This is a genomic window from Trinickia symbiotica, from assembly GCF_003028655.1.
GTDB classification, from domain to species: domain Bacteria; phylum Pseudomonadota; class Gammaproteobacteria; order Burkholderiales; family Burkholderiaceae; genus Trinickia; species Trinickia symbiotica_A.
Genome location: NZ_PYUC01000016.1, coordinates 1 through 163,380, shown reverse-complemented (window position 1 = coordinate 163,380; position 163,380 = coordinate 1). Strand labels below are relative to the sequence as shown.

General features: G+C 63.4%; 140 protein-coding genes, 1 tRNA gene and 5 pseudogenes. 57 read left to right on the top strand and 89 right to left on the bottom strand.

Annotated elements, in window-relative coordinates; genetic code table 11:
• The coding region (locus C9I57_RS26790) for a DUF1275 family protein (RefSeq protein WP_146166273.1) at positions 1 to 450 on the top strand (450 nt) is incomplete at its 5' end.
• Positions 451 to 685: 235 nt separating this feature from the next.
• Here C9I57_RS26790 and C9I57_RS33405 read toward each other — a convergent pair.
• The 10 genes from C9I57_RS33405 to bcsB all read right to left on the bottom strand — a co-directional run bounded on the left by C9I57_RS33405 (position 686) and on the right by bcsB (position 15,666).
• Positions 686 to 871, bottom strand: a complete 186-nt coding sequence (locus C9I57_RS33405) for an NUDIX domain-containing protein (RefSeq protein ID WP_258187832.1) — start codon at positions 869 to 871, stop codon at positions 686 to 688.
• A 41-nt stretch (positions 872 to 912) separates the two neighbouring features.
• The gene (locus tag C9I57_RS26780; protein ID WP_107153599.1) at positions 913 to 1,143 is read right to left on the bottom strand and encodes a hypothetical protein; all 231 of its coding nucleotides are present in this window, start codon (positions 1,141 to 1,143) and stop codon (positions 913 to 915) included.
• Positions 1,140 to 2,693: a cellulose biosynthesis protein BcsG gene (gene bcsG / locus C9I57_RS26775; RefSeq protein WP_107153598.1), complete on the bottom strand. Its 1,554-nt coding sequence runs from the start codon at positions 2,691 to 2,693 to the stop codon at positions 1,140 to 1,142. The genes C9I57_RS26780 and bcsG overlap by 4 nt, the downstream gene beginning before the upstream one ends.
• 83 nt (positions 2,694 to 2,776) lie before the next feature.
• A complete protein-coding gene (gene bcsA / locus C9I57_RS26770) occupies positions 2,777 to 5,320 on the bottom strand; it encodes a UDP-forming cellulose synthase catalytic subunit (protein ID WP_107153597.1) in 2,544 nt (847 codons plus the stop codon).
• The gene (gene bcsQ / locus C9I57_RS26765; RefSeq protein WP_107153596.1) at positions 5,317 to 6,096 is read right to left on the bottom strand and encodes a cellulose biosynthesis protein BcsQ; all 780 of its coding nucleotides are present in this window, start codon (positions 6,094 to 6,096) and stop codon (positions 5,317 to 5,319) included. The genes bcsA and bcsQ overlap by 4 nt, the downstream gene beginning before the upstream one ends.
• Positions 6,093 to 6,326, bottom strand: a complete 234-nt coding sequence (locus tag C9I57_RS26760; RefSeq protein WP_107153595.1) for a hypothetical protein — start codon at positions 6,324 to 6,326, stop codon at positions 6,093 to 6,095. The genes bcsQ and C9I57_RS26760 overlap by 4 nt, the downstream gene beginning before the upstream one ends.
• Complete coding sequence (gene bcsE / locus C9I57_RS26755; protein WP_107153594.1) at positions 6,323 to 8,332, bottom strand: cellulose biosynthesis protein BcsE; 2,010 nt, start codon at positions 8,330 to 8,332, stop codon at positions 6,323 to 6,325. The genes C9I57_RS26760 and bcsE overlap by 4 nt, the downstream gene beginning before the upstream one ends.
• 3 nt (positions 8,333 to 8,335) lie before the next feature.
• Positions 8,336 to 12,220, bottom strand: coding sequence for a cellulose synthase subunit BcsC-related outer membrane protein (locus C9I57_RS26750; protein WP_107153593.1), 3,885 nt, complete (start codon positions 12,218 to 12,220; stop codon positions 8,336 to 8,338).
• Entirely contained in the window at positions 12,199 to 13,407 is a 1,209-nt protein-coding gene (bcsZ, locus tag C9I57_RS26745; RefSeq protein WP_107153592.1) for a cellulose synthase complex periplasmic endoglucanase BcsZ, read from the bottom strand. Before bcsZ ends, C9I57_RS26750 begins: the two co-directional genes overlap by 22 nt.
• Before the next feature lie 3 nt (positions 13,408 to 13,410).
• Positions 13,411 to 15,666 carry a cellulose biosynthesis cyclic di-GMP-binding regulatory protein BcsB gene (gene bcsB, locus C9I57_RS26740; RefSeq protein WP_107153591.1) on the bottom strand — a complete coding sequence of 752 codons (2,256 nt, stop codon included), beginning with the start codon at positions 15,664 to 15,666 and terminating at the stop codon, positions 13,411 to 13,413.
• Between the two features lie 451 nt (positions 15,667 to 16,117).
• Between bcsB and C9I57_RS26735 the strand changes: the two genes are divergently transcribed.
• Entirely contained in the window at positions 16,118 to 16,483 is a 366-nt protein-coding gene (locus C9I57_RS26735; RefSeq protein ID WP_440130250.1) for a diacylglycerol kinase, read from the top strand.
• A gap of 159 nt (positions 16,484 to 16,642) precedes the next feature.
• On the opposite strand, the pseudogene C9I57_RS33400 reads toward C9I57_RS26735, so the two are convergent.
• Together C9I57_RS33400 and C9I57_RS33395 are read right to left on the bottom strand one after the other, a co-directional pair.
• Positions 16,643 to 16,870: pseudogene (locus C9I57_RS33400) on the bottom strand (IS256 family transposase); the annotation flags it as partial.
• 4 nt (positions 16,871 to 16,874) lie between these two features.
• Positions 16,875 to 17,276 (bottom strand): annotated as a pseudogene (locus tag C9I57_RS33395) (glycosyltransferase); the annotation flags it as partial.
• A gap of 959 nt (positions 17,277 to 18,235) precedes the next feature.
• Here C9I57_RS33395 and C9I57_RS26720 point away from each other — a divergent pair.
• From C9I57_RS26720 to C9I57_RS26710, 3 genes are all read left to right on the top strand, one after another.
• Positions 18,236 to 19,738 (top strand): sensor domain-containing diguanylate cyclase, encoded by a 1,503-nt coding sequence (locus C9I57_RS26720; protein WP_107153589.1) that lies wholly within the window; start codon positions 18,236 to 18,238, stop codon positions 19,736 to 19,738.
• Between the two features lie 594 nt (positions 19,739 to 20,332).
• Positions 20,333 to 20,788: a TadE/TadG family type IV pilus assembly protein gene (locus tag C9I57_RS26715; protein ID WP_107153588.1), complete on the top strand. Its 456-nt coding sequence runs from the start codon at positions 20,333 to 20,335 to the stop codon at positions 20,786 to 20,788.
• A gap of 107 nt (positions 20,789 to 20,895) precedes the next feature.
• Positions 20,896 to 22,008: a TadG family pilus assembly protein gene (locus C9I57_RS26710; protein WP_181321960.1), complete on the top strand. Its 1,113-nt coding sequence runs from the start codon at positions 20,896 to 20,898 to the stop codon at positions 22,006 to 22,008.
• A 1,877-nt stretch (positions 22,009 to 23,885) separates the two neighbouring features.
• Here C9I57_RS26710 and C9I57_RS26700 read toward each other — a convergent pair.
• Both C9I57_RS26700 and C9I57_RS32865 read right to left on the bottom strand, forming a co-directional pair.
• Positions 23,886 to 24,635, bottom strand: coding sequence for a response regulator (locus tag C9I57_RS26700; RefSeq protein WP_107153585.1), 750 nt, complete (start codon positions 24,633 to 24,635; stop codon positions 23,886 to 23,888).
• 541 nt (positions 24,636 to 25,176) lie between these two features.
• A complete protein-coding gene (locus C9I57_RS32865; RefSeq protein ID WP_181321959.1) occupies positions 25,177 to 25,329 on the bottom strand; it encodes a hypothetical protein in 153 nt (50 codons plus the stop codon).
• Between the two features lie 315 nt (positions 25,330 to 25,644).
• Here C9I57_RS32865 and C9I57_RS26695 point away from each other — a divergent pair.
• Positions 25,645 to 26,248: pseudogene (locus tag C9I57_RS26695) on the top strand (integrase core domain-containing protein); the annotation flags it as partial.
• A gap of 549 nt (positions 26,249 to 26,797) precedes the next feature.
• Here the strand turns inward: C9I57_RS26695 and C9I57_RS32540 are convergent.
• Complete coding sequence (locus C9I57_RS32540; protein ID WP_146166272.1) at positions 26,798 to 27,409, bottom strand: hypothetical protein; 612 nt, start codon at positions 27,407 to 27,409, stop codon at positions 26,798 to 26,800.
• Positions 27,410 to 27,495: 86 nt separating this feature from the next.
• Positions 27,496 to 28,089: a hypothetical protein gene (locus C9I57_RS26685; RefSeq protein ID WP_107153583.1), complete on the bottom strand. Its 594-nt coding sequence runs from the start codon at positions 28,087 to 28,089 to the stop codon at positions 27,496 to 27,498.
• A gap of 608 nt (positions 28,090 to 28,697) precedes the next feature.
• On the opposite strand from C9I57_RS26685, the gene C9I57_RS26675 reads away from it, so the two are divergent.
• Positions 28,698 to 29,834 (top strand): sensor histidine kinase, encoded by a 1,137-nt coding sequence (locus C9I57_RS26675; RefSeq protein ID WP_107153581.1) that lies wholly within the window; start codon positions 28,698 to 28,700, stop codon positions 29,832 to 29,834.
• Positions 29,835 to 30,768: 934 nt separating this feature from the next.
• Here C9I57_RS26675 and C9I57_RS33390 read toward each other — a convergent pair.
• Positions 30,769 to 31,164 (bottom strand): annotated as a pseudogene (locus C9I57_RS33390) (transposase); the annotation flags it as partial.
• A 70-nt stretch (positions 31,165 to 31,234) separates the two neighbouring features.
• Here C9I57_RS33390 and C9I57_RS26660 point away from each other — a divergent pair.
• Positions 31,235 to 31,909 carry a diguanylate cyclase gene (locus C9I57_RS26660; RefSeq protein ID WP_440130249.1) on the top strand — a complete coding sequence of 225 codons (675 nt, stop codon included), beginning with the start codon at positions 31,235 to 31,237 and terminating at the stop codon, positions 31,907 to 31,909.
• Positions 31,910 to 32,096: 187 nt separating this feature from the next.
• On the opposite strand, the gene C9I57_RS26655 is transcribed toward C9I57_RS26660, so the two are convergent.
• From C9I57_RS26655 to C9I57_RS26645, 3 genes are read right to left on the bottom strand one after another with little or no spacing between them, the layout of a single operon-like run.
• Positions 32,097 to 32,516, bottom strand: coding sequence for a hypothetical protein (locus C9I57_RS26655; RefSeq protein ID WP_107153578.1), 420 nt, complete (start codon positions 32,514 to 32,516; stop codon positions 32,097 to 32,099).
• Positions 32,513 to 32,725 carry an ATP-binding protein gene (locus tag C9I57_RS33700; RefSeq protein ID WP_369008110.1) on the bottom strand — a complete coding sequence of 71 codons (213 nt, stop codon included), beginning with the start codon at positions 32,723 to 32,725 and terminating at the stop codon, positions 32,513 to 32,515. The genes C9I57_RS26655 and C9I57_RS33700 overlap by 4 nt, the downstream gene beginning before the upstream one ends.
• On the bottom strand, positions 32,725 to 33,096 hold the full coding sequence (locus C9I57_RS26645; protein ID WP_146166271.1) for a hypothetical protein: 372 nt from the start codon (positions 33,094 to 33,096) through the stop codon (positions 32,725 to 32,727). The genes C9I57_RS33700 and C9I57_RS26645 overlap by 1 nt, the downstream gene beginning before the upstream one ends.
• A gap of 689 nt (positions 33,097 to 33,785) precedes the next feature.
• On the opposite strand from C9I57_RS26645, the gene C9I57_RS33385 reads away from it, so the two are divergent.
• Positions 33,786 to 34,466 (top strand): hypothetical protein, encoded by a 681-nt coding sequence (locus tag C9I57_RS33385; RefSeq protein WP_258187830.1) that lies wholly within the window; start codon positions 33,786 to 33,788, stop codon positions 34,464 to 34,466.
• Positions 34,467 to 35,042: 576 nt separating this feature from the next.
• Positions 35,043 to 35,435, top strand: coding sequence for a hypothetical protein (locus tag C9I57_RS26635; protein WP_146166270.1), 393 nt, complete (start codon positions 35,043 to 35,045; stop codon positions 35,433 to 35,435).
• 227 nt (positions 35,436 to 35,662) lie between these two features.
• On the opposite strand, the gene C9I57_RS26630 is transcribed toward C9I57_RS26635, so the two are convergent.
• Genes C9I57_RS26630 through mobH form a run of 3 tightly spaced genes read right to left on the bottom strand, consistent with a single transcriptional unit; the run spans position 35,663 to position 40,788 of the window.
• Entirely contained in the window at positions 35,663 to 36,361 is a 699-nt protein-coding gene (locus C9I57_RS26630; protein ID WP_107153574.1) for a DUF4400 domain-containing protein, read from the bottom strand.
• Between the two features lie 27 nt (positions 36,362 to 36,388).
• On the bottom strand, positions 36,389 to 38,569 hold the full coding sequence (gene traD, locus C9I57_RS26625) for a type IV conjugative transfer system coupling protein TraD (RefSeq protein WP_107153573.1): 2,181 nt from the start codon (positions 38,567 to 38,569) through the stop codon (positions 36,389 to 36,391).
• Positions 38,569 to 40,788, bottom strand: a complete 2,220-nt coding sequence (gene mobH / locus C9I57_RS26620) for a MobH family relaxase (protein ID WP_107153572.1) — start codon at positions 40,786 to 40,788, stop codon at positions 38,569 to 38,571. The genes traD and mobH overlap by 1 nt, the downstream gene beginning before the upstream one ends.
• On the opposite strand from mobH, the gene C9I57_RS26615 reads away from it, so the two are divergent.
• The 10 genes from C9I57_RS26615 to C9I57_RS26570 all read left to right on the top strand — a co-directional run bounded on the left by C9I57_RS26615 (position 40,787) and on the right by C9I57_RS26570 (position 48,922).
• Positions 40,787 to 41,296, top strand: a complete 510-nt coding sequence (locus C9I57_RS26615) for a hypothetical protein (RefSeq protein WP_107153571.1) — start codon at positions 40,787 to 40,789, stop codon at positions 41,294 to 41,296. The genes mobH and C9I57_RS26615 overlap by 2 nt on opposite strands.
• A 90-nt stretch (positions 41,297 to 41,386) precedes the next feature.
• Positions 41,387 to 41,950, top strand: coding sequence for a lytic transglycosylase domain-containing protein (locus tag C9I57_RS33855; RefSeq protein ID WP_107153570.1), 564 nt, complete (start codon positions 41,387 to 41,389; stop codon positions 41,948 to 41,950).
• On the top strand, positions 41,932 to 42,993 hold the full coding sequence (locus C9I57_RS26605) for a CpaF family protein (RefSeq protein WP_107153569.1): 1,062 nt from the start codon (positions 41,932 to 41,934) through the stop codon (positions 42,991 to 42,993). Before C9I57_RS33855 ends, C9I57_RS26605 begins: the two co-directional genes overlap by 19 nt.
• An 82-nt stretch (positions 42,994 to 43,075) precedes the next feature.
• Positions 43,076 to 43,438: a hypothetical protein gene (locus C9I57_RS26600; RefSeq protein WP_018440958.1), complete on the top strand. Its 363-nt coding sequence runs from the start codon at positions 43,076 to 43,078 to the stop codon at positions 43,436 to 43,438.
• A 13-nt stretch (positions 43,439 to 43,451) separates the two neighbouring features.
• Positions 43,452 to 43,805 carry a VirB3 family type IV secretion system protein gene (locus C9I57_RS26595; protein ID WP_018440959.1) on the top strand — a complete coding sequence of 118 codons (354 nt, stop codon included), beginning with the start codon at positions 43,452 to 43,454 and terminating at the stop codon, positions 43,803 to 43,805.
• Positions 43,802 to 46,507, top strand: a complete 2,706-nt coding sequence (locus C9I57_RS26590; RefSeq protein ID WP_107153568.1) for a VirB4 family type IV secretion system protein — start codon at positions 43,802 to 43,804, stop codon at positions 46,505 to 46,507. The genes C9I57_RS26595 and C9I57_RS26590 overlap by 4 nt, the downstream gene beginning before the upstream one ends.
• On the top strand, positions 46,500 to 47,306 hold the full coding sequence (locus C9I57_RS26585) for a conjugal transfer protein TrbJ (protein ID WP_258187829.1): 807 nt from the start codon (positions 46,500 to 46,502) through the stop codon (positions 47,304 to 47,306). Before C9I57_RS26590 ends, C9I57_RS26585 begins: the two co-directional genes overlap by 8 nt.
• Before the next feature lie 39 nt (positions 47,307 to 47,345).
• Positions 47,346 to 47,579 (top strand): hypothetical protein, encoded by a 234-nt coding sequence (locus C9I57_RS26580; protein WP_107153567.1) that lies wholly within the window; start codon positions 47,346 to 47,348, stop codon positions 47,577 to 47,579.
• Positions 47,580 to 47,593: 14 nt separating this feature from the next.
• Positions 47,594 to 47,866, top strand: coding sequence for a hypothetical protein (locus C9I57_RS26575; RefSeq protein ID WP_440130248.1), 273 nt, complete (start codon positions 47,594 to 47,596; stop codon positions 47,864 to 47,866).
• Between the two features lie 21 nt (positions 47,867 to 47,887).
• A complete protein-coding gene (locus C9I57_RS26570; RefSeq protein ID WP_107153565.1) occupies positions 47,888 to 48,922 on the top strand; it encodes a type IV secretion system protein in 1,035 nt (344 codons plus the stop codon).
• 11 nt (positions 48,923 to 48,933) lie between these two features.
• Here the strand turns inward: C9I57_RS26570 and C9I57_RS26565 are convergent, their stop codons facing one another.
• Positions 48,934 to 49,194: a hypothetical protein gene (locus tag C9I57_RS26565; protein WP_107153564.1), complete on the bottom strand. Its 261-nt coding sequence runs from the start codon at positions 49,192 to 49,194 to the stop codon at positions 48,934 to 48,936.
• Between the two features lie 115 nt (positions 49,195 to 49,309).
• Here C9I57_RS26565 and C9I57_RS26560 point away from each other — a divergent pair, with 115 nt between their 5' ends.
• The 3 genes from C9I57_RS26560 to C9I57_RS26550 are packed head-to-tail and all read left to right on the top strand — an operon-like array spanning position 49,310 to position 52,490.
• Positions 49,310 to 50,047 (top strand): VirB8/TrbF family protein, encoded by a 738-nt coding sequence (locus C9I57_RS26560; protein ID WP_181321961.1) that lies wholly within the window; start codon positions 49,310 to 49,312, stop codon positions 50,045 to 50,047.
• Positions 50,044 to 51,156, top strand: a complete 1,113-nt coding sequence (locus C9I57_RS26555; RefSeq protein WP_107153562.1) for a TrbG/VirB9 family P-type conjugative transfer protein — start codon at positions 50,044 to 50,046, stop codon at positions 51,154 to 51,156. The genes C9I57_RS26560 and C9I57_RS26555 overlap by 4 nt, the downstream gene beginning before the upstream one ends.
• Positions 51,157 to 51,158: 2 nt before the next feature.
• The gene (locus tag C9I57_RS26550; protein WP_107153561.1) at positions 51,159 to 52,490 is read left to right on the top strand and encodes a TrbI/VirB10 family protein; all 1,332 of its coding nucleotides are present in this window, start codon (positions 51,159 to 51,161) and stop codon (positions 52,488 to 52,490) included.
• A 138-nt stretch (positions 52,491 to 52,628) separates the two neighbouring features.
• Here the strand turns inward: C9I57_RS26550 and C9I57_RS26545 are convergent, their stop codons facing one another.
• Together C9I57_RS26545 and C9I57_RS26540 are read right to left on the bottom strand one after the other, a co-directional pair.
• Entirely contained in the window at positions 52,629 to 52,952 is a 324-nt protein-coding gene (locus C9I57_RS26545) for a type II toxin-antitoxin system RelE/ParE family toxin (RefSeq protein ID WP_107153560.1), read from the bottom strand.
• Positions 52,952 to 53,212, bottom strand: a complete 261-nt coding sequence (locus C9I57_RS26540; protein ID WP_018440970.1) for a type II toxin-antitoxin system ParD family antitoxin — start codon at positions 53,210 to 53,212, stop codon at positions 52,952 to 52,954. The genes C9I57_RS26545 and C9I57_RS26540 overlap by 1 nt, the downstream gene beginning before the upstream one ends.
• Positions 53,213 to 54,009: 797 nt before the next feature.
• Between C9I57_RS26540 and C9I57_RS26535 the strand changes: the two genes are divergently transcribed.
• From C9I57_RS26535 to C9I57_RS26505, 7 genes are all read left to right on the top strand, one after another.
• Complete coding sequence (locus C9I57_RS26535) at positions 54,010 to 54,654, top strand: DUF3577 domain-containing protein (protein WP_107153559.1); 645 nt, start codon at positions 54,010 to 54,012, stop codon at positions 54,652 to 54,654.
• Between the two features lie 552 nt (positions 54,655 to 55,206).
• On the top strand, positions 55,207 to 55,719 hold the full coding sequence (locus C9I57_RS26530; RefSeq protein WP_018440972.1) for a hypothetical protein: 513 nt from the start codon (positions 55,207 to 55,209) through the stop codon (positions 55,717 to 55,719).
• Positions 55,720 to 55,814: 95 nt separating this feature from the next.
• A complete protein-coding gene (locus C9I57_RS26525; RefSeq protein WP_107153558.1) occupies positions 55,815 to 56,246 on the top strand; it encodes an antirestriction protein in 432 nt (143 codons plus the stop codon).
• A gap of 245 nt (positions 56,247 to 56,491) precedes the next feature.
• Positions 56,492 to 57,706, top strand: a complete 1,215-nt coding sequence (locus tag C9I57_RS26520; RefSeq protein ID WP_258187828.1) for a conjugal transfer protein TraB — start codon at positions 56,492 to 56,494, stop codon at positions 57,704 to 57,706.
• Positions 57,707 to 58,207: 501 nt separating this feature from the next.
• The gene (locus tag C9I57_RS26515) at positions 58,208 to 59,638 is read left to right on the top strand and encodes an SIR2 family protein (protein ID WP_107153556.1); all 1,431 of its coding nucleotides are present in this window, start codon (positions 58,208 to 58,210) and stop codon (positions 59,636 to 59,638) included.
• Positions 59,639 to 59,640: 2 nt separating this feature from the next.
• Positions 59,641 to 60,123: a TIR domain-containing protein gene (locus tag C9I57_RS26510; protein WP_107153555.1), complete on the top strand. Its 483-nt coding sequence runs from the start codon at positions 59,641 to 59,643 to the stop codon at positions 60,121 to 60,123.
• 235 nt (positions 60,124 to 60,358) lie between these two features.
• Entirely contained in the window at positions 60,359 to 60,952 is a 594-nt protein-coding gene (locus tag C9I57_RS26505; RefSeq protein WP_107153554.1) for a toll/interleukin-1 receptor domain-containing protein, read from the top strand.
• Between the two features lie 391 nt (positions 60,953 to 61,343).
• On the opposite strand, the gene C9I57_RS26500 is transcribed toward C9I57_RS26505, so the two are convergent.
• The 4 genes from C9I57_RS26500 to C9I57_RS26485 form a co-directional block, all read right to left on the bottom strand.
• Positions 61,344 to 62,582, bottom strand: a complete 1,239-nt coding sequence (locus C9I57_RS26500; protein ID WP_107153553.1) for a tyrosine-type recombinase/integrase — start codon at positions 62,580 to 62,582, stop codon at positions 61,344 to 61,346.
• A 148-nt stretch (positions 62,583 to 62,730) separates the two neighbouring features.
• A tRNA-Ser gene (locus C9I57_RS26495) sits at positions 62,731 to 62,821 on the bottom strand.
• Between the two features lie 46 nt (positions 62,822 to 62,867).
• Positions 62,868 to 64,886 (bottom strand): sodium:solute symporter family protein, encoded by a 2,019-nt coding sequence (locus C9I57_RS26490; RefSeq protein WP_107153552.1) that lies wholly within the window; start codon positions 64,884 to 64,886, stop codon positions 62,868 to 62,870.
• Positions 64,883 to 65,173 carry a DUF4212 domain-containing protein gene (locus tag C9I57_RS26485; protein WP_308836377.1) on the bottom strand — a complete coding sequence of 97 codons (291 nt, stop codon included), beginning with the start codon at positions 65,171 to 65,173 and terminating at the stop codon, positions 64,883 to 64,885. Before C9I57_RS26485 ends, C9I57_RS26490 begins: the two co-directional genes overlap by 4 nt.
• Positions 65,174 to 65,478: 305 nt before the next feature.
• Here C9I57_RS26485 and C9I57_RS32535 point away from each other — a divergent pair, with 305 nt between their 5' ends.
• Positions 65,479 to 66,030 carry a hypothetical protein gene (locus C9I57_RS32535; RefSeq protein ID WP_146166269.1) on the top strand — a complete coding sequence of 184 codons (552 nt, stop codon included), beginning with the start codon at positions 65,479 to 65,481 and terminating at the stop codon, positions 66,028 to 66,030.
• Positions 66,031 to 66,163: 133 nt separating this feature from the next.
• Here C9I57_RS32535 and acs read toward each other — a convergent pair whose 3' ends face one another.
• Both acs and C9I57_RS26475 read right to left on the bottom strand, forming a co-directional pair.
• Entirely contained in the window at positions 66,164 to 68,146 is a 1,983-nt protein-coding gene (gene acs / locus C9I57_RS26480; RefSeq protein ID WP_107153550.1) for an acetate--CoA ligase, read from the bottom strand.
• A gap of 349 nt (positions 68,147 to 68,495) precedes the next feature.
• Positions 68,496 to 69,575: a glycosyltransferase family 4 protein gene (locus tag C9I57_RS26475; RefSeq protein WP_107153549.1), complete on the bottom strand. Its 1,080-nt coding sequence runs from the start codon at positions 69,573 to 69,575 to the stop codon at positions 68,496 to 68,498.
• Positions 69,576 to 69,754: 179 nt separating this feature from the next.
• Here C9I57_RS26475 and C9I57_RS26470 point away from each other — a divergent pair, with 179 nt between their 5' ends.
• Together C9I57_RS26470 and C9I57_RS26465 are read left to right on the top strand one after the other, a co-directional pair.
• On the top strand, positions 69,755 to 70,102 hold the full coding sequence (locus tag C9I57_RS26470) for a YciI-like protein (RefSeq protein WP_107153548.1): 348 nt from the start codon (positions 69,755 to 69,757) through the stop codon (positions 70,100 to 70,102).
• Complete coding sequence (locus tag C9I57_RS26465; RefSeq protein ID WP_107153547.1) at positions 70,099 to 70,686, top strand: AAA family ATPase; 588 nt, start codon at positions 70,099 to 70,101, stop codon at positions 70,684 to 70,686. Before C9I57_RS26470 ends, C9I57_RS26465 begins: the two co-directional genes overlap by 4 nt.
• A 23-nt stretch (positions 70,687 to 70,709) precedes the next feature.
• On the opposite strand, the gene C9I57_RS26460 is transcribed toward C9I57_RS26465, so the two are convergent.
• Positions 70,710 to 71,813, bottom strand: coding sequence for a saccharopine dehydrogenase family protein (locus C9I57_RS26460; RefSeq protein WP_107153546.1), 1,104 nt, complete (start codon positions 71,811 to 71,813; stop codon positions 70,710 to 70,712).
• A 222-nt stretch (positions 71,814 to 72,035) separates the two neighbouring features.
• Positions 72,036 to 72,500 (bottom strand): Lrp/AsnC family transcriptional regulator, encoded by a 465-nt coding sequence (locus C9I57_RS26455; protein ID WP_107153545.1) that lies wholly within the window; start codon positions 72,498 to 72,500, stop codon positions 72,036 to 72,038.
• Between the two features lie 176 nt (positions 72,501 to 72,676).
• Here C9I57_RS26455 and C9I57_RS26450 point away from each other — a divergent pair, with 176 nt between their 5' ends.
• Complete coding sequence (locus C9I57_RS26450) at positions 72,677 to 73,141, top strand: Spy/CpxP family protein refolding chaperone (protein WP_107153544.1); 465 nt, start codon at positions 72,677 to 72,679, stop codon at positions 73,139 to 73,141.
• Positions 73,138 to 73,572, top strand: a complete 435-nt coding sequence (locus C9I57_RS26445) for a PGDYG domain-containing protein (protein ID WP_107153543.1) — start codon at positions 73,138 to 73,140, stop codon at positions 73,570 to 73,572. Before C9I57_RS26450 ends, C9I57_RS26445 begins: the two co-directional genes overlap by 4 nt.
• 78 nt (positions 73,573 to 73,650) lie before the next feature.
• On the opposite strand, the gene C9I57_RS26440 is transcribed toward C9I57_RS26445, so the two are convergent.
• The 7 genes from C9I57_RS26440 to C9I57_RS26410 form a co-directional block, all read right to left on the bottom strand.
• Entirely contained in the window at positions 73,651 to 74,016 is a 366-nt protein-coding gene (locus tag C9I57_RS26440; RefSeq protein ID WP_107153542.1) for a DUF3022 domain-containing protein, read from the bottom strand.
• 124 nt (positions 74,017 to 74,140) lie between these two features.
• On the bottom strand, positions 74,141 to 75,214 hold the full coding sequence (locus tag C9I57_RS26435; protein WP_107153541.1) for a LacI family DNA-binding transcriptional regulator: 1,074 nt from the start codon (positions 75,212 to 75,214) through the stop codon (positions 74,141 to 74,143).
• Between the two features lie 330 nt (positions 75,215 to 75,544).
• Positions 75,545 to 76,534 carry a 2-hydroxyacid dehydrogenase gene (locus C9I57_RS26430; protein WP_107153612.1) on the bottom strand — a complete coding sequence of 330 codons (990 nt, stop codon included), beginning with the start codon at positions 76,532 to 76,534 and terminating at the stop codon, positions 75,545 to 75,547.
• A gap of 4 nt (positions 76,535 to 76,538) precedes the next feature.
• Positions 76,539 to 77,786 (bottom strand): MFS transporter, encoded by a 1,248-nt coding sequence (locus C9I57_RS26425; RefSeq protein WP_107153611.1) that lies wholly within the window; start codon positions 77,784 to 77,786, stop codon positions 76,539 to 76,541.
• 238 nt (positions 77,787 to 78,024) lie between these two features.
• Positions 78,025 to 79,005, bottom strand: coding sequence for a sugar kinase (locus tag C9I57_RS26420; RefSeq protein WP_107153540.1), 981 nt, complete (start codon positions 79,003 to 79,005; stop codon positions 78,025 to 78,027).
• Positions 79,006 to 79,080: 75 nt separating this feature from the next.
• Entirely contained in the window at positions 79,081 to 79,845 is a 765-nt protein-coding gene (locus C9I57_RS26415; protein ID WP_107153539.1) for a sugar phosphate isomerase/epimerase family protein, read from the bottom strand.
• A 160-nt stretch (positions 79,846 to 80,005) separates the two neighbouring features.
• Positions 80,006 to 80,929, bottom strand: coding sequence for a LysR substrate-binding domain-containing protein (locus tag C9I57_RS26410; protein ID WP_107153538.1), 924 nt, complete (start codon positions 80,927 to 80,929; stop codon positions 80,006 to 80,008).
• Positions 80,930 to 81,054: 125 nt separating this feature from the next.
• Between C9I57_RS26410 and C9I57_RS26405 the strand changes: the two genes are divergently transcribed.
• The 6 genes from C9I57_RS26405 (at position 81,055) to C9I57_RS26380 (ending at position 86,812) form a co-directional block, all read left to right on the top strand.
• Positions 81,055 to 82,128, top strand: coding sequence for a YeiH family protein (locus tag C9I57_RS26405; protein ID WP_107153537.1), 1,074 nt, complete (start codon positions 81,055 to 81,057; stop codon positions 82,126 to 82,128).
• A 23-nt stretch (positions 82,129 to 82,151) separates the two neighbouring features.
• Complete coding sequence (locus C9I57_RS26400; RefSeq protein WP_107153536.1) at positions 82,152 to 82,892, top strand: glutathione S-transferase; 741 nt, start codon at positions 82,152 to 82,154, stop codon at positions 82,890 to 82,892.
• A gap of 50 nt (positions 82,893 to 82,942) precedes the next feature.
• Complete coding sequence (locus C9I57_RS26395; RefSeq protein ID WP_107153535.1) at positions 82,943 to 84,676, top strand: ClcB-like voltage-gated chloride channel protein; 1,734 nt, start codon at positions 82,943 to 82,945, stop codon at positions 84,674 to 84,676.
• Positions 84,677 to 84,841: 165 nt separating this feature from the next.
• The gene (locus tag C9I57_RS26390) at positions 84,842 to 86,179 is read left to right on the top strand and encodes a C45 family autoproteolytic acyltransferase/hydolase (RefSeq protein ID WP_107153534.1); all 1,338 of its coding nucleotides are present in this window, start codon (positions 84,842 to 84,844) and stop codon (positions 86,177 to 86,179) included.
• A gap of 98 nt (positions 86,180 to 86,277) precedes the next feature.
• The gene (locus tag C9I57_RS26385; RefSeq protein ID WP_107153533.1) at positions 86,278 to 86,541 is read left to right on the top strand and encodes a hypothetical protein; all 264 of its coding nucleotides are present in this window, start codon (positions 86,278 to 86,280) and stop codon (positions 86,539 to 86,541) included.
• A 43-nt stretch (positions 86,542 to 86,584) separates the two neighbouring features.
• A complete protein-coding gene (locus C9I57_RS26380) occupies positions 86,585 to 86,812 on the top strand; it encodes a DUF2795 domain-containing protein (protein ID WP_018441678.1) in 228 nt (75 codons plus the stop codon).
• A gap of 102 nt (positions 86,813 to 86,914) precedes the next feature.
• Here the strand turns inward: C9I57_RS26380 and C9I57_RS26375 are convergent, their stop codons facing one another.
• Entirely contained in the window at positions 86,915 to 87,523 is a 609-nt protein-coding gene (locus tag C9I57_RS26375) for a TetR/AcrR family transcriptional regulator (RefSeq protein ID WP_107153532.1), read from the bottom strand.
• 198 nt (positions 87,524 to 87,721) lie between these two features.
• On the opposite strand from C9I57_RS26375, the gene C9I57_RS26370 reads away from it, so the two are divergent.
• The 7 genes from C9I57_RS26370 to C9I57_RS32530 all read left to right on the top strand — a co-directional run bounded on the left by C9I57_RS26370 (position 87,722) and on the right by C9I57_RS32530 (position 99,397).
• Complete coding sequence (locus C9I57_RS26370) at positions 87,722 to 88,900, top strand: efflux RND transporter periplasmic adaptor subunit (RefSeq protein ID WP_440130247.1); 1,179 nt, start codon at positions 87,722 to 87,724, stop codon at positions 88,898 to 88,900.
• Entirely contained in the window at positions 88,897 to 92,106 is a 3,210-nt protein-coding gene (locus tag C9I57_RS26365; RefSeq protein WP_258187827.1) for an efflux RND transporter permease subunit, read from the top strand. Before C9I57_RS26370 ends, C9I57_RS26365 begins: the two co-directional genes overlap by 4 nt.
• 2 nt (positions 92,107 to 92,108) lie before the next feature.
• Positions 92,109 to 93,557, top strand: coding sequence for an efflux transporter outer membrane subunit (locus C9I57_RS26360; protein ID WP_107153531.1), 1,449 nt, complete (start codon positions 92,109 to 92,111; stop codon positions 93,555 to 93,557).
• A 535-nt stretch (positions 93,558 to 94,092) separates the two neighbouring features.
• Positions 94,093 to 96,201 (top strand): eCIS core domain-containing protein, encoded by a 2,109-nt coding sequence (locus C9I57_RS26355; protein WP_107153530.1) that lies wholly within the window; start codon positions 94,093 to 94,095, stop codon positions 96,199 to 96,201.
• A 21-nt stretch (positions 96,202 to 96,222) separates the two neighbouring features.
• Positions 96,223 to 97,137: a hypothetical protein gene (locus tag C9I57_RS26350; protein WP_146166268.1), complete on the top strand. Its 915-nt coding sequence runs from the start codon at positions 96,223 to 96,225 to the stop codon at positions 97,135 to 97,137.
• 312 nt (positions 97,138 to 97,449) lie between these two features.
• Positions 97,450 to 98,199, top strand: coding sequence for a hypothetical protein (locus tag C9I57_RS26345; RefSeq protein ID WP_146166267.1), 750 nt, complete (start codon positions 97,450 to 97,452; stop codon positions 98,197 to 98,199).
• 34 nt (positions 98,200 to 98,233) lie between these two features.
• Positions 98,234 to 99,397: a hypothetical protein gene (locus C9I57_RS32530; RefSeq protein WP_146166266.1), complete on the top strand. Its 1,164-nt coding sequence runs from the start codon at positions 98,234 to 98,236 to the stop codon at positions 99,395 to 99,397.
• A gap of 127 nt (positions 99,398 to 99,524) precedes the next feature.
• Here C9I57_RS32530 and C9I57_RS26340 read toward each other — a convergent pair whose 3' ends face one another.
• The 4 genes from C9I57_RS26340 to C9I57_RS26325 form a co-directional block, all read right to left on the bottom strand.
• A complete protein-coding gene (locus C9I57_RS26340) occupies positions 99,525 to 100,343 on the bottom strand; it encodes an ABC transporter permease subunit (protein WP_107153608.1) in 819 nt (272 codons plus the stop codon).
• Positions 100,343 to 101,272: an ABC transporter permease subunit gene (locus C9I57_RS26335; RefSeq protein ID WP_107153527.1), complete on the bottom strand. Its 930-nt coding sequence runs from the start codon at positions 101,270 to 101,272 to the stop codon at positions 100,343 to 100,345. The genes C9I57_RS26340 and C9I57_RS26335 overlap by 1 nt, the downstream gene beginning before the upstream one ends.
• Positions 101,269 to 102,423: an ABC transporter ATP-binding protein gene (locus tag C9I57_RS26330; RefSeq protein ID WP_440130251.1), complete on the bottom strand. Its 1,155-nt coding sequence runs from the start codon at positions 102,421 to 102,423 to the stop codon at positions 101,269 to 101,271. Before C9I57_RS26330 ends, C9I57_RS26335 begins: the two co-directional genes overlap by 4 nt.
• Positions 102,424 to 102,553: 130 nt before the next feature.
• Complete coding sequence (locus tag C9I57_RS26325) at positions 102,554 to 103,648, bottom strand: polyamine ABC transporter substrate-binding protein (protein WP_026229846.1); 1,095 nt, start codon at positions 103,646 to 103,648, stop codon at positions 102,554 to 102,556.
• Positions 103,649 to 104,093: 445 nt separating this feature from the next.
• Here C9I57_RS26325 and C9I57_RS26320 point away from each other — a divergent pair, with 445 nt between their 5' ends.
• Entirely contained in the window at positions 104,094 to 104,297 is a 204-nt protein-coding gene (locus C9I57_RS26320; RefSeq protein WP_107153526.1) for a DUF1289 domain-containing protein, read from the top strand.
• Between the two features lie 126 nt (positions 104,298 to 104,423).
• Here the strand turns inward: C9I57_RS26320 and C9I57_RS26315 are convergent, their stop codons facing one another.
• The 3 genes from C9I57_RS26315 to C9I57_RS26305 all read right to left on the bottom strand — a co-directional run bounded on the left by C9I57_RS26315 (position 104,424) and on the right by C9I57_RS26305 (position 109,972).
• On the bottom strand, positions 104,424 to 105,866 hold the full coding sequence (locus C9I57_RS26315) for an aldehyde dehydrogenase family protein (RefSeq protein WP_107153525.1): 1,443 nt from the start codon (positions 105,864 to 105,866) through the stop codon (positions 104,424 to 104,426).
• 65 nt (positions 105,867 to 105,931) lie between these two features.
• Positions 105,932 to 107,524: an ABC-F family ATPase gene (locus C9I57_RS26310; protein WP_107153524.1), complete on the bottom strand. Its 1,593-nt coding sequence runs from the start codon at positions 107,522 to 107,524 to the stop codon at positions 105,932 to 105,934.
• A 63-nt stretch (positions 107,525 to 107,587) separates the two neighbouring features.
• Positions 107,588 to 109,972 carry an AsmA family protein gene (locus tag C9I57_RS26305; protein WP_107153523.1) on the bottom strand — a complete coding sequence of 795 codons (2,385 nt, stop codon included), beginning with the start codon at positions 109,970 to 109,972 and terminating at the stop codon, positions 107,588 to 107,590.
• Between the two features lie 149 nt (positions 109,973 to 110,121).
• Here C9I57_RS26305 and C9I57_RS26300 point away from each other — a divergent pair, with 149 nt between their 5' ends.
• The gene (locus C9I57_RS26300) at positions 110,122 to 110,814 is read left to right on the top strand and encodes an ABC transporter ATP-binding protein (RefSeq protein ID WP_258187826.1); all 693 of its coding nucleotides are present in this window, start codon (positions 110,122 to 110,124) and stop codon (positions 110,812 to 110,814) included.
• Positions 110,811 to 111,620, top strand: a complete 810-nt coding sequence (locus C9I57_RS26295; RefSeq protein ID WP_107153521.1) for an ABC transporter permease — start codon at positions 110,811 to 110,813, stop codon at positions 111,618 to 111,620. The genes C9I57_RS26300 and C9I57_RS26295 overlap by 4 nt, the downstream gene beginning before the upstream one ends.
• 55 nt (positions 111,621 to 111,675) lie before the next feature.
• On the opposite strand, the gene C9I57_RS26290 is transcribed toward C9I57_RS26295, so the two are convergent.
• Positions 111,676 to 112,248, bottom strand: a complete 573-nt coding sequence (locus C9I57_RS26290) for a DUF6013 family protein (RefSeq protein WP_107153606.1) — start codon at positions 112,246 to 112,248, stop codon at positions 111,676 to 111,678.
• A gap of 275 nt (positions 112,249 to 112,523) precedes the next feature.
• On the opposite strand from C9I57_RS26290, the gene serB reads away from it, so the two are divergent.
• On the top strand, positions 112,524 to 113,363 hold the full coding sequence (gene serB, locus C9I57_RS26285) for a phosphoserine phosphatase SerB (RefSeq protein WP_107153520.1): 840 nt from the start codon (positions 112,524 to 112,526) through the stop codon (positions 113,361 to 113,363).
• A gap of 22 nt (positions 113,364 to 113,385) precedes the next feature.
• Here the strand turns inward: serB and C9I57_RS26280 are convergent, their stop codons facing one another.
• The 3 genes from C9I57_RS26280 to rimO all read right to left on the bottom strand — a co-directional run bounded on the left by C9I57_RS26280 (position 113,386) and on the right by rimO (position 117,234).
• Entirely contained in the window at positions 113,386 to 114,576 is a 1,191-nt protein-coding gene (locus C9I57_RS26280; RefSeq protein ID WP_107153519.1) for a cystathionine beta-lyase, read from the bottom strand.
• Positions 114,573 to 115,763, bottom strand: coding sequence for a beta-ketothiolase BktB (gene bktB / locus C9I57_RS26275; protein ID WP_107153518.1), 1,191 nt, complete (start codon positions 115,761 to 115,763; stop codon positions 114,573 to 114,575). The genes C9I57_RS26280 and bktB overlap by 4 nt, the downstream gene beginning before the upstream one ends.
• A gap of 70 nt (positions 115,764 to 115,833) precedes the next feature.
• Positions 115,834 to 117,234: a 30S ribosomal protein S12 methylthiotransferase RimO gene (gene rimO, locus C9I57_RS26270; protein WP_107153517.1), complete on the bottom strand. Its 1,401-nt coding sequence runs from the start codon at positions 117,232 to 117,234 to the stop codon at positions 115,834 to 115,836.
• Positions 117,235 to 117,448: 214 nt separating this feature from the next.
• Between rimO and C9I57_RS26265 the strand changes: the two are divergent.
• Positions 117,449 to 118,141, top strand: a pseudogene (locus C9I57_RS26265) (phosphatase PAP2 family protein); the annotation flags it as partial.
• 125 nt (positions 118,142 to 118,266) lie between these two features.
• Here the strand turns inward: C9I57_RS26265 and phaR are convergent.
• The 6 genes from phaR to C9I57_RS26235 form a co-directional block, all read right to left on the bottom strand.
• Positions 118,267 to 118,836, bottom strand: coding sequence for a polyhydroxyalkanoate synthesis repressor PhaR (gene phaR, locus C9I57_RS26260; protein WP_107153515.1), 570 nt, complete (start codon positions 118,834 to 118,836; stop codon positions 118,267 to 118,269).
• A gap of 151 nt (positions 118,837 to 118,987) precedes the next feature.
• Positions 118,988 to 119,728 carry a 3-ketoacyl-ACP reductase gene (locus C9I57_RS26255; protein ID WP_107153514.1) on the bottom strand — a complete coding sequence of 247 codons (741 nt, stop codon included), beginning with the start codon at positions 119,726 to 119,728 and terminating at the stop codon, positions 118,988 to 118,990.
• A gap of 100 nt (positions 119,729 to 119,828) precedes the next feature.
• Positions 119,829 to 121,010 carry an acetyl-CoA C-acetyltransferase gene (locus tag C9I57_RS26250; RefSeq protein WP_107153513.1) on the bottom strand — a complete coding sequence of 394 codons (1,182 nt, stop codon included), beginning with the start codon at positions 121,008 to 121,010 and terminating at the stop codon, positions 119,829 to 119,831.
• A 185-nt stretch (positions 121,011 to 121,195) separates the two neighbouring features.
• Positions 121,196 to 123,136: a class I poly(R)-hydroxyalkanoic acid synthase gene (gene phaC, locus C9I57_RS26245; RefSeq protein ID WP_181321958.1), complete on the bottom strand. Its 1,941-nt coding sequence runs from the start codon at positions 123,134 to 123,136 to the stop codon at positions 121,196 to 121,198.
• Between the two features lie 342 nt (positions 123,137 to 123,478).
• Positions 123,479 to 124,300, bottom strand: coding sequence for a peptidoglycan editing factor PgeF (gene pgeF, locus C9I57_RS26240; protein WP_107153511.1), 822 nt, complete (start codon positions 124,298 to 124,300; stop codon positions 123,479 to 123,481).
• A 9-nt stretch (positions 124,301 to 124,309) separates the two neighbouring features.
• Positions 124,310 to 125,518: an RluA family pseudouridine synthase gene (locus C9I57_RS26235; RefSeq protein ID WP_107153510.1), complete on the bottom strand. Its 1,209-nt coding sequence runs from the start codon at positions 125,516 to 125,518 to the stop codon at positions 124,310 to 124,312.
• A gap of 68 nt (positions 125,519 to 125,586) precedes the next feature.
• Here C9I57_RS26235 and C9I57_RS26230 point away from each other — a divergent pair, with 68 nt between their 5' ends.
• The gene (locus C9I57_RS26230) at positions 125,587 to 126,447 is read left to right on the top strand and encodes an outer membrane protein assembly factor BamD (RefSeq protein ID WP_107153605.1); all 861 of its coding nucleotides are present in this window, start codon (positions 125,587 to 125,589) and stop codon (positions 126,445 to 126,447) included.
• A 16-nt stretch (positions 126,448 to 126,463) separates the two neighbouring features.
• On the opposite strand, the gene C9I57_RS26225 is transcribed toward C9I57_RS26230, so the two are convergent.
• The 3 genes from C9I57_RS26225 to C9I57_RS26215 form a co-directional block, all read right to left on the bottom strand.
• Positions 126,464 to 128,659: an ATP-dependent DNA helicase gene (locus tag C9I57_RS26225; RefSeq protein WP_258187824.1), complete on the bottom strand. Its 2,196-nt coding sequence runs from the start codon at positions 128,657 to 128,659 to the stop codon at positions 126,464 to 126,466.
• Positions 128,660 to 128,771: 112 nt separating this feature from the next.
• Positions 128,772 to 128,987 (bottom strand): DUF465 domain-containing protein, encoded by a 216-nt coding sequence (locus C9I57_RS26220; RefSeq protein WP_107153508.1) that lies wholly within the window; start codon positions 128,985 to 128,987, stop codon positions 128,772 to 128,774.
• Between the two features lie 82 nt (positions 128,988 to 129,069).
• Positions 129,070 to 129,903, bottom strand: coding sequence for a colicin transporter (locus C9I57_RS26215; RefSeq protein WP_107153507.1), 834 nt, complete (start codon positions 129,901 to 129,903; stop codon positions 129,070 to 129,072).
• 147 nt (positions 129,904 to 130,050) lie between these two features.
• Between C9I57_RS26215 and C9I57_RS26210 the strand changes: the two genes are divergently transcribed.
• Positions 130,051 to 132,381: a Tex family protein gene (locus C9I57_RS26210; RefSeq protein WP_107153506.1), complete on the top strand. Its 2,331-nt coding sequence runs from the start codon at positions 130,051 to 130,053 to the stop codon at positions 132,379 to 132,381.
• A 150-nt stretch (positions 132,382 to 132,531) separates the two neighbouring features.
• Here C9I57_RS26210 and C9I57_RS26205 read toward each other — a convergent pair whose 3' ends face one another.
• The 17 genes from C9I57_RS26205 to ndk all read right to left on the bottom strand — a co-directional run bounded on the left by C9I57_RS26205 (position 132,532) and on the right by ndk (position 151,574).
• Positions 132,532 to 134,424 carry a potassium transporter Kup gene (locus tag C9I57_RS26205; protein WP_107153505.1) on the bottom strand — a complete coding sequence of 631 codons (1,893 nt, stop codon included), beginning with the start codon at positions 134,422 to 134,424 and terminating at the stop codon, positions 132,532 to 132,534.
• Positions 134,425 to 134,570: 146 nt separating this feature from the next.
• Positions 134,571 to 135,131 (bottom strand): phosphoribosyltransferase, encoded by a 561-nt coding sequence (locus C9I57_RS26200; protein ID WP_107153604.1) that lies wholly within the window; start codon positions 135,129 to 135,131, stop codon positions 134,571 to 134,573.
• A 14-nt stretch (positions 135,132 to 135,145) separates the two neighbouring features.
• Complete coding sequence (locus tag C9I57_RS26195) at positions 135,146 to 136,492, bottom strand: adenylosuccinate synthase (RefSeq protein ID WP_107153504.1); 1,347 nt, start codon at positions 136,490 to 136,492, stop codon at positions 135,146 to 135,148.
• Positions 136,493 to 136,611: 119 nt separating this feature from the next.
• Complete coding sequence (locus C9I57_RS26190) at positions 136,612 to 137,793, bottom strand: ATP phosphoribosyltransferase regulatory subunit (protein ID WP_107153503.1); 1,182 nt, start codon at positions 137,791 to 137,793, stop codon at positions 136,612 to 136,614.
• Positions 137,794 to 137,907: 114 nt separating this feature from the next.
• Positions 137,908 to 138,099, bottom strand: coding sequence for a DUF2065 domain-containing protein (locus tag C9I57_RS26185; protein WP_018441640.1), 192 nt, complete (start codon positions 138,097 to 138,099; stop codon positions 137,908 to 137,910).
• A 78-nt stretch (positions 138,100 to 138,177) separates the two neighbouring features.
• On the bottom strand, positions 138,178 to 139,086 hold the full coding sequence (gene hflC, locus C9I57_RS26180) for a protease modulator HflC (protein WP_107153502.1): 909 nt from the start codon (positions 139,084 to 139,086) through the stop codon (positions 138,178 to 138,180).
• A 12-nt stretch (positions 139,087 to 139,098) separates the two neighbouring features.
• Entirely contained in the window at positions 139,099 to 140,424 is a 1,326-nt protein-coding gene (gene hflK / locus C9I57_RS26175) for an FtsH protease activity modulator HflK (protein ID WP_107153501.1), read from the bottom strand.
• Between the two features lie 33 nt (positions 140,425 to 140,457).
• Entirely contained in the window at positions 140,458 to 141,714 is a 1,257-nt protein-coding gene (hflX, locus tag C9I57_RS26170) for a GTPase HflX (protein ID WP_107153500.1), read from the bottom strand.
• 74 nt (positions 141,715 to 141,788) lie between these two features.
• Positions 141,789 to 142,025, bottom strand: coding sequence for an RNA chaperone Hfq (gene hfq, locus C9I57_RS26165; RefSeq protein ID WP_020566297.1), 237 nt, complete (start codon positions 142,023 to 142,025; stop codon positions 141,789 to 141,791).
• 167 nt (positions 142,026 to 142,192) lie between these two features.
• Positions 142,193 to 143,530, bottom strand: a complete 1,338-nt coding sequence (der, locus tag C9I57_RS26160; RefSeq protein WP_107153603.1) for a ribosome biogenesis GTPase Der — start codon at positions 143,528 to 143,530, stop codon at positions 142,193 to 142,195.
• 325 nt (positions 143,531 to 143,855) lie between these two features.
• A complete protein-coding gene (gene bamB / locus C9I57_RS26155) occupies positions 143,856 to 144,998 on the bottom strand; it encodes an outer membrane protein assembly factor BamB (RefSeq protein WP_107153602.1) in 1,143 nt (380 codons plus the stop codon).
• 64 nt (positions 144,999 to 145,062) lie between these two features.
• Complete coding sequence (locus C9I57_RS26150) at positions 145,063 to 145,692, bottom strand: tetratricopeptide repeat protein (protein ID WP_107153499.1); 630 nt, start codon at positions 145,690 to 145,692, stop codon at positions 145,063 to 145,065.
• Between the two features lie 5 nt (positions 145,693 to 145,697).
• Positions 145,698 to 147,038 carry a histidine--tRNA ligase gene (gene hisS / locus C9I57_RS26145; protein WP_107153498.1) on the bottom strand — a complete coding sequence of 447 codons (1,341 nt, stop codon included), beginning with the start codon at positions 147,036 to 147,038 and terminating at the stop codon, positions 145,698 to 145,700.
• Between the two features lie 16 nt (positions 147,039 to 147,054).
• A complete protein-coding gene (gene ispG / locus C9I57_RS26140; protein ID WP_107153497.1) occupies positions 147,055 to 148,368 on the bottom strand; it encodes a flavodoxin-dependent (E)-4-hydroxy-3-methylbut-2-enyl-diphosphate synthase in 1,314 nt (437 codons plus the stop codon).
• 96 nt (positions 148,369 to 148,464) lie between these two features.
• Complete coding sequence (locus C9I57_RS26135; protein ID WP_107153496.1) at positions 148,465 to 149,655, bottom strand: RodZ domain-containing protein; 1,191 nt, start codon at positions 149,653 to 149,655, stop codon at positions 148,465 to 148,467.
• Positions 149,656 to 149,859: 204 nt separating this feature from the next.
• Positions 149,860 to 150,996, bottom strand: coding sequence for a 23S rRNA (adenine(2503)-C(2))-methyltransferase RlmN (rlmN, locus tag C9I57_RS26130; protein WP_107153495.1), 1,137 nt, complete (start codon positions 150,994 to 150,996; stop codon positions 149,860 to 149,862).
• 152 nt (positions 150,997 to 151,148) lie between these two features.
• On the bottom strand, positions 151,149 to 151,574 hold the full coding sequence (ndk, locus tag C9I57_RS26125) for a nucleoside-diphosphate kinase (protein ID WP_107153494.1): 426 nt from the start codon (positions 151,572 to 151,574) through the stop codon (positions 151,149 to 151,151).
• A 290-nt stretch (positions 151,575 to 151,864) separates the two neighbouring features.
• On the opposite strand from ndk, the gene C9I57_RS26120 reads away from it, so the two are divergent.
• A complete protein-coding gene (locus C9I57_RS26120; protein ID WP_018441627.1) occupies positions 151,865 to 152,563 on the top strand; it encodes a Bax inhibitor-1/YccA family protein in 699 nt (232 codons plus the stop codon).
• 68 nt (positions 152,564 to 152,631) lie between these two features.
• Here C9I57_RS26120 and rlmD read toward each other — a convergent pair whose 3' ends face one another.
• A complete protein-coding gene (rlmD, locus tag C9I57_RS26115; RefSeq protein ID WP_107153493.1) occupies positions 152,632 to 154,047 on the bottom strand; it encodes a 23S rRNA (uracil(1939)-C(5))-methyltransferase RlmD in 1,416 nt (471 codons plus the stop codon).
• An 80-nt stretch (positions 154,048 to 154,127) separates the two neighbouring features.
• Between rlmD and C9I57_RS26110 the strand changes: the two genes are divergently transcribed.
• Positions 154,128 to 154,982: an endonuclease/exonuclease/phosphatase family protein gene (locus tag C9I57_RS26110; protein WP_107153492.1), complete on the top strand. Its 855-nt coding sequence runs from the start codon at positions 154,128 to 154,130 to the stop codon at positions 154,980 to 154,982.
• Positions 154,983 to 155,049: 67 nt separating this feature from the next.
• On the opposite strand, the gene C9I57_RS26105 is transcribed toward C9I57_RS26110, so the two are convergent.
• The 9 genes from C9I57_RS26105 to C9I57_RS26065 all read right to left on the bottom strand — a co-directional run.
• Positions 155,050 to 155,826 (bottom strand): 3'-5' exonuclease, encoded by a 777-nt coding sequence (locus C9I57_RS26105; protein ID WP_107153491.1) that lies wholly within the window; start codon positions 155,824 to 155,826, stop codon positions 155,050 to 155,052.
• Between the two features lie 94 nt (positions 155,827 to 155,920).
• Positions 155,921 to 157,018, bottom strand: coding sequence for an RNA polymerase sigma factor RpoS (gene rpoS / locus C9I57_RS26100; RefSeq protein ID WP_107153490.1), 1,098 nt, complete (start codon positions 157,016 to 157,018; stop codon positions 155,921 to 155,923).
• Between the two features lie 16 nt (positions 157,019 to 157,034).
• Positions 157,035 to 158,012, bottom strand: coding sequence for a peptidoglycan DD-metalloendopeptidase family protein (locus C9I57_RS26095; RefSeq protein WP_107153489.1), 978 nt, complete (start codon positions 158,010 to 158,012; stop codon positions 157,035 to 157,037).
• 5 nt (positions 158,013 to 158,017) lie between these two features.
• Complete coding sequence (locus C9I57_RS26090) at positions 158,018 to 158,872, bottom strand: protein-L-isoaspartate(D-aspartate) O-methyltransferase (protein WP_107153601.1); 855 nt, start codon at positions 158,870 to 158,872, stop codon at positions 158,018 to 158,020.
• Positions 158,869 to 159,627, bottom strand: a complete 759-nt coding sequence (gene surE / locus C9I57_RS26085; RefSeq protein ID WP_107153600.1) for a 5'/3'-nucleotidase SurE — start codon at positions 159,625 to 159,627, stop codon at positions 158,869 to 158,871. The genes C9I57_RS26090 and surE overlap by 4 nt, the downstream gene beginning before the upstream one ends.
• 186 nt (positions 159,628 to 159,813) lie before the next feature.
• Positions 159,814 to 161,031, bottom strand: coding sequence for a CaiB/BaiF CoA transferase family protein (locus tag C9I57_RS26080; RefSeq protein ID WP_181321957.1), 1,218 nt, complete (start codon positions 161,029 to 161,031; stop codon positions 159,814 to 159,816).
• Between the two features lie 79 nt (positions 161,032 to 161,110).
• Positions 161,111 to 161,707 (bottom strand): recombination mediator RecR, encoded by a 597-nt coding sequence (gene recR / locus C9I57_RS26075; RefSeq protein WP_107153487.1) that lies wholly within the window; start codon positions 161,705 to 161,707, stop codon positions 161,111 to 161,113.
• 37 nt (positions 161,708 to 161,744) lie between these two features.
• The gene (locus C9I57_RS26070) at positions 161,745 to 162,071 is read right to left on the bottom strand and encodes a YbaB/EbfC family nucleoid-associated protein (RefSeq protein ID WP_018441617.1); all 327 of its coding nucleotides are present in this window, start codon (positions 162,069 to 162,071) and stop codon (positions 161,745 to 161,747) included.
• 83 nt (positions 162,072 to 162,154) lie between these two features.
• Positions 162,155 to 163,380 (bottom strand): DNA polymerase III subunit gamma/tau C-terminal domain-containing protein (locus C9I57_RS26065; RefSeq protein ID WP_308836376.1); only part of this gene is annotated, 1,226 nt, incomplete at its 5' end.

Here is a 163,380-nt window from a genome sequence, read left to right as displayed (position 1 = left end):
CTGCACCGCGACTTCGGGATTCGCTGCCAGTTCTTCCATCGTGTACACCTGTCCATTAAAGTTGTTAATGGGCACGATGCTCGCGTCAGAACTCCTGCGCTTCAAGGCGCCTTTGCCGGGTGCTTACAGGCGGAAATCCGCACCACGCATATGACGGGGCTGGTAACGGACATGGGCATCGAGGTCGGCCGTCTCGTCTATTGGAATTGGCCGCGCAATGGCCCCATGAGGGACGCGACGTTCGTGCGCTGCGACCGGCAGCGTCTTGCGCTGCTGGCCTCGCTGCTTGGCTCGTTCTTTTTCGGCGGTCTTGCTGGGGCGATCGGCTTCAAGCATATCGGCTTTGTCGTTACCGTGCCGTTGGCCGCCCTGCTCGTCGCGCTTGCGGCGGTGCCGTTGGTGGATGATGTCCTCGGGTTGGACACGGTATGCGGACGGCGCGCTGTTTGACGCAGGCGAGTTTGCATCACATCTTGAATGCGTTGCTCGCCCCGTAGAATTGCAATTCGATTCACGGACGAAAGGCACAGGTCGAGGATCTCGCGAGTCGGCAAGCTGGCTACCAGCGTCGAGACTTTGCTTGGCTTGCACCAACGGCACTTTGCGATTTTATTGCTCGGCTCAGGTGCCGCGCGAGGCCGAGCTCGATGAATACCCGAGGCGCCACTTGGTGAGGCCGCCGAACTCAAATATGAAGCTTAGCTGTTGCCGCGACCAGCGACGTCTCTTCCTCCAGTTCGCGTCGTGCGGCCTCAATCGGCGGTTCTGCCCGACGTATGATTCCGCCCCGTAATGACCATCGCGATCGGGCACGCGCAACAAGAAGGATTTTGCCTTCCCCCCAGCAGACGATTGTGGCTCGATCTTTCATGCCTTCCCGTGTGCTGCAAACGCTTAATCATTCGCGGTTCTCTATAGCATTTCGCCGGTGTCAGTGCCTGCGTCGAGCGAGCGAAATTTGTCGGCTTCGTCCATAAGGCCCATTAGCCGTGCGAGCACTGGCCATTTGACGAGGGCTTCTTTATAGGCGAGGCGCGTTTGTTCGTCGAAGTAGTGGCAGGGATCGACTTCAGGCACATGGCTCGCGAGACCTCTGATATCGTTGAGCGGCCAGCCGCGTGCGTTTGAATCGTCGGCCGTCATTTTTGGTCCACCCACACGCCGTCGGGCGTCTTTACCGCATAACCGTCCGCCGTCTTAATCGTCACGGTGCCCTCGTTTTCGCCGACCATCTGCGTCTGCGGCAAACCGGCGGCATACTGCGACAACGCAACCCCCGGCTTGAAAGGGCTGTTCGACACCAAGTTCGAGAGCAGTTGCGCCAGCGCGAGAAAGCTCGTCGGGGTATCAATGACGGTTGTCGGCCCATGGGCGCCGGAGAACCCTACAATCCGCACGCCCACGGGGTCGTGAATGATGCGAGGCGTGGGAATCTCGCGCAGCCCGGCCACTTGGTTTGCGTCGCCGCGCAAAGCTGCGCCGTGTTCTGGCACGAATACGATCACGGCGCGGCGACCCGATTTCCCGATCAAATCAGCCAACTGATCAACTTCGTTCATCAAGGTATTGACGCGGTAGGGGTACGACGCGAGGCTCGTCAATTGCTCCTTGCCGACGACTCTGTTGCCGTCGTGCAGGCTGATCGTGTTGTAGTAGAGCGCGATAGGTCCCGGTGTTTGCGCCCGCTGGGCGTACCAATTGGCCCAGGTCGAGTAGTCGTCGTGGACGACGGAGCCGTCGAACGCGTGCATCGCAACGGTGGCGTTCGCGTTCGATTCGACCGTCACGCCGGGGGCCCCGGCGTTGGCTTTGGCGAGGTCGAGGAAGTTGTCGAAGTGCCCATCGTGATTCATCAAGATTTGCGGCGTGAAGCCCGCGCGTGCGAGATTGTCGAGCAGATAGCAGGGCTGTGGCGCCGGCTCGTAAAGGTTGGCGTGCGCCTCCTGCCCGCAGCTCGCGCGCAGCACGCGGATGGCCGCGGGCCCGCTGTAGCTTGCTGCGGTGCTGAAATTCGTCAGCAGGTAGTCAAAGTGGCCCAGCATCGGATTGTCGCGGGCCTTGACGACATCGAGATCATCCCACGACAAAGAGCAGATATGCAGGATGATGATGTCGAATTGTTGGTTGGGATCGCCGTTGAGTTTGCCGAACGTGACTTGCCTTTGTGATTCGGCCGTGCGAAACGCAGCCAATGCGGCATTGTGATCGAGCGGCTGCTCGACGATGCCGGCACTGCGTGCTCCGCCGGGCGAAGGGCTTTGCACCTGCGTGATCGCAAGGCTCAGCGTATGCCATATTGGCAAGGCGATCAGCGCGACGACAATGAACGTCGTCACACGCAGCCAGCGGTTGACGAGCCAGTGACCGAGGATCACGGCAATGATGCCGATGATGAGCGCGGGCGGCAAAAATCGCCCGACCAACTCGAGCCAGTAGCCGAGCGTAAACGATCCAAGGCCTTTTGCCTCTTCGAGCACCCGCGCAAACGGCGGCACGAGCGCCTCGTAGTAAAACAGGGGCACGCCGACACAAAGCCCCACCGTGAACCGAACGAAGCGCAAGCCGCGCGACCGGATCGGATTCGTCAACGCGAGCCCGATGACGAATGCAATGTTCGCGAACCATACTGGCTTGAGGTGTCCCGTCGCGAACAGGTAGAGCTTTAGGATGAAATAGAGATTCCAAAATGTCATTGGTCGATTTCCTTGCGCGGCGGAATCGCTTCAGATATACGTTCGTCTTTGCTCGGTCGTTTCTCAGCGCATTCTCCGCCCGTTCAATACCGCGCCCGGTCGAGCGCGAGCAGCGCACGCAATGAGCGCCTGACACTGTGCACTAGTCGAGCATAGCCCTCGATGCCCATCAACATCACTTCCTTGAACCCGGCAAGCGGCCTATCTTCGATAGGCCGCTCTTCGTTGCTTAGCCACGCATCGGCCCGCCCGAACGTGCACTGCACGAACTGACGTTCCTGGTCGAGCGTCAGAGTTTCGAACTGCAAGCCCAATAGACGACCTGCAACGCGCGTGACACGAGTCGGGAAGTGGAAAATGCGGTCGCCGCGGCTTAGCGTGACATACAGAGACTGTCCGCGCTCGATCGCAATACCATCCGCGGGTAACGCGAGCCCAAGGCCGCCCGTCGAATAATCGCTCGTCATGCAGGCGATCGTCGTGCCGTCCGCGAGCAGCAAGGTGGCCGGCACGCGCATCGCGATCCGATGCGTCACGCGCACTTGCTTAGCCTCGCTCGCCACGCTCACCGCCGCGCCGAGCAGCGCAAGGTTATACAGCGTCCAAACCATGTTCATGACGATGGTCGGCCCCTCGCCGTTTGCATTGAACGCGAGCCGCCAGACGCCCGCGGCCAGCGCGATAAGGTTCAGGCCGAGCAGGGTCAAGTAAGGCTTCGATACGGCCCAATCGAAGTAACCCTCGTCGACACGGCCGCCCTTCTCCGTGACGTTAAACTTGCCGTGCTTCGGACTAAACAGCGCGAACGTCGTCGGCAACGCGATGTACCAGGCGAGCACCGATTCGTAGACTTCGGCCCAGAACGAGTGCCGGTACTGCCCCTGCATGCGCGAGTTGGCGATGTTCGAGAGAAAGATGTAAGGCAGAACGTAGCTCGCAATCGTCGTTGCGGCGGCGTTGATGAAATAGAGCTGGAAGAACAGGTAAGCCATCGGCATGACGAGGAAAATCAAGCGCGGCACCCCGTAGAAGAAGTGCATCATCGCGTTGCCGTAGCACAGCCGCTGGAAGAAGCCCAAGCCGCGCCCCAGGAATGGATTGTCGATGCGGAAGATCTGCGCCATGCCGCGCGCCCAGCGCGTGCGTTGCTTGATATGTCCCGCAAGGCTTTCGGTGGCAAGGCCCGCTGCCTGCACGGTAGGCAGGTAGGCCGTCGTATAACCTCGGCGATGCAGCCGCAATGCCGTATGTGCGTCCTCTGTCACCGTCTCCACCGCCACCCCGCCCACGGCCTCGAGCGGCTCGCGCTTGATGATCGCGCACGAGCCGCAGAAAAACGATGCGTTCCATAGGTCGTTGCCGGCTTGCACGAGACCGTAGAAGAGCTTGCCTTCGTTCGGCACCCGGTTGAATGTGCCCAAGTTGCGCTCGAACGGATCGGGCGAAAAAAAGTGGTGCGGCGTTTGGACCATCGCGCAATTCGGATCGCGCAGGAACGTTCCCATCGTCATCTGCAAAAACGAGCGGGTGGGAATGTGATCGCAATCGAAAATCGCAATGTATTCGCCGTGCGTGACCTTCAACGCCGCATTGATGTTGCCCGCTTTGGCGTTGCGGTTGTCGGCGCGGATTAAATACTCGATGCCGGCCTCGCGCGCAAAAGCCTGGAATTCGGAGCGGCGTCCGTCGTCAAGCAAGTAGACGCGCAGCTTCGACGATGGCCAATCGATGCCTTGCGCTGCGAACACGGCCGGGCGCACGACGGCAAGCGGCTCGTTGTAGGTGGGGATGTAGATGTCGACGGTCGGCCATGTCGACGGATCGGCCGGCAGCCGGGCAACCGTCCGATTGAGCGGCCATGCGGTTTGGATCAACCCGAACGTCATGATGATCCAGGTATACATCTCGGCCGAGAACAGCGCATAGCCGACGATCGCCTCGCCGGGCGTGCGAAACGTCAGCGTTTCGGTGACACGCCAAACCACGTAGCGAGCCATCGCCAGTAGCGATAACGTGGCTAGCATCAGCACGGGCAGTCGCCCCGGCAACCTCCGCACAACCAGCGCAATCGCCATCAGCAGCACGAAGAGTTGTACTTGGGCCGGCGCCAGCAAGGGCGAGACGCTCCCTGCCACCCAAAGCAGCGCACCGAGCAGCGCGGACAGGGCCGGCAGCCAGCGCATATTGCCGACGCGCTCGGCACTATGCTCGAGTGCGTCGCCGCAACGCTGCCACGGCAAACGTGCGATAAGGGCCTCGAATCGCCGCCAAATGCCGCGCACGAGCAGTGCACTCGGCAGCAGCGCGCGTTCGAGCCGATCGAGCGCTTCACGGGCTCGCGATATATCGGTGCGAAGCCGCGGGCGCGGTGGGCGCACGAATGCACGCCATAGCCAAGCGCGGGGGCTGCGCGAATCGAGCACGCCCCAGCGCGCGGCAAGCGCCACCCACAGGCCATGCGCCCACTGCCGTGGCCGATCGAGCTTGCCGGGACGCGGTGGCGCAAACACGACGCGCACGAACCAATCGAGCGCGGTGCGCTGTGGCGGTAGGCCCAGCCCCGCCGCCATCCACTCGATCAAGCGCAGGCGAGCGACGCGCAGCGCGGCAGCGATTCGCTTTTTCATGGCGCCGGCTCCGCGGAATCGGCGAGATCGCCGTCCAACCAGGCGTCGAGCCAATTCGCGAGCCCGTGCAGGTCATGCGACGCTTGCGAATGCGGCACATCGTCGAAGATCCATCCGCCCCGGGCGAGCGATTCGGGTACCGCCGCATCAAAATGCACGCGGTGGACGAGCTCGAGCGCATTGCCAACGGCCGCGCGCAGCAGCGCGAGCGCATCGCGTTGCATGTCGCGAGCGGGGTTGAGCCGGTTCACGACAACCTTGACCCTCGCAGCGGACTGATGCAAGCGTGCGAAGCGGCGCGCGAGCGTCGCGCAGGCGGCCGGCTCGAGCGGGGTGGCGCACAGCACGAGATCGGCCGCCGCGATCGCTTGCGCCGCCTGCTGCGACGGGAAGCGCGCCGTGTCGATGAGGACCACGCCGCGCGGCGGGAAATCGATCTGGGCCAGCGCATCGGTCAGCCAACGCGGCTTCGCCGCGAGCCGGGACTCGTATTCGGTGCGCTCCGCGAGCGTGGTTTCCCCGTGCGGCGCGAACAGGACCCCATCCGCGTTACGCCAGGTGTGATCGCGCCACGGCTCGACACGCCCCGCCATCGCTTGTCCCAGTCCCACCTGCGCGAAGCTGTCCAGTCCCAGATGCGCCCCTAGCATGTTTTGCGGATCCAAATCGGCCGCCGCGACGGGGCGGCCGCGCCGCGCAAGCAGCACGGCCAATGCGGACGTCAGGGTCGTGCGCCCGGCGCCGCCCGTCGTTGAAATCAGCGCAATCGTCTTCATCGCGCGCCGTCCATTTCGCTAACCTTGCCCTCGTTCGAGGCGCCTTCCAAATCGGGCAGCAAGCGTCCCTTGAGCACAACCGGCTCCATCACGCAGGGCACAGCGTGAGCGGGATCGAAGCCGTGCATAACTCGCAGGGCGCCGCGGGCGCCGAAACGCTGCGCAACGAGCCAAAACGGAATCGCGACCACGATGCCGGCCAGAAAGCACAGGATCACAAACGTCATCATTTTGCCTCCTGTTCGCCGCGCACCGGCATGGGCCATGGCTGTGCCCCGCGCCGACCGACCGCTGCTGTACGCGGTGGCGACGGGTGCGCGGCCAGCCTGTGCCGCGTCGAGGCCCAAGGTTCCGCGCCCGGCCGTTCAGGCTCGGGCGCCCGGCCGATGTTTTTCGGCATCCCTTCGACCGCTTGAGCCGCGGATGGGGAGACGGCGCCTGCCCGCGCCGCTTCGGAACCGGTCCGCTGCAGCCGGCCGTCGCGCGTGGCAACGACCGGGGGAAACAGATCGCCGTAGTCGGCGATCGGCACCCGTCGATTGGCCTCGGCCAGCTCCTTCACCTCGCGCTCGATGCTCGCTTCGGCCAGGTAGACCACGCGGTCGGAAACGTGCTCGACCGGAACCGTAAAAATACGTTGGAGCGCGGTATCCGCATCAGGCAGCCGGCAGGCGAACAAGAACACATAAAGATGAGCGGAATCGGCCGTGAGGACATCTCCCGCGCGACGCGGCGCGCAATGCCGCAACGCTTGCATGTGCGCGACGTCGGGCAACAGCATCACCTTAGCGAGCACGTGCGGCAGATCGAGCACGGCGCCGCGCGCCAGCACGGCTTCGATGCGCTCGCAAAATGCCGCGACGGGCAGGTAGCCGCGCACGTTGTCGGTCAGCGCGGCTGCCAATGCGGCTCGGTAGTCCGCTGCGATCGGGCGCGTATCGAGCTGGCCGTGCAGCGAACGAAGCAACGACTGCATACGCGAGAACGGCAAATCGCGCCCCACGATCAGATTCGCGCCGAGGCTGAGCAGCAGCAGCTCGTACTGATGACGCAGCGCCTCGCGGCGCTCGACAACGACGATCTTGAGCGCGCGCCCACAGTCGCGCCTCAGCCGATGCACGGCCGCGCATAAGGGTTCGAGCATGGAGCGGTCGCGGTAATCGAGCAGAACCGTCGCCGCCTGTGCACCGGCGCACGCGGCCACCGCCGCCGCTGGGTCCGCGACCACCTCCCATTGCGGCGGGACCCAACTCTCGCTTGCCACGACGGCGCGCGTGGCAACGACGCGCATTTCGTCGCGAGCGAGCCGCAGGCCGGACTGCACTGTGCCCTCGATGGATTCCGGCACGAGGCTCAAGTGCCCGTCCTCCGTGAACCGCAAGGCGCGCGTCTCGCCTGTCGCCAACGCGCGTCCCGCGCGCCAAAACTCGACGTGCCAGAGCAATTCGCCATGAGTGTGATTCATCCGGGCCACACCGGCGCACGCGCCGTGAAACTCGTGGTAGCCGGCATGTTGCGCGGTTTTGTCGCCCATAAACTCGTCGGCGTTCGGATGGAGCGTCGGGCCTGCTTCGCGGCCGACGCGCGACCGATCGAGCAGCAGCACGAGCGTAATGCGCCGCGCCGCGCACCAGTTCGCGAGCAGCATGCCCTCGCGGGCCAGCGCGTCGGGATCGCCCCATGTCAACCAGCGTTCGGCGCCTTCGACGATGACGAGCGCGTTCGCATGCAAGCCGAATCGCTTGAGTGCGCGCAGCCCGCCGTATAATCGAGCGAACGGCGCACGGTCCACGGTGCGTGGCACGCTCGACGCCGCGTCCGGGCCGGGCGCTTCGGGCATGGCCAGAACATTCAAGCCACGCGGCCACCCGGGCACGACAGTGCCGGCACCGAAACCAAGCTCCCGCATACGTGCCGCCGCCTGCGGCCGCGTGCGCGACAACACGATTGTTACGTGGCGCGTCGCGGCGGCCTTCGCCGTATCCGCGATCAAAGCATCGCAGGCGCTCGTGCACGGCTTGGCGTAGATCGCATAGAGTTTGCCCGGCGCCAATTGAGCGACTTCGTCGGGCAGCGCGTCGATCGCGAGCCGGTTGCTCTTGGGCGAGCTCACTCGCAATGCCCCGCGCAGCCGCGCCGCCAGGCGAGTCGAGCGCCCGCCCGAGGCGATACTGGCCGCTGCACCTGAACGGCGCACCTCGTTACGCTCGTGGGCCGGTTGATTGCGTTCGTCCATGGCCTAGTAACTCGAATAAAGGCTGACTGACTTCGGCGATAGGCTCGTGTCCGGCTTGCGCGCGTCGAACGAATACCGCACGTAGACCATCCCGGAGCTCGGCGCGTAATCGTGAGCATGATCGATATCGATCCGCAACCCGGCCACCCAGTGAGGGTTGAACCGATACTGAACCACCCCGCTTAGCCCGTAAGAAAAACTGAGTCCGCGCGTGGAACTGCCGGCGAAAACGTTGTTCGCGGCAGCCTGTGCCGACGGCAAGTTCGGCGCAGCGGGCAACCCATCGGGGTAGAACGCCGAGTCCCTTTCGTAAGAATTGGACGCGCCCACGGTGGCGGTTAGATCCCATGTCAGCGCGCCGCGCCTGCCGTTCCACTCGATCGGCATCCCAACCGACAAATACCGCTGTGGACTGTAGTACCCGCCCTGACCGTAAGTATAGAAACGCAGATTGTTCGTGTAATGCCACCAGTTTCCGACGAGGCCCGCACTTACGCGCATCGCGCGGTCCTCGTAGACAGGCGTTGTAAAACCCGTTCGTAGCGTCACTTCCTGATTCGAGGCGACGTGTTTGCCAGTCAACACACCCGCACCCAGCTCGGAGAAGAGGCTAAAGCGTCCCAGATCGACGCCCGTATGCCAGTCTATGCCGTCCCGGCGGACACCTCCCCACACCGCGTTCGTCCACGGATCGCGCAGACCGGCGTACGAAAGCTCACTGCTTGTCTCGGGCCGCCGCGATGCGCTCAGCGAAAAACTCGCGGAGCCCGCGTCGAACCGATAGCGCACTCCGCCCACGAGGTAATGCACCGGAAAGCCCAATGGCGTCGTACCCAGGTCGAAACGCCAAGCGTCGGATAGAAAGCCCGTGCCGAACCCGACGCCGTTTGCTTGTTGATGCAGGACGTTCGCGGCAGGCAGCTCGCCCGGCGCGAAGGCTGAGTACGTGCCGAACCGAGCGAGCGCATATGAAGGTGGATCGGTGATCGATAACGTGCCCGCATCGAGGTGAACGGCATCGAGGTGCACGAAAAAATGCCCCTCGTAGCGATAGGGCATCTGCACGTAAATCGGCACCTGCTGAGCGTGGTAGTCGGAGATGCCGGCATCGCCTGCCTTGAACGCGGGCATCCAGCCGGCCTCGATCTCGGGGGCGCGGCGCTGATCGAGGTCGGCGAGCGCAGCTTGCGCCGGTGTGCCTGCCGGGCTGCGCGATACAACGCCGTCCGCATGCTCTTGCTCCATTGAAAGGCGATAAAGTGCCGCTGCTTTATCGTACTGACCGAGTTCCTGTGCTACGCGCCCCGCCTCGACGGTCACGTCCGGGCGCGCGGGATCATCCTTTTGCAAGGCGTCGGTCAATTGTGCCGCTTCTTGCGGGCGATGCAGCGCAGTCAGCCGGCGCGCCGCCGACAGCCGGGTGTCGACGTCATCGGGCGGCGTGGCCTCTATCACCGTGTGCACGAGGCGCAACGCCGCGCTGCGCTGGCCACTGTCTTCGAGCACCCGTGCTAGCGCGAGAAGCGCCTGCGGGTCGTCGGGCGATTGCGCAAGCACCGGTGCCAGCGCTTCGCGCGCGGCGTCGAAATGACGTTGCGCGCGCTCCACGTCGGCCAATTCCAGCGCGTAGCGCTTGTCGCGTTTGCCGGCCGGGCTCGCCTGCGACAACAGGCTGCGCGCTTTGCCGTAATCGCGTTCATCGAGCGCGGCGTCGGCCTCCCGTAGCACGAGACGCAACGCTTGGTCTTCGAGGCGGGCGCTTTGCTGCGCGGTCAAACTGGACTCACGTCGCACCCGCGCCAGCCGGGCGGCCAGCGCATCGTTGCGCTCGGCGCTGCCGAGCAGATCGCCGTAGCGTAGTTCGACGTCCACATCGGTCTCTTTCGGATGACGCGCCATCCAACCGCGCATCAGTGCGAGCCCTTCATCGGCATGACCCTCGTCGATGAGGAGGGCGCCGACCGATGCGGTAATGTACGGATCCTCGCTTCCTTGCTCTCGCGCAACGTCCAATGCGCGCGCCGCCGCATCGCGGTCGCCACTCGCGAGCGCTGCGCGCGCTTGTCGCAATGCGATCTGAGCATCGATGCGCCTTGCGAGAGACTGCATGCCTTCGGTGCGCGCATCGGGTGGAACGCCCGCGAGTACCGCCTGCGCACCCGCAAGGTCGTCGATCGAGTTCCGGTACAGTGCCGCGGCGTAACGCATTTCGGTCGAGTCGTGCACGGCTAGGCCCTCGTCTATGACCGCGCGGCCCAGTTGTGGCAACCCCAGGTCCCGGTAGAGGCGCGCGAGCGAAAAGCGCGTCCATGGCGCATCGGGCGCGAGCCGCAGTGCCGTTTCGTAGGCCTGCGCGGCTGGCCCCTTCTTGCCGGCCGAATCCAAACGCTGCGCCTGCAGTGTCATGCTATCCGCACGCAAGCCGGCGAGCGCTTGGCGAGCGGCCTGCCCCCCGAATCGTTGGCTCAGCGCGTCGAGCAGGCCTGCAATCTCGCTTTCTCGGCCGGTCTCGCGCAATAAAGTCTGCATGTTTTCGACGGCACCGCTATTGAACTGCCGGCCTGAGAGCAGTTGGCGCAGCAGAGGCTCGGCGGCAGCCCAGTTACGCTGCGCAAGCCACGCATCGGCCAGTAGTTGTTTCGCCTGGTCGTTCTCCGGGTCTAGCGCGAGCGCCGCCTGCGCGTCGCGTTGCGCCTCGTGCGCGCGCCCGGCCGCCGCGGCCTCGCGGCCTTTCGCAATTGTTCCCCAGAGCAGCGCTGTACGGGCAAGCCCCTCCCATCTGGATCTGTTGCCGGGGGCAAGCGCGGCGGCGCGCTGAAACAGCGCGCGTGCCTCATCGTGGCGGCCCTCGCGCAGCCGCACGAGCCCCAGGCCCCCGACCGCTTCGGCGTCCTCGCCGCGCGCGCCCGCCGCGCGCGTGAGGAGACGATCGGCGGTCGCTACATCACCACGCGTGAGCGCCCGCAACCCCGCCTCCTGCGCGATGTAGTCGGAGTTCCGCTCGAGCTTTACTTGCGCCTGGCGTTGTGCCTCGAGCGTCGCCGCGCGGTCCTTGAACTCTGTGTCGTCGGGCTCGAACGCCAAATAGGCGTGAATCGCGTCGAGATAGGCGACATCGGTGCCGGCCGACTGCAGCACGCTTCTCCATGCATTCATCGCTTGCATGTGATCGACGTCCTCACGTCGCGCCAAGGACCTTGCGAGCCGGTTCGCTTCGGCGCGCGTTGTGCTCTTTTGGTTGAAGAGACCGACGAGCGCAAGCGCTGCGGACGTATCGCTCGGATCGGTGGCCACGCGCTGGCGCAGCGCTGCAACCGCTTGCGCGTAGCCGTCCGCCGTGCCAGCGAGGATCCGGTAGTACTCCGCGCCGAGCGCGCCGGGCGGCGCGCCATGCGGGAAAAGCGTTCGCAAGCGCCGCACGGCCTCCTCGCTTCGTCCGCTGCGCGCCAGCAGACGAATCGTCGCCAACTCGCCACGGCCGCTCGTGGCCGAGCGATATTCGTCTTCTAGCTGCAACGTCGTGGTGGCGTTCGGCTCGCGTGCTTTCAGGCGATCGAGCAGCGCCGTGGCCGTGCGCGCTTGACCGAGCCGCAACTCGATGCGCACGGCCTCGCTCAGCAGCACCGGATTGTCGGGGGCAATCAAGAGGGCTTTGTTGACGGCCTGCAACGCGAGGTCGTCGCGGTGCTTCGCGGCCCACAAGCGCGCGGTGGCGAGAAGGCGCCCCTCGGGGGTCGCCGGCGGCGCCAACTTGGCCGCATCGGCGCCGTCCAACGCGGTCGCGGGCTGGGCCGCGCCCGTCCAACCCAGCGCCGTAACCACTGCGCACCGCACGAACGCGGCCGCGCTGTCCCGTGCACCGTTCGTCATCGCACCCCGCTCGCACATGCTGCTTTCCATTGAACGACAAGGGCACCGTCGACCGCGAAGCGATATAGCCCATCGCGCCACCCGAGGCCGAATAGCGCTAAGACGTTCGAGTAGTATCCCAAGGGCTCGTGCGCTTCGAGCGAGTGGACGCGCGCCGCTTGCGCATCGGCCTGCCCCGTGCGCCCCAGCGCCACGAGAAACGGCACCGCCGCGGCCGAGAAACCCGCGTTGCCCGCGTTCGTCGCGTGGCCGTTGGTCGTATCGATCGACTCGTACGGCGCGCCATGCTGAGCAATGTAGTCGGCAAACGGCGTCAAGTGCGCGAGCACAGCCTTCGCATCCGGTTGAGCCGGGTCCAACATGCCTGCCCAAAGGTACACGCGAATCGCGTCGTAGCTGCCCTTGGCTTGAGTCCTGGTATCAGGCAAGAACCCGCGACCGGTCTGATAGAGCGCCCAATCAGGCGCAAAACCTTGCTCCGCCGTGTCGCGCAAGACCGTCGATGCCGACTCTGTCAGGCGCTTCCAGCGCGGCTCGTCAGGCAACCGCTCCGCAAGCCCTTGCAACACCGGCAACGGCAGGTAGCTGGGATTGAGGCGCCATTCGTCGGGACGTAGATGAAACCCTTGAGGCCCAGGCAACAATGTCAAACCGAGCCCGGGCAAGGTCGCGGTTTCTTGCTCGACGATGTGCCGTGCGAGTACGCTGCCGCGTGCCGTGTAGCTGCGCTCCCGCCAGAGCACACCCGCTTGCAGCAGGGTATAGGCGATCCACACATCGGCATCCGATGCTGCGTTGGCATCGAGCACGCGCCAGTTGCCGTCCTTGTCTCTGCCCCAGAGCCACGCCGGCAGGTGGCTCGTGAGATCCCCGGCCGCGAGGTTGTTCTCGGTCCAGCGCAAGAGTTCGTCGAACGTTGCACGGTCGTTCGCGACGAGCGCGAAGAACAAGGCGTACGCCTGTCCCTCGGATACCGTGCGCTCGTCGGCCGAGCCAACATCGATCACACGGCCATCGGCGGAAATGAAACCGTGCTTGAACTGCTGCCAGCGGGCCCACGCGGGCGAGCACGGGCCCGCCGCGGCGCTTACGGCGCTGGCGGCCGCGGGCTGCGAAGCCCCAAAGAGCGCTGCAACCAGTGCCACGGCTACGCCGCCTAGCACCCGCCGCGGGCCTCGCGAGCCGCGATGATCAGTGCGCGCCATCGTTCAGATCCCCCGGCGCCGCGCTGACAACTCTTGCAGTGCAGTGAACGCGGCGATCGCGAGCAACAAGCCGCCGAGTGCACCAAGCACGCCGAGCAGAATCGGATGCCGAACGGCCCAGCCCCATATCTGGGCGTACCAAGGCACATAGCCGACGACATACGTGTCGCCAACGCGCATGCTCTCGATACGCCCGTCTCGAACAAGCGCGACATCCCCTTGCAATTGCGCGACACGATCGGGCTTTTCAAGCACGTCGAGCACGTCGCCGAGCCGGGCGGGCGAGGTGCCCGTCATCGCTACGCCGCTGCGCCCATGGCTGCCCGGTATCTCGAAGCCGAGCAGCGCGGCGATCGGGCCGCTTTCAGCCAAGCGCGCGCTGCCCTCGGGTATGTGCACGCCGTCGCGCCAATATTCCTTGACAGAGAACGCCGTGCGGCTGAATTGACCATCCGCACCTGCGACGATCCAGAGCGGCAACGCAGTGCGCCAGGCCGGCGGCAGCACGCCCGACGCGCTATCGCCGATCATGAGCAGATCCTTGTTGTGCACCTGCTGCGCTTGCGCTGCACGCACAACTTGAACGCGCAGCGACGGCAGCCCGGTCCATTGCCCCATGTGACCGAGCGCCGTCAAAAATGCGCCGAGATCATCCACGCCGGGGCGATCCGGCAAAACCACGGCCGTCTGCGAGAGATCGGCGTAACGTGTAAATGGAAAGCCGCTGTTAGCGAAATAGGCCAGATCTGGCATTCGGGCGTAATGCACGAAGTGCGAAAAATCGATCGTCGAATCGGGATCGATGGCAGCCCGCACCGGGTTTTGCGCGACGCCCTGACACAGCCCCGTCTTTTGTGAATCGAGATCGAACCGCAGCTGCAGCTGGTTCGTGCTGCCGACGCGGAATGCGGGAATGTCGAGCAAATTGGCCGAGCGCGTATCGGCACCGCCGAGGATGGGCAACTGAAGCCTACCTTTGCCGTCCTCGTCCTTCGCCGGTGGCAGCCGCAGCGATTTCACGAGCAAATCGTTGATCGAGATCGACAGCGCTGAGTTGTTCTGCACGGTAGGCGCGGTATAGCGATACTTCAGGTCGATCGGCACGCCGCGCCCGCTCCACGAGTACAGATCGGCCGGTACACGGAGGTTGAGCCGGATTGCATCCGGCCGGCTACCCGCGACTTGCAGTTGCCGCGGATCGTCGACGAGTTGCTTGAACGGTATGGCATGTCCGATCGGCAGCCAACGCGGCGCGTCGTAAGGTCGGCGTATCGGCCCGATGTCTATGTGCTGCACCGTCGCCTCTGACCCCGAGAACGCCGCCTTGCCGAGCACGAGCGCATCGGCGGCTTGCTTGACTTCGGCATCGTTGCGGCCCGTGACGATCAGGAGCTTCTTATTGGGCGCGGCGGGGTTGTCGATAATCATCAACGTCGGCCCATCGATGGCCGGCATCGTCACGCTCGGCGGCAGCTGCTCGCGGGGGCCCAAAACGACGCCATGCGCGTCGGGCGGCAACGTCGTAGATACCGGGAAGCGGGCTTGCCGGTAATCCGCAAGCTCTCCGAACCAGGAAGCCAAAATGCCGGCGCTCTCGAGCGTCGAGTCGTCAGGCGCGGCGGGCAGCACGAACGGCAGCCGCAACTGACGCGGATCGCGACGGTCGAAGAACGGCGCCGGCAGCAGGCTGAGGTCATTGGGAAGCTTCAGTGGAATGGTATCGATGCGCACTTCGCTGGTCGGGCTGACGTCTGCCCAAAGCGACGAGTTTTCGGGATCCTCGCAATGGTCGAGCGTGTAGTGCGCAATGAGTTGCACGTTGATTTGGTTGTAGTCGGTCAAAAAGCGCGGGTCGAGCGCGATGTCGCGTGCAACCATTTGCCCAGCGTGCTCGCTGTCGAACGGCACGGTCGCCACGGCCTCGCCGTTGATCGATACCTTCAGGTGCGATAGGGGAAAAATGAGCGCCGGCGAATAGGTGAATCGCAACGTCAGCGTCGCCGCAGTGACGACGTGATCTAGTCGCACGCCGAGGTTGATCGTACGCGTATCGTCGGGGCCGCGCAGACGCAAGGGTTCATAAGCGCCGAGCATCGCAAAACGAAACACGGAGGACGAAGCCGGTGCCGCCGCGCTTGCTGCGGAAATTGCCACGGTGGACGGCCCGAAGGCGCCCTGGGACTGCGCCAGCGACCATACAGGAAACAGCCAGCCGGCTAACGCTGCCGAGCAGACGTAAGTCGATAGACCAAGTTTCATTGGCGGCCCGTTATTGCAGAACCGTAGTCCACCGGGCGAGCATCCCTTCCGCTGCGGGAAGCGGGGCTGCTGCGCCGCAGGAAAGTCGGCGTTGCGCTTTTGGGGCCCGATGCGTGTCGGTTCCGACTTGCTTTGATATTCACCTTATATACGATGAATAACAGCGCGCCGCAAACGTTTTTTTGATCTATACCCTGAGGTATCCTGTCCGCGCTTTGCACGCAAGGACCGCAAGAACGCCGTTGGCGGCAGGCGCCGTCGGCCCCACCATCGTTGTTTCAAAAAGCTGCCAAGCATGGCAGGGATGTGTGACAAACTTTGCTTTCATTTCGGTTGTGCCGGCTTCGCGTCTTGGGCCGGCCGATAAATACTTCCGATGGGCCGCCCGACAAACTCCTCGTCCTCTGCCTCGCACACGCCGCCGTCCCTGCCGCCCAAGCGCAGGGGGCCGGTGCGTGCCCTGTTCGCACTGAAGCACTCATTCGACGGGCTGCGCACCACCTTCTGCGAGGAAAGCGCGTTTCGCCAAGAGACCGTGCTGGCGGCCTTGCTCATACCATGTGCGCTGCTTCTGCCGGTTCCTCCCATTGAACGTGTCATGCTGATCGGCTCTGTTCTGCTCGTCTTGCTCGTCGAATTGCTCAACTCGGCCATCGAGGCCGTGGTCGATCGCATCTCACTGGATCGCCATGAACTATCGCGCCGCGCGAAGGATTGCGGCAGCGCGGCCGTGCTAACCGCGCTCGTCATTAGCGCATCGGCGTGGGCCGTGGTGCTATGGCCACTTGTGAAGCAATGGCTACACTTGCACCGCTGACGCGATAGCAGCGACGCTCATCCCACGCTCGCCGTTTCTACGAGTGCGACGTAAGCAAACTGGCGTCGCTTGCGTCTTGACCATCGTCAGCCCGGCTGAATGCCCGCGCCTGCGAGAGAGCAATCGTCAATTGTGGTGTACGCGGGCGGGGCGGCATGATCAGGCGGCTAGCGGCTGAGGAGCCGGTGTACTTTCGATCACCGGGGTGCCGTCTTTGAAGGGGATGCCCTTCAGGAGCGGCTCGATCTTGTCGATGCCACGGATCTTTCTCCAGGATCGTTCGGCCGCCTCGATTAGCTTGAACGCCATGCTGAGGAACGTCGCGCGTGACAGGCAATTGCGCGTGCGGCCCCTCCGATGGCGCACCGTTGCGAACGTCGATTCGATACAGCTTCTCATCGCGCTGAAAATAGCCGACGGTCTTTTCCAGGAAGTCGGCGGTGGGCACGTGGTCCGCGTCGAAAATCGCGATCAGGTCGCCGTCGGTGCACGTGAGCGCGGCATTGATGTTGCCGGCCTTCGCGTGCTCGTTGCGCTCGCGCGCGAGGTAAATGCCGCCGTGGCGCTCGACCATCGCCCGCATCGCGTCGGCCCGCGCTCGCGCCTCCGCCGCTTTAGCCGCGTCCGGCTGCGTAAGCTTTTGCTGCGTGCCACCGTCGTCCAGCAAATAGACGTTCAGCAGCCCGCACGGATAGCGCATATCGAGCGCCGCGCGTAGCGTGACTTCGAGCAACTCGGGCGGCTCGTTGTAAGTCGGAATGAAGACGTCGACGCGCGGCAGCGCGCCCGTCATGCGGATCAGCGGCGCGGCTGTGCGCTGCAGCGGGCGGCTATTGACGAAGAGGCCGAGCAGGGCCACCACGATGCCATACAGCTCGGCGCCGTACAGCAGCAGCATGAAGATGAAGTCGGGCAGGCCGTTGTAGCCGAGCGTCGACGTGGTGCGCCAGTACAGGTAGCGGAAGGTCAGGAAACCCGAACACAGCAGGAAGAAGAGGCGGCTGCGCTCGAGGCTGGATGTGTGACGCAGCACGATCATCCCGCCCAGCACGGAAAAGGAAAGGCAGAACTGCGCAGTGAGGTCGAGCTTGACGGCGACGAGCACGAGGATGGCTAGAAGCGAACTTCCCCACGCCGCGACGGCCGCCCAGGCAGGCATCCGCAGGCGCCAAGTTTGCGCATGCGTGGGGGCGGCGTGTCTGGAGAGAACGTCTTTTCCATGACTGGTATCGACAACCCTTGCTTTGTTTCGCCGCACAACAAAACAAAAGGATATTCGGGGATTCGAAATGGCAATCGTTCAAGCTCGAGCCATTTGCCCCGCTACTTTCTTGATTCGTCGCTCATCCATTTGGCGAACTTCCGTGGTTGCGAACCGCAATATCTTCAGGCAAATTACAGTATAGGCGCGCGATTTCATCCGACAAGTTGGAGGCCGAAGTAGGAAACGGCTGACATGGTGGTCATCGCGACCACGCAATTTTAAGTTACGACCGATTTCATTTGCCACGGCTCTGACCCATACGCTCGTCACAATTGTGACTGAATGCAGCGCTGACCCGACCTCAGTACTGAGGGAGCTCACATGAGCTGCGCTGCACAGGACTTGATTGAACTGATGCGCCCGTTCGGGCGCGGCGTTGACGCGCTGATGCAACATCTGCTTCGCGAGCTGGCTCTCATCGCCAGGGGCGCGTCGGACGCGCGTGTTGCCTGTTTAGCCCACCCGGTCAATCCACCACACCTCTGTCGATGCCAGTAAGCAACCGCGACCACCCTTTTTTCGTCCTCATCAGTTCGCCGCGCGTCCTAATTGGTGGCAGTATCGTCTTCGCCCTGGCGCTGCTCCTCGTCAGCACCGTCATCCTGTATGGCGGCCGGCAGGATGCAATGGATCATGCGGCCGACTCGTCCCGCAACACGCTGCTCGTTATCGAACGCGACATCGCGCGCAACATCGAGCTCTACGATCTTTCCCTCCAAGCCGTGGTCGACGGCATGTACCGGCCCGACGTGATGGCCGCGCCGGCACAGCTCAGGCGCGAAATCCTGTTTGACCGCTCGGCGACGGCCCCGTACCTGGGGGCGATCTTCGTCACAGATGCAAGCGGCCGTGTCGTAGTGGATTCGCGCTCCAATTCACCCCCTCCGGCGAATCTCGCGGACGAAGACTACTTCCGGATCCAACGCGACCGGCAAGCCTGGGGCCTCTATGTGAGCCCGCCGCACGCCTCGCCGCTGCTGGGTGGCCAGACGGTTGTGTTCCTGAGCCGGCGCATTTCCGACACGGACGGGTCGTTCCAGGGGATTGTCGTGGGCACCGTCAATGTCGAATACTTCCACCAGCTGCTCTCGGGCCTAACGCTCGGACCGCACGGCACAATGGCCCTCATCCATACAGATGGGGCGCTCATTATGCGCGCGCCGTACAATGCACGGCTGATCGGCCGCGATCTGCGCGGCACTGGACCCTTCACAAAGATGATGGCGAGCGGCGAAGGGACGTTTGCCGATACGGCGTCGATCGACGGGATCCGTCGCGTGTACGCATTCCGGCACCTGTCGGGGCTTCCGCTCATCATGGAAGTAGCACCGGCCGAGGTCGACATCTACGCGAAGTGGAAGGCGCGCGCCGAAAAGGTCGGCGCGATCATGGCGCTCTTCTGTGGCACCTTCGTTGGCCTGTCAATACTGCTGGCGTACTCGCTGCGCCAGAAAGCCAGAGCCGAATCGGCGCTTCGTATACTGGCTCGGACCGACAGCCTGACCGGGCTCGCGAACCGGCGGACACTGGACGAGCGGCTCGAGCAGGAGTGGCGCCGCGCGGTGCGGACGCAGCGGCCCCTGTCGTTGCTCTTTGTCGATCTCGACCGCTTCAAGGCCTACAACGACCGGTATGGCCACCAGGCCGGCGATGCCGCGCTGGCGGCGGTCGGCCGGTGCTTGGCTGAGCAGCTACGTCGGCCATCGGATTTCGCGGCCCGATACGGTGGCGAGGAATTCGTGGTCGTGCTGCCAGATACCAATAGCATGGGCGCGCTTTCGATCGCGGAATCTCTTCGCACGGCGGTCGCCCAACTGGCGATCGAGCACGCCGGCAGTGAACAGGGCAGAATCACAGTGAGCATCGGTGCCGCGAGCTGGCAGGGGCTGGTTGCGAACGATGTTGCCTCCGTAGTGAAGGCGGCCGACGAAGCCCTGTACCGTGCGAAGGCGATCGGCCGGAATCGCGTAGCCGGTGCGATACTTGGATGAACTCGAGCGCTCACACTCTGGCTGCGCAGGCTCGATCGCTCGCTGCATTCCGGGCAGGCGAACGCGGGCGACGCGTACGCTGCCTGCGTACGCCGGGTCTGTCGCATTGATACCCTCGCCTGGAACAATTTCCGCAGCAGTGTTAGGGTGATTTGATCACCGTTGCGTATCGCCGCGGCTAGCGCCTGATGCACCTCTCGAATCCGTCCGGCTTAGCCTTCCGATAGGGCGGGCCGGTGAGGAAGCGACTCGCGTTCCGCGCCTCGAAAGCGCCCGTTGACGAGGATTAATTTACGAAGCGGTGCTGAGAAAGCGACCGCTGGCTAGATGGCCGCGCGGACCTGCCTATCGTGGCTTATGCGAGCCGATCGTCGCAAAACTGAAACACATCGGACGGCCTTGAGCCCGGCAATTTCGATTCTCTTCGGCTTAAGTCTTCGCCCGCGCAGGTCTGGCGTCGATGGCATGGCTCCTGCTTCTGTCGGTGCACCCAGGAGGGCGAGTTTAACAACCTCAAGCTTTGCGATTCGCCATTCACATGGTGCCGCGTCAGTCTGGTGCGGGTCTAATCGGAACAACGAGTTCGGGGGAATCATGAAAATCAGACGACTGGGCCGTCACCCCTTGAAGCGGTCACGAAATCAAACGGGCGCCGCACTCGTGGAGTTTGCCATTGTTTTGCCGCTGCTCCTGCTGGTCATGTTCGGAATTATCGAGTTTAGCTTGGCGCTCTATGACAAGGTAGTGATCACGAACGCGAGCCGCGAGGCAGCAAGGGCCGGCATCGTGTTGGCGTCACCGAAGGCGACCACCGCCCAAATCCAGCAGGTTGCAACGAACTACTGCAGCAACTACCTCATATCGCTCGGAAGCAGCGCTCGGACATGCCCCGCCGCTAACGTCAGCGTATCGGGCGCACAAGGCACCTTCGGTAATCCACTTACCGTAACAGTTACGTACACCTTCACTGGCCTCGTTCTTGGGAGCCTGATCAGTCCGATCACCGGGCCGCTGGCAATGTCCGCGACAACAACCATGAACAACGAGTAGGGACAAGGATCATGAGTGCCCGAAACGCCGCCGTGTCACGGCACCGCCACTCCGGACTCGGTCCGCGCCATGGGCACGCGAAGGCCCTCAAAAGGCAAGGCGGGGCAGTGGTCGTACTGGTCGCGCTTATGCTGGCGACACTGTTAGCCTTTGCTGCTCTAGCTATCGACATCGCACATTTGTTTGTCGTTCGAAATGAATTGCAGAATGCCGCCGATGCTGCTGCTCTGGCCGGGGTTGGATGTGTCTATCAACGGAGCGAATGCGGCAATTTGACCGCTCAAGCGCCGGATTGGAATACCTCATTTCAGGAAGCGACATCCGCAATTTCGCTCAATAAGTCGGACGGTGTCACTTTGACCACCGCGACCGTCGATTATGGCTATTGGAATCTAACCGGAACCCCCAGCGGGCTGCAACCGTTGCCGTATACGCCGGGGACTGGCGACTTGCCCGCCGTCCGAGTCACCGTCAACAGGGCAAGCGGTAAAAATAGCGGGCCCGTGAGTCTCCTTTTTGGAAATTTCGTCGGGATGAGCTCTGCACCTGTCAGCGCTGAGGCTGTTGCGGTGGTATCCAGCCCGGGCTACGTCGGCCCGGGTGGGCTTTTCCCGGTGGCGATCAATCAGTGCATGTACAGAGCGATGCTCGGCTTTTGGAACTCGAGCACCAACCGACCGGCGCTAGCGGCGAGCGCCAGCCCGCTCAACATGGATGGCGACCAAACCTTACAGCAGACGCCCGGCACGCCTTACAAGTTTCAAATCAATTCGACCTACCACGACTCCTCAGGTACTGGCTGTAATACCGGCCAATGGACCTCATTGGATAGTGGCGGGCAAGTGGGCGCTTCCACGATCAGAGACTACGTCAACAAGACGGAATCGTCTCCGGCTGTCAGCATTGGTTCTCAGATATTCATCGAGAACGGAACGGTTTCTTCCAACTTGCAGGCAGTAGATAGCTGCAGCGCACTGGATGGCAACCAAAGCTGCGCTTATGAACTGTTTCCGGTAATCAACGAACAGCCCATCAATCCGGGCGCAAGCACCGCAGTGGTGGCATTTGCATGCCTGAAAATCGATTCGGCTAACTGGCAGGGCTCCAGCAAGTATATCGTGGTTGAGCTGGCCAGCAATCCCGATATGTGTCAGGGTATGGGTTCCAGCGGGATCGGGCCGGCCTATGGTGCGCTTACTCCTCCTCGTTTGGTCCAGTAGCTCGATCCCTTGTGTTCTAAGATTTGCGACGCATGACGGGAGCAATGGATGTCGCTGGGTGACCGCATAGCTGTGTCGAATTGCGCTCACGCCGAATATGTCCCCGGGGATCTGCGCGCCGGCGGTGCCGAAAGTGATGCAGTTTTGAGATTCATTCAGTAGTCTTCTTTGAAGACGGTACGTGCATGATCGTGGCATCGTGCCGTAGGCTGTAACGGCCATTTCGATTCAGGCTGTTACACATAGCACCCTCCGGTCCCGCCTTGATTGTGCCCACGACCCGCGCCGTCAACCGGTGCCGGGGACGGTAAGACAGGACTTCACGACCCTCGTCGTTGATTGTCCCTTGATATTTCGCCTTACAGTACGTCGCATGTAACCTCGCCCCAAAAGGAGCGTGCGGCCAGACTTCCTGCCCTGCGCAGGGCTCTCTCCGACGCACGCGGCGGCACACTCGATTCTGCGCTGTGGGCAGGTAAATGCTGGCCAGCGTCACGAGCACCATACGAGGGTCGTTCGTCCCTGCCGCGATTTCATTGTGGCATGTCAAGGCCGAATCAGGAATGGCACACCGGGCAGCAACCGCGATCAGGTGTCGGAAGCCGGACAATTGCCGGGAAGACGTACTTGCCGTGCCGATCATCGTGGGCTCTGGATGACAAAGTCTAACGGTATGTTGCGTCACCCACGATCTCAAAAGAAAAACTGGGTTAGATTGCTTCCCTCACCTCCTGTCCACATTCAGGGGGCGTCGCCGCTCTTGTCCCCCGGTAAGAGCGGCATTTTTTCGATAGTGTGAAGCAGAACGGCCAGCTATGAGCGATCACCGCTTTACGCCTTGCCTGTTGTCGTAACTCGGCATCCGGACGACGTCGAACAGTTTGCGCGTTGGCTCTGCTACAAGTGGAAACCGTCGCACTTTGTTGCACACATGGTTAGCGAAGATAGCGCCCACCGTGACGGACGCTAGCGGGGCGGTGTGGCGAGACGTGAACGATGTCCGGATGTCCCCAGCTGCTTGGGCCGCCTGGAAAATCTGTTGCAACATTGAGATGGCGTGTCACATCGCTTGTCCATTAGTTGAGGCGCTTTCCCAAAGCTATTTACGACGCCTTTTCGCGGCAGGCGCGGAGCCGTTATGGAGTAGTTGAAGGTCAGCATCCTCCCTGCGCTCCGTCACGCCGGACGGCGTTGACTGTTGTTCTTGCAGCGCAGATCGCGTCTTTCATTCCGGTGACCAAGGGGGGTCCCCGACGTGTTCCCAAGGTTCGGACCTTGGCTGCATAGGTGATCGGTTATCTCTCGGCGAGCAGGACTTTCGCCGCTTTTCTGATACTCACGCTCGCGTCTGTATTCATTCACGAGGGAACGCATCCGGCAGCGGCTACCCTGTTCAGTCGGGCGCGCGCGGTTTTCGACCTGCCGCTATAAGGCCCACGGTCTGGTATTGGCCTATCTCTCACGAATCGTGCGATCGTGACTGTTTTTTCGCCGTCCATCCTATGGGGTTTGTTGCCGCTCGTCATGCTGAGTCACTTGCCGGCCATTGCTGCGCGGGCCTTGTACATCCCGATCTCGCAAAATTGTCGGGTCCACCGGAAGTGCCGGCGTGCCCATCGTCGGACAGCGCCGGCGTCGAACGTGGTCTTGCCGGTCCAGGGCTGCTGGCCACGTGCTGGACATCCAGTCAACCGCATCGCCAAGTTGCTTCGGTGGAATCTCTCCGCTGACCGCTGACCTGTCGCCCCTAGTCGCTCAAGTGTGCCGCTGAGTCAACACGGTGCCCGCCACGCTTACGGCTGACATGCAGGAACCACACACAATTTGATCGCCGTCGCAGTGAGGTATTCGCCCAGTGATGGTTCGCCAGCTGGGGTTCAGGCGCACGCCGCTATGCTCGTGCCGTCGTCCGCCGCGCTGAGCACGCCAGACGGGCCAGCCGGACCGTGGACGCCAATCGGACGTTCCGGCATCGTGGCGATGAGACCCATGTCGATCGCCGCTAAGACGAGCCCCGTAAGGTTGCTGATTTCGAGCTTGTGCATGAGATTCGCGCGGTACTTCTCGATTGTCTTCGGACTCAAATTCAGGTACTGCCCCACCTGCCGATTCGTTCGGCCCTCCGCCACGAGTTTGAGCACGCTGCGCTCGCGAGCGGTCAGGAGCTCCCAGGCGCTCTTGGGGGTCGACGCGTCCCCGCGGCTCACGAACGACTGGACCAGATTACCGTAGACATCGGCGCTCAAATGGCGCTTGCCCTGCATGACCGCACGTAGTGCAGCCATGAGCTCATCGAACGACGCGTCCTTCAGGACATAGCCGTCCACGCCGACGCGCAACGCCTCGCGAACGTATTCTTGAGACTTGTGAACGGTCAGGACGACGATGCGAATCTGCGGGGAGCGTCGCTTGATCGTCGCTACTGCGTCAATGCCGTTCATCCCAGGCATCGAGAGATCGGTCAGAATCACATCAGGCGTGAGCGCGATGGCTTGCTGACACGCCTCCTTGCCGTCCTTGGCCTCGCCGACGACCTCATAGTCACCCAGCGCCGACAGCATCGAACGCAGCCCACACCGAAGCAAATTATGATCTTCTGCGATCAACAAACGATATTTCGCGCTCACGTCCCGCCCCTTTTCTCGTCCTGGTCTCATCGGCTTTCTTGGTAGGCCGGTTGCCGATCGATTCTGGTTTTCCCGCTGTCGACACACAACTTTGCCAAGCTGTCGAGCCTCGGATTTCAGTGAGCGTGGGGCGAGCAAGTACCGCGCCAAGTCAATAGGCGACGCGACTTCGACCGGAACAGTGTCGTTTGGGCTGCGGTTTTTATTGCCGAACGTTTCATCGCCGCTACATCGTTTTTAACGCCGCGGCTATCGAGGCCGCCCGCTGCGGCATTGCCGGCAGCGTAGGTGTATCAAGACAGAGACACATACCACCGCCCTGTCCTCCCCTTCGAGCGAAGCGCGGCCCTCGGGCACCGGTTACAAGGGGAGGAAGCAACATCGACGCCATTGACGTCAACTTCGAGACCTTTCTTCCCGTTACCCGTGCGTATCAGAAGACTGGCGCATTGGACACCGACTAGCGGTTGCTGCGAACGAATACGAGGCATCGTTGCCCTGCAAGCTGCGCTCGTCGCGCGCGGGATCGTACACGGCGATGTCATTCATGTGAGCGTTGAATGTACGAACGCGGAAACGCATCGCCGATGGCAGCGAAGACATCGCCCACTGCGTGATAGAGCGGCGCGTAGCAGGCGCACGCCGCAAGGAACGTGAGGGTCGCTATAAGCACATAGGCGATTGCTGTCTTCATGATGCCCCCAAAAAAAGCAGCGCGATCGCGCTTTTGACTCGACGTGCGTTGCTTCGATAGCGCGCAAGTACTACAAGTACATATGACATGAGCGAATCGTTGCATACACACTGCTCGTTTTTTTCCTGTGCTTGGAGAGGGGAGCGAAACCATAAGCAACGGGGGCGGTTTCCCTTCAAACGTGGGGACGAGTACCCGGTGGGTCGAGCCGGCCCCTTTCCTCTGCCGACTTCGGCTCATTGACAACGATTGTAGGTGCTCGTGACTGCGCTGTCTTGAGATCGGATTCGGCTTCCCGAAGCCGCCCAGTGTGACCGGAAGCAGGGACTGTCATCGCGGCATAAGCGGCCGCGGCGAAAGAAAGCCGCTCGGCTGCGGCAGCACAAGCACATCGTCACCGCGATCAACGAGATCCGGAGTACGGATTTTGTCGCTGACGCACACTTTGACGGTCGGCGCTTGCGCACGCTAACAATCGTCGACAACGCCGCGCAGCGTCGCACCCACATCGATGGCCAAACGAGCTGTCGTGGCTGCGTTGGATTGCATCGCTGCTGGCCGGCCGCTCCCGCGCTTCATCAAGGCGGACAATGGCAGCGAGTTCATCTCCAAGGTACTGGACAATTGGGCGTACGAGAACGGCTTAGAAATCGACTTCTCGCGCCCTGGCAAGCCAACCGATAACGCGAAGAATGAGACGTTCAATGGCGCTTCGGCGAGGAATGCCTGAACGCGCACATTGGTTCCGCTCAAGGACGCGAAGCGCAAAATCGAGGCTTGCCGGGAGTACTATAACGAGGCACGTCCCCACTCTGCATTGCAGTGGATGACGCCCTCAGAATTCGCCCGCCAGTGTAAGCTCCGGGCCGATTCGGCCCACCCCGAAGAGCCGGAAATTTCCACTTCAGAACGGCCCTGATTGTGGGTCAGCCTCACACTACCCAGACTACGTGGGATCACGCCACGCAACTTATCGCGTTCGCCCGCCGTTACCTGGCGGCACCGCAATGCGGCCACTGCCGAATGCAAGCGTGGCCAGACGACCTCGCACGGACACTCAAGCAAGCCAAGGAAATCCGTGATTACATCCGTTTCCGCCGCCCTGGCGGGCCCGGCCGTAATCGAGGTTGGGCAATTCGCACGACTGAGCGCAATTTCACGCGCCCCCATCAGCGGCCAAGCTTCACTCTTCGCCCACTGCGTAGAACGGCGTGCGTGCAAATTGTTCGCCGACCGTTCGCCGGCAAGGCTCTCGGCGATTTCGGAACTCGCTTCAACTAAATGCCGCTTTCCCGCGCAGGCGACCCTTTGCGCACTGGCGTCTCGTCGCGAGGGTCCCCGCCTCGTGGCAGTTGCCCATATTCGCGCATTGACGTACTTCCTTCCGCACGATATGACCGACTCTCAATTGGATAGCGGAGCCCGAGCCGATTCAGCAGCGCTCACGCCGGGAGTTTGTAGAGACCGCCTATCGCGATGACGGAGCCGGCGTATCCGCAAGGCGGTACTGCATGATACCGGGCGAGCCTGCGACTGGCACTAGCTTCGGATTGGATTGCGCCTCGTTATTCACGGTTGATGCAACTTTCGGCTTATCCTCGAGACAAGGAGAGTTGGTCTGCGCAGCCGCCGCCCGGAACGAATCGTCTTGGCACATGATGTTAAACGCGATGTCCTTGCGGTCCATCCGCCATGCGACCGCTGCATTGAGCCGGCGATTGCAGTCGGCGTCTTTTATGGTCGCGGCGCCCGTAGCGCCGACGCCTACGACGGAGACCGCCGCCGATACCGAACCCCAACAGGTCTCTGTTACTGACGCCGTTAGCGACGGGGCGTACACCGTCGGTGCGCTTTTGACTGTGTACGAACCGCTATATCCCACGGTAGACTCAGCAGGTATCGTCTGCGCATTCGCAACACCGGCTGGTCCTGAGCCTTGGCTGCCGGTACCGATATTCACATTGACGTTTGTCGCTTGCTGCGCTGTTGACTGCGTACCATTCGTAATTGTTCCGTTTGCCTGTGCCATCGCAATGCCGCTCAGCAGCATCGCAGTGACAGCCACAATAGCCTTTTGCATTTTTATTCCCCGATTTTTTGCCGGGCCGCGTATGGGCCCGACACCGCTCAGATCACGTCTATCTCTGGTCGCGGCATTCGCGCTGATTACCAGCGGTCGAAGCCCGTCTTCGACATCGATCCTTCGAACGAGCCAAAGCTGCCAAAGCCCGCACCCGCCACGCCGACGAACCCATCTGCATTTGCTGTCGAGGTCCCCGTGGCGTCCGCCCATCCGCTCTGATCGGAGTCTCCCGCCCCCTTGGCGCTGAAGGTGCTCGTGCCGAAATCTTCTGAACCCGTGTTGCTCGAAATCGAGAAACCGGTATTCGTGAAGTTGTTCTGGCCGTACGTGCTCGTGACTCCGTTGTTTCCGTTGCCAGCGTTGGTGTTGGCGATGGAGTGCGTATTGGTGAAGCCCGCGTTGGTACCGAACGTCACCGCGGTATTCGCGAAGCTCTGATTGCCGGCTGTGAACGAACCGGCGCTTTGTCCCGGACCGTACATCGAGGCGCTGTAGTTGCCGTTGACCGTGGACGATGTATCGTTGCTCACGGCAAAGCCGCCGATACCGAGCGCACCACTTACCCCGCCGTTGGCGTTGGCAGCTATTGAACTATTCATGCCCGGCGCCGGGCCGCCTGCGAACGCAGTCGTTGAAAGGGCGAGTACCGCAACAGCCAGTACCATTTTTTGCTTCATTTTGGACTCCTAAGTAATGAGGGGCGATATGAATCTCCGAGGCTACCCCCCTCTTGCCCCGTAGCGCTTCTTATCCTCTCGAATTGCAGTCACGGCATATGACGGTAGCTTTGCTGTCGTCGTCTGCCGAGCGAGCATCAATACGGTACTTAACTACTGATGAAGACGTTGCAGCCCAGTCTTCATCAGCAATGTGATCCGTCCGTCCTCTGAGTGGGCGTAATGTACGGTCGGTGCCGCCACGCGGTATGTTCGGCTACGAACCGATCATAAGTTCTGTAAAGGCGCGTTTGACCGATACATCGTGCGCTGACTCGCTTTCGTCCGAGCCGAATGAGCGGCATGCTTCGCGATAGCCTTTTCGCCCGCGGGCAACGACGCATGGAACATCAGCTCGCTCGTTCCCCTGCGCGAATTGACGTAAGCGCTCGTACGGGTAGCTTCCCTCCATGGCTTGGTAGGAGCTCCCTCATTGCTCCCGGGGTAACGCCGACTAGAATTGGCTTACATTGCGTGCGTCGCACGGGCAAACGGTGTGACATGCGAGCCGTAAGCTTTGACGGCGTCGTTCGAGGAGCGTATTCGGACAGACAGCATGGGGAGGGTAGATGAATTCATCCGCACTGAGTGGCCTCCGAAATGTCACGTGGTGTGACGTGATCGATGCAGCGCGCAAGCTCAGCAGCGCGGGGCGGCAGCCGAACGGCGACTTCTGCACGAACGTCGATGCACGTGGCATCGCCCTCGCGATACTCTCGCTCGATGGGTGCTTCGTCATCACAAACGGGAGCGCTGCACTCTTGTTCGGTTACACCAACGAAGAAATGATCGGCCGCCCTCTCATGACAATGGCCGGCAGCCACGCAAAAAGACAAATCCTTAATGGATTGTCGTCGTGCGCAAAAGGCGAGTCACTTTCGTTTCGGACTAGCCTTTACCGGAACGATGGACAGCCGTGCGCCGTGGTCATCCGTCAACAGCCGATCGCTGTCAGCACTGGCGATGTGAGTGCAATCCTCGTGGCGTTCGAGGAACCGCTTCGTGCCCGACCATCGACGAGCGCCGCCTCATCACGTGACGAGAGTCGGCGTCGACGCCACTACACAGAGTTGATGATCGCCCAAGAACGCGAACGCCGGCGTATTGCCTTTGAGTTGCACGATGGCCTGAGTCAGGCGCTCGCGTTCGTCAAGCTGACAGTCGAGGATGCCTTGCTCGGCCTTCATGGCGGCCGCTTCGTCGAAACCCGCGAGCGGCTCGATGCAGCCCTCGTGCGAGTGCGCGAAGTTATCTGCGACGTCGGTCAGATCTGCTGTGATCTCCATCCCATTGTGCTCGACCGTTTAGGGCTTGTTGCCGCACTCGCATCGCTGTGTCGGCGCGCCGAGGAGCAAGTCGAACGAATACGAGTTCGCTTCGATTGCCGCGTTCGAGAGGATGACGTTCCAGGTACGCTGAAGGCTGACATATACCGCATTGCGCATGAGGCAACGAGTAACGCTCTCAGACTCGGATCCGTCTGCTCGATTCACGTGATCCTGGACCGCGTCGAAGAAGGCATCATGCTTACGGTTAAGGACGACGGGGCCGGCTTCGGCAGTGTGCCGGTCACAGCAGATACAGGACCTGACAATGGTCTAGGCCTACTCGGCATGCAACAGCGAGTCGAGTCTGCAGGTGGCCACTTTGTCATAGAGTCCGATGCACGCTGCGGCACGCTCGTTTCTGCATTATGGGCGCGTTAGTGCTACCCCCATCATGAATGCGATACGCAGCACTTCGCGTCGCTGCGGCGATCGTCCTAATTTTCCCACGCCAAGGTCGTATCAGGTGAGACGCGTCAAACTCCTACAAACGGGAGTTCACTATGGCTTCGTCTAGCTTACGCAATCGTTCGAGAAGTTGCGACGCCAGCTTAAGAACGCGATCGGGCGTCCCGGTTGGATTCGACAAAGCTTCAACGCGCGCTCGCCAATACCGGGGCGTGAAAACCGTGCCATGTTGCCCTTTCAGATCCGCTCCTCGCGCTTCCAGATAACTGACCATCCTGTCGATGTGAGCCAATTCGCACTCTCGCTCGTGTATGCTCATTTTGATCGTCCCCGGCGCCCAGATGACATCGAACAATCCGTGCATTAGCCCTCCTATCGAAGTGGGACCGTTGCACGTTGTTGCCTACATGATCAGCAGAGACCATGCCCATTGTGGCGAGCCTCCACGAGGCGGTCTAGCGGAGACAGGAACAATGTCGGTATTTCCGCAGCGGCTTGAGCCGCCTGGAAAATATGTAGCAACATTGAGATGGCGTGCGACATCGCTTGTTTATCAATGGAGGCGTTTCCTCGAGGCTACGTGCGACGCCTTTCAATGGAATCGTTATGGCAGCTGAAGGCCAGCTTGCTCGCATTTGCGGTCCGTAACGCCTGGCGACTGCCCAGGATGTCTCGACTTTGAGACGGTATGCAGGGTGCTCTCAGCCTCCACCAAATCGGGGCGATTCAGGTCGAGACAATAAACCAACAGCAATTCCGGGCATCGTGCATCACTTCGAAGAACCCGTGCCGCCAGTTGTGTGCGCCAAGCCGTGCAAATTCGCATGGCCGTGGTTTCGGTTGATCCTTCGAGCTGTGGCTGTCGCGAAGCGCGTAGTCCGCAGCGGTAGCCGAAGTTCGAAGCTCATCAAGCCGCCATACGCAACAACTCCTTTTTCTGCTCAGCGAGCACGGTCATGTTCAGGTACCGGTTGTCCTCGAGCCACGTCTCATGGGTTTCGGCGCACAGCGGCCGAATCAGCCGCAGGACTCGGTGTTCGGGAAGATCCGCACGATGGCCGTGCGGCGTTTGATTTCCTCGTTCAGCCGTTCAGCATGTTGGTCGACTTCAGATGCTTGTGTGCGCCCGCGGCAGTCGGTAAAACGTCAGCGTCTCGCCGATGTTCGTTTCCGCCCAGTCCACGAGCTTCGGATATTTACCTTGCCACTTGCTGATCCGCGCGCTCAAGTCCCGCTGGGCTTCCTGCAGATCGCGGCGCTCATACATCCACCGCAATTCCTGCAGGCAGTCGTCGTCGGCCTTTGCGCGGCAGACAATCGACGGGATCCGTCGCGTGTACGCATTCCGGCACCTGTCCGGGCTCCCACTCATCATGGAAGTGGCGCCGGCCGAGATCGACATCTACGCGAAGTGGAAGGCGCGGGCAGAAAAGGTCGGCACAATCATGGCGCTCTTCTGTGGCACCTTCATTGGCCTGTCAATCCTACTGGCATACTCGCTGCGCCAGACAGCCAGAGCTGAATCGGCGCTGCGTACACTGGCCCGGACCGACAGCCTGACCGGGCTCGCGAACCGGCGGACATTGGACGAGCGGCTCGAGCAGGAGTGGCGCCGCGCGGTGCGCACGCAGCGGCCCCTGTCGCTGCTCTTTGTCGACCTCGACCACTTCAAGGCCTACAACGACCGGTATGGCCACCAGGCCGGCGATGCCGCGCTGGCCGCCGTCGGCCGCTGCTTGGCTGAGCAGTTGCATCGGCCAGCGGATCTCGCGGCCCGATACGGCGGCGAGGAATTCGTGGTCGTACTGCCAGATACCAACAGCATGGGCGCCCTTTCGATCGCCGAATCGCTTCGCACGGCGGTCGCCCAGTTGGCGATCGACCACGCCGGCAGCGAACAGGGCAGGCTCACGGTCAGCATCGGTGCCGCGAGCTGGCAGGGGCTGGTCGCGAACGATGTCGCCTCCGTGGTGAAGGCGGCTGACGAAGCGCTGTACCGTGCCAAGGCAATCGGCCGGAATCGCGTAGCCGGCGCGATACTTGGATGAGCTCGCGCGCGAACAGTCTTGCTGCGCAGGCTCAATCGCAGCCCGCTGCATTCCGAGCAGGCGAGCGTATGAGGCGTGCGTACCCTGCCCGCTTACGTGCCCTGCGTCTGCGCGGTTGGCCGACGCAGTGGCGCCGCGGAACGGCGCCGAGGCGGATTGCCCGCACGCTGAGCGCGCACCTGCTTCTTCATTGCGGCCCCTCGTCCGGCACGCCTAAGACCACCAGCTCGTGCGGCGCGTCGCGCATGCACAGATGCGCAAAAAAACCCCCGACTTGGCGCGGATGCGGCACGAATGGCAGCACGGGATCGGTCGGTAGGAACGTGGGATCGAGCAGCTTGCCGTCGGCGGCGCGCACGAGCGAGTGGGCCGCAAACCGAACGGTGTCGCCCGCCTGACTCACGCATAACCAGCCGCGCACTGCCAGCGCACCGGCATGGGTGGCGGTCCACGCGTCGACCGCGTCGTGGGAACTCGGCTTCGGCGCCGCGGGGATCCGCACGTGCTGCGCCGGGCGCGCACGGCGGGCCGCGGCCAGGCCGCTCACGAGTGCGGCGGCCAAGGTTTCGTGACCAGGCGGGAGGGTCGAGACTGTCGCTGAGCTCATCGCGCGCGCTCCTCAAAATTCGTCCGGGTGTGGTCGATGCCGATCTCACCGGCGACACCGTCGGGAGCGGAATGGCCGAACACCAAGTCGCCGCCGACCGTATTGGCGAACGCGCACACGTCCTCGGCCAGCGCCTGTTTCCCATCCTTGGAAAGGTCGAGCCGGTCCTTGAAATCGAGTGTGTGACTTTCACGGAATTCGTCGTCAATCAGCTGTTGGATCGCGGCCTCGTCGATGTCCTCGAGCTGGGCGCGCGGGATCGTGTGGCCGCCTCGCGCGCGCCGGCCAGCAGCACCGTAACGGCGGGCATGCGCAGCTCGGCGCCGAGCTCGGCATAGTGCGCATCATCTCCGTCTACTTCGGAAAACGCCCTGCCGCCCGAATAATTCATGGCGAACGCCATCGCCTGGCCGGGCGTGCGGCCGTCGAGCACGGCGTTGGCCACCACTTCGGCGATCGCGGCGCACTCGTGGGAATGAGGCGCGCGCAGCAGCACGCTTTGCACCGCCTCGGCCACGTGCCAGGTGTGCATGCTCACGTGCTCGAGGCGCGGCAGGTAGGAGTTCAACTGCTCGGCCATTCCGTCCTCGAGCACGAGCGTAAAGCCCTCGCGATAGCTCGGCGCGCGCGCATAGGGCACGCGCCAGCAGTGCAGCTCGTAGGTGTCGGGGGCAGTTCGGCGACGGCGATCTCGGCCAGCGCGAAGGGAAGCGCCCCGCGACCTTCGGCTTCGAGGCGCACTCGCGGTCGGAACCGGTGAGGGCGGGCAGCGCGAGGACGCTGATGCACACCGTCGGTACGTTGACGGCCGCCGCCGCGAGTGTGATGGGGGCGGTAAAGGGGTGCAGGCGGAGCGCGTAGTGCGTGCCTTCGAGGCGCACGCCAGCCAAGTCGCGGGCGACGGTGACGGGCATGATAGGTCCTTTTTAGTCGGGTTTGCCCTGACGCGGCGCGCAGCCCGATCGCGACGAAGCGAGGACGGAACTGCTAAAGATTATGGCGGTAATAGTGACTAGTGTAAATTGAAGGTGCGTTTATCGAAACAATACCTCGGTGGTGGTAGGATCCCGACGACCGGTAGTGCACAGCGCCCGCCCGCGGCTCGCGCGGCGTGCGCGGAATCGTTCGTCCTTGCGGAGGACTCCGCAGCGCCGATTCCCGCCGGCCGGCCACCGGGCGTCTCCCAAGATTTGGACAGCACATCATGCTTCGTCATCGCCCCACCGCCGTCCGCCGCGGCGCAGGCCGCGTCTTTCTGAGGGATTGCCGATGTCGTCATCGCTCTACGAAGACTTGCTCGAGGCGGCGTATGCGCTCGAGGAGCTCGCGGCCGGGCGCCAGCCAGTGCGCGAGCGACTGCTAGCCGGCGCACTCGCGCTCGATACACTCATGCAACGCGGTCAGCTCGATCGCGATTTGCAGGACGCCGCGTTGGGTCTTAAAGCGGTTGCGACGGGCGGCACGCTCGAACTCGATGCGCGCGGGCGGCGGCGCGCCGGGGTGCTTGCAGGCCAAGTGCGGGCGCTAGCAGCCCACTATGCCCCCGTTGTCGAGGGCGCGCCTCTGCAGCTCTCGGTTGATTGTCGTGCGCGTCTATATCGGGCATTCTGGCCACGCGGTGCCAGTGATGTGGCGGTGTTCGTGCTTGCCGCCTCCATCGATGATGCGCGCGCGCGGCTGAAGCGCCACCTGTCGTGGATCGCTGACGAGCCGCACGAATCGATCGTTCTCGGCCATATCGACGCATATATGGATCTCGTGCGCGCCGGCGCCAGCGACGACGTCGACTTGCGCGTGTTCGAGAGGCGTGCACCGGACGGCCAGGCGACCGGTTGGATCGAGCAGCCACTCTTCCTGACTGGGGACGCGACGCTCCTACGCAAGTGGACCGCACTACAGGCCGAGCTCGCCGCGCAACACGTTCGCGCGCTGTTCGGGCCCAAGGAGTAAGCGTCGCGCATCTTCGTATCCGCTTGGATGATCGCGAGTTGCTACTCACATGAGTGGCATCGAGTAGCATCATCGTCAGTTTCCCGACGACAACGCTCACTTTCTGGACGCACTCATCGACGAAGTGCAGACCATCACCGGTCGCATTTGCGGCGTAGCAGCTACGTCCGGTTACTGGACATGCGGGGCGGCCGTCGCCGTTAAAGGCCAGCCAAGCAACACGACAATTCAAAAAGCGATTTACCGCGCGCAGGCCTCGGCATGCGCGGCCGCGAGGGCCGAAGACGAACCAGATCAAAAGGCTGGCGCGCTCGAATTGCGACATTGCGCCGCGCGCTCGAGCCGATGCAGATATCTTGGCATCGCTATTCACCGTGCTCAAGCAGTTGCTCCGCCAACGCGCCCCGTGCGTCGCATCGCCCATGTCGGTACCCGCGGCGGAACAGGCCTTAGCGCTCGGGCTCGCATAGGCCTCGCTCGACGACGCGCGCCGGCGCTTGCGCGTGCTCGAGAACGGGGCGGCGCGCCCGCGTCGCGAGCTCGGCAGCGCCCCGTGCGGTGCTCGCGCAGGCGCGGATGGTGGAATTGCGCGACGACATTCACTGCGCGATTCACGAGCTGGCCGCGCGGCGTCTCGAGGGCATCGAGCAATACGTCAAGCCACAGCGGGACGTGGTGCGACGGCAGGCGACCGCCGAGGTCGACGGTGATGAATTGGAGGGCGATGGTTCTCGGCTAGCGTTGCGATGCGAGTCGGCAGCGCGCGAACTCAAAAAAAGCGGGCCGCCTTCCTTCGGGGGAAGCGGCGCGCCGCACCTACTAAAAACCTTGAAGAAAGGAAAGCCAATGCAGGCCCAGCTGTTGTACCTTTATCTCGGCTGCTCATACGCCACGATTGCGATCATATACATCACCATGGCGCTTGGCCGCCCTCTTAGGCGGAGCGTCCCCGGCTCGGCCGGGGATTGACTACGACAAAATTCAATCTAGCACCCTCGCGTGGCCGGAGCTATTTCAACAGCCTGCTAGTCCGGGGAACGAGTTTGTCGCAACGGCCACCCGCGGTTACTCAGCGGTGAACGTCCTAGTCAGGAGACAACTAGCGCACATGTCAAGGGCATGCCGAACGATCGCAAGGCCGAATTCGGAAGTACATCGCGAAGTCCCTCAGCCACCATTGGTGCTGCCGCCTGAGGCTACACATATTTTTTGTAGAACTTCGCCATCGTCCGAAGCGCGATGAGCACTGCGAGCGAAACCGGCCAGAAAAGCACTTCGATCGGCATGCGCATCGGCACGACGATCCAGACGGTCGCCACAAGGGGGATCAAACCAAATAGGAGCAGGCGCCTCGCATGGTGATAACGTGTTGCCGATTCGTGGCCTCCACGCTTCCTGCGCACGTAGCGCGCAACCAGCCCGTCGGTGACGGCAACGAGCACCGCCAGGACGAACTGCGGCAGCGTCATCGCAAGCATCGCTGCGCGGATGCCGACCAGCTTCACGCCGTACATCGCGACAATCATCAACGTGCGACCGTCGCCAAACATCAGGCGTGCAAGCGCGCCCCCGAATCCACGTTCCGGCTGCGCCCCAGCAACGTACGCCCGCGCGGACGCATCGATGCGCGTCCATCCAAACCAAGACCAATACAGCCCGTCGGCTGCCCAGCGCACGAGCTCGGGATCGGTCGTTTGGGCAACGTAGTAACGCACTAGCGCTTCCATGCCGCCGACGGGATCGGCACGCCATGACGTGCAGGCCGCCGCAAGGTCGGCAAGGACCGCGAGAAACGTCACCGCGATGCCCCAAAGCGTCAAGTGAAGAGCCAAGTCGAGCATCCAGAAGAACGACTTCACGCCGTCTGCATTGCTGTCCCGCTGTGTCTGTCCCATGCTCCAATGCCCTTCGGCCAATTTGCATCAGAAGCCGCCGCCACGGCCGTCGGCAGTCAGCCGGGCGCTCGCGATGGGTATTTCGATCGCGACATCGCCCCACCGGCGAATGCGCGCCTCATGATCGTTCACGAGCCGTCCATTTGGCTTCGCATGCATTTGACCGCCCGTCCCGAGCTCCGTGTGCTGCTCGGCGCTCTCCTCGGCTGAAGGGATGTATCGGCCGTATTTCTCGCGCATGTCGGCCACCACTCCGTCGAGACCGCTTGGCGTTGCGCCATCATGATCGTTCAGCAGCGGCAGCCGAATCTTCACGAGCTGACCGCCCTCGATCAACGCAAACGCCTGCCCCTTTGGCAAGCCCATGAGGTCAGCCGGCTGCAGCATCGGCGCGTCTGCAACGGTCATCCGGTCGTGCGTCTGGGATGTAAAAGCGGTACCCTCCCCGCGCTTGACCGCATCGGTGGCGCTCGAAGCCGGCGTGAGCGACTTCACCTGCACCGTCGGCAATTGGTCAGTCAGGATCTTGGCGGTCGCCAGATACTTCACCCGCAGCATCACGAGCGTGTTGAAGTTGCCGAAGATCTGCTCGGCCTTCGCCCTGGAACCCACCTTCGCCTCGAGATCGGCGCTCGTTTGCGTGTAGGCCGTCACTTGAAAACCCGCCCCGCCCGCCTTGTTCACGAGCGGAATGAACTCGTCGCCCACGAGCTCGTTGAACTCGTCCGCATGAATCGACACTTTGCGCGCCGACGGCCGCATCCCTTGACCGTAGCCGTGCCCATACTTGTAGATGCGCCCCGCCGTCGAGGTCAGATCCGCAAACATCGCATTGCCGACGACACTCGCGACCTCGAAGTCCGACAAGGCGTCGAGCCCCACATAGACAATGCCGCCGCGATCGATCACGCGGTTCCAGTCGAACACAGGGCGCGGATCGTTTGGATCATCGTAATCGGGCGAGAGCAACTGTCCCATCTTGCCCGAGGTGAGCTTTTCCAGGAGCGGATAGAGTGAAGACACGAGCTTTTCGAAGTAGGTGCGATCGTTGTTCAAGACCGAGGCGAGTCCGTCGGCCACCGGCTCATGCCAATGGTTCTCTTGCATGAGGGCCAGCACCTGTACGGTGTAGAGCGTGCGGCCCGTCTTCTTCGCGCGCTCGGCAATGTCTTTCGTTTCCGCCGGTAACGCGTCGCGCCAGCCCGGATGATCCCGATCGAGCCAGAACTCGAGGTACTTGAGGGCCAGGCCATCGATGTTGACGGCGTGCTGATAGACGAGCTCATAGGTCGGGCGCAACCCCAGCGCCGTCATCGCGCGGGCCATGACGTTCACGAACCGCCACACGAAATCGCGAAAGGCGGCCGACTGCCCTTCATCCGGCAAATTGCCGGCAATGCGGGTGGCCACTTCGGTGATGCGAGAAAACGTGCCGATCGGGCTATAGCGCGCGGACTTGTCCGGGTAGCCGAGATGGAAGAACGTGAATTCGCGCGCGCGGCCACAACGACACGCTTCGGCGTACATACGAAGCAAGAGATCGACGTCGCCCTTCGGATCGAAGACGATCACGACATCGCCGCGGCGAATGTCTTGCGCCACGAGCAGCTCGCACAGGCGCGTCTTGCCCACGCGTGTCGTGCCGAGCACCGCCACGTGGCCGACGCGCTCGGCGAGATCAAACCAGATGTCCCGCTCTTCGGGCTCGACGCCGTGCAGGACCGGATCGCCACCGACGCGCGGCAGGGGGGCGATCGGATTCCACCAGGCTTGTCGGCGTGTCACACGCGCGATCCAGTTCTCAGGCCACGCACGCTCGAGTTCGCGCGCTCGTTCGTACAACGCACTGGGTGTGACCAAGTGACGGTTTTCTGGCAGGCGCGCCTGATAGAGCCGCTGCGTGTGGACCGCGGTCCAGCGAAAGCCGCAGCCAAGAAACACCTCGCGATCGGACCATGGCACCTCGTGAGCAGAAATCGCGTAAGCGCACAGACGCCGCAGGTTGCGTTGAAAACGGATGAGCCGGCACGCTGTCCATGCCCGGCCGATCGCGAGCGCGACAAGTCCCGCGGTTGTCACGCCACCCGTCAAAGGCGTCGCGAGAAAGAGCTTGGGATGCAGCCACAAGGCGCCGGCCGCCGCCAAGGCGATCGCCGACGAAAGAATCTCCACAGGCTTACGAAAGTTGTTCTCGAGCGGATAGGCCATTAGATGCGCCCCTCCTGCGCCCCCGGTGTCCCTTCGCAGCCTTGTTTCGACTGAATCAACGCATTGGGCGCCGGCACGGGATTAAAGAAGCGCTCGGGCTGCGGCACGCGCATCACCATCAGCTGCTTGCCGCCGGCGCCCTTGATGTTGTAGTGAAGCAAGAATGACTTGCTGCTCGCTGCCGATGCACTGGGCTCGCCCGCCACCGGATAGCCTGATTTCTGGAAATCGCGCTGCACAACCTTCCATGGTTCTAGCACCTTGCCGTCGTCGGCAGGATCAACCTCGATCGCCTCCGGGTGCGCGGCGGCGAAGTCCTTGAAAATCCCGGGCGTCACCACCAGCATGCCCTCGGCGACAAAGTGCACCCGTGCTTTCGACTCGTTGTAGGCAAGTGCGCCGCTCGCCACGCCCTCCTGCACCCAGGCCATGAAGCGCTCGGCATTCGGACGGGGCTTGCGCCCGAGCCCACCGACGTCGGCTGCTCCAGAGGGGTCCTTCGGACGCTTGACCTTTTGCTTCGGGCGCATCGGCTCACGCAACGCATGCGACTGCGCCGGCGCCTCGCGCGACTGTGCCTTGGCCTGCCGCTTTTCATCCAGCAGCGCCGCCGCACTCTCCTCGTCGGCGAGGTAGACGAGCACCGACGGCTCGCGCGTGAGCTGTTCGGGCGCGGAATGAACGGCTGCGGGCTGCGTCTGCGATGCTGATGATTCGGGCTCGGGGCGGGACGACGTTGCGTCGGACGTGGCAGCACCGCTCGTCGTCACCTTCTCACAGACTGCGGCAGGCTCGCTTACCGGCGATTGCACGCTACGGTCGGCGCCCGCCGCGTTAGCGGCGGCAGCATCGGCCGCCGGCGCCCGCTCCCCGCTCTTTTCCTTGCCCTCTTCCTTGTGCTCCTTCTCCACGATGCGGATCGCGCCCGGTGCCAGCGCGCGCGGATAGCGGGAAGGGTTGGCATACAACTTCATCAAGGCAAAGCGCAGCACTGTGAAGCGCTGATGCCACGCCTCGATCGTCACCTCGATGGTCCAGATCGCACCTCCATCGGGCGCTGACACTAGGGCGCCATATTCTTGCCAGATGTCAAAGAGCCGGTTGTTGTCTTCGGGAATGCCCGCCGCGCCTTCTCCGCGCACTTCATGCCCGGCGAGATATTTGCGCACGGCTTCCGCCAGCGTCTTCGCCACACACCAGAGCGACTCGCCATCGCAATAGCCGGTCGCTCCTGCACGGTTTAACGGCACACCGCCTTCGGCCAAGAGCCGCCGCAACCCGTCCATCAATCGCTCGATGAGCGGCACCGCACGCGCCGTGGCAAATCGTGTGCGCGTGCCACAGCGCAAGTTGTCAGCGACCGACTGGCGGTCCGCTTGCTTGACGATCCGCGCAATCGCCCCTTCCTTCGCCTCTGCGTCCGAGCCTGCTCTGACTTGCTCGTCGCCCATCAGATACGCCGTCAGTTCCTGCAGCACCGGCGGATAATGCGCCAACCACGCTAGAGCACTGGCCGGCACGAACTGATGCAGTAGCACCACCGCCAAACGCGAATGCGCCCCATAGTCACGCTCGGCGGGCTCGGCAAACGTAACGCGGTACCACTGGCCACCCTGCTCTTTCATGTTGCCGGCAAGCGGCACCCAGGCGCGTGCGCCGTGGCCTGCCACCAGTTCCACCCGCAGATCGGCCATCGGTTTGCCGATGTCGTGCAACAGGGCCGCGACGAGCACCGCGTAGCTATAGCGCGCCGCGTGCGCCAACTGCTCCTCGGCGTCTGCGCCAAGCGGCAACCTCCAAGCGGCCCGGAAATGCAGCGCGAACTGCGCCACTTCCAGGCTATGGTTCAAAAGCCCCCCTGGCTGCGCGTGGTGATGCGATTCGGATGCGGGCAAGAGCTGCACGAACTCCATGATTCGATCGAGCAAAGGCGCCACATCACGCACCCAGTTCTCTGGCGCAAAGCCGAGACCCTCGCGAATGCGCTCGACGCGAGGCTGCATCGCCGTGCATGCCACCAACTCGGCTGGTTCGAGCACGGCCAGATGCTGCGAACTCGGTGACGCGCGGCGCTCAATGGCGGCGCGGCCTGCCGCATGCCACATATCCGGTCTCGCGGCTTTCCCATGGAGCTTTCTTCGCGAGCACAGATGCAGCGCACCAAATCCCGCGACGCTCGCGAGCGCCCCGCCAGCCAACCAAATATCGAGCGTCGTCATGGGAGCGCGATGTGGGCGTGAGACCTTCCTGGATCAGACAGGCTCCAATGTAAAAATCGGCGTCGTGATCCTCGTCACTTGCCCGCATCCGTCGTATGGACGGCGTGCAATCAAACGCTCGACAACGACGCGCGGCTTTGCTAGGCGGGGCGCCTTTGCTCGATCCTTTTCGCGTGCCTTTGCGGCAACGCTTCCTTTTTCGCCCTTGCGGCAAAGTCTTTTTTACCATTCAGGCCTTTGCGGCATTGAGCGCGTGAAGCGAAGCTTCAAGCTTCACGCGCGGCCTTTGGATAAGGCCCTTGACCTTTGGCGCACCTTTGTTCCCCTTGCTCGCGCATTTGCGTGGGCCCTTTCCGGCATCGGCGGCAACACCCTCTTATTGCTCACGGTCATAAGACGCTGCGAAAACCCGCAGCAAAAAGCGCTTAGAGCAACGGGCGCGATTGACAAGCATTTCGACGACGACACAGCTCACGCGCGGTTCAATGAAGCCGTCGGGTCACCCTGACCGATACGCGCTGTTGCCCGCCGGAGCCGCTCCTTGCCTTCGTCTCTCCGGCGGGCTTTTTCTTAAGCGCGTCTGATACCGCACACGCCGATGAGACCGATCACTTGCGCGACGACCGCGTTTTTCCTTTTCGCATGGGCGAGCAGCCCCGCCCATGCCGCCCCGGGCGGTGCGGCCGAACGCGCGTGCCTTGACGATGCCGCGCGCTATCACCACGTCAGCCCGCGGCTGCTCGAAGCGATCGTCACCGTCGAATCCGGCGGCAACGCTTGGGCGATCAATCGCAATGCGAACGGCACAGCCGACATCGGGCTCATGCAGATCAACACCACGTGGCTGGCGGCACTTTCTCGGCATGGCATTTCGCGCCAGGCACTCTTCAAACCCTGCGTGAACCTTTACGTGGGTGCCTGGGTCCTGTCTCGCAATTTTGCACAACTCGGTTTCACGTGGAATGCCATCGGGGCCTATAACGCGCAGAACCCGACCAAGCGCATCGCCTACGCGCGAAAGGTCTACGCGGCGCTAAGGCCTGCGTCTGCGAGAACACAGACGGTCGCGCACGTTGTCGCGAGCGCGGTCACGCCACGCCGTGAGCGCAACGCGGGCTCATCCGAACCTGTGAGCCTCGTCGCATGGGAAGCGCAACCGTGAACAAGCTCACGCTCGAGACCGCGCGCGACGTGCTTCAAGAATATCTCGGCGAGGTCTGGGCACTGACGCAGGCGCCCGACGTGCAGGAAGTGATGGTCAACCGCGCCGACGATATCTGGGTCGAGCGGATCGGCACGATCTCGCGCGCGCCTGACTGCCAAGTTCATCCGGATGCGCTCGATCGGGCCATCACGATCCTCGCGAATATCAACGCCAAAGACCAGACGCACCTGCTCGATGCGCGTCTGCCCGGCTTGCGCATCGCCGCGGCACGCACGCCCGTGGCGATTCACGGCGACATGCTGTGCATTCGCAAGCACGCACGACACAAGATTGCGCTTGTCGATTACGAATGCGCCGGCGCCTTCACAGTCTTGCCCCCGTCGGCCCAGCGCTTTGCCGGGCGGCACAACGAGGCGTTGCTCGCGCGCCTGCCCGCCGGTGGTACCGCTGTGCGCGAGTTCTTCGAGTGGGTCATGCGAGAGCGCATCAACGTCGCGTTCTCGGGCAGCACCTCCTCGGGTAAGACGACGCTGCTTAACGCGCTCATTGACGCGATTCCGACAGACGATCGGACGGTGACGATCGAAGACACGGCCGAGCTTCAGGTGCGCCTGCCGAACTACGTCGGGCTCGAGGCCAATCGCGGCGTCACGATTCGCGACCTCGTGAAGTTCTCACTGCGCATCCGCCCCGATCGCATCATCGTCGGCGAAGTGCGCGGTGCCGAAGCCTTCGACCTCATGGAAGCGCTCAATACCGGTCACCCGGGTTCCGTCGTGTCGTTTCACGCGGACTCGTCCGACACCGCGCCCGCGCGGCTGGAGTCGCTCATTCGCATGAGCGAGGAGGGGCGCCTGCTGCCGCTCGAGGACTTGCGCCACAAGATCGCCGCCACCTTTCGCTTTTTCGTGCACGCCGAGCGCCACGGGGCCACACGCGGGCCGGTCGAGATCCGCGAAGTGATGGGTGTCGCGGCCGGCCGCTACATCACCCGCCTGCTCTTTTCCAAAGTCGCCACCGAGGACCTCATCCATGCTTGAAGGCCATTACCGTGCCGCCGGGCGCCCCCCTCGCCTGCCGCGCTGCCGCAGATTGATCGGACGCGCAGTCGAGGTCGCCCGAGTGTCATTCATCGATCTCCGTGGCGCCTGGCGCGCATTCCTTCGCTCGCCTGAGCGCGGCGCGCCTGCGATGGCCGCGGCGCTGTGGCTCGCCCTGCTACCCGTGCAGGCGCATGCCGCCGGCATCTGGAACGGCGGACTGTGCACCGTCTATCAGAGCGTGCTCGATAACGAGCTGCTCGAGATCGTCTCGCTCACGATGCTCGCAGGCTCGCTCATCCTCTGGGGGCTCGACGACGGCCGCCACAACATCAAGACCGGCATCATCCGCGGCGTCGCCGTCACCATGGGCGTCCTCAACATGCCGTTGCTGTGGGCCCAGATCTTCAACCACGGCGCGGCCTGCACAGGCGCCGGCTTGTAACCCGGGGCGAGCCATGACGAACGTAAGCGAAGCGAATGCTGATAACACCAGCCCGACCGATCCACTCGTCGTCAAAGTCAATAAGACGACGCTCGAGCAGTTTCGATTGCTGGGCGTCGATCGACCGTGGACCGTCATCGAATTCGCCATTGTGGCGCTCATTGCGTTCGGCCTGAAGAACTGGTATGTGCTCGCCGCGCCGCTCGTGACCCACCCGTTGCTGTGGCTCGCGGCCCGCAAGGATCCGGACCTGATCCAGTGTTACCTGAAGTACCGCAAGCAGGGCGACCACTACGAGCCGCGGCAGCATCTTTACCAGCGCATCAACTGCCGACCGATCGGTTTCGGGCGAGGAGCGCTGCTGTGACCCATGACGCCTGTCCTACACCCAACGTCTCACCGTTCGACGCCGAGCCGCTTAGCGATATCGCGCGACGCATCGACGGCAATCGTCGATCGGTGGCCGAGCTCATCCCGTGGCTGTTCAAGTTCAATGACCAGTTGATCGTCAACAAGGACTCCGCGTTGATGGCGTCCTACACCTTTACGGGACCGGATACCGACAGCCTGTCGGCTACGCGCGTCCATGAGCTCGTGCGTAACGTGATTCATGCCATGCGCCCGCTCGCACGCGCACCCATCACCTTATGGTGGACCGTGCACCGTCGCCGGACCGACCGCTATTTGACGGCGCCCCTGCCCGACCCCATCGCGCAGCGCGTTGACGACGCGCTGCAGCGCACCTTCAAAGCGTCGGCCAACTACGTGAATCGCCATACCTTGACCATGTGCATGGCGCCGGAGGTCGGCGTCGACCGCTTCGCCAAGCGCTTCATGCATGGTGTGACACACGAGCAAATGCCCATCCTCGCCGCCTTCTGGCAGGCGGTGCGCGCGACCTTCTCCGACCAGTACCTCTTCGCGCACACGGCGAGCGACCTCGCCGTGGCCGTGGACACGTTCGAGCGCCTGATGGAAGGGTTCGTCGCGGGCAATCCCGATCTCGACCTCGAGCGGCTCACGGGTGAGAAGCTCGGGGCGCACCTCCATGCCTGCGTCTCGCCCTCGGGCGAGCATTTGAGCCGACTCGCGGTTCCGGAGACGCCCGCGCTCGATACCGCCCTCGCCGACGCCGAAATCATCCCCGGTCACGACTACCTGAAGTTCGACGCCAATGCGCGTTGCCGAATCGGCGTCGCCGCCGGTATCCCGACCGGGCGCGAATTCTGGTCGGAAGCCGTCTCACCCACGACGCTCGATGGCCTGCTCAAGATTCCGGGCGAACTCACGATCAATCACGTCTTTCGGCTCGCCACGCCGAGCGCGGCGATGCGCTTCCTCAATCGCATGCGCCGCTATCACGAGAACCGGCGGCTCGATACGCGGGCGTTGCTCGCGGCCGCCATCCGCGGTGGCGATGTCGAACACGCGCCGCGCCAGAACGAAGCACGTCGCCAGGCCGCGGCGCTCGCCAACCGCCAGGTCGGCAAGGTCGAGATGGCAGAAGACGCCTACGGCTACTACAACCTCTCGATCATCTCGTACTCGAGCGTCTATGACTGCCCCATGGGCGAAGACGCGCTCCTCGAAGCGGACGCGCTCGCGCGCGAGGAGGCACTCTCGACCCACAAAGCGGTGGAAGGCGTGCTCCACGCCGCGCACTTCGTTCCGGTGCGCGAGACGCTGCATGCCCTCTCGGCGTTCGCCACCACGATCCCCGGCATGTGGCGGGAGTGCGCGCGGTGGGCGTTTCTCGACGATCAATTGGTCGCGCGTCTTTTTCCCCTGCGAGGCGTCTCACGCGGCATGCCGGTCAATCGCCACCTGACCAAGGAAACGGGGCAGTTGTGTCCGGCGCTTACCGCCTTCCCGACTGAGTACGGCACGCCCTTCTGGTTCACGGCGTTTGTGCACGACGTCGGCCACCTGCTCGTGTGCGGGCGAACGGGCTTCGGCAAGACGATGTTCTTGCTGCTATGTGCGACGCTCTTTAGGAAGTACCCGAATACCTGGACGATCGGGCTCGATAAGGATCGCTCGATGCGCATTCCCACGATCCTGCAAGGTGGCCGCTACATGAGTTTTGAGGCGGACGCCACGGACGCGGAACGCTCAAGCCTCAATCCTTTGCGGCTCCTCGCGCACGCGCGGCATCTCGACTTTCTCGTCGAGTGGGTCAAGACGCTGATCGAAGCACGCGGCGCGTATCACGTCAGCGCCAAGGACCTGCAGGAAATCCAGGCGGCGCTCTTTGCCGCCCGCACGTGCGGGCCGCGCTTGTGGCGCCTCTCGACGATTCATGCCTCCGTGCCAACCGGGCCCATGGCTGACGAGTTGTCGCTCTGGGTCGGCGACGGGCCCTACGCGCACTACTTCGACAACCTCGAAGACAGCTTTGATGTCGCGGACAACGAGGACGCCGGCCGCTGGGTGTCGATGGCCACCGACCGGCTGCTCGCGACACCCGCAACCGGCAAACCGTTTCTGGTCTATCTCGCCTACCGCATCGAGCAATCGATCCTCGCGCGTGAAAAATCCGGAAGAATCGGCGCGACGCTCGTGATGCTGCCTGAAATCTGGCACTTGCTCGATGACGAGGCGTTTGCCGAGCGCATCGGCAACTGGATCGTCACCATGCGCAAGAAGCTTGGCTGCGTATGGATGGACGCGCAGTCGCCCGAGCAAGTCTCGAGCTCGAAAATCTGGCCGCAAATTCGCGATAACGTGCTCGTGCGCGTCTTTGTACCGACGGAAAATCTGACACCTTCCGCGCGCACGGCCTATCAGCGCGACTTTGGCCTCTCGGATGCGCAAATTGCGGTTATCCAGTCGCTCGTCAGAAAACGCGACTATTTCATTACCGAGGTCAGCGGTGCCTCGCGCCGGATTTCGACCCAGCTCGGCGCCGAGACCATCGCGATCCTACGCTCGGAAATGAGTGCGCAAGTACTCTTCGATCGACATTTGCGCTCTGGGGCCCCCGACTGGCGCGAACGCTACATCGCGGAAGCCATCGAGCAGTCGCATCGGCAAACCACCGAAAACGCTTCGGAGGTAGACCATGTGTGAGATGCCGCCTCGATGTCATCTTTGCCCGCCGCGCCGTGGCATCGCAGTCGCAATCGCCGCGCTTCTCGCACCGGCTCTGTCGCTTGCAGGTGGCGGTGCCGCGACGGGCGGTGCCACCGAAATCACGCAACTGGCCAATCACGCGGAGCTCGCGGCGTCGGTCGCCAAAGAGGCGGAGATGGTCGAGCAAAACGTCCAGGCGCAAATCACGCGCCTTCAAAACCTCGTGCAGGTTCCGAGCGGCATGATCGATCGAACGTTCTCGCCCTATGGCTCGCAACTCGCCAGCTACCAATCGCTGTTTTCGGCCGTTTCGCAATTGCGCTTCGCGGCCGAATCGACAAGCTCACTCTTTGGTCGAAGCATGTCGGAGATGGGCGCCACGAGCATGTCGCCGTCGCAGTGGCTCACGGCCTACAGCAGTCTCGCCGCCACGCGCGGCGGTCTCTATCGGCAGCAGCTCGACTCGGACATGAGCAATCTCGATAACCTCGCGGCTCGCGCGCAGAACCTTCAAGAGATCCAAAGCCAGATTCCCAATGTCACCGGCAACGTCCAGGGCCTACAGATGCTCAATCAGCAGTCGAACGTGCTCGCCGGCGAAATGGTGGATCTGCACGCGCTTGTCGCGCGCCAGGTTGCCCAACAAATGCAGGACCGCGCCGTGCAGTCGGACGTTCAAGCCAACGCCGCACGGCTGGCCGCCGCGCGAGCCGCCTCCGCCAAAGCCATCAACGATCAAGAAAAGCAAATGATTCAAGGCGCCCCTGACCTGAATCTGCTGGACGACCAGCAGTAGCAAGTGTTTTACCTCGTTTCAACCGACATGGAGGCACCTATGCTCAAGTCATTTCTCGTATCGAACTGGATCGTGATCGTCATCCTCCTGATGATCGCCACAGGCGTAGCCGGCATCCTCGCGCTTCAAATGAACAAGGCCCACCAGGAACAACAAGCCGTGGCGCGAGCGCAGCAGCTCGCGCGCGAACGCGCCGAAAAGGCCGCCGAGATCAACAGACAGGAGCAAGAGACGATCCGAAAGGCACCGGACTTCAAGCTCCTGCGCGACTAAGGAGCGATGTGCTGTTGCGCTGGCTCATCTTGCACCTGTGCGTCACGCGCGCGGAGGTCCGGCTCGTGCTGCGCGCGCTTAGCAGGCGCTATCAAGCCCGGCTCGAGCCTCGCGAGGTGCAACCCGGCACGCTCGATAAGCGCATTACCCGCAACTTCCGCTTGGCGCTCCTCATAGGCCTGCTCACTGTCCATGCCGAAAATCCGCGGCTCGCGGCCAGTGCGATTGTGGTCCTGCCCGTCGCGATCGTGCTGCTCGCGCTGTGGCTCGCGGGCTTGCTGCGGTGACGTCCTCGATGTGCCTTACCGATGAACGATGTCCTTTCGGTGATCAATACGCTCTTCGCGCTCATGCAATCGCAGGGGCGGCGATTGGAGACCGTGTTCCTGATAGACGGCATCGACCTGCTGGGTGCACTGGGACTGATCATGGCGACGTGGCACGTGTTGATGTGGGCGCTCGACGGAGATTTTCCGAGCTTCTTCGCCAACCTCTTTCGGCACCTCGTCAAGTGCGCCATTCTTTTCGTCATGCTGATGTCGTGGACAAGCACCGTGCATGGCTACTTCGTTGACAACATGCAGGCCATGGCCAATCGTGTCTCAGGTGGACAAAGCGACCCGACTGGCTTGGTGCGCGTGCTCATGTCAGCGGGCGCTGCCATCATAGAGGACGCGCGCAGCCAAGCCACGCAAGTGTGCGAGCAAGTGCCGGATACCACGCCTGATGGCGTCGTCATCCCAGGCGCGAGCCACGTCGAATGCGGCTCGAATTTCGCTGAGACCGGCCAAGGCCCCACCGCCGCGCTCGGCTCAATCTGGACACTCGTCAAGAACTTGCCGCTGATCTTGCTGACGTTTCTGGCCAAGGGTCTCGCGCTTGTCGCCATCCTGCTGATGACGCTCGTGTTCGTGGTCGTGGTGCAGTTCGGCTCGTTCTTGCTTTCCATTGCGCTGTGCCTCGGGCCGGTCCTCATCCCCTGGTACGTCCTGCCTGCCACGGACTTTCTCTTCGATGGGTGGCTGAAGTTCACGATTGCGGCGGGCCTATACAAGGTCATCGCTTGGATCATGATGACCATCGTCGCCACGGGCGCGTTGCCGGCGATTCGATCGATTTCGGAGCAAGCGGCCAGCCAAGCGTCATCAAACCCGGACGCCTACTACGCGGCCAACTACCTGGCTATGTGCGCAATCGCCCTCGTCGCGGGCATCGGCGCATACATGATGTGGCAGGTACCTGACATCGCCAGGGGCATCGTGACGGGTAGCGGTGGCGGTGGCCTCGGCGGCTTCGGCAGGGGCTTGATCGCCAAGCGTTTTATTTCTTACGGAAAGCGATGAGCCCTACGCGATCAATCATGGTGCTGGTTATGCAGCCGCTCCGACTGCTGCATCGTGTAGTACCCGTCCCAATCGCTGTCCGAGCGCGGGATTTCCTCGTCTTTGTCCTCGCGTGGACCGGTATTGATCACGACCAAGATCGCGACAACGATCAGGCCCGTCAGCCACAGCGCCCAATCGAGATGTTCCACGCCGACCTGCGACACGACGATTGCCGCGAACCCGAAAATCGGCAAGACGAAATACAACAGAATCACCTTGACGTATTGCATAGCACCACTCCTCTTTGCTGCGTGTTGCGTTTCCAGTCTAGACCGCAGCGCTTTGATCTGACAAGGAGTTACGTCGATGATGTTTGAATCAATGCGTAACAGCGCGAGCGAGCGCATGGACGGGCAATGCGCGCTGAATATGCCCATGGGTAATCCAGCAGGTAACGCTGCACCACCAGGCACGGACCAGGGCGTGGCGGGATGGTTTGACGCGTTTCAAAAGCCCGTTTGGGAAAAGCGCCTCGCGATCAAGATTGCCGTGCTTTTTGCGTTCATCGCAATGGGCCAAACGGTCGCGCTCGTTATTCAGTCCCAACATAGTGGACCGAAACCGTACTTTGTCGAGCACGACGAACGATCCGGCGCGGTTTGGGTCTCGGATCGCTACGCGCGCGAGTACACGCCCGAGTCCGCCAACAAACGCTACTTTCTCGTGAACTGGGCCTCGCGCATCTTCACGATCGAAGCGGATAGCCAAGACACGATCACGCGCCAGATTCCCGCCGCTTCGGCATGGACGTCGGGTGCGGCAACCAAAGAGCTCGAGCGCTACATCACACAAACCGATCCGGTTGCCGTGCGGGTCGTCGAAACGCCGGGCCTCACACGCCAGTTCGTCGAAAACTCGACCTCGTTCTCGCCTGACGGCCGCGAGGCCTACATGATCGCCACGCTGATCGAAAGCATTGGCGGCAAACCCTCACCCGCCCGTCAAGTGTTGTTGACGATCGACTTTCTCTTTGCCCCCGAACGCTTGCGCGAAGGCGAGATCAAGGACAACCCGTTGGGCCTGCGCATCACACACTTCACCGTTACACCCTACACGGGTGTCAATCCCGGAGTCACGAAATGAGACTATCCGCGCTATCGAATGCGGCGCGACTTGCCGTCGTGCTTGCCGCCACCACCACGTGCGTCGCGAACACGTATGCGCAGTCGCCAGAGGCTGGCGCACCGTCGGTCGTGCCGGCGAGCGTGGTCGAAGCCGCACGGGCGGCAAGCGCCTCGTCTCCCGCCAACGTGCCGCGCGAATCAGCGTCGGGGCCCGCTCCGCGCCTGCACGTGGTCACGGCAGAAGCAATCTCGCCCGCAGCGAGACCGCACGCCCAACGGACCGCGCGCCCGGCCGGTCCCCGCGGCTCTGCCGGGCACGGCCACAATGGTCCCTACGCGGCGATCGACGATCCGACGCTCGTCACCTACGCGTACGACCCGGACTACACGTTCGTAATCGAGCTGCAGACCAATCAGGAATCGCATCTCGTTTTTGCGCCTGATGAGGAGATCGTCGGCGTCTATCTATCCAACACGGGCAAGCGCTGGCTCTATCACGCCTCGATCACCAAGCGCGATCTCTTTATCGAAGCGCGGCTGCCCGGTCTGCATAACGCCGCGACCATCATCACCACGCGCCGCCGATATGAACTCGATTTGCGTTCGTCCAACGCGGGACACTTCGACCATCGTGTCGCCTGGGAGTATGCGGACGACGCCGTACGCAATGGCTCGAAAGTCTCGGCTCAAACGTCGCCATTCGGTACCGAATACACGCCGAACGTGCCGGGCCGCACGGACGCGGAGCCCGCCGCGAACGGCCTGCACGTTGACCTTGTACACGCACACTTCGATTACAAGGTCGAGGGCGATGCGCCCTTCACACCGACGCTGGTGCTCGACGATGGGCGCTTCACTTACTTTCAGCTGCCTCATGACGCGCGCCTGCCCGCCGTGCTGGTGATGGACGCACATGGCGAGGGCGAGATCACGGATCTCATTCCGCTAGGCAACGATATCTACGAGGTGCCGCAAATCTCCGAATACGGGCTGCTCCTGCGACGCAACAAGGACGTCGTGCGTATCCTCAACGAGAATCCGGCGCGTGCGGGAGGCACAGCACGCGCGCGTCACGCTGAGGGGAGAGACGCCCGGCCTGCAGTTCTGAACGTATATCGGGGAGCCTGACCATGGTCGAGAGGACCTCCGCTGCGCCGATGACACCGCAACCGCAGCGGCGCACGTGCATTCGGCGCGATTTCGCCAAACTCTTTCTGCTGCTTCTGGGCGGCACGCTCTTCGCCATCGTCTTCGTGCGCTATCTCTCGCATTCCCACCTGACGGCCGCCGAGCGGCGCGCCGAGGAGCAACTGAAAGCAGCAGCCAAAGAACCCGCCGCGCTGCCGGAGGCGCTGGCCAAGCGCCTTGCGGACGAACGCGCCCTCGCCGAGGCCCGCAAGCGCTTGGCAAGCGCCCCGGCTGGTGGCACACCGTTGACCGATCCGGGCATCCCCAAGGGCCGCCCCGGCGACGAGCCGTTACCGTCTGGCTACAAGGTCCCCGGCGCAGATGGGGAACGAATGTCCGCGCAGGAGCGGCTGGCGCTCGAGCGGCAAGCCGAGCAACTCGATAATCAGTCGCTTGTCGCCTACGAAGACACGGCTGGAGACAAGGCCGAAAGCGGCCGCGCCATGCGCAACGCGGGCTCACCGACAGACGTGTCGACACGCCTTGCGACCAGTGATCCATCGGCGCAGGACGGTCTTTCAGGAAACGCGGCCAACACTCCATGGGCGCACATCGCTCAGCTGGCCAGTCCCAACGCCAATGCCTCGGATCGCGAGCGCAACGCCCGTTGGCTCGCTCATACCTCTGGCGACAGTCAGGACGGACCGCTCACGCTCATTCCGGCCGCCTCGCCGTATATGGTGATGGAAGGCACGCCAATTACGACCGTCATGCTCGGCGGCACCAACAGCGACTTGCCCGGCACATTCCGAGCGCTCGTCGACCATGACATCGTCGACAGCGTCAGTGGCCAGTGCGTGCTGATCCCGAAGGGCACGAAGATCATTGGTTTGACGCACGACGACGTCGCGATTGGCCAGGAGCGGCTGCTTCTGGCCGGCACACGCATGATCTGGCCAAATGGCGCAAGCCTGTCGCTCACGCGCATGCCCGGCGCCGACCCGAATGGCGATGCGGGGTTGACGGCCGATGTCAACAATCATTTCTTTAAGATCTTCGGCTCGACCCTGCTCATTGGCGGGGTCGCCGCCTGGATCGGCCACAATCAGTCGCAGCCCACGGGGACCACGATCAATATCAACGGCGGTGGGGCCAACGACCTGTCGGCCGCAGCGGCGCAGTCGCTTTCACAAACGACGCAGACGATCCTGCAGCGGAACATGAACATTCAGCCCACGCTCACGACTCAGCCCGGGCAACGCATGGTGATCGTCACGACCCGCGACATGGAAATTCCGCCTGAACAGGTACGGGCAAGCTGCAGCACGCCCTGAGAAATTGAAGAAACCAACGGCGAAGCCGAGATCGGCCGCACTTCAACTGGAGGTAAAGGAGCGCCGACGCTTGCCTCCGTAGTTCGTCTTGGTAGTCAATGGCTGCATCCTCACCTGGTTGAGCGCAAGCATCCGCCATTACTCGTCGAGCATCCCCAGTATGTGCCACCAGTCCTGAGCGGCGTGTAGCACACGCATGATGGTCACGCCGTCACCGCTCGGCATGTAGAAGATCAAGAATCGGTGGAACCCCTTCACTGCCCACTTACGGGTCCCGCTCAACGCGGGGTTGCGTAATTTCAACGGCGCGCCGATCGCGGGCCGTCGAGCCAAGTCTTCAAAGCTGGACTGTGCGCACGTCAGAAATCGATCGGCGGTTTCCGGCCCTGCGTTCTCGGCCAGGTAAACGTAATGCTCCACCAGGTCACGACGCGCCGCCGCCGATCGGTATATCGCCGGCATCAGCGCTTCCTGGCGCGCGCTTTGACCTGCTCAAGCGCTTCCTTGCGAATGTCGTCCCAGTCACGCTGCGTCAACTCACTTTCGCTGCCCGTCAGCCCTTCGAGCAGCAGCGCTTCGAGTCGCTCTTCGGCCCGACGCTTCTCGTCTGCGCGGATGAGCTCGCGCACGTATTCGCTGACGCTGCTATAGCGCCCTTCGGCGATCTGGGCATCCACGAACTGCTTGAGCGGGTCGGGCAGAGAAATGTTCATGCTCTGCATTTCGCACCTCCTCGGGTCGAGGACAATTATGGCATAAAATGGCACGAAATGCCATCCCCGGGCCGATTGCCGCGCGGCCACCCGGAGGTCGTGCCACGCACGGTCAATGGCCCGACAACCGTGCGCTGCCGGCACCCTACCCCCCATGCGACGGGGAATTCGCTTGCCTCCGTCTGGCAATCCCGTCCGACGCAAGCGGCGTCCTCGCCGGAGCGAAATGCTGTGACGGCCAGTCTTCGCCTTCGACCACTTGTCCACAGATTCTGTTGGCAAATGTGTGGACAACCTGCGGGTACGGGCGATAAGTCGTTGATGGCAAAGCGCCCTTGCGCAACCGACAAGAGACGAGGCTAACAACTACGTCGCGCCGCGTCGAGATGACTGCTCTCGCGTGTCGATTGCATGTGACCTTCGACACAGGCGGCGGCGAGGTGATATCGGAAGCGGCCTGTGACTCTCACGCATTCTCGGCGTACGGCGGGCCCCAAAAGCACCCTCGAACGTCCGGCCCGAGACAAGGACCGCCGAGGCCGAAGGCGCGCAGCGCGATGGTTGCTATCGCCATCACAAGCCTTGATTTTCAAGCGCGGTTGTCTATCATGAGCAACTGAATCAGCCCTCCGGAGCTTTATCCGGCACCTTTGGCAGTAGCAGTGAAGATGCGGTTCGTCTCCGTCCGAAGTCAGGATAACCGCAGGTCCTCGTGACTCGGAGTTTTCTCGCAAGCCCAGTTGGGGAATCGACCATTCCCCGCTGGGGCCCTTTGGCGATTCCCCTTTTTCTTTAGGAGAGTCGTCATGTCTGAAGCCAGCCAAACGAAGAAGTACTTCGATCTGCACTTGAGCGGTTTGGGTTACCTCTCGCGTGTGCGGGAAGTGACTTCGTCCGGGCGTGCCAAGGCGAAACCGTTTCTCGCCTGCTCGATCGCTGCGTTTCACGGCGATCCCAACGTCGAGAACGGCATCGTCTATCTGAACCTCGATCTAATCGTCTCGGGCATCAAAGCCAAAGAGGCCATCGCATTGGTTACCGCCGATGCGAATGATCGTGACACGAAAGTGCTCGTCGGCTTTCGGGCGGGCGATCACTACATCAGCACCTACGAGATCAAGAAAGGCGATCGCGCAGGGCAGATGGGCACGGTCTTGAAGGGGCGCCTCTTGAAGGTGTTCTGGATCAAGGTCAATGGCGAGCTCGTGTATCAGGACGAGCAAGAGGACGATAGGAGCGCCGTAGAAGCTACGGATCGCTTCGAGATCGAGCATAGCGGCGACCTAGGCACCGCAGACGCTGATGCTGCGACGACCCACTCCGATCCCCCATCACAATCGACATCGGTGCGTGATGGTGAATCGAACGAGCGCCGCGCAAGCGGCTTCTTGCGTCGGTCCGTTCGGCGTGGCGTGCGTGCAGGTGTTCGTACCGCCGCCGTTTCGACTTGAAGGTTCAACGCTGGGACTCCGACATCAGTCGGAGTCCCTTTCTCCCTCCTCCGCCTAGGCGGCCCATTGTTCTCGTCGACGGGCTCGCCAGCCGTCGAGAGCTCGTTTGCCGCAGCGCTGACCGTCAACCGCCTGCGGCAAGCGAGTTCATGCCGCGCTTCGTTGCTTACCGCAAACGAGCGTCTCGTCCTACCTCGGGTTTGCAGCGGCCCCAAACGCTGTGCCGTTCACGCTTTGATGCGCTTCACCGCTCCTGGCCGCAGTTTCACGTCACCGTGGACCGCGGCCAGGAGACATTCTCGAGCGCACTCCACCTGGGACATGCGGAGCGCTCGAGTATGTCGTGACCGTTGATTCGCCGGTTAAGCGAATCCGACCGCCGCGCGTGACGCGGCACCCTTGTTGTTCACACCGCAGCTCGTTTCCGGCGCTTCTCCCGATGTATCGAAGCGCAGCTGCTCGCCCCCAAGGCGATCGGAATTTTTCTCTCAACCCTACGGGGATCGTATCCCCGCAAGGGGGTGCGCTCCGCTTTGCCTGGAGTGATGAACCATGCAATTTCTGCACAACCTGTCGGCCACGCTCAAGCGCACCGCGCATCGCGGGAGGCTCCCCTTCCTTCCTGGCTTCAACGAGGATCTACCTAAGTTCGTTGCCACGATCGACATCGACTATGTCCAACGCGTCACGGTCGGCCTGGAGGCGTCTCATCGCGAGCATGCCATCCAAGTGCTCCAGCGTGCGTTCAACGCCGGCTCGCTTTGGAACGACTCGTCGGCGATGCCGCTGCTCACGCATGCTTTCGAGCCCGTTCACCCAGACGCCCCGCTTCAGCTGGCGTCGCTCGAGGAGGTGGAAGAACTGCCCCCGCCCGATCCGTCGGTTGCCACCATGCGTTGCATCAGCGCGTCGCACTCCCTCTTGCGCTTCGCGAGGCTGATCGACGCGTTGTGTAGCGAAAGCGGCACACCGCCGGACCGTGAGTTCTCGAGCATCACAGTTGACGTCCCAGTCGATGAACTCGCCCAGTTGCGCAAGCTCCTTCGCTCACTCGAAGCATGCTGATCAGGCAAGCGCGAAGGAATCTTCTTCTAACCCTCGCGGGACAGGTCGGCCCGCGAGGGACGCGATGCTCCGCGTTTTTTTGTTTGGAGAACGCTATGTCCGTCAATCATGCTTTGACTGATTGCGACAACAAAGTCCAAGCGACGCTGGTCCCGATGCTGCGCCGCATGCAGATCTTACCTCGGTACTTCGGGCGCTACATGCTCGTCGCGGAGGCGATCGTCTATCGCTCGCTCGAGTCGCTCTGCCAAGACTATTCCGGCGGCTACTGGGACTTTTATGAGCTATCCAACGGCGGTTTCTACATGGCGCCGAGCACCACCCATCGACTGCGGCTGCAATGCGACGGCAACGGCTTTGATGGTGAAATGTCCGCTGACGCCGCAGGCATCGTGGCGTGCCTCTTCGCGTTCAACGCGCTCGTCTGGAAGACCCGGGACGAACGTTTCGAACGGCTCTACTACTGCCTGCGTGAATTCGCAAGCGATCACTCCGAAGCTTGCGCAATCAGTGCGGCCATCGATTAGTCAATTCCTCTTGACGCAAGGGCACCCACGCGGTGCCCCTGCTCTTGAAAGAGGATAGCTATGTCGGGCCAGCCATTGCGCCGCAGCGTCCTCTTCGGCAACGCAAAAATCGGGATCGTATGTCTAGCCGTGTCACTCGCCTTAGGCGCAACCCAGCCAGAATGAGCTTCGCGTATCAGCCCCCCGTCGTCCATTCTGTTTTGCTAAGCACTGCAATCCCTCACCGGCCACCACTCGTGGCGCTGATGAACGGTGCAGCCACTGCAGCATCGGGATCAGCCATCGCCTTGCTTGCATGGTATCCGGGCCATTGGCTGCTGGTTCTGCTCGTCCTGCCGCTCGCGTGGGCGGTCCAGCCATGTCGCGCGCGCGCTTTCGCGCTGTGGGCCGGCTACTATTTGACGGCTGCGCGCGATATTCCAATCGCTTGCGAGCGATTCTTCTCAGCTCACCACGAGCTCTCGAACACCGCTGCCCTCGCCGTCGGCATGGCCTTCTGGCTCGCGCAAGCGGCCTTGCTCGCCCTGCCCTGGACGATCTTGAAAGCTGATCGGACTGCCTCGGCGCGCGCATGGCGAGCGGCCGCGGCAACTATCGTTTCTGCCGTGCCGCCACTTGGCATCATCGGATGGGTGTCACCGCTGCATGTCGCAAGCACCCTGTTCCCCGGCTGGCAACTGACGGGGGCCGCGCTTGGCTTGGTCACGATCGTCATCGCGGCTTCTGTGCCTCTGTTCCCTCGAACTGCTGTCGCCGCCGTCCCCGTGATCATTGCCGTGCTGCTGGCTAATTTCGACGAGCCGAAGCGGCATATACCGGCAGGATGGGTCGCGGTCAGCTCACGGTTCGGCAGGCTCGATCCGTCACAGTACCGAGCGGTCTTTGATCGCTCTCAGTCCGCAATAATCGCCGCGCAAACGGCCTTCGCTGCCGGGGCGCAAGTGGTCATCCTGCCAGAGGAAACTATCGGGCTCTGGCGCCCTTCGACGCACTTTTGGTGGAGGCCATTTCTAGCGCAGCTCGTCGCGCGAGGACAAACGCTTGTCCTTGGTGCCGACTTACTCTCCGGCGCTGGCGGTGCGGACGCTGTTAGTCTCGATGAACACTTCCGGTATACGGACAGCGCCCTCATTCTCGGTGACACTCTAGGAAGGTTCGAAAGTCGTCAGCCCGTGCCCGGCGGGCTATGGCGGCCAGGCGCGCGGGTAAGCGCCAAGCTCGGTAGTATCACCCAACGCCACCTGATCATCGAACGCAAGCGCGTAGCGTTTTCGATTTGCTACGAGGACTATCTTCTATGGCCGCATTGGCGCCTCTTCGTCGACAGGCCCGACGTGCTCGTAAGCATGGCCAACGACTGGTTCGCGCACGACCTCGCACTCGCGCAAATTCAGCGGCAGAGTGTGGAGTCGATTGCCAGGCTATCCGGCGTACCGCTTCTGCGCGCCGTAAACCGGTAACGACGCGCAACTGGCTCCCTTAATGGTGAACGCCCGCGGTGGCCGCATGTCCGACAGCCGAGTCGGCTACGGACAACCGCGTCGGGGGCAGCAGCCAGGCCATTAGCCGCCGCCGTTCGTACCCCGTGATTGCACGTCCGCTACGGGGCAAAAGCGGACCGCTGCATTGGCCGAAGCGCAGCTTACACGCATGACTCCACCAATCCTCCGCTATGTCGGACATACTGGCCCAGTATTTCATTTCAGGGAAAATTTCGGCATTGGATGGACTCGCAGTTTGTTGGGAACCCACTTCGAGGCCCTTTTAGCAGCGTCGTCAACCCGAGGGCAAGTGCGTTTGGATGCGAATGAAGAGTTCACCGCAAAGCACCTGGGGTCCTACTCCGTCGAACGTCCCCACGCATCCGTCGATTATCAAAGCGAGCGCAAAGTAACGCCCAATCGGTGTGAAGTACTGCTAGAATCACCAGAAAATTAGACCACATCAGACGCGGGGTCCATATGGCTTTTAGCCGGGAAATCGAGGCATTCATCAAGGAATATGTCAAGGACCTGGCGGAGGACAACGCCGCAGTATTCGCCGGAGCTGGAATGTCCAAAGCCGTCGGCTTCGTCGACTGGCCGGAGTTGCTGCGAGATATTGCGGATGAGATCGGTCTCAAGGTTGAGATTGAGCATGACCTGATCGCGCTGGCTCAGTTTCACGTGAATGAACTGAAGGGCACGGCGAAACTATCCAGAAAAATCATAGAGGAGTTTTCCGAACAGGCAGAGCCATCGGAGACTCACGCGATCCTCGCAAGACTGCCGATCCGCACATACTGGACGACCAACTACGACACCCTGATTGAAGACGCGCTTCGGCGGGCGTACAAAGTGCCGGACGTCAAGCACAATGTCGAGCAGCTCAATACCACCCGGCCAAAGCGCGATGCCGTCATCTACAAGATGCATGGTGACGTATCGCTACCGCAACAGGCCGTACTCTACAAGGAACAGTACGAGCGCTATTTCAAGACGCACGAACCCTTCGTGACGGCGTTGAGCGGCGACCTTGTCTCTAAAACGTTCCTTTTCATCGGCTTCAGTTTCACCGATCCGAATCTTGATTACGTGCTGAGCAGGTTGCACACTGCAACAAAGCGGAATCACTATTGCTTCATGCGTCGCGAAGCCATCCTTCCTGGCGACGACGAGGAGGTCCAGCGCTATAAGCGCAGAAAACAGGAGCTACGCGTAGACGATCTGAAGCGCTTCGGGATCCAGACGCTGCTAATCGACGATTACAAGGACGTACCACAGATCCTGACCGCCATTGAGGCGCGCTTCCTCAAGAAAACAATTTTTGTGGCGGGCAGCGCGGACGACTTCGGAACGTGGAGTAGAAACGAAGCTCAGGATTTCATCCATTCTCTGTCCGGAAGCCTGCTGAGGCACAACTATCGTGTTGTCAACGGCTTTGGGTGGGGGGTCGGGAGTGCTGTCATCAACGGCGCCCTTGAAGCGATCTACTCGAATCCCGGCCGGTATTCTGAGGACCAGTTGGTCATGCGTCCTTTTCCTCAGTTTCAGAGCAAGGGGCAAGATCTGAAAACACTGTGGGAGGAGTACCGCCAACGGATGATTGCCCTCGCCGGCGTTTCCCTCTTTTTGTTCGGCAACAAGCGCGACGACACGGGACAGATCGTGCTCGCCAACGGAATGATACGCGAGTTCGAGATCACCACTGAAGCAGGCCGGATTCCGATCCCCGTCGGTGCTACGGGATATGCGGCTCAAGCCATCTGGGAGCTGATAGCCCCTCATGCAACTGACATCTATCATGGCATCGAATGGATCATTCCCATGATTACCGAAATCTGTGATGCCAATGTGGATCGCACCCTCATCGCCGACAAAATCATCGCAATTCTCAACCGCCTCGGGAAATAGAAATGCCAAAACGAAACGTCTTCTTCAGTTTTCACTTCGACAACGATGTCATGCGCGTACAGCAGGTACGGAATATGGGTGTAATTGAAGGCAACTCTCCTGTATCCCCCAACACCTGGGAGGAAGTCAAGCGAAAGGGCGACGCGTCAATCGAGAAATGGATCGACGACAACATGAAGGGCAAGTCGTGTGTCGTGGTTTTGATCGGCTCAGAGACATCAAAGCGTCCTTGGGTCAAGTATGAAATCCAGAAAGCTTGGAAAGATGGCAAAGGCGTCGTGGGCATTCACATCCACAATTTGAAGTGTCCTAATACCGGCACCTGCACCATCGGCGCAGACCCCCTTGCGATGTTCACGTTCAAAGTCGGCGACAAGATCGTCACGCCGAAGACCTATAATCCCAAATCCTCCGACGCGTACAATGATATCGCGGACAACCTTGATAAATGGGTGGAAGAAGCCATTAAGATACGGGCAGGCTGACAGCATGATAGCCTGACGAAAGCGCACCGGTAGCAGGAAGATTTCTGATGTACCAAGCCGTTAACGAGCAGTACGTTGCCAGGCATCTCCAGGTGGCAGCTGCTCCCTTCTCATGTGAAGCGCGTTACTGAAATCGACCTGAGCCCCGTATTCGCCAGCGGTCAATAACTGATTTTTCCACTACGGCGCGACGAACCACAAGGTTTCCGACTGAACGCTAAATGACATTAACTCCATGCCCACTTTTTACACTAAGGCAGAGGCACGCGCCTTTGCCTCACGAACGCTTCAAAAATCCTTCACGACAGACAGCAAGCGTGTGCTGAGAGAAGAAGTCCGAACCACCACCAGCCACGACCGTTTTGACATCTTTCTTTCGCACGCATCCAAGGATGCTGAGCTTATTCTCGGCGTCAAGGCATTGCTCGAGGACCAGGGCTTCAAGGTATACGTCGATTGGGTGGAGGACGCTCAGGCAGACCGGACAAAGGTTGACCGCCAAAACGCGGACCTGCTTCGCCGCCGCATGCGTCAATCAAACTCCCTAATCTGGGTTGCCACCAGCGCGGCGAGCGAATCGAAATGGATGCCGTGGGAACTCGGTTACTTTGACGGCTTCAAACCAGGTCAGGTCGCGGTAATGCCGCTCGTGGACAATCCGGGAGCAACATTTAAAGGGCAGGAATATCTGGCTCTCTATCCAGTAGTCGGCAAGGACAGGTATACCGACGGACGCCAGGACGTTTTTGTGGAGGACCTCGGCAGACAATGGTCCACACTGCGCAATTTCGGCAAGGGTACGAATACGTGGTCCCGATATACTGGATAATTCGCTATTACAGCAAGTCGCACCATCTTCCACGCTCGAGGCGGCCCGGTCGTGCAGCAACTGCCGGCTGAGCCCGAGTCGCAGTTTAATTTCCTACATATCGCCTGGGCGCAGGCTTCCCACCGCCCACGACAAACTGCAAACGAACGCATACGGTTGATGACTTGCACTGCCTCCGGTAGTGACCACTTGAATTAGCATGGGCTATTTCCTGGGTATCGGAGTCAGCACTTAAACCTTACTCAGGGGCGTTATCGCTGACTGAGCGGTCATTCGAACAAACGATGCGAGTGCCCGCAACGGGTCGATATCCGTCGGCGGTAACCACTCGCAACGCGGCAGCAACTTCGTGGCAAGGCAAAACTATCGTGAAACACCGAGTCGGTACGTCCTATGCCATCGAGGATCGCTTGAAAGGGATCACCGGCGCCTTCTTGCTCTCGCAATACCGAGCCCAATCTTCCATCATCGTTCGGCGCCTTTCAAGCATGTCTCCACGCCGATATGCCCCTTCCACCTTATTCTCCACGGCATGCGCGAGCGCCATCTCGGCAAGCGAATCGGGATAATCGGTGGACTCCGCGACCCAATCGCGGAACGTCGACCGAAATCCATGCACGGTTATCCCGTCGTAACCCATGCGTTCGAGCACGTTGAGCATCGCCATGTTCGACAGAGGCTTCCCCTTTCTCTGCCCGGGAAACAAGTACCCGTGCGCGGCCGTCCTTAACGCCTCGCGAACGATCCGTACAGCCGCCGCCGACAAAGGCACCCGCAACTCTTTCTCCATTTTCATGCGGTCCGCAGGCACCGTCCAAACGCGGCGTTCGAGATCGAATTCCTCCGGCCGAGCAAGCAGCGCCTCCGATGTGCGCACGCACGTAAGGATGAGCAAGTGCAACACGCGCGCGGCCGGCGCTTGTCGCTCTGCGAGCTCGGACATGAATGCGGGAATTTGAGTGTATGGCAATGCGGGATGATGTTTAACGCGTCGCACCCGGTCGCGCTTAGGCAAGATTTTGTCGAGGTGGCCACGCCAACGCGCCGGGTTTTCGCCGCTGCGCTTGCCGAGCGCCTTCGCTGCATCGAGGATTGCTTCAATTCGTCCCCGCACGCGGCTCGCCGTCTCCGGCTTCTTGAGCCAGATGGGTTGGAGTATGCGCACGACCATCGGCGTGTCAACGTGGCGCACGTCAACCTTGCCGATAATTGGATAGGCATACGTCACGAGTGTGTTCTCCCACTGCTGCGCGTGTTTCTTGTTTTTCCAACTGCCTTTATGGCGGGCAATGTAGTCCGCTGCTGCCTGACTGAACACCAACGCATCCGGCGCCGCCAGAGCGGCACGCTCACGATCGGCCTTGCGCGCCTCAATAGGATCGATGCCTCCGGATAGTAGCTTGCGGCAGCGGGCAGCTTCAGCCCGCGCTTCCGCGAGCGAGACCGACGATAGCGGCCCGAGCCCCATCTCGCGCGAGCGCCTTGCCAGCATGTATCGGAAGATCCACGAGCGCGAGCCACTTGCAGAAATTTGCAGATAGAGTCCACCGCCGTCGACGTAGTAACCGGGGTCGACTTCGCGCGCGACACGCAAAGCGCTGAGGCGATGCAGTTGACCGGAGCGAGCCATCTCTACCCCCAAACCTACCCCCAAATGATGCTGCGATTATGTGGGTAGCCAGGAGAGGCGGCAAGAAGATTGACACCCCCAAAACGCCCGCCAGATCAGGCTCAGCGGGACTTTGCGGGAATCGGCGAGAACGCCTGAGAAGCTTGACTGGCGGAGAGAGGGGGATTCGAACCCCCGATAGGCTATTAACCTATACACGCTTTCCAGGCGTGCGACTTAAACCACTCATCCATCTCTCCGGGAGCCGCAGATTATAGCAGAGTTCGCCGCACCCAAGCACCCCCTCTACGGGTGCCGGATATAGTCGACGAGCGCCCGCGTGTACGCATCGGGCGGCCGATCGAGCAAGCTGACGACGATCGCCGTCACGAACCCCGCCGGCACGCCGAACACGCCTGAGCTGATGGGCTCGATCCCGAACCACCTCGCCCCTGCCACGCCGGTCAACTGCGCAAAAAACGGATGCGTCGAAACGATGTAATAAAGGCAGACGCCGAGCCCCGCCACCATCCCGGCCACCGCCCCAAGCTGAGTCGTGCGCTTCCAGAACACCCCCAACACAAGCACCGGAAAGAGACTCGAGGCCGCGAGCGAAAACGCGGCGCCGACGAGGAAAAGAATGTTCCCCGTATTGAGCGAAGCCACATACGAAGCGAACAACGCCACGCCAAGCAGCAAAAACTTCGACATCGTCACGCGCCGCTGCCTCGACGCAGCCGGATCGACCATGTGGTAGTAGAAGTCGTGCGACAGCGCATTGGCGATTGTCAGCAGCAAGCCGTCGGCAGTCGAAAGCGCCGCCGCGAGCGCACCAGCCGCGACGAGTCCCGATATCACATAAGGCAGCCCCGCAATTTCCGGCGCCGCGAGCACAATCATATCGGGCACCATTTGAATCTCGGACCAACGAACGATTCCATCGCCGTTCGTATCCGCGACGCTGATCATCGCCGGCTCGATGCGATGCCATTGCGTCACCCACCCCGGCAAATCGGCAAACATGCGCCCGACGAGATGCGTCATGACTTCGTATCGGATCAGCACCGCGAGCACGGGCACCGTCAGATAAAAAAGGGCAATGAAAAACAACGTCCACCCGACAGAACGGCGCGCCGAAGCGACAGACGTCGTCGTGTTATAGCGCGACAGAATGTGCGGCAAACTCGCGGTGCCAAGCGAAAGGCAGAGCAGCAACGACAGAAAATTGCGCTCGCGAATCGTGCGCTGCGCATCGTTCGCAGCCGGAAACGGCTCGTAGATCGGCACAGGATCCGCCGCGTGCGCGAGCATGTCGTCCCGCTCTCTCGCCCACATCACGCGAGCCGCCGCGGCATCGCGCGGAAACGCGGCGAGCGCGGTCTCGAGCGCATGAACCTCGCGCAACGGGCCATTGCGGCGCCGTAATGCATCGAGCTCGCCCGTCAGCTTGGACTTTTCCTCGCTATATGAAGCAGGCAGGGCCGCGATTCGCATGTCGATCTGAGCCGCGCGCTCGCGGTACCACGCACGCACGCTGCGTTCTTCGCGCGCGTCGCGCACCTGCCGATCGAGCGACTCCATGTGCTCCATCATTCGACCGTACGTGCGCTGCGGCAACCATCCAAGCCCATCCTTGTGCGCGATCATCGCAACGGGAATCAGCATCGCGCTGATGAGGATCACGTACTGGGCCACCTGCGTCCACGTCACCGCCCGCATGCCGCCAAGAAACGAGCAAACGAGAATGCCGGCCAGCCCGCAGGCAATGCCGATCGCGAAATCCACGCCGATGAAGCGCGTCGCAATCAACCCCACGCCTTGAATCTGCGCAACGAGGTAGACGAACGAGCAGAGAATCGCGCAGACGGCGGCGAGTCCGCGCACGAGGTTGCTCGAGAAGCGCGTGCCGAGGAAATCGGGAATCGTATAGCGCGCGAGCTTGCGAACGTAAGGCGCGAGCAGAAACGCGACGAGGCAGAAACCGCCCGTCCACCCCATCAGATAGGCAAGGCTCTCATAGCCCGTCGTATAGAGCGAACCGGCCAACCCGATGAACGATGCAGCCGAGAGCCAGTCGGCAGCCGTCGCCATGCCATTGAAGAACGACGGCACGCGTCGCCCGGCGACGTAGTACTCGACGACATCCGAGGTACGCGAAAGCACGCCGATGACAGCATAGACGGCGATCGGAAGAAACAAGAACACGTAGCCGACCCACGGGCCCGGACCGATCGATCGCTCGACTCGCCACATCGAATAGATGAAGATGAAGAAGCCGATCGTGTACAACGCATAAGCATGCACAAGGCGATTGACGAGCTTCATCGATCCCCTTCCCGCTCCGGCTCCCGTGCCGGATCGGCCGCGGCCGCTCGTCTCAGCGCCTTATCGGCGAACGTCATCAGCACGATATAGACGACGATCAACGCGAGATAAATCAGAATCGCGCCTTGCGCGCCGAGATAGAAAGGCAGTCGGAACCCAGCAATACGCACAGCCGAAAGCTCTCGCGCAAACAGCGGCACGACAAACGATACGCAAAATCCGATAGACATCAGCACGCCAATCGACACGAGATTGAAGCGCCAATAGCGGCGATGCGCGAGCGCCATTGCTTTCGAAACCGATGGCGGTTCGATTAGCGATGGAGAAACTTGGACGGAATCAGAGGGTCTTGGCGCAGCCATGCGCCTATGTATCAAAAAGGCGCGGCGTGAGCAATCGGGATTGCCCGTGTATGGCGGGCGGCGCCGTGCATCAGCAAGCAAATTCGTCACGGGCTGCCGATCGCGCAAGCGTCCTATTTTTCGACCGGACTCCTTCGAGGCAAGACTGTCGCCGCTAGATTCGCGGCTCGGTCGTGAAACCACAGCCCGCTCGAATGGCCCGCGGGCGACAGACGAAAAGGAGTCACACGATGAAACATCCGGATTTGGCCACACACATGGTATCGCTTTGTGATGAAGAGCCGCAGAACAATGCCCTAGGATATTGCTCCAGCACTGCTCGCAGCCCAGATGGGATCGCAACGCTCACTCCGCTGGGGACTGGCTGGTCGAGGTGGGCGCTGCGAGGAACCAAGGTAGTCGTCAAATGGTTGAACCTTGCGGGCGCGCCCGAATTCCTGCATGTGCTTGATGGAGAAACGACACGGTTGATCAGGTTGCCTCGCCACCTGCTTCAACGATCCCCCGCGGATGTAGTGACGCTTAGAACGGCAAATGCGCCGCAGTATCCCGCCGGTTTGGTCGTTTACTATGGAACAGCCTCGGCACTGTGGGGCAACGCAATAAGCGTTACGCCGCTCGGGAGCTGGAGATACGCTTTGCCAGCCGGTGCTACGGTGGAAATCCAAAACCTCAGCGACCCGGCCAATCGGGCCAAAAACGGTATCTTCGTATCGCAGTCGAGCGTAGCAGAATCGTCCCACGCCAGCGTGACCTTTCTGAAGGATTCGCCGGCCGGATAGCGAGCGCCCTCGATAGATGCGAGACACGCGGCGACGCGACGCGCTGCCGCAAGCAGCCCGTCAGGGCAGCCATCGCAATGGCCACCCTGCCCTCAAGCGCCGCGTGTGGCCACCTCGTCTGCAGGCCATCCCCTCACCGCACCTCGGCCAACTGCTCGAGAATGGCCGGATTCTCGAGCGTCGACACATCCTGCGTGATCGCCTCGCCTTTCGCGAGCGAGCGCAGCAAGCGCCGCATGATCTTGCCCGAGCGCGTCTTCGGCAGATTTTCGCCAAAGCGGATGTCCTTCGGCTTCGCGATCGGCCCGATCTCCTTGGCCACCCACGCGCGCAGCTCGTTCGCGAGCGTCACCGCCTCCTCGCCTTGCGGACGCGCACGCTTGAGCACCACGAACGCCACCACCGCCTCGCCCGTCGTCTCGTCCGGCCGCCCCACCACCGCCGCCTCCGCCACCAGCGGATTGGCCACCAGCGCCGACTCGATCTCCATCGTCCCCAGCCGGTGCCCCGACACGTTCAGCACGTCGTCGATGCGCCCCATGATCGTGAAGTAGCCCGTCGCCTTGTCGCGCACCGAACCGTCGCCCGCCAGATACAGGTCGCCCCCCAGCTCGGCCGGGTAGTAGCTCTTCTTGAACCGCTCAGGATCGCCCCAGATCGTGCGGATCATCGACGGCCACGGCCGCTTGATCACCAGGATCCCGCCCTGCCCGTTCGGCACCTCGTGCCCCGTCTCGTCCACCACCGCCGCCATGATCCCCGGCAGCGGCAACGTGCACGAGCCCGGCACCAGCGGCGTCGCCCCCGGCAGCGGCGTGATCATGTGCCCGCCCGTCTCGGTCTGCCACCACGTGTCCACCACCGGGCAGCGCGCGCCGCCCACGTTCTCGTAGTACCAGACCCACGCCTCCGGGTTGATCGGCTCGCCCACCGTGCCGATCACGCGCAGGCTACTCAGGTCATAGCTTTTCGGGTGCGCCTTCGCATCCGCGTCGGCCAGCTTGATCAGCGAGCGGATCGCCGTCGGCGCCGTGTAAAAGAGGCTCACCTTGTGCCGCTCGATCATCTGCCAGAAGCGCCCGCCGTGCGGATAGGTCGGCACGCCCTCGAACATCACCTGCGTCGCGCCCAGCGCCAGCGGCCCGTACGCGATGTAGGTGTGCCCCGTGATCCAGCCGATGTCGGCCGTGCACCAGAACACGTCCTCGGGCTTCCAGTCGAACGCCCACTTGACAGTCTGCGCGGCCCACAGCAAGAAGCCGCCGGTGCTGTGCTGCACCCCCTTGGGCTTGCCCGTCGAGCCCGACGTGTAGAGCACGAAAAGCGGCTGCTCGGCGCCCACCCACTCCGGCTCGCACGTATCGGCCTCGTGCGCCACGAGCTCGTGCAGCCACAGGTCGCGCTCGCCGTTCCACTGCACCGCGCCGCCCGTGCGCCGGTACACGATCACGCTCTTGACCGCCTCGCAGCCGCCCATCGCCAGCGCCTCGTCCGCGATCGCCTTCAGCGGCAGCGCCTTGCCGCCGCGCATCTGCTCGTCGGCCGTGATCAGCGCCACCGCCCCAACATCCACAAGCCGCTCGTTGAGCGACTTCGACGAGAACCCGCCAAACACCACCGAATGCGGCGCGCCGATGCGCGCGCACGCCTGCATCGCCACCACGCCCTCGATCGACATCGGCATGTAGATCACCACGCGGTCGCCCTTGTCGATGCCGCGCGCCTTCAGCGCGTTGGCCAGGCGGCACACGCGCGCGAGCAGCTCGGCATAGGTCACGCGCGTGACCGTGCCGTCGTCGGCCTCGAAGATGATCGCCGTCTCTCCGCCGCGGCCCGCCTCGACATGGCGGTCCAGGCAGTTGTACGACGCGTTGAGCTCGCCGTCTTCGAACCAGCTGTAAAACGGCGCGTTGGACTCGTCGAGCACTTTCGTGAACGGCTTTTTCCACGTCAGCGTCTCGCACGCGAGCTTCGCCCAGAATCCCTCGTAATCGCGCTCCGCTTGCGCGACGAGCGCGCGGTAGGCGTCCATGCCAGGAATCGCGGCGTTGGCGACCGTCTCGGCGGACGGTTCGAAGACGCGGCCTTCCCGCAAAACCGACTCGATGGTGCTCACTGGTGTCTCCTCCTGTCTTTCACGATGCATGTTGCCGAATAGGGCTCGCCCCGACTCGCCTTCATTGCATTTGCTCGGCGTTCGTCTGCGGCAATGGCCGCGAGCTTTGGTGCGACGGCATATGCGCCAAACTACCGCCCCTCTCTTACCCAAAACTTACTAGCGTGCGATGTACGGGCAATCCCCGATCATCCCCGCTGTCGCATCGCGCGCCACCCTCATGGCCGCTGCTCGACGGCGGCGCATGGCAGCCGCGGCGTTCTGCCGCATACGCCGAGGTATCGAATTGATCCCACGGGGATTTCCTCCGGGGGCCCCAAAGGGTGCCCCCTCCGGTCATCACTGCCCTTCATCGATGACGGCGCCGCGGCAGCTCGCGAATCTGATCGTTCGCGGCGCGCGGCGCCAGCAATCGTTCGTAGACCGAAAGATAGTCCGCGGCCATGCGCGCAGACGTGAAGCGAGACTCGAACCGCTCGCGGCAACGCGCACGGCTCAATTCGTCGATCCGATCGATCGCCCGCACGGCGCCATCGACATCGTCGACAATGAAACCCGTCACGCCGTCCTCGACGATCTCAGGTATCGCGCCGCACCGGAACGCGATCGTCGGTGTTCCAGAGGCCATCGCCTCGATGATCACCATCCCGAACGGCTCCGGCCACTGCACCGGAAACAACAAGGCGCGCGCATTGGCGAGGAGTTCGATCCGTTGCGCCCCGCCCACCTCACCGAGGTAATCGACGAAATGCTCGCTTGCTTCGAGCTGCGGCAAGATCTGCTCGCGGAAATAGCCTGTTTCTCCCGGATGAACCTTAGCGGCCATCTTCAACGGTAAGCGCGCGCGACGCGCGATTTCGATCGCGAGGTCGGGTCGTTTTTGCGGCATCATCCGCCCGAGAAACAACAAGTAGTCGCCCGGCGATCGGTTGAGCGCGAGCGCATCGCGGCTGAGCCCGTGATGAATCGTCGCCTGCCAGTTCGCCTCCGGCACGGGCCGGCGCTGATCGTCCGAAATGGAAACGAGCGGCGCCTCCGAAAACTCTCGAAAAAGCGGACCATGATCGATGGGCAGCAACTGACCGTGCATCGTCGTGACGTGCGCGCAGTTGAGCCGGCGCGCGAGCGGAAAATGCAACGGGTCCCCATGAAAATGGATCACGTCGAAACGCGCCGCGCGTTGCGCCACCGCTTCGAGTTCACGCACGTGATGCGTCAGCGTGTCCCAGACGTTGGCGTCGCGCCAAAGACCTCGAGGACAGAGCGGAACGAGCTCGGCGGAGGTCGATGAATCAGCCGTCGCGAAAAGCGTGACGCGATGTCCGAGCCGAACGAGCTGCTCTGTCAGATAGTGGATGACGCGCTCGGTCGCGCCGTAGCCGTGCGGCGGGACCGCTTCGTATAACGGGGCGACTTGCGCAATGCGCATCTTGGGTCTCCTGCTCCTCGGCGAAGCGCTGTCCATGCGGGGCTACGCTCACATGCCCCCTCATCGGAAGCACGGTCTATGCCCGCCGCTCGGAGACACGTCACTATCGTCCTAGCCGCTGGCCTGCCGACTGCTAATATCGGAATTGGGTTCCCAATGACACAATCCGGAGCAAAGACATGCACTACCTGTTGTTTTATGAAACAGCGCCCGACTATCTCGAGCGTCGCTCCCAGTTTCGCGCCCAGCATCTGGCCCACGGGTGGCTAGCCGCCGATCGCGGTGAATTGCTGCTGGGCGGAGCGCTCGCGGATCCCGTCGACGGCGCGATCCTTCTCTTTCAATGCGACGACCCGGCGATCGTCGAGGAATTCGCCCGCAACGATCCGTACGTCGCGGCGGGCATCGTAACCAGTTGGAAGATCAGGCCGTGGACCACCGTCGTCGGCGAGCGCGCGGCCACGCCGATCAGGCAGACCACGGGAGGGATGGAGGCACAGGAGCGTTCCAGGGACAACGGTTCGTGACGCATCTCGTTTTTTTCTGCGGCCATGCCGGCACGGGCAAGACGACGGTCGGCAAGCGCCTGGTCGGCCCGCTCATGCGGGCGACAGGCGAGGCGTTCTGTCTGCTCGACAAGGACACGCTCTACGGCCACTACAGCGCCGCCGCGATGGGGGCGCTGACGGGAGACCCGAACGATCGGGACAGTCCGCTCTATCTGCAGCATTTGCGCGAGCCCGAGTACCGCGGCCTCATCGATACCGCGCGGGAGAATCTGCAGCTCGGCATCAGCGTCGTCATCGTCGGCCCGCTTTCTCGCGAAGTGCGCGATCGCCGGCTTTTCGACCGAGCATGGCTCGGCGTGGCCGACGACGTCGTCATCCGCATCGTCTGGGTGTACACGTCGGAAGAGACGGCTCACGCGCGCATCATCGAGCGCCACAACCCGAACGATGCCTACAAGCTCGCGCATTGGGACGAATATCGGCAGCGGCGTTTCGTGCCGACGGGCGCGGCGCGCGAGGGGCTGTTGATGTTCGACAACACCGCGCCGACCGCGGACGACTTCGACGCCCTGCTGCGCGCCATCGTGAGCGGTCCGGTGTGAGCGCGGTGGCTATCGGATGACGTTCAGACCATCGTGGCCGCTTTCGCGTCGAGCACCGCCCCTTCGTAGAGTTGACCGAATCGATTCGCGAGAAACTCGCGCAGCGATACCTGCTCCTGCCGCACGAAGCCGCTTTGCGGCAACCTGCCCTCGCGAAACAGATCGAGCACGGCGCACATGGCGCCTGCCGTCGTGATTTGAATCGCGCTCATCGGCATGCCGCAAACGGTCTTGGCAAACACCTTGCGCGTAAAGACGTCCTGCACGAGGAGACCGTCGCGCATCCCGGTCACGGTCACGAAAATCAACACCACGTCCTGCGTCGTTGACGGCACGGCGCGGCGCAGGATCGACTTCAAGGTGTCGCGGTCGCTCGCGAGGCGCAGATCCTCGAGCAGGAATTGCATCAGATCGCGATGGCCCGGATAACGGACGGACTTGTAATCGAGCGTCTCGACGCGCTCCGCCAACGTTTCGCATAGCGTTCCGAGGCCGCCGGACGTATTGAATGCTTCATACTCGATGCCGTCGAGCGAGAAATGCTCGAGCCCCTCGAGCGGCTGAACCCAAAGCCTGCGCGAATCGCGAATCGCCTCGCAAGGTTGGCAGTACTCGTTGATGAGCCCGTCGACGCTCCAAGTCAGGTTGTACTTCAGGGCGTTCGTCGGAAATGCCGGCAGCGCGCCGACGCGCATCTTCACTTCGCGCACGTGCGAAAACCGATTAGCGAGCTCGTGAGCCGCGATGCCGATAAAGCCCGGCGCGAGGCCGCATTGCGGCATGAACGCGTGCGACGCGCCCTCGGCGAGGCTGCGAATGGCCTGCGTCGCGCGCACGTCCTCCGTCAGATCGAAGTAGTGCACGCCCGCCCCCTTCGCGGCCGCTGCCACGTTGACGGCGAGGTAATACGGCAAAGCGTTGACGAGCGCGTCGAAGCCTTTCAACGCCGCCTTGATCGCGTTCGCGTCGGCCGAGTCGACCCGCTCCGTCGCGATGCCCTGACTCGCGAGCTTTTCGAGCGCATGCGCATCGCGGTCGAAGGCGACGACCTCGTAGTCGCCCGTTTCGCGGAGCATATGGGCAATGGTATGGCCGATCAGCCCGGCTCCTGCGACGGCTACTTTCATGCGGTTCTCCTTTTTTTCCCGTTGTCAGAGTCGGTCCATGCGCCTTCTCCCCGCGGTGAAGACGGAGTCAAAGACGGGAAGTAAGGCGCGCACCGACGTTGAAAACAGTCTAGAGAGGCGCCGAAACAGAAAATAGGCCGAGATCGACGTTAACGCGTCCCTGTTTCGTCGAAATGACGAGCGCGAACGACGTTTAGTCAAAACGAGAACGGCTTGGCCGCGTCACCCGGCGATCGTGCCGCGATCGATCTTCCGCGCGAGGATGATCGAGGTGGTGGTTCGCTCGACGCCCTCGAGGGCGCCGATCTGGTCGAGCAGCTCGTTGAGCCGCTCGGGAGAATCGGCACGCAGCCAGGCAACATAGTCGAACTCGCCGCTCACCGCGCAAAGAAGCTGGATTTCAGGCATCTTGCCGAGCCTTTTTTGCACGTCGGGGCCGTACTTCGGGGCGAGGATGATCCCGACGTAGGCGTTGATACTCGCGTCGAGGACGTCCTGGCCGAGCCGCACGCCATAGCCGGCGATCACCTGGTTGCGCTCGAGGCGCTCGAGGCGCGCAAGCACCGTCGTGCGCGCGACGCCGAGCCGGCGCGCGAGATTGGCGACGCTCTCGCGCGCATTGGCTTGCAGCAGCGCGATGAGGTTACGATCGAGTTCGTCCAGTTGATCGAGGCGCGGCGGTCTCATGAGCAAAAAGAATACGGTCAGGTTTCATTTGTAAGCGCGTATCTCAATGCTAACGGGTCGTCGCGCATTGGTGGTACAAATAGTGCCGGCACGCCTCGCGCGTCCCGGAGCAGGACTCGCCTGGTCGAGCCCGGCGCCCGCGCCCGGCTTTCTTCCATACGACAGGAGTTCGTTGAATGAAAAAAACACTCGTCATTCTGGCATGCGCACTTGCGGCGAACGGAGTCTTCGCGCAGGCTTCGTCTCCGGCCGCGGCATCGTCGGCCGCCTCTCCCGCCGCGAAACACGAAGCGCGGATCGAAGACCGAATCAGTTATCTGCATCAGCAGCTCAAAATCACGCCTGCGCAGGAAGATCAATGGAAGACGTTCGCCGACGCGATGCGCGACGACGGCGAAACGATGGGGCAGCTCTACGAGCAGCGCATCAAGAACGCATCCACGCAATCTGCCATCGACAACATGCAGGACTACGCGAATCTGACCCAGGCGCACGCCGACGGCATCAAGAAGATTCTTGCCGCGTTCCAGCCGCTCTACACCAGCCTCACGCCGGAGCAAAAGAAGCTCGCCGACGACACGTTCCGCGAGCGGATGGGCCCGCGCGAGCATCGTGGGGCCCACGCGAAATCGCAAAAATGACCGAACTGAAAGACGTCGACCTGCGCACTGATCCGGCGGCGGCCCGCTATGTCAAAGACGAGACTGTCGCGGTCGAGTTTGCGGTAGCCCACGGCGAGCTGATGAGCCTCGAAGGCCCGAATCGCTACTCGCCGGGCGATGCGCTCGTGACCGGCACGGGCGGCGCCCGATGGGTCGTCGCGCGCGAGCGTTTCGACGCGAAGTACGTGCCGGCCGTCACGAGCCTGCCGCATGGCGAGGCCGGCCCCTATCGCAACCGCCCCAACATCGTGCTCGCCAAGCGCATGGACGGGCCGTTTTCGATTGCGCGCTCGGCGATGGGCGACGTGCTTCGCGGCGACGCCGGAGACTGGCTCATGCAGTATGCCCCCGGCGACTACGGTGTCGTCCAGGCGCGACGATTCGCAGCGGTCTATCGACCGGCGGACTGAGCGTCGAATTCCTCTAAAGAGCCAGCGAAGCGGGGCCGAGCGAACGGCGCTGCTTGGCGCGCTTTGAGCAACCTGGGCTCAGGCGAACTCGTCAGCGAGGTCGACGTCGATCTCGCGCGGCACCGCGACACCGCTCGCATATTGCTCTTCCAGCGAACCGAGCGCGGCCTCCACATACGCACGCAGCACCGCGAAGCTGCGGCCACGCAGCCTGGGCGGTTGCGCCAGATAGCGGGCAAACGCGGACCGAGCGAAGCGCACGGTCAATGTGATGCGGCGCGCAGTGGCGCCGAAGCGCATCGCCACCCACTGCACCGCGAGTTCCGGGGAACCATCGCCCGCCGCGCGCTGCACGAACAGTGTCTGTTCCGGAAAGAGATCGCTGATGACGCGTGCGAGCCCTTCCAGCTCGGCGTCGGCGAATTCATATCGGTACGGCTCCATCGTCGTTTTCTCTTCTCTTGTCTTTCCGGTCGGCCCGCCTGCCCTCAGAGTGCGGCGGGCCAGCCCATCAGGCGCATCTGACCGATAGATGCCGCGATACCGGATAGCGATTACGCCTGCTACGCTAAGCGGCGCTCGTCGACGCCCGAGCCACGAGTTCGCCAGGCAGGCACGCTTCGCCGAGCGGCGCATTCGCACCCTCGATGCGCTCGTGCAGAAACTCGACGGCCCGGTAGCCGATCGCATACGTCGGTTGACGGATCGCCGTGATGCCGATCAACTCGGCCCATTCGGGGTCGTCGATCGCCATCAATGCAACGCGCGCCTGCCAGTTTGCACCCAATCGCGCATGCAGATGCAGCGCGAGCGAGAGCGCGACGGGACCGTTCGCCGCGAAGCATGCGACACGCCTGGCGCCTGCCGCCCGTTTCGCGTCCAGATAGGCGTCGAGATCGGCGTAAGTGCGCGCAAGCGCGTCGGCGTCGGCAAGATCGAGGACGACCGTGCGGCCTTCGAGCGGCGGCGCATCTTGCGCCCTTATGCGGCGCGCGTCGTCGAGTGCCTGGCGGAACGCCATTTCGCGCAGACGCCGCGAGCTGACCTGCTCGAACGGCTGGACGACGAAGAGGATGTCTTCGAAGCCCCTTTCGATCAGGTGCCGCATCCCGAGCTGCACGGCAGCGGTATTGTCGAGCCCGACCATGTCGGCCTCGAGCCCGTCGACCTTGCGATCGACGAGGACAGCCGGCGTGCCGCCCTCGCCGAGCCGCCGCAGCGCCTCCTCCTCCACGCCGAGCGCGTTGACGATCACACCCTCCACGCGGTAGGTCGTCATGAGTTGCAGATAGCGGCGCTCCATCTCGAGCTCGTTCGCCGCATTGCAAACGAGCGGCATGAGTCCGAGCGCGTGGCACGCCGCTTCGACGCCGCGCAGCACTTCGACCGTGTACGGATTCGTCAGGTCGGCAACGAGCATGCCGACGAGCCGGTTGCGGCCGCGCTTCAAGCCGCGCGCCATTTGATTCGGCCGATAGTCGAGCCGCTCGATGGCCGCCTCGATTCGCGCGCGCAGGTCCGACGAGAGCACGTTCGTCTCGCCGTTCAGATAACGCGACACGCTCGTCTTGCCGGTACCGGCCTCACGGGCGACGTCGCTGATGGTGGCGCGACGCGGCACGCCCGGTTGTCCGATGTTCATGACCGTGCCCCCCGTTTCACGACGTCTCCAGGTTTTCTGCAAGCTTTGCGAGATGCTTGAGCCAACGCAAATCTCCTCGTGGGAAAAGTCGAAAGTGAGCCCAAGACAAGCAGGAGCAATAGAAAAAAGCGCGCCGCGGCGCGCTTCCCAACTTGTACGGTGGCGCGATGATAGCGCAGCGTCGCTCGCCGCACCACTCGTGCAAGCCTTCTAACGCCTATACGAACTGATAGGGAGCCCGGTGGCGCGCAGGAGCTATGCCTCGAAATCGCGGCATCGAGCGACGCGGCTGACCGTACCCGCGCGAACAGAGGCCGAGACGCAAGCTCGTCACGGCTTCAGCACCTCAGGATTCGCTACATTGCGCGAAAGCCGGTTTGCCAGCGCATCGACGAGGTTTTCCGCCGCGCAGCGCGCCATCGCATGCCGCGTTTCGTGCGTGGCCGAGCCGATGTGCGGCAGCGCCACGACGTTCTTCATTCGCAGCAACGGCGAATCGACGGGCAACGGCTCCTCCTCGAACACGTCCAGGCCGGCACCGGCGATCGTGCCGTCGGAAAGCGCCGCGATGAGGGCCGCTTCGTCGACGGTCGCTCCGCGTGACGCGTTGACGAGAATTGCGCTCTTTTTCATCGAGCGCAGCTCGCGGGCGCCGATCAGATGACGCGTCTCGTCGGTCAGCGGCACCTGCACGCAGACAAAGTCCGACTCGCCGAGCAAGCGCGCGAGCTCGACACGACGCGCGCCGTATGCTCGCTCGGCCGCCTCGTTCGGGTTGCGATTCGTGTAGAGCACGCGCATGTTGAAGCCGAGCGCGGCCCGCCGCGCGAGGGCGCCGCCGATGCGGCCCAGGCCCACGATGCCGAGCGTCTTGCCCTGCACCTCGACGCCATATTGCGCCTCGCCGATGCTGCCCTTCCAATGCCCCGCCTTCACCCAGTCGGCCAATTCGACGACGCGCCGCGCCGTCGCGAGAACCAGCGCGAACACCGTGTCGGCCGTCGATTCGGTCAATACGTCGGGCGTATGCGTCAGCACGATGCCGCGCCTCGTCAAGTCCGGCACGTCGAAATTGTCGATGCCGACTGAAACCGTCGACAGCACGCGCAACCGCTTCGCGGGCTCGAGCATGGAAGGCGGGATCTTCACACTCGCGCCGATCGCACCGTCGGCCTGCGCGAGCGATTCGGCGAGCGCGGCGACAAAGGTCTCGCGCGAATCGAACTGCTCCGGATAGACGATATCGACTTGAGTGTGCTCGCGCAGATAGGCGAGCACGTCCGCGGGCAGCGCTTTATAGACGACGATTCGAGGTTGCATGGATTCACTTTCCAGGTGCGTGAGCATGCGCGGCGAGCGCTTGCGGACGATCCGGGTGCGCCTTCACCGCAAGCGTCAACAAGACGGCTCCTACGAGCGCCGCGCTCATGAAGGCGTACGAGGCGGCAGGCGAGCCGGTCGCGCCGTTGAGGTAGCCGACCACATAGGAGCCGACGAACGATCCCAGCGCGCCCATGCTGTTGATGAGCGCCATTGCGCCGCCCGCCACGTTCCTCGGCAACAGCTCCGGCACGATCGCGAAGAATGGCCCATACGGTGCGTACATCGCGGCGCCCGCCACGACCAGCAGCGCATAGGACAGCCAGAAGTGCGTCGTGCCGAGCATGAACGACGCCGCAAAGGCCACCGCGCCGATGAGCAGGAACGGCCAGACGAACGCCTTGCGCACGCGAAGCTTATCCGACGCCCAGGACGCGCCGAGCATCGCGATCGTCGCGCAGAGGTACGGCAGCGCGGAGAGCCACCCTGTCGCCACCATGCCAAGCGTCGAGCCGTGCTTGAGGATGGACGGCAGCCAGAGAACGAAGCCGTACACGCCGATGCTCCAGCAGAAGTACTGCGCACAGAGCTTGACGACGGCCGGCGAGCGAAATGCTTCCGCGTAGTTGCGCACCGGCTTGATGGTGGCCTGCTCGGCCGCAAGCGCGGCTTCGAGATCGCGCTTTTCGTCCGCGGCGAGCCAGTTCGCATCGTGCGGCTTGTCCTTGACGAGACTCCACCAGCAGAAGGCCCAGACGACGGCCGGCAACCCTTCGGCGATGAACATCTCGCGCCACCCGAAAGCATGCACGAGGTAGCCCGAGACGACGGACATCCAGAGCACGGTCACGGGATTGCCGAGTATCAGGAACGTATTGGCGCGCGATCGCTCAGCCTTCGTGAACCAGTTGCTGAGCAGGATCAACATCGACGGGAAGACCGCCGCCTCCACGACGCCGAGCAGGAAACGGATCGCAATGAGCGAAGGAATGTTGGAGACGACGCCCGTCAGCGCCGCGCAAGCGCCCCATAGCAAAAGGCTGACGAAGACCAGCTTGCGCACGCTGCGGCGCTCCGCATAAACGGCGCCGGGAATCTGAAAGAAGAAGTAGCCGAGGAAGAAAAGCGCGCCGATCAGAGAAGAAAGCGCGGCGCTGATTCCGAGGTCGTGGCTGATGCCGGCGGCCGAGGCGAAGCCGAAGTTCGCGCGGTCCAGATAAGCGAGGCTGTACGTGATGAAGACGACCGGCATGATCGCCCACCAGCGGCGCGGCGCAAGCGTCGCTGTCGCCGGCGGAAGGTTGCCGATGGAAGTATCGGAGTGATGCGAATGCGCTCGAGATTGGGGATGGTTCATGCCTGTCTCCTGTTTGGGAACGCCGCGCCGTGCTCGCCTTGCCGGGCAGCCGGCCGTTCTCGTCGTTTAGCGGCCGTTCGTGGCGGCCGCCGAATGATTTCGTGCAGTATCGTCGATGAGCCGCCTTGAAGCGTCAGGCGGGGGTGGCTGTCTGCTCGATGCGGTCCAGCTCGGCCCGCGTCGGAAAACCCTCCGAATCGCCGATGACCTGCACCGCCAGCGCACCGATGCGATTGCCGCGAACGACGGCGTCGGCCAGCGCACGGCCCTCGAGCAGCGCGCTGATGACACCGACGGCAAATCCGTCGCCCGCGCCGACCGTATCGACCACCTGCGCCACCGGTTGCGCGGCCACGTAGCCCGAGCCGTCGGCCGTGCGGAAGTAGGCGCCGCGCGCGCCGAGCTTCACCACCACGCCGCGGGCCCCGGCATCGAGGTAGAAGCGGGCGATCTCTTCGGGAGTGTCGAATCCGGTCAGAATCGCGCCCTCGCCGATGCCCGGCAGAACCCAATCGGCCAACGCGGCCAAGCTGTTGAGCGAAGCCACCATGGCCTCGCGCGACGGCCATAGCGTCGGCCGCAGATTCGGATCGAACGAGATCGTCTTGCCTGCCGCGCGCATTTCGCGCGCCAGGTGAAACGCGAGGTCGTGCGACGAAGCCGAAATCGCCGGCGCGACACCGGTCAGGTGCAGGTGACGCGCGGCGAGCGCGTACTCGGCCGAGTAGTCGTCGATCGACAGATGGCTCGCGGCCGAGCCTCTGCGAAAGTATTCGATGCTCGGGTCCAGCCCGCCGATCTCTTTCGACTTGAGCTGGAAGCCCGTCGGGTACCGCTCGTCGACCGTCACGCGCTGCGCGTCGATGTGCTCCTTCGCGAGCGTATCGAGCACATAGCGGCCGAACGAATCGTTCCCGACGCGGCTCATCCAGCCGACCTTGAAGCCGAGACGCGCAAGCCCGATCGCGACGTTCAGGTCCGCGCCGGCAATGCGTTTCGTGAACCGGCTCACCTGCGCGAGCGGCCCCGGATCGTCCGCGACGAAAAGCGTCATCGCTTCGCCGTAGGTCAGAACATCCAGTCCAAAAGCACGAGGGTCGTGAGATTGTTTCATCGTAAAACTAGTCTCGGTTTGGTTCGAAGCGTTCAGCCAAACCGGCCCGAAGGCCGGATCTGGGCGGTACTCGTCTCATGCCGCGGTAAGCCAGGCGACGCGCCGCTTCGCGTCGTCAGCGAGATCGCTCTGATCGAGCGGAAATTCGATGCCGCGCGGGACGTCGCGCGGCAGCACGGCAAAGAGCGCGGCGATGAACGGATCGTCCGCGGCCGGCGCCGTGGCGAAGCGGCGCATGCCGCTGCCGGCAACGCCCTTGCAATGGATGTACTCGACACGCGGCGCGAGCACGCGAGCCGCCGCGAGGGGCAGCTCGCCCGTCCAATGCCAGTTGCCGATATCGAACGTCATTCCGACAGCCTGACCCGCCCCCTCCTGCTCCAGCGCGGCGAAGAAAGCGACGAACCTCGCCAGCGATCCGTCCGCGGCACGCTGCCCATTCTCGACGACGACGCGGGTGCGGCCGCCCGCCGTCGCGCGGCTGATGTTCACCGCATCAGCATAGCTCGCGAACGCGCCCAGCTGCATCTTGACGAAGCGGGCGCCGAGCGCATCGGCCTCGGCTTGAGCCGATGCGAGCGCGTCGGCGTCGAGTATGCCGCGTTCGTCGTAAAGCGTGGCCGGCGTCGAATAAACGGTCCAAAGTCCGCGTTCCTCGATCTCGGCACCGAGCCGCGCGAGCGCGTCGAGCGACGCATCGCTTTCGCCCGCAATCAGTTCGCGGCGCACTTCGAAGCCGGCGGCACCGGCATCGGCCGCGACCTTCACCCATGTGCGATGGCCGGAACGGCGAACGGCCTCGATGCCGAACGCACTGGCGACTATGACAATGTCGGCCATTTGAAAAGACTCTCCACTTCTCCGGTTCACGCCGTCGTCAGAGCGACGCCGGGGCTGGAACCGGTTCCAATTCGATCGGTAAAAAACCGAGCGATGACGCTCGGTACGAACAATGATGCCTTCCGAGGGCCGATTGTCGCCATAGTGGAAAGCCCTAGCGTCAGCGCACATTTTGTGTCTTTCCTGTCTCGGCCGTCTGCGCCAGGCAAAGTTCGAGAAAGGAGGCCGCCGCGCGCGACGGCGCCCCCTCGTGCGGCACGAGAATCGAGAAGCGCCGGGTAAGCGGCCGAGGCGCGAGCGACAGCCGCAGCAGCGCGCCGTCCTCGTGCCGCATCGTCATTTCGGAGACGAACCCGACGCCCATGCCGGCGCGCACGGCCTCCTTGACCCCTTCGACGCCCGCCACGGCAAGCGCCACATGCATCGCGACGCCGGCCTCCTCGAACGCCTGCTCGACATCCTGCCGCACGCCGGAGCCCTCCTCGCGCAGCACGATGGGATAGGCGCCGACCTCGGCGATCGTGGCGCTCTTGCTATGACCGTCGGCATGGATCGCCAGCGGGTGACCGCTGCGGACGATGGCTACGATTTCGTCTTCGTGCCATGCGTGAACGCCCGTGCCGTGCGGCAAGTCCGCTACGACCGGTCCCTCGATCATCGCAATGTCGAGACTATCGAGCGAGCCGACGATTTCGCCCGTGTTGCCGCTGAACGTCTCGATCGAAACGTTTGGAAAACGCTGGTGGAATGCCGCGATGAGGTACGGCAACAGGTAGCTCGCGGGCGTCGTGCTCGCGCCGACACGCAGCGTGCCATGCGCAAAACCGCGCAACGCATCCCGGTAAGCCAGCGCCTGCCTGTGCGTCTCTCGCACGCGCAGCGCGTATTCGGCAAGCTGTCGGCCGCTCGGCGTGAGCCGTATTCCACGGCCGTCGCGACGATAAAGCGGCTCGCCGAATTCGTCTTGGAGCAGCCGCAACTGGCCGGAGACGGCCGGTTGCGACAAATGCAGCGCTGTTGCCGCCCGGCTGATGTTCAGGTGCTCGGCTACCGCGGCGAAAGTTATAAGCTGATCGGCTGTCATAGGCCTCGAACTATCGGCTGAGCCAATATCTTACTTCACAAATGACGATTTTTCATAACGATATGAGCGAATTAGCATAAGGACCATCGTAGTCCCGGAAACCCGTTTTCGCCTGGAGGCCACCCATGTCCAGCCCATCGACGCACCCGGCGGCGCATGCACACCGCGCCGGCGCCGCGCACGGCCCGCTCAACGGCATCCTTTTCGTCGCCCTTTTCGCCGCAGCGGTCACGCGGCTTGCCGCCATGCCGGCTATCGCCGGCCTGGGCGTGAGCCCACTCATCGTCGGGATCGTCGCGGGTGCGATCTACGGCAATACGCTGCGCGCGGGCATGCCCGCGCACTGGGCCGCCGGCGTGAACTTCTCGGCGCGGCGGCTCCTGCGCATCGCCGTCGCGTTTTTCGGCTTGCGCGTGAGCCTGCAGGAAATCGCGCAGGTCGGCCTGCCGGGGCTGACCGTCTCGCTGCTCGTCGTCGTCAGCACGCTGGCGATCGGCATCTGGGTCGGCACCAGGCTGCTCAAGCTCGATCGCGACACGGCCATTCTCACGGCCGCCGGCAGCGCGATCTGCGGGGCCGCGGCCGTGCTCGCGTTCGAATCGACGCTGAACTCGAAGCCCGAAAAGAGTGCCGTCGCGGTCGGCAGCGTCGTCCTGTTCGGCACGCTGTCGATGTTCGTCTACCCGCTCGCGTATCGCGCGGGCTGGCTCCACCTCGATACCGCCGGCGTCGGGCTCTTTTTCGGCGGTACGATTCACGAAGTCGCCCAAGTCGTGGGCGCGGCGAGCAACGTGAGCCCGGAGGCGACGCACGTCGCGACGATCGTCAAGATGACGCGCGTGATGCTGCTCGTGCCAGTCCTGCTCGTGCTCGGCGCATGGCTCGCGCGGACGGCGACCCGTGGCACGGGGAATGCGCAGGCGCCACGCAAGGTAGCCGTTCCCTGGTTCGCGCTCGGGTTTCTCGCCTGCGTCGTCGCGAACTCGCTGCATGCGCTGCCGAGCGCCGCGACGCAAGCCGTCAACGCACTCGATACGTTCGCGCTGACGATGGCGATGACGGCGCTCGGCATCGAGACGCAGCTCTCGCAAGTGCGCAAGGCCGGCCCGCGCGCGCTCGCGACAGGGTTCATTCTTTACGTCTGGCTCGCGGTAGGCGGCCTTGCGATCACGTGGGGGGTCGAGCGCGTGCTGGGCTGACCATTCGACGAGGAGGGCAAGCGATGGCGTACGAGTTGTACTACTGGGACGGGCTGCAAGGCCGAGGCGAGTTCGTGCGGCTCGCGCTCGAAGAAGCGCGCGCCCCATATGTCGAGGTGGCCCGCGGGCGTCCCGAGGACGGGCTTGGCGAGGGTGCGATGCTCGCGCTGATGGACAGCAAGGACGAGCCCCACCTTCCCTTCGCGCCGCCGTTCCTGAGAGACGGCGACCTCATCATCCCGCAGACCGCGAATATTCTCTTTTACCTCGGTGAGAAGCTCGGACTCGCCCCGCGAGACGATCTGCGCTACGTAGTGCACGGCCTGCAGTTGACGATCGCCGATGTAGTGACGGAAGTCCACGACACGCATCATCCGATTGGCAGCGGGCTTTACTACGAGGATCAAAAAGAAGCGGCCAAAGCGCGCGCGACCGACTTCATCGATCACCGCATGCCGAAGTTCATGGGCTATTTCGAGCGCGTGCTGAAGCAGAACCCGAAGGGCGACGCCCACCTGGTCGGCAACTCGCTGACCTATGCCGATCTCTCGATGTTCCAGCTCATCGAAGGTCTCCATTACGCGTTCCCGCGTGCGACGAAGCGCTTCCGCCAGCGTTATCGCAGGCTGGCGGCGCTACGCGACGCCGTGGCGGCGCGGCCGAACATCGCCGCCTACCTCGCGTCGGAGCGGCGCATCCCGTTCAACGAAACGGGGATATTCCGGCACTATCCTGAGCTCGATCGCAGCCCGGGGTCGGACTGAGCGCGGCTCGATGCTATTCTTGCGCTCGACCGATCTCAGCCAAGGCCGCCGTGCTCTCATTCCTGCTTCGCCTGCGTACCCGCGCCCAAGCGTTGTTCAGCCTCTCTGAGGCGCACACGATGCTGCTTTGGGCCGTCGTCACAGGCGTGCTGGGGGCGTTCGCGACGGCCGCGTTCCGCCGCTGCATCGACTTCTTTCAATGGGTCTTCACCGGCCGATGGGGTAGCTTCGTCGAAATGGCGCGCGCGCTGCCGTGGACCATGCGCATCTGGCTGCCGGCCATAGGCGGCCTCATCGCTGGTTGCTTCCTCATCTTGGCCGCGCGCCACGCCGATAAGCGCGCGAACACCGACTACATGGAAGCGATCGCGATTGGCGACGGCGTGGTCCCGATCTGGCAAAGCCTCTGGCGCAGCGTCTCCTCGCTCTTCACGATCGGCTTCGGCGGCTCGATCGGCCGGGAGGGCCCGATGGTCCAGCTTGCCGCGCTCGCCGGCTCGGCCATCGGCCGACTCGTGCATTTCGACCCTCAGCGGTTGCGCCTGCTCGTCGCCTGCGGCGCCGCGGCCGGCATCACGTCGGCCTACAGCGCGCCGATCGCAGGTGCGTTCTTCGTCACCGAAATCGTGCTCGGCTCCATCGCGATGGAAAGCTTCGGCCCCGTCGTCGTGGCGTCCGTCGTCGCCAACATTACGATGCGCGAATTCGCGGGCTACAAGCCGCCATACGAGATGCCCGAGTTTCCGGCGATCGCGGGAGTGGAAGTGCTCCTCTTCGTCGCGCTCGGCTTTCTCTGCGGTGCGGCGGCGCCGCAGTTCCTGCGCCTGATCGACGTTTCGCGGGCGAGCTTCAGGCGTCTGCCCGTTCCGTTGCCGGTGCGGCTCGCCGCGGGCGGCCTCGTCGTCGGCATCATCTCCGTCTGGGTACCGGACGTCTGGGGCAACGGCTACAGCGTCGTCAACTCGATACTCCATTCGCCATGGACGTGGGTGTCGCTCGTCGCCGTCTTGATCTGCAAGGTCGTCGCGACGGCCGCCACGGTCGGCTCGGGTGCCGTCGGCGGGGTGTTCACGCCGACGCTGTTCGTCGGCGCGACGCTCGGCTCGCTGTTCGGGCTCGCCGCGCATTCGATCTGGCCGCACGGCACCTCGGGCGCCTTCGCCTATGCGATGGTCGGCATGGGCGCATTCCTCGCCGGCGCAACGCAGGCGCCGCTCATGGCGATCCTGATGATCTTCGAGATGACGCTCAGCTATCAGGTCGTTTTGCCGCTGATGCTCTCATGCGTGGTCGCGTACTTCGTCGCGCGCGCCATGGGCAAGACGTCGATGTACGAAATCACGCTGCGGCGGCACGCCGACGAGCAAGAGCGCATGCGCCTGCGCGCGACTCAGATGCGCGAACTGATCAGGCCGGCCGAGACGATCGTTCCGCTGACGGCGAGCGTGCAGGAAATGACGCGGATCTTCCTCGAGTACCCGGTGAAGTACCTCTACGTGACCGACGAGGACGGCTGTTTTCGCGGCGTGGTGGCGCTCAAGGACATCACGTCGGACCTGCTCGAAAAGCGCGATACGTCGTCTTGCACGGCGGCCGACTATCTGCAGCCCGAATTCGCGATTCTCACGCCGGACATGCCGATCAGCGTGGCCTTGCAGCACTTCCTCGCGTTCCAGGGCGAACGCTTGCCCGTCGTCGCCAGCGTCGACGCGCCGAAACTGATGGGCGCCGTCTACAAGACCGCCCTGCTCGACGCCTACCGTCGGATGAATCCGACGCCGTAAGCGCGGCGCCGAGGCGCGCAAGCGCCTCCTCCTCCCTCACCCCATCGGATGCGAAAGCGCGGCGTTTTTTCTACAATGAAGTAACGACCGCAAAAATGCGCAGGGTTCCGCGCAAAACGAAGCCTGACGAGCGCTTAGCGGCCGATTCGTCGATTCGGAGCGAAGATGAGCGAACCGTCCCTCGATGCCGTGCGGCGCGACCATGCCGGCTGGATTTTCGTCCACATCGAAGGTGAGCCGTACGACCGCGGCGAGCAACACGGGCAGCTGCTCGCAACCGAAATTCAGAATGCCATTCGGACTGCGAAATATCTCGCGCGCTGGGATACGGGCGAGGATTTCGAGACGTTCACGGCGGCGGCGCTCGAGCAGTTCGGGCCGCGGCTCGACACCGAGTTCAGAGACGAGATCCAGGGCATCGCGGCGGGCGCGAAGCTGCCGTTCGCCGAGGTGCTCGCCTGGAACGGCTACATGGACTTGCTGCAAAGCTGGTGGCCGACGAAGGTCGCCGCGCGCGAGCCTCGACTCGGCATGAAGCCGTGGCGCGGGCGCCGCGGCCATCATTGCAGCGCGTTCATCGCGACGGGCAGCGCCACGCGCGACGGCGGCATCGTCATGGCGCACAACTCATGGGACCGCTATGCGGCAGGCGACGCGTTCAACGTCGTCTTCGACATCGTTCCGGATTCGGGCCATCGAATCCTCATGCAGGGTCTACCCGGGTGCATCTCGAGCCTGACCGACTTCTGGATCACGTCGGCCGGTCTCATGGTCACCGAGACGACGATCTCGAATTTCGCGGGCTACAACCCGGCCGGGGCGCCTGAATTCTATCGCTCGCGGCGCGCCACGCAGTATGCGAACTCGATCGGCGAATGGTGCGAGATGTTTGCCGTGGCGAACAACGGCGGCTACGCGAACAGCTGGCTGCTGGGCGATCTGAAGACCGGTGAAATCGCACGTTATGAGCTCGGTCTTCACTATTCGGGATTCGAGAGCACGAAAGACGGGTTTTACAGCGGCTACAACACCGCGACGGATCTGAAAATCCGCAACCAGGAGTGCATCGGAGAAGGAGAGGATTACACCGACGTCCGCAAGAACGGCGCGCGGAGGCTGCGCTTCATGCAGCTCGCCGACCAGCACCATGGCAAGATCGACATCGAACTCGCGAAGCAGATGATCGCCGATCACCACGATGTCTATCTCGACCGCGGCGACAACCCATGCTCGCGCACCATCTGCGGGCATCTGGAGCTCGACGATGCGCGCTTCGGCGGCTCGGACCAAGGGCCGTTCAATCCCTGGGGCGCCAACGACGGCAAGGTCGTCGACAGCAAGATGGCGCACGAGCTCGCCTTCTGGGCGCGGTGGGGACATCCTTGCGGCAGGCCGTTCGACGCGCAGGCGTTCATGAAGCGCCATCCGCAGTGGAACTGGCTCAACGGATACATGCGCGACCGGCCATCCTGGCCATGGACGCGCTTCGAAGTGCTGCGTTAAGGGGGCTCACAACTGTCCTTGGCACGAGGCATGCTGCTTGTTGGCCGACCGCTGACAGAGTCAATCAGCGACATGCCGTATCGAGAAGGAGGTCGAGCATGAAAGTCTCGACAGTGACGACTATGGCCTTGCTTTCGGCATCGTGCTTCGCGGCACCGATACAAACCACGGCGCTCGACAGCCTCACCGCGCGCGCCGCGATCGCGGCGGCGCGCGCAGACGCCGCGCCCGTCGCTCCGCCCGCGCCCGAAGTCGCCGCGGACGCCAACTTCGCGAAACAACACTGGGCGCGCATCAAACTCCCGAAATCCCACAGTCTAGCCAGCCACTTCGCGCCGCACGAGCGACAGTCACGGACTTGAAGCTCCAAGCGTGCAACGGAACGGTCGACGGAGAAAAATACCCATGACGACATCCGCAATCCCCGAAGAACCCATCGATTTGCAGATCGCGGACGTGCTGCATGCCGTCCGTTATCCGGCCAACAAGGATGAGATCGTCGAAGTGGCGCGCGCGGCCGGCGCGAGCAATGAGCTCATTTCGATTTTTGATGGCCTGCCCGAACAGGATTACGCGAACGTCGATTCGGTCACGCGGCTGATCGGCAGCAATTATGGGCCGGGGGTGTTCTAGTCATGCACTAGCTCTCTGACTCCGCTCGACGCCGGTTCGCGCCGGCAGCGAGCCGCATCGCATCACGTAGCTCTCTGCTACACCGCCCCGCCCGCGTTTCAGTCAGCGCAATAGCAAGCGAGCGAAGAATCCGGCAAGCACCGTTTTGCTGACTTCGTCGGTCACCGTCTGCGGATCGGTCATCCGAAAAAATTGCATGCCTTCACAGAGGCTCACGAGCCCGAGTGCCAGGGTATCCGGCGGCAGCGGCAGCGGCGTGCCGACGCGTTCGGAGAACGATTGGATGTAGGCCGCGATCCACTCGAGCTTTTCATTTCTGAAAGCATTGAACCGCAGCCGGAATCGCGCATCGCGGCTCGCCAGCAGCTTTGCCTCGACCCAGAGTGGGAAGAAATCGTCTTCGAGTGGGAGCTGGCTGTAGTACTCGACGGCGCGCGCTTCCATCTGCTCGCGCGTGCCGCCCTCTTCCATGATCGACTGAAAGCTCGCCTGCAGGTCGTCGCGCTCGCGCCGCAAGAGCTCGATCAGCAGTTCCGATTTGCTGTCGAAGTTCGAGTAGAACGCACCGCGCGTGTAGCCGGCGGTCTCGGCGATGTCCTCGACGCTCGTGGCGACGAACCCTTTCTTCATGAACATCGCGCGCGCGGCCTCGAGCAGACGCTCGCGCGTCTGGTCCCGGCTCTCTTCGCGTGTCAGGCGTTTTCGCTTCATGTCGAAAATTTTAGCATCGCGGCACGCTGACATTCAGCTTTGCACTCAAATACAACTATGTATTAGAATGCATCCGTAAATATGAGACGACGGCTCAGCCCCGCTGTGTTGGCTGCGTATGAGCGGTGCCTCGCCTCTCGCGGTGCCCTCCGCGCCGTTTTCTACCTACCAACGATCGTCACTTCAAAGGCAGGCATCGTGAGTCGTGTCAGAACCCATGCGTCGAATCCGGCGCGCAGGCGCGCTTGCGTCGCTGCTTCGGCGAGCGAACGCAAGCGGCTTCGAGCCGGCACCGTGCTCGCCGTCTGCGCGGCTTTGACGTTGAGCGCCTGTCATCCGCGCCAAGCCGCCGCGCCGGCGCCGAAACCCGTCGTCGCGCTCGCCGTGCACCCCGACGGTCGCCCGCCCGTCGCGTCGCTGCCGTGCCAGATCGAGGCGCGCTACAGCAACGTGCTGTCGTTCCGCGTCGCGGGCAAGATCGTCGATCGCCTGGTGCGGCTCGGCGATAGCGTGAAGGCAGGCCAGGTCGTTGCACGGCTCGATGCAGCCGACGCTCGCAAGAACGTCGCAAGCGCACAGGCACAGCTCGATGCCGCCGAACACCGCCTCGTCTACGCGAAGCAGCAGCTCGACCGCGATCGCGCGCAGGCGCAGGAAAATCTGATCGCGCCGACGCAGTGGGAGCAAACGCAGGACGCCTACGCGTCGGCGCTTGCGCAGCGCGATTCGGCCCGAGCGCAACTCGCCCTCGCCGCCGACCAGCTCGCCTACACGACGCTGACATCGGACCACGCTGGCGTCGTCACCGAGGAAAACGCGGACACCGGCCAGAACGTCACGGCGGGTCAAGCCGTCTATAACCTCGCTTGGAGCGGCGATGTCGACGCCGTTTGCGATGCACCGGAACGCGTCCTTTCGGGGTTGGCGGTCGGGCGCCCCGCCAAAATCACATTACCCGCGCTACCGGGAAAGACGTTCCCCGCGCGCGTACGCGAGGTCTCGCCCTCAGCCGACCCGCAAAGCCGCACCTATCGGGTCAAACTCACGTTGCAGGCGGCCGACGCCGCCCTGCGTCTCGGGATGACGGCCGTCGTTGCCTTCGATTCCGTCGATGAAGCGCCAGAACACGTCTTCACATTGCCCGCAACGGCGCTATTCCACGACGGTCAGCGGCCGGCCGTGTGGATCGTGCGCGCGGGCGCCGACAGGCTGGAGCTGCGCCCCGTCACCGTTGTGCGCTACGACGAGCGCACGATCTCGATCTCGGGCGGCTTGCACGACGGCGAACGCGTCGTGCTTCAAGGCGTGCACACGGTCAGTGCCGGCGAGCACGTTCGCGCGGTCGCGCCGCTTCATCCCGAGGACATCGGATCATGAGTGCGGCGGAGCATGGCCAGGCGCACGATGAGAATACAGGGCGCGACGCCTCTTTGAAGCCGAGCGCTCATAGCGAGGACCGTTTCAATCTTTCCGCATGGGCGCTGCGACATCAGGCACTCGTCGTCTTTCTGATCGCGCTCGCCACATTGGCCGGCATCCTCGCTTACACGCGGCTAGGCCAATCCGAGGATCCGCCCTTCACATTCCGCGTGATGGTGGTCCGCACACTGTGGCCCGGTGCGACGGCGCGACAAGTCCAGGAGCAGATCACCGACCGGATCGGCCGAAAGCTGCAGGAAACGCCGCATATCGACTTCCTGCGCAGCTACTCGCGGCCCGGCGAATCGATGATCTTCTTCAACATGAAGGATTCGGCGCCCGTAGCCGATGTGCAGGAGACGTGGTATCAGGTGCGAAAAAAGGTCGGCGATATCGCTTCGACGCTGCCACCGGGCACGATCGGGCCGTTTTTCAACGACGAATTCGGCGATGTCTACACCAATATCTACACACTCGAAGGCGATGGCTTTTCGCCCGCTCAGCTTCACGACTACGCCGATCAATTGCGCACCGTGCTGTTGCGCGTGCCCGGCGTCGCCAAGGTCGACTACTTCGGCGATCCTGACCAGCACGTCTACATCGAAATCTCGAACGCGGAGCTGACGCAGCTTTCGATATCGCCTACCGAGCTGGCTCAGGCGATCAACGCGCAAAACGCCGTCGCCGCGGCCGGCACCGTGACGACAGCGGACGATCGCGTGTTCGTGCGGCCGAGCGGTCAGTTCGGCGACGTACGCGCGCTCGCCGACATGCTGATCAGCATCAACCATCGGACGTTCCGGCTCGGCGACATCGCGACGATCAAGCGCGGCTACGACGACCCGCTCGTGACGCAAATGCGTGCCGATGGCCAGGCCGTGCTCGGCATCGGCGTGACGATGCAGCCGGGCGGCGACGTGATCCGGCTCGGCCGGGCGCTCGACGCGCAGTGCGTGGAGCTGCGCGCGCATCTGCCGGCCGGTCTCAAGCTCACTGAAGTGTCGAGCATGCCGCACGCCGTCGCGCACTCGGTCGACGACTTTCTCGAAGCCGTCGGCGAAGCGGTCGCGATCGTGCTCGTCGTAAGCCTCATCTCGCTCGGCGTGCGGACGGGGATGGTCGTCGTGATCTCGATTCCGATCGTGCTCGCCGTCACTGCGCTTTGCATGTACCTGTTCGACATCGGGTTGCACAAGGTATCGCTCGGCACGCTCGTGCTCGCGCTCGGGCTGTTGGTCGACGATGCGATCATCGCCGTCGAGATGATGGCAGTGAAGCTCGAACAGGGATGGAAACGCACCCGCGCCGCCGCTTTCGCCTATACGAGCACGGCGTTTCCGATGCTGACCGGCACGCTCGTGACCGTCTCCGGCTTCCTGCCGATTGCGCTCGCGAAATCGAGCACCGGAGAGTACACGCGCTCGATCTTCGAGGTATCGGCGATCGCGTTGATCGCTTCGTGGTTCGCCGCCGTCGTGCTGATCCCGTTGCTCGGCTATCACTTGTTGCCCGAGCACAAGCATGCGAAGCAACGCGCCGCAGGCTCGGCACCACCGCACCAGCACGATGCTGAACATGAAGTGGACATTTACGACACTCGGTTTTATCGGCGGTTGTCGACGTGGATCTCCTGGTGCGTCGAGCGTCGATGGATCGTGCTCGCCATCACGGCTGCGCTCTTCATCGTGGCCTTGGCGGGCTTCGCGCTCGTGCCGCAGCAGTTCTTCCCGAGTTCCGACCGGCCCGAGTTGCTCATCGACGTGCGACTGCCCGAGGGCGCCTCGTTCGAAGCGACGCTGCGCGAAGCGAAGCGCCTCGAAAAGACGCTCGACGGCCGGCCCGAAATCGACCATTTCGTCGACTTCGTCGGCACGGGTGCGCCTCGCTTCTATTTGCCGCTCGACGAGCAGTTGCAGCAGCCGAACTTCGCCCAATTCGTCGTCACGGCAAAAACCGTCGAAGACCGCGACAAGCTGGCGCGCTGGCTCGATACCACGCTGGAGAACCATTTCCCGACCGTGCGCACGCGGCTGTCGCGACTCGAAAACGGCCCGCCCGTCGGCTTTCCGGTCCAGTTTCGCGTGAGCGGTGACGATATCGGCACCGTGCGCGCGATCGCCGAGAAGGTTGCGGCCACGATGCGCGCCGATACGCGCACGCGCAACGTTCAGTTCGATTGGGACGAGCCGGCCGAACGCTCGCTTTCCTTCGAGATCGATCAGATCAAGGCGCGCCAGCTCGGCGTGACCTCGCAAGATGTCTCGAGCTTCATCGCAATGACGCTGTCGGGGTACACGGTTACGCAATATCGCGAGCGCGACAAACTCATCAGTGTCGATCTGCGCGCGCCCGAACGCGAACGCGTCGACCCGGCGCACCTCATGAACCTGGCAATGCCAACTCCGAACGGGCCGGTGCCGCTCGGCGCGCTCGGGCATCTGCGCAACGGTCTCGAGTACGGCGTGGTCTGGGAGCGCGACCGTCAGCCGACGATTACCGTGCAGGCCGACGTACGGGGCAACGCGCAAGGCATCGACGTGACGCACGACCTCGATCGCACGCTCGCTTCGGAGCGAGCGCAACTGCCGCTCGGCTATCGGATCGAAGTCGGCGGCTCCGTCGAAGAAAGCGCAAAGGGGCAGACATCGATCAACGCGCAAATGCCGCTCATGGTGATCGCCGTCTTCACGCTGCTGATGATTCAACTGCAAAGCTTCTCGCGCGTGCTCATGGTCGTGCTGACCGCGCCGCTCGGATTAATTGGCGTCGTCGCTGCGCTTTTGCTCTTCGGCAAGCCGTTCGGCTTCGTCGCGATGCTCGGTGTGATCGCCATGTTTGGCATCATCATGCGCAACTCGGTCATTCTCGTCGACCAGATCGAGCAGGACATCGCGGCGGGCCAGAAGCGCTTCAGCGCAATCGTCGGTGCGACGGTCCGGCGTTTTCGGCCGATCACGCTGACGGCCGCCGCCGCGGTGCTCGCGCTGATTCCGCTCTTGCGCTCGAACTTCTTCGGTCCGATGGCGACCGCGTTGATGGGCGGCATCACGAGCGCCACCGTGCTGACACTTTTCTATCTGCCGGCGCTCTATGCAGCCTCCTTCAAGGTACGGCGCGACGAGCGCGATGCGCTGCCGGCTGAGCCAGAGCACGCGGAGAACTGATCATGAGGCTCGTGCACGCCACGTTCACCCTTACGGCCAGCGCCGCATTCGTTCTCGCCGCCTGTTCGTTCGGCCCGAGCGGCGAACCGCCGGCCATGCCCTCGCCTGCGCACTATGGCGCGGCGCCTCAACCGGCGCGGACGGCCACGGCGGCAGGTGTCGCGCAACAGTTCGATATCGGCGCGCAGCCCGTGCCGCAATGGTGGCGCCTATATCGCTCCGATGCCCTCGATGCGCTCGTTGACGAGGGCTTGCGCGCGAGCCCGACGTTGGCCGCAACCGAGAAGTCGCTGGCGGCGGCGCATGAGCAATTGCGAGCGCAGATCGGCTCGTCGCTGCTGCCCACGATCGACGCCGCGGGACAAGTCACGCGCGAGCGCTACCTCGGCATACCGAAGGCGGGCCCCAACACGGTGACCTACGACGTATTCGTCGGTCAGATCGAGGCGCACTACACGTTTGACCTGTTCGGTGCCGTGCGCTACGCCAATGCGGCGCTCGGCGCGCGTATCGACCAACAGGCGTTCCAGCTCGAGGCGGCACGGCGAGCGCTGGCCGCCAATATCGTCGGCGCGGTGATCAGCGCGGCGACGCTCGATAAACAGATCGCGATTACCGAGCGGCTCGTCGCGCTGGCGAACGAAACCGCCCGTGAGGATGAGCGACGCTACGCGCTCGGCTCGGTGCCGCATACGCAGGCGCTCGCCTCCCGGCAAAGCGCTCAGGCCATCGCCGCAACGCTCGCCGGCTTGAGGCAGCAACGCGCGACGGCAGTCCACGCGCTTGCCGTGCTGATCGGACGCACGCCCGATGCGGCTCCTGCCATTCCCGACTTGACGAGCCTGACGCTGCCGGAGCATGTGCCCGTCGTCGTACCGTCGGAATTGTTGCGCACGCGGCCCGACATCCGGGCGGCTGATGCCCTGGTGAAAGAAACCGCGGCGGAGGTCGGCGCAGCCACGGCACAGCTATTTCCCAGCCTCTCGCTGACGGCCTCGATGGGCCAGGGCGGATTCAGCTGGCCGGCTGCGGTCTCGGGGGCCGGCGCGATCTGGAGCCTCGGCGCCGGGATTTCGCAGCCGATCTTTCATGGCGGAGCGCTGCGCGCGCAGCGGCGCGCGGCGATCGACAGCTACGATGCCGCCGTTTCGCAGTACAAGGCGACGGTCCTGTCGGCCTTTCAGAATGTCGCGGATACGCTTGCGGCGCTCGAGCACGATGCTGAGGCGTCGGCGTCCACGCAAGCCGCAGCTCGAACCGCCCGTAGCGCATTCGACGAAACCGCGGCGCGCCGGCGCCTCGGCGCGTTGCCGCCATCGGTCGAACGATCTTCCGAGCAGGGATATCTCAATGCGGAATTCGATGCCGTCCGGGCGACGAGCGCTTGGTTCTCCGATACTGCTGCGCTTTTCCAGGCGATGGGCGGAAACCCTGTCGCAGCACATCCCTGAACCGGGAGGACGCCAACGGGCAGTGATCTCCGGCTTGACTTGGGCGAAATGGCGAGTCGAGGGTATGTGGCCGCCTGACCTCAATCCAGAGCTCGATGTGATTCGAGCGAAAAATTCGCGCTCTCTTTATCGATACGCCGTGCTATTTCAAGCGACGGGAGAGACGCTCACGCTCACGCTTATAAATCCCAAAATATGAGAAATTGAGATATTCAACTCCCGATTATTTATTGTTACCTCGAATTCCAATACCTATAATCGCTACGAGCTGAAATAGAAGATAGTCAAAGACCCTGATCGGATCGTTGAAGCATACCACCGAGCGAATGTACGAATGTCAGATGTGCGCATTTCGCGATGGCTGCGTCCGGGTCAAAGGATTTTTTGTCGTTTTGTGGAATGATCGTCATGCGGCACGTTCGTCGGCCCCAGGGACGCATGCACCGCCACTTCTATCCATGGATGAGTTTGTCCTCCAGCACGCCGTCGTTGGCGAGCCGATGCGGAAATGGCGAAATTCGAGTAGGGAAAATTGATGGCGATATTTCACAGCAAGGCGCCGGCAAGAGTAAAAAATCACCAAGTTCATGGCCCGCAGGCCCAGCCGACCACTGCGGAATCCGGCGCGGAGACGTCCGCCGGTCAATGCTATCTGCATTCGGTCGAGCGCTACCACTATGCGCCGACTCCCATTCAACGTCGTGACGCAGCGGCACCCGCCGAACCGGGCGCTACGCTGTCGCCTGCCATGCGCTCGGGTCTGCCCGAGGGACTCAAGGCCGGCGTGGAGCGGTTATCGGGTGTTCGAATGGATCAGGTCGAGGTGCATTTCAACTCGCGGAAGCCAGCGGCCTTGCAAGCCCTCGCCTACGCACAAGGCAAACACATTTACCTTGCAGCAGGACAGGAAAAGCATCTGGCTCACGAAGCGTGGCACTTGGTGCAGCAGGCACAAGGCCGAGTCCGAACCACCGGACGTACGGAGGGCGGCGTCGCCTTGAACGACGAGCGTCGGCTCGAAGCCGAAGCTGAAGCGATGGGCGCGAAAGCCAGCCGTCCCCAGGCGGCAGCAGGCGGAACTCCGCCCGTCACTGCGATGCAGTCTCCCGCAGAGTCGGCTCCCGTGCAGCGCGTCATCCTGACCAGCGCCGACAGCAATCTCGACAGTCAGACGTTCCAGAAAAAGGGCGCCCAAGCGTTGCTTTCGCCGATGGAAATCCGCAATCAGGTCGCGATACTGAAAAATAGGCACCGCGGCATGAACGAGTACCGGCTCGAAAGCCTCGAAACCCAGCGTGTCGATTTTGACGAGGACAACTATCTGGTCGGACATGCGGAGGCCGAACGAGACTTCATGGGGAAGACGCCCGCGTCAATGGCGGCGCTGCTGAAAAAAGGCGGCTTGCGGTCCGGCGGCAGGCTGATCCTCCTCGCGTGCAATTCAGCCGGCTTCGCAGAAAAATTGCAAAACGAGCTGGCCAAGCTCGGGGTTCACCTCGCAGTCACGGGTTCCTCCGGCTTGGCGTTCGAATATGCGGCGCAGTCCGGTGAAGACGACGACGTGGTAGAGAAAGTGTTCGGCTCGCACGAGCATACCCGCGATCGGGCGACTGACCAAAGCCTCAAGCTGGAGGTCGCTCGCAAGTACGACAATAAGCTGCTCGATGCCATCATCGCGACCGCGTTGGAGCTTCTAGAGCTGAGTGACACGAAACGAGCGCCGGTGGCAAGCGCCGGCAGCCAAGAGGTTTTGCCCCACAGTGACATTTCTCCCGAACACGCCAAGAACTTGTGGGATCTCACACTGGCAGTGCTCGGGCAGCTCGCCAAGATGAGCCTGTCATCGACGGGCAGCAGAATTGTCCAGCAAGGCAAGAAGGCTAAGGAAGAGGCGAACAGCGCGTCGGCGCTTAACAAGGCGTTGTCCGCACGTACAGGGATTCATCTGGCGGAATTGCGACTGCAACTGGAGGGGGAGTGGAAAATCCAGACGAAGCCCAAGAAGGGGATTAACCCCCTGGAGACACCACTCAAGAAGCTGTATGAAGTCATTGAATTCAGTCGCCTGAACGAGCTCAAGACAGCCATCCGCGCCTTGGAGAAGGTGCAAGACCAATATTTCACGTTCGGAGCCCGGGCCGCGCATGAGTACATCGAGCAGCTCGTCGCGCACCTGTCCAAGGTGCCAGAGACCATCCTGCCCGATGGATGGACGACGTACTTTCCGCAAAACAAGCAAGTCAAGACGGAACATTGGCGGGAAGATCCCACAGAAACACTGCGGAGGGAATCGTCGCTGGTGCCCTATTCGACTGGCACGCCGGTGGCCCAATTTCCATCCTCGTCCGGATGGGGCACGTGGCGCTCGCAACCATTGACGGAGCGGGGCCTCCATAAGCTGGTTTTCAGAATCCGGGCCAACATGCCGCCCGGCATGTTCCTGCAACTCCGGGTGCTATACGAGAATGGCGACAGCGAGGATATGCTCGCTGCGTCAACCGCTGTAATTCTCGGCGGCCGCGGAAGCTTGCGGGCGATTACAAGTGGCGAATCGCCGGAGGGACCCGGGCACGAGTCACATGAGTCGGCGTTGACTCCACTAAATCGGAATGTGGTAGCGGTGGACTACCGGTTCTTGCAGTGAGCGGCTCTGTATAGAGACCCTATGGTGCGCAGCCTCGAAAGAGCATCAAGCGGAAGAAAATATTATGCGGAACGCCACAACGGCGGCGATGCCCCCATTCGTGCGATCGACTCGCCGGAAAATGCGGCGTTGAGGCGCTTCGATTCACTGGATCTGCGCTACGCCAACTACGCCATGGCACCGTTGGCGCGACGCAACAGCGCACCGGCGATTCTTGTTAACGACGGTCCATCCGTAGCACCAGCACGCGCAAGTACGTCGGCGCCGATCGAAGGCCATGTCAGCTTTGGCATGCCTTCCCCGCCGGCGCAGGAAGGCGCGAGCAGCTTGCAGCAACGGATATCCAGGTACGCACCGGTGCCGGACTATACCGCGGCGGGGCTGGCACTTGTTGGGTTCCGGCTCCCTTCCCAGGCGGCGACATGGGCGGATGCGGCAAGCGGCGTCCTCTGGATGAGCAGCGCGGCCATGTCCGAACTCGGCAATTCGCCGCTTCGCAGCCTGCCAACGACTACTAACAACCTGATGAACCTCGGTGCCGGCTTCGTGAGCACACTTGCGCCGTTCACCTCCGGCTGCACTCAGGCCGTCCTCGACTATGCCGGTGCGGCAATATGGGAGGCCAGCGCGATTACGACGATAGGGCGCGCAGCATTTGACGCGTCGAACAACAGGCTCAGTAGGACGGCCGCGGCGGCGAGCGGTGCGGCGAATGTCGCGGCGGCCGCCCTGGCCGCGGCGGCTACACGGGCATCCGAAAGCAATGACTCGGCGAGCGCCAGCTGGTATGGCACGGTGTCCTCGGTTCTCTGGATGTTAGGTACGACCTTGTCGTTAGCGGCAGACTATACGGCGTCGAGGACAGCCTCTTACGAGACGTCCCCCACAGCGATATATCGGCCGGCCCAGCGGTACGCCTTCAACGCAACACAATGATGTCCGCTCGGCAAGCGCCATAACCCGGACCGTGAATCTGTCTGGGGCCGAACTCCAGTATTGCGGAAGACCAATTCAAATGTACGCGAATGGGCGGACACGTGATGTCATTGCAGGTATTACACGGTTACCTGTCGAAATCGCTAAATATTGGGAAATCAACCTAGGTTAATCTCTATCGCGTTCGTACACGCGCGCCGCACATACGGGATCGGACGACGTCTATAATCGGCATATTGTTATTGGGAATTCTTGAATTCAACTATGACTTATACATTGCCGCCACGAGTACGATCCGCACCGAGTACAGCGTTGAAGCCCCCGGTGCCGGTACCTTACCAAGCCGCCACGCATACGGATACGGGCGAAAACCGTCACTATTTGCGCACAGGCATGCCAACACGCTATTCCAAAATGGTGGAGGACGACCTTCGTTCAAGCATTGGATCGAAGCATCCATTGGTGGTTGCAGGCTTCTCGGGGCTCGGGTATGCCGATCCGGCACACCTTGACCGTCAATTCCGGGAGATCCTAAACCAAAAAATCAAAAAACATGGTCGGCACAACCTGATCGTAGTCGCGGGCGCTACCGACGAGGGTATTGGGCGGGTCTACGATCTGGCAAGGGAGGAGGGAATCGCCACGCGCGGTATTGTGTCGTCGGAGGCGCAGCGATGGGGTACGAAAATTTCGCCATCTTGTCAGCATGTCATCTACGTAAAACGACCAGAGGACGATTGGAACGTTACATCCCCAGAGGGGGACTCGTACATGGTGAGGGCGGCGCTTGGCGGTAGTTTTCTCGCCTTTGGTGGCGGCGAGGTGGCAGTCACAGAAGCAACAGAGGCGTTGAACAAGGGAATTAGAACCGAGCTGTTCCCGGAATTCGAACCGGACCCAAAGAAGGTGGAAGCACGCCGGGCCAAGGAAAAGGCAAAGGCATTGGAAAAGGGAACGGACTACAAGGATTTTAACGCGACGCCATTGCGTGATTTTGTGCAGCAACGGAGTAGAGGTCGGTTGAAATCAACGCCGGCTGTGGATTGGCTGACCGGTTGCTAATATCCTCACAGCCCTTCAACACAATGATGCCCAAATGCAACGACATCACCCGTATCAAATGCGCGCATCGGCCCCTGAGCGGCGATTTGCAGAGCCGGTGCAGGATCAGGAAGGCAATCCTTTTGCCGGGATGTTCCTGCGGCGCCTGACTAGAACCCCCTCGCCGCTCGAATTCGGCCCGGAAAGTCCGTCGGCATTGGCGGCGGATGAAGGTTGCACGCCAAGCACATATACGACTCTCCAGCCACCGAGTGCCTCGAACCACGGTCAGGCCGCTGGATCATCTATTGACACATTCGATACCGCGTTGCGCGCGCACGACGGACAGTTCGAAAGTCGACCGTGGCAATACGTGCCTGGCGAGAGCTTGGCGAATGACGCCGGTCAGGCGTCGCATCCCGCACTAACCGACTTCTATCAACCCGTCGGTACTGAAGCAATACCGCCTCAACATGCCGTACCGCTGCCCCACCCATTTTTCGACCACGAGGTAACGCAGAGAACCAAATCGGAGCCGGTGGACCCAGAACAGAAGTACTTACTCGATATAGGCGACGAAATCATCGCAAGTGCGAAAAGCGCATTTCTGTATGGCAGCGGGAATCATCGGTTTATAAAGCCCGGATCGCATCAGCGCGTGGGTTTTGCCTATCAAACCACCCGTGATTTAACTCCCCATGCTTTCTTCGCGAAGCCGCGATCCGGGATGCTTGTCGCTGCGACCGCGCAAGCCGCAAATTGTGATCATATGGCAATGTTTGCATACAGCCAAGCACGCATATTGCTCAGCTCGGAATACGTCGTCGAAATAGCCCAAATGCCGGGGCATACCTTTTGCCGTATAGGCAAGGCGTATTGGACGTACGACAGATGCGTGATCGTGGACCCGTGGCCGAAACATGCTTACGCTGTCGTAGGCAAGGACCATTTTAGTCATGGAAAATCGATCGACGTGGTGCGATCAAAGTATGCAAAGGGGACTACTCATGCACCCGAAAAGGACGCCAAGTATGCGTCGTTAATTCGCAGCGCGAAAGAAGCATTGCGTCATCATTTGGCAAACAATCCTTCTGATCCCAAAAATGAGGATGAGTATAACGCGTGGGGGTATAACGTTCTATATCCGACACCACCTGATTCCGCGTTCAGAAGGATTCATTATCAGATGAAATCTGAATCCGAAGATCGGCAAGAATGAAGAGGTACCGGCGCACCGGGTCAGCGCCGCCGGTGCATCGCTGAAAACCGATGACACCAGGTTGACCATGCAAGTTTCGCTGGCACTGGGGATGACGATCGCGCGATCGAAGGCGATCGGACATCCGTCAAGCGACGGCGACCAAACGCCTCTTCTCCGCCCTAAGCATGAAGTAATTGATCACGACGACACCGACCGTCACAACGGCGATGAAAAGCGTCGCCAGCGCATTCATCTCGGGATTCAACCCAAGCCTCACGCGCGAGAAAACCACGAGCGGCAGCGTCGTCGACCCTGGCCCGGAAAGAAACGCGGACAGCACAAGGTCGTCGATCGAGAGCGTGAACGACAGCAGCCACCCTGCCATCAGCGCTTGCGAGATCAGCGGCAACGTGATGGCAAAGAACACCTTGAGCGGCGTCGCCCCGAGATCGAGCGCTGCTTCTTCGAGCGACGGATTCAGATCGCGCACGCGCGACTGAACGATGATGGCCACATACGACATGCAAAGCATCACGTGCCCGATCCAGATCGTCGTAAATCCCCTTCCCTCCGGCCAGCCGAGCCACTTGCCCATCTCGATGAATAGCAGCAGCAGCGAAATGCCCTGAATCACCTCGGGAATGACGAGCGGCGCGTTAATCATCCCCGTGAAAAGCGTGAACCCACGGAATCGCCCCATGCGTGCGAGAACGAAACCGGCCCAGGTGCCGATGACCACCGAAGCGAACGCCGTCGCGAGCGCGATGCGCAGCGACAGCCAGAATGACGTGATGAGCTCGTCGTCCTGAGCAAGCGCGGCGTACCAGCGCGTCGAAAAGCGCGTCCAAACCGTGACGAGCTGCGACTCGTTGAACGAGTAGACGACGAGGCTCAGGATCGGAATGTAGAGAAACGCGAAGCCGATGCCGAGCGCGATCAGCTGCAACGTGCGGTTCGGTTTGATCATCGGCGAGCTTCGAGTTGTTTGGCTTGTTCGTGCTGAAAAAGCGCCATCGGGACGAGCAGCAGTATCACCATCGCACAAGTCACGGCGGACGCCATCGGCCAGTCGGCGTTGTTGAAGAACTCGTTCCACATGACCCGGCCGATCATCAGCGTATTCGCACCGCCGAGCAATTCAGGAATCACGTACTCGCCAACAGCCGGAATGAACACGAGCAGACAGCCCGCGATAATCCCGTTCCTCGAAAGCGGCAACGTAATCTGCACGAAAGCCTTCCACGGCTTCGCGCCGAGATCGTAGGCGGCCTCCAGCAGCGTCAGGTCCATCTTCACGAGGTGCGCGTAAAGCGGCATGACGAGAAAGGGCAGATACGAGTAGACCATCCCGATGTAGACCGCGGTGTTCGTGCGATAGAGCTCAATCGGTGCGTGAATGAGGCCGATCGCCATCAGGAAGTTGTTGAGCAGCCCGTTGTTCTTCAAAATCCCGATCCACGCGTACACGCGAATCAGGAACGAAGTCCAGAACGGCAGCATCACTGCCATCATCAGAATGTTCCGCGAACCCGGGCTCGAGCGCGCGATGTAGTAGGCCATCGGATAGCCGAGCAGCAGGCAGAGCAGCGTCGTCACGGCCGCGACGATGAGCGAGTTGACGTAGGTCGCGAAGTAAAGGCTGTCGCTCAACAAGAACGCATAGTGCGCGAGATTGAGCGAAATCTGGACTACGCCCTCCTTGATGCTGACGAGCTCGGTATAAGGCGGTATGCCGAGCTGCAGCTCTGCGAAACTGATCTTGACGACGAGCAGGAACGGCACGAAGAAGAACAGCAGCAGCCAGATGAACGGGCCGGCGATGACGGCCGTGTTGCCTGTCAGCCTGAAGCGCCGCGCGGGCCACGCGGCGAACGAGAGCATCATCTGTTTCATGCGGTCAGCACCACGCCGGCGGATGCGCTCCAGCGCACATAGATCTCATCGTTCAATTGCGGCGATTCGATCTCGGAAAGCGCAAGGCTCGAGACATTCGCGATCACGGTCTTACCCGAATCGAGCTTCACGTGATAGAGCGAATACCCGCCGAGATACGCGATGTTGGCGACCGTGCCGCGCCCCCAGTTGTAAGCGCCCTCGGGCGGCTTGCGCGTGAGTGCGATACGTTCGGGCCGCACGGAAATCGTGACCGGCATCCCCAGCGGACCCGTGATGCCGTGGTTCACATAGAGCCTGCAGGGCAGCACGTCCGTTTCGACGAAAATATGATCGGGTTCATCCTCGACGACATGGCCGTCGAAAAGGTTCGTCGAGCCGATGAACTCGGCCGAGAATCGCGTGTTCGGATACTCGTAAACCTGGTTCGGCGTGCCGAGCTGGACGATTTGCCCCTCGCTCATGACGGCGAGCCGGCTCGCCATCGTCATCGCCTCTTCCTGATCGTGCGTGACCATGATGCAGGTGACGCCGACGCGATCGAGAATATTGACGAGCTCGATCTGCGTACGTTGCCGAATCTGCTTGTCGAGGGCCGACATCGGCTCGTCGAGCAGCAGCAGCTTCGGCCGCTTGACGAGCGAGCGGGCGAGCGCGACGCGCTGCTGCTGCCCGCCCGAAAGCTGATGCGGCTTGCGCTTGGTGAAACGCGTCATCTGAACGAGTTCGAGCGCATCCTGCACGCGCTCCTTGAGCTCCGCCTTCGCCACGCCCTCCTGCTTCAGCCCAAATGCGACGTTCGCCTCGACGGTCATATGCGGGAAGAGCGCATAGGACTGGAACATCATATTGACGGGGCGCCGGTACGGCGGCATCTGGGCCAGGTCCTCGCCGTCGATCAGGATCTTGCCCGACGTGATCGTCTCCAACCCGGCGAGCATCCGCAGCAAGGTGGATTTGCCGCAGCCAGAGCTGCCCAGCAGCGCGAAGAGCTCGCCCTTCGCCACCGATAAGCTGACGTTGCGGACGGCGACCGTTTCGCCGAATTTCTTCACCACGTCCACGATCTGGACGAAGTTCTCGGCCGAAGCCGGAACTGTCGACGTGGGACGCGCGGCGGTCGCCGCCTGCCGGACCGACTGATCGCTCATGATCTGCTGCATGACTCCATCGTTTGACGTACAAAGCCCCCGGCTGGGTTCCGGGGGCTCAATTACGAGGGCTGCCGACTTCGGATAGCGTGTCGGCATTTCGCCCGTTCCATCGCGTGCTATCGGCTAATCAGCGACCGGTCTTGAATTCGGTCCAGAGCCGCGTTTGCAGCCGCTGGATATCGACCGGCAGCGGCTTCAGCAGGAACAGCGTCTTGACGACGTCCGGCGGCGGGTAGACGGCCGGATCCTTCGCGATGTCCGGCTTCACGTATTTCTTGGCCTCGGCATTCGCCGTCGGGTAATAGACGGCATCGGTGATCGCGGCGTTGACTTGCGGCGTCTCGATGTAGTTGATCCACTCGTGCGCGGCGTCCTTATGCGCCGCGTCTTTCGGGATCGCCATCACGTCGAACCAGACAGGCGCCCCGCCCTTCGGGATGTAGTACTCGATCTCGTACGCTTTCTTCGCTTCCATCGCGCGATGCTTGGCGATCACGACGTCGCCCGACCAGCCGTAGGCGAAGCAGATGTCGCCGCCGACCATATCGTTGATATAGCCCGACGAATTGAACTGCGTGATGTAGGGGCGGATCTTCTTCAACATCGCGAGCGCGGCCTGGTAATCGGCCGGGTTCGTCGTGTACGGATCCTTCCCGATGTAATGGAGTGCCGCCGCGAACATCTGGTCCGGCGCGTCGAGCACCGAGACGCCGCAGGCTTTCAACTTCGAGATATTTTCCGGCTTGAAGAGAATGTCCCAGCTATCGAGCGCGGCTTTCGGGCCGAGGATCTGCTTGACCTTCGTCACGTTGTAGCCAAGACCCGTCGTGCCCCACGCCCACGGCACGACATACTTGTTGCCCGGATCGGCTCCGGCAACGAGCGCCATCAGTTGCGGATCGAGATACTTGAGGTTCGGCAGCTTCGATTTGTCGAGCGGCGAGAAAATGCCGGCCTGGATCTGCTTGCCCGCGTAGTTGCTCGTCGGCACGACGATGTCGTACCCCGAGTTGCCCGTCAGCAGCTTCGCTTGCAGCGTATCGTCGCTGTCGTAGTTGTCGTACTTGACCTGGATGCCCGTCTCTTTCGTGAAGTTCGGAATCGTGTCCTTGGCAATGTAGTCGGACCAGTTATAGACGTTCAGCTGAGTGTCCTTCGCCATCGCCCACGGTGCCGCCAACAGCGCGAGCGCCGCAAGCCCGCTCATTACCCGTTTTCCCATTCCGTTCTCCGATCCGCCGGCCGGTACCGGCCGTCTGCCCGCTCGACACCGCAGCGCCACGCGCGCGGCCCCTTCCAAAAACTTCGAAACCTATCACCAATTGTGGCTGGCGAACGAAAAAACGCCAGCAGGCAAGCCCGGCTGTCGCGCAAACCGCACAGCGATCGCCATGCCCGGCACGCTTCGCTCCCCCAAATCGCGCGCAATTTTAGCCGGTTATGGGCCGGTGTCTAGCTGAAAAAATAGCTTTTTGACCTTTCGGCCAGTTTGTCGCGACGAAATCCGGAGGGGAAGCGTTGCCGAGGCGCAACCGGGGCATCAGCCGTCGATTCCGGTTGCACCAATAGAGGGCGGGCCGACGCGTCGCACCGATCGAACGGCGAAGCGAGGAGCCGACGGCGGGATCGGTTAACATGACGGCTCCACGCATGCCTCAGACCTTTCAATGCCTTCAGACCTCCACAATCGCCCGGACAGCCCCTGCATCGGCGTGTGCTCCACGCTCTTCGACGACGTCTGCAAAGGCTGCGGGCGGACCGCAATGGAAGTCTCGAACTGGGTCTTCATGTCGGACGACGAGAAGCGCGCCGTGTGGTCGCGGATCGAACGTGAAGGCACAGCCGTGCGGTTCAAGTACGACAAGCTTTAAGTACGCCGCTCAGGCCCGCGGCGGACGACGGCGGCCGGGTCGAATTGTGTGGTCGGCGTATCTCCGAACGGCCGGCTGCGTTGCCCGAGGCATCGGGCGAGCCCGGCTCGCCGAGTAAGCCGCCCGCTATCGGCCGCCCGGCTTCACGAGCTTGAACTGCATCGACTTGTATTCGAGATACTCCTCGAGGCCGTACTTGCCGTTCTCGCGGCCGTATCCCGATTGTTTGAAGCCACCGAACGGCGCTTCCATATTCCAAGTCCCGCCGTTGATCTCGACTTGGCCAGTCCGAATGCGGCGCGCCACGCGCAGCGCTCGGTCGTCGTCCCCGGCCCAGACCGCGCCGGAGAGCCCGTAGGGCGAATCATTGGCAATACGAACGGCCTCCCCCTCGTCTTCATACGTCAAAATCGACAGGACAGGGCCGAAGATCTCCTCTTGAGCGATCGTCGCCTTGGGATGAACGCCGCCAAAGACTGTCGGCTTCACGAAGAAACCTTTCGAAATGCCATCGGGCATGCCGGTGCCGCCGGTGATGAGCTCGGCGCCTTCCGCGATGCCGCGTTCGATGTAGCCATACACCCGCTGGAGTTGCGCGGCCGATGCCAGCGGGCCCAGCCGCGTTCGTTCGTCGCGGGGGTCTCCCACCACATAGTCCTCGGCCGCGGCTTTCGCGAGCGCGCACGCCTCGTCGTATCGCGATTCGGGCACGAGCATCCGGGTGTGCGCGGAGCAGGTCTGCCCCGAGTTCAGATAGCAGGCCGCGACCGTGCTTTTGATGGCGGTCGGGAAATCGGCATCATCGAGAATGAGCGAGGCCGATTTACCGCCGAGCTCGAGCGCGACGCGCTTGACCGTGGCCGCCGCCAGCTCCGCGACACGCTTACCCGCGCGCGTCGAGCCCGTGAACGAAACCATATCGACGAACGGATGGCTCGCCACGATCTCACCCACGACGGGGCCATAGCCGCTGACGATATTGAAGACGCCCGCAGGCAGCCCGGCCTCCTCGATGGCTTCCGCGAGGACGAATGCATTGAGCGGAGCGACTTCGGAAGGTTTGAGCACGACGGTGCAGCCCGCAGCCAGCGCGGGGGCCACTTTCAGGGTGATTTGATTGAGCGGATAGTTCCACGGCGTGATGGCCGCGACGACACCGACAGGCTCGCGCACGACGAGCGAATTATCGGCGCGCTCGTCGAATGGAAACTCGCGCGCGAGCCTGGCGTAGGCTTTCCAGTTGTAGACGGCGGACCCGACCTGTATGGCGCGCGTGAGCTTGATCGGCATGCCGACTTCGCCGCAAATGAGTTGAGTCAGCTCTTCGGTTCGCGCCTTGACGGCTTCGGCGATTTTCTGCAGATACTCCGCGCGCGTCTCTGGCGGCGTGGCGGACCAGCCATCGAAAGCGAGCTTGGCCGCTTCGACGGCGGCTTCGGCATCGGCCGCCGTCCCTTCGGGAATGCGGCCCATGACCTCCTCGGTGGCCGAATCGATCACATCGATCGTGCCGCTTCCGGCGGGCTCGAGCCACTTTCCGCCGACGTAAAGGTGCGCGTACGTTTTCATCGCGGCCCCGCCTTTTCGGTTGGATCCGCTTATTCTACTCACCTCGCTCGGATTGGCTCCGGGGCTTACTGCAACCCTTGGCTCCCGAGGAAATCCTCGTAATTCCCGCCGAAGTCGACGAGCGTCCCGTCCGTGCGGACCTCGATGATGCGATTCGCCAGGCCGCTGACGAACTCGCGGTCATGCGAAACGAAAATCAGCGTGCCTTCGTACTTGTCGAGCGCGATCTGCAGCGATTCGATCGACTCCATGTCCATATGGTTGGTCGGCTCGTCCATCAGCAGCACGTTGTGGCGGCCCAGCATCAGCTTGCCCCAGATCATGCGGCCCTTCTCGCCACCCGACAGCACCTTCACCGACTTCTTGATGTCGTCGCCGCTGAACAGCAGGCGGCCGAGCGTGCCGCGCACCATCTGATCGTCATCGCCGTCCTTGCGGAAAGTATCGATCCAGTCGGTCAGCGTGACGTCGTCGGGAAACTCCTCGTAAGTGTCCTGCGGCATGTAGCCGACGTTCGCGTTCTCGGCCCACTTCACCGTGCCGCGATCAACGGCCAGGTTGCCGAACAACGACCGCAAAAGCGTCGTCTTGCCCGCGCCGTTTTCGCCGATGATCGCGATCCGCTCGCCCGGCTGCACGGAGAGATTGAAGTTCTCGAAGATCGTGCGGTCGTAGCGCTTCGTGATGCCGTCGGCCACGACGGCGATGTTGTGGAGCTTCTTCTCGTACTCGAAGCGAATGAACGGGTTCTGCCGCGACGACGGCTTGAACTCCTCGATCTTGATCTTATCGATCTGCTTCAAGCGACTCGTCGCCTGGCGTGCCTTCGACTTGTTCGCCGAGAAGCGGCGCACGAAGTCCTGCAGATCGGCAATACGCTCCTTCGCCTTCGCATTCGCCGCGGCCTGGCGCTCACGGGCTTGCGTCGATGCGAGCATGTAGTCGTCGTAGTTGCCCGGGTAGATCTTCAGCGTGCCGTAATCCATGTCCGCCATGTGCGTGCAGACCTGGTTCAGAAAGTGACGATCGTGCGAGATGATGATCATCGTCGAGTTGTACTCGTTCAGCACATTCTCGAGCCAGCGGATCGAATTGATGTCGAGGTTGTTGGTCGGCTCGTCGAGCAGCAGCACGTCAGGCTTCGAGAAGAGCGCCTGCGCGAGCAGCACACGCAGCTTCCAGCCCGGCGCGATGTTGCTCATCGGACCGTTGTGGTCGTCGATATGAATACCGATACCGAGCAGCAGTTCACCCGCGCGCGCCTCGGCCGTGTAGCCGCCGTACTCCGCGAATTTGGCCTCGAGCTCGGCGGCGTGCATGTAATCCTCGTCCGTCGCCTCGGGGTTCGCATAGATCGCGTCGCGTTCGGTCATCGCGGCCCACATCTCCGTGTGCCCCATCATCACGACGTCGAGCACGCGCACGTCCTCGTAAGCGAATTGGTCCTGCCGCAGTTTGCCGAGGCGCACGTTCGGCTCGAGCATGACTGTGCCCGCGCTCGGCTCGAGATCGCCGCCGAGAATCTTCATGAACGTCGATTTTCCGCAGCCGTTCGCGCCGATGAGGCCGTACCGGTTCCCTTCCCCGAACTTGACCGAGATGTTCTCGAAAAGGGGCTTCGGCCCGAATTGAATGGTGATGTTGGCGGTAGACAGCACGGCGCGAGTCCTCGGAATGACGTTCGACGAAAAACCTGGAATTTTACCAAGCTTTCGTGAAGCTCACCTGCCCTCGCCCGCGCTCGCCCCCCCGGTTTCGGCCGGCGCCGTCGCGCTAGCAGGCGCGGAAGGGCGGTCGGATTGCGTCGCTGCCGCCGGCTTCTCGCTCGGCGCCTCTCGCATGCGGGCGATCAGCTCGTCGCAAGGCGCAGGGTTGTTATGACTCGGCGCGATGAGCGGAATCAGTGCCGCGAACGGATTGATGAGACCGAGGGCGACGGCCGCGCCGGCCCGCAGGGCGAGCGCTCCTTTGCTGACGCCGACGTCCGGACGCTTGAACGTGCCCTTGACGTAGAGCGGCGAGCGCAGCGAAAACACGCGCAGTCCTTTCGTCTGAGGATGGATCGTCAGCTTCATCGATTCGTTGCGCAGATCGATGTTGCCGTTCATTGCAATGAGCGCATCGTCGGTGTCGAGCGCGAAAGTGCGCGTATCGAGCACGCCGTGCGTCGCCACGAAATCGGCCGCGCCGCAGTGGATGTTGATGTTTTGGTCGCCGAAGAGCTTCCGATACACGACGTTCGCCACGTTGAGTCCCGCCGCTTCCATCAACAGCAGGCTCAGCTTGCCCTGCGTGACGAGTGCTTTCGTCTCGCCATCGAGCGTCGCCGCCATCGCCGCCGGCGAGTTGCCCGTCGCCGTTAGTGCCGCGTCGCCATTCAGCTCGCCGAGGGCCGATTGCATCGTCTTTTGCGTAGGGAACAACTGTTTCAGCTTCAGATGCCGCGCGGACAACGAAATGCGCGCCTTGAGCGGCACGGCGCCGCCGTCAAGGTTGATGTCCGAGGCCAGCGATCCGCCCGCGAACCCGAAACGCAGCGGCACCAGCGCCAGATTGCCATCCTTCATCACGACGTGCGTGTAGAGGTCCGTGAACGGCAACTGCGGGTTCTTGATGATGCGCTTGCCCGTGAACGTCACGTCGGCATCGACCGCACGCCAGCGCTCCGTTCGGAAAGGCTCGACGGGCAATGCCTTGTCGGCGGGCTGTTTGATCGCCTCGCCGCGATGTGCTTTGCTGGCATTCGTGTCGGCTCCGATGATCGGCGCCAAATCCTCGAACCTCAGCAGCTTCGAAACGACATTGCCCTTCAGCAGCGGACGCGGGCCTCGATTGTCGTAGGTCAACGTGCCTTCGAGGTCGCTTCCGCCCACGCGGCCCTTGAAGCCGCTGTAGGTCAGAACCGTGTCTTTCGTGCCGAGATGGCCGGCCAGGTGCCCGTCAGTCGCGTAAGGCGGCGTCTCCGGCAGCGGCACGCCGAGGATCGGATAAAGATGAGCGGCGCTTGCACCCTGCAGCCAGAGCCGGATGTCGAGCGCCGCCAGATGCAGTGGGTCCGTGAGCGTGCCGACCAGCGCCAGTCGCGTGTCTCCGATCTTCACGTCGGCCTGCAGCGGAAACGGGCGGGTCGTGTCGCGCAGTTCGAGCACGCTGCCGATCTTGCCCGTACCCGACACTGCCGTCGACCGATAGGTGCCGTTTGCCGTGAAGCCCAGCGCGTACTGATCCCGAGGATTCGAGGGCGCGGCGGACGGCGAGCTGGCGGCGGCTCCAGAAGCGGTGGAGGCGTTCGGGATTCCCGCCGAACTCGATGCGCCGGATGCGCCGGATGCACCGGATGCCGATGGCGCAATCGCCGCGCCGGACACTGCGGATGCTGCCGAGCCCGCTCTCGTGCCCGACGCGGCCTGTGCCTGCTTGCTGAGCTTGCGCGCGCCGCGCTTGCCCACGACGTTCGCGGCCGTTTGCCGCGACGCCGATTCCTGCTGTTTCAGCACTTCCCCGATCGGGATCGGCTGTCCAAGCGTATCGACGCCGACCCGCATATCGATCTTTTTGAGCGCGTCGGCAAGCGCGATCGTGCCCTTCGCGAAACCCAGGGTGCCGAGTTCCACGGACCAATGCATCGGCTGCCGCGACTGCTTGAACTGGAATGTCCAGTTATCCCGCCCGTCCGCGAGGCGCTCGAGATCGATCGACGGATTGACGAAGTCGATCGTCGGCACGGAGATCGTATGCGCGATGAGAGGCAGAACCTTCGCGTCGAAGGTGATTTCGTCGAAAGTCGCGAACTGCGGCGCCTTGGCCCATGACGGATTGCCGATCGTCACACGATAGGCGGAAAATCGCGGCCACGGCACCCAGGCGCGCCAGCCGCTCTCGCCGACCGGGCGCTCCCAGCCGATGCGAAGATCGCCGTTGATCGCGAACGGCCGCCCGAGCGCCTGCGATACTTTGTCGTCGATCCACGGCCGGGCCCGGTTCCAGTCGAACGTCACGACGAAAACGGCCAGCGCCGCGATGACGACGAGCGCGATGCCGATGACCCAGGCGAGAATTTTGCCGACCGTGCCGAGAACGGACCGGCGAGTGCGTTCAACGGGCATAAATGCTCCGCGGAGTGGCCGCGCGCGCCGATCGCTCTACCGCATCGATCCCGAGCGCGATCGTCATAGTTGCGCTGGAGCAAGCACTATGCCGCCGATCTCCCTCTATCATGACGAACCGCGTGCCGCGATCATCAAAGAGCCGCCGATTGAACACCCCACTTCTCGTTGAAGCGCAGGGCATCGTCCGACGCGATCCGCGTACCGGTACCACCCTGCTCGCCGCGACCGACTTCGCGCTGGCCGCCGGCGACCGCCTTGCCGTCACGGGCCCTTCGGGCGCCGGCAAAAGCGTCTTCTTGCGCGCGCTCGCGCTGCTCGACCCGCTCGATGTGGGGCGCATCGCATGGCATGGGCGGCCCGTCGAACGCCGGACGATTCCGCGCTATCGCAAGAATGTCGCCTATGTCCGGCAGCGGCCGGCCGTGCTCGACGGCACGGTCGAGGACAATTTGCGCTATCCGTTCTCGCTGCATGCCTATCGCGACGCGAGTTTCGACCGTACTCGCGCGGCGCGGCTCGCCGAGCGCGCCGGCCGCGCAAGCGATTTTCTCGACAAGCGCGCGAGCGAGCTCTCGGGCGGCGAAGCGCAGATCACCGCGCTGATCCGGGTCCTTCAGCTCGATCCCGAGGTCCTGCTCCTCGACGAGCCGACCGCCTCGCTCGATCCCCAATCCGCGCAAGCCATCGAAGCGCTCGTCGCCGATTGGTTCGACGCCCGTGCCGCCGAGCGCGCCTCGATCTGGGTCTCGCACGACCCTGCGCAGGCCGCGCGCGTCGCCGCGCGGCAGTTGACGATGCGGGCCGGCCAGCTCGGATTGGCCGAGGAGTCTGTGCAATGAATGCCGTTCTGCAAAATCTCAGTCTCGTAGACGTCGCCATCGCGGCACTGCTCATCGTCGTCAACGGAGCCGTCTCGATGGCGCTCTCGCTCGGTCTCGGCCGCAAGCTCGCGCTCGCCGCCGTGCGCACCGTCGTTCAGCTGCTCGCCATCGGCTATGTGCTCGGCTGGGTCTTCGCGAATGCCCACTGGTACGTGGTCCTGCCCGTCATCGCGGTCATGACGATCGTCGCCGGGCTGGCCGGCGCGGCGCGCGGCGCGCATACCTACGCGGGCCAACGCGCCGACAGCATCGTTTCGATCTGGATCAGCGCATGGCTCGTGGCGGCCATCGGCCTTTTCGCCGTCATCCGCATTCATCCCTGGTACGAGCCGCAGTATGCGATACCGATCCTCGGGATGATCCTCGGCAACACGCTGACGGGTGTCTCGCTCGCGATCGAGAGGATGGCCGAGGAGCTGACCGCACGGCGCGACCGCGTCGACATGGCGCTCGCGCTCGGCGCAACGCGCTGGGAGGCCGCGCAAGGCCCCGCGCGGCAAGCCGTGCGCGCCGGCATGATTCCGACGTTGAACCAGATGGCCGTGGTCGGCGTCGTCAGCCTTCCGGGGATGATGACCGGGCAGGTTCTGGCCGGACAATCGCCGCTGCAGGCCGTCCGCTACCAGATCGTGATCATGTTCCTGATCGCGGCATCGTCGGCACTCGGCACCGTCGGCGCAGTCCTGCTGACTTATCGGCGGCTCTTCTCGGCCGACCATCGGTTTCTGGCCTCGCGGCTGCTGGAGCGCCGCGAAGCGCAGTGATGCGGAGCGGAATCGAGCCGTACACGGCACAAACTGCCGCGCGAAACGGAAGGTCTCAGCGCTTGGCCGAGACGGTCACGCGCGTGCCGTCGTTGAGTGCGACTGTCTTCGCGGCTCCGGTCGTCGGCATCGTGAAGCGCACTACCTGACTCATCCCCGTCACCTGCGGACATTGCAGCGTCTTGCCGCCCGTCTTGACGGTCGTCGCTCGGCCCTTGGGCATGCTCGCCTGCACGCTCATCTGCACCGTGGCGGTGCCGTCGTCGGCGACGATCGGCGCGAGACGCACGCTGATCTGGCGGGCGAGCGCGCCGTTCGCATCGAGCGCGAGAGACGAATAGCCGGGACACTGCTCCGGAACGGGCGTTGCACCAGCGGTCGACGCCGTCTTCCAGTTGAAGTCGTCGGTCTGCCCTGAGCTGATCGTTCGCGTCTCCTGCAGATTGCCGAACGCCTTCGAGGCGACTTTCACGGTGTACTTGATCGGACCGGAAGTCGGCGTCTTGGATGTGACCGTGATCGGTGGAGCCGCATGCGCTGCGGGCGCGATCGCCAAGCCGGCGCAGGCAGCCGCGCAGGCGCAAGCCGCGAGCAGCGAACGGGTTGGGCGCAGAGGTCGTCTCATCATGTTCGTCATCCTCGGTTGGTGCGGCACACGACGATGCAGGCAGCACCCGAGCCGATCTCGCGACCGGACGGATGGCCCGCGCTCCCAGTCTAACGCGACCGGCGACGAGCGGCTCGCCGGCCGCGATCGGGAGTTGCACCGCTTGCATTCGTGCGGCGAATGCGGTTGCGGATACGGCCCCGATAGGCCGGCCGGCGGCGAACCGTTACAATGGGCGGATTTCTCGCGGCAGCAGCCGCGCCGATACCAGAACGAACGACTTCCCCGCGTCACCGATGAATCTCGTCATTCAAAGCCCCGAGCCGTTAGCGGCTGCTCATGTCAAACCGCTTATCGCACTCGCACGGGGCTCGCATGCGCAGCCCGTCGATCCCTATGCGGTCCGAATCGCCGATGCCGATCCTGCCCAGCGCGGCGACGTGGAGGCCTATTGCGCGACTCACGCGCTCGACTACGCGTTCGTGCGCCCCGGGCTCTCGCTGCGGGACTTCGGCCTCGTGGCCATGGACATGGATTCGACGCTGATCACGATCGAATGCATCGACGAAATCGCGGATTTTTGCGGGCTCAAGGCAGAAGTGTCGGCGATCACCGAGGCCGCCATGCGCGGTGAGATCAAGAACTTCGACGAAAGCCTCACGGCGCGTGTCGCGCTGCTCAAAGGGCTCGACGCGACGGCGCTCGAACACGTCTTCCGCGAACGGCTGCGACTCTCGCCAGGCGCTCAGACCATGCTTGCCGCCGTGCAGGCTGCCGGCATGCGCACGCTGCTCGTCTCAGGCGGCTTCACGTTCTTCACGGACCGGCTGAAAGCGAAGCTCAACCTCGATTTCGCGCGCGCCAATACGCTCGAAATCGTCGACGGCAAGCTGACTGGAAAGGTGCTAGGCGAGATCGTCGACGCGAGCGTGAAGGCACATACCTTGCGCAAGGCCTGCGAGGCATCGGGCATTCCGACGTCGCAGGCCATCGTCTTCGGCGACGGCTCGAACGACCTCGAGATGATGGCCGAGGCGGGACTCTCGATCGCGTTCCGCGCGAAGCCCGTCGTGCGCGCCGCTGCCGACGTGGCATTCAATTACGTCGGCCTCGACGGCTTGCTTCGGCTTTTCTGAGCGCCGGGGCGCGGCGAATGGATCAACCGAGCGCCGACTTCATCGCGCGCTCGATATCGGCGCGCAGATCGGCCTCGTCTTCCAGACCGGTATAGAACCGAACCAGGATACCCCGATGCGGCCAGCGCGACGCCGTGCGCATCGACGCCACGTCGTACGGCATGGCGAGACTGTGCGCGCCGCCCCAGCTCCAACCGATCGCGAAGAGCTCGAGCGCCTCGACGAACGCATCGATCTGCGCGTGGCTATAGCGCTCGTCGAAGATCACCGAAAAGAGCCCGCCCGCGCCCGTGAAATCGCGCATGAACTCGGCATGGCCGGGACAATCGGGCAGCGCCGGATGCAGCACCGCCGCGATTTCCGGACGCGCCTTCAGCCAACGTGCGAGGCCCAGCGCGGTACGATCGTGTGCCTCGAAGCGAGCTTTCATGCTCGGCAGACTGCGCAGCACAAGTGAGCAATCGTCGACCGAGACGCCGATCCCCATGCGCATGCGCGCGCGTTTCAGCTTCAGGTGCAGCTCGTGATCGATCGTGATCGTCGCGCCCATCAGCACGTCGCTGCCGCCCGACTGGTACTTCGTCATCGCCTGCACCGAGATGTCGACGCCAAGCTCGAGCGGCCGGAACGCAAGGCCCGCCGAATAGGTATTGTCGATCGCGGTCACGACATGGCGCTCGCGTGCCGCCGCCACGATCGCACGGACGTCGGGCACTTCCATCGTGACCGAGCCCGGCGACTCGATCCAGATGAGACGCGTGTTCGGCCGAATGAGGTCGGCGATGCCGGCGCCGACGAGCGGATCGTAGTAACGGACGGAAACGCCGAAATCGTGCGCCAGCCATTCGCCATGCTCACGGTTCGGCGAGTAGACGTTATCGGGGATCAGCACGTCGTCGCCGGTTTTGACGATGCCGAAATAGACGTTCGAAATCGCCGAGAGCCCCGACGGCTGCAACAGCGCTTGCTTGCCGCCCTCGATCGCCGCGACGCGCTGCGCGAGCGCGGCCGAAGTCGGCGTCGCGTGCAGACCGTAGCGCCATTGCGAATCGTCGCGCCAGTCCCCCGCTCGCACCGTTGCGAGATCGGGGAAAACGACTGTTGAGGCGCGCATGACCGGCGTCACGAACGACTCGAAGCCCGGCTCGAGGTGCGGCTCAGCATGGACAATGCGCGTTTGCCGGGCCCGCGAGGAGGAAGTGGAATCTGTCATGGTTGATACGTTTCGAATATGACGGCGATGCCTTGCCCTCCGCCGATGCACATCGTCGCGAGCGCGTAGCGCCCGTTACGGCGTTGCAGCTCGTAGAGGGCCTTGATCGCGATGATCGCGCCCGTGGCGCCGATTGGATGACCGAGCGAGATACCGGAGCCGTTCGGGTTGACGCGGGCCGGGTCGAGCCCGAGCTCCGCCGTCACCGCGCATGCCTGTGCCGCGAACGCCTCGTTGGCCTCGATCACGTCGAGATCGGCCACCGAAAGCCCCGCGCGCTGGAGTGCCTGGCGCGTGGCCGGCACCGGCCCGATGCCCATGTAGGCCGGATCGACGCCCGCGTGGCCGTAGGCGACGATGCGCCCGAGCGGCTTGATTCCTCGCGCTTCCGCAATGCGACGCTCCATCAGCACGAGCGCGCCCGCACCGTCGTTGATGCCCGATGCATTGCCGGCCGTCACCGTCCCGCCTTCCTTCTGGTAGACAGGCTTGAGCCGCGCGAGGTCTTCGATCGGCGTCTCGTGTCGCACATGCTCATCGGCGTCGAAGACCACCTCGCCCTTTTTCGACGAAACCGAAATCGGCAAGACCTGGCTCTTGAAATAGCCTTCGCGAATCGCGCGCGAGGCGCGCCGATGCGATTCGAGCGCGAGGGCATCCTGGGCCTCGCGCGTGATGCCGTACTTGCGCGCGACGTTTTCGGCTGTCACGCCCATATGAAACGACTCGAACGGATCATGAAGCGCGCCGAGCATCATGTCGACGATGCGCGCGTCGCCCATGCGCTGTCCGAAGCGCGCGGCCGGCGCGATGTACGGTGCACGGCTCATGCTTTCCGCGCCGCCCGCGACCGCGATGTCCGTATCGCCGAGCAGGATGCTCTGCGCGGCCGAAACGACCGCCTGCAGACCCGAGCCACATAGGCGGTTGACCGTCATGGCGGGCGCGGACTGCGCCACGCCGGCGTTGAGCGCGGCCACCCGCGCGAGATACATGTCCTTCGGCTCCGTCTGAATGACATTGCCGAAAACGACATGGCCGACTTCGTCGCCGCGCACTTGCGCGCGCGACAACGCTTCACGCACGACGCGCGCGCCGAGCTCGGTCGGCGCGAAATCCTTGAGGCTGCCGCCGAAATCGCCGACCGCCGTCCGCACGCCGCTCACGACTACGACTTCTCGTTGCATTGCCGTCTCCTGAACTGAAGTTGTCGATGGATGGATTCGAGGCGAACGAGACGCGAAGCACGCGCTGCGGTCAGACTTCTCCCCAGAGGTCGTGCCCGTCGGCGCCCGTGATTCTCACCGAAACGAAGTCGCCGACCTTGTAGCGCTTCGACGCCTTCGTCGCCGGCGCGACATAGACGACGCCGTCGATCTCCGGCGCGTCGGCGGCCGTGCGGCCGATGCCGCCGTCGGCGTTGACTTCGTCGACGAGCACCTTCAGCGTTTTACCGACCTTGCGCGCCATGCGTTTGGCCGACACTTCTTCGGCGACTTCCATGAAGCGCGCGCGACGCGCTTCCCGAACTTCATCGGGCAACGCGCCATCGAGCTCGTTCGCGCTCGCACCTTCGACGGGAGAGTACGCGAAGCAGCCGACTCGATCGAGCTCCGCGGCGCGAATGAATTCGAGGAGTGTCTCGAATTGCGCCTCCGTCTCGCCGGGGAACCCTGCGATGAACGTGCTGCGGATCGTCAGATCGGGGCAAATCCGGCGCCAGTTGGCGACGCGCTCGAGCGTCCGCTCGGCGTTGGCTGGACGCTTCATGCGCTTGAGCACTTGCGGATCGGCGTGTTGGAACGGCACGTCGAGGTAGGGCAAAACGTGACCCTTCAGCGCGCCCTCGGCCATCATCGGAATGATCTCGTCGACGTGCGGATACGGATAGACGTAATGGAGCCGGACCCAGGCGCCGTATTGCGCCGCGAGCTCGCCGAGTGCGCCGACGAGCTCCGTCATGCGTGTCTTGAGCGGACGGCCGTTCCAGAAGCCGGTGCGGAACTTGACATCGGTACCGTAGGCGCTCGTGTCCTGCGAGATCACGAGCAACTCCTTCACGCCCGATTTGAAGAGATTCTCGGCTTCCAGCATCACTTCCGCCACGGGACGCGAGACGAGGTCTCCGCGCATCGACGGAATGATGCAGAACGTGCAGCGATGGTTGCAGCCCTCGGAAATCTTCAAATACGCATAGTGGCGCGGCGTGAGCTTGATCCCCGCCGGCGGCACCAGATCGACGAACGGGTCGTGCGGCTTCGGCAGATGGCTGTGCACGGCCTGCATGACCTCGCCGACGGCGTGCGGGCCCGTGACCGCGAGCACCTTCGGATGCACTTCCTCGATGAGACCGGTGCCGCTTGCGCTCTTTTTGGCGCCAAGGCAGCCGGTGACGATGACCTTGCCGTTCTCGGTGAGGGCTTCGCCGATGGCGTCGAGGCTTTCCTGAACCGCTTCGTCGATGAAGCCGCAGGTGTTGACGACGACGAGATCGGCACCGTCATAGGTGCCCGAGATCTCGTAACCCTCGGCGCGCAGCTGCGTGATGATCTGCTCGGAGTCGACGAGAGCCTTGGGGCACCCGAGGGAAACGAAGCCGACTTTGGGAGCAGCGCTCGGCGCGGCGACAGGCGAGGTGGGGGATGAAGTCTGCGGCATGGGTGGTCCGGCAAATAGCGACGACAGGATGCGGCGAGCGGCATATGCACGGCACCGCGCGCAACCCGTCCGGGAAACCGCATATTGTACCGCGCCATCATTTTTTGAGTTTTTTGTCCCGGTTTCGTAGTGCTACCCTCACCGGCCTCCGTGCTCGAACAACATAGCGCCAGTCCTGACAAGCATTCGATACAAAAATCCGTGGGGGACGACGATGAACGGTTTCGATACCGCGATACTGACATTTCTTACGCAGCACGAATTCGATTCCGCCGTGCTCAACCATGCGATTCGCGTGATGGCGGGCCTCTATACGTTCAAGGGCTTCGTGTTGATCCCTGTTCTCTGGTGGATCTGGTTCCAGCCTGACGAGCGCCGCGAGTGGCAACGCGAAATGGTGATCGCGACGATAGCGAGCGGACTCCTGTCGCTGCTCGTCGGCAGGACACTGGCGCATTACCTGCCTTATCGCGTGCGGCCGATTCATAACTCACAATTGCTTCTGCACTTCCCCTCTGTGAACTTCCCGGAGCCCGTGTTGCGCTTCTGGAACTCCTTCCCAAGCGACCACGCCATGCTGTGGATGTCCGTCGCCACTGGGATCTTTCTGGTCTGGCGAGCACTTGGCGCGCTCGTCCTGCTTTACACAGTCGTCTTTATTTGCCTGCCGCGCGTCTACCTGGGTCTGCACTATCCGACGGACGTCATTGGAGGCGCCATCCTCGGCGCCGCCATTACGTATGCGATGACGCGTGAGGCCGCGAGGAAGCGATATGCGCGGCCGGCATCGATATGGTTCGAGCGATCGCCGGCGGCCTCCTATACGCTCGCCTTTGTTCTCTGCTTCGAGTTGATTACTCAATTCGACGAAGTGGTGCGGCTAGGCGAGTCGATCACGAACGCCTTGCACACGGCCGCCCCAGCGGTGCCTGGCCTGTCAGCGCAAACGGAAATCCGGCCGGTGGCGCCTGCCGCCTGTCGGAGTTCCCATCCTCGGTTGGTCGCGAATCGATAGCGCGACTCGACTGCCGCCTACTTCTTTTCGGGCTCCGACCCCGAATTAGGCTTATTGAATGTGAACGAACTGAACATCGACTTCGCCTGATTCTGCATCTGCTCTTGCAGTTGCACGAACATGTTCTTCGATTGCTCGATGTAGCTCGTCATCATGCCCTGCATCATGGGCGCTTGCATGTTCATGAATTGCGACCAAACCTCGGGGTTCAGCGCGTTGCCCTCGTAAAGGGTCTTCGACTGCTCGGCGAGCTTGTTCTGGATATCGATGAACGCCTGAATATTTTTTTCCAGATACGTACCCATCATTCCCTGCATCGCATGTCCGTAGAAACGGATGATCTGCGAGAGCATCGAAGAGGAGAACATCGGCACGCCGCCGCTCTCCTCTTCGAGAATGATCTGCAGCAGGATGCTGCGCGTCAGATCTTCGTTGGTCTTCGCATCGATGACCTTGAAGTCCTCCTGGTCGAGCACCAGTTGCTTCACGTCGCTCAACGTGATGTATGTGCTCGTCTCCGTGTCATAGAGCCGACGGTTCGGATATTTTTTGATGAATCGCTCGGCTGTTTTCTTTGTAGTCGACATGTAACGCCTTCTAATATCAAGCCAATGTAGCGCAGTGTCGGCGCGTCGAATCCGCCGCTGTGGCACTGGCGGACCGGCCCCCGAAACCGAAACCCCGAAACGCGACTGTGCCGGCTGCGACACAGCGGAATCCGCAGCCGGCCGACGCGCATCAGCCCATGTGCAAACCGCCGTTCAACGAAAAATCGGCGCCCGTCGCAAAGCCCGACTCCTCCGACGCCAGCCACGTCACGATCGAAGCGATCTCGTCCGGCGAGCCGAGCCGGCGCACCGGAATCGTCGCAATGATCTTCTCGAGCACATCGGCGCGGATCGACTTGACCATATCCGTCCCAATGTAGCCCGGCGACACCGTGTTGACCGTCACGCCCTTCGTCGCGACTTCCTGCGCAAGCGCCATCGTGAAGCCGTGAATGCCCGCCTTGGCGGTCGAATAGTTCGTCTGCCCGAACTGCCCTTTCTGACCGTTGACCGATGAGATGTTGACGATGCGCCCCCACCCACGCTCGACCATCCCGTCGATGACTTGCTTGGTCACGTTGAACAGGCTCGTCAGATTCGTGTCGATGACGGCCGTCCAGTCCTCATGCGTCATCTTGCGAAACACGACGTCGCGCGTAATGCCCGCGTTGTTGACGAGCACGTCGATCTCGCCGACTTCGGCCTTCACCTTGTCGAACGCGGCCTTCGTCGACTCCCAATCGCCGACGTTGCCTTCCGACGCGACGAAATCGTAGCCGAGCGCCTTTTGCTGCTCGAGCCACGTCGCGCGGCGCGGCGAGTTCGGCCCGCACCCCGCGATCACCCGATAGCCCTGCTTGTGAAGGCGCTGGCAGATGGCGGTGCCGATACCGCCCATCCCGCCCGTTACATACGCAATGCGCTGACTCATGAATCACGCTCCATTTCTCTTTTTGAGCGGGGCGCCTGACGCCCCGCCCCTCGTTATCAACCGCCCCGACCAAGCGGCCCTTCCTGCGACATGCGCGCCGTCACACCCGCTCGACGGCCAGCGCCACGCCCATCCCGCCGCCGATGCAAAGCGAAGCCAAGCCGCGCTTCGCGTCGCGCTTTTGCATCTCGTGCAGCAGCGTGACAAGAATACGGCAACCCGACGCGCCGATCGGGTGACCGATCGCAATTGCGCCGCCGTTCACGTTGATCTTCGACGTATCCCAGCCCATTTGCTTATGGACCGCCAGCGCCTGCGCCGCGAATGCCTCGTTGATTTCCATCAGATCGAGATCGCCGACGGACCATCCCGCACGCTCGAGGCAGCGCCGCGACGCCGGCACCGGCCCCATCCCCATCACCTTCGGATCGACGCCCGCATTCCCATAGGCCTTGATGCGCGCGAGCGGCTTCAGGCCGAGCGCGTCGGCCTTCTTCGCCGACATGACCAGCACGGCCGCCGCGCCGTCATTGATACCCGACGCATTGGCGGCCGTCACCGAGCCATCCTTCGCAAAAGCAGGCTTCAGCCCCGCCAACGACTCCGCGGTGACACCATGACGCACGAACTCGTCGGTGGCAAAGCGCAGCGGCTCGCCCTTCTTCTGCGGCACTTCGACGGGCACAATCTCGTCGTCGAAGCGGCCCGACTTCTGCGCGGCCTCGGCCTTGTTCTGCGAGAGCGCGGCAAACTTGTCCTGCTCTTCGCGCGTCACGCCGTATTCCTTGGCGACGTTTTCAGCGGTCACGCCCATGTGGTACTGGTTGTAGACGTCCCAGAGGCCGTCGACGATCATCGAATCGATGAGCTTTGCGTCGCCCATGCGGAAGCCGTCGCGCGAGCCGAGCAGGATGTGAGGCGCGGCGCTCATGTTCTCCTGGCCGCCCGCGACCACGATGTCCGCATCGCCGGCAATGACGGCGTTCGCCGCGAGCATGACCGCCTTCAGGCCCGAGCCGCAGACCTTGTTGATCGTCATGCCGGGAATGGCGCTCGGCAGGCCCGCCTTGATGAGCGCTTGCCGTGCCGGGTTCTGCCCGGAGCCGCCGGTCAGCACTTGGCCCATGATGACTTCACTGACCTGCTCGGGCTTCACGCCCGCACGCTCGAGGACCGCGCGAATCACCGTGGCGCCGAGCTCCGGCGCCGGAATCTTGGCAAGCGAGCCGCCGAATTTGCCGACGGCGGTACGAGCAGCGGAAACGATCACTACGTCTGTCATTTTGGAACTCCTCCGAGCGAGGCGGCCTTGTGGGCCGCGCCTCGTACAGTTGAAAATCAATTCCGACCGCGGTTCGCGCGGGTGCGCGTGACCGAGGTCCCGTGAAGCAGCCGATCCGGACTTCGCGCGTCAGCGCTCGATCCGATCGAGTGTCGCGGCCGATGGAACGAACGGCTTGCCTTCGCTCAATCGCGCTCCTGCACATAGCGCCCCGGCGCCGGCTCGATGACCGGATACTCGGCCGAGCCGAGTTGTGCGCGGGACTTGACCTTGCGGCCGCCATACTGGTCGAGCCAGGTGATCCAATCGGGCCACCAGCTGCCAGGCTTTTCGACGGCTGCGTCGAACCACTCGTCCGGATCCTCGGGCAGCGTCTTCTCGCTTCCTTCATAGACCCAGTAGCTGCGCTTGCCCTTCGCCGGCGGATTGATGACACCGGCGATATGGCCAGAGGCGCCGAGCACGAACCGCTGCGGCCCGGTCAACAGCGGCGCCGACGCGTAGGCCGTCCGCCACGGCACGATATGATCCTCGCGCGAGCCGTAGACGAACGTCGGCACGTCGATGCGCGACAGATCGAGCGGCTCGCCGCACACGGTCAGCGCGCCGGGCTCGCGCACCCGGTTCTCGAGATAGGTGTTACGCAAGTACCAGACGAACATCGGCCCCGGCAGATTCGTCGAATCGCTGTTCCAATAGAGCAGATCGAACGGCACCGGCGTGCGGCCCTTCAGATAATTGTCGACGACGTAGTTCCAGACGAGATCGTTCGGCCGCAAAAACGAGAACGCGTTCGCGAACTCGACGCCGCGCATGAGGCCCGGCGCGGCGCCGTTGCAGCCGCCGATCGTCTGCTCGCGCATGCTCACGTGCGCTTCGTCGACGAAGACGTCGAGCACGCCCGTGTCGGAGAAATCGAGCATCGCCGTGACGAGCGTCATCGAGGCGGCCGGATGCTCACCGCGCGCCGCGAGGATCGCGAGCGCCGACGCGAGCATCGTCCCGCCGATGCAGAACCCGAACGTATTGATCTGCTCGCGCTCGCTCACGCTCTTGACGACGTCGATGGCGGCGAGCACGCCTTCCGTCATGTAGTCGTCCCACGTCTTGCCGGCGAGCGCCGCATCGGGATTGCGCCAGGAAATCATGTAGACCTGATGGCCCGATTCGAGCGCATGGGCGACGAGCGAACTCTCGGGCTGCAGATCGAGAATGTAGTACTTGTTGATGCAAGGCGGCACCATTAGGAGCGGCCGCTCGAAGACGCTTTCGGTGCGCGGCTTGTACTGGATCAGCTGGATCAGATCGTTCTCGAAGACGACGGCGCCTTCCGTCGAGGCGATGTTCTTGCCGACGACGAAGCGCGACTCGTCGCTTTGCGAGATTTTCCCGCGCCGCAGATCGGAGAGCAGGTTCATGACACCCTGACGCAAGCTCTCACCGTGGCTCTCGACGAGCGCCTTCTGCGCTTCCGGATTGAGCGCGAGGAAATTGCTCGGCGAGGCTGCCGCTGTCCATTGCTGGACCGAGAAGCGAATTCGCTCGCGCGTCTTCGGGTCCGTGTCGACAGCGTCGGCAAGTTCCTGCAGGTACCTCGCGTTGAGCAGGTACCACGCCGCCATATAGGCAAAGGCCGGCGACGCTTTCCAAGCTTCAGACGAAAAGCGCCGGTCCGGCAGTTCGGGAGCCGCCGCGCCGCCGGCGCTCGCCTGCTTCATCAGCTCGATGAATTCCCGCGTGTAGTCCGCCTGCAATTGCTGCAGCCGCTCGGAAGGCACCGCCAAGGGAATGCCCGGAATTGCGGGCGCCGTCTTATTCCAGTTGGGCGCACCGGGCATGCCGTACAGCGCGGACAACGACGGCATCTGCGGCATCTGCGGCATTTGGGGTATCGGCGGCATGGTGAACGGGAACGCGAAAGGCGCGGCCGTTCCGTTCGACGCGGACGCCGCCGCGCCCGACGGCGCGGCGGCGGGCCGCGACATCTCATTTGCAAATGCACGCCATGCGTTCATCCATGCATCGAACATTCGCTGTGGATCGGCGTTGCCCGCCGCGGCCTGCTGCCCGCGGCTCGAAGAAGTATCAGCGTGAGAGGAAGTCGAAGGACGTTTTGAAGCTGTCATACCCGCTCGTGACCGGTAAGCCTCGGAAGACTGATTGATAGGCGGGTTGCAGCGCATCCGGGCGAACCCTCGGGACTTCGATGCGCTCACCCATTGCGAGGGTCATTCTTGCTCCCCGCCGTAAGTCGTGTCAATGCTTGAGACCGATTTTGCCGCACTGCGATAGCTTTTTTATTATCGTTTTCCCGATGTCGATCGTGCCAACTATCAGCGCGCCAGCAAACGTATTGTCAGTGCATACGGTTCCCTGGTGCCGATCCGCGCATCACTTTTCGACACCCATCGCGGCACGCGGTTCGATCGTTTCTTGTGCGGCGCATCGCCTTGCACCCGTTCCCACCCTTATTGATCGATCCAGATCAGCGCGGCCATTCGCCCCGTCACGCGATCGCGCCGATACGAGTAGAAGCGATCGGGTTCCGTGACCGTGCACGCGTCGCCGCCCGTCACCTGCACGATGCCATGCCGCGCCAGGCGCAAACGGGCGAGCGCATAGAGATCGGCCAAATACTTGCCTTGCGTTTGCCCGCGCGGCGCGAACGCGTCCGACGTCCGGCCGCGCTCGGCGCCCTCGGCTGCGGCCATGAATGCGTCGCGAACGTCGTCGCCGACTTCGAAAGCGCGCGGACCGATCGCGGGCCCCAGATACGCATGCAGCGTTTGCGTCCGCGCGCCTGCGAGTGCCGCCACTTGCCGCGCCGTTTTTTCGACGATGCCGGCCACGAGCCCACGCCAGCCCGCATGCGCGGCGCCGACGGCTCGCCCTGCCTCGTCGGCGAGCAGAACCGGCATACAGTCGGCCACCATGACCACGCAGGCGGCCCCGGGCCTATCGGTGACGCTCGCGTCGGCATGCGGCGACCCGCCCGCATCGAGCACTGCGTCGGCGCGCACGACGGTGTCGCCATGAACTTGATGGAGCCATGCAGGCTGCACGCCCACCAGCGCGCGAAGACGTGCACGGTTCTCCTCGACATGAGAGGGATCATCGTCCGTGCGCAGCCCGAGGTTCAAGCCGCCAGGCGCTTGCACGCCATCAACGATCCGCCCGTACGGCGGCAGGCTCACACCGCCCGAGCGCGTGGTGACGAGCGCCCGCACTCGGGACGACACGCGCCATCCCGGTTGCAGGCAGTCATGAATGGTCAGCGGGGGGCAATTCATGTCGCGGTCTCACTCGATATCTTCGTCACCGGCATCGATCATTCCATCGTCGTATGCCTCGTCTTCGACGAACGCGAACTCGCCTTCGTCGCCTTCGTCGATCTCACCCTCTTCGCCGAAGCCCAACGCCGCGGCGAGCCCGGTCATGTCCTCGGGCAGCTCGGCGAGCCAATGCATCGTGCGCCGCGTCTGCGGATGCACGAGGCCCAGACGCCATGCATGCAGCGCCTGTCGCGCGAAGCCGTCCGGCAACGGTACGCTCGAGCGGCGGCCGCGCATGCCGCCGTAGACCGGATCCGCGAGCAGCGGATGACCCACGTGCGCGCAATGAACGCGAATCTGGTGCGTGCGCCCGGTCTCCAGATCGCAATGAATCGCCGATACCGGCTGTCGCTGCCAGACGATTCGGTCGATCGTCCGGAAATGCGTGCGCGCGGGCTTGCCGGCCGCGCCCGTGACGACGGCCATGCGCGTGCGCTCGCGCGGATCGCGCCCGATCGGCGCATCGACGGTCCCCTCGTCGGGCATCTCGCCCCAGACGAGCGCGAAATAGCGACGCTTCACCGTGCGCGCCTGCAACTGCCGCACGAGATCCGTTTGCGCCTCGAGCGTGCGGGCGACGACCATGAGGCCCGAGGTGTCCTTGTCGAGCCGATGCACGATACCCGCGCGCGGCAGGCCGGCGGCCGCCTCGCCATAGCGGTGCAGCAGGCCGTTCAGAATCGTGCCGCTCCAATTGCCTGCGGCCGGATGTACGACGAGCCCGGCCGGCTTGTTCAGCACCACGAGCGCCTCATCCTCGTAGACGATTTCGAGCTCGACCGGCTCCGCGGTAAAGGCCAGCTCTTCGGGCAGCAGATCGGGGACGAGTTCGATGCGCGCCTCGAGCGGGACGGGCTGGCGCACTTTGGCCGGCTGGCCGTTCACGCGCACGCGCCCCGCCTCGACCCAACTTTGCAGGCGGCTTCGGGAAAACTCGGGGAATACTTTTGCGAGAACCTTGTCTAGCCTCTCCCCCGCGAGCGCGTCGGGCACCGACGCGATGCGCGCAAGAGCGTCGCCGCCTTGCGGAACGAACGGCGAGACGGCTGACGAAGAGGCCGGCGCCCCGCCTGACCGGGCCTTTTTCGGCTCGTCGGCGCCCGCAACGCTTCGGCTATAATCGGCGCTTCGATCTTTGGAGCCGATGCCGGCGCCTGAGGAACTTTTGCGGGTCATTGAAACTGGGTCACTGAGTGAGACTGATAGCTAGGAAGCATGGGGAAATGCGGCAAGCCTCGAACATCATGACGCGATCGGCTTTTCGCGCGGCCGTCCCGGTACTCGTCCGTGCAGCGAAGCGCGCGATCCGGCCCGCGGCGAGCCTCGGGCTCGTTGCCGCCGCGCTCGTCGTAACCGGCTGCCATGGCCTGCCGCAAAAGACCGACGAGACAGCGGTCTGGTCGAACCAGAAATTATACTCGGAGGCACAGGACGCGCTCTCCGGTGGCGATTGGGGCAAGTGCGCCAAGTACTTCGAATCGCTGCAAGGGCGCGATCCGTTCGGCCATTTCGCCCAGCAAGCCCAGATCAACGTCGCGTACTGCAACTGGAAGGATGGCGAGACGGACGCCGCCAATCAGGCCATCGACCGTTTCATCAAGCTGCACCCCGATCATCCCGATATCGCCTATGCGTACTACCTGAAAGGGATGATTCACTTCAACGACGACCTCGGGCTGTTCGGGCGCTTCTCGGGCCAGGACATGAGCGAGCGCGATCCGAAGGCGCTGCGCGAGTCGTACGACGCGTTCAAGGTCGTCGTCGACAAGTACCCCGACAGCAAATACGCACCCGACGCGGCCGCGCGCATGCGCTACATCGTGAACGCGCTGGCGTCGTATGAAGTGCATGCGGCGGACTACTACTATCGCCGCGGCGCCTATGTCGCATCGATCAACCGCGCGCAGCTCGCGATCAAGGAATACAAGAACGCGCCCGCGATCGAAGATGCGCTGCATCTGATGATTCTCTCGTACACGAAGCTCAACGAGCCGCAACTCGCCAACGATACGCGTCGTGTTCTCGCTGCCACGTTCCCGGACAGCCCTTATGTGACGGGCCATCCGCGAACAGGCGCGAAGAAGAAGTCGTGGTGGATCTTCTAAGAGGCCGTAAGAGGCCCTAAGAGGCCTCGAAAAACTCGCGCACGACCTCGATCTCGCGCGTGCGCTTGAACGGCGGCAGGCTCTGCCAGATCCGCCGGCCGTAAGGCTTATCGACGAGACGCGTATCGCAGATCATCAGCACCCCGCGATCCGTCTCAGCCCGAATGAGTCGCCCGGCTCCCTGCTTCAGCGTGATTACCGCTTGCGGGACCTGATGCACGGCGAAGGGACTCAAGCCTTTTTTCGCCAGCACGTCGAGGCGCGCGGCGAGCACCGGATCGTCGGGCGGCGCGAACGGCAGCTTGTCGATGACGACGAGTGACAGTGCGTCGCCGCGTACATCGACGCCTTCCCAGAAGCTCTGACTCCCGACGAGGATCGCGTTGCCGTATGCGCGAAACCGGTCGAGCAGCTCCGTGCGGCTCGCGTCGCCTTGCGTGAGCAGCGGCTTGTTCCATCCACGCGCCTCGATGACGTCGCGAAGCTTTGCCGCGATGCGATCGACCGCGCGCAACGTCGTGCACAATACGAACACGCCCCCTCCGGCCGCATCGATCGCGGGCAGCGCCGCATCGAAGACGGCATCGGTGAACGCTGGTGAAGAGGGCTGCGGCAAATTGCGCGGTACGTAGAGCAGGCCTTGCGTGCCGTAGTCAAACGGGCTCGGCAGTGTCATCGAGCGGCGCGCGTCGAGCCCCATCTGAGCGGCGTAATGCGTGAAGTCGCCGCGCACCGACAGCGTTGCCGACGTGAAGATCCACGCGCGCGGCACGCCGGCGCGCTGTTTCGCGAAAATCGGCGCGACCGATAGCGGTGTTTCGTGCAGCTGCACGGTGTGCGCGAACACTTCGATCCAGCGGATCGATTCGTCCGCATTGGCTCGCGCCTCTGTATCGCCGACCGTTGCCGAGCCAGCGGCTGCCGACCCTTGCACGACGCTCCGAGCCTCCCCGGACCCCGATGGCAAGGGCAGCGCTGTCCAGCGCGCGAGCTGACTTTGCAGCTCTCGCGCTCGCCGCAGGCAGGCGCCGAGCGATTCCGCGCGTTCGGCCTGGCTCGCAAGGGCGCTCGCCAGCGCGTCGAGCGCGGCCTCGAGCGCATCGAGCGCGCTGAAGACCTCATGATCGTCCGCCAATTGCGCCGCCGACAGCCGCAGCGAATCCTCCTTGAATGCCAGCCGCACCTCGCGCGCCGCGCGCTCGAGCGCGGCGCCCAGCTTGACCCATTCGGCCGCGTCGCGCGCATGCACGAGCCCTTCGGCAACCGTGTCACGCGCGAGCTCGAGCAATTGCGACGTGGAGAGAGTCTCGCCGAAGAAGAGCGTGGCCGTCTCCGGGAGCTGGTGCGCTTCGTCGAAGATGATCGTGTTCGCCGTCGGCAGCAGCTCGGCCATCCCCGTATCGCGCAACATGATGTCGGCGAAGAAAAGGTGATGGTTGACCACGACGATATCGGCTTGCTGCGCCTCGCGGCGCGCCAGCATGACGAAGCAGTCCTTGTGGTTCGGGCACTCCTGACCGAGGCAGTTGTCGCGCGTCGACGTCACCATCGACCATACCGGCGAGGTCTCGGGCACGCTCGCCAGCTCCGCCTTGTCACCCGTGCGCGTGATCTTCGCGAAGCGAACGATTTCCTGCAGATGAACCGTGTCCTGCCGCGACGGCAAACGGCCGCTATCGGCCGTCCGCTGCAGGTAATAGTGACAGAGATAATTGGCGCGGCCCTTCAACATCGCCACGCTGACCGGCACCGCCAATGCATCGCGGACGGTCGGGATGTCGCGCTGGAACAGCTGATCCTGCAGGTGCTTGGTGCCCGTCGAAACGATGACCTTGCCGCCCCATAGCATCGCCGGCACGAGGTAGGCGAATGTCTTCCCCGTTCCCGTCCCCGCCTCGACGATCAGCGTATTCTCGCCTGCGCTGCTGTCGCTTTCCTCAGCGCGCTCGTGCCCATCGCGGTCCGCTTCGGAGCCGGCGGCGTCGCCGTTCGTGCGGAGCCGCCGCGCGGGGCGCCGCTGCGCCTCGAACATCGCCGGCTCCGGCAGCGCACGGCCCGACGCATCCATCGTCGCGGCCACCGCACGCGCCATTTCGATTTGCGAAGCGCGCGGCCGATAGCCGTCGATCGCGCGCGCAAGCAGCCCATCGGCCGCGAAAATCGCGTCGAGCTCCGCGCTCCGTTTCGCACTCAGCGCAGCGGGCGAACGCATCTCTCGCGCCATCCCGCGCGGTTCGTTGGGAGAATCGTCCCGCGGTGAATCCAAGGCAAGCGGCTCCTAAGCAAAGACCGGCGCCGAGCCGCTGCACCGGCTCAGGGCCTGGTCACGCGTGCTTGTCCGGTTCGAGCTGCAATTGCAGCAACGTGATGTTGTCCTTGACCTTGAGCTTGCGCTTCTTCAAGCGTCTCAGCTCGAGATCGGTGATTTCCGACGAGTCCGACAATTTGTCGATCATGCGATCGAGTTCGCTATGCTCCGACTGCAACTGCACGATGCGGTCGCGCAGAGCATCGGGATGGATCGCTTGATGGTCGCGCATAGTCGCCTCCTCGTTCGACAGGCTGCGCGCTGCCCACTGGCAGCACCCGCCTGAAGTTGCCGTGAAGCAGAAAATCGTCGCGTCAGTCGGCCTCCTGCTGCTCCTTGCGCAACGCTTTCTGCTGCTCCTGCTGCTGCAACTGCTCTTGCTGCTTTTCCTGCGCCTTCTGCTCCGCCTGCTTCTGGCGAGATTCGACATCGGCCTTGTGCTGAGCGGCGTCGGCCTGCTTCTCGGCGAATCGCCGCGCCCGCTCGGCGCGTTCCTTCGCATCTTGCGCCGCCTGCTGCCGAGCCTGCTCGAGCTTGCGCTGATAATCGGACTGTTTCTGATCATACGCCGCCTGATTGGCCGCGCGCTGCGGTGCTTCGGCATTACGCCTCGCGACGTCGAGCTCGTGCTGGCGCTGCTTTTCGGCATACGACTCGGCATTGCGCGCATCGGTCACGGCGCGCTGCGGCGCCTCGGCCGCATCGCTTGCCGCCTTGAGCGCCTCGCGCTCGTCGCGCGCCTGCGCGTGCGCCGCGCGCCGCTCGCCGTCGAGCTGAAGCTGCTCGGTATGAATCCGCGCCTGCGTTTCGCGCATCTTGTCGCGAGCGCGGCCGATGCACGCGTTCACGAAGAACCGGTCATAGCAGTTGTGAACGGCGACGCCGTATTCGTACTGATTCTGCGCGCCGCGCGTATCGAGCACTTTTTGGCGCGCATCGAAGTCGCTCGCGGGCGTGGCAGTGCTCGCCGCTCGCACGTCATCGGCAGACCTCGAGGCATCGTGCGGTCCATTCGCGCCATCGGCGGCGGGCATCGTTTGTGCAGACGCCGCAAGCGGCGCCGCAACGAAAGCGGCGCCGAGCATCGCGGCGCGCAAGTAGGCGGGAAAACGGGAGATTTGCAACGTCGTCGGCGGGCATCGGAACATGGCCGAAATTCTAACACCCGGCCTGGACCGCCCGCCCATTTGTGGCAAAATGCGCCGCTTCAGCAACCCGGCCCGCGCCGCGCGTCCGAGTCGCCCCGCGGCTTAGGTCCAGGTGCGAAGCCTCGCAGTGAGATGCCCTCTTTCTCTATGACGGACACCGTAGCACTGAAGATCGTACGGCGCATCGCCGCCGAATTGACCGTGGAGCCGCGCCAGGTCGCAGCGGCTGTGCAACTTCTCGACGAAGGCGCGACCGTTCCGTTCATCGCGCGATACCGCAAGGAAGTCACCGGCAATCTCGACGACACGCAATTGCGTCAGCTCGAAGAACGGCTGCTCTACCTGCGCGAAATGGAAGAGCGGCGGGCCACGATTCTCGCCAGCATCGAAGAGCAAGGCAAGCTCACCGACGAGCTGCGCGCCGCCATCGACGCCGCCGATAGCAAGCAGGTCCTCGAAGACCTCTACCTCCCCTACAAGCCTAAGCGCCGCACCCGCGCGCAGATCGCTCGGGAGGCGGGCCTCGAGCCTCTCGCGCAGGCGCTCCTCGCCGACCCTCGGCTCGATCCGCAAGCCGAGGCCGCGCGCTACGTCGATGCCGAAAAAGGCGTGGCCGACGTCAAAGCCGCGCTCGATGGCGCGCGCGACATTCTCTCCGAGCAATTCGGGGAGACGGCCGAACTGCTTGGCAAGCTGCGCGAGTACCTGACCGAGCGCGGCATCGTCTCCTCCGCCGTCGTCGAAGGCAAGGAGAACGAAGAAGGCGAGAAATTCCGCGACTACTACGACTACGCGGAAACGCTGAAGACGGTTCCGTCGCACCGTGCGCTCGCGCTCTTTCGAGGCCGCAACGCCGGCGTGCTGATGATCAAGCTCGGACTGGGCGCCGAGCTCGACGCCGAGGTGCCGCATCCGTGCGAAGTGATGATCGCGCGCCACGTCGGGATTTCGAATCAGAACCGTCCCGCCGACAAGTGGCTCGGCGATGTCTGCCGCTGGTGCTGGCGCGTCAAAGTGCAGCCGCATCTCGAGAACGAGCTGCTGACGCAGCTGCGCGAGAACGCCGAGCACGAGGCGATTCGCGTTTTCGCTCGCAACCTGAAGGACTTGCTGCTCGCCGCGCCGGCCGGCCCGAAGGCCGTGATCGGTCTCGATCCCGGGTTGCGCACGGGCGTGAAGGTCGCCGTTGTCGATCGCACCGGCAAGCTGCTGGCCACCGATACCATCTATCCGCACGAGCCGCGCCGCGACTGGGACGGCTCGATCGCGAGGCTCGCCCGTCTCGCAAGTCAGACGCAGGCCGAACTGATCAGCATCGGCAATGGGACGGCCTCGCGCGAAACCGACAAGCTTGCCGCCGAGCTCATCGCGCGTCATCCCGAGCTCAAGCTCCAGAAAATCGTCGTCTCGGAGGCCGGTGCATCCGTCTACTCGGCTTCGGAGCTCGCGGCCAAAGAGTTTCCCGATCTCGACGTGTCGTTGCGCGGCGCCGTCTCGATCGCGCGCCGGCTGCAGGATCCGCTCGCGGAGCTCGTCAAGATCGAGCCGAAAGCGATCGGCGTCGGCCAATATCAGCACGATGTCAACCAGCGCGAGCTCGCACGGACGCTCGACGCCGTCGTCGAGGATTGCGTGAACGCGGTCGGCGTCGACGCCAACACCGCATCGGTCGCCCTGCTCGCCCGCGTGTCGGGACTGAACGGCACGCTCGCTCGCAATATCGTCGATTACCGCGATGCGAATGGCGCTTTCCCGTCACGCGAACACCTGCGCAACGTGCCGCGCCTCGGCGACAAGACGTTCGAGCAGGCAGCGGGCTTCCTGCGCATCAACGGCGGTGACAACCCGCTAGACCGTTCGTCGGTTCACCCAGAGGCGTATCCCGTCGTCGAGCGCATGCTCGCGAAGATTCGCAAGAGCGTCGGCGAGGTGCTCGGCAATCGCGAAGCGCTGGCCGGCCTCGCGCCTTCCGAGTTCGTCGACGAGCGCTTCGGCTTGCCGACCGTGCGCGACATCCTCTCCGAGCTCGAAAAGCCGGGCCGCGATCCGCGCCCCGAATTCAAGACGGCGACGTTCCGTGAAGGTGTCGAAAAGATTTCAGATCTGGTGCCCGGGATGGTGCTCGAAGGCGTCGTGACGAACGTCGCGGCGTTCGGCGCGTTCGTGGACATCGGCGTCCATCAGGACGGCCTCGTGCACGTGTCGGCGATGTCGACGAAATTCGTCAAGGATCCGCACGAAGTCGTCAAAGCGGGCCAGGTCGTGAATGTGAAGGTGCTCGAAGTCGATGTGAAACGCCAGCGCATCGCACTGACGATGCGGCTCTCCGATGACGCGGCGCCCGCCGCGCGTAGCGGCGGCGAAGCCGGCGATCGCGGGGCCGGCCGCAATGGCGGCGGCATGCGAGGTCAACGTCAGCGTGAGGCGGAACCTGCGAGCGCGATGGCTGCCGCCTTCGCCAAGCTCAAGCAACGTTGAGCGAGACGTCGGTGTGCCTAGTCGAGCCGGCGCCCTGAGCCGGCTTCGTTGGCTTGCATGGAGCCCGTGTCTGGTACACGGGCTTTATTACGTCCACCAAGTCTCGGCTGCGAAAACGAGGCGGCGCCGCGCGCCGTAACGCGCGACCGGTCAGATCTCGATCTTCGTACCGAGCTCGACGACGCGATTCGCCGGAATACGGAAGAAGTCGGTCGGCTTGGCAGCGTTCTGATGCATCCAGGCAAACACTCGCTCACGCAGCACCGACATGCCGGGCAATTGCGTCGGCACGACCGTCTCGCGAGCGAGAAAAAACGATGTATCCATCAGCTCGAAGGTCATGCCGAAGCTGCGGCTGATTTCCGCGAGAACAGCCTTGACGTCCGGTGTCTCATTGAAACCATAAGCCGACTTGACGACGAATAGCCCGCCGCTGAGATCCTTCATCGTCACGCGCTCTTCGTCTCTGACGTAAGGGATGTCGCGCGTCACGAACGTCATGAACAGCGTGCGCTCGTGCAACACCTTGTTGTGCTTGAGGTTGTGCAGCAGGCTCACGGGCACGAGCTCGTCGCTGCCGGTCAGATAGATTGCGGTCCCGGACACCCGATGCGGCGGATGCGCGAGCAACCCCTGCAGGAACGGCGCGAGCGGAATACCGTCGGCGGCCGTGCGCTCCTTCACGAGCAAGCGGCCCTTGTGCCACGTCATCAACAGGAAGAAAAGCAACGCCCCGATGCCGAGCGGCAGCCAGCCGCCTTCGGCGACCTTCAACAGATTGGCACCGAAGAACGCGACATCGACGATCATGAATCCCGCGATGATCAGCGCCACGAGCAGCTTGTTCCAGTTCCAGACCTTGACCATGACGACGCAGGCCAAGACCGTCGTGATTACCATCGTCGTCGTGACAGCGATGCCATAGGCAGCAGCCAGGTTGTCCGAGCTCTTGAAGCCGATGACGATCAGCAATATGACGAGGAGCAGCATCCAGTTCACGACGGGAACATAGATCTGCCCGATCGCCAGATCCGACGTGTGAAGGATCTTCATGCGCGGCACGTAGCCGAGCTGGATAGCCTGGCTCGTCAGCGAGTAAGCGCCCGAAATAACGGCTTGCGACGCGATCACGGTCGCAACTGTCGAGAGCACGACGAGCGGCAATACGGCCCAATCGGGGGCCAACAGGAAAAAGGGATTCGCGAGCGCCTTCGGGTCGTGCATGAGCAAGGCGCCCTGCCCGAAGTAGTTGAGAACGAGCGAAGGCATGACGAGGCAATACCATGCGACGCGAATCGGCTTCGCGCCAAAATGGCCCATGTCCGCATAGAGCGCCTCCGCGCCGGTCAGCACGAGAAAGACCGAACCGAGCACGACATACGCCTGCAGTAAATGCCGAGACATGAACGAAGCCGCGTAATAGGGATTCAAAGCGGCGATCACGCCCGGCTCGCGCACGATATGGACGACGCCGAGTACGGCGAGGGTCGCGAACCAGACGATCATGATCGGGCCGAACAGCTTGCCGACGAGCGAGGTGCCGTGGCGCTGGATCCAGAACAACGCGACGAGAATGACCATCGTGATCGGCACGACGAGGTGCGAAAGATGCGGCGTCGCTATCTCGAGTCCTTCCACGGCCGAAATCACCGAAATGGCCGGCGTGATGACGGCGTCGCCATAAAACATGCAAGCGCCGAAAATGCCGAGCATCATCAGAACGGCGGAGAGATTGCCTCTCGTCGGAAACGGCCTCAGCGACAACGCCATCAGTGCCAGCACACCGCCCTCGCCGTTGTTGTCGGCCCGCATCACGAACAGAACGTACTTGATCGAAACGACGATGACGATCGCCCAGAACAGCAGCGAAATCACGCCCAGAATCGAGCTCTCCGTGAGCGGAATGCCGTGCGACTCGCTGAACGCCTCTTTCAACGAATAAAGCGGACTGGTGCCGATGTCGCCAAAAACGACACCTATCGCGGATAGCGCGAGGGCAGGCAGCGAGTGCTTGCGGTGGTTCTCGTAACCGTTTTCTGTCATAAACACGAGGAAATGGCGGCCGATGAGCCGGGAGCGAGCGCTATTCTAGCCGCGCTTCGTGTCAGCGCACATGAAAAAAGCGGAGTACGACGACTCCGCTTGGATAGGGTTCGGCTGCGGGCGGCTGCGTACGCAACTTGCGTGCCTTAGCCCGCGCTTTGCGTCATGCCGCGCTTGATCCATGCTCCGAGATTGTGCGGACGCACCGTGTCCCATTCTTCGAACGGCTGATGGATCCACGGGTTGGTCGGCAAAAACTGGACGAAATAATCGGGCTTCACCTTCGAGCAGCCCTTGTACCAAAGCACTGCGGAGCGTACGGCCTCCACGGCCGGATATCGTTCCTTCAGGTGCTGCTGGACGCGCGCGAGCGTGACGCCCGAATCGACGAGATCGTCGACGAGCAAGACATTGCCCGATAGCTCGCCGCGCGTCATCGTGATGTACTGCGCGATGTCGAGCTCGCCTTGCAACGTACCGGCAGCTTCGCGATAAGAACTCGTCGCGAGGATCGCGAGCGGCAGATCGTAGATGCGCGAAAGCTGGTCGCCGACACGCAGGCCGCCGCGCGCGAGGCAAAGGATCTTGTCGAACTTCCAGCCCGAATCGTGCACGGCGAGCGCAAGCAGTTCGATCAGCCGGTGGTATTCGTCCCAGCTGACCCAAAGATTCTTTTCGTCGTTGCGTGGATCCGTCATGGCAATCATCGTCATGGCGGACTTCAGACCTTGAACGGATGACGCAGGAGAATCGTCTCGTCGCGGTCGGGGCCCGTCGAGACCATATCGATCGGCACGCCCGCCACTTCCTGCACGCGCGACAGATACGCCTGCGCGTTCGCGGGCAGCCGGCTCCATTGCGTGATGCCGATCGTGCTTTCCTTCCAGCCGCCGAACGTTTCGTAGACGGGCTCGCAGCGCGCCACTTCCGATGCGCCGCGCGGCAACAAATCGGCATCCTTGCCGTCGAGCTTGTAGCCGACACAAAGCTTCACTTCCTCGAGCCCGTCGAGCACGTCGAGCTTCGTGATGCAAAGCCCGGATACGCCGTTGATCTGGATCGAGCGACGCAGCGCGGCCGCATCGAGCCAGCCCGTGCGGCGCGGGCGGCCTGTCACGGAGCCGAATTCCTTGCCAACGTTCGCGAGCGTGACACCGATCGCCTCCTGCCGCTGCGGATTGTCCGCGTCATAGAGCTCGCTCGGGAACGGACCGGCGCCCACACGCGTGCAATAAGCCTTCGTGATGCCGAGGATGTAGTGGAGCTTTTGCGGACCGACGCCCGCCCCCGCCGTCGCGGCGCCCGCCACGCAGTTGCTCGACGTGACGAACGGGTAAGTGCCGTGATCGATATCGAGCAGCGTGCCCTGGGCACCTTCGAAAAGCAGATTGCGGCCCGCCGCGTTCTCGTCGTATAAACGGCGCGACACGTCGGTCACCATCGGCGCGAGACGCTCGGCGTAGCCGAGCATCGTGTCGAGCGTCTGTTGGAAATCGACGGCCGCCGCTCCGAGATACTGAGTCAGCACGAAGTTGTGGAAATCGAGGTTCTCGCGCAGACGCTCGGCGAACGCATCGGGGGCGAACAGATCCTGCACCCGCAACGCGCGCCGGCCGATCTTGTCCTCGTATGCCGGGCCGATGCCGCGCCCCGTCGTGCCGATCTTTCCCGAGCCGCGACGCGCCTCGCGTGCCTGATCGATCGCGACGTGGTACGGAAGGATCAGCGTGGCGGCTTCGGAAATGAAGAGGCGGCGGCGCACGTCGAGGCCCGCCGTTTCGAGCTCTTCGATTTCCTTGAACAGTGCCTCGGGCGACAGCACCACGCCGTTGCCGATGTAGCACGCCACGTCCGCGCGCATGATGCCAGACGGGATAAGCCGCAAGATCGTCTTCTTGCCGCCGATGATGAGCGTATGCCCGGCGTTGTGACCGCCCTGGAAACGCACGACGCCTTGCGCGTGGTCCGTCAGCCAGTCTACGACCTTGCCCTTGCCTTCATCACCCCATTGAGTCCCGACGACGACGACGTTGCGTCCCGGAGCCGCGTTCACTGCACTGGCAGACATGTTGTTTCGTTAGCTGGTTAAAAACGTATTCTACCCATGTTCGCCGAAGCTTCCGAGGTTTTTCCCGAATTTCCCTTTAGCTTCAACGGCATGGGACCTTTCGTGCGGCGCGCGAGCCGCTACGCGCGCGTGTCGGCTGGCGCCAGGCCCGCTCGTCTCGGCTCGACGATCCATGCGCCGTCGCGCTCGACGAGCACCCGGTCGAAGGCGAATTCGTCGAGATCGTGCTCGTGCCCGGGCAAAGCCTGGATCACGACCTCGCCCGCGTCGCGCAACGCCGCCACGCTCGCGCGCAGCCCCTCGTCGTGCTTCCAGGGAGCGAGAATCGCACTGCTGCGAGCCTCCACCGGCGAGATGCGCGCCACTTCGCGCAAGTCGAGCGAGAATCCCGTCGCCGGACGGGCGCGGCCGTACGCTTGCCCGACGTGGTCGTAGCGCCCGCCGCGCGCAACGGCGTTCGGTACGCCGCCCACGTAGGCGGAAAACATGACGCCGCTGTGGTAGGCATAACCGCGCAGATCGGCAAGATCGACAGTCACGTCGGCCGCTTCCACTTGCGCCGCCAGAAAAGCGAGGTCGTCGAGGGCGCGCGTGATTTCAGGCCATTGCGGCAGGCGCCGACGCGCCTCGTCGAGCACCGACGCGTCGCCGTAAAGAGCGGGCAGCGCGCGCAGCGCTTCGCCGACGGGCTCGGCGAGGCCGCGCGTCAACTCCGCGAGCCGCGCGACATCCTTGCCCGCAAGCACCTCGTAGAGGGCCTCGCCGAGCGCGGCCGCGGCGGGATCGCGCGCGAAAAGCGCCTGCAGAACGCCCGCATGGCACAAGTCGAGCCGCACGGACTGCAAGCCGGCCAGGCGCAGCGCATCCAGCGCGAGCTGCTGAATCTCGGCGTCCGCTTCGAGCCCCGCATGGCCGTAAATTTCGGCGCCGACCTGAATCTGCTCGCGCGTCGCGTAGAGCCCGCGTGGGCGCGTATGCAACACGCTTCCCGCGTAGCAAAGTCGCGTCACGCCTTGACGATTGAGCAGATGCGCGTCGATGCGCGCGACCTGCGGCGTCGTGTCGGCGCGCAGGCCGAGCGTGCGGCCCGAAAGCTGATCGACGAGCTTGAACGTGCGCAAATTCAGATCGCTGCCGCCGCTCGTCAGAAGCGACTCGAGATATTCGAGCAGCGGCGGCATCACCATTTCATAGCCGTATGCGCGAAAGCGATCGAGCAGCGCACGGCGCAGCTCCTCGATCTTGCGCGCCTCGGACGGCAATACATCGGCGATATTCTCGGGAAGCAGCCAGGTCGACATCGATAGGTCCTACGAGATCAATCAGATCATGAGGCGGCGCAAGACCCGCGCCGCCGCAACCAAGTTTCGCGCTCGGGCATCGCGCCCCGCGCCGCATGCGTCATGATTTGCCCGCTACGTCGCGGCGAGAAGCAGCAGCAGGCCGAGCGCCATGACGATGAGTCCGCCGATGCGGATATGATGCGCGGGCCGCGTCGCTATTCTACGAAACGTCTCGCGCCATGCCGTCGGGAATACGAACGGGAACATTCCCTCGATGATGAGCATCAGCGCTATCGCGAGCAGTAACGAGCCGGCCATGTCCATTCGCAGCAGCCGCTACCGGATGGTCGCGGCGTCTCCTCTTCTGTCTATCGTTGATGTTGGGCGAATTGCGCCTACGCCTCACCGCTTGCGGGCAGCCGCGGCGGGGCCCGACGCAGGTGCCGCGGCGCCTTCCGGGCCGCGCATGAAGCGGAAGAACTCGCTGTCCGGATCGACGACGATCACGTCGTTCGGCTTGAAGATGGCACGGTAGGCTTGCAAGCTTTGGTAAAACTGATAAAAACCGGGATCACGGCCGAAAGCGTCGGCGGCGATCTCTGCGGCCTTCGCGTCACCCTGCCCCTTGATTGCCTGTGCCTTCGCATACGCGTCGGCAGCGATCGCCTGACGTTGGCGGTCGGCGTCGGCCTTGATCTTCTCGGCCTGGGCCGCGCCCTGCGCGCGCGCGTCGCTTGCCAGTTGTTGCTGCGCCGCGGTCATGCGTTTATAGACGGCATCGGCCGCGCTCGCCGGAAAATCGACGCGCGCCAATTGGACATCGACTATCTCGATGCCAAGCGTTTCCGCCTGAGCCGTCATCGTCTGACGTGCGGTGCTCGCAATCTCGGACTGATGCGCGAGCGCATCAGGCAACGTGCGCTTTTCGAACGCACCGGCGAGCGCCTCCCGCGTGAGCGAGGCGAGCCTGTCGGCCAGGCTTTGCGGATCCCCGTCGGTCGCATCAAACAGCTTCAGCGGATCGACGATTCGGTATTTGACGAGCGGACTCACGAGCAGATCGGTCTTGTCCGATGTTTGGCAACGCTCGGCGTTGGCCGCTTCGAGTGTCTGGATACGCGTGTCGATGCGCATGGCTGCCTGCAAAGGCGTCGGTAGCTTGAAATGCAGCCCGGGACCGAGGACGACGGGATTGGCGTCGCTATGCGAATAAACGATCGCCACGTGACGCTGATCGACGACGACGAGCGTCGACGAACCCGCGAAGAGCAGGATGACGACCAGCACGACGAGCGCAACTATACGGTTCATCTTTTGCGCACCTTATTGTTGTAGTTCGTCTTCGCGCGCGCGGCTGCGCAACGTGTCGCGCGAGCGCAGCGCGTCGCTCGCGGGCACCGCCTGGCTCGCAGCGGACGGCGCCGAGGCCGTACCCGCCTGCGGCGCCGAAGCGGGCGCGGCCGACGATGCGGCGGCTTCGGCGGCGGGCCGGCGATTCGCCTCGAGCAGCTTGTCGAGCGGAACGTTCACGACGCTCGTGCCCGGCTTGCCGGCGATGAATACCTTGGTCGCGTTCGAGTAGATTTCGCGCATCGTATCGAGATACATACGCTCGCGCACAACGGCCGGCGCCTTGGCGTATTGCGCATAGACCTCGTTGAAGCGCTCGGCGTCGCCCTCGGCCTGCTCGACGACGCGATCGGCATACGCCTTGGCGTCGTCGATCACGCGCGACGCGTCGCCCTGCGCGCGCGGCAACAGCTCGCTCGCATAAGCCTGCGCCTCGCGCTTCGCACGCTCGCGATCGTCGTTCGCGCGCGCGGCGTCGGCGTAGGCAGCCTGCACTTGCTGCGGCGGCTCGATGCTCTCGACGGTCACGCCGACGACTGTCAGCCCCGCGCCATAGCGATCGAGCGAATGCTGAATCGAATCGGCGAGCGACTGCCCCAGCGGGTCGTGGTCCTTGCCGAGCAATTCGTTGGTGCTGCGCGCGCCCGCGAGCTCGCGAACCGCGGCCTGCGCCGCCTCCGTGACGCTTCGATCGGGATCGGCCGCGCGAAAGAGATAATCGGCCGGCGACTTGACCTGATACCGGACCGCGAATCGAACGTCGACGATATCGCCGTCATGCGTCAGCACCGATGCGTCGCTGACGCTGCCGTCGTTGACGGTGTTGTTGCGCCCGACCTCGATCGAGCGAATCTCGGCGACGTTCACGATCTCATCCGTTTCGAACGGATAGGGCGAACGCAGATGAATGCCGGGCCCGACCGTGCGGCGATACTTGCCGAACTGCAGTACGACCCCCGTCTGCCCTTCTTGTACGACGAACACGCCGCTGCCGACGTAGATCGCGATCAGCACGCCGACGAGAATGCCGACGCCGACACGCGCCGCGCGGCCGTTGTCGGGCCGCCGATCGCCGGGCCCCGAGCCCTGGCGCCTGCCGAAGAGCCGCGAGAGCCGCCGGTTGAAATCACGCCACATCTCGTCGAGATCGGGCGGGCCGTCGCCGTTGCCCTTCGGGCGATTCGGTTCGTTCGGGCGCTGCGTGTTGCCGTTGCCGTCGCTACGCCCCCAGCGAGGATCGCTGATGGAGAGCAACGCGCAGGCACGCATCCAGAAGCTCCGCTCGTTATGTTCGTTCACCTTGTTCGTTCACTCGAGTTGGGAGTAGAGCCTTCAATTCGCCCCGTATGACGTCCCTCTTCGGGACTGAGGTTCGATGGGCGTGTCCCGCCCTGAATCGGAACGCGGCGCCGCCCTCGTTCCGTCGATCCACGTTGCGTCGACGTCCTCGTGCGCGCGACCCGCCGGCTGATCTTCCGGCAGCGCCCGCCCGGTGTCTGAAAGATGTTCGGAAGTGGCGATCTCGGCGATGGCGGCGCGCAACGAATCGAGTCCCTGCCCCGTGCGCGCGCTCAAAAAGACGCGCGAGATATTACCATACTCGTCCCGCTCGACCGCCTCCTTGCGCGCCGCCAGCTCGGGCACGGCGTCGATCTTGTTGAAGACCAGCACCTGGCGCACCGCATCGGCGCCGATTTCATGCAGCACTTCGTTCACTTGATCGATCTGATCGAGCCGCACGGCGCTCGATGCGTCGACGACGTGCAGCAGCAGGTCAGCGTGGATCGTCTCCTCGAGCGTCGCACGAAACGCGGCAACGAGTTGGTGCGGCAGCTCGCGAATGAAGCCGACGGTATCGGAAATGACGACCTGCCCGACGTCGTCGCCGAGGAAGACGCGCCGCGACGTCGTGTCGAGGGTGGCGAAGAGCTGATCGGCGGCGTAAGCCTGAGCCTTCGTGAGCGCATTGAACAACGTCGACTTCCCCGCGTTCGTGTAGCCGACCAGCGATACCGACATCGTCCGATTGCGTTGCCGCTGCCGCCGCTGCGTACCATGCTGCCGCTGCAGCTTCTCGAGCCGCCCTTTCAGCATCTTGATGCGCTCGCCGATGAGCCGGCGATCGGTTTCGAGCTGCGTTTCGCCCGGGCCGCGCAAGCCAATCCCGCCCTTTTGCCGCTCGAGGTGAGTCCACGCCCGCACGAGCCGCGTGGCCATGTACTGAAGCTGGGCGAGCTCGACCTGCAGCTTCCCCTCGTGCGAACGGGCGCGCTGCGCGAAGATGTCGAGGATCAGGCTCGTGCGGTCGACGACGCGCCGGTTAAGCGTCCGCTCCAGATTACGCTGCTGCGCGGGTGCCAGCGCGTGATTGAAGATGACGATTTCCACGTCATTCGCTTCGCAGGCGAGGCGCAATTCCTCCGCCTTGCCGCTGCCGACGAACAATGCGGCATCCGGGCTCGAGCGGCGACCGGTGAGCGTAACGGCGGGATGAGCGCCCGCGCTGTGCGCGAGCAGGCTGAGTTCTTCGAGACTGGCTTCGAAGTCGATTTTTCCGAAGTCGATGCCGACGAGCGCTGCGTTGATCAAATCGATGTGCGTCAAAATGAAGCGGCCGGCATGGCGCCGATTGACCCGACGTCATGCCGGCCGCTTCCATGGGTTCAGGTCGTTTCGGCGTCCGGGTGGAAGTTGACCGGACGAGCGGGCACTACTGTCGAGATGGCGTGCTTGTACACCATCTGAGTAACGGTATTTCGGAGCAACACGACGTACTGGTCGAACGATTCGATGTTCCCTTGAAGCTTGATGCCGTTGACCAAGTAGATCGAGACCGGCACGTGCTCTTTGCGCAGTGCGTTCAGAAACGGGTCTTGTAACAGTTGCCCTTTGTTGCTCATAGCAAACTCCGTCGTTTTTTTGCAGGTTGGATCTGGATTGACAGCGAAGAAAAAGAAATCCGCTACCAATCGCTACACTATAGCTGATTTTCGATAGCGCACGCGCCGCCTGGCCATCCGGCCAGGGGCACGAGCGGGCCCCGCCGATCGCTTGTGTGCGCTGCCGCTCAGACCTTTCCCGCGTAGGGATTGGTCGACGAGCGAAACTCTATGCGCAATGGAGTCCCGGTCAGCGAGAAAGTTTCTCTGAATCGATTTTCGAGGTAGCGTTTGTAGGTGTCGGTCACCGCATCGAGCGCATTGCCGTGGATCACGATGATCGGCGGGTTCTGGCCGCCCTGATGCGCGTAGCGCAGCTTTGGCCGCACGGGGCCGCGCCGCCGCGGCTGCTGAAACTCGACGGCCGCGATCAGCGCGCGCGTGAGCTTCGGCGTCGGCAGCTTCGCCATCGCCGCGGCGTAAGCGTCGTCGACCGAGCGCATCAGCGCGCCGATACCCGTCTTCTCGGTGGCGGAAATGAAGTGGAACTTGGCGAAATCGAGAAACTTCAGCTTGCGCATCATGTCGGCTTTCGTCCGCGCGCGCACATGCTCGTCGAGACCATCCCATTTGTTGACGCCGACCACGAGCGCGCGCCCCTGCTCGACCACGAAGCCGGCAATGTGCGCGTCCTGCTCGGAAATGTCCTGGCGCGCATCGAGCAGCAAGATAACGACGTTCGCATCGGCGATCGACTGCAGCGTCTTGACGACCGAAAACTTCTCGATCGCTTCGAAGACCTTGCCGCGCCGGCGCAGGCCCGCCGTGTCGATGAGCGTATAGGGGCGCCCCTGCCGTTCGAAGTCGACGTAGATCGAATCGCGCGTCGTGCCCGGCATATCGAAAGCGATGACACGCTCCTCGCCGATGAGCGTATTGACGAGCGTCGACTTGCCGACGTTCGGCCGTCCGACGATCGCGATCTTCACGCCGCGCGGCGCCTGCTCCGCTTCCGCTTCTTCGGGATGACCGGCATAGGCGATCTCGAGCGCGTCGTTGATGGTTTCGGTCACGCCGTCGCCGTGCGCCGCCGAGATCGCGCGCGGATCGCCGAGCCCGAGCTCGTAGAAGTCGGCGGCCACGGCCGTGTACTTCATCCCTTCCGCCTTGTTGACGACGAGCAAGATCGGCCGACCGGTCTTGCGCAAGTAGTCGGCAATGGCCTTGTCCTGCGGCGCAAGCCCGTTGCGGCCGTCGACGATGAAGACGACGACGTCCGACTCCTCCACGGCCTGTCGCGTTTGGCGCGCCATCTCGTGCAGGATGCCGTCTTTCGCGACCGGCTCGAAACCGCCCGTATCGACGACGAGATAGGCGCGATCGCCGACTCGCCCCTCGCCGTAATGGCGATCGCGCGTGAGGCCCGGCAAATCGGCGACGAGCGCATCGCGCGAGCGCGTGAGCCGGTTGAACAGCGTGGACTTCCCCACGTTGGGGCGCCCGACGAGGGCAATAACGGGTTTCATGATGTCGTCTAAACAAAGCGCCGGTGCCGGCATCGGCGCAGCGCGGGTAGCGCGCGTTTCGCGTGTGCCGGGACCAACGAGCATGGCATCGGCAGGGAGCCGGTATGCGGCGTGGGCCACAGATCAGCGTTCGCTACCAAAAGCAAAACGCGGCGAGCCGGCTTACGCCTCGCCGCAAATTATCACGAGCACGCCGGCGGCGCACTCGAATCGGGGCCCGCGCCAGGCGATCCGCCGACCAACGATCGACAGGAGGCCGGTTGCACCGAGCGACCGGGTTCCCCTCGGCCGCCGCGTCAGGCCCGCGCGAACGCGAAACCCGCGATCAGCGCGGGCGGAAGCCGTAGAGATCGCCGTCGTGCGTCTGTACGACGAGCGTATCGCCGACGATGACGGGCGCCGCCGTGATCGCGCTGCCGTCCGTCTTCACGCGCGCGACGAACGATCCGTCGTCACGCGAGAGGAAATGCACGTACCCCTGGAAATCGCCAAAGACAACCGACGGCCCGAGCAGCAACGGCACGCTCAGATCGCGGTTCTTCAGCTTGTCGTTGCGCCAGAGCTGGCGCCCATCGTCGGCCGCGAACGCGGTCACGACGGACCAGTCGTCGGCCGCGGCGACGGTGCCGCTGTCCTGCGCCACCCCGCTCGCGCTCGAAAACGGCTTTTCCCAGATAGGCCGCCCCGAGTTCGCATCGAAGCAGCCGATCTTGCCCTGGAAGGTCACGGCGCAACTCTCCGCGCCGACGAGCGTGGGCGCACCGGTCACGTCGTTGATCCGCTCGACCTCGGTCACGCCCTTCGGGAACGACACGGGCGCCTGCCAATAGTCGTCGCCGGTCTTCAGGTTGATCGCCGCGAGGCCACCGCCCGGGAAACCTGCTAGCACGGCGGCGTCGGCCGCGAACGTCATGCCTGCCGAGACGCGCAGATTGAGCGGCACGGCGCGGTTGTGATAAACCCATTTCAATTCGCCCGTCGCCGCGTTGAACGCGCTGATCTGGCCGTCGATCGTCCGCACGACGACGAGACCGTTGCCGACGAGCGGCGGGGAGACGATCTCGCCCGGAACGTTCGACTTCCAGAGCAGTTTGCCGTTGGCATCGAGCACATACACGCCGCCGCGCTCGGCGCCGACCGCGGTCATCGTGCCGTCGCTGCCGACACCGGCCGTCAGATCGGCATGGACCTTCGTGCGCCAGAGCTCCTTGCCCGTCTTGCCGTCGATCTTCGCCACGGTGCCGTTCTCACCGGCTGCGTAGACCGCATCGCCGACGGCGACCGGCGAGAACAGATAGCGCCCCGCCTTGCCGACGTCCGCCTTCCATGCGCGCTCGACGGTAAGGGCGGGCTTGAAATCCGTCAGCGGCGTCGGAATGCGGCGCTCGTCCTTCGAGGAACAGGCCGTCATCGCGAGAACGGTCATCGCGCAAGCGACGGGCACGGCAATACGTTTCAGCAAATTCATCGTTGGGCGAAGCATCGTCAGGAATGGGTCAATGTGTAGCGAACGGCGTCGCGAAGGCGCTGCTTCAGCTGCCGAGCGCATCGAGCTTGAATTGGATCAGCTGACGGCCGGCCGTATCGTTTTTCGCGAGCGAATCGAGCGCAAGCTGATAAGCGGCGCGCGCATCGTCACGCTTGCCGGCGGCCGCGAGCAGATCGCCACGACGGTCCGCGACGACGCCCTTGAATCCTTCGGGCGGCGTTCCGGCCAACAGCGCGAGCCCCGCGTCGTACGACTTCTCGTCGAGCAGCACGGCGGCGAGACGCAGCCTCGCGATTTCCTTGTACTCGTCGTCCTTCGCGTGATCGACGGCCCATTGCAGCTGCGCCTTGGCCCCGGCCGTATCGCCCGCTTCATAAAGCGCCTTGGCAGCGGCAAGCGCCGTCATCTGCGCGTAGGCGGTGCCGCCATAACGCGATTCCATGTCGGCCGCGTCTCGCGCGACATCGGCCTTGTTCTTCGTCGCGACAGCCTGCTGCACCTGCTCGTACAGAATGGCGGCCTGCGCGGCCTCGCGCCGCTGCCAGTAGTTCCAGCCGTTCCAGGCCGCGGCGGCGATCAGTGCAATGAGCACGACCCACGTCGCCGCATTCCCCCACTGTGCCCACCAAGCCTTGAAGCTTTCAATCGATTCTTGTTCGTCGTGATAACTCATCCGCGTCAGTCCTCGCCGTCTTCGGCGGTTGCAACCATCGCATTGATTAGAAATTCGGTCAAGTTCTCGACCGGTACGGTGCGTTGTTCGCCTTTCTCGGCCGATCCGCTCGTGTCGCGCAGCGGCTTCACCGCCACGTTGCCGCTGGCTACCTCGTCTTCGCCGAGAATGACCGCGAACGCCGCGCCGCTCGCATCGGCGCGCTTCATTTGCGACTTGAAGCTCGACGGCGCGCCGTCAGGGCTGCAATGGAGAATCACGTCCAGGCCGGTGTCGCGCAAGCGCTCCGCGATGATGAAAGCCTGCTCACGCGCGGCATCGCCCTGGTGCACGACATAGACATCGCACCCTTCCTCGTGCGGCACGAGGTCGTCTTCCTTCAGCAGCTCGAGAATCCGCTCGACGCCCATCGCCCACCCGCACGCGGCCGTCGGCTTGCCGCCCAACTGCTCGATGAGCGGATCGTAGCGCCCGCCGGCAGCAACCGTCCCTTGTGCGCCGAGCTTGTCGGTCACCCACTCGAACACGGTCAGATTGTAGTAATCGAGACCGCGCACGAGCCGCGGATTGATCGTGAACGGGATGTTGTTCGCCTTCAAGAGGCGCTGCAGCCCCTCGAAGTGCTGGCGCGACTCGTCGCCGAGAAAATCGACGAGCTTCGGCGCATTGCGCGCGATCTCCTGCAGCGCGGGATTCTTGGTATCGAGCACGCGCAGCGGATTCGTGTAGAGGCGACGCGTCGCATCGGCATCGAGCACGTCGACGTGCTTCTCGAGGTATGAGACGAGTTCGACGCGATGCCGAGCGCGCTCTTCGGCGAGGCCGAGCGAGTTGATCTCGAGGCGAATGCCCGTGAGTCCGAGATCGTCCCAAAGCCGCTGACACATGAGGATGATTTCCGCATCGGCATCGGGACCGGCAAAGCCGAGCGCTTCCACGCCGACCTGATGGAACTGGCGATAGCGCCCGCGCTGCGGTCTTTCGTGACGAAACATCGGCCCGATGTACCAGAGCCGCTTCGGGCCGTCGTAGAGCAGGTTGTGCTCGATCGTCGCACGCACCGCCGCGGCCGTGCCCTCCGGCCTGAGCGTCAATTGCTCGCCATTGAGCGAATCGACGAAGCTGTACATCTCCTTCTCGACGATATCGGTCACCTCGCCGATACCGCGCGTGAAGAGCTGCGTGTGCTCGACGATCGGCGTGCGGATGTTCTGGTATCCGTACGCGCGCAGCATCGACTTCACGGTGGACTCGAAAAACTCCCAAAGCGCGGCGTCCTGCGGCAGGACGTCGTTCATGCCCTTCACGCCGGCCAGTTTCTCGAGCTTTCGTTTCTGTTCTGTCATCTGTCTTCGTTGACGGTTAACGCGAGGTCGCGGCGACGCTCTCGCGCCCATAGCGGCGCTCGACGTAGTCGCTCACGATCTGCTGGAATTCTTCGGCGATGCGATCGCCGCGCAGCGTCTTTACCTTCTCGCCGTCGATGAAGACAGGCGCGGCAGGGTTTTCGCCCGAGCCCGGCAAGCTGATGCCGATATTGGCGTGCTTCGATTCGCCCGGCCCGTTGACGATGCATCCCATGACGGCGACGTGCATTTTCTCGACGCCGGGATACTGTTCGCGCCAGACCGGCATTTGGGCGCGGAGGTAATTCTGGATCTGCGACGCGAGCTCCTGGAACAGCGTGCTCGTCGTGCGGCCGCAGCCCGGGCAGGCGATGACCATCGGCGTGAACGAGCGCAGGCCCATCGCCTGGAGGATCTCCTGAGCGACGACGACTTCGCCCGTGCGGGGCGCGCCCGGCTCGGGCGTCAGCGAAATGCGGATCGTGTCGCCGATACCCTGCTGAAGCAGCACGCCGACCGCGGCCGTCGAGGCGACGATACCCTTCGAGCCCATGCCGGCCTCGGTCAAGCCCAGATGCAGCGCAAACCGGCAGCGGCGCGCGAGCTCGCGATAGACGGCGATGAGATCCTGAACGCCGCTCACCTTGCACGACAGGACGATCCTGTCACGCGCGAGCCCGAGCTCGACCGCGCGCTCGGCCGAGCCGATCGCCGACTGGATCAGCGCCTCGTACATGACGCTCTGCGATTCCCATGGCTCGGCGCGCGCGGCGTTCTCGTCCATCATCCGCGCGAGCAGGTCCTGGTCGAGGCTGCCCCAGTTGACGCCGATCCGGACCGGCTTGTCGTAGCGGATCGCGGCCTCGATCATCTGCGCGAACTGCGTATCGCGCTTCGCTCCCTGCCCGACGTTGCCGGGGTTGATGCGGTACTTCGAAAGCGCTTCGGCGCATGACGGATAGTCGCGCAAAAGCAGATGGCCGTTGTAATGGAAGTCTCCGACGAGCGGAACCGTGACACCCATACGGTCGAGCTGATCGCGAATCGCCGGAACAGCCGCGGCGGCTTCGGGCGTGTTGACCGTGATGCGTACGAGCTCCGAGCCCGCCTGCGCGAGCTCCTTCACCTGGATCGCCGTGCCGATCGCATCGGCCGTATCCGTGTTCGTCATCGACTGCACGCGCACCGGGGCGTCGCCGCCGATGGTGACGAGCTGGCCGCCCCAGCGGACGTCGACGGCATGCGACACGCGACGTGGCGCTGGACCGCCGAAAACCGGCTCGGAAGAACAAATCTGGCTGCTGCTGTCGGATTGCATCGAAAGACCCATAAGTCCGGTTTATGCCACTCGCGCCGCGCGCTCGCGAGACGCGTCACATTCGAGCGAGCGCGCACGGACTCAGCCGCCCGGCGCTCGCCTTCGACCTCACGGCAACGAGAAGCGCGACACGTTGCCTTTACCCGTTCCGTACTTGGCCGCGTCGACCTGCTTGCCGTCGAGCGTCACCGATTGGACGCCCGCGCGATTGCCTGCCACGACCTTGAAAGGCTCTTCGCCCTGGATTTCCTTCGTATCGCCCGCATGGACAATACCGGAGAAGAGTTCCTTGCCGCTCTTGTCGCGCACGCTGAACCAACTATCCTGCGTGACCGTGAAGGCCACCGTCGACACCCCCGGCGCGACCGTTGCACCGGACGCGTCATTCGTCGCCACGGCTTGCGGCGACTGCGCTGCGCTCGAGCTTGGCGCGGCCGCCTTGGCCGGCGAGCTCGCCGCGGAGGCCTCCGGCATCGTCGCGGCACTCGAGGCCGCTGCCGACGGCGTCGAGACCCCGGGCGCCGCCGCTTCGGCCTGCGACGCCGACGCCGCGGCGCCTTCCGCCGATGTCGACGCCGCATTCGCGCCTGCAGCCAATTGACCGCCGCCCGCCTCGCCCGCCGTGTTCGCGTCGGACGCTCCGTTATCGGCGACGATCGCCGCCCCCGATGCGACGGTCTGCCCTTGCGCCGCCGTCGCCGAGGCCTCGCCCGAGCCGACGGCGCCCCCGTTGGCGCTCGCCTTCAGGCGCGCAAGCCAAGCCGGCGATTCGCCGCCGCTGCGCCACATGACGAGGGCGATCAGCGCGACGATGACCGCCGCGACGCCCCACCACCAGGAGCGATGACGCGGCGAGCCGCCGAGGGACACCGATACGCGGCCCCTCGGCAAGTCCGTGCCCGTCGAGGCCGGCATCGAGAGATCCGGCTCGGGCTCGCCTTTGTCGCGTCGCAGCGCCTGCGCGAACGGCGCCGGATCGACTCCCAGCATTTTCGCGTAGCTGCGCACCACGCCGAGCGCGAACGTCGTGCCGGGCAGTTGACTGATGTCTCCCGCCTCGAGCGCGCGCATCTTCGGCACCGGCACCTTGAGTCGCGCCGATACGTCGTCGATCGACCAGCCCTTTGCCTCGCGCAGCTGCGCAAGGCGCTTCCCGGCCGCGGCGAGCGTGTCGAAAAACGCCGGCCCGGTCGCCTGCGCGCTTCGCGGTGCGCCATTGCCGCCGGCGCCGACTGACCCCGATAGTCCTACGCTCGTCTGAGTGCCCTCATTTTCCTGCTGCTGCTGCGGCTCACTCATCCCTGATCCTCGCGTCGATTCTTTCCACCTGTGCGTCCCGGCCGGATTTCCCCCGCGTCCGGTTTCGCAGACCGTTTATAACAAAAGTGCGGTAGTTCGTACCGCTTTCATCCTACTTCTTTCATTCATCGCATCGACGTCCGGCGCGATTCGCCGCAGCGCTCCGGTCCACCCCGCGGTTCGGCGGGCCCCGATCAGACCGGATTACGCGCGATGCACTTCTATGACCTTGCTTGCGCGCCCCGTTCGCTGGGCGAGACGCGTCCGATCCTTGACTGCCCCCGCAAGCTGCCCGCACGCCGCATCGATGTCGTCACCGCGCGTCTTGCGCACCGTCGTCACGATGCCCGCGTCGATCAGGATTTCGGCAAACCGCTTGATTCGCTCCGGCTTCGAGCGGATCAGGCCCGATTCCGGGAACGGATTGAACGGAATCAAGTTGAATTTGCACGGGACATCGGCCGTCACGGCGAGCAATTCGCGCGCGTGCGCGTCGGTGTCGTTGACGCCGTCGAGCATGCAGTATTCGAACGTGATGAAATCGCGCGGCGCGACGCGCAAGTAGCGGCGGCAGGCCGCCATCAGTTCGGCGAGCGGGTACTTCCTGTTGAGCGGCACGAGCTCGTCGCGCAGCGCATCGTTGGGCGCGTGCAGCGAGACCGCGAGCGCCACCGGCAAGTCGGCGCCGAGTCGGTCCATCATCGGCACCACGCCCGAAGTCGACACTGTCACGCGGCGGCGCGACAGTCCGTACGCATTGTCGTCGAGCATGAGCGATAGCGCCGGAACGAGCGCGTCGTAGTTGAGCAGCGGCTCGCCCATGCCCATCATCACGACGTTCGTGATGACGCGCTCGCCCTTGCCCTCCGTTGGCTGCCCGCCCCGCGACGCCCGCAGCGCGAATTCCGCCATGCGCAGCTGGCCGATGATTTCCGCCGTGGTGAGATTGCGGGAAAAGCCCTGCTTGCCCGTCGAGCAGAACCGGCAGTTGACGGCGCACCCGGCCTGCGACGACACACAAAGCGTGCCGCGCGTTTCCTCCGGGATGAACACGGTTTCCACTGCGTTGCCGTTGCCGACGTCGACGAGCCATTTGCGCGTGCCGTCGGCCGAGAGATGATCGCTCACGACGGGCGGCATCGTGATCGTCGCGCGCCCTTTCAGCTTCTCGCGCAGCGACTTCGCGAGATCGGTCATGCCGTCGAAATCGGCCGCGTTGTACTGGTGGATCCAGCGCTGCAGCTGCTTCGCGCGAAACGACTTCTCGCCGAGGCTGTCGCAATAAGCGACGAGCCCCGGAGCGTCGAGGTCGAGAAGGTTGACGGTGGAACTGCTCGTCATGTCGGATCCTGCTGTTTCAGTACCTCGGTGCCGCATTGCGCATGCCGTCGCACCCGCGGTGATGATTCCGGTGCGCGCTGGGCGCGAAAGCGCCCATGTCCGTGTTCGCGCCGATGCGGCCCGGTGCCGCTTCGGCGCGCGGCCAGCGCGAATCAGCGCGAGTAGACGTTGGCCTCAGGGAAGAAGAAGGCGATTTCGACGCGTGCCGTTTCGGGCGCATCGGAGCCGTGCACCGCATTCGCATCGATGCTGTCGGCAAAGTCCGCGCGGATGGTGCCCTTTTCCGCTTTCTTCGGATCGGTCGCGCCCATGAGGTCGCGGTTCTTCACGATCGCGTCCTCACCCTCGAGCACCTGGACCATGACGGGGCCCGAGATCATGAATTCGACGAGATCCTTAAAGAACGGCCGTGCCGCGTGAACGGCGTAGAATTTTTCCGCGTCGGCGCGCGACAGATGCACCATGCGAGCGGCGATGACCTTCAAGCCCGCGTTTTCGAAGCGGCTGTAGATCTGACCAATCACGTTCTTTGCCACCGCATCGGGCTTGATAATCGACAGGGTACGCTCGATCGCCATAAAAACTCCAAAAAATTAAGGGGTTACGAATCTTAACGAATCCGCAATTGTAGCATGTTCCGGTGTATGATTGCGATCGAACCCTTTCTCCCGTGAAAGGTCTGAAGCAGTGACGACCGGCGGGAGAGGTCAGCGCGTCTGAAAACGCTCGAAATTTGCTCGAAAGAGACCACGAGACGTTGAAACTCCGGCGGCCGGTACTTATCTTAGTGTCGGGATGCTGGAGAAATGGGCCGCGTTGGGCGCCCGGGCATCGTCGAACGTTACTGCGTCTTACGCAAGGAGAAAGCATGAACGACTATCCGTACAACTTCGGCCGCGGCGGCGCCATCGCCACGGCGGAAACGCGCAATCGCGTGCTACGGAACACTTATTGGCTGCTCGCGCTGTCGATGGTGCCGACTGTACTCGGAGCGTGGGTCGGTGTCGTGACGGGCTTCTCGCTCTTTGCGGCGACGAGTCCGGCCATGAGCCTGCTGGCGTTCTTCGCGATCGCGTTCGGCTTCATGTTCGCGATCGAGCGGACGAAAAACAGCAGCGTCGGCGTCGTCGTGCTGCTCGGCTTCACCTTCTTCATGGGGCTGATGCTGTCGCGGCTCCTGGCCTTCATCCTCGGTTTCTCGAACGGGCCGTCGCTCATCATGCTCGCATTCGGCGGCACGGGCGTGATTTTCACCGCGATGGCGACGATCGCCACGGTCAGCAAGCGCGACTTCTCCGGTCTCGGCAAGTGGCTCTTCGTCGGCGTGATCGTGCTGCTGCTCGCCATGGTGGCGAACATGTTCCTGCACCTGCCGGCGCTGATGCTGACGGTGTCCGTCCTCGCGATCGCGATCTTCTCGGCCTACATGCTGTTCGATGTCCAGCGCGTCGTGAATGGCGGCGAGACGAACTACATCACGGCCACGCTTGCGATCTACCTCGATCTGTACAACGTGTTCGTGAACCTGTTGTCGCTGCTCGGCATTTTCGGCGGCAACCGCAACTGACCGCGACCGCGGTAAAAAAACCGGCCTTCGGGCCGGTTTTTTTTATGCGCTCGTCTCTCTGATCGCCGTCAACCGCGTTCGAAGAGAGCGATCGATTCGACGTGAGACGTGTGCGGAAACATGTTGACGACCCCCGCGCCCTTCAAGCGATAGCTGGCTTCGTGCACGAGCAGGCCTGCGTCGCGCGAGAGCGTCGCCGGATTGCACGAGACATAGACGATACGCGCCGGCATCGGCCCCTCTCCGCTTTGCGCAATTTCGGCGAGCGCCTTGGATACGGCAAGCGCCCCCTCGCGCGGCGGATCGATGAGAAACTTGTCGAATGCGCCCAACGCGCGCAGGTCGTCGGCGGTAATCTCGAACAGGTTTCGGCACGCGAACGTCGTATGTCCGTCGACGCCGTTTTCCTTGGCGTTGGCGAGCGCGCGCGCCGTCAGCGTCTCGCTGCCTTCAATGCCCACGACCTCGCGCGCGAGACGCGCAAGCGGCAGCGTGAAGTTGCCGAGCCCGCAAAAAAGGTCGAGCACGCGGTCCCCGCGCGCCGGCGCCAGCAGCCGCAGGGCGCGGCCGACGAGCACGCGGTTGATCGCGTGATTCACCTGCGTGAAATCCGTCGGCTTGAACGGCATGCGGATCCCGAACTCGGGCAACGTGTAGTCCAGCTCGACGTCGAGCGGATGAAATGGCACCGCCGTGTCCGGGCCCTTCGGTTGAAGCCAGAACTGCACGCCGTGCTGGTCGGCGAACGCGCGCACCCGCTCCTCGTCGTCCGCGGTGAGCGGCTCCAGTACGCGTAGCACGAGCGCTGTCACGCTCGCGCCGACGGCCACTTCGATCTGCGGCAGCCGGTCACGGATCGTCAGGCTCTCGACGAGCCGCCGCAGCGGCACGAGCAAATCGGAAACATGCGGCGGCAGCACTTCGCAGCTCGTCATGTCGGCCACATAGCTGCTTCTTTTTTCGTGGAACCCGACGAGCACGCCGCCCTTCTTCGCGACGTGCCGGACCGTCAGGCGCGCCCGATAACGGTATCCCCAGGAAGGACCTTGAATCGGGCGGAACACGGTCTCGGCGCGCACTTTGGCGAGATGCCAGAGATTGTCCTCGAGCACCCGCTGCTTGACCGCGATTTGCGCGCGCGCATCGAGGTGCTGCATCGAACATCCGCCACAGGTGCCGAAAAAGCGACAGCGCGGCGTCGTGCGCATCACACTCTCGCGCAACACATCGACGACCTGAGCCTGCTCGAAGCTCGGCTTCTTGCGATAGCTCGAATAAGTCACCCGCTCGCCAGGCAACGCGCCTTCGACGAAAATGACCTTGCCGGGCTCGCCCGTTTCCGTCTTCAGACGTCCCACGCCGCGCGCCTCCATGTCGAGGGAGTCCACCTCGAGAATTGGGGCGCGGACGGACTCGGCCGGAGCGGCTTGAGCCGATACGGCGTTTTTGAGCGGCTGAACGGGATGGCGGGAAGAGTCGGACACCTGCTTTTTCCTGACGGACGTAGAACGAAAGGCGAGATTGTAGACGAACGGCGCCTCGCGACGGCGCGCGGAGGAACGAGATGCGATTGCTAAGCTGGAATATCCAATGGGGACGCGATGCAAGCGGCGTGGTCGATCTGGGCCGAACGCTCGACGAGGCGCGCCGGATCGTCGATTTCGACGTCCTGGCGCTGCAAGAAGTCACGCGCGGCTTCAGTTCGCTCCCGGGCGGCCCCTCCGACGACCAGTTCGCCGAGCTTGCCGCCGCTTTGCCCGGCTTCACGGTGCTCGAAGCGATCGGTGCCGACCTGCCCCCGCTCGTGCCCGGCGGCGCGCGTCGGCAATTCGGCAACGCGCTCGCCACGCGCTTGCCGGTCGAGCAAGTCATTCGTCATACATTGCCGTGGCCAGCCGACGAGAACACTCCGTCGATGCAGCGCGTGGCGCTCGAGGCCGTGGTGCGCACGCCGATCGAGCCGTTGCGCATCATCGTCACCCACCTCGAATACTATTCGCTCAAGCAGCGTGTCGCGCAAGTGGACAAGTTGAGGCGATTGCAGCTCGAAGCGGCCGGGCATGCCGCCCATCCCGCGCCGGCTGAAAATGCGACCGGTCCGTTCGCCGGGACGGCGCGCCCCGTGAGCGCGATCGTCTGCGGCGACTTCAACAGCGAGTTCGGCTCGGAGGCTTATCAGCAGTTCATTGCGCCGCTGGCGGGCGCACCCGGTTTCGTCGACGCGTGGACGACGCTTCACCCGGGACATACGCCACCGCCGACGGCAGGCGTCTATGACGTGGAGCAATGGTCGTCGGGGCCGATCGCTTGCGATTTCGTCTTCATCACCGAAGACCTGACGAGCCGGCTTCAACGCTGCGAGATCGATGGCGCGACGCGCGCGTCGGATCACCAGCCGATCGTTCTGGAGCTGCGTTGAAGAGCGTCGGCTATGTTGACGGACAAGGCGGGCAGCGACATGCACGCGGCGAGACTTCCGCCGCGCCTCAGCAGCCGAACGCCGCCAGATATTCGACCCAATGGGGACCCGGCTCCTGCGCCAGCGACTGTTTGACGAATACGATCTCGTCGGCATACTCGTTCGCCGTGAACGCGCCTCGCATGAGCTGGAAGCGACAATAGAGCAAGTACGTATTGACGACGTCAGTCTCGCAATAGCTCCGGATTTCCTCGATGCGCCCGTCACGAAATGCCGTCCAGACTTGTCCGCCGTCCATGCCGAGCTTGCCCGGAAAGCCGCACAGTTTCGCGAGCGCATCGAGCGGTGCGTTGGCACGCGCCTGGTACATGGCGAGCACGTCCATCAAGTCCGTATGGCGTGAGTGGTAGCGGCTGATGTAGTTGTTCCACTTGAAATCGCGGTCGTCCTCACCGAGATCCCAGTAGCGCGGCGCACCGATGCCGTGCACGAGCGCGCGATAGTGGAGGACGGGCAAGTCGAAGCCGCCGCCGTTCCACGATACGAGTTGAGGCGTGTACTTTTCGATCACGCGATAGAATGACTGAATCAGCGCGGCCTCGCCGTCCTCCGCGTTGCCGAGCGAGCGCACTCGCAAGCCCGCGCGGTCGCGGAACACGCATGAAATCGCCACCACGCGTTGCAGATAGTGCGGCAGGAAATCGGCGCCCGTTTTTTCGCGGCGCGCCGCAAACGCGTGCTCGGCCACTTCCGCATCGCTCATCGAGGCCGGCAAATCTTCGAGCCGGCGAATGCCGGCGACATCGGGAACCGTCTCGATGTCGAAAACGAGAATAGGCGTCATCCAGGAAATCTGTCTAAACCACGTCGATAAGGGCGAGCCTTGGGCGGCCGACGCGAAGCCCGGTCCTCACCCGCGCCGGCCTCGGCGCAGCGGCTCAAAGCACAGCGTCCTTGCGCACGCCGTTCGAGGCGAAAAACCGCTTGAGCCGCACGAGCGCCTCCTGCTGAATCTGCCGCACGCGCTCGCGTGTGAGGCCCATTTCATCGGCCAGCTCTTCGAGCGTCGCGGGCTCGATGTGATTGAGCCCGAAGCGGCGCTCGATCACGTGTCGGTGCTTGTCCGAGAGCCGCGACAACCAGGCGCGCGTCAGCGTTTCGAGCTCGCGGTGCTGAACCTCTGCATCGGGCGATTGGCTCTGGTCGTCCGAGAGCAGGTCGAGCAGGCTGCTTGCCGGATCGAGATCGAGCGGCGCATCGAGCGAGGCCGTATGCTCGTTCAGCGCGAGGATATCGGTGACTTCGTCCGTCGTTTTACCGGTGAGGTAAGCGATATCGTCGATGCTGGCATCGCGCCGCTCGTTGGCGTCGCCCGAGTTCATCGAATTCTTTTCGAGGTGGCGCTTTGCGCGCAGCACCTGGTTCAACTCGCGAATGACGTGCACGGGAAGCCGCACCGTGCGCGCCTGATTCATGATTGCGCGCTCGATGCTCTGGCGAATCCACCAGGTCGCGTAAGTCGAGAAGCGGAAGCCGCGCGTCGGGTCGAATTTTTCGATCGCGTGCATCAGGCCGAGGTTGCCCTCCTCGATCAGGTCGAGCAGCGGCACGCCGCGATTCAAATACCCCTTCGCGATACTGACGACGAGCCGCAGGTTGCGCTCGATCATGACTTGCCGCGCCTCGAACTCGCCCGCCTTCGCGAGGCGCGAATAGCGCTGCTCCTCTTCGACAGTCAGCAGCGGCTTTACGCTGATTCGGTTCAGGTAGTGCTGGATCGTGTCAGCAGTGAGTTCCGCCTGCAAAAGCGCCCGGAAATCATCGGGATCGGGGCTCGCCGCGTCACCGGCGCGCTCGCGCTCCTCGCCCTCTTCACCTTCCCCCGCCGAACTCTCGGCGCCGAAATCGGTTTCGGCCTCGGCGGCTTCGTCGTCAGCCTCGTTCATCGCAACGCCCAAGTCCTGCTCAAGATCCTGCCCGGCACTGGTGAGCGTTTCCGTCTCGGCTTGCTGCTTGCGGCGCTTCGATTTCGGCATAGTCGTATCGCTTCGCTTATTGCGGCGGCAAGTATTTCATCGGATCCACGGGTTTGCCTTGCTGGCGTACCTCGAAGTGCAACATTACCCGATCGGCGTCACTGTTGCCCATCTCGGCGATCTTCTCGCCTTTGGTCACCGAGTCCCCCTCTTTTACCATCAAACTGCGGTTGTGTGCATACGCTGTCAGATAGTTTGCGTTGTGCTTGATGATAATGAGATTGCCGTATCCGCGCAGCCCATTTCCTGCATAGACGACGCGGCCATCGGCGGCGGCCTTGACTGGCTCGCCCGGCGTACCGCCGATATTGATGCCCTTGTTGTTCGCATCGTCGAAGCGATCGAGGATCGGCCCATGCACGGGCCATGTCAATGCGAGGTTTCCTGCGTTCGTGACGGGACCGGGGCCCGTTGCGGTCGTCGCGGGCGGCTGCGGCGGAATCGTCGTTGCCGTGGACGGGCTGCTGCCGTACATCGGCGGCGCCGCTTTAGCGGAGGTAGCGCTCGAGCCCGCGCTCGGCGCCGCCGCCGGGCCGCTCGAAAGCGGTGCGCTCTGCACCGGTCCGCCCACCACGGGCGCCGCCGCGACACCCGGCGTGACGGCCGCCGCGTTCTGTCCCGGCGGTGCCACGCGGAGCAGTTGGCCGACCTCGATCTGATTCGGATTGGCGAGGTTGTTCCAGGCCGCGATGTCGCGATAGTTCTGGCCGTTGTCCAACGCCACGCGATAAAGCGTATCGCCCGGCTTTACGCGGTAGTAGCCGGGAGGCGGCGGGCCGAGCGGCGCGGCGGCCGCCTGTCCTGCCGGCCCGCTCAGCGTCGATGCCGGCGACGTCTGCGCGCTCTGCGCGCTCGAGCGGTCCACGACAGGTGCTTGATCGAGTCGCGTCGCGCATGCGGCGAGCGTCGACAAGGCCACCGCGCAAATGACGCGTTCAACGGCGCTCAGACGAGCGTCCATCTTCTTCGTTGGTATCGCGCGCAACGTAAACATCGGTGTCAAATCACTCCGGATTTCAAAGGAACGAAGAAAACGCGATCGAGCTGCGACTCGCGCCATTGGGTCGGCGCGACGCGTTCGACGAGCGTCAGCATCTGCTTGTCGCTGTTCGGAGCCGCGACGGGCGCAACGAGCCGGCCGCCCACCGCAAGCTGCTCGACGAGCGCCTGCGGAACATCGAAACCTGCCGCCGCAATCACGATCGCGTCGAACGGCGCCGCCGCCGGCAGGCCGATTCGTCCGTCGCCGTAATGAAGACGGATATTCGGCACGCGCAGCGGCCTCAAGTTGAGCTTGGCTCGCTCGTAAAGCGGCCTGATCCGCTCGATCGAGTAGACGTCGCGCGCGAGCCGGCTCAACACGGCCGCCTGATAGCCGCAGCCGGTGCCGATCTCGAGCACGCGATCGAGCGCACGTCCGCTCGATGCGAGCTCGAGCATGCGCGCAACGACCGAGGGTTTCGAGATCGTCTGCTGGTGGCCGATCGGCAATGCCGAGTCCTCGTAAGCCTGAGCCGCGAGACCGGGATCGACGAACATGTGGCGAGGCACCGCCGACATCGCGCTCAACACGCGCGCGTCACGAATGCCGTTCGCTCGGAGGCGTTCGACCATGCGCTCGCGCACGCGTTCCGACGTAAGCGCAAGCGTGCTTGCGAGCGCAACGTTCGGCGCCGCCATTTTGTCCGCCGCTTGCGACGCCAGCGTGTCAGCTCGCCGCGAGGCGGACTCGCGCGCGCGCCCTCGCTCGTCGCCGCCGACGGGGGTGCCCGCGGCCGCGCCCGTGCGTCCGCGCGGCTTGCGCTCGAGATCGGCAAGCCCTAAGGGAAAACGCTTGGCGCGCTCGCTCGTCATGAAGCGCGACGCCCCGCGCGCGACCATTCGCGCGTTGCTGCGAGCATTTGCGTATGCGTGAGATCGAGCTGGAGCGGCGTGATCGACACACGGCCGTTCGCCAGCGCATGGAAATCAGTACCCTCGCTTGCGTCGAGGGCGGCGCCCGATGGACCGATCCAGTAGATCGGTTCACCGCGCGGATTCGTTTGGCGGATCACCGGTTGCGAAGGGTGACGCTTCCCGAGACGCGTGACCTCCCAGTCGCCCATCTCGTCGTAGGCGAGATTCGGAATGTTGACGTTCAGAAGCGGGTGGCCCGGCAGCGGATGCGTGAGGAAGTGCTCGACGATATCGGCCGCGATGCGCGCCGCGTCCTCGAGGTGCGCCCAATCCTTTTCGACGAGCGAAAAAGCGATGGCCGGCACGCCGAACATCACCCCCTCCGTCGCCGCCGCGACGGTCCCCGAATAGAGCGTGTCCTCGCCGACGTTCTGGCCGTTGTTGATGCCGGAGACGACGATATCGGGCTTGTCGTCGAGCATGCCGGTGAGCGCGATGTGCACCGAATCGGTCGGTGTGCCGTTCACGTAGTAAAAGCCGTTTGCCGAGCGCAGCACCGAGAGCGGCCGCGAAAGCGTGAGCGAGTTCGATGCGCCGCTGCAGTTCTGCTCGGGCGCCATCACGGTCACGTCGCCGAAGCGCTTGAGCGCCTCATAAAGCGCCGCAAGACCGGGTGCCAGATAGCCGTCGTCGTTGCTGAGTAAGATTCGCATGCGACGATTGTAACCGAGGACATTGCGGCTCTGATCGCCTGTCATGACGGCGCGCCGCCACCGATGTCCCCCTTCACCCACACCCGCGCCCGCGTCGAAAAAGGCACGGGCGTTCGTCATCCGCCTCGTACGACATGGCCGGGCGGCGGGGGCGGACAAGGTCGTCGTCGTGCCGTGACGTGTCGATCAAATCACGTTGCGCTCGCGCAACCCGGCGATGGCGTCGTCGTCATAACCCAGCTCGCGCAGCACTTCGTCGGTATGCTCGCCGAGCGCCGGGCCGAGCCAGCGCGTGCTGCCCGGGGTCTCGGAGAGCTTCGGCGTCACGTTCGGCAGCGAGACGTCGAGACCGTCCTGCCATTTGAAATGCCGGATCATCTCGCGAGCCGCGTACTGGGGATCGTCGAACATGTCGGCGACGCTGTAAATCCGCCCGACCGGCACGTCTGCCGCGTTGAGCACCTCGAGCGCTTCGTCGATCGTCCTCTGGGAAAGCCAGGCGGCGATCGCGTCGTCGATCTCCTGCGTGCGTGGCACGCGGCCGTCGTTGTGCGCGAGCGCCGGATCGTCGGCGAGGTCGGCGCGGCCGATTGCCGTCATCAGCCGCTTGAAGATCGGGTCGCTGTTGCCGCCGATCACGATGCTGCCGTCCCTGCACGGATAAGTGTTCGACGGCACGATGCCGGGCAACGAAGCCCCCGTGCGCTCGCGCACGGCGCCATAAACGCCGTACTCCGGCACGATGCTTTCCATCATGTTGAAGACGGCTTCATAAAGCGCTACGTCGACGACCTGGCCTTTGCCGCCCGTCGCCTGCCTGTGGTGCAGCGCCATCAGCGCGCCGATCACGCCGTGCAGCGCCGCGATCGAATCGCCGATGGAGATCCCGATGCGAGGAGGCGGCAGATCGGGATAGCCGGTGATGTGCCGCAATCCGCCCATCGCTTCGGCGATCGAGCCGAAGCCCGGCCGGTCACGGTAGGGCCCCGTCTGCCCGTACCCCGACAAACGGACCATGACGAGCCCCGGATTCTGCGCCGCAAGCACGTCATAGCCGAGGCCCAGCTTCTCGAGCATCCCGGGACGGAAATTTTCGACGACGATATCCGCGCCGCTCGCGAGCCGCCGGACGATCTCCTTACCCTCTTCGTCCTTCAGGTTGATCGTCACCGACTTCTTGTTGCGCGCTTGCACGGCCCACCAGAGCGAGGTGCCGCCGGCCTCGGGGTAAAGCATCCGCCACTTGCGCAGCGGATCGCCGCCCTTCGGATCTTCGACTTTGACGACGTCGGCGCCGAATTCGCCGAGAAAGCGCGCGGCGAAGGGCCCCGCGATCAGCGTGCCGAGCTCGAGGACCTTGATACCCTGGAGCGGGCCGGCTGTTGCGGCTGCTGTACTGCTCATTGTCTTCCTCTCATGGCTCGTCATTGCGGCGACGGTAGCGTCCGTCGTCCCGCCGCCTCTCCGTTGCCTCCGACAACGGTCAAATCGATCGCCTGTCCAGCATCGCGCGCGCAATGGTTCCCGCGTCGACGTATTCGAGCTCGCCGCCGACAGGCACACCCCGCGCAAGCCGCGTCACCGCGAGGCCGCGCGCCTTCAGCGCCTGCGCAAGATAGTGCGCGGTGGCCTCGCCCTCGTTCGTGAAGTTCGTCGCGAGCACGACTTCCCTGACCACGCCGTCCGTCGCCCGCTTGACGAGCCGCTCGAAATGGATCTCTTTCGGGCCGATCCCGTCAAGCGGACTCAAGCGCCCCATCAGGACGAAATAGAGCCCGCGATAGGTCATGGTCTGCTCGAGCATGACCTGATCGGACGGTGTCTCGACGACGGCGAGCAGCGTCGGATCGCGCGACTCATCGCTGCAGACGTCGCAAATCCGGGCCTCGGTGAACGTATTGCACCGCTCGCAGTGCCGGAGATGCTCGGTTGCGAAGAGAAGCGCATGGCCGAGACGCTCGGCGCCTTCGCGATCATGCTGCATGAGGTGATACGCCATTCGCTGAGCCGACTTCGGCCCGACGCCCGGCAGCGCGCGCAGCGCGTCGACGAGCGCAACGAGAGCGGAAGGCTGTTTCATGACGATGACGGCGGTTCGACCCGGGCGTACACGCCGCTCAGAACGGCAGCTTGAATCCCGGCGGCAGCGGCAGCCCCGCCGTCATGCCGCCCATCTTTTCCTGAACCGTCGCCTCGGCCTTGCGTACCGCATCGTTGAAGGCGGCGGCGACGAGGTCCTCGAGCATGTCTTTGTCGTCAGCGAGCAGGCTTGGGTCGATCGATACGCGGCGCACATCGTTCTTGCAGGTCATCGTCACCTTGACGAGGCCCGCGCCCGACTGTCCTTCGACTTCGATCTGCGCAAGCTGCTCCTGCATCTTCTTCATGTTTTCCTGCATCTGCTGGGCTTGCTTCATCAGCCCGGCGAGTTGGCCTTTCATCATGGATGTGCTCCTTTGATCGTATGGATGTCAATGCGGGGCCCGAGCGGGCGGGCGCCGAATGTCAGGTGGGCGGGCACGGGTCTTCAGCGAGCGCTGGCCCCCGTATCGGGCGAAAGCGGCTTGACCGAGCCCGGGACGATCGTGGCGCCGAATTCGCGGACGAGCGATTGCACGAACGGATCAGCGCCGATCTCGCGCTCGGCTTCGCGCTGGCGCTCGGCGCGGGCGGCAGCCTCGAGCACCGCGGCCGTGCGGCGCGCCGGCCCGACTTCAACGTGGACCTCGACTGGCCTGCCGAGCCGTTGCGCAAGCGCCGCCTTCAGCTTCGCGACCTGCGCCGCTTCGGCATATTGCGGCACCGGCACCGCGAGCTTCAGGACTTCGCCCTCGAGCGCCGTCAGCTCGCTGTTGAAAGCAAGCTGATGCGCCACGCCCGTGAGCCCCAGATCGACCGCGAGCGCCGGCCAGTCGCCGGCGAAACCGATCGTATCGAGCAGCACCGGTGCGGGCAGCTTGGTGAGATCGATGGCGGGCGCCGTTTCGCTTTCGCGCGTGCCGCGTGCATCGCCGCCCGTTCGGTCGTCCGGCGGGGCAAAGCCATCATCGGGCGCCGAGAAATAAGTGTCCTCTGCTGACAACGGGACGTAGTCGTCGAACGCGGCATCGAGCGGGGGCGCGTCGTCCCACGGTGGCGTCGGCGCGGTGTCCCGCGCCGCGCGAGGCTCTCGACGCTCCCGCGCTTCCGATACGGGAGCCGGCGCGGAAGGTCCTCCATCCTCACGCCGTGCCCTCGGCGCGGGAACATCGACCGGCACTCGCGGCGCGGCCGGCTTCGGCGCGGGGGCCGTTGCCGCTTTGGCGGCTTCGCCCCTCGCGCGGCCGCGATCCGTCGACACGCGCAGTCCGGCGCTGCGCAACACCTCGAGCGCCGCGCTCGCACCGCCCGTTCGCGCGGGCGATGCCGTGTCGACCGGTGCCGAGTTCGTACGCGGTCGCGTATCGAGGCCACGACCCGGATCCGATGCGGCATCCGTCTCTTTCTCCACCGGTCGCAGCGGCGCATCGTTCGCGACAATCGCCGCAGGCCGCGGCGCTTCGCTCACTTTGTCCGCTGCATCCGTGGCCGGCTCGTCGGCGTGGGCGTCCGCGCCGACCGAGCGCGCGGCGACTGGCGAGTCCGCGGGAGCGGGCCGCCCCGTCGTCAAAGCCGACGCAGGCTGCGATTCGGTAACGAACCCGGCGCCGCTGCCCGCCTCCACCTTCGCGCCACGCGCGCGGACGGGCGCCGCCGCGGTCGACGGCGCACGGC

What these genes read in the sequence shown, in the direction of transcription:
- C9I57_RS26120 (WP_018441627.1), top strand. Translation starts at nt 151,865, where the DNA reads ATGAACGACTATCCGTACAACTTCGGCCGCGGCGGCGCCATCGCCACG.
- C9I57_RS26605 (WP_107153569.1), top strand. Translation starts at nt 41,932, where the DNA reads ATGGGAAGCGCAACCGTGAACAAGCTCACGCTCGAGACCGCGCGCGAC.
- rimO (WP_107153517.1), bottom strand. Translation starts at nt 117,234, where the DNA reads ATGCCGCAGACTTCATCCCCCACCTCGCCTGTCGCCGCGCCGAGCGCT.
- hisS (WP_107153498.1), bottom strand. Translation starts at nt 147,038, where the DNA reads ATGACAGAACAGAAACGAAAGCTCGAGAAACTGGCCGGCGTGAAGGGC.
- C9I57_RS26435 (WP_107153541.1), bottom strand. Translation starts at nt 75,214, where the DNA reads ATGAACATCGGACAACCGGGCGTGCCGCGTCGCGCCACCATCAGCGAC.
- C9I57_RS26615 (WP_107153571.1), top strand. Translation starts at nt 40,787, where the DNA reads ATGGGAGCGCGATGTGGGCGTGAGACCTTCCTGGATCAGACAGGCTCC.
- C9I57_RS32530 (WP_146166266.1), top strand. Translation starts at nt 98,234, where the DNA reads ATGCAACGACATCACCCGTATCAAATGCGCGCATCGGCCCCTGAGCGG.
- C9I57_RS32535 (WP_146166269.1), top strand. Translation starts at nt 65,479, where the DNA reads ATGAAACATCCGGATTTGGCCACACACATGGTATCGCTTTGTGATGAA.
- C9I57_RS26555 (WP_107153562.1), top strand. Translation starts at nt 50,044, where the DNA reads ATGAGACTATCCGCGCTATCGAATGCGGCGCGACTTGCCGTCGTGCTT.
- recR (WP_107153487.1), bottom strand. Translation starts at nt 161,707, where the DNA reads ATGAAACAGCCTTCCGCTCTCGTTGCGCTCGTCGACGCGCTGCGCGCG.
- bcsQ (WP_107153596.1), bottom strand. Translation starts at nt 6,096, where the DNA reads ATGAAGACGATTGCGCTGATTTCAACGACGGGCGGCGCCGGGCGCACG.
- C9I57_RS26135 (WP_107153496.1), bottom strand. Translation starts at nt 149,655, where the DNA reads ATGAGTGAGCCGCAGCAGCAGCAGGAAAATGAGGGCACTCAGACGAGC.
- C9I57_RS26295 (WP_107153521.1), top strand. Translation starts at nt 110,811, where the DNA reads ATGAATGCCGTTCTGCAAAATCTCAGTCTCGTAGACGTCGCCATCGCG.
- serB (WP_107153520.1), top strand. Translation starts at nt 112,524, where the DNA reads ATGAATCTCGTCATTCAAAGCCCCGAGCCGTTAGCGGCTGCTCATGTC.
- C9I57_RS26290 (WP_107153606.1), bottom strand. Translation starts at nt 112,248, where the DNA reads ATGATGAGACGACCTCTGCGCCCAACCCGTTCGCTGCTCGCGGCTTGC.
- C9I57_RS26200 (WP_107153604.1), bottom strand. Translation starts at nt 135,131, where the DNA reads ATGATTGCCATGACGGATCCACGCAACGACGAAAAGAATCTTTGGGTC.
- C9I57_RS26305 (WP_107153523.1), bottom strand. Translation starts at nt 109,972, where the DNA reads ATGCCCGTTGAACGCACTCGCCGGTCCGTTCTCGGCACGGTCGGCAAA.
- C9I57_RS26525 (WP_107153558.1), top strand. Translation starts at nt 55,815, where the DNA reads ATGTCCGTCAATCATGCTTTGACTGATTGCGACAACAAAGTCCAAGCG.
- C9I57_RS26255 (WP_107153514.1), bottom strand. Translation starts at nt 119,728, where the DNA reads ATGAGTCAGCGCATTGCGTATGTAACGGGCGGGATGGGCGGTATCGGC.
- C9I57_RS26450 (WP_107153544.1), top strand. Translation starts at nt 72,677, where the DNA reads ATGAAAAAAACACTCGTCATTCTGGCATGCGCACTTGCGGCGAACGGA.
- C9I57_RS26440 (WP_107153542.1), bottom strand. Translation starts at nt 74,016, where the DNA reads ATGGAGCCGTACCGATATGAATTCGCCGACGCCGAGCTGGAAGGGCTC.
- C9I57_RS26080 (WP_181321957.1), bottom strand. Translation starts at nt 161,031, where the DNA reads ATGAGCAGTACAGCAGCCGCAACAGCCGGCCCGCTCCAGGGTATCAAG.
- C9I57_RS26070 (WP_018441617.1), bottom strand. Translation starts at nt 162,071, where the DNA reads ATGATGAAAGGCCAACTCGCCGGGCTGATGAAGCAAGCCCAGCAGATG.
- rpoS (WP_107153490.1), bottom strand. Translation starts at nt 157,018, where the DNA reads ATGCCGAAATCGAAGCGCCGCAAGCAGCAAGCCGAGACGGAAACGCTC.
- C9I57_RS26540 (WP_018440970.1), bottom strand. Translation starts at nt 53,212, where the DNA reads ATGCAGAGCATGAACATTTCTCTGCCCGACCCGCTCAAGCAGTTCGTG.
- C9I57_RS26520 (WP_258187828.1), top strand. Translation starts at nt 56,492, where the DNA reads ATGAACGGTGCAGCCACTGCAGCATCGGGATCAGCCATCGCCTTGCTT.
- ispG (WP_107153497.1), bottom strand. Translation starts at nt 148,368, where the DNA reads ATGGGTCTTTCGATGCAATCCGACAGCAGCAGCCAGATTTGTTCTTCC.
- C9I57_RS26215 (WP_107153507.1), bottom strand. Translation starts at nt 129,903, where the DNA reads ATGTTCCGATGCCCGCCGACGACGTTGCAAATCTCCCGTTTTCCCGCC.
- C9I57_RS26150 (WP_107153499.1), bottom strand. Translation starts at nt 145,692, where the DNA reads ATGAGTTATCACGACGAACAAGAATCGATTGAAAGCTTCAAGGCTTGG.
- C9I57_RS26400 (WP_107153536.1), top strand. Translation starts at nt 82,152, where the DNA reads ATGGCGTACGAGTTGTACTACTGGGACGGGCTGCAAGGCCGAGGCGAG.
- C9I57_RS26445 (WP_107153543.1), top strand. Translation starts at nt 73,138, where the DNA reads ATGACCGAACTGAAAGACGTCGACCTGCGCACTGATCCGGCGGCGGCC.
- C9I57_RS26360 (WP_107153531.1), top strand. Translation starts at nt 92,109, where the DNA reads ATGAGGCTCGTGCACGCCACGTTCACCCTTACGGCCAGCGCCGCATTC.
- C9I57_RS26330 (WP_440130251.1), bottom strand. Translation starts at nt 102,423, where the DNA reads ATGAGCGATCAGTCGGTCCGGCAGGCGGCGACCGCCGCGCGTCCCACG.
- C9I57_RS26380 (WP_018441678.1), top strand. Translation starts at nt 86,585, where the DNA reads ATGACGACATCCGCAATCCCCGAAGAACCCATCGATTTGCAGATCGCG.
- C9I57_RS26385 (WP_107153533.1), top strand. Translation starts at nt 86,278, where the DNA reads ATGAAAGTCTCGACAGTGACGACTATGGCCTTGCTTTCGGCATCGTGC.
- C9I57_RS26750 (WP_107153593.1), bottom strand. Translation starts at nt 12,220, where the DNA reads ATGTGCGAGCGGGGTGCGATGACGAACGGTGCACGGGACAGCGCGGCC.
- C9I57_RS26595 (WP_018440959.1), top strand. Translation starts at nt 43,452, where the DNA reads ATGACGAACGTAAGCGAAGCGAATGCTGATAACACCAGCCCGACCGAT.
- C9I57_RS26110 (WP_107153492.1), top strand. Translation starts at nt 154,128, where the DNA reads ATGCGATTGCTAAGCTGGAATATCCAATGGGGACGCGATGCAAGCGGC.
- C9I57_RS26715 (WP_107153588.1), top strand. Translation starts at nt 20,333, where the DNA reads ATGAAAATCAGACGACTGGGCCGTCACCCCTTGAAGCGGTCACGAAAT.
- bktB (WP_107153518.1), bottom strand. Translation starts at nt 115,763, where the DNA reads ATGCAACGAGAAGTCGTAGTCGTGAGCGGCGTGCGGACGGCGGTCGGC.
- C9I57_RS26780 (WP_107153599.1), bottom strand. Translation starts at nt 1,143, where the DNA reads ATGACGGCCGACGATTCAAACGCACGCGGCTGGCCGCTCAACGATATC.
- C9I57_RS26355 (WP_107153530.1), top strand. Translation starts at nt 94,093, where the DNA reads ATGGCGATATTTCACAGCAAGGCGCCGGCAAGAGTAAAAAATCACCAA.
- C9I57_RS26430 (WP_107153612.1), bottom strand. Translation starts at nt 76,534, where the DNA reads ATGCAACCTCGAATCGTCGTCTATAAAGCGCTGCCCGCGGACGTGCTC.
- mobH (WP_107153572.1), bottom strand. Translation starts at nt 40,788, where the DNA reads ATGACGACGCTCGATATTTGGTTGGCTGGCGGGGCGCTCGCGAGCGTC.
- C9I57_RS26190 (WP_107153503.1), bottom strand. Translation starts at nt 137,793, where the DNA reads ATGTCGACCTGGCTGCTTCCCGAGAATATCGCCGATGTATTGCCGTCC.
- C9I57_RS26390 (WP_107153534.1), top strand. Translation starts at nt 84,842, where the DNA reads ATGAGCGAACCGTCCCTCGATGCCGTGCGGCGCGACCATGCCGGCTGG.
- C9I57_RS26510 (WP_107153555.1), top strand. Translation starts at nt 59,641, where the DNA reads ATGCCAAAACGAAACGTCTTCTTCAGTTTTCACTTCGACAACGATGTC.
- C9I57_RS32865 (WP_181321959.1), bottom strand. Translation starts at nt 25,329, where the DNA reads ATGAAGACAGCAATCGCCTATGTGCTTATAGCGACCCTCACGTTCCTT.
- hflC (WP_107153502.1), bottom strand. Translation starts at nt 139,086, where the DNA reads ATGAACCGTATAGTTGCGCTCGTCGTGCTGGTCGTCATCCTGCTCTTC.
- bcsE (WP_107153594.1), bottom strand. Translation starts at nt 8,332, where the DNA reads ATGGACGAACGCAATCAACCGGCCCACGAGCGTAACGAGGTGCGCCGT.
- bamB (WP_107153602.1), bottom strand. Translation starts at nt 144,998, where the DNA reads ATGAATTTGCTGAAACGTATTGCCGTGCCCGTCGCTTGCGCGATGACC.
- C9I57_RS26095 (WP_107153489.1), bottom strand. Translation starts at nt 158,012, where the DNA reads ATGTTTACGTTGCGCGCGATACCAACGAAGAAGATGGACGCTCGTCTG.
- C9I57_RS26570 (WP_107153565.1), top strand. Translation starts at nt 47,888, where the DNA reads ATGAACGATGTCCTTTCGGTGATCAATACGCTCTTCGCGCTCATGCAA.
- C9I57_RS26420 (WP_107153540.1), bottom strand. Translation starts at nt 79,005, where the DNA reads ATGAAACAATCTCACGACCCTCGTGCTTTTGGACTGGATGTTCTGACC.
- hfq (WP_020566297.1), bottom strand. Translation starts at nt 142,025, where the DNA reads ATGAGCAACAAAGGGCAACTGTTACAAGACCCGTTTCTGAACGCACTG.
- C9I57_RS26565 (WP_107153564.1), bottom strand. Translation starts at nt 49,194, where the DNA reads ATGCAATACGTCAAGGTGATTCTGTTGTATTTCGTCTTGCCGATTTTC.
- C9I57_RS26280 (WP_107153519.1), bottom strand. Translation starts at nt 114,576, where the DNA reads ATGACAGATTCCACTTCCTCCTCGCGGGCCCGGCAAACGCGCATTGTC.
- C9I57_RS33405 (WP_258187832.1), bottom strand. Translation starts at nt 871, where the DNA reads ATGAAAGATCGAGCCACAATCGTCTGCTGGGGGGAAGGCAAAATCCTT.
- C9I57_RS26230 (WP_107153605.1), top strand. Translation starts at nt 125,587, where the DNA reads ATGACGCGATCGGCTTTTCGCGCGGCCGTCCCGGTACTCGTCCGTGCA.
- C9I57_RS26675 (WP_107153581.1), top strand. Translation starts at nt 28,698, where the DNA reads ATGAATTCATCCGCACTGAGTGGCCTCCGAAATGTCACGTGGTGTGAC.
- C9I57_RS26720 (WP_107153589.1), top strand. Translation starts at nt 18,236, where the DNA reads ATGCCAGTAAGCAACCGCGACCACCCTTTTTTCGTCCTCATCAGTTCG.
- C9I57_RS26375 (WP_107153532.1), bottom strand. Translation starts at nt 87,523, where the DNA reads ATGAAGCGAAAACGCCTGACACGCGAAGAGAGCCGGGACCAGACGCGC.
- phaC (WP_181321958.1), bottom strand. Translation starts at nt 123,136, where the DNA reads ATGACAGCTTCAAAACGTCCTTCGACTTCCTCTCACGCTGATACTTCT.
- C9I57_RS26760 (WP_107153595.1), bottom strand. Translation starts at nt 6,326, where the DNA reads ATGATGACGTTTGTGATCCTGTGCTTTCTGGCCGGCATCGTGGTCGCG.
- C9I57_RS26235 (WP_107153510.1), bottom strand. Translation starts at nt 125,518, where the DNA reads ATGACCCGCAAAAGTTCCTCAGGCGCCGGCATCGGCTCCAAAGATCGA.
- C9I57_RS26635 (WP_146166270.1), top strand. Translation starts at nt 35,043, where the DNA reads ATGGTGGAATTGCGCGACGACATTCACTGCGCGATTCACGAGCTGGCC.
- traD (WP_107153573.1), bottom strand. Translation starts at nt 38,569, where the DNA reads ATGGCCTATCCGCTCGAGAACAACTTTCGTAAGCCTGTGGAGATTCTT.
- C9I57_RS26405 (WP_107153537.1), top strand. Translation starts at nt 81,055, where the DNA reads ATGTCCAGCCCATCGACGCACCCGGCGGCGCATGCACACCGCGCCGGC.
- rlmN (WP_107153495.1), bottom strand. Translation starts at nt 150,996, where the DNA reads ATGACGAGCAGTTCCACCGTCAACCTTCTCGACCTCGACGCTCCGGGG.
- surE (WP_107153600.1), bottom strand. Translation starts at nt 159,627, where the DNA reads ATGCGAATCTTACTCAGCAACGACGACGGCTATCTGGCACCCGGTCTT.
- C9I57_RS33385 (WP_258187830.1), top strand. Translation starts at nt 33,786, where the DNA reads ATGTCGTCATCGCTCTACGAAGACTTGCTCGAGGCGGCGTATGCGCTC.
- ndk (WP_107153494.1), bottom strand. Translation starts at nt 151,574, where the DNA reads ATGGCGATCGAGCGTACCCTGTCGATTATCAAGCCCGATGCGGTGGCA.
- C9I57_RS26425 (WP_107153611.1), bottom strand. Translation starts at nt 77,786, where the DNA reads ATGCCGGTCGTCTTCATCACGTACAGCCTCGCTTATCTGGACCGCGCG.
- C9I57_RS26645 (WP_146166271.1), bottom strand. Translation starts at nt 33,096, where the DNA reads ATGGCCGAGCAGTTGAACTCCTACCTGCCGCGCCTCGAGCACGTGAGC.
- C9I57_RS26220 (WP_107153508.1), bottom strand. Translation starts at nt 128,987, where the DNA reads ATGCGCGACCATCAAGCGATCCATCCCGATGCTCTGCGCGACCGCATC.
- C9I57_RS26460 (WP_107153546.1), bottom strand. Translation starts at nt 71,813, where the DNA reads ATGAAAGTAGCCGTCGCAGGAGCCGGGCTGATCGGCCATACCATTGCC.
- bcsG (WP_107153598.1), bottom strand. Translation starts at nt 2,693, where the DNA reads ATGACATTTTGGAATCTCTATTTCATCCTAAAGCTCTACCTGTTCGCG.
- bcsZ (WP_107153592.1), bottom strand. Translation starts at nt 13,407, where the DNA reads ATGGCGCGCACTGATCATCGCGGCTCGCGAGGCCCGCGGCGGGTGCTA.
- C9I57_RS26455 (WP_107153545.1), bottom strand. Translation starts at nt 72,500, where the DNA reads ATGAGACCGCCGCGCCTCGATCAACTGGACGAACTCGATCGTAACCTC.
- C9I57_RS26585 (WP_258187829.1), top strand. Translation starts at nt 46,500, where the DNA reads ATGTGTGAGATGCCGCCTCGATGTCATCTTTGCCCGCCGCGCCGTGGC.
- C9I57_RS26685 (WP_107153583.1), bottom strand. Translation starts at nt 28,089, where the DNA reads ATGAAGCAAAAAATGGTACTGGCTGTTGCGGTACTCGCCCTTTCAACG.
- C9I57_RS26550 (WP_107153561.1), top strand. Translation starts at nt 51,159, where the DNA reads ATGGTCGAGAGGACCTCCGCTGCGCCGATGACACCGCAACCGCAGCGG.
- C9I57_RS26475 (WP_107153549.1), bottom strand. Translation starts at nt 69,575, where the DNA reads ATGCGCATTGCGCAAGTCGCCCCGTTATACGAAGCGGTCCCGCCGCAC.
- C9I57_RS26515 (WP_107153556.1), top strand. Translation starts at nt 58,208, where the DNA reads ATGGCTTTTAGCCGGGAAATCGAGGCATTCATCAAGGAATATGTCAAG.
- C9I57_RS26225 (WP_258187824.1), bottom strand. Translation starts at nt 128,659, where the DNA reads ATGCGTTCGCCCGCTGCGCTGAGTGCGAAACGGAGCGCGGAGCTCGAC.
- pgeF (WP_107153511.1), bottom strand. Translation starts at nt 124,300, where the DNA reads ATGAATTGCCCCCCGCTGACCATTCATGACTGCCTGCAACCGGGATGG.
- C9I57_RS26365 (WP_258187827.1), top strand. Translation starts at nt 88,897, where the DNA reads ATGAGTGCGGCGGAGCATGGCCAGGCGCACGATGAGAATACAGGGCGC.
- C9I57_RS26535 (WP_107153559.1), top strand. Translation starts at nt 54,010, where the DNA reads ATGTCTGAAGCCAGCCAAACGAAGAAGTACTTCGATCTGCACTTGAGC.
- C9I57_RS26185 (WP_018441640.1), bottom strand. Translation starts at nt 138,099, where the DNA reads ATGGACATGGCCGGCTCGTTACTGCTCGCGATAGCGCTGATGCTCATC.
- C9I57_RS26545 (WP_107153560.1), bottom strand. Translation starts at nt 52,952, where the DNA reads ATGCCGGCGATATACCGATCGGCGGCGGCGCGTCGTGACCTGGTGGAG.
- C9I57_RS33855 (WP_107153570.1), top strand. Translation starts at nt 41,387, where the DNA reads ATGAGACCGATCACTTGCGCGACGACCGCGTTTTTCCTTTTCGCATGG.
- C9I57_RS32540 (WP_146166272.1), bottom strand. Translation starts at nt 27,409, where the DNA reads ATGCAAAAGGCTATTGTGGCTGTCACTGCGATGCTGCTGAGCGGCATT.
- phaR (WP_107153515.1), bottom strand. Translation starts at nt 118,836, where the DNA reads ATGTCGACTACAAAGAAAACAGCCGAGCGATTCATCAAAAAATATCCG.
- C9I57_RS26335 (WP_107153527.1), bottom strand. Translation starts at nt 101,272, where the DNA reads ATGAAACAGATGATGCTCTCGTTCGCCGCGTGGCCCGCGCGGCGCTTC.
- C9I57_RS26490 (WP_107153552.1), bottom strand. Translation starts at nt 64,886, where the DNA reads ATGAAGCTCGTCAATCGCCTTGTGCATGCTTATGCGTTGTACACGATC.
- C9I57_RS26470 (WP_107153548.1), top strand. Translation starts at nt 69,755, where the DNA reads ATGCACTACCTGTTGTTTTATGAAACAGCGCCCGACTATCTCGAGCGT.
- C9I57_RS26350 (WP_146166268.1), top strand. Translation starts at nt 96,223, where the DNA reads ATGGTGCGCAGCCTCGAAAGAGCATCAAGCGGAAGAAAATATTATGCG.
- C9I57_RS26410 (WP_107153538.1), bottom strand. Translation starts at nt 80,929, where the DNA reads ATGACAGCCGATCAGCTTATAACTTTCGCCGCGGTAGCCGAGCACCTG.
- C9I57_RS26250 (WP_107153513.1), bottom strand. Translation starts at nt 121,010, where the DNA reads ATGACAGACGTAGTGATCGTTTCCGCTGCTCGTACCGCCGTCGGCAAA.
- C9I57_RS26315 (WP_107153525.1), bottom strand. Translation starts at nt 105,866, where the DNA reads ATGAAAACGTACGCGCACCTTTACGTCGGCGGAAAGTGGCTCGAGCCC.
- C9I57_RS26660 (WP_440130249.1), top strand. Translation starts at nt 31,235, where the DNA reads ATGGAAGTGGCGCCGGCCGAGATCGACATCTACGCGAAGTGGAAGGCG.
- C9I57_RS26500 (WP_107153553.1), bottom strand. Translation starts at nt 62,582, where the DNA reads ATGGCTCGCTCCGGTCAACTGCATCGCCTCAGCGCTTTGCGTGTCGCG.
- C9I57_RS26655 (WP_107153578.1), bottom strand. Translation starts at nt 32,516, where the DNA reads ATGAGCTCAGCGACAGTCTCGACCCTCCCGCCTGGTCACGAAACCTTG.
- C9I57_RS26210 (WP_107153506.1), top strand. Translation starts at nt 130,051, where the DNA reads ATGACGGACACCGTAGCACTGAAGATCGTACGGCGCATCGCCGCCGAA.
- der (WP_107153603.1), bottom strand. Translation starts at nt 143,530, where the DNA reads ATGAAACCCGTTATTGCCCTCGTCGGGCGCCCCAACGTGGGGAAGTCC.
- C9I57_RS26205 (WP_107153505.1), bottom strand. Translation starts at nt 134,424, where the DNA reads ATGACAGAAAACGGTTACGAGAACCACCGCAAGCACTCGCTGCCTGCC.
- C9I57_RS26195 (WP_107153504.1), bottom strand. Translation starts at nt 136,492, where the DNA reads ATGTCTGCCAGTGCAGTGAACGCGGCTCCGGGACGCAACGTCGTCGTC.
- C9I57_RS26485 (WP_308836377.1), bottom strand. Translation starts at nt 65,173, where the DNA reads ATGGCGCTCGCGCATCGCCGCTATTGGCGCTTCAATCTCGTGTCGATT.
- C9I57_RS26105 (WP_107153491.1), bottom strand. Translation starts at nt 155,826, where the DNA reads ATGACGCCTATTCTCGTTTTCGACATCGAGACGGTTCCCGATGTCGCC.
- C9I57_RS26320 (WP_107153526.1), top strand. Translation starts at nt 104,094, where the DNA reads ATGCCTTCAGACCTCCACAATCGCCCGGACAGCCCCTGCATCGGCGTG.
- C9I57_RS26560 (WP_181321961.1), top strand. Translation starts at nt 49,310, where the DNA reads ATGGACGGGCAATGCGCGCTGAATATGCCCATGGGTAATCCAGCAGGT.
- C9I57_RS26580 (WP_107153567.1), top strand. Translation starts at nt 47,346, where the DNA reads ATGCTCAAGTCATTTCTCGTATCGAACTGGATCGTGATCGTCATCCTC.
- bcsA (WP_107153597.1), bottom strand. Translation starts at nt 5,320, where the DNA reads ATGAAAAAGCGAATCGCTGCCGCGCTGCGCGTCGCTCGCCTGCGCTTG.
- C9I57_RS26090 (WP_107153601.1), bottom strand. Translation starts at nt 158,872, where the DNA reads ATGACGAGCGAGCGCGCCAAGCGTTTTCCCTTAGGGCTTGCCGATCTC.
- bcsB (WP_107153591.1), bottom strand. Translation starts at nt 15,666, where the DNA reads ATGAAACTTGGTCTATCGACTTACGTCTGCTCGGCAGCGTTAGCCGGC.
- C9I57_RS26415 (WP_107153539.1), bottom strand. Translation starts at nt 79,845, where the DNA reads ATGGCCGACATTGTCATAGTCGCCAGTGCGTTCGGCATCGAGGCCGTT.
- C9I57_RS26630 (WP_107153574.1), bottom strand. Translation starts at nt 36,361, where the DNA reads ATGGGACAGACACAGCGGGACAGCAATGCAGACGGCGTGAAGTCGTTC.
- C9I57_RS26325 (WP_026229846.1), bottom strand. Translation starts at nt 103,648, where the DNA reads ATGGGAAAACGGGTAATGAGCGGGCTTGCGGCGCTCGCGCTGTTGGCG.
- C9I57_RS26505 (WP_107153554.1), top strand. Translation starts at nt 60,359, where the DNA reads ATGCCCACTTTTTACACTAAGGCAGAGGCACGCGCCTTTGCCTCACGA.
- C9I57_RS26530 (WP_018440972.1), top strand. Translation starts at nt 55,207, where the DNA reads ATGCAATTTCTGCACAACCTGTCGGCCACGCTCAAGCGCACCGCGCAT.